Genomic DNA, 217,617 nt, shown 5'->3' with positions numbered 1-217,617 from the left:
GGTCGCGGGCGTGACGTGCAGGACGCTGACCCCGGCCATCCGCGCCAGCGCCGCGAGAGCCTCGGGCCGGCCGATCTCGTCCTCCGAGGGGATGGTCACGCAGCCCCCGGTCGACAGCGGCAGGAAGATGTCGCGCATGATCGGATCGTGCGAAAGCCCGGCAAGCATCAGCGTCACGGGCGCGTCGATTGCGAGTTCCCGAGCCTCCCACTCCACGAAGCGCAGCAAAGACCGCGCCCGGTGCAGGATCGCTTTCGGACGCCCCGTCGTGCCCGACGTGAAAAGCGCATAGGCCGGACGGTCGCCGGACGGCAGCCTGGGCGGCGGGGCTTCGTCCGCCTCGGACGGCCGGACAAGCGTGATCTCGCTCGAACCCTCGTCCCAGACGCCGCCTGCCGGAATCATCGCTTTTGCGCCAAGCGTCGCCAGCATCTCGCTGACGCGATCCTCCGGCAGCGCCGCGTCGATCAGGGCGAAGGTGCCGCCTGCGCGGGACACGCCCAGCATCGCCGCCACTATCGTGGGTCGGCGCGTCGCATGGATGGCGACGGGACGGGTCAGGTCGACGCCCCCTGCGTGCAGGCACGCGGCCATGCGCTCGGCCTCGTGCCTCAGCGCAGCGTAGGTGACGTCGGCGTCGGAGGTCCGAAGCGCCGGCGCGTCGGGGACGCGCGCGGCAGTCTTCTCGAAGACCTCCCACAGACTCTCGGCCCCATGCCATGCCGTCTCCACCGGCGGAATGACGACGGCGCTATCCTGTCGCGCCGCCGCGAGGATCTGCCCGCAGGTGGCCTCCGGATCGCGCAGGGCCGCCCGGAAAAGCCTGTCCTGAAGGTCGAGGAAGGCGACCGCACGATCCTGCGAGAGGTGTTCCGCGTCGTAGAAGGCACGCGCGACGATCCTCTCGCCCTCTTCGGTCAGCACGAGGTTCAGGTCGTATTCCGTCCGCCGGTCCAGGAACTCGCGCGGCCCGACCGTCAGGTCGCCCGCCCGCATGGGTCGGGCCGAGGGAAACTTGTTGATCGACACGAACGGCCCTTGCTCCCGCTCGAGCAAGGTCTCCATCAGCGGCGCGGCCTCGTTCTCGACCATCCGTCCGAAGCGGCCTTTCAGATCCCGGGCATGAGCCGCGAAGGGCGTTCCCGCCTCGTGCGACAAATCGAGCGGCAAGGTATTCGAGAAGGGCCCGACCACCCCGAGCGGCGCGTCGAGAGCCTGCCGGCCCTCGGTCTGGAACCAGGTCGATACGCGCGGTGTGCCGGTGAAGGCCGCAAGCCCCAAACCATAGAGCGCGGTCAGGATGCCGAACTTGGATGTGCCGCAGGCCCTCGCGAGCTGTTTCAGCTCCGCTCCGCCCGGCGTGAAGCTGCGCTCGACGAAGTGCCCCAGGTGGCTGCCGGCTTCCTCCGACAGAACCCCGTCTTCGGGGATGCGGGCAGGATCGGGAAAGCCGTCGACAAGTGCTTCGGCGTCGCTTGCCGAGGCGCGAGGTGGGCCGAAGGAATAGTAGGACCCGACCGGCGCCAGCCTTTCGCCCGCCAGCGTCTTCAGCAATTCCTCGTTCACCGTTCCGCGCGAAAACCCGTCGGTGATGGCGTGATGCATCGCGACCGTGAAGCGCCAGTGATCGTTTCCCACGGCCACCAGAAGCCGAACCATCGAAGCCGCGTCGCCCACGTCCACGTCACGGAAGACAAGCGGCACGGCCCAGGACCTGAAGTCCTCGAACCGTCCATTGCTGCGGGTCGTCTCAAATCGAAAGCGCGGAAATGGGGCGACGCGCCCCTCGATCTCGCCATTGCGCAGGGAGAAGCTGGTCCGAAGGGCCTCGTGCCGCGCCACCACCGCGGAAAACGCCCGCTGAATGCCACCCAGGTCCGCAGGGCCCTCGACCCTGTGGCCAAGGCCGATCATGTAGGACCCCGCCCCCGACAGCTCGGCCGTGACGTAGCGGCGCTGGTTCCGCGAAACGCGGATGCGACCGGCGGCGTCGCGAGGCTCGACGGGACGGGTGTGTGAGTTCATGGTCCGTAACCCTAATGCAGCCAACTGACCGGATTTGTGACAGCATGAAGACTAAGCGCGACGCGCATGCTCAAGTGGCGGCAATGCCACAGGTCTTGCATCCTGTCACCTTCAGGACGGGCGCGCCCGTGAAACCCTTGGGACAAACGTGAAAGCGGCAAAAGTCTCTCAGCCCAGATGCCGCTCAAAGAACTCCAGCGTGCTTCTGTGCGCGGTCTGCGCAGCCTCTGCGACATAGTCCGCCGGGCGCGCCTCGTTGGCGAAAGCGTGGCCCGCGCCCGCATAGACCTGCGTCTCCATCTCCGGCCAGAAGGCCTGCACCTCCGCCAGCATCTCGGGCGGGACATGGCTGTCCTCCGCCCCGAAATGCGCAAGGACGGGGACCCTCAAAGGCGCCGTCATGTAGGTCGGAAGCCGCGTGCCGTAGAAGGCCGCCGCCGCGTCGACGTCATCGCCCTGCGCCATGCGGATCGCCAGCCCGCCGCCCCAGCAAAAGCCCATCACGCCGACCTTGCCGCCGTTCGCTCTCAGGATCGCGGCTGCCGCCGCCGCGTCTCGCAGGACGGCGTCCGGGTCGCACGCCATCATCAGCCCGCGCCCGCGTGGCGCATCGCCGAAGGGGATGACAGCGCCTCTCTCCTGCCGGTCAAACAGGGCCGGGATCGCGACCTCGTAGCCGTGGCTGGCGTACATGCGGGCGACGCCCTTCAGCTGGTCGGTAACGCCGAAAATCTCCTGAAGCACGACGATTCCCGCCTTGCGCGCGCCCCGTGCAGGTTCGATCCAGCAATCAAACTCGTGTCCGTCCGACGCGGTGATCCGGGTAAACATGGTGTTGCCCTCCTGCATTGTCCGCACAGACCCTAGCCGGTCAAACCGGCACGCGCACCATGTGGTTGTCCCAGGCGCGATCGGCCTTCGACAGCGGCGCCAGCCCAGAAGCGTCAAGTGTCAGAAGCCCTCCCAGCCCGTCGCTCAGCACCATGCCCCTGTCGCCCGGAGCGACGCCGCAGACGTCCGCGCGGTCATGCGCGTCGAGGAACACTCCATCGAGGCCGAAGCGGTGAACCCGTCCACCCCTAGGCGACGTGATGGCGACCAGCCCATCCGCAATGGCCACGCTGCCCGCGTAGCCCTTCATCAGCATGTGCTCGGCAAGCCCGACCCGCGCCAGCATCGGCGCCTCGCCCCTTCGGTGCAGCCCGAGGAGAGGGACGGGATCCGTCTCCTCGCCCTCCCACTGCATCGCGAAGGCAACCGTTTCATCCTGGTGAGCGAGGTGACGGATCGACAGGCGGTTCAGGTCGGCTGCAAGCTCGACCGTCTCGTCCACGCCGCCCGCGACGGTCGCGTAGCTCAGGTTGGGTCGCATCGTGTCGAGGTTCAGCTTCTCGCGGCCGTCCGTCAGGATGCCGCCGTTCGCGATGACCAGAACGTCGCCGGGCAAGGTGAGGATATCATGCGGCCCGACCCCGCCCGATGCGATCTCGCCGATCCTGCGATAGCCCTCGTCGCGCGACCAGAGCCCCAGCCGCCCCTCGCCCGTCGCGATGTCGTTTTCCGTGGTCACCAGAACGCGCCCGCCTTCGACGAAGGTGCCATGGCCATAGAAATGGCGGCCCTCCGGCGCGTCCAGCCGGTGGAGGACCGTCCCCAGGGAACAGTCGATGACAAGCGCGAAGGTGCCGGGCCGCCGCGCGAAAGCCACGGCCTCGGGCGCCGTGGGATGCGCCGCTGCGGCGTGTCCCCGGTCGGGAAGCGGGATGCGGAACAGGTCGCTGCCGTCGCGCGCTATGCCGAAGAGGGCGTAGGCCCCGTCCGGCTCCCGCGCCGCCGCCAGCCAGGCCGGGCTGCCCGCCGCGGCCCACCCGAAGGCCGGCAGGCTGCCAGCCGCACACAGGGCGCCCATGAAGCTGCGGCGTCTCATGTCAGTCGCCGTCCTGCGAGTTGAACCCCTGCGACACCCCGAGCGCCGCGCCGATCTCGGTCGCGGTCGCCGTCTGGATGGACGCGATCTCCTGCTGAAGCGCCTCAAGCCGGAACCGTGCCGCGGGATCGGCCACGCCCGCGAAGACCGGGTCGTCCAGCGCCTCGGCCGTCGCGATGGCACGGGCAAAAGCTGCGTCCGTTTCCGGCGCCTCGGCCAGCTCCGCCGCAAGACCGCGCAAGGCCTCGAGCGACAGCACGACGTTACGTTGAGACCGACCCGAGCGCCAGGCCTCGGCGCGCGTCGGTCGGGGCCTCTCGAAGGTGCCCATTGGCCGACCCAGCCGCTGATCCTTGGTGAACTCGAGCCCGGTCATCAGCGCCGTATAGAGCTCACGCGTGGCCTCGGCCTCGCTCATGTAGGCCGCGTTTCCCGGCTCGCCTGCGGTCCGAAGGATCTCGGCATATGCGTCCCACGCCTCCGCCAGCGCGTGCCCCGTGCGCGCAAGATCGCGGGACAAGGCCACCGCGAGGCGACAGGCATAGTCGTCGGCGTCGTAGCTTTCGCCGTAGAGCACCGCCTCAATCGCGAAGAGCCCGCGCCCGGCGACGGAGACCTGCGCGAAGGCGTCTGCATCGTCGATGACGGGATCCGCCTCCGCCACGAGCCCGGCAACCGCTTTCGGCACCATGCCGCGAGCGTCCGGCCAGAACGCGATGGAAAGGCCGCGCCCCGTCTCTTCGAGCGGCCCGAACTGGAGGTGCGCCACTCCCATCCAGGCGTCGAAGGCCGACTGGTAGGCGGGTCGAACCGCCTCCTGCGTGCAGTCGGCCTCGGCCGCCGACCGAAGCGCCGTCGTATCGGCCTGAAACGCAGCAACGGCAGGCAGGATGTGATCGTCCACCGCCTGCTCCACCCCGGCATGTCCGGCAAGGGGCGCAAGGGTCACGGCAAGGGTCAGGACAAGTCCGCGCATCAGAGCGACTCCAGGAACCGGATCAGCGCCGCCCGGTCTTCCGGCGGCATGGACACGACGGCCTCGCGCTGCGCCTCGGCCTCTCCGCCATGCCACAGCATGGCTTCGAGAAGCGACCGCGCACGCCCGTCGTGAAGGAAGTACGTGTGGCCGTTGACCTGCTCGGTCAAGCCGATGCCCCACAGAGGCGCCGTCCGCCACTCGCGCCCCGTCGCGACACCCTCGGGCCTGCCGTCGGTCAGGCCCTCGCCCATGTCGTGCAGAAGCATGTCGCTGTAGGGCCAGATCAGCTGAAAGCTCTGCGGCTCGCGATCCGGCAGGCGGTGCGTGACGAACTTGGGAACATGGCACGACGCGCAGCCGGTGTCGTAGAAGACCTCCTTGCCGCGTAGGACCTGCGGATCGTCGATGTCGCGGCGCGCGGGCACGCCTAGGTTCCGGCTGTAGAAGGTGACGAGGTCCAGACCTTCGGCATCGATCTCGGTCCCGCGCGCGTCGCCGTCGCCGTGGGGCGCACCGAGGCAGGTCTCCTGCGCCTCGGTGCAGTCCCCGCCGCCGCTGTCGAACATCGGGTTCGAGATGCCGATGTCGCCCAGGAACGCACTCGCGCCCTGCTGCTCGATGGTGGGATTGCCGGCCTTCCAGCCAAAGCGCCCCAGCATCGGTGCCTCGTGGGCGGCCGACCAGACGATCTGTGCCCTGCCCGAGACGCCGTCGCCGTCTGCGTCCATCGGATCGGCACGGGCCAGGATGTCCTCTGCCGGCACCGCCTCCAGAAGTCCCAACCCGATCATCTGAGGCGCGACGCGGGGCGAAAGCTGCACCTCCGGCGACAGGTCGCCATACCCCAACCCTTCGACGCCATAGGTCGGCCGCCGCAGCGTGGCCGTCTCGCCGCCGGACAGCGCCACCTCGACCATCTCGTAGTCCACCGTCATCTGTCCCTCGGCCGCGTGACCCGGGACGGCGAGGTCCTGAAGCTGGCCGCCGTAGGTCGGCTCAGGCCGCGTGCGCGGCGTGTCGATGCCGATGGACGCAAGGTAGGTCTCGATCTCGTCCATCGGAGCATCGCCCGCCGGCACCGACAGCCGCAGGAACATCGAGATGCGATTGTCCTCCGGTCCTTCCGGCGGATGCCCGCGCCCGTCCTTCAGGTGACAAAGCTGGCACGACCGCGCGTTGTAGACCGGCCCCAGCCCGTCCGACGCGAGCGTGGACGAGGGCGACGACACCCAGAGCTTCCGGAAAAGCCCGTTGCCGACCTTGAAGGTCAGTTCACCCTCGAAGCCGATGTTGCCCGAGGGCAGCGAGAAGGCGTCGGCGTCGTCGCGGGCGCGCACGGTCGCGGCACCGGCCGGCTTGGCCTCGAACGCCTCGGGCTGGCTGAAATCGGTTGCCGGCGCCGTCACCGCCGCGATGCGCGCGGCTTCGTCATTGGTGCGGGTCTCCGGCGTCAGGTGCAGATCGCGCAGTATGGCGATCTCCGCCGCCGGACTGGCGGCGGCGGCGAGCACCATGGCAAGGGTTGCGAAGAACGTGCGCATGAACACCGTCAATCGGGCGGCGACAGGAGCGCCGCCCAGCGAACTCCTACTGGAACACGGCGTTGGGGTTGTCGAGACTGTCCGACCCTTCGAACCCGATCCCGTCGAGGCCAAGGGCCGTCACGGCGCGTTCGATGTCCGAGGTCTGCGCCACAAGCGCATCGACCGCCCCCATGATCAGCGCCTCGCCCGCGTCGTTCCCGCGCTCCAGCATCCGGTCATAGGCAAAGCCCGCCTCGGCGGCGGTCTTGATCCGTCCAAGCCGCGCCATCGTGTGGTCCAGCGCATCCGTCAATGCCGCGTCGACGGCGGGGTCTGCCTCCGCCACCAGCGACGACAGGCTTTCGCCGGACACGAGGCTGCCGTCGGCGCGGACGTATTCGCCGAGGTACACGTTCCGGATGCCCATGCCGTCGTAGTAATGGCTGTTGTGGGTATTGTCCGAGAAGCAGTCGTGCTCCTCCTCGGGGTCATTCAGAAGCACGCCCAGCTTCATCCGTTCTCCCGCCTGCTCGCCATAGGACAGCGAGCCCATGCCGGTCAGGATCGCTGCAACGCCCGCGTCCCCGTCGGCGAGAAGCGTCTCGCGCGCCTCGCCGCCATCCTTCCACTGTTCGGCCATCCACGAGAGGTCGGACACCAGAAGCTCCGTCGCCGCCTTCAGGTAGTCGCCGCGTCTATCGCAGTTGCCGTTGGTGCAGGCGTCACCTTGCGCGAAATCGGTCCAAGGCCGCGCTCCCGCGCCCGCCCCGCTGCCGTTCAGATCCTGACCCCAGAGCAGGAACTCGATGGCGTGATAGCCGGTCGCGACGTTCGCCTCGACGGCGTCGGCCTCGTGGAGCGTCTCCGACAGAAGCTCAGGCGTGATCTCTGTCGCATCGACTTCGGTTCCGGACAGGGTAAAGGTTGGGCTCGCCACCACGTTCAGCACCGCGTAATCGTTCTCGTCCGTCGCGCCGCCGTAGGTCGCATCGACATAGTCGATCAAACCTTCATCCAGCGGCCAGGCGTTCACCTTGCCCTCCCAGTCGTCGACGATGGCGTTCCCGAACCGGAACACCTCGGTCTGCTGATACGGCACCCGCGCCGCGCGCCAGGCGTCCTTCGCAGCCTCCAGCGCCTCCGCCGAGGGTGTCGCGATCAGCGTGTCGACGGCCGTCTCCAGGGCCTCGGCGGTGATGCGGCTGTCTTCATAGGCGGCAGCGGCGATGTCGGCATAGGTGCCGAGAACGTCAGCCTTGCCAGCCAGCGCGGGGCTCGCAAAGGCGGTGGCCGCAATTGCAGCAGTAGAGAGCAGTCGTGTCATGAGGTCGTCCTTCTAGTGCAGGGTCTTGAGGCGCAGCCGCGCCGGTTCACGCGTCTTCGTCAGAGCGAAGCGCCGCAGGGACATGCCGACATCTCGGGCGAGGCCGGCGAGGATCGGGGCAAGGTCGGCGCGGACCAGGAGGAAGGCCATCAGCATGGCGTCCTCCTCGGCCGGTTCGGCCGCGGCCGAAATGAAGGTGGCGAAGCAGGCCTCATCGGCCCCGAGGCAGCCGCAGAGAACGTCGTGCCGCATTAGGGGACGACGGCCGTGCCGGGCGCAGAGGTCGAAGAGGGCTTCGAACGCCAGCGCCGTCGCAAGCCCGGCCTTCTCGCCCAGTGCCTCGACAAGTTCGCGGACCGCGGCGTCGCGTCCCGTCTGGCCATCGGCCCAGAGCCGCAGGAAATGCACGGCCGCGGCCTCGACCGCGCCCAGGTCGCCCATGTGTCCGACGGGCGTACCGCCGCGGGGATGATCTTGCACGGTCATGTCGGCCTGCTCCTTCAAGGGCAAACCTGACAAAAACACTCGGGCTCGTCAATCCTGATTAAATTGCTCAGAATTGGATGCGGAAGCGCGTCCCCGTCCCGCCCGTTTCCTCCAGCGAAATAAGGCAGCCGTGGGCCAGCAGAAGCGTCTGCACGATGGCAAGACCCATGCCCGTGCCCCCCGAATCCCGTCGCGTGGTGAAGAACGGCTCGAACACCTTCCGCGCGTTTCCGGTCGAGATACCCGGCCCGTCGTCGGTCACCGTCATCCACGGCACGTCGCCGTTTCGTCCGGTGTCGAGCACGATCTGACGCGCCCCGGCCTCGACAGCGTTCTCGACAAGGTGGCCGAGGACGACCATCAGCCCTGACTTCGCCAGCGGGAGCGGCTCGGCCTGGTTGCCCACGTCGATGCGGATCGCGCCGAAGCGGCCGCGCAGCTCGGGCAGACAATCCTTCAGCCGCGTCGTGCCCCGGTGTTCGGGCATCCGCGCGGCGGCGATCTGGCGCGCCGCGCCCAGAAGCTTGACCGCGCGTTTTTCGGCGCCCGCGATGGTCGCCACGAGCTTTTGCGCTCCGGGCGGAAGCTCCTCGGCCTGAAGCAGTTCCGCTGCGCCCCGGATCGCGGTCAGGGGCGTCTTCAACTCGTGCGTGACGTGGTCGGTATAGCCCCGCACGGCCATCTCGCGCGATTGCAGCACCTCGGCCATGTCCAGGACCGCCTGCGCCAGCTCGCCGATCTCGGGCGTGCCGTAATGGTCGAGCGCGTCAGGCGCGCCGCCCTCGCGGATATGCTCGGCCTTCGCCGCCAGCGCCTGCACGGGCGACAGGATCAGCCGCCACAGAAGCCACCCCAGCACGAGGGTGGCCAGGAACGATCCTCCGGCCACGATAACGACGGCCTTCCGCCGCCCGGTCAGCGGCGTCAGGAAATCCGCGATCAGCGCGGCATAGATCGGCAGGACGAGGATCGCCAGCAAAGACCCCCCGAGCACGAGCATCAGGGGCGGACGCCACTTCGGCGCTACGTACCTTGACACGGCCCCATCCGAAGGCCCACGCCGTGCAGCGTCTCGATGGCGTCGGGACAGCCCGCATCGGCCAGCTTCGAGCGCAGGTTGCGCAGGTGGCTGTCCAGGGTGCGGTCGGACACCACCATCCCCGGTCCCCAGATCGCATCGACAAGAGCGGGCCGGCTGAAGACCTGCGTCGGACGCGACATGAGCTTCGTCAGGATCGAGATTTCGGTCGAGGTCAGCGTGACCTTCTGGTCGTCCACCTTGCAGACGTGGGAATCGGGAACCAGCGACAGCCGCCCGATCTGAAGCGTGTCGGGCGCGTCGGGCGCCGATCTGCCTCCGCCCGTCCGCTTCAGGATCGCGCGCACGCGCGCCACCAATTCGCGCGGGCTGAACGGCTTCGTGACATAGTCGTCGCCGCCCAGCTCCAGGCCAAGGATGCGGTCGACCTCGTCGTCGCGGGCGGTCAGGAACAGGATCGGCAGGTCGCTGTCGCGGCGGATCGCCTTGCACAACTCGAGGCCATCCATCTCGGGCAGCCCGATGTCCAGAACGGCCAGTGCCGGTTTGATTGCGCGCGATTGCGCAAGCCCCTCGGCCCCGTCGCGGGCCATCACGGCGGTGAAGCCGGCGCGTTCCAGCGCCATGCCCAGCACCTCTCGGATCTGTGGGTCGTCGTCCACGACAAGGATGGTCTGGTTACTCATGACAGCTACGGTCGCAGACTCTGAATGAGGTTGGGTTAGAGGGTAGGAGCGTTCCCGCCGGGGAGCGAGGGGACAGAGCCCCCCAGCGGGTGAAATGCGTGCCTAGTGGTAATATATCTACAACCGGAGTGCAGATGCGCGCGTGACCTCGTGCAGAGGCTGTGCAGCGGTCAAGCGGGGCTCCGTTGCGCCGGACGATGGCGCAGGCTATGGCCGTCGCCATGCCACGCTACGCCTTCAGGATCGAGTATCTGGGCAGCCCCTTTTCGGGCTGGCAGCGGCAGGACCACGCCCCCTCGGTGCAAGGGCGCATCGAAGCGGCGCTCGCACGGCTCGAGCCCGGCCTTCCCTCTCTCGCCGCCGCAGGACGGACGGACGCCGGCGTCCACGCGACGGGTCAAGTCGCGCACATCGACATGACGCGGGATTGGGACCCCTTCCGTCTGTCCGAGGCGCTGAACCACCACTTGAGGCCGGACCTCGTGGCGATCACCGCCTGCGCGCGCGTCCCCGACGACTTCCACGCCCGCTTCTCGGCCGTTGAACGGCGCTACCTCTACCGCATCGCCCTGCGCCGCGCGCCTCTCGTCTTCGATCAGGGCCAGGCCTGGCGCATCCGGCGCGACCTCGACATCGCCGCCATGCGCGAGGGCGCGGCGTATTTGGTGGGCAACCACGACTTCACCACCTTCCGGTCGACCATGTGCCAGGCCAGGAGCCCGGTGAAGACGCTGGACGAAATCGCCATCTCTACCCGCCCCGCCGAGGCCGGCACGATCGTCGAGATCCGCCTCCGTGCGCGGTCGTTTCTCCACAACCAGGTCCGGTCCATCGTGGGAACACTCGAACGGGTCGGCGCCGGCACCTGGACGCCCGACCGCGTCAAGGACGCGCTCGATGCCCGCGACCGTGCCGCCTGCGGTCCGGTCGCGCCACCCGACGGCCTGTTCCTGACCGACGTGCTCTACGAGACCAACCCCTTCGCCTGACCGGCCGCTGCCGCCGCCTCAGATTCGCCCTGCCCGCGTCGAAGGATCGCCAAAACCGCCGAGCACGATCCCCTCCATACTCGTGACGAGTGACGGAGGCGTGGGACCATGTCAGGACTGTTCGCGATCTCGGCCGATGCCGCGACCTTCAGCGTCATCGCCTGCCTTATGTTCCGCGAGGTGCTGATCCTCTGCCGCCCCTGCGACGACCGGGACGTCTGACAGCCTATTCGGGGAAGTAGAACGTCAGGTTCGCCCAGAGGCTCTCCCACGACACATTCTTCGCCGCCGCGATGTCGGCCGCGGGCTCTCGCAGCACCACCGCATCCAGCATGTAGCTCCTGCCCGGCACGGCGGGCACGACCGCCTCGCCCGCCGCGTCGGTGCGGACGGTCGAGACCGTGACCACGCCCGCCGCGTCCTTCTCGAAGACCTCGATCTGCGCGTCACCCCTCGGCGCGCCCTGATAGAGAAGGCGCACCCGCAAACCGTCCTCGGCGCCGCCGGTATAGGGGTTCTCCAGCGCCACCAGCTCGGTCAGCAGCCCCGCCTCGGCGTCCGCACCCTCGCCCGATCCAACAGCGACCAGAGCCTTGGCATAGCGCGAATAGACCTCGCGGACCTTCTCGTGGGAAATGCCCCGCGCCTCATGCTCTGCCAGCGTCCATTCGGCGTCCTTGTGGCGCACGAAACTTTCGAACATCTCGAACGTGTCCCAGGTCAGGAAGGTGTCCGTCGTGACGTGGATCAGGACCATCAGCCCCTCGCCCTCGACCGCAACGGTCGCGGCGGGCCGATCCCCGATCACGCCCTCGACGGGCCGCGTCTCGCCCTGCCAGACGTAGTCGAACCGGCGGAAGTTGGGCGGCACGTAGGCATAGCTCGACCCCTCGTAGGCCTGTCCCACGCGCAGGCTGGCGACGACCTCCCCACCCTCGGGCACCACGGGCTCGACGGGATCGATCCAGAATTCGTGGGCATTGGCGAGGCTGGCGATACATGCCATGCACAGGAACAGGACGAGGACGGAACGCATGACCAATCTTCCTTCATTCGCGGCGTTCGCCGCCCTCGCGAGGGTGATCTTCGCTCTGGTGCTGTCAACCCTGATCTCCGTCACGCCTGCGCGATCCCACGAGGTCCAGCCCGGCGTCATGGACATCGAGATCGAGGGCGACAGCCTGCGCGTCTACATCGAATGGATGATCGAGGCCGCCGTCGCGGGGATCGACCTCGACGGCATCCAGAACACCAACGACGCGGCGAACGAGGAGGACTACCTCCGTTTCCGCAGCCTCCCGCCCGAGGACATGGCCGAAGCCTTCCGCGCCGCCTGGCCCGACCTGTCGCAGAAACTGACCTTCCGAGCGGGCGAGACCGTGCTCGACCCCGAACTCGTCGATGTCACGGTGCCCGAGGTCGGCAACGTCGAAATCGCGCGCATCTCGACGGTCGATCTGTCCGTACCACTTCCCGCCGGAGACGACCCGCTCGTCATCGGCTGGACCGGCGACCTCGGCCCCCTGATCGTCCGGCAGCGCACCGTCGAGAACGGATACGCGGGCTTCCTCACCTCGGGCGCGCTGTCCGACCCGATCCCCCGCACCGGCGCGACCGATCAGGGTCCCGCCGAGGCCTTCGTCGACTACGTCGCGGCCGGCTTCGACCACATCGTGCCCAAGGGCCTCGACCACATCCTCTTCGTCCTGGGCCTCTTTTTCCTGTCGCTGCGCCTGTCGCCCCTTCTCTGGCAAATCACCGCCTTCACGTTGGCGCATACCGTCACCCTGGCGCTCGGCGCGCTCGATATCGTCCGGCTTTCGCCCGACATCGTCGAACCCCTGATCGCGGCCTCGATCGTCTATGTCGGCATCGAGAACATCTTCGTGCGGAAGCTGCACCCCTGGCGACCCGTCGTGGTCTTCTGCTTCGGCCTCCTTCACGGCTTGGGCTTCGCCTCGGTCCTCCAGGATTTCGGTCTCTCGGCGCAGAACTTCTTGCCGAAGCTCATCGGCTTCAACGTCGGCGTCGAACTAGGGCAACTCGCGGTCATCGCCTCGGCCTGGCTGATCCTCGGCATGTTCTTCGGCGAGAGGGAGTGGTATCACCGCCGCGTCGCCGCCCCTGTCTCGGCCGCCATTGCCGTGATCGCCGCCTTCTGGGTGCTCGACCGCACCGGGGTCATCGCGGGCGCCGGCCCGTGGGGCGTGCTCACCGACCTCACCGAGGGGGGCCTCCCGAGCCTCGCCACCGCCCTCGCGGCCTTCGTGCCGGTGGCGCTCCTGACGGCCCTCGTGCTGGCCAAGCCCGCCGCCGACGACTTTCGCGACGCCGCCGGCATGGCGACTTCGGCCATCCTCTTCGTCGGCATCGTCGCCACCTTCACGGCGGGCGCCTGGGGCCTGTCTATCCTACTCGCCCTGGTCTGGCCCCTCGCGCTGAGGTTCCAGGCGCTCGGCGGTCCCGAACCCGCGTGAGGACCCCGCGATGAAGACGGCCCTCGTCACCGGCGCCGCGCGCGGCATTGGTCTCGCCACCACCCGGCTCTTCCTCGAGAACGGCTGGCAGGTCTCCATGATCGACCGCGACGAGGACGAACTCGACCGCGCGGCCGCGCCGCTCGACCACGTCGCCGCCATCCCGGCCGACGTCTCCGACCCTGACGCTGCTTTACGCCTCGTGGCCGAGACGCTCGACCGCTTCGGCGCCATCGACGCTCTCGTCAACAACGCCGGCGTCGCCGACTTCGGACCGATCGAGGAGACGACCTTCGAGCGCTGGCGGCGCGTCATGGCCACGAACCTCGACGGGCCCTTCCTCGTCTCACAGGCCGCGACCCCCGCGCTGAAGCGGACGAAGGGCGCCATCGTCAACATCGGCACATCCAAGGCGGCCGTCATCCACCTGACGCTCCAGCAGGCCGTCGAACTGGGCGAATACGGCATCCGAGTGAACGCCGTGGCGCCCGGCCCCGTCCGCACAAAGCTCGCGATGGCCGTCCACACGCAGGACATCATCGACGCCTACCACGACGCGCTGCCGCTCAACCGTTACGGAAGCGAACGCGAAATCGCCGAGGCCATCGTCTTTCTTTGCTCGGACCGCGCCAGCTTCATCACCGGCCAGTGCCTCGCTGCCGACGGCGGGTTCGAGGCCGCGGGCATCGGGCTTCCTGCCCTGCGAAAATAGGGCATTTCGGGTGATTCCCTAGCGCGCCCCTGAATGTTGCTGACAGGGGTAAGCAAGTCAGACTGTCATTCTAAGGGCTTGCGGGCGCTCCCAGATACATCTGTTCCGACTTTACATTTGCACTACACTTCCTGTGTTCGAGGAGTACGAGTGATGGTCACCGAAAACCGCCGCCCGGCCGCCAGGGCCGTGCGGAAAGATCGCGGCACGATCTACGACCGTGTCGCCGAGGCCCGGGCGCGGCGCGCCGCGGCCGCCGAGAGGCACACGTCCGATCCGCCAGCGCCGCAGAGAAAGACGCCCGCCGCTCGGCAGGAAGACGCGTCCGCCGCCCGGCAGGCGCTGCAGAACCGCGCGCGCCAAGCACTGCCTGTCACATCCGAACCTGCGGCCAACGCCGTCCACGCGCCCGACCACGATGGCGACCTTGAACTGGTCCCCGAGCTGATCGCCCCTCCCGAGCAGCCGCGAGAGCTTCTGCCGTCGTCCGAGCCACCTCCGAGCCAGCAGCGCGGCGCGGCCAATCTGCCGGCCCTCGTGCCTGCGGACGAGACGCGCCTGCCCACGCCGGTCGTCGCGGGCAAGTCCTGGCGCAGCGAAGCGCTTCAGTGGATCATCAGCGTCCTCATCGTCGCGGCCATAGCGCTTGGCGTGATGTGGAACGGCCGGAACGCGACCCCGGTCGAGCCGGTTGACGAGGTCTCGACCACCACCATCGACGCGCCTGCCCGGCCCGAGGTCGCGGCGGTCGAGCCTGCCCCGCAGGCCCCCACCGCCGACGCAGCACCCGACCGGACCGCGGCCGGGCTGCAACCCTCGGTCCCGGGCGAGACCGCCGACACCCCGGCCGTCGGTCCTCCGCCCGAGCCTGTCCCCGAGCCCGTCGAAGTGGCCGCCGCCGAGACCGAGGCTACCGACACCCAGCCCGTCGACCCCGACATCGAAGCCCTGCGCGCCCGCCTCGCTGAATCCGACGGCGGGCCGGCGGATTCCGGGGTCGAAGCGCTGCGTGAACGGCTGGCCGCGGAAACCGGCACGGTGCCCGAAGACATCGTCGTGGAAGCCGCGCCGACCCCCGAAGAACCGACGCTCTCTCCCCTGCCCGTCGACAGCGACGTGCGCGTCATCCTCCACGCCCCGCGCAGCGTCCCGGGCGAGCGTGTCGGGCTCCTCTCCGACGCGCTCGGCGAGGCCGGCGTCTCGGCCGAGGTGCGGGACGTCAACATGACCATCACCCGCGACAACGTCCGCTTCTACCACCCACAGGATCGCGAAGCCGCCGCCCTCGTCGCGCAGGCGATGGACGCCGACCTCCGCGACTTCACCGACTTTTCCCCCAGCCCGCCCGAAGGCCTGATCGAGGTCTGGGTCGCGGGCGAGGAAATCGGCGGTTCGTCCTCCGGCACCGCAACGGGCAGCGGCACGCTGTCGGGCCTCCGCGGCGACCTGCGCGCCATGGCGCGCGACCTGCGCCGCGCGCTGCGCTAGATCACACCCACTTCGCCATCGGCGGCAGGCTCATCAGGACCGCGTTCGCGTCGTGTCCCGTTTCCAGCCCGAACTTCGTCCCCCGGTCGTAGACGAGGTTGTATTCCGCGTAGAGGCCCCTGTGGACCAACTGCGCGTCCTTCTCCGCCTCGCCCCATTCCATGCCCCTCCGCCGCTCGACAAGCGGCAGCCACGCGGCCAGGAACGCGCGCCCCACGTCCTGCGTGAAGGCGAAATCCGCCTCCCAGTCGCCCGTCGTCCAGTCGTCGAAGAAGATGCCGCCCACGCCGCGCGCGCGGCCACGGTGCGGCACGAAGAAGTACTCGTCCGCCCAGGCCTTCAGCTTCGGATAGATCTCCATCCCATGCCGGTCGCAGTGCGCCTTCTGGACCGCATGGAAATCGGCCGTGTCCTCGTCGTACTCGATGCAGGGGTTCAGGTCCGAGCCACCCCCGAACCACGAGGCGTGCGGCGTCCAGAACATCCGCGTGTTCATGTGGACCGCCGGAACATGCGGGTTCTGCATGTGCGCCACCAGGCTGATCCCGCTCGCCCAGAACCTGGGATCCTCGGCCATCCCCGGCACACCGCGCGCCGCCATCGCCGCCTGCGCCCGCGCGCCCAGCGTGCCGTAGACCGCCGAGACGTTGACGCCGATTTTCTCGAACACGCGCCCGCCGCGCATCACGCTCATCAGCCCGCCGCCCGCGTCCGAGCCGTCCTCCGACGCCCGCCGAGTCTCGCTTACCTCGAAGCGGCCCGCCGGCCGGTCCGAAAGCGGCCCCTCGACCTGCGCGTCCTCGACGCCCTCGAAGGCCGTCACGATCTCGTCCCGCAAGGCCCTGAACCAGGCGCTGGCCCGCGTCTTCCGGTCGCCGAAGTCGTCGCTCATCGTCCCCTCCGTTCCTGTCTGGCTTGCCTTCTACGCCGATCCGGGGGAAACCGCCAAGGGCAGGAGGCGAGACGCCATGCCAGAGACCACCGCCAGGCCCGAACGCGACGGGCGTTCGCTTCTGCGCGACGCCGTCTTCGGCGCCATCGACGGCGCCGTGACGACCTTCGCCATCGTGGCAGGCGTCGTGGGCGCCGACCTTTCGACCCGCGTCATCCTCGTCCTCGGCCTTGCCAACGTCCTCGCCGACGGCTTCTCGATGGCGGCGGGCAACTACGCCGGCACCAAGGCCGAACTCGACGATCTGCGCCGCCTCCGCGACCTCGAGGACAAGGAGATCGTCCTGCACCCGGACGACGAGATGCGCGTGCTGCGCAAGATCCTCCACGACAAGGGCCTCGAAGGACGCCTCCTCGACGAGGCCGCCGAGGCCATCGCGCGAAATCGCAGCGCCTGGATCGACATGCTCCTGATCGAAGGGCGCGGCCTCTCGCCCGTCGATCCGCATCCGATGCGCGCCGCGCGGGCGACCTTCGCGGCTTTTCTCGCCGCCGGTATGGTCCCGCTCCTGCCCTTCGTCCTGGGTCTGCCCGAGGCCTTCCGCTGGTCCATCGCGCTGACCGCCTGCACCTTCTTCGCCGTGGGAGCGCTGAAGTCGCACTGGTCGCTATCGCCGTGGTGGCGCTCGGGCCTCGAGACGCTCGCCATCGGCGGCACGGCGGCGCTCATCGCCTATGCCGTCGGGACGTTCTTCAACGCCGCCTGAGCCACGGCCCCCAAAAGGAAGGGGGTGTCCGCAAACCGTGTTGGTTCGCTTCGCCTTGACGCGGAAGAGCCGATATTCTTGTGCGTTTCCCACGGAGGTTGCCGGTGCTACACCACCATTTTCGCCGCTTTCTCGATGCCCTCGACGATCTTAACCCGGCCCAGATAGAGGATGCACAAACGAAGATCCGGGATATCCGACGAAAAACGGAAGCTATCTCGGAGATCGAGGCACGGACAAACCGAGAACACAAGTGCCCTTTCTGCGGCGACGAGCGGCGTCAGAAGTGGGGTCGCACCCGAACCAAGATCCAGCGCTACCGTTGCAGCGGCTGCCGCAAGACCTATTCAGGCCGGACAGGGAGCGCCATCGGCCGCATCCATCGTCCTGACCTGTTCTTGGTCGCGCTGAGGGATATGCTGGACGCCTCCGCGCCGCAGTCGGTGCGCAAGCTCGCAAGGCAGCTCGATCTCAACAAATACACGGTCTGGCGCTGGCGGATGATCGTGTTCTCGATCATCGGGAGCAGAAGCGTAGCGACGAGTTTCTCCGGGATCATCGAGGCGGATGAGACCTACCAGCGGGAATCTCGGAAAGGATCGCGCGAATGGGTCCACCACAGCAGATCCGCAGAATGTTATTCAGCCGCCGCGCCTGCGGTGGGAAGACTTCACGACGCAAGGGCTGAAAATGATGCGAGGTCTTTCGAGGTGGCAACCCCCATTCTTACCGTCGCAGACCGTAGCGGCGCTCGCCTCTTCCAGCGCCTACCCAACCGCAAGCGCGGAACGGTAGAACGCGCGATGCAACCCTTGGTGCCGGGCGATGCCGTGCTCTGCTCGGACGGTGGCAATGGCTATAAGAGTCTCGCGGCGGCACGCGGCCTGGTGCATTTCGTGGTCGGCAGCAGGCCGGGCACTCGTGTGGCAGCTGGCTGCTATCACATCCAGAACGTGAACTCTCTTCACGCCCGCTACGGCAAGTTCATCAGACCCTTCTGTGGACCGGCCACGAAGAACCTGAATGGTTACATCCGTTGGTTGGAGGTTCGGCTGGCCGGAGTGCGACCGGCAGAGGTTGTACGCGCATCGTAAAATTGGTGGCGCGGCAGAGGTCTGCTTCCCTAAAGCTGCCAATACTGATTGCTCTCAAGATAGATAACTCAGCGAGTTCGTTGAATGCTGCATTCTTCAATCCAGCTCGTTGGCAGGACATTTACTGCCACATTGGCCGGTAGTTCATAAAATGCCATCTTGCTGTAACTCCAGGCATAGGGTTTGCAGTTCTTTAATGCTGCGCCATGTAGAAAAAACTTGAAATCCTGCCGTGCATACCGAAGCGAAGTGAAGATTGAAGAGCGCATTTCCACATTGGGTTTAAACTCCTCAACAATTCGATTGCGGCTGATTGCAGCAAAACTTCCGACCAGAAGAGCAGAGGAACTCATGGAAATAAATACAAAAACAGCGGGAAGCAGAATACGTGGCATTCCGAACCGGAGAGAGGACTTGGTGAGGAAAGCCGCAAGCATGATGGCAACTACAAGGAGCGCTGGCCAGTAGACCAGTCCCAATCTATCTCTCCAGATCGTCAAAAAAGCAATTGCTTGGAAAGGTCTACCAAAGAAAAGAGACGAAGTGAAACCATAAGCCAGCAAACTGTAGATCCCTGCAATGAAGAAACGCATGACTTATTTGCCTTAAGCGGGGGGGCAAAACTGTTCCTATTTGGAGATAATCACCAATGTCGCCCGACCGCAAACCGCAGCTTCGTCCACATAGCTGACCAACACGTTTTGCGGACACCTCCAAAAGAAAACGGCGCCGCACGGCGCCGCTTCTCCCGACTGTCGATGCCGTCACTCGTCGTGGTCGTGCTGACCCGGGGCATAGTCCTTGCCGTTCGTCCGGCCGTCGCCGTCGCGGTCGGTGCCGACGCTGGCCGAGAAGCCCGGAGAATAGTCGCCGCCATTGGCCTGCCCGTTGGCGTTGCGGTCACCGACGGTGTCCGGGTTGTCCTTGGCGATCTGGCCCGGCGAATTGCCATCCTCGTGCAGCGCGGCGGCGGGTCCGGCCAGAGCGAGCGCGGCGAGTGCGGTGATGAAAAGACGCATGGTTCCTCCTGTTGGTCAGAGGCCCTGAAGAAGCGGCCTCGCGGGGAGTCACGAAACGAGCGCCCGCGAAGTTGCGCCCCGCTCCCCTCCCAATGTCGCCTTGTCCTGCCCTGCCCCCGGTCCTATAAGCCCTGCCAAGATGAGCCATGTCGCGAACATCATTCGAATTACGGGCCCGGCGCTCTGACACGATGAGCCGCCGGGTTTCAGGCGTCGAGACTCTCCGCCACCCCTTCGCAGACAGCCCGAACACTTCCCGAGGACACGTCCGATGTGTGCCGACACGCCCGACTACAAAGACACCCTGAACCTGCCTCAGACCGACTTCCCGATGCGCGCCGGACTGCCTGCGCGCGAACCCGGCTGGCTGGAGCATTGGGAGAAGATCGGCGTCTACGACCGCCTGCGCGAAAAATCGGACCGCCCCTCTTTCGTCCTGCATGACGGCCCGCCTTACGCGAACGGCCACCTCCACATCGGGCACGCGCTGAACAAGACGATCAAGGACATGATCGTCCGCTCGCACCAGATGATGGGCTTCGACGCCCGCTACGTCCCCGGCTGGGACTGCCACGGCCTGCCCATCGAGTGGAAGATCGAGGAGGAATACCGCGCGAAGGGCAAGGACAAGGACGACGTCCCCGTCATCGATTTCCGCCAGGAATGCCGCCGCTTCGCCGAAGGCTGGGTCGACATCCAGCGCGAGGAGTTCAAGCGTCTCGGCATCACCGGCAACTGGGCCGATCCCTACCTGACGATGGACTTCCACGCCGAGCGCGTGATCGCCGAGGAATTCATGAAGTTCCTGATGAACGGCACGCTCTACCAGGGCTCGAAACCCGTGATGTGGTCGCCCGTCGAGCAAACAGCACTTGCCGAGGCCGAGGTCGAGTACCACGACAAGGACAGCTTCACCGTCTGGGTCAAGTTCCGCGTGACCGATTTCGCGCTGCCCGACATCGTTCTGGCGGGCGAGGAGGACACGCCCGAGGCGCGCGAGGCCGTCATCAAGGCCGAGGCGGACGCCGCCCGCGACTTCATGGGCGCCCACGTGGTCATCTGGACCACGACCCCCTGGACGATCCCGTCGAACAAGGCCGTCGTCTTCGGCAAGGACATCTCCTACGGCCTCTACGAGGTCACCGGCCGCCCCGAGGAATGCTGGGCGCAGGTCGGCGACCGCTTCATCCTCGCCGACAAGCTCGCCGCCGACGTGATGGCGAAGGCGCGGCTCGACGGCACGATGTACCGCCGCGTCCGCGACGTGACCCCGGCGCAGCTCGAAGGCATGACCCTGCATCATCCCTTCGCGGGGGCCGCAGGCGCGAACGCCGAGTGGGACGACGCGCGGGACTTCCGCGCCGCCGCCTTCGTCACCGACGAGGAAGGCACCGGCTTCGTCCACTGCGCGCCCTCTCATGGGATGGAGGAATACGAGCTCTACCGCGACCTCGGGATGCTGGAGCAGGTCATCACCTACAACGTGATGGACGACGGTTCCTTCCGTGCCGACCTGCCTTTCTTCGGCGGCACGAAGATCCTTTCCGACAAGGGCAAGGAGGGCAACGCGAACGCGGCCGTCATCGACAAGCTGATCGAGACCGGCGGCCTTCTCGCGCGCGGCCGCATCAAGCACAGCTACCCCCACTCCTGGCGCTCGAAGGCTCCCGTCATTTACCGTAACACGCCGCAATGGTTCGCCGCCATCGACCGCCCCATCGACGACGGCCAGGGCGAATACGGCAGCACGATCCGCGAACGCGCGCTGACCTCCATCGACACTCTCGTAAAGTTCACCCCCCAGTCCGGCCGCAACCGCCTGCACTCGATGATCGAGGCCCGCCCCGACTGGGTGCTGTCGCGCCAGCGCGCCTGGGGCGTGCCGCTCACCTGCTTCACGCGGAAGGGCGCCCTGCCGACCGATCCCGACTACCTCTTGCGCAACGAGGCGGTGAATGCCCGCATCGCACAGGCCTTCGAGGCCGAGGGCGCCGATTGCTGGTACGCCGAGGGCGCCAAGGAACGCTTCCTCGCGAACGATGCCAACCCCGAGGACTACACCCAGGTCTTCGACGTCCTCGACGTGTGGTTCGACTCCGGCTCCACTCACGCCTTCGTCCTGCGCGACCGCCCCGACGGCACCGAGGACGGCATCGCCGACGTCTACATGGAGGGCACCGACCAGCACCGAGGCTGGTTCCATTCCTCGCTGCTCCAGGCCTGCGGCACGCTCGGCCGCGCGCCCTACCGCAACGTCGTCACCCACGGCTTCACGCTGGACGAGAAGGGCAACAAGATGTCCAAGTCGCTCGGCAACACCATCGTCCCCGAGAAGGTGGTGAAGGAGTACGGCGCCGACATCCTGCGTCTCTGGGTCGCCCAGACCGACTACACCGCCGACCAGCGCATCGGGCCCGAGATCCTCAAGGGCGTCGCCGACAGCTATCGCCGCCTGCGCAACACCATGCGTTTCCTCCTCGGCAACCTCGCCGGCTTCTCCGAAGCCGAGCGCGTCGATCCGGCCGACATGCCCGAGCTTGAACGCTGGGTCCTGCACCGCATGGCCGAACTCGACACCCGCGTCCGCGATGGCTACAGGGCCTACGACTTCCAGGGCGTCTTCCGCGCCGTCTTCGACTTCGCCACCGTCGACCTGTCGTCCTTCTACTTCGACGTCCGCAAGGACGCGCTTTACTGCGACGCCGACGACTCGCTCCGCCGCCGCTCGGCGCGCACGGTCCTCGACCTCCTGTTCCACCGCCTCACCACCTGGCTCGCCCCCGTCCTCGTCTTCACGATGGAGGACGTCTGGCTCGACCGCTTCCCGGGCGAGGACTCGTCGGTCCACCTCCAGGACATGCCCGAGACGCCCGCAGACTGGCGGGACGAGGCGCTGGCGCAGAAGTGGCAGGGCATCCGACGCGCCCGCCGCGTCGTCACGGCAGCACTCGAGATCCAGCGCCAGGACAAGGTCATCGGCGCCTCGCTCGAAGCGGCCCCCGTCGTCCATGTCGAGGACGCGGGCCTCCTCGCAGCACTCAAGACCGTCGCCTTCGACGACCTCTGCATCACCTCGGACCTCACGCTTACCGCCGACCCTGCGCCCGCCGAAGCCTTCCGCCTGCCGGACGCGCCCGGCATCGGCGTGGTCTTCGAGCTGGCCGACGGCGAGAAGTGCCAGCGCTGCTGGAAGATCCTCCCCGACGTCGGCACGCATTCCCACCCCGGCGTCTGCGCCCGCTGCGACGAGGCGCTGGACTGAGCCGGGTCTTACGATGGCCTTCGAAATCCGCGACTGAACCGCAGAAAAGCATGATATGTTGACCTTTGCCCGGGGTCAGCGCGTCTTGCGCCCGGCCTCTCGGGCGAGGGAGGAACTCGAATGCCGTTCTACATGTTCACGGGGCGCTACACGACGGCGTCCATCAAATCCCTTGTTGCGGAACCCGACGACCGCGAGGCAGCCGCGCGGAAGTTGATCGAGGCGCTTGGCGGAAAGCTCCACAACCTGTTCTTCTGCTTCGGCCAGGACGACATCATCGCCCTGATCGAGGCCCCGGACGACGAGACGATGGCGGCCGGCGCCCTCATCATCGGCGCCTCGGGTGTCATGTCCGGCGGTTCGACGACGAAGCTCATGACCGCGAAAGAGGCGATGAAGGCCATGAAGAAGGCCGGCAAGGCCAGCGGCGCCTACAAGCCGGTCGGAGGCTGACCAAGACGGAGGGGCGGAAATCCACCGCCTCTCCGCCGAACCCTGCTAGAAGTGGCCATGACCTACAAACCCGCCGGCTACACCGACCTCGCCCCCTACCTCCTCGTCCCCGACGCCGAGGCGGTGCTCTCCTTCGCCGAGCGCGTCTTCGACGCGACACGCCTGCGCGTCATGGCCCGCGACGGCGGCGGCATCATGCACGCCGAGTGCCGCATCGGCGACACCGTCCTGATGATGGGCGAGGCCGAGGGTCCGCCCGCCATGCTGCATCTCTACGTCCCCGACCCCGACGCCGCCTTCGCCCGCGCGCTCGACGCCGGGGCCGAGGTGATCCAGCCGATGTCCGAGAAGGGCGACGGCGACCGCCGGGGCGGCTTCCGCTCCCCCGACGGCACGCAATGGTTCGTCGCCCGGCAGGTCGGCTGACGCCTCACCCCGGCGGCATCCCCGCAAACTGCGTCAGCCCCTCGTCCATCCTGTCCCACGGCAGGGCCGTCGAGGCGAAGGTGACGAAGGCCGGAGCGAACGCCACCGGATCGTCCAGGCTCGCGGCATGGATCGCCTTCAGGTCGGGCATCGCGGGAGCGGTGACGAACACGGGCGACCCGCAGGTCCCGCAGAAGTTCTGCACCTTCTCGCGCCCGCTGTCGGCGATCTCGCGGAACGTCTTCGGCGTTCCCGTCACCGTCACCCCGCCCATGAAGGCAAGGTAGGATCCATGCCCGGTCCCGGTTCGCTTGCGGCACTGGGCGCACTGGCAGTGAAGCTGCGCCACGGGCTCTCCCCTCGCCTCGTACCTGATCTCGCCGCAAGCGCAGCCTCCGGTTCGGTGGTCGGTCATCCGGGCAACCTCCTCACGCCGCCGTCGGCTTGGCGAAGATGTCGATCGCCTCGCCGCTCTCAAGGTAAGACTTCATCGAGGACAGCACGATCGGCCATCCCTTCGAGATCCCGTTGAACATGCCGCCGCCCGCTTCCAGCCTGTCGTGCGTCACGGTCAGCCGCACCATGCCGTCGTAGGGTTCGATGTCGAAGGCGACGCGGCTGGTCTTCTCCGCATCGCCCTCCTGCGAGGCGTTGGCCCAGCTCATCACCAGCCGCTTCGGTGCGTCGATTTCCAGCACCTCGCCCACCAGTTCGACGGCGCGCGCGTCGTTCGCACGGACATGCTCCCACCGCGCACCCGGCGTCCAGTCCGAGACGTTCTCGTGCCCCCAGTACAGCCGCGCCACGGCGGGATTGACGATGGCGTCGAACACCTTCTCGGGTGTCGCGCGGATATAGGTGACATAGACGAATTCGGTCTGTGCGGCGGTCATGTCCCGTCCTCCTCCAGATGCTGTTTCAGGGCGTGCAGCAGGCTCAGCCGCTGCACCTCGAACTTGCGGACCCAGCGCTCGTAGACCTCGTGCAGAGGCACCGGGTTGATGAAGTGCAGCTTCTCACGGCCGCGGCGGACGGTGGTGACGAGGCTGGCCTCCTCGAGAAGGCCCAGGTGCTGGGTGACGGATTGACGGGCCATGTCGAGGTGCCCGCAAAGCTCGCCCAGCGTCTGCCCGTTCGTCTCGCAGAGCAGGTCCAGCAACTTCCGCCGCGTCGGATCGCCCAGCGCCTTGAAGACCTTGTCGTCGTCCATCGGCTCCATCGTTTCTGAGATCTCAATATGCAGGTATTTACCTGCATGTCAATCCGCCACTCCGGTCTAGGTTTACGCGCATGTTCAGCCCGCCCGACGACGACCGTATCGCCGAAGCCCTGATGACCCTCGCCCTCGAGCGGGGGAGGCAGGCGACCTTCTGCCCCTCCGAAGCCGCGCGTCGCCTGTCGGACGATTGGCGGCCGCTCATGGACCACGTCCGCCGTGTCGCTGCCACGCTCCCCCTCGTCGCGACGCAGGGCGGCGCGCCTGTCGATCCCCTCGCCGCGAAGGGACCCGTCCGCCTCGCCCTCGCCTGAGCGCCGCCCTGCGACGTGCCATACACTTTGCCGACACCTTGCAGACGCCTCGCAGACCGCCCTTTTCTTGCCCCGTTGCGCCCGCCGCCCCGCAGGTGCAGCATTCGCCCATGCCGTCCCGAACCGTTCCCAGCCCCTTCGGCCCGCTCGCCCTGTCGCAAGAGGGCGACTGCCTCACTGCCCTCTCCTGGGGCGATGGCGGCTCGGACGGCACGCCCCTGCTGCATGAGGCCGAACGCCAGCTCGCCGCCTACTTCGCCCGCTTCCTCACCGCCTTCGACCTGCCCCTCGCGCCTGAGGTCTCGCCCTCGCAGGTCCGCTTCCTCGACGCCCTTCGCGCCATCCCCTTCGGCGAGACCCGCACCTACGGCGACCTCGCCCGCGATCTCAACATCAGCCCGCAGGCGGCGGGACAGGCCTGCGGCGCCAATCCCCTGCCCGTCCTGATCCCCTGCCACCGCGTGCTAGGCACCGGGAATCTCGGAGGTTTCTCCGCTCCGGGCGGAATTGAAACCAAGGTCGCTCTCCTCCGGCTCGAAGGCGCCGCTTCCCTCCTGATCTGAACTTGATAAGGTTCCCGACGAGGATGGGTCGGGGAGGACACCATGATTTTCGAAAGCCGCTATCCGCGCATCGCGCCAAGCGACATGACCGTGACCGACCGCGTGTTCCAGGGTCTCGAGTCGCGCCCCGACGAGACGGTGATCGTCTGTGGCGTCACGGGTCGCAGCCTGACCGCCTCCGCCCTCATGGATCGCATCCGTCGCTTCGCCGGCGGGCTGGAAGAGAACGGTTTCGCACGCGAAACGGTCGCCATCATGTCGACCAACCACCCCGACTACCCCGTCGTCTTCCACGGCACCGCCTTCGCCGGCGGCACCGTCACCACGGCGAACCCGACCTACACGGCGCGCGAACTGAACTACCAACTCACCGACAGCGGCGCCTCGCTTCTCGTCGTCCACCCCGACTTTCTCGCCACCGCGACGGAGGCCGCGAAGGGCACCGGCATCCGCCGGATCCTCACCCTGGGCGACGCCGAAGCCGAGGGCGCGACGCCGATCGACGCCTTCCTGGGCGCGCCGCGCGCCGCGCAGGCCGAGGTCGACCTCGACACCCACGTCGTCGCCCTGCCCTATTCCTCGGGCACCACCGGGCTGCCCAAGGGCGTGATGCTGTCGCACCGCAATATCTCCACCAACGTCGACCAGTCGCTCGGCTGCCTGTCGGTCCAGCCCGGCGAATGGACGGTGGCTTTCCTGCCGTTCTTCCACATCTACGGCCAGACGCTCCTGATGAACGTCTACCTCGCAAGGGGCGCGAACATCGTCACCCTGCCTCGCTTCGACCTCAAACGCTTTCTCGAACTGGTGCAGGAGTACAGGACCCCCCGCATCTGGGGCGTTCCGCCCGTCGCGATCGCTCTCGCCAAGCACCCGACGGTCGACGACTACGACCTGTCCTCCGTGAAGTGGGTCTTCTCCGCCGCCGCCCCGGCGGACGAGACGCTGATGAACGCCGTCCGCGACCGGATCGGCGCACAGGGTGTGCAGGCCTACGGCATGACCGAGCTGTCGCCCATTTCGCACGTCGCCGCCGTCGAGGGCGCCAAGCCCGGTGCGGCCGGCGTCGCCGCGCCCTCGACCGACTGCCGCATCGTCGATCCCGAGACGCAGAAGGACCGGGGTCCGAACGAGGAAGGAGAACTCTGGATTCGCGGCCCGCAGGTGATGAGAGGCTACCACAACAACCCCAAGGCCACCGCCGAGACGATCACCGAGGATGGCTGGCTCCGCACCGGCGACCTGGGGCTGATCGACAACGACGGCGAGTTGTGGATCCGCGACCGCCTGAAGGAGCTCATCAAGTACAAGGGCTTCCAGGTCGCCCCGGCCGAAGTGGAAGCCGCGCTTCTCGAACTGCCGGACGTGGCGGACTGCGCCGTCCTCGGCAAGCGCGACGACGAGGCGGGCGAGGTGCCGGTAGCCTTCGTCGTCCGCGCCCCTGGCTCCGAGGCCTCGCCGGACGACATCCGCGCGGCACTCGACGGGCGTCTCGTGTCCTACAAGATCCCTGCCGAGGTGACCTTCATCGATGCGATCCCCAAGACCGCCTCGGGCAAGATCCTGCGGCGTCAGTTGCGCGACCGTTAAAGCGGCACCTGCGTCGTCAGCGTCGGATCCGCGCCCAGGGTCTGAGGGAGGCCGTCGGCGACCTCGTAGTAGTCGCCCTTGTCCGCGCAGAAGATGTGCCCTGCCAGCGTCAGCCCCGTCGGAGCGTCGACCGTGCCGGCCATGATCGACAGGTTTGCCCCCGCCCCGTCCCAGAACAGGTTCGACCCGCAGACCGGGCAGAACCCGCGCCGCGCCCTGTCCGAGGACTGGAACCACGCGACGCCTCCCGTCACCTCGACGGCCTCGCGGGCGGCGGACGTGGCGGCTACGTGACAGCCGCTCGTCTTGCGGCATTGGGTGCAGTGACAGGCGACGACCGGGCGCATCGGCGCCGTCATGCGAAACGAGACGGCCCCGCAAAGGCAGGAGCCGGTGTGACCCGTTACGCCGGATGGCCCTCAGCCAGATCGGCGCCGAGGCCCGTCATCAGCGTCTCGAAGATCGGGAAGGACGTCGCGATGGGGCTGGCGTCGTCCACCGTGACGGGCTTCGCCGACGCCATCCCGAGGCAGAGGAACGACATGGCGATGCGGTGATCCAGCTGCGCCGCAACGGTCGCTCCACCCGGCACGCCACCCGGCCCACGGCCCTCCACCGTCCACCAGTCGTCACCCTCGTCGACCGACACGCCGTTGGCGCGCAGGCCTTTCGCCATCGCGTCGATCCGGTCGCTTTCCTTGACGCGCAGTTCCTTCACGCCGCGCATCTCGGTCCTTCCCCGCGCGTTCGCGGCGACGACCGACAGGATCGGATACTCGTCGATCATCGACGCCGCCCGGTCCTCGGGCACCGAGATGCCCTGCATGTCGGGCGAGAAGCGCGCGCGGATGTCGGCCACGGGTTCGCCGCCCTCGTCGCGCACGTTCTCGTAGGTCAGGTCCGCCCCCATGTCGCGCAGCGTCTCGAACAGCCCCGCGCGCGTGGGGTTGAGCCCGATGTTCGGCACGAGGACATCAGAACCCTCGACGATCAGAGCTGCGCAAACGGGGAAGGCGGCCGACGAGGGATCGCGCGGCACGTCGATCGACTGCGGCCGAAGCTCCGGCTGGCCCTTCAGCGTGATAACGCGGCCCTCCGACGTCTCCTCGACCCGGACATCGGCGCCGAAGCCGCGCAACATCCGCTCGGTATGGTCGCGCGTCGCCTCGCCTTCGACGACGACCGTTTCGCCGGGCGCATTGAGGCCGGCAAGCAAGACCGCCGACTTCACCTGGGCCGAAGCCATCGGAAGCGTGTAGCGCACCGGAACCGGGTCGGCCGCACCCACCAGCGTCATCGGAAGCTTGCCACCACGCCGCCCGTAAGAGGCCGTGCCGAACAGCGCCAGCGGGTCCGTCACCCGTCCCATGGGTCGCGAGCGCAAGGAGGCGTCGCCGGTAAACGTCGCCGTGATCGGAGTCGTGGCCATCGCCCCCATGATGAGCCGGACGCCCGTTCCGGCGTTGCCGCAGTCGATCACGTCCGAGGGCTCCGCGAAACCACCTGTGCCCACGCCATGGATCGACCACTCGCCGTCCGCACCACGCGTGACCTCGGCCCCGAAGGCCCGCATCGCGGCGGCGGTGGCGAGCACGTCCTCGCCTTCCAGAAGCCCGCGCACCTTCGTCTCGCCGACAGACAGCGCGCCCAGGATCAGCGCGCGGTGGCTGATCGACTTGTCGCCCGGCACCTTCGCCTCGCCCTTCAGCGGCGGCGATTTGCGCGCGGTCAGCGGCCTTGGCTGTCCATGTCCAGACATGGGCGTCTCCCCTCGTTGCGCCGTCCTGTTAGCGCAGACGCCGCAGGCCGTCCATCGGCTCAGAGGCGGCGAAAGGTGAGGTAATGCGGCGACCGACCCTCGCGCATCGCCTTCTGCTCATAGCGCGTCGAGATCCAGTCATCCCAGGCTTTGCTGTCCTCGCCGTCGCCCACCCTCTCGAACCCGGCCTTCGGCACCTCCTTCAGCGCCTGTTTGACGTAGCCTGGAATGTCGGTCGCGATACGGAACTCGGCGCCCGGTTTCAGCGTGCGGTGCAGAGGCTCCAGATACTCGGCCGTCACGAAGCGACGGCGGTGATGTCTCTGCTTTGGCCAGGGATCGGGATAGAGCAGGAACGCCTTCGACACGGACGCCTCGGACAGCACGTCCATCAGGTCGCGCGCATCTCCCGGATGAACGCGGACATTGTCCGTGCCCAGCTTGCGGATCTTGCCCAGCAGCATGGCAACACCGTTGATGTAAGGCTCGGCCCCGATGATCCCCGCCTCCGGATGAAGCGACGCCTGATGAACCAGGTGCTCACCCCCGCCGAAGCCGATCTCCAGCCAGACCGGACGCCCTCCGAAGAGCGCATCAAGGTCCAGGGGCAACCGTTCGGGGTTCACGTCGCGGCTGACCGGGCCGGGCGACAGCGAGTCGAGGTCGGCAAGGTCGCGCTTCTGCGAGTCTCGGAGCGTCTTGCCCTTGATGCGGCCGTAGAAGTTACGCCGGGGCGCGCAGGGTTCTTGGGGATCGGTCATGGCGCGCCACCTTGCAGTCGGGGCGCTCAAGGTCAAGACTTGCGCGACGCGCGCAGCAGGCCTAGGAACGAAGCATGAACTCGGTGACCTTCGCTTTCGTGGGACAGACCCTGACCGCACTTCCCTCGGGTGCACTGTGGTGGCCGTCCGAAAGTCTGCTCGTGGTGTCCGATCTTCACCTGGGCAAGTCCGAGCGCATCGCCCGACGGGGCGGCACGCTTTTGCCGCCCTACGACACCGTCGAGACTCTGACGCGTCTGGCCTCCGACCTGCAGGCCATCTCGGCGCGGACGGTGCTTTGCCTGGGCGACAGCTTCGACGACCTTATGGCCGGCGAGGCGCTGGACGATAACGCCCGCGACGCCCTGCGCGCGCTTCAGGCCGGGCGGCGCTGGCTCTGGCTCGAGGGCAACCACGATCCCGGTCCCCTCGACTTCAAGGGCGAGCACCTCGCGGACTTCTCCATTGGCCCGATCACCTTCCGTCACATCGCGACGCGAGAAGCGGGAGCAGGCGAAATCTCGGGCCACTATCACCCCAAGGCGAAACTCCAGGGCGGGTCTCGGCCCTGCTTCATGGCGGACGAGGGTCGGCTGATCCTGCCCGCCTACGGGTGCTATACGGGCGGTCTTGACTGGACGGCCCCGGTCCTGCGGACGCTCTTTGCCGATCGCGCCCTCGCCTACCTGACCGGCCGCCGGGTGCTGACGGTTCCCGTCCCGAGGGCGGCGTGAGCCTCGCGCCCGAGATCGAAGCGAAGATCCGCGCGTCCTTCGCGCGTCAGACAATGATGCAGACGCTCGGAGCGGAACTCCTGGAGCTTGGAGAGGGGACGGCGTTCATCTCTGCGCCCATCCTGCCCGGCAGCCTTCAACAGCAGGGCGCGGCGCATGCGGCACTGACCTTCGCCATAGGCGACAGCGCGGCAGGCTATGCGGCTCTGACGCTATTCGATCCTGAGGACGAGATCGTGACGGTTGAGATGAAGATCAACCTCCTGCGCCCTGCACTCGGCGACCGGCTCTTCTCGGAAGGCCGCGTCGTGCGGGCCGGACGACGGCTCACCGTCGTCCAGGCCGAGGTCTTTTCTGAGGTCGCTGGGACGGAAACCCGTCGCCCTTCTTCAGGGGACCATGATCCCCGTCGGCGGTTCTGACGCCCTCTGACCTCAGGTGAGGCCAAGCAGGCTGAGAATGATGATGACGACGACGACGAGACCGACGAGATAGATGATGCGGTTCATGAGTGCCCCTCTGGAGTTTGTCGTGGGCTAACCGTCCTCACGCTGATTTGTTCCACGACATCCGTTCAGGCCGTCAGCCCCTCGGGCTCCGCCAGACCGTGCGATCGGCAACAGGCGGTCACCGTATTGGCCAGGAGGCACGCGATGGTCATCGGCCCGACGCCCCCGGGGACCGGCGTGATCGCGCCCGCCACTTTCTCGCAGGAGGCATAGTAGCAGTCGCCGACAAGCCGCGTCTTGCCAGCGTCGCCGTCGACTCGGTTGATGCCGACGTCGATGACCGTCGCCCCCGGCTTGATCCAGTCGCCGGGCACCATCTCGGGCCGACCCACGGCGGCCACGACGATGTCGGCACCCCGCACGACGCCCGGAAGGTCCTTCGTCCGACTGTGCGCGATCGTGACCGTGCAGCTGTCCCCCAGAAGAAGCTGCGCCATCGGCTTGCCCACGATGTTCGAGCGCCCGATGACCACCGCGTTCAGCCCCGACAGCGAACCGAGATGTTCCCTCAGCATCATCAGGCAGCCGAGCGGCGTGCAGGGCACCATGCTCTTCTGCCCCGTGCCGAGAAGCCCCACGTTCGAGATGTGGAAGCCGTCCACGTCCTTCGCCGGGTCGATGGAGTTGATGACAAGGTCCTCGTCCAGGTGCTTCGGAAGCGGAAGCTGCACAAGGATGCCGTGGATCGTCTCATCGGCGTTCAAGTCGCGGATCAGCGCCAGCAGGTCCGCCTCGGACGTGGAGGGGTCAAGCCGATGCTCGACCGATTTCATTCCAGCCTCGGTCGTGGCCTTGCCCTTGGAGCGGACATAGACCTGGCTCGCCGGATCCTCTCCGACGAGGACGACCGCGAGACCCGGTGTGATGCCATGCTCGTCCACCAGCCGCGCGACATGGGTCGCGACCTTCTCGCGCACCTTTGCTGCAAAAGCCTTGCCGTCGATGATAGTCGCGCCCATGGGTCCTCCTCCGTCCGGTCGGACCTTTTGGCCACAAGGCGGCGGGGCTGTCCAGTGACCGAAGCGCGCAGGGAGCTAGGGCTGCCAGCCGCGCTGGTCGGGAACGTGCAGACGCAGGATCTCGCCGACGGTCACCCTGCCCTCGCGCTCGACCCAGGTGGTGATGCCCCGCAATCCGCGCGCGGCGGCATTGAACCCCTTTCCGTGTCCCGGTCGCGCCCGGTCGACACCCTTGCCCGCAAGCCCGCAGGGCCGGTTCTGCATGTCGACGGTCATGGTCGCCCCACCCGTCTCGCCCTGAAGACGCGCCGAGGGCGGGACGTGGCTGAAGTCGGGCAGCCCCCGCACGGACATCGTCGCGCCGATCCAGCCCGGGTCGAGGACATCGGTGCCGATCCGCTCGGCGATAAGGGCAAGCTCCTCCTCCGCCACGACCGAGATCTGCCGCGTGTTCCGGATCAGCGTGCCCTTCGGATACTGCCGCGTCACGCGCGAACAGGACGGCCTCAGTTCGCCCGTGTGACGGTCCCCGACCGCTCCCGCGAATGTCAAATCCAGCGCCTCTACCGGATTTGCCTCGATGTCGCGCGGTGCACCCGGCGGGACGAGACCAAGCCAGACGATTTCGCAGGTGTACTCGGTCGGGATAAGGGCAGGCATGTCGGTCTCTCGGTCAGTCTCGTTCGCGCCACACCCTAGACCGCCGATCGCAAGACGACACCCCTTCCCCAAACGAAGAAGCCCCGCACTTGGCGGGGCTTCAAGGAAATGCACGTTTTGGAGCGTCAGACGGTCGGTTCGGGTTCCAGCGAACCCTCCGCGCCCGGCTTCTTGCGCGGCTTCGTCTTCGGGATGGCGGTGACGCTGGACGCGCCGCCACTCGACGGTCGGTCGGTGTCGTCGGCGTCGCCCTTGTTCAACGGCTCGCCGCGGATGACGCGCGTGATCTCGTCGCCCGTCAGCGTCTCGTACTCCAAAAGGCCTTCCGCCAACCGCTCGAGGTCATCACGGCGCTCTATCAGGATCCGCTTCGCGGTCTCATAACCCTCGTCGACAAGCCGCCGGATCTCGTTGTCGATCATCAGCGCACTTTCGCCCGAGATGTTCCGGCGCGATGTGCCGGCACCAAGGAAGTCCTGCCGATTGTCGACGTAAGCGACGTTGCCAAGGTCCGAGCTCATGCCGAACTGAGTCACCATCGCCTCGGCGATCCGCGTCACCTGCTGGATGTCCGAGGCCGCACCGTTGGTGACGTTCTCGTTTCCGAACACCAGCTCCTCGGCCACGCGTCCACCCATGGCCATCGCGATCTTCGACCGAAGCGCGGTGATCGTGTGGCTGAGCTGATCGCGTTCCGGCAGCGACAGGACGAGACCAAGCGCGCGACCGCGCGGGATGATCGTGGCCTTGTGGATAGGATCGTGCTGCGGGACGGTGAGACCGACGATGGCGTGACCTGCCTCGTGATAGGCGGTCAGCTTCTTCTCTTCCTCGCTCATCACCATGGACCGCCGCTCGGCGCCCATCATCACCTTGTCCTTGGCGTTCTCGAAATCCTCCATCACCACGAAACGCCTGCCGACGCGCGCAGCCATCAGTGCCGACTCGTTCACCAGGTTGGCGAGGTCGGCGCCCGAGAAACCCGGGGTCCCCCGCGCGATGATGCGTAGGTCGACGTCCGGCCCCAAGGGAACCTTGCGCGCATGGACGCCCAGGATCTTCTCGCGGCCCTTGATGTCGGGGTTCGGCACCTGAACCTGCCGGTCGAACCGGCCGGGGCGCAGGAGTGCCGGGTCCAGCACGTCGGGACGGTTGGTCGCGGCGACGATGATGATGCCCTCGTTCGCCTCGAAGCCGTCCATCTCGACCAGGAGCTGGTTCAGCGTCTGCTCGCGCTCGTCGTTGCCGCCGCCATAGCCCACGCCACGCGACCGGCCCACGGCGTCGATCTCGTCGATGAAGACGATGCAGGGCGCGTTCTTCTTGGCCTGTTCGAACATGTCGCGGACGCGGGATGCACCGACGCCCACGAACATCTCGACGAAGTCCGAGCCCGAGATGGTGAAGAAGGGCACGCCCGCCTCACCCGCAATCGCGCGGGCCAGCAGGGTCTTACCGGTACCCGGAGGACCGACCAGCAGTGCGCCTTTCGGAATCTTGCCGCCGAGGCGCGAGAACTTCTGCGGGTTGCGCAGGAATTCCACGATCTCTTCCAGCTCTTCCTTGGCCTCGTCGATGCCGGCCACGTCGTCGAAGGTGACGCGCCCGTGCTTCTCAGTCAGAAGCTTGGCGCGCGACTTGCCAAAGCCCATGGCACCGCCGCGCCCGCCGCCCTGCATCCGGTTCATGAAGTAGATCCAGACGCCGATCAGCAGCAGGAACGGCAGGAAAGTCATCAGGATTGTGACGAAGCCCGACTGCTCCTGCGGCTTGGCCGCGAAGCTCACGTCGTTGTCGAGCAGAAGCTGGTCCGTCGTCGCCCCTTCGGGCTGAATGGTGACGTAGTCGCGGTTGTCGGCCCCGCGAAAGATCACCCGCTCGCCATCTAGGGTAGCGTTGGTGACGTCGCCGCGCTCGACCCTTTCGACGAAGTCGGAATAGCTGACGGTGCCCGTCGCCATAGTCGACTGACCGCCCGAGATCAGGTTGAACAGAGCAAGGATCAGAAGGAACAGCACGACCCAGAAGGCGATGTTACGCGCGTTGTTCAAAGGGGTCTCCCTTGGAAAACTCGAGGGGCCGGCAACCTGCCCGCCCGGATGGGGCATTACATAGCCATCGGGCCGGATTCTTCAACGGGATAGGAGGAAGTCCGCGAAATTGCCGCGCCCTGTGGCCTGCGCGGTCCAGCCGTTCGGCAATCCTGCCAGTGGAGCAGCGATCAAGGTGTCGCCCCGCCAGATCGCGGGAGAGGCGAGAAGCGACGTGCGCGGCAGCCCCGTGTCGCGCCAATCCGGACAGGCTGAAAGTCCTTGCCCAAGCGCCCCGATCTCAAGATCTGCGGAATGGGGGCCATCCAGTCGCCAGCGTCCGTCCCAGACGCTGTCGGTCGGACTGCGCAATGTCTCGACCGTGCGGAACTCGCGCGTGATGCGAAGCCGATGGCCCGACCCGTGCGGGCAAATTTCCCGGCTGACGAGACACCCTTGCAAGGTATGTCGCTCGGCCTGCGCCAATGCGCTGCGCATCTCCACCAGCGATGCGGCGCGAGGCGGATAGACTTCGCCCGAAATCCAGCGCAGCGCGCCGATCAGGATGCGGCGGCCGATTTCCTCGTCGTGAGGGCCCTCGGACAGGACGATGTCGCCCCGGTCCTCCACGCTTTCGTCCCCATTCACCTCACGCCAGGCACAAAGGTCGAGAGCCACCTTCGCCGAACGCGCGTTTGCAGCGACATCGCCGAGCGCATCCGCGTCGATGCCGAGGTCCGACAGGATCGACAAGGCACGCCGCGCGCGCACCCGCTCGAAACTGACGTCGTCATTCGAAGGATCGTCGCACCACCTGATGCCGTGCTCCTCCAGATAGGCGCGCAGGTTGCGTCGCTGCTGCCCGATCAGCGGCCGCACGTAGGGCAGGCCGTCCCGCTCGAACCGCTCGGCCATGCCGGCCAGACCGTCCACGCCAGACCGCCGTGCAAGGTGCATCAGAACGGTTTCGGCCTGATCGTCGAGTGTGTGGCCGAGCGCAACCAGATCCACTCCCCCAGCCGACGCCCACTCGCGGATCATCCCATACCGCGCCTGCCGCGCCATGGCCTGAAGGTTGCCTCTGCCGTCCCATCCGGACCAGGGAAGCGTGTCGTGCGGAATTCCAAGTGACGAACAGAAAGCCGCGACCATCGCAGCCTCATCCTTCGCCTCGGGTCGAAGGCCGTGGTCCACGGTGACCGCCCGGACCTCGACGTCCCGCGCGGTCGCTCCCGCGACAATCAGGTTAAGGAGCGCCATGGAATCGCTGCCGCCGGAAACGGCGACGCCCAGCCGTCGGGGCTGGGCGTTCGTGAAGAACCTGTCGATGACGTGTCGCAGCCTGTCGGCCGGCGACGTCGGTGCGATCATGAGCAACCCATGTTGGCCCGAGCCGTCTGCGCCTCGATGGACGCCTCGGACGTCGGGAAGCGGGTCGTGACCTCGGCCAGCGTGATGCATGCCTCCTGCGACTGCCCCAACCCGCCGAGCGACACCCCGAGCTTCAGAAGTGCTGTCGGTGCGGTGGGACCGTCGGGCGTACCGGAATAGCTTTCCAGATAGGCCCGCGCCGCCGAGGACGTCATCCCGAGGTTCGTAAGGCTCTCGCCCCGCATCAGGTGCGCAAGGCCCGTCAGCGGCCCGCCCTGATATGTGTCGGTGAAGGCCTGCAGCCTGTCGGCCGCCGCCTGCCAGTCGCCCTGGTCATAGGCGGTCTTCGCGCGGTCGAAGTCCTCGCGCTCGGCCACTGCCAGCTCCATGCCACCGGTGTCGACGATGCCGGTGGCGATCCCGCTCGAGTCGATGCCACCGCCCTCGATGGCCGCAGACTGCCCGCTTGCGGGGGGCGTTGTCGGCGCCGAGACGGTCGGCATCGCGCCGCCGCCCAGGGTCGAGGTCTCGCCCAGACTGCCGATGTCGCAGTTCGCCTCCAATTCGCACAGCCGGAATTCGAGGTCGCCGATCCGGTTCGTCCCGTCGGACACCACGGAGTTGACCCGGTTCGTCAGCTCTTCGGTCTGCGACGTCACGCGCTGAAGCTCGGCTTCCATCGAGTTCAGCCGGTCGAGCGCATTAGTCCCGGCCAGGTTCGGGTTCGCACCGCCCGTCGTTGACAGCTCCCGCTTCAGCTTCTGCATCTCGACATAGAGCACCGAAAGCTCCTGCCGGATGTCGGCCAGGGTCTGTGTCCGGTCCTGCGCGAAAACAGGACCGGGGATCGAAGAAACGAAAAGGAAGGCTGCGGTCAGCAGGAAGCGCATCGGCTTATCCTCGTCAGACGCCCGCGCCGGCGGTGATGACGGTCACGGAGCGGCGGTTCTGGCTGTAGCACGCCTCGGTCGAGCAGATCTCGATGGGGCGTTCCTTGCCGTAGCTGATCGTCCGCAGACGGCTGGGCGAGACGCCTTGCGCGATGAGGAAGTTCTGAACGGCACTCGCCCGGCGCGCGCCGAGGGCGAGGTTGTAGGCCTGGGTGCCCTGCTCGTCGGCATGGCCTTCGATGAGCGCGGAATAATCGACGTTGGTCATCAGCCACTGCGCCTGTCCGGTCAGGGTCGACTGCGCCTCGGGCGACAGCGTGGACTGGTCGACGGCGAACAGGACCCGGTCACCGACCGCGGCGTTGAAGTAAGCCGGCGAGGTCGGGTCGTCGATCGAGCCGGCCATGCCGCCCGCTCCCATGCCTCCGTTCGCGCCCCCCTCGCCGAAGCGGTCGGCATTGGTGCAGGCGCCGAGCGAGATCGCCACGGCCATGATCGAGGCTAGTCTGAGAAAGGTCATGTCTTCCACCTGTGTGTGTGCCGACGCTGTGTCGGTCTGCTCTTTGGGGCGAGGATAGCATTCCTCGCAGGCGATGAAAACGGGGCCGTCACGCTAACATACAGCCTATTTTCATGGCAGGAGAGGCGACCACGCCGGGTCCGAGGCCGCCGTCGATGTCTGCACCCTCTTGAGGTTCCTCCCCGACAGATCGACCGAGAACAACGCCTGCGCTCCCTGCTCGCCCGCCGTCTCGCGGGTGAACATCAGGACGCGCCCGTTCGGGGCCCAGGTCGGGCCCTCGTCGAGGAAGCTGGCCGTGAGCAGACGCTCGGCCGAGCCGTCGGTGCGCATGACACCGATGTGGAAGCGGCCCGCGTTCTGCTTGGTGAACGCGATGTAGTCGCCGCGCGGCGACCAGACCGGCGTGCTGTAGCGCCCCTGCCCGAAGCTGATGCGCGTCGGTTCGCCGCCGCTCGCAGGCATGACGTAAAGCTGCTGGGTGCCCGAGCGGTCGCTCTCGAAGACGATCTGGCTGCCGTCCGGCGAGAAATCCGGCGCGGTCTCGATCGAGGGGGCCGAGGTCAGGCGCTGACGCTGATTGCTGGCGAGATCGAGAAGATAGATGTCGGTATTGCCGTCCCGCGCCTCGGAGTAGACCACGCGGCGACCGTCCGGCGCGTAGCGCGGCGCGAAGGTCATCGCGGCGGCGTCGAGGCCAAGCGACCTTTTCTGCACCGCTCCGACCGCCAGTTCGTAGATTTGCGGAAAGCCGCTTTCGTAGCTGGTGTACAGCACCCGGTCGCCCGTGGGCGAAAACCGCGGCGCAAGGACGATGGACGATGCGTCCGTCAGATACTGCACGTTTGCGCCGTCGTAATCCATGATCGCAAGCCGCTTCTGGCGCGCGTTCTTCGGGCCGGTCTGCTCGACGAACACGACCCGGCTGTCGAAGTATCCGCCCTCGCCGGTGATCCGGGCGTAGACCTGGTCGGCGACCTTGTGCGCCACCCGCCGCCACGAAGCGGTGGAACCGGCGAACTGCAGTCCGTCGCCCAAGGGGGCGCCGGTGAAGATGTCGTAGAGCCTGAACTTGACCAGAAGCTTGCCGTCCGACGACAGCGTCACCGCGCCCGTCACCAGCGCCTCGACGTTGATCGCCTTCCAGTCGGCATAGCTGATCTCGCCGTCGAAGGTGTTGACCTGGCTGATGTAGGCCGACTGAGGCACGTCGCGGAAAAGGCCGGTGCCCACAAGGTCCGCCGCGACCACCGAAGTGATCTGCGCGGCATAGTCCGACGCGGCTGCATTCTCGGCCAGAAAGGGCGCCACCGCGATCGGCACCGGCTCGATCACCCCTTCGGTGATCTCGATGCGAAGGGGGCCGGACCTCTCCTGCGCCACCGCGGGCAGGGCCAGCGTCAGGGCGAGGGCGAGCGAGACCAGGAGTTTCATCGGAATTGCATTCCTTCCGGGTTGAACGTCATTTCAATGTCGCGCCATTCGGCGAACTTTTCCACCGGCAGCGGAAAGCCCTTTGCGCCGCATCGGATGATCGCGCGTCGTGCAGCCTCGAAGGCCTGTTGAGCGCCGGACTGCGTGCCGCCCGAAAACGACACGAGCCGGATGGACGAACCGATGGGCTTGCCGGATTGTTCCATCTCGACGCCGACGATCACGGTGGTGCCAAGTGCCTCGGTCGACAGGCTGCCTACGTTCCAGCAACTGCCGACCGCCACGCGAAGCGCGTCCTTCTCGCCTCCCGTCAGCGGCGGACCGCTGCGGGTCGGCTGCTCGGCCGGCGCGTCCGGCTCGTTGTTCGCCTGCGACACCGCGTCGGCAATGGCGTCGGCCAGCGGATCGGCAGGCTCGGGCGTCTCGGTCGCTTGCTCGACCGGCTGTTCCACAGGCTCCGGCGGCGTTTCGGGCTCGGCGGTCCGGACCGGGACCGGCGGTCTCGTGCGCGGACGGCGGGAACTGGCAGGCGCGTATTCCTGCTCTTCCTCGGCCTCGGTCACGATGCGGTCGGACGCCGCTTCGGGGGCGGCGGGCGTCTCCTCCTCGACCACTTCCTCGGGAGGCGCCTCCTCATCGGGGGCCACATCCTCGACCGCCTCGGGCGCGACTTCGGCCTCGGGCGGCGGCGCCACCTGCGGGATAGGGGCGACACGCGGCGCTGGCGCGGCGACGGCATCCTGTTCCAGGGAGGTGCCGTCCTGCTCGGCCGGAGGGGCGGGGATAGGCGGCGCGGAATCGACGATCACGGCGTCCGGCACGATGGCTTCAGGCACTTCGGCCGGAGGCGTCTCGGGCACGTCGGGCATTTCGACCGGCTCGGGCGTCGAGACCTGGGGGGCGCTGTCCTCGGCCGGCGCCTCGGGGGCCGCTTCCGCTTCGGGTGCTGCAACGTCCGGCGCGTCGGTCTGGGTCTCGGGCGCGCCACCGGGCAGCGCGAGGGCCGCGAACTCCTCCTCGGATACCACCGAGACCTCGGAAACGGTCACGGGCTCGGCGAAGCGGTCACCCACGAACATCCCTCCGAACAGGAGGACCAGGATCGCGACCAGGTGGCCTGTCCCCGAGATGTAATACCCCACGCGCAAGGCGCCCTCACCTGCCGTCGAGCTTCGGCCCGCCGGTGTCGGTGACGAGGCCGATGTTGGTGATACCGGCGGCGTTCAAGGCCCCCATCACCGTTACCACGCGGGCATAGGGGATCGCGCCGTCGGCGCGCAGAAAGACCTTGTCCGTCGTCCGTTCGGCAAGGATGGACTGAAGGCGCGGGATGATCTCCTCGTCCGACACTTCGGTGGTCTGGATCATCGTCACACCGTCTGCGGTCAGCGTGACCGCAAGCGGCTCTTCGCGCTCGGTCGGAAGCGAAGGCGCGGCGGTCTTGGGAAGCTCGACCGGCACGCCCACGGTCTGAAGCGGTGCCGCCACCATGAAGATGATGAGAAGGACCAGCATCACGTCGACGAAGGGCGTGACGTTGATCTCGGACATCTGCCGCGCGCGGCGACGCCGCCGACGCCCGCCGCCACCGCCGTCCGACTGGATGACACCGGCCCCCATCAGGCGGCGTCCAGTTGGCGCGACAGGATGGTCGCGAACTCGTCTGCGAAGCTCTCATAACTCGCGATGATGCGGTCGCTGTCCGATGATAGCTTGTTGTAGAAGATCACCGCCGGGATGGCCGCGAAAAGACCCAGGCCCGTTGCCAGAAGCGCCTCGGCGATGCCGGGGGCCACGACGGCAAGATTGGTGGACTGCTGCTGCCCGATCTCGACGAAGGCGTTCATGATGCCGATGACTGTCCCGAAGAGACCGACGAAGGGCGCCGTCGAGCCGATCGTGGCCAGAAGGGGCAACCCGCGTTGCAGGTCCTCGGCTTCTTTCTGGATCGCCACGTCCATCGAACGGTCGATCCGCATCGACGCCCCGCCGATAGCGCCCCCGTCCTGCCTGTGCGACCTTCGCCACTCGGTCATGCCCGCGACGAAGACGCGCTCGGTGCGTCCCGTGGGCGCGGGGCCGGTGTCGTCGTAAAGCGAATCCAGAGGCTCGCCCGACCAGAAGGCTTCCTCGAAGACCCGCGTCTCGCGCCGGGCGCGGGCGTACTGGCGATGCTTGTTGATGATCGTCGCCCAGCCCCAGAAGGAGGCGACGAGCAGCAGGAGCATCACGAGCTTCACGGTCAGGGTGGCGCGTGCGAACAACGCCCACATGGAGAAATCAATCTCCTGCGCCAGCGCAAGGGTTTCGGTTTCCATAGCTCTGCTCTCTCACGGCCCTTGGTTTATGGTTCTTGGGCCCCTCGTTTGGCGAAGACCTTACCGGAATGCCAGAGGATATGCCATATCAAGCAGGCTTCCGCGCATGGGCCCGGCGGCATTCTCATGGCACCGGCCTGACCTGCCCGCGCGAGCCACACAAGAAGGAACCTCTCATGTCCGAACCCGTGAAGGGCCCCGCCTCCTACTTCCCGTCTATCGAGAAGAAATACGGCAAGCCCGTCGACCACTGGCTGTCGCTGATCGCGGCGCGCCCCGGGGAAAAGCACATGGAAACGGTCGGCTGGCTGAAATCCGAGCACGGGCTGGGACATGGTCACGCCAACGCGCTGGTGGCCTACGCGCGGTCGAAGGCCTGACCCAGCCGTCCCGTCAGCGCCGCTGGCAGGCGGACGGCGCGGCCTCTCTCGTCCAGGGCCACAAGCGTCACCATCGCGACAAACAGGACCGCATCTGCACGCGTGACGTCCTGACGCAGGACGATCCTGGCGCGCGCCGCGGTGGCGACCGACGTCCGGATCAGCAGTTCGTCGTCGAAGCGCGCGGGCGACAGGTAGTCCGCCTCGATGCGCCTGACCGCGAAGACGATCCCCGTCTCGGCCTTCAGCGTCATCTGGTCGATGCCCAGGGCCCGCACCCATTCGGTCCGCGCCCGCTCGATGAACTTCAGGTAGTTTGCGTAATAGACGATCCCGGCGAGGTCGGTGTCTTCGTAATAGACGCGAAGCGGCCAGTGATGGACATCAGCGCCACTCTCTTCTGCGATCAACGTGTCCTCACTCATGTCGAAGACGCCACGGCGCCCCGCTTGCCGATCCTCGCCGCAAGACGAAGCGCATGGCTCGGATCGGTCGAGGCCACGGGCATCGCGGGGTCGTAGGCCGCGCGCACGATGGCGGCGACATCGGGGCGCAGCATGACCTTGCCCGATACGCTGGCCAGAGGACCCTTTCCGTCAAATGCATCGTCGGACCACAGGAGGATCGCCTGTACCGTCTCCGACAACGCGATGTCCTCGGCCGGCACCTCGGCGAGCGCCGGGTCCATGCGCAGGAACAGGAAGACGGCGCGGATTGCCCCGGCGTCATCGAAGCGGAACAGGCGATAGCGGTTGGCTTCTTCCTTTTCGAGCCGCTCGAGCAGGGCTGGCAAATCCGGAACGAGCCGGTCGAGGTCCGGGAGAGAGGCCAATTCCTCCCAGTCCCGGACGAAGAAGACGAAGAGGTTGGCGCCAAGCTCGGGGTCTCTGTCGGACATCCTGTGCCCGGCCAAAGCCACGACAGCCTCGACGGCACCCTTGATGACCGGCAGCGTCGCGTCCTCGACCCCGAAGACCACCGGCACGATCGGGCGTCCCCACCGCGCGAAGCGGTAGGTGCCGTCGGGATGGGTGAAGGCGCGGGCGACGGGTCCGTGGTCCATGCCCCGCCCTAGCGCATCGCGGGCGCTCAGGGAAGGTAGTCTTCCCGCCACTTCAGCACGACGTTGAACGAGACCGAAATCCGCGGATCGCGCGACAGGTTCACATGCACCATGTGATGCAGGAAGGCGGGCCAGATCAGCATCTGCCCGGCTCTCGGCAGGATGCGGTGCTCGGGATCGACCTGCGGATCGTTCCGGATCGCCAGCATGTTCGCCTGCGGGCGGGGATCGAAGAAGCTGATCGCATTGGGCGTGCGGTCGTCGCGTCCCGGCGGGGCGTCCTGACCTTCCGGCACCCGGACGTAATAGGTGCCGGACAGCCACGAGTGCGGGTGGTTGTGCAGGTCGTGATAGTCGCCGAAGCGGTTGAGGTTCGCCCAGGCTTGGACGCGGAACTCGACGGGATAGTCGACGCCGGTGCCACGTGCATAATCGGCCACTGCCCTCTCGACGCAGGACCGCAGCCATTGGATGGCCGGGTGCGGCTGGGCGAGGAAATCCCCCGCGAGATAATCGGTCGTCATGTCCGCCCGCGCGCCGTCCATGTGCTCGATCCGTTCGGCGAGGATGGGGTTCGCCTCGGCCGCGCCGGGCAGGTCGACCGACATGAGATGCGTGGGCCAAAGAGCCTTGAACTCGGGTGCCGCCATGATCCCTCCCTCACTATTCAGGTCAAATTAGCCTGCCCTGGTCCGGACCGGAAGGCGCAGACAGCCCCATGTGCGACCAGGCTCCCTGCGTCAGCATCCGCCCTCGAGGGGTACGCTGGATCAGCCCCTGCTGAAGCAGGAAGGGCTCGATGACTTCCTCGATGGCGTCGCGGCTTTCCGACAGCGCGGCGGACAGGGTCTCCACACCGACAGGTCCGCCCTGGTAATGTTCCGCAATCAGTCCGAGATACCGCCGATCCGCGCCGTCGAGGCCAAGGTGATCGACCCCAAGTCGCGTCAGAGCGCTGTCGGCCAGGTCCTGCGTCAGGACGCCGTCGCCCTCGACCAGCGCGAAATCGACCACCCGGCGCAAAAGGCGGCCGGCTATACGAGGCGTGCCCCTCGCGCGCTTCGCGATTTCGCGCGCGCCCTGGTCCTCGGCCGCGATGCCCAGAAGCCGGGCGCCCCGCGTCACGATCTCGAAAAGCTCGTCTTCGGTGTAGAACTGAAGCCGGATCGGGATGCCGAAGCGGTCCCGCAGCGGCGTCGTCAGAAGGCCGAGACGCGTTGTGGCGCCGACAAGGGTGAAAGGCTGAAGCTCGATTCGCACCGTCCGCGCCGCGGGGCCCTCGCCGATGACGAGGTCGAGTTCGAAGTCCTCGAGCGCCGGATAGAGCACCTCTTCGACAACAGGGTTCAGCCTGTGAATCTCGTCGATGAAAAGCACGTCCCTCGGCTCAAGATTCGTCAGGATCGCGGCCAGGTCGCCGGCCTTCGCCAGCACCGGCCCGCTCGTCATCCGGAAGTTCACGCCAAGCTCGCGCGCCACGATCTGAGCCAAGGTCGTCTTCCCCAGACCGGGCGGCCCGTGGAACAGCGTGTGATCCATCGCTTCGCCGCGTCGGCGGGCGCTTTCGATGAAGACGCGGAGGTTCGCGCGAGCCTCGGCCTGGCCGATGAACGCGCCAAGCGTCTGCGGCCTCAAGGCGCGGTCGGCGTCCTCCGGGCGCGGTTCGGGACGGACGAGAGGATCGGGTTCGCTCACCTTGTCCTCCATCGACCCGCAAGTCCTTCGGGGGAGTCCGAGGGGGCAGCGCGCCCTCGTCGGTCCGCACCGTCCGAAGCGCCCATGAAACGAGACGTGATCATCCCTTCGGCGCCAGGCGCCGGAGGGCGGCACGTATCAGGACCGTGGTATCCGCATCGGGATCGGCACCCGCCGCCTCGGCCACCGCGCCCGCTGCCTCGCCCGGCGCATATCCAAGGTTCTGGAGCGCCGACAGCGCCTCGGCCTGCGCGGAGGCGTTGACCGGCGCGGCAGGGCGGGGGGCGGTCTCGATCACCTCGCCGTCGTCGTCGGGCAGCCGCGGGGCGCCGCCCGTGCCAAGCGCCATCATCGCCGGCGCCTTGCCCTTCAACTCGTTCACCGCCCGCTGTGCGATCTTCGGGCCGACGCCCGGCGCCGCCTTGATCGCGTTCCAGTCGCCAAGGGCGATGGCGCGGGCGACCCCGTCGGGTCCGAGGGTGCCGAGGATGGCCATGGACGCCTTCGCGCCGATCCCTTGCACTCCCATAAGAAGCCTGTGCCATTCCTTCTCGACCAGGGTCGGAAATCCGAAAAGTTGAAGGAGATCCTCCCGAACGAGCAACTCGGTATAAAGCGCAGCCGCCTCACCTACGGGCGGAAGGCCGGCAAGCGTGCGGTCGCTGACGTGGACGACATAACCCACGCCCTTCACGTCGATCAGGACGTGGTCCGCGCCGCGGTGGTCGATCCGCCCTGCGATGCGCCCGATCATGACCTTATGCCTGCAAGCCGGGCGAGCGTTTGCGAGACGTGCGCATGGCAAATCGCGATGGCGAGCGCGTCGGCCGCGTCAGGGCCGGCGATCTCGACCCCCGGCAACTGCATCCGCACCATGTGGTCGACCTGGCGCTTGTCGGCATGACCTACACCCACCACCGCCTTCTTCACGGCGTTCGGCGCGTACTCCCCCACGACGATCCCGGCGCGCGAGGGCACCAGCATGGCGATGCCGCGGGCCTGCCCCAGCTTCAGCGTCGCTGCGCCATCGCGGTTCACGAAGGTCTGTTCCACGGCGGCTGCGTCGGGGGCAAAGCGCACGAAGACCTCGGACAGTTCTTCGAAGAGACGTGCGAGGCGCGCTCCGAGGGCGCCCTGCTCGGTACGGCAGACGCCGTTCGCGACGTGCGACAGGCGCGATCCCGACACGTCGACGATCCCCCATCCCAGAGCCCGCAGCCCCGGATCCAGCCCCATGACGCGCATGTTCCCGCCCTGCTCGTTCGCCTTTTCCCGAGGGAGTAGCACGAAACGCGAACATGGTCCAAGGAGATTGCGTCTGCGCCGGAAGTCGGAAGCGTGACGCTTCGGCCACGGTCGCCGTCGGATGCGTAGAATGCTGTACAGATCGAAGCCGCAACACTGTTGCGAAAAAGCTGGCCAATGCGACGTCGAACGCTTCCCAAAGGCCCCATTTTGCTTGCTTTCGCAACGGTCCTTCAGACACCCGTAACTCATGCTCCAAATGCATGACAGTCATGCATTTTCTCGTCTTGCTCGAAGTCGAGAACACGCCTAACTGCCCGGCTGCAATTCAACTCCGTCCGAAGGACTCTTCCAATGGCCAACGCGCACGTCTCTCCCGTCGTGACCGGCTTCGGCGACCGCTCCGCCCTCTCGCTCGCGACTCTCGTGTCGCGGCTGATCGCCTGGAACGACGCCCGCCGGACCCGCATCATCCTGTCCCGTCTCAGCGCTCACGAGTTGAACGACATCGGCTTGACCCGTGGCGACATCGACCTGATCCGCTGAACGGCGCCAGGGCTTCGACCAAAAAGAAAGGCCGTGTCCTGCGACACGGCCTTTCCTTGTGCGACCGAAGAAATTTCGCCGGACGCCTCCGGCATTGGTTCTATCGCACGAGGGAACTGAATTTCTGGGACAGCCACAGCGTCAGCGGGTCCGCCACCATCACGAAGGCGCCGCCCTTCTCGATCGCCGACCCCTGCGACAGGGCATCGACACGTTCTGCATAGGCTGCCGACCCGATCTGCGAGTGCAGGAAGCCCTTGAACGCGATCAGGACGATGACAACCATCGCTACACCGCGCAGGGTGGACCGATTGCTGCGTCGTTTCGGCCTGGCGACGACGAGCCCGTCGCTGTTCACCGAGGTTACATAGCCTTGCGAAAGCTTGGAGTGACGCCGGCTGATCCGGCGCATCCGGCGATCGAATTCTTCGAACTGAGAAGCAGACATATGGCAGGCTCCAGGACGCCGTCAATTGACCCGGCGTCTGACAGATATATGCCGGAATGTGGCAGCAATATGGCGTAAGTGACCGGAAAGCCTAGACTTCATTAGGAATCGGGGTCTTTTCGGGTCAACCTGAGCGTCGTCCAGTCAACAATGTCTTCTCTATGGGCAAGACTGAAACCAGCCTGCTCATAATGAGACACCACGGAGTCCGCCTGATCGACGAGGATACCGCTCAGAATCGCCGTCCCACCCGCAGCGATGACGCGCGCCATGTCGGGCGCGAGGTCGATGAGCGGACCCTTGAGGATATTCGCCAGCACAAGGTCGAACGGACCGCCGAGGCGCGGATGATCGAAGCCCACGGCTTCGACCGTCTCGACGCGGCCGGAAAGCCCGTTGGCGTCCAGGTTGACGCGCGCCACCTCGACCGCCACCAGATCGATGTCCGACGCGACGACCTCGGCATCCCAGACGGAGGCTGCCGCCATGGCAAGAACAGCGGTCCCGCACCCGATGTCGGCGATGCGAGCGGGTCGCACGCCCTCGTCCCTCATCCGGTCGATGACCCGCAGGCAGCCGAGCGTCGTGCCGTGGTGCCCCGTGCCGAAGGCCATCGCAGCCTCGATCAGAAGCGCCACGCGGCCCTCGGGGACGCGGTCGGCGTCATGGCTTCCGTAGACGAAGAAGCGCCCGGCCTCGACGGGTGTCAGCTCTCGCTTGACGTGGGCCACCCAGTCGGTGTCGGGCACCTCGGATACCGTAAAGGGCCGAGCGCCTTCCGAGGCGGCCAGAAGGGCCAGCGCCACATCGTCCGGCCGATCCTCGAAATAGACCCCGACCTCCCAGGTGTTCGAACCATCCTCGATCTCGAAGATGCCGACGCCGAAGGGGTCCAGAACCTCGACAGCCTCGACAAGCGCCTCGGCGCGGGCGCGGTCGTTCAGCGTGGTCAGCGCGGTCCAGGTGCTCATGGACCGCGCGTAGGCCTGGGCATGTCCGCCGTCAAGCGCCCACGCCGGTGCCTATCGGGCAGGTCACTCCGGTGCCGCCGACACCGCAATAGCCATTCGGGTTCTTGGCGAGGTACTGCTGGTGATAATCCTCGGCGAAGAAGAAGTCCGGCGCCTCGCGGATTTCGGTCGTCACGGCGCCATAGCCGGCAGCGTTCAGCCGGGGCCCGAAAGCCGCCTTCGACGCCTCGGCGGCCTCTTTCTGAGCTTCGGTGTGCCAATAGATCGCCGACCGGTACTGCGTGCCCGCGTCGTTGCCCTGCCGCATTCCTTGGGTCGGATCGTGACCCTCCCAGAAAGTGCGGAGAAGGTCGTCGTAGGAAATCACCGAGGGGTCATAGACCACGCGCACGGCTTCCGTATGGCCCGTGCGGCCCGAGCAGACTTCCTCGTAGGTCGGATTGGGGGTGTATCCGCCGGCATATCCGACCATCGTCGAGACGACGCCGTCCAGCTTCCAGAACATCCGTTCGACGCCCCAGAAGCAGCCCATTCCGAACACCGCGACCTCCATCCCCGCCGGCACCTCGGCTGACAGGGGCGTGCCATAGACGAAGTGCGTCTTCGCCGTGGAGACGGGCTGAGAGCGACCCGGCAGGGCGGCTTCGGGGCTGACCATCTCGCTCTTTTTCCGCAGCATCTGGAACATCGTGTGTCCTTTCGTTGACCTGCGACAGATATAGGCGTCGCGGGCCCGTCTTTCTACTCGACCGATGATGCGCGGAGGCCGGAAAAGATCGTCTCGTGCCCGGGGACCGGGTGACGGGGGATGAGAAGGGCGAGCAGCAGCGAAACAAGGGCCAGCAGGGCCGCGAACAGAAAAACCGCGCTCGGCGACACGATCCAGGCGTATCCGAGGGAAACCGGCAGAACGACCGCGGCGATGTGATTGATCGTGAAGGACACGGCGGCTGTCGGTGCGATGTCCGAGGGCGTCGCGATCTTCTGGAAGTATGTGCGCTTGGCAAAGGCCAGCGAAAAGAAGAGGTGGTCGAGAACGTAGAGTGTCGCCGCGACCCAGGCCGGCCAGCCGAAGACGTAAACGCCTGCGTAAGCCAGGAAGACGAAGACGAGGCCCGCGTATTCGAAGGCAAGGACGTTTCGCTCGCCCCACCTCGCCAAGCCGCGTCCCATCAGCGGCGCAAGGCCCATGTTGGCTATGTAGTTCACCAGGAAGAGCGCCGAAAGCTGGTGAACCTCGAACCCGAAGTGCTCGACCATCATGAAGGCGGCGAAGACCACGAAGATCTGGCGGCGCGCTCCGGTGATGAACTGAAGCGCGTAGTAGAGCCAGTAACGGCGACGCAGGACGAGCCGCTTGGTCTGTTCCTCGGCCTCGAAGTGCGGAAAGGCGGCGAGGCAGTAGATGGCGATGGCGACGCAGGCTCCGCCCGAAACGAGGTAGACGGTGTCGTAGCCAAGGTCGAAGACGTCCCAAGTCGCGACGAGCAGCCCGTAAGACACGAGCGACGCAGCCGAGCCCACGGCGACGAGCCAGCCCAGGACCTGCGGCGCACGGTCCCGCGGCAACCATTGAAGCTGAAGCGACTGGTAGACCGCCTCGAAGAAGTGAAACCCCACAGAAGACACGAGCGTGACGGCCAAAAGGCCTCCGAACGTCGGGAACCATGCCGTCACCGCCGTTGCGAGGCCCAGGGTCACGAGGGACAAGAGGGCTATGGATTGCTCGCGCATCACGACGAGGATCGGGATGATCGCGATTGCGAGAAATCCCGGTATCTCGCGCACCGTGTGAAGCCAGCCGATCTCGACGCCGGTGAAGGCCGCGCGCTCGAACACGAAGTTGTTCAGAAGCGCGCTCCAGGTCGAAAAGGCGAGTGGCATGGCGACGGCCATGAGGACAAGCAATGCCACCGGCCCCTGCCGAAGGGGACGCGTCCGAGTCTGGTCCAGCGAGAGAGCGCGCATTGCCAAGCGCTTACGCCCTTCACCTGCCATTCACCAGAGCTTCCGATTGGCGCAGGGGGGGCGTTCAATCGGGGTTAACTTCCCTCGGGCTATCCGGGGCGCATGAATCGCCACGTCCTAGCCGCCGTCGCCCTTTTGACGCACGCCGTCCCTGCCTTCGCCGGGCCGCCCGACCGCCTCTCGATCCTGATGGGATCCTACCACGCCGACGCAACGCTCGAATTCGAGCAGACCAATCCGGGCATCTTCCTCGACTGGGACAATCCGTCCGGCACGACGCTCACCGTCGGCGTCTATCGCAACTCCTACGGCAGGCGGTCGCTTGCGCTTTCGGCCTCTCGGACGATCCTTCGGCGCGGGGAATTGAGCCTCGAGGGGTTCGTGGGCCTCGCGCATTATCCGGGCGACGGTCACAAGGTGCCGGTCGCCGTTGGCGACGTGGTTCCCATCGCGGGGCTGAAGGTGCGCTACCGCAAGGCATTCGCTCTGATGATCCCCGGCGATGGCGCGACGACCGACGCCATCTTCGCCTATGGATTGAGCTTCGACCTTGGGCGTCAGTAAAAGGTCTGCGGGTCGATATCGACCGACAGGCGGAAGTCGCCCGGCAGCTTGATCTGGGCGATCCAGCGGGCCAGCGCCGGCTGCAGAGGCGCGCCCTTGTCGGCCTTGACCAGAAGCCGGACGCGATGGCGCCCCCGGATGCGCGCGATAGGTGCGGCGGCGGGGCCATAGACCTGCGCGCCGATACGGCGCAGTGGCTCCGTCCGGGCGGCGAGCGCCTTGCCAACGTCGAAGACCTGCTGAATGTCAGTCGACGACAGGACGATCCCAGCCATCCGGCCATAGGGCGGGACGCCGGCATGACGCCGTTCGGCGGCCTCGGTGCGCCAGAACTCCTCCTCGTCGCCCGACAGGATGGCGCGTATCACCGGGTGCTCGGGCTGAAAGGTCTGGAGAAGGGCAAGGCCCGGACGCTCGGCCCGCCCGGCCCGGCCAGAGACCTGACGCATCAACTGGAACGTCCGCTCGGCCGCCCTGAGGTCCGAGCCCTGCAAACCGAGGTCCGCGTCGATCACTCCGACCAAGGTCAGAAGCGGGAAGTTATGCCCCTTGGCGACGATCTGCGTCCCGATGACGATGTCTGCGCCACCCTCGGCGATCTCCTCGATCCGCGCCTTCAGCGCGCGGGCCGAGCCGAACAGATCGGACGACAAGACGGAAACACGGGCATCGGGAAAGAGCGCCGCCACCTCTTCGGCCAGCCTCTCGACCCCAGGGCCCACGGGGGCGAGACGATCCTCGGCCTCGCATGACGGACACTTGGCCGGGATCGGTTTCGTCTCGCCGCACTGATGGCAGACCAGTCGCTTCTGGAAACGGTGCTCGACCATCCGCGCGTCGCAATGGTCGCAGCCGATCTGGTGCCCGCAGGCGCGGCAAATCGTGACGGGCGCGTAGCCCCGCCTGTTGAGAAAGAGAAGCGACTGTTCCCTCGCCTCGATCCGCGCCCGTACCTCCCGAGCCAGCGTGTCCGAGATCCAGCGGTTCGATGGCAGCGGCTCGTTGCGCATGTCGATGGCCCGCATCTCGGGCAGGACGGCCTCGCCGAAGCGCGTGGTCAACGTGAGGCGCGCGTACTTTCCGGCTTCGACATTGGCCCAGGATTCGAGCGAGGGCGTCGCCGACGCCAGCACGACTTGCGCGTTTTCGATCGAGGCGCGCAGCACCGCCATGTCGCGGGCGTTGTAAAGAACGCCGTCCTCCTGCTTGTAGGAGGTGTCGTGTTCTTCATCGACGACGATCAGCCCGAGGTCGCGAAACGGCAGGAACAAGGCGGACCGCGCGCCCACGACCAGATCCGCGCCACCCTCGCCCACCATGCGCCATGCGCGCCGGCGCTCGGTCATGGTGACGCCCGAATGCCACTCGGCGGGACGCGCGCCGAAGCGGTCCTCGACCCGGTTGAGGAAGCCCGCGGTCAGGGCGATCTCGGGCAAAAGGACAAGGGCCTGCCGGCCCGCGCGCAGGCAGGCGGCGACGGCTTCGAGGTAGACCTCGGTCTTGCCCGACCCGGTGACGCCCTTGAGAAGGGTCGTGCCATAGCTGCGCGAGGCGACGCCCGCCGTCAGGACATCCGCCGCAGCCTGCTGTTCGTCGGTCAGGGCCTGGCGTGACGCGTCCGGATCGAGCCGCGGATAGGCCGTATCGCGCGGGCTCTGTTCCTCGGCGACGACACCCTGCTTCACGAGACCCTTGACCACCGTCGTCGAGACGCCCGCCATTTCGGCCAGTTCGCCAAGCGTGAAGGCGAGACCGCCATAATCGTCGAGGACCGCCATCACCTTGCGCCGCGCGTCCGTCCACCGGTCCGGCGCTTCGGTCGTGCCCCTGCGATAGACGATGCGCATCGACGGCGGGTCGCCCAGCCCCGGCGAGCGCGTGGCGAGCCGAAGCATCGCCGGCATCGGCGTCAGGGTGTATTCGGCTGCGCGCAACAGGAATTGCCGCATCTCCTCGCGCATCGGTGCGGCGTCGAGAACGCGGATGACGCTGCGCACCTTCGCGAGGTCATAGCCGCCCTCGCCCTCGCTCCAGACGACGCCCAGAACCTTGCGCGGACCAAGCGGCACCTCGACGAAAGCGCCTTGGAAACACCCGCCCTCGGGGGCCTTGTAGTCGAGCGTGCGGTCCAGGGGCTGGGTCGTCAGGACCGAGATCAGGTCGCCTTCGTCGAAGAATCCCGGCACGCGTTCCCGGCCCTTTCCGCTCAGAACGGGGGTTCAGCCCCCCGTGTCGTTGCGCTATCACTGCCACGAAACCCCGACGCTGCGCCAGAGAGGGCCCTCATGAAATTCTTCGTCGATACCGCCGACATAGACGCCATCCGCGAGCTTCACGAGCTTGGCATGGTCGATGGCGTGACCACGAACCCGTCGCTGATCGCCAAGTCCGGCCGCGACATCAAGGAGGTCACAAAGGAAATTTGCGACATGGTCTCGGGCCCGGTCAGCTCCGAGACGGTTGCTCTCGACTCGGAGACCATGATCGCCGAGGGCCGGGAACTGGCCAAGATCGCGGACAACATCGTTATCAAGGTTCCACTGACGTGGGACGGGCTGAAGGCCTGCAAGGTCCTGACGGGCGAGGGCCGAATGGTCAACGTTACGCTCTGCTTCTCGGCGAACCAGGCGATCCTCGCGGCCAAGGCCGGGGCCACCTTCGTGTCGCCCTTCATCGGACGCCTCGACGACCTCAACCTCGACGGCATGGACCTGATCGCGGATATCCGCGAGATTTACGACAACTACGACTTCGAGACCCAGATCCTCGCCGCCTCGATCCGCTCGGCCAACCACATGAGCGAAGCCGCGAAGATCGGCGCCGACGTGGCGACCGCCCCGCCCGACGTCATCAAGAAGATGGTGGCGCACCCGCTGACCGATAAAGGCCTCGAAGGCTTCCTGAAGGACTGGGCGAAGACGGGTCAGAAGATCCTCTGACGTCGAGGATCAGGAGGGGAGCGTCGCGACCTCGGCCGCGAAATCCTCACCGCGCCTCTCGAAGTTGTCGTACTGGTCGAAGCTTGCGGCGGCCGGCGCAAGAAGGACCGTCTCGCCCGGCTGCGCCTCGGCAGCGGCGCGGGCGACAGCGACCGCCATCGTCTCGCAGACCTCATGCGGGATCTGCGAGATCTCCAGCGCCGTCTCATGCGCGTGCCGGCCAATGACATAGGCCTTCACAACGTGGTCGAGGTGCCCCTTGAGGGGCGTCAGCCCGCCGTCCTTCAACTGGCCGCCAACGATCCAGCGGATGCGATCGAACGCCTCCAGGGCGCATTGCGCGGCGTCCGTGTTCGTGGCCTTCGAATCGTTGACGTAGGTGACCCCGCCCTTCTCGGCGACGATCTGGCTCCGGTGCGGCAGGCCCTCGAAGGTACGGAAACCTTCTTCGATCTGCTTTGGCGAAAGGCCCAGGGCGCGAAGTGCGCCGTAGGCCGCGCAGGCGTTCTGGTGATTGTGCGCGCCTGGCAGTCCCCTGATGCCGCGAAGATCGACAGAGGCGACCTGCCGCGCCTTGCGGGTCTCTGACAGGAACCCCTTGCGCGCGCAGACCGACCATCCCGGACCCTCGAGCTTGCGGTCCACGGACACCCGGATCACGCGGTCGTCGCCCGGTCCTTCGCCCATCTGGTTGGCAAGATAGCGACCCTCGACCTCGTCCACACCGATCACGGCCCGGTCCGGTCCCCCCTCGGCGAAGAGGCGGCGCTTGGCGGCGAAATAACCGCCCATACCTGCGTGCCGGTCGAGATGGTCGGGTGAGAGGTTGGTGAAGACCGCTACGTCGGGCGTCAGCGCACGGGCCAGGTCGGTCTGATAGGACGACAGTTCCAGCACTACGACGCCGGCATCGCCTGGCGGGTCGATGTCGAGAACGCCGCGCCCGATGTTGCCGGCCAGCTGGCTCTCGCGGCCCGAGGCGAGAAGGCAATGATGGATCAGCGCCGAGGTCGTCGACTTGCCGTTCGATCCGGTCACCGCGACAACGCGGGGCGGGATGTCGAAGCTGTCCCAGTCGGGAGTGGCGAGGGATCGGAAGAACATCCCGATGTCGTTGTCGACCGGCACGCCCGCGTCGATGGCCGCGGCGATCCAGCGATTCGGTTCGGGATAGAGGTGCGGGATCCCGGGGCTGACGATCAGGGCGGCGACGCCTGTCCATGCTTCGCGGCGGGAGGGGTCGTGAAGGGTGAAGCCTTCTGCCGCCGCCTTGTCCCGTGCGTCCTCGCTGTCGTCCCAGAGCAGAGGCTCGGCGCCGCCTGCCTTCAGCGCGCGGGCGGCGGACAGGCCTGACCGGCCCAGTCCCAGGACCGCGATCCGAGTGCCTTCTACACCTCGCACCGGGATCACGCGGAGGCTCCCAGACCGAGACGCTTGACGACCCGGCATATATCCGCTGCGCAACCCGAGATGACCACGCGGCGCATCAGCCCTCGCTCGTGTCGTCGGTCTCGAACTGACCGGAAAGCTTGCGCCACAGGATACCCCAGTACATGCCGACGGCCAGCACGACCGAGAGCGCCAGCAGCGCCAGCCATGTGTTCGCCGTTGGGTTCTCGAGGCTGAGCCAGCCGAAGTCCGACGCCACCCAGACAAGCGCCGCGACGAGGGCGAGGATCAGGACGACGCCCACCCCGCCGATCCCGCGCAGCACGGCCGTGAAGAACAGGACGTAGGCGATCAGAAGAACGACGCCGCCCAGGACGACCAGCGGCATCTGCTCGTCCCACTGCGCCATCGCCCATCTGACATAGTTCAGGTCGGTCGGGTTGTACGTCGCGGCCAGAAGGACGAAGGCAACCAGCCAGCGGATGACGAAGCCCATGATCTTACCTCACCTTCAGCGTGGCCAGGCCGACAAGGGCCAGGATCAGCGCGATGATCCAGAAGCGGATCACGATCTGCGGCTCGGACCAGCCCTTCTTCTCGAAATGATGGTGGATCGGGGCCATCAGGAAAACCCGCTTTCCGGTGCGCTTGAAATAAGCCACCTGGATGATGACCGACATCGCCTCGACGACGAAGAGACCCCCGATGATGGACAGGACGATCTCGTGCTTGGTCGCGACGGCGATGGCGCCCAAGGCACCGCCGAGTGCAAGGGATCCGGTATCCCCCATGAAGACGGCGGCGGGCGGGGCATTGTACCATAGGAACCCCAATCCGCCGCCGATGAGGCCGGCCGTGAAGATCAGGATTTCGCCGGTGCCCGGCACGTAGTTGATGCCGAGGTATTCGGTGAAGTCGGTGCGGCCCACGGAATAGGCGATGATGCCGAGCGAGCCCGCAGCGATCATCACCGGCATGACGGCAAGGCCATCCAGGCCATCGGTCAGGTTCACCGCATTTGCCGAGCCCACGATGACCAGCATCGCGAAAGGCACGAAGAGCAGGCCCATATTCACAAGCCCGCTGACGACCGGGATCGCGAGCTGGTTCGTGAGGGACTCGGGATGCAGCCAGGCCGCCCAGACCCCAGCGACGGCGGCGATGGCGAAGCCGATGGCAAGCCGCGTCCGCCCCGAGATGCCGGCGTGAGTGTGCTTCGTGACCTTCTGATAGTCGTCCGTGAAACCGATCAGCCCGAAGGCCAGGGTAACGAAGAGGATCATCCAGATGAAGCCGCCGTCGAGCCGCGCCCAGAGAAGCGTCGAGGTCATCAGCGCGCCCAGGATCAGCACACCTCCCATCGTCGGTGTGCCCGCCTTCGTGGTCAGGTGGCTGGCGGGGCCGTCGTCTCGGATCGGCTGGCCGCGCTTCTGCTTCGATTTCAAGAGATTGATGAGAGGCCGGCCAAAAAGGAAACCGAAGATCAGCGCCGTGAAGAAGGCGCCGCCTGCCCGGAAGGTGATATAGCGGAAGAGGTTGAAGAAATCGCCGCCGTCCGAAAACGCGGTGAGCCAGTACAGCATCTATGCCAGTCCCTTTTCCTCTTCCCGGTCCGTCACGCGTGACAGCTTGCGCAGCGCGTCGACGACCAGGCTGACCTTCGACCCCTTCGATCCCTTCACCAGCACCACGTCGCCCGCCCCGATGAGCCGGTGCGCGATCTGCGCGAGTTCGGGCGCCGTGTCGACCCACCTCCCGCGCTTGTGAGCCGGCAGAGCCTCGTAGAGCGCTCGCATCCTCGGTCCGACGCACTCGACGCGGTCGATCCTCTCCATCGCCGGATGGGCGGCGAGGTCGGCATGGAGAGCCAGTTCCTCGACCCCCAGTTCCAGCATGTCGCCCAGGATGGCGATGCGCCTGCCCCGGCCACGACCGTCCTGCGTCGCGCCGGTCGGCATCTGCGCCAGCACTTCGAAGGCGGCCGTCATGGAGGCGGGGTTGGCATTGAAGGCATCGTCGATCAAGTCGGCGGTCAGATCCTCGACCTGGTCCAGCACAAGCGTCTCGCGTTGGCCCCGTCCAGCCGGTGCACGCCACAGGCCGATGTCACAGGCCGCGATGTCGGTGTCGACGTCCAGCACGAGGGCTGCGCCGTAGACGGCAAGGGCATTCATCGCAAAATGCCGTCCCGGCGCCCCCACCTTCAGGATGAAGGACCGCCCGCCGAAGTGGCCCTCGACGACGCTCGCCGTGGCGCAGAGCGTGACGCTGTCGGCCCGCAAGGCGGCGTCGGCGTGCTCGCCGAAGCCGATGCGCCGCGCGGCGTGCAGCTTCGCGCCGGCGTTCAGGATCGGCGCGGTCTCGACATCGGCGTTGAACAGCGCCGTTCCGCCCGGTTCGAGCCCGCGAAAGATCGCCGCCTTCTCTTCGGCGATGGCTTCGACGCTGTCGAAGGCCTCGAGATGCGCCGCGGCCACCGTGGTGACGATGGCGACGTCGGGCCGGGCGAGGCGCGCGAGCGGCTCGATCTCGCCGGGATGGTTCATGCCGATCTCGATGACCGCAAAGTCGGTCTCGGCCGGCATCCGCGCCAGCGTCAGCGGAACGCCCCAGTGGTTGTTGTAGCTTGCTTCGGCGGCGTGGGTGCGACCCTGCGCCGAAAGGACATGACGCAGCATCTCCTTTGTCGAGGTCTTGCCGGCCGAGCCGGTGATGGCCACGACCTTGGCTGCCGTCCGTTCCCGCGCTGCCGCTCCCAGGCGTTCCAGCGCGGCGAGGACATCGGGAACGACGAGGAGGCACGCATCCCTGTCCAAGCCTTCAGGCACGCGCGACACAAGCGCGGCCGCAGCCCCCCGGTTCAAGGCGTCGGCGACGAAATCATGACCGTCGCGGACGTCCGTCAGCGCCACGAACAGGTCGCCCGGCTTCAGCGTGCGCGTGTCGATGGACACACCCGTCGCGGTCCACGCAGGGCCAAGCGCCTCGGCGCCCATCACGGCGCGGGCGGCCGCGGACGTCCAGAGGGGGACGGTCACAGCCCCTTCCCGTCCAGCGCCGCGACGGCGACGCTGGCTTGTTCGGCATCGTCGAAGGGAAGGATGGCGTCGCCGACGATCTGGCCCGTCTCGTGGCCCTTGCCCGCGACAAGAAGCGTGTCGCCTGGGGACAAGGCGTCCACGGCGCGCAGGATCGCCTCGGCGCGGTCGCCGACCTCGATCACCTCTGCGGCTCCCAGCCGGGTGCCGGCCAGGACCTCGGCCCGGATCAGCGAGGGGTCCTCCGAGCGGGGGTTGTCGTCGGTGACGAAGACGACGTCGGCATGATCGGCGGCGGCGCGTCCCATGAGAGGGCGCTTGCCCTTGTCGCGGTCGCCGCCCGCGCCGAAAACGACCACGAGGCGACCGAGGACGTGCGGCCTGACAGCCCTCAGCGCCGTCGCCAGGGCGTCGGGCGTATGCGCGTAGTCGATGAAGACCGTCGCGCCGTTCTCGCGCCGCGCGGCGAACTGCATCCGGCCGCGCACGGTCTGAAGCGTGTGCATCGTGTCGAAGGTCTCTTCCGGCTCGGCGCCCGTCGCGATGCACAGCCCTGCGGCGATCAGCGCGTTCTCGGCCTGGAATCCGCCGATGAGACCCATGCGCACCTGCCGGATGCGGCCCCCCCACTCGAAGCGCAGCTCCTGCCCCGTCGCGTCGAACCTCTGGCCGAGGATCTGGAGCGCCGCGCGGCGGTCGCGTCCCACGGTCAGCACGTCAAGGCCGCGCATGTCGGCCACCTCGGCCATGCGCGGACCCCAGGCGTCGTCGATGTTGATGACGGCTGCCGCATCCTCGGGCAGCACGCGGTCGAAGAGCCCCGCCTTGGCGGCGAAGTAGTCCTCGAAGTCGGCATGGTAGTCGAGGTGATCCTGGCTGAGATTGGTGAAGGCCCCCGCCGACAGACGCACCCCGTCCAGTCGCCGCTGCGCCAGCCCGTGGGACGACGCCTCCATCGCCATGTGCGTGACGCCCGCCTCCGCCATCTGGGCCAATGCGCGGTGCAGCGTGATCGGTTCGGGCGTCGTGTGGCGGAGGGGCATGGTAAAGGCGCCCTCGATCCCTGTCGTGCCCACGCTGGCCGCCTCGGCCCCCATCTCGGTCCAGAGCTGCCGGGTGAAGCTCGCCACGCTGGTCTTGCCGTTGGTGCCCGTGACGGCGACCTGAACGTCGGGCTGGTCCTCGAACCAGAGTGCTGCAGCGAAGGCGAGCGCCTCTCGCGGTTCTTCGACCACGATGAGCGGCACGCCGCTCTCTGTCAGCACGGCCTGGGCAATCTCGGCGCCCTTGCGGTCGGTGAGGACCGCGCCCGCGCGCTGCCGCACGGCGTACTGGATGAATTCCCCGCCATGCACCTTCGCGCCGGGCAGCGCGGCGAAGAGATGACCTTCCGACACGTCGCGGCTGTCGACGGACAAGCCTGTCACACGGGCGCCGGCCACGTTCTTCGCCGTCAGCCCGAGCTCGGCCAGTGTCTTGGTCTTTGGCCGGGTCTGCATCCGGTTCGTGCCCCGCTTCAGTTCCGCGCCAGTGTTACACCCTCGACCGCCGAAGGTTCAACGCCAGGCGCCAACCCCAGGAGAGGAGCCGCCCGCCGGATCACTTCGGCCGCCACGGGAACCGCGGTCCATCCGGCCGTCCGGCGTGGCTCCGATCCACTGGTCTCGACAGGCTCGTCGAGCGTGACGACGAGCACGTAGCGCGGGTCGTCGGCCGGGAAGACCCCGGCGAAGGTGGCGATCACCTTGTCCTCGTAGTATCCGCCCTGCGGCTTCGGCTTGTCGGCCGTCCCGGTCTTGCCCGCGACGCGGTAGCCCGGAACCTCGGCCAGGGTCGCCGTGCCGCGCTGGACCACCTGACGGAGGAATTCACGCATCTGCTGCGAGGTGTTCTCGCTGACGACCTGCCTGCCCCGGACCGGGGCCTCCTGTATCAAGAGTGTGGGTTTCACCTCGTGTCCGCCGTTCAGAAGCGACGCATAGGCGGTCGCCAGGTGCAGCGGCGAGGCGGACATGCCGTGCCCGTAAGAAATCGTCATCGCGTGGATTTCGGACCAGGTCTTCGGAAGCAGCGGTTTGGCGCCCGGAGCCTCGATCAACTCCACCTGCGTCGGCGAGAACAGGCCGAGACGCCCGAGGAAATCCTGCTGCCTCTCCGGACCGATCATCATGGCGATCCGCGCCGTACCGATGTTGGACGATTCAACGATCACGTCCTCGACCGTAAGCGCAGGACCGTGGTCGTAGAGATCGTGGATACGGTGGCGGCCCCATGTCAGCGGGCCCTTGGTGTCGATCCAGGTGCTGCGGCTGACGAGCCGTTCCTCGATGGCTTGCGCGGCGGCGAAGACCTTGAAGGTGGAGCCGAGTTCGTAGACGCCCTGCACCGCACGATTGAACAGCGGGCTTTCCGCCGGGTCGCCCTTGACGAGAGGGCGCGGACGGTCGTTCGGGTCGAAGTCGGGCAGGCTCGCCATCGCGAGGATCTCGCCGTTCTGTGCGTCCATGAGGATCGCCGCCGCGCCCTTGGCGTTCATCAGCCGCATCCCGCCCGCCAGAACGCGCTCGACTGCCGCCTGCACTGTCAGGTCGAGCGAGAGGCGCAGAGGCACGTCGCCCCGTCCCGGGTCGCTCAGCGTCTCGTCCATCGCGCGTTCGATTCCCGCCACGCCGATCAGCTCGGCCGAGGTGACGCCTTCGCGGCCGAATCCCGCCCCTCCCAGGATGTGGGCCGCGAGATGACCATTCGGGTAGAGCCGCATCTCACGCGGACCGAACAGAAGCCCGGGATCGCCGATATCGAAGACGGCCTGCTGCTGCTCGGGGCTGATGCGCCGCTTGATCCAGATGAATTTGCGCTTGCCCGTGAACAGCTTGACCAGCTTGTCGGCATCGAGGTCGGGAAAGATCGCGGCCAGCTCGTGCGCCGACCGCTCGGGGTCGATCATCTGCGGCGGCTGCGCATAAAGCGAATGCGTGGTCAGGTTGGTGGCCAGGATCCGCCCGTTGCGGTCGGTGATGTCTGCGCGCGCCGCCACGATCTGCGCGCCGCTCGCCAGCGCCCGGGGCTCGGCGGGGTCGGACGCGGCAAGGACCGACATCTTCATGCCGACCATGAAGAAGGCGCAGAGGAAGACGATGCCCAAAACCAGAAGTCGCCCTTCGGCCCGCTGACGTTGTTCGTCGCGGTCGGCTTCGTGACGCGCCGCAAGGTTGGCGCGTTCGATGGCGTCCGGGTTTTCGCCGGCGCGGCGGGCGGCAAGGATGCGCGCGAGGGGGCGCAGCGGCGTCCGGGTCATTGGTCGTCCCTCTGCATCACGTCCTGCACGTTGGTGACGGGATAGGCGATCTCGTCGATCCTGCCGAAATGCTCCGGGCGCAGCGGCAGCAGGCCGAGACGGTCGAAGTTCATGTCGGCCAGGTCGGCGAGCCGGTCGGGACGGTTCAGATAGGCCCACTCGGCGCGCAGGACACTGGCACGCTCACGCAGGTCGGCGATCTCGGTGCGCAGGTCACGCACCTCTCGCAGGCGCGCCTGGGTCTCGTAGTTCTGGCGATAGGCCCAGACGGCCAGGGCCATGACGAAACACGCGGTCAGGATCGAGATGAGCGATCTCATGCGGCCCTCACCAGTTTGGGCAGCCCGAGCTTGCGGCGGTCGACACGCCCTGCCGGGGCGTCGGTGCGCCGGCCGACGCGCAGCTTCGCGGAGCGGGCGCGGGGATTGCGCGCGGTCTCGGCCGACGTCGGCGCGATGGCCTTGTTGCGGGCCTCGAAGCGGGGGGCTTCGACCTCGGTCTCAGGCAAATGCCGGCTGACACCGCCTGCCGTGCCGGCGCGCTCCTGGAAGAAGCGCTTCATGACCCTGTCCTCCAGCGAATGGAAGCTGACGACCGCAAGCCAACCGCCTGCGACAAGGGCGCGCTCGGCCGCTTCGAGGCCATCCACGAGCTGGCCGAATTCGTCGTTCACCGCGATCCTCAGCGCCTGAAACGTGCGCGTGGCCGGGTGGCTCTGCCCAGGTTTTGGTCGCGGCAGGACGGCTTCCACGACCCGCACGAGGGCACCGGTCGTGGCAATCGGCGCGTCCTGCCGCGCTTTCACGATGGCCCGCGCGATGGCACGAGACGCCCGCTCTTCGCCATAGTGATAGAGAATGTCCGCCAGGTCTTCTTCGCGCGCGGAAGCTACGATGTCGGCGGCACTTGGCCCCTCCTGGCTCATCCGCATGTCGAGAGGACCGTCGGACATGAACGAAAACCCACGCTCGGGCGTATCGATCTGCATCGACGACACCCCGAGGTCGAGGACGACGCCATCCAGAGGCTCGCCTGCATGGTCGTCGAGGTCGGAGAAGGTGCCTTCGACGAGGCGGAGCCGGTCGCCGTACTCTGCAGCCCAGTCGTCCGCCAGTCGAAACGCCAGCGGATCGCGGTCGACGCCGATCACCCGGTCCGCTCCCGCAGCGAGAAGTCCGCGCGCGTATCCGCCCGCCCCGAAGGTCCCGTCGAGCCAGACGCCCCGGATCGGCGCGCAGGCCTCGAGGATGGCGTCGAGCATGACTGGAATATGCGGGGGGTCGGCGGGGGCGCGGGCAGCGGCGGCCATGATCAGTTTGGCCCCGCCCTGTCGAGAAGCATCCAGACGTCCGCGCCCGGCGGCAGCGGTTCCAAAGCCTCTTCGACCTCGGCGTCCTGCGCCTCGAAGGTCTCGGGCTTCCAGATCTGGAAGGTGTCGCCCATGGCGATGAAATAGGCCTCGCCGTCGATGCCGATCTTCTGGCGCAGTTTCGCGGGAAGCACGATGCGGCCCGTTTCGTCTACCGACGCCGGCAGGGATTGTCCGTTGAACAGCTTTTCCAGCTTCTTCCTCGCGGGGGCGCCACGCGGAAGGCGCCCGATCTGTTCGTCCACATCGTTGGCCGAGTCGATGGTGAAGCATTCCAGGTAATCGCGGCTCTCGTCGCCGTAGACGATGACGAGTTCGGGAGCCTTGCCGTCGGACCAGTTCGGGTCGCAGTCTTCGAGGACACGGCGGAATGAAGCCGGGATCGACACCCTGCCCTTCGCGTCCACCTTCTGGACGCTTTCGCCTCTGAACCTTCGAACCACTGTCCCGCGGCCCCTTTTTCAGCCCCCTAAAAATGCGGAACGGCGGATCGGACTGCTGCCACTGTCCAATCCGCCGCCCTCGTCCCGTTTCCGGGTTTCTCCAGCTGCGCGCGCCACCTGGGGGGATGTCTGCTCGCTCGCGCGCCGGATCTCTGTGTTGGATGAAGCGGGAGCCTGTATGAAACCTGCTCTTTTTTGGTTCTGCCTGGGGTCGTTTGCTGCCCCATTCGCTGTCCCGCGTCATCCGGTGAACATTAAGTGCCATGGGAATTCGTGGTACGCAACAAAAAATTTGGGAACTCATGGAGCTACGTCTCGTTGCTTATGTCGCGCGCCTCCACATATTGTATCCATATCTGGATTTTTAGCTTCCTATAAACTAAATATAGATGTGCCAGGGAGTACCATTTTTTCCCATGAGAGCTAGAGCGGATGCGATCCGAGGCGGTTTCAGCCGAGAAAATCACCCGAATCCGGGTCCGATAAATCCGAATCCGAGTCGTTTCCCATGCCGGACCATCTCACGTGGACGGGAAGCGTCGGCAGTCGACCGCACACCTTGCGGGCCGCGCGCCTTACGACCCGGTCCTGTCTGATCCAGGCAGGACGGAGCAAACCGTCAGAAGTTGCGTTTCTCGTAGGCCGCAAGCGCCCGAGCCCTGCCCTCGTCCAGTGCGACGACGGGCTCAGGGTAGGCATCGCCGGGCGACATGCCCCACCGCTTCGGGATCGAGTCGAAATAGGACAGCGCCGTTTCGGTCGGCGCGTCGCGCCCTTCGGCGATCCAGCGGTCTCGATAGACGCCCTTGGGATCGAAGCGGTCGGCCTGCGTCTGGGGATTGAAGATGCGGAAGTAGGGCGCCGCGTCAGGTCCCGATCCGGCCGTCCATTGCCAGCCGAGCGCATTGGACGCCGGATCCCAGTCGCAAAGGCAGTGCTCGAACCAGCGCTGCCCGATCCGCCAGTGTGCCATCAGATGCTTGGTCAGATAGCTGGCTACGATCATCCGCGCCCGGTTGTGCATCCGCCCCGTCACGAACATCTCGCGCATCGCGGCATCCACGAAGGCCACACCCGTGCGCCCCTGCGTCCAGGCCGTCACCTCGGCGCGCCGCTCGTCCTCGTTCCAGGGAAAGCTGTCCCACCCCTCGCGCCAGTTGGCGCTTACGAGGCGGGGTGTGTGCCATACGAGGTGATAGCCGAACTCGCGCCAGGCCAGCTCCTTCAGGAAGGTCTCGGCGCCCGCCCTGCCGTCATCGACCGCTTGCATCCCCGCGTGCCAGCAGGCGCGTGGCGAAATCTCGCCCCAGGCGAGGTTCTCGGACAGGCCCGATGTCCCATCCTCGGCCACGACGTCGCGGCTCTCTTTGTAGCCGTCCAGCCGATGCACGACGAAAGCGTCGAGACGGGACGCCGCGCGATCCTCGCCGACGGTCAGGTGCGGCTCGACGACGTCCGCACCACGACGCATCGGTCCCGCGAGGTTCCAGTCCTCCAGCGTCTCGCTCTCCGGCCAGCGGACGGGCACGGCGAAATCCGGGCGGGGAAGCTGCCGGCCCACGTCGCGGTCGCGGACCGACCGCCAGAACGGCGAGTAGACCTTGTAGTAGCCGCCCCCGCCGGTCTCGACGGTCCATGGCTCGAAGAGAACGTGGCCGGGGAGGCTCGCGGCGTCGATCCCCTGCTCGTCCAGCGCCGCTTTCACGCCCCTGTCGCGCGCGACCTGATCCGGGTCATAGGCCCTGCTCCACCGAACCGCCGCCGCTCCGGTCTCGCGGCAGAGCCCGGACAGGACGTCCGCCGCCGGCCCACGCCGCAGGATCAGCCGCGATCCCGCCGCTTCGAGCGTCCGCGCCAGATGCGCGACGCCGAGGCCGAACCGCCACAGAGGGCAGGCGCCGTACTCTTGAAAAACCTCGTCCAGGATGAAGACCGGCAGGACCGGGCCCAGTCTCGCGGCGTCGGTCAGTGCCGCGTTGTCGCCCAGCCGAAGATCCTTCCGGACCCACCAGATCGCCGGTGCCGCCATGTCCCCTAAGTCCCCTTTTCCCGCTGGACCTAGACGCGGACGCCCCCCGGTCAATCCTCAGAGGACATGGTCCAGCGCCGCGATCAGGCGGGCGACCTCTTCGCTCGTCGTGTAGTGCGTGAAGCTCACCCTCAGGACGCCGTGTCCGGGATCGATGCCGAGCGCCTTGAGCGGACGAACGGCATAGAAATCGCCCCCGCCCGCGCCGATGTCATGCCGCGCCAGTTCGGCGGCCAGCGCCGCGCCGGGCCGATCGCAATGGATCGCCACCGTCGGCGCCCGCGCTTCGGCCTCTCCCGGCCCAAGAAGCCGGACGTCGTTGCGGTCCGAAAGGAAATCGAGAAGTGGTTCGAGCAGCGCCGTTTCGCGCCGCCGCATCGCGTCATGTACCCTGGCCGCCCGCTCCCTGGGTGTTCCGTGCGATCCGCCGAGCGACGCGTGGAGGCGGTCGATATAGTCCGCCATGCCGGCGCAGGCCGCGATCTGCGCATGGTCCGGTCCCGCCGGCGTGAACCGCTTGTAAAGCGCGTCGCCGTTGAACCAATGCCCCTGGTTCGGCAATGCCTCCCCCAGGGCGCGGCGGACCACCATCAGCCCCTGGTGCGGACCATAGGTCTTGTAGGCCGAGAACAGGTAGATGTCCGCGCCAAGCGCGCCGACGTCCGGGAACCCGTGCGGCGCGTAGCTTACGCCATCGACGCAGGCCACAGCCCCGGCGGCGTGTGCAAGTCGCACGATGGCCGCGACGTCGTTGACCTCGCCCACGACATTCGAGCAATGCGGGAATGCCAGGAGTCTCGCACCGTCCAACAAAGGTTCGAGCTTGGCCGGATCGAGATGACCCGTCGCCGGATCCATCTTCCATTCCCGCACCTCGAAGCCGTCTTCGGCCAGCCGCCGCCACGCGCCCGAATTGGCCTCGTGATCCTGGTCGGTGACGACGATCGCGGCGCCTTCGGGCAGCCAGCGCCTGAAGGCCTGCGCGAGCACGTAGGTGTTCTGCGAGGTCGACGGACCGAAGCTGAGTTCGTCCGTCTCGACGCCCAGCATCGCCGCAAGTCGAATCCGGGCCTGGTCCATTTCCTCGCCGCCCACGCGGCTCGCGTCGAAGGGCCCGTAGGGTTGCACCTTGCGCTCGCGGTAGAAGCGCGCAAGCCGCTCGGTCACGAAGCGGCAGGGATAGGAGCCACCCGCGTTCTCGAAGAAGGCAAGCTCCTGCAACGAAGGTTCGTCGAAGGCGGGGAACTGGGCGCGAACGAAGTCGATGTCGAGGTCGGTCATGGGCGCGAGACAACGCGCCCGCCCGTCCGAGGTCAAGCCCGCCGCTGTCTCAGCATCTCCCAGTGAAGGCGGACCGAAGGGATGAAGAACAGCGCGGCCCCCGTCGCAAGGTAGAAGGACACCATCGCCGGCAGCCAGAGGATCGCCACGAAAAGGCCGACCGAGCCGCTGACGAGGATCGCGGCCTCGGACGGCAGGACGCGCAACAGCGCAAGCTGAAACAGCTTGCCCCCGTCGAGAGGGTGAACCGGGATCATGTTCATCACGAAGAGAAACCCGTTCACCCAGGCGACGGTCTGGAACACCCACCGGATCTCCGGGTCGCCGATGTGCGGCCACGTCAGCCCTGCCAGCGCCCAAAGGGCAAGGTTCACGAGCGGCCCCATCGCCACGATCAGCTCGGTTTCGTACCGGGTGGCCGACCGCGTCTGCTGGCAGAACCCGCCGCCGCCGTAGAGCACGATCCTCTCGACGGGGACGCCCTGGACCAGCGCGCCCCAGGCGTGTCCCAGTTCGTGCAGGAAGATCGACCCCAGAAGGATCGCCGTGAACATCACGTCGAACGCCAGGTCGCGGGACGTACCGCCGAAGTCGATGAAGATCAGCGGCAGAAGCAGGATCGTCACGCCGATCTGCACGGGCACGCCCCAGGGGCCGCGGAACTCGAAGAGAGGATTGTCTCTGAACATTCGTCGCCTCTGCACCAGACCGTCCCGAAACTGGACGGCGAGTGGGGCGAAAACGTGGGACGCAGAGGGCGCGGGGGCGGCAATCGCGCAGCATCTGTTGCCTTCGGGCGAACGGCGCGTTTCCGTCGTGGGGACAGAGGCTGTCGCGGCGGGACCGGCGGCGCGTCTGGCGCGCCGCCGGTTCGATGTTATCGGGGCTCGGCCCGCAGGCCCTTGATGATGGCCCAGCACATCACAAGGAGGACGACCGTGAACGGCAGCCCGGTCGTGATGACCATGGCCTGAAGCGCCGCGAGGCCTCCACCGAGAAGGAGGACGATCGCCACGGCCCCTTCGAAGATGCACCAGAAGACCCTCTGCGGGACCGGCGCGTCGATCTTTCCGCCCGCCGTGATGGTGTCGATGACAAGCGACCCCGAGTCCGAAGACGTCACGAAGAACACCACGACGAGGATGATCCCGATGAACGAGGTGATCGAGGCCAGCGGCAGCGCATCCAGCATCCGGAACAGCTGCAGTTCGAGCGCCGCGTCCTGAGCGCCCGTATAGCCGTCCTGCACGACCTGGGTGATCGCCGTACCGCCGAAGACGCTCATCCAGAACACGCAGACGAGGCTGGGGATCAGAAGGACGCAGATCAGGAATTCGCGCACGCTCCGCCCCCGGCTGACGCGGGCGATGAACATGCCCACGAACGGTGACCAGGAAATCCACCAGGCCCAGTAGAACGCCGTCCAGCCCTGGCTGAAGTTCAGGTCCTCGCGACCGAAGGGGTTCGCCAGCGCGGGCAGGTATTCGACATAGGCAAAGAGGCTGGACGCGAACCCCGTCACGATCGCCACCGTCGGTCCGACAATCAGGACGAACAGCAGCAGAAGGGCGGCGAGGCCCATGTTGATCTCGGACAGGACCTTCACGCCGCCGTCGAGACCGCGCAGGACCGAGATCAGCGCAACCGCCGTGATGATCGAGATCAGGACGACTTCTGTCGTGGGCCCTGTGGGAACTCCGAACAGCTCGTTCAGGCCGGCGTTGGCCTGCGTCGCCCCGAAGCCGAGCGACGTCGCCAGGCCGAAGAGCGTGGCGAAGACCGCGAGGATATCGATGATGTGGCCGGTCCAGCCCCAGACCCTCTCGCCGAAGATCGGGTAGAAGGCCGAGCGGATCGTCAGCGGCAGGCCCTTGTTGTAGGTGAAAAGCGCCAGCGCCAGCGCCACGATGGCATAGATCGCCCAAGGGTGCAGACCCCAGTGGAAGATGGTCGCCGCCATGCCAAGCCGCGCAGCCTCGGCCGCGTCGCCCTCGGCCCCGCCGAGCGGCGCCCAGTCCGAACGCACCCCGCCCTCTCCCGCGACGCCGCCGAGCGAGGTCGAGAAGTGGCTGAGCGGTTCGGAGACGCCATAGAACATCAGCCCGATGCCCATGCCTGCCGCGAAGAGCATCGCGAACCAGCCGATGTAGGTATAGTCGGGGGTGGCCTCCTTGCCGCCGATCCTCACGCCGCCCCAGGGGCTGACGATCAGAAAGAGGCAAAACACCACGAAGATGTCAGCCGCGGCGAGGAAGAACCAGTCGAAGGTCGCCGTGGTGGCGGGCCGGAGCCAGCCGAAGAATTCCGCGGACTGCTCGGGCAGAGCGAGCGCGTAGAACACGAAGAACACGATGGTCAGCCCCGATACGAGGAAGACCGGGTTGTGGATGTCGAAGCCGAAAGGCCCGAGAGAGCCTTCGACGTTGCTTTGTCCGATGCGATAGTCCGTGTCGATGATCTCGACCGGCCCCTCGGGCTCGGGTATGCCCTGGTTTGCCGTCTGGTCGGTCATGGTCGTCCTCCCTTCCGCGTTTTTGTGATTCGCACGCTGTGGTGACGCTCGAAGAGGAGCACGGTGCGAAAGCCTGCGGTCGTTGCCGCTGTCCGATTGGCGATGCTGACGCGCGCATCACGCCGCGCAGGGACCGCAAGGCGGTCTCTGGTCGTGCAGCCTAGGGACGGTCGGGCGTCCCGGGTACCGCACAAGCGGCGATTTCGTGCCGAAAACGACAGGTGTGGCCCGTTCGCGACGCTCTCAGGCGGTCTTTGCGGTCATCGAGGGGCGGCGCGCCGCGGCGGCCATCTTCGCCGCCAGCCGTTCGGCCGGGGGCGTGACATAGGTGTCCATGCGGGCGCGGATTTCGCGGATCTCGGGCTCGGTGCCGGTCGCCAGCCGCAGCGGCTTCGTCCCGTCGATCAGGTAGATCAGGCAATGGCAGTCGCCCGACGAGATGGACCGGGTGATGCCGACGCCGATGATCTGGTCGAGGTCGACTGTCGCAAGGACCTGACCCCGCCCCCGCGGATTGCGCGAGACAAAGCGGACCTCGTGCCTCAGACGGTCGACCTGCACCTCGGGACGGAAGCCGCGGGGTGACACCGACAGGCAAAGCCCCCCCAACACGCCCAGGACGCAGGTCAGGACCAGCTTCATGGTCAGCGCATCGCCCATGTAGATCGAGCCAGGCAGCAGCCACTGGGCGAAGGCGGCGAGAAGGAATGCCAATCCGAGGAACGTCAGCGACCATTCGACCAGCAGGTCGAGCGGCTTTTCCTGCATGTCCGCCGGGCGCAGCCTGAAACCCCAAGGCATCTCGATCTGCGCCAGAAGGGGCGTTTCGACGACATCGTCGCTTATTCGGCTGATCCTGTTCATCCCGCTTCGTCTGTGTCCCGTCCAGCCCCGATAGCCAGCAAAAGAGGCAACAATGAGACGCCTTGTATAAAGCCCGGTGGCGTGTATAAGCCCCCGGTCCGCCGCCGATCGTTTGACCGGCGCACCCTCTCGTGGACGGGAGCGGCGGATATCATGCCCGTCCTATGAAGTGCGCCCTGACAGAACTGGAGAAGACATGCCGCTTTACGAGCATGTGATGATCGCGCGTCAGGATCTTTCCAACACGCAGGCCGAAGGCCTCATCGAACATTTCGGCACGGTTCTCGCGGACAACGGCGGCAAGGTCGTCGAGAGCGAGTACTGGGGCGTCAAGACGATGGCCTACAAGATCAACAAGAACCGCAAGGGCCACTATGCCCTCATGCGCTCGGACGCGCCCGCGCCCGCCGTGCAGGAGATGGAGCGTCTCATGCGCCTGCACGAGGACGTCATGCGCGTCCTGACCGTGAAGGTCGACGAGCACGAGGAAGGCCCCAGCGCGCAGATGCGCAAGTCCGACGAACGCGAAGGCCGGGATGGCCGCCGCGAGCGCCGCTGAGAAGGAACTAGATCATGGCCGCAAAACCGTTTTTCCGCCGCCGCAAGGTCTGCCCGTTCTCGGGCGACGACGCGCCGAAGATCGACTACAAGGACACGAAGCTCCTGCAGCGCTACATTTCCGAGCGCGGCAAGATCGTCCCGTCCCGCATCACCGCCGTGTCGGCGAAGAAGCAGCGTGAACTGGCCCGCGCCATCAAGCGCGCCCGCTTCCTCGCCCTTCTGCCGTACACCGTGAAGTAAGGAGAGCACCCATGCAGGTTATCCTTCTCGAACGCGTGGCCAAGCTGGGCCAGATGGGCGAAGTCGTTTCCGTCAAGGACGGCTACGCCCGCAACTATCTTCTGCCGCAGAAGAAGGCCCTCTGGGCCTCGGAAACGAACATCAAGGCGTTCGAAGCCGACAAGGCCCAGCTCGAGGCGCGCAACCTCGAGACCAAGAAAGAGGCCGACTCGATGGCCGCCCGTCTCGACGGCCAGCAGTTCGTCCTCATCCGGCAGGCGTCCGATGGCGGCGCGCTCTATGGTTCGGTCACCACTCGTGACGCCGCCGACGCGGCGGCCGAGGCCGGCTTCACCATCGAGCGCCGGCAGGTCAACATCACGACCCCGATCAAGGAACTCGGCATCCACAAGGTTGGCATCACGCTGCACCCGGAAGTCGAAGCGACGATCGAACTGAACGTCGCGCGCTCGCCCGAAGAGGCCGAGCTTCAGTCCAAGGGCATCAACATCGCCGAGCAGGCGGCCGAGGAAGAGGCGCAAGCCGACGCCGAGATCGCCGAGCTGTTCGACGAGATCGGTGCCGCCGAGATGGACGAGCAGGACCGCGACGACCGCCGCCCGCGCGACGAGCGCGAGACGGACGACGACGCCTGAGACCGTCCGGAACAGAACGCGAAGGGCCGCCCTCGGGCGGCCTTTTGTTTTTATAGGCCGGCACGGGGCGCTTCGGCCTCCTCACGCCTTTCCGCCCTTGAAGTTGCCTTGTAGGCTGGCCCCATGTGCGGACGCTTTGCCATCACCCTGCCCGACGACGCCATGGCACAGCTTTTCGACGCCGTGCCGGCGAACGATCTGCCGCAAATCCCGAACTACAACGTCTGCCCCACGAACACCGTCCACACCGTCACCTCGGCCGACGGCCACCGCAGGCTCAGGCCGATGCGCTGGGGCTTCCTGCCGCACTGGTACAAGACGACCAGCGATGGCCCCCTCCTCATCAACGCCCGCGCCGAGACGATCGCCGAGAAGCCCGCCTTTCGCGCCGCCTGCCGCGAGCGGCGCTGCCTGATCCCGGCCTCGGGTTTCTACGAATGGACCAAGGACGAGGCCGGCAACCGCCTGCCCTGGTTCATCCATCCGGCCGAGGACGACCTCATCGCCTTCGCCGGCGTCTGGCAGGACTGGGAGCGCGGCGACGAGGCCTATACGACCTGCGCCATCGTCACGACCGAGGCGAATGCCCCGATGTCGCGCATCCACCACCGGATGCCCGTCGTCCTCGCCCGCGACGACTGGGCCAAGTGGCTGGGCGAGGACGGCAAGGGGGCTGCCAACCTGATGATTCCCGCTCCCGACGAGGCGCTGGCCTTCCACCGCGTCGATCCGCGCGTGAATTCGAACCGGGCGTCCGGTTCCGACCTCGTGGAGCCGCTGAGGGAACCCAACCCATCCTGACGCATTCCATTACCCGAATGTGATAAGGAGAGACGCCATGCCCCCGTCCCGCACCAATTCCTCGGCCGGTCCCGGATCGCCCGACGTCTTCGGTTTCTACGACGAGGACACCGGCAGCGTGCAATATCTCGTGGCCTGTCCCGCGACCCGGAAGGCCGCGACAATCGACGTGGTGCAGGGCTTCGATCCCCGCAGCGCCGCCACCGACGTCGACGCGGCCCGACACATCCTGCGGTTTGCCGAAAGCGAGGGCCTCGAGATCGAGTGGGTCCTCGACACCCACCCCCACGCCGATCACGCCATGGCCTCGGCATGGCTCGCCGCCGAGACAGGCGCACCGAACGCCATCGGCGAGAAGGTGGTCGAGATCGCCCGCCTCTGGCGCGACCTCTACAACCTGCCCGACGCCTTCGATCCGACACGCGATTTCGCACGCCTTTTCGCGGACGGCGACACCTTCGCCATCGGCACCCTGCCCGTCCGCGTGATGCTTTCGCCCGGCCATACGCTCGGCTCGATCACCTATGTCGTGGGCGACGATGCGGCCTTCGTGCATGACACCTTGATGCAGCCCGACGTGGGCACTACGCGCGCCGATTTCCCCGGCGGATCGGCCGAGGACCTGTGGGATTCCCTTCAGAAGATCCTCGCGCTGCCCGACGAGACGCGCCTCTTCGTCGGCCATGACTACGGGACAGGGGATAGGGCGCCTCAATGGGAGGCAACCGTGCGCGAACACCGCCGGCATAACGCGCACATCGGCGGCGGCGTGACGAAATCGGAATTCATCGAGACGCGTCAGGCGCGGGACAGGACGCTACCCCTGCCCGACAGGATGCTGCACGTCCTCCAGATGAACCTCCGCGCCGGAAAGGCTCCTCCGGCGGAGGGTGATGGTCACAGCTACCTGAGGATTCCGCTCAACCGGTTCTAGGGCTCGCGCAGGCTCAGGTACGGCGCAGCCGGATGACCACGTCGACCTTGGCGATCTCGGCGCCCTTGGGGGCCTGCGGCAGCCGCGCGATCTCCAGCTCCTCGGCCGGGGCGTCGACGAGGCGCGCATCCTCTTCCCAGTAGAAATGCGGATGATCGTCGGTGCGGGTGTCGAAATAGCTCTTCGAGCCGTCGACGGTGATCTCCTGCACCAGCCCCGCATCGCAGAAGGCGCGCAACGTGTTGTAGACGGTTGCGAGCGACACCGCGTCGCCGTGGTCCTGCGCGGCGGCATGAAGACCCTCGGCGGTGACGTGGCGCGGCTTGCCGTCGCCGATCAGCAACTCGGCCAGCGCCACGCGCTGACGCGTCGGACGCAACCCGGCCCGTCCCAGCCAGTCGGCGGAACGTTCCTTCGGTTTGCGGTTCAGGCGCATCGGGTCGGTCATCGCCTCCATATAATAAGCCTGAAGCCTCCGGTTCAATGCGTTTCCGCGCGAAGTCGCGGACATCCCGGGGATTTGTCTCCCCTTGCGCCACATTCGACCCCCCTGCTATGGGGCGTGCGACAGAACGGCAACAATACCGGAACGGAGCGCGCATGGCCGATTTCCCCACCTGCTTCGACAAGGACGCGCTGCTCGCCTGCGCGCGTGGAGAGCTCTTCGGTCCCGGCAACGCCCAGCTTCCCGCCCCGCCCATGCTGATGATGGACCGCATCACCGAAATCAGCGGAGACGGCGGCGAACACGGCAAGGGTCATGTCGTGGCCGAGTTCGACATCACCCCCGACCTCTGGTTCTTCGAGTGCCACTTCCCCGGCAACCCGATCATGCCGGGCTGCCTCGGGCTCGACGGCCTGTGGCAGCTTACCGGCTTCAACCTCGGCTGGCGGGGCTGGCAGGGGCGCGGATACGCGCTCGGCGTGGGCGAGGTGAAACTGACCGGCATGGTGCGGCCCGACCGCAAGATGCTGACCTACAAGGTCGATTTCACCAAGGCGATCCAGACCCGCCGCCTGACCATGGGCGTCGCCGACGGCATCGTCGAAGCGGACGGCGACGTCATCTACGTGGTGAAGGACATGAAGGTGGCGTTGAGCGAGACCTGAGCCCGACCAAGTCGTGGTGGCTTGACCGATAGGAAGCTGGCGTGTGTAACGTTGGCGGTCGGTGCCAGGTCAACGGCATCCTTTGTAGGCCGACTTGGGCGGTCGGTCCGTCAGGATCTAGCAGTGAACCTCTTAGAACTTCGCGAACGTCTCACCGGCCTGGGGATCCATCCGGACTCATACTCAATTGGATCATTCGATGACGATCGGCCTGCATTGCTGACGTTCGGAGGAAAATGGATCGTGTCAGTCTCTGAGCGTGGCGAATTCGGCGATTACCGCACGTTTGCTTCTGAAAGCGAAGCATGTGCATACTTCCTGCAGCAGATGGATGCGAAGACATTCCAACCAAAGATTGAGTGATGTCGTCGCGAGTTGGACCACCTGCGCGCCACCACGTCGTTCGTCATCCATCTCGCCCAGCACAATTCCAAATGATCCGCCCCACGCCGACCTAAGGCCAGCCACCGCCCCCTAACCGCTTGCCCCTCCGGCCCCGCCCGTCCTACATAGGCCCCGGGCGAAGAACGGGAGAGCAGCATGCGTCGCGTCGTCATCACCGGGATGGGCATCGTCAGCCCCATCGGCAACAACGTGGCCGAGGTCGAGGCCAGCCTCCGTGCGGGCCGGTCGGGCATATCCTTCCAACCCGAGTACGCCGAGAAGGGCTTTCGCAGCCAGATCGCGGGCGTTCCCGACATCGTGCTCGAGGATCATATCGACAAGCGCCAGATGCGCTTCATGGGTCCGACCGCCGCCTATGCCTACCTCGCCATGCAGCAAGCCATCGCCGACTCGGGGCTCGAGGAGACGGACATCTCGAACGAGATGACCGGCCTCGTCGCCGGCTCGGGAGGTCCGTCCACATCGAACTTCTTCGAAGCCCACCAAGCGGTGATCCAGAAAGGCGCGCCCAAGCGGATGGGACCGTTCATGGTCACGCGCTGCATGTCGTCAACCGTCTCGGCCTGCCTCGCTACGCCGTTCAGGATCAAGGGCATCAACTACTCCATCACCTCGGCCTGCTCGACCACGCTTCACTGCATGGGCAACGGGACCGAGCAGATCCAGATGGGCAAGCAGGACATCGTCTTCGCGGGCGGGGGCGAAGAGGTCGACTGGACCCTCTCCTGCCTGTTCGACGCGATGGGTGCCATGTCGTCCAAGTACAACGACACCCCCACCGAGGCCGCCCGCGCCTTCGACGAAAGCCGCGACGGCTTCGTGATCGGCGGCGGCGGCGGCATGGTGGTTCTCGAGGAACTGGAGCACGCCAAGGCGCGCGGCGCCAAGATCTACGCCGAGGTCACGGGCTACGGCGCCACCTCCGACGGCTACGACATGGTCGCGCCGTCTGGCGAGGGCGGCGAACGGTCGATGCGAATTGCCGCCTCGACGCTCGGCGATCGCACCGTGGATTACATCAACGCCCACGGCACCTCGACGCCCGTGGGCGACGTGACCGAGGTCGAGGCCGTGCGCCGCGTCTTCGGACAGGATCACGCGCCGATCTCGTCGACCAAGTCGATGACCGGGCATTCGCTCGGCGCCGCGGGCGTCCACGAGGCGATCTATTCGCTCATCATGATGGAAAAGGGCTTCATGGCGCCGTCGATCAACGTGCGCACCCTCGACCCCGCGATCCGCCCCGAAGAGATCGTGACGAAGACGACCGAGGCCGAACTCGACACGGTCATCTCGAACAGCTTCGGCTTCGGCGGCACCAACGCCACCGTTGCCATGTCCAAATACCACGGGTGATGCCATGGCCGACCTGATGACGGGCAAACGCGGACTGGTGATGGGGGTCGCGAACGATCACTCCATCGCCTGGGGCATCGCGAAGGCGCTACACGCCGAAGGCGCCGAACTCGCCTTCACCTATCAGGGCGAAGCCTTCGGCAAGCGCGTCGAACCTCTCGCGGCCAGTGTCGGATCCGACATCCTGATCGACGTCGACGTGACCGACGACGCCTCTCTCGACGAAGCCTTCAACGAGATCGCCGTGAAGTGGGGCAAGCTCGACTTTCTCGTCCACTCCATCGCCTTTTCGGACAAGAACGAACTCACCGGGCGCTTCATCGACACCAGCCGCCGGAACTTCCAGAACTCGCTGACCATCTCGTGCTACTCGCTGGTCGAGGTCGCCCGCCGCGCGCGTCCGCTGATGACCGAGGGCGGCACGATCCTGACGCTGACCTACATGGGCTCGAACCGCGTCCAGCCGAACTACAACGTCATGGGCGTCGCCAAGGCCGCGCTGGAAAGTGCCGTGCGCTATCTCGCCAACGACCTCGGGCCCGAAGGCATCCGCGTCAACGCAATCTCGCCCGGCCCGATGAAGACGCTGGCGGGGGCCGCCATCGGCGGCGCGCGCAAGACCTTCAAGACGACCGAGGCCAACGCGCCCCTCCGCAAGAACGCCACGCTCGAGGCGATCGGCGGCACCGCGGTCTATCTCTGCTCGGACTACGGCGCCTGCACCACCGGGGAGATCGTCCGCGTCGACGGCGGCTTCCATGTGCTGGGCATGATGCAGCCGGAAAGCTCCTGACGCCCGGTTGATCCGGGTCAACGCCTGACGGCTTGCAACCCTTTAGACTTCGCGCGTCAACCGAAAGGAGCGCGCGATGGACGGAACGGCGACCCAGACGAAGACCGAACCAGTGCAGGTGCCCGCCACCCTGCCCGGCCCAGTCTTCGAGAACGACGTCTATCCCTACGAGGACAGGCTCGACCTCAAGACCTACGAGGACGAGAAGGCCCGCCTCCAGGCCGAACTCCTGAAGGTCCAGATTTGGGCGCAGGAAACAGGCCAGAAGTTCATCGTGATCTTCGAGGGCCGCGACGCCGCCGGGAAGGGCGGCACGATCAAGCGGTTCATGGAGCACCTGAACCCGCGCCAGGCCCGCGTCGTCGCGCTGAACAAGCCCTCCGAGGAGGAGAAAGGCCAGTGGTTCTTCCAGCGCTACCTGACACACCTGCCGACGGCCGGCGAAATGGTCTTCTACGACCGCTCATGGTACAACCGCGCGGGCGTCGAGCGCGTGATGGGGTTCTGCGAACCCTCCGAGTACCTCGAATTCATGCGCCAGACCCCGGACCTCGAGAGGATGCTCGTCCGATCCGGCATCCGCCTGTACAAGTACTGGTTCTCGGTCACCCGGGACGAGCAGCGCCGCCGCTTCGCCTCGCGTGAGACCGATCCCCTCAAGCGCTGGAAGCTGTCGCCCATCGACAAGGCGTCGCTCGACCGGTGGGACGACTATACCGAGGCGAAGGAGGCGATGCTGTTCTATACCGATACCGCCGACGCCCCCTGGACCATCGTGAAGTCCGACGACAAGAAACGCGCCCGGCTGAACTGCATGAGGCACTTCCTGTCCTCGCTCGACTATCCCGGGAAGGACCTGAAGGTGGCCATGCCGCCCGACCCGCGCATCGTGGGGCGCGCGGACCATGTCCTGCACAAGACCGACCATATCCTGGCTACCGCGCTGCATCCCGATACCCGCAAGGCGCAAAGGACCTGAGCAGCCGAGGGGCTCAGCCCCCATTCCCGGGGGTGACGTCCGCGCGCGCCCAAGGTAAAGGACACTCCGCATCACGGAGTGACCCATGGCCCGCATCCTCATCACCAGCGCCATTCCCTACATCAACGGGATCAAGCACCTGGGGAACCTGGTCGGCTCGCAGCTGCCCGCCGACCTCTATGCGCGCTACATGCGCGCCCGCGACCACGAGGTGCTGTTCCTCTGCGCCACCGACGAGCACGGCACGCCGGCCGAGCTTGCCGCCGCCAAGGCCGGGATGCCTGTCGCCGACTACTGCGCCGAGATGCACGAGGTGCAAACCAGGCTCTCGGACGGCTTCCGTCTGTCCTTCGACAAGTTCGGCCGCTCCTCCTCGCCCCAGAACCATCTGCTGACCCAGCACTTCGCCGGCAAGCTGGCCGAGAACGGGCTGATCTCCGAGGTGTCGGAGAAACAGATGTACTCGAATGCCGACGGCCGCTTCCTGCCCGACCGCTATATCGAAGGCACCTGCCCCAACTGCGGATACGACCGCGCGCGGGGCGACCAGTGCGAGAACTGCACCAAGCAGCTCGACCCGACCGACCTGATCGAGCCACGCTCGGCCATTTCCGGTTCGACCGACCTCGAGGTGCGCGAGACGAAGCACCTCTACCTCAAGCAGCGGTCCCTGCGCGGCCAGTTGTCGGAGTGGATCGACTCGAAGACCGACTGGCCTGTCCTGACGACTTCCATCGCGAGGAAATGGCTCAACGACGGCGACGGCCTCCAGGATCGCGGGATCACCCGCGACCTCGACTGGGGCATCCCGGTGAAGAAAGGCGCCGAGGACTGGCCCGGCATGGAAGGCAAGGTCTTCTACGTCTGGTTCGACGCCCCCATCGAATACATCGCCTGCGCCAAGGAATGGTCCGACGCGCGCGGTGCGCCCGACGCCGAGTGGGAGCGCTGGTGGCGCACGGACAAGGGTGCCGACGACGTCCGCTATGTCCAGTTCATGGGCAAGGACAACGTCCCGTTCCACACGCTGTCGTTCCCGGCGACGATCATCGGCTCTGGAGAGCCGTGGAAGCTGGTCGACTACATCAAGTCGTTCAACTACCTCAACTACGACGGCGGCCAGTTCTCGACCTCGCAGGGGCGTGGCGTCTTCATGGACCAGGCCCTGTCGATCCTGCCCGCCGACTACTGGCGCTGGTGGCTTCTGTCGCATGCGCCCGAGAATTCGGACGCGGAATTCACCTGGGAGAATTTCCAGGCCAGCGTGAACAAGGATTTGGCCGACGTCCTCGGCAACTTCGTCAGCCGCGTCACCAAGTTCTGCCGCTCGAAGTTCGGTGAGGAAGTCCCGTCAGGCGGCGACTGGGGCGCCGAGGAAGACGCCCTCATCGCGCGCCTATCCGAAGGCGTCGCGCGCTACGAAGCGGCGATGGAGGCGATCGAGGTCCGCAAGGCCGCGGGCGAGTTGCGCGCGATCTGGGTCGCGGGCAACGAATACCTCCAGTCCGCCGCACCCTGGTCGGTCTTCAAGGACGACCCCGACCGCGCCGCCGCGCAGGTCCGCCTCGCCCTGAACCTGATCCGCGTCTACGCAGTCCTGTCGGCGCCCTTCATCCCCGACGCCGCAGGGTCGATGCTTTCGGCGATGAACACGCTCGATACCGACTGGCCGTCCGACATGCGCGCCGCGCTGACCGCTCTGCCGCCCGGCCACGCCTTCACCGTGCCCGAGGTGCTCTTCAAGAAGATCGCGGACGAAGAGCGCGAAGACTGGCAGACCGGCTTTGCGGGGCAGCGCTGACCCTTTTGCGGCACGACCGAGGCAGGTTCCCTTGGGTAAGTCCACCATGACGTCAAAAAATCGGCCCTTTGGTCTGCCAAGCCTCCCGTGCGAACGGGAACCTGTCGGAACGAGGGATGTCGATGCCACGAACGGTGATTCTCTGCGCCGCCTGCGCGGTGCGCGTCGTGCCGCCTCGCCGCGCGATGCCCGAGCACGAGGTGACCTGCCCGTCGTGCAAGGCGACGGACAGCCTCGCCCGGGTCCTCTCCGACGCCCGCAGCCATGCCACGCACCTCGCCAAGCGCGAATACGACCGGCGGATGGCCGAGGCGGGACGCGAGTTGACCTACCGCACTCCCACGCGGGTCCCGGAGAGGAGCCTTCGCTGGATCACGGGCACCCTGCCCTAGGCGGCGGGGCCGCGACATCCCGACGCAAGGGCGTTTCATCGGCTTTCGGGAGGCCCCATGTCAGGCCACTCTCCCGGCCATGACGAAAGCGGACCCGATGTTCGACCAGTATACCGATCCGCAGGACGGAACAGCCGTCGCTGCGACCGAAACCGCCGACGGCGCGCCCGACCGGCCGCTGCGTCCGGCTCTCTTCCGCGGCTGGCGTCGGCGGTGCCCGAATTGCGGCAAGGGCCCATTGATGAAGTCCTACCTCAAGATCCGCGACAATTGCCCGGTCTGTGGACAGGACCTGCACCACCACCGCGCCGACGACGGCCCCGCCTACCTGACGATCCTGATCGTCGGCCACATCATGGCGCCGGCGATCATCTGGGCGTTCACCACCTTCCGGCCCGAACCGATGGTCCTGGCCTCGACCTTCACCGTCGGCTGCGTGGCTCTGTCCCTCTACCTTCTGCCGCGCCTCAAGGGGGCGATCGTGGGCTTCCAGTGGGCCAAGAGGATGCACGGGTTTGGCGCAGCCTGACCCCATCCCCTCGATGGCGATCCGCGACGCGGCGACCGTCATCCTCGTCCGCGACCCCGCGACCTCGCCCCGCGTGCTGATGGGGCAGAGGGGCGCCACCGCCGCCTTCATGCCCGACAAGTTCGTGTTTCCGGGCGGTGCGGTCGATGCGGGAGACGCAACCGTCCCCCTTGCCGCCGGACCGGGGGAGGTCTGCCGGGCGCGCCTTGCCGGCGAGACGACGGGCGCCACGCCGGACCAGCTGGCCGCGGCCGCAGTTCGCGAGTTGTGGGAGGAGACGGGACAATGCCTCGGCCGCCCCGGCGAATGGTCCGACGCCCCCGACGACTGGAGCGGGTTCGCCGAGCGCGGCCTCGTCCCCGACGCCAGTCCCCTGTCGTTCTTCTTCCGCGCCCTGACGCCTCCCGGCCGGTCGCGCCGCTTCGACGCGCGCTTCTTCATCGCCGACGCGGCCGCCCTCGCCACTGATCCCGACGACTTCTCGCGGGCCGAGGATGAACTCATCCACCTGTCGTGGGTCCCTCTCGGCGAGGTCCGCGCGCTGAACCTGCCGTTCATCACGCGCGTCGTCCTCGCCGAACTCGCGCAGCACCTGCCCTCGACCGCCGCACCCGCTCGCGTGCCCTTCATCAGGAACGACGTGATCGACGGCCGCGTGATCTGGCTCTAGCCGACCAGCGCCGTGACGCCGAGGATCGACGCCGTCAGCACCGCCATCCCCAGAAGCTCGCGCGCCTTCAACGGCTCGCGGAACCAGAGCCAGCCCACCAGAAGCGAGAAGATCAGCTCGACCTGTCCAACGGCAAAGACGTAGGCCGCGTTCATCAGCGAGAAGGCCGCGAACCAGCTCCAGCTTCCCATCAGTGAGAAGACCGACACCAGCGAGGTCGTCCGCCACGCCGCCAGCGTCGCCCGGATTTGCCCCGGCTCGCGCCAGGCCAGCCAAACGCCCAGGGCGACGGTCTGCCAGAGAGCCACGACCGACAGGGTGACGCCGCCCGTCAGAACCGGATCGCCCGTGTCGAGCGCCAGGGTCGCACCCCGGTAGCACACCGCGGACAGCGCGAAGAAGACACCCGACAGAAGCCCGATCCCCGCCGCCCGGTTCAGAAGGCTTCCGCCCCCCGGTGGCCCCGACAGAAGAATGACACCGAAGAACCCGGCGGCAATGGCCGCGACGCCCGCCGCGCTCAGCCGGTCGCCCAGAAGGACAAACCCCACCAGCGCCGTCAGCATGACTTCGGTCTTCTTGAAAGTGATGCCGACCGCAAAGGCGCGCAGCCGGAAGAGGCTGACGGTGCAGATCGTGGCGAGGATCTGGAACAACCCGCCCGCCATGCCCCAGAGAAGGAAGGCGGGCGTCAGCGTCGGCCGCTCGGCCCCGGTCCAGATCCCCCAGAGCAAGGCGAGAAGGATGGCGATAGGCCATGACCACAGAAACCGCGCCCATGTGGCGGCGGCTGGACTGAGCGCTCCGCCCGTCAGCACCTTCTGCAACGCGAAGCGCAGCGTCTGCGCGGCGGCGGCGGCGATGGCGAAGAGGACCCAGGCTTCCATGAGCTACGGCCTAGCGACGGCGAGAGGAGCGTGAAACCGCAATCGGCCGGGTCTCACGCCTCGCGGCTGGCGGGAAGATCCGGCGCGGTCGCCGCGGGCGGCGCCAGGCTCAGCACGGCCGCGAGGTCCGCGACGAAAAGTGCGGCCCGCTCGCGCAGCGCGTCGTCGTTCCGGGCGCTGACGTCCATCGCCACCCCGCCCTCGACGGCGTCCGACAGACGCACCACCTGCGCCGGCCGCATCGCGCAGCCCTGAACCTCGTCCACGTCGTGAAGACGCGAGTGGACCGCGACCATCGTCTCGGGCTTCGTCTCGGCCTGCACGCGCTGAAGGACCATCCGCACGAGTTCCAGCCGGTCGGGCAGGAAGCACAGCACGACATCCGCGCGCCGCACCGTAGCCGAAATTGTCGCTTCGCGCTTCCAGGTCGGGCCGCTCAGCTTGCGCCCGGCGCGGTCGTCGGGATCGAAACCCGACACCATCCACCCCGCCGCCTGAAGCGCCTCGGCCCAGCGCATGCCCCGCGCGCCCAGTCCGACGATCGCTGCGTGGCCGCTCATTGCGCGGCCTGCGGTGTCATCCGCAGCTCGCCCAGGTCATATCCGTTGAACGCCAGGACCTCGCGCGCGGCGGTGAGCCGGTCGGGCGGGATCTGCGGGTCGCGGTTCAGGATCCACCCCGCCCGCCCCGAGGGCACTCCCACGACCGCGGTGCGATAACCCTCGTCGACCCACAGCACCCAATAATCCGCGGCCACCGGCACGCCCTGCAACCGCACTTTCAGCCGACCCGGACCGGCCACTGTCGCCGAGCCGGTGATGACCTTCGCACCGCCGTCGGTGTCGCAGGCGTTCCGCACGCTCAAGACCCCCGGACCCGCCGGCCCATAGTCGGCGCGCGTGTTGCGGCAGCCGGCCTGGAACGGCACCGGAAAGCTCGCGATCTCGTACCACGTCCCCACATAGCGGGCGGGGTCGAAGACCGCCATCGAGGTCATCGGCACCGCCGTGTCGCGGTAGGCGCCCCCGGCGCAGGCGGCCATGAGGAGGGTGAGGCAGGCAAGCAGCGTTCGTTTCATTCAATGCACATGGTCTGCGGCAGGCCCGAACCGGACAATACCTGGTGGCAGCCGTAGAACGGCTCGATGGGGGAACAGGTACGCGACCGTGCAAGGCACAGCCCGTCGCAGTCGTCGGCAGAGCGGCATGTCTTGTTGGCGTCCGGCATCGCGCGATAGCAGACGTAGGATGTCTTGGACGACGTCAGACCCCAGCGTCCGCCAGCGCGTTCGCAGTCGGTCCGCGCTCCTGCCATGACGTCCGGAATCGTGCTGTCGCCCTCGGCTGGCAACGCCCCGTCCTCCTGGCAGGCCACCAACGTCAGAACGCAGAAAAGAACCGTCGAAATGCGACGGATCGCAGACATGCCTGGCCTCCCCTGGCTCCCCCTTGTCACAACCCTAGAAAGACCGCGGCGACCGGGCAAGCCGGGCGAAGGTCAGAAGGGCATGGGGTGAGCCCGGTGTGCTTTCGAAACCTCATCCAGCACGTCCCGGCCAAGGGTGACGTCGAGCCCGGCGAGGATCCGGTCCAGTTGCTCCAGCGTCGAGGCCCCGAAGATCGGTATGGTCGGGAAGGGCCGCTGCACCGTCCAGGCCAGCGCCATGTGGACGGGATCCAGACCATGACGCGCGGCGATGTCGAGGTAGGCCGCGACCGCCCCCTCGGCCCGGTCCGACTTCCGCCCGCCAAGGTTGCCGTTGATCGCCATGCGCGATCCCTCGGGCACCTGGCCCTGGTACTTCCCCGTCAGGTAACCCGCGCCAAGGGGCGAGAACGCCAAAAGCGTCACGTCCTCCTGATAGCCGACCTCGGCCATGTCGGTGTCGTAGTGCCGGCAGAGCAGCGAATACTCGTTCTGGATCGAGGCGACCCGAGGTCCGCCCGTCGCCTCGGCCGCCTCGTTCCACCTGATCGTGCCCCAGGCGCTTTCGTTCGACAGCCCGAAGGCGCGGATCTTGCCCTCGCGCACGAGGTCGCCCAGCACCTCCATCACGGCGTGCATGTTGTCGAGGATCTCGGCCCGCGGCGGCTGCTCGCTCGGATCGAAGCCCCAGTTGCGGCGGAAGTGGTAATGCGCCCGGTTCGGCCAGTGGAACTGGTAGAGGTCGACGTAATCCGTCCTCAGCCGACGCAGAGACGCCTCCAGCGTCTCGCGTACCGTGTCCGGCCCGATCCCCCGGCCCTCGCGCAATTCCGACCTTATGCCCGCGTGCTTCGTCGCGATCACCCATCGGTCGCGCGACCCGCCCTTTGCGATCCAGTTGCCGATGATGGTCTCGGTCAGCCCCGCCGTCTCGGCACGGACCGGGTTCACGGGGTACATCTCGGCGGTGTCCATGAAGGTGATGCCGGCATCCAGCGCGCGGTCGATCTGCGCATGCGCCACGGCCTCGCCCGTCTGCGTGCCCCAGGTCATCGTGCCAAGGCAATGATCGGTGACGGCGATCTCCGTCCGCCCGAGTGTCACGGTCTTCATGCTGTCCCCGTCCGCTGTCGTTCGCGCCAAGTGCTAACGGCTGGGACGGGGATGGCAACCCTGTCCGGCGTCAGGGTCGGACGTAGGCGTAGCCCTGTTCCTGCAACTCGATCAACCGCACGACGCCCGACGGGACCACCGTGGCCTCGCTCATCAGGGGAACGGCGTGTCCGGCCTTCTTCTCCATCCCCGCGAGCGTGTTGCCGCAGGCGGCGAAGGTGATGTTCTCCATCTCCAGCGACATGGCCGAGATCCGGTCCTTCACCGGGCTCGACTCCTCGACCAGCATCTTGAGGCCGGGACCGTAGGTGACCATCTCGATGACGACCTCGTCGCCCTGCCCGGCATAATAGGCGGCGATGTTCTGGGCGTTGTTCAGCGCCATGTTCATCACCTGGGGGTCGTCCTGGTCGACGTGGATGGCGACGTGATGTGTCTGGCCCTCGGCCAATGCGCCGAAGGGCAGCAGCATCAGCACGGCGGCGGTGGCGATCGGTTTCATGGATGTCCTCCCGTTATGTCGTCCGGCCAGACTACCGGCTTTGGCCGGGCTGTCACGCATTCACGACATGGAATGGAAGAATGTGAGAATGCCACGCCCGGCCTATTGAGAACAGAACGGGAACGAACTAACGTTCCACCCATGCCCGACGCCGCAGACGCCGCCCTCATCCTCGCCCAGACGCGCAAGAAACGCCGCAGCCTCCCGCCGGTGCGGTTCCTGGGCGATCTCGCGCTCGACCGGACGCGGGTTCACGAGGTCTGCGGCGGCGCGCGGCGGCGCATGGCGCTGATGGTCGCGGGCGCGATGGAAGGCACGGTGTTCTGGATCAAGCCGTCGTGGATGCCGGGCCAGATCAACCCCGAGGGGATGCTGTCCCTCGCCGACCCGTCGCGGTTCATCTTCATCTCGCCCATCCGGCCCGAGGATCTGCTCTGGACGATGGAGGAATCGCTGCGCGCGGGACTCGTCTCGCTGGTGGTCGCCGACCTGCCGCATCCGCCTGGCCTCACCGCCGTGCGCCGCCTGCACCTCGCCGCCGAGACGGGGGCCGAGGAAGGCAAGGTTGCACCTCTCGGGCTGATCCTCACGCCGGGCGACGGCGGGGCGCCGGGGGTCGAGACGCGCTGGTCGATGCGGCCCGCCCACGGCGAGAACGGGCGCGAAGCCTGGCGGCTGGCCCGTCTGCGCGCCCGGATGCAGCCCGAGGCGCGCTGGACGGTCGAAGGGACGAAGGAGGGGCCGCGCCTCTCCCCCGCCCAGGCTTGAGCCTTACTGGGCCGCGGCCGCAGCGTTCGCCGCTTCCAGCGCGGTCCAGCCCGCAGTGAAGCCCGACAGCGACATCGTCAGGTCGACCGTCTCGTCCGGCGCTGCGGCTGGGACGATGATGACCTTGGCGGTCGTGCCGCGGCGGAAGGCGTCCAGATCCTCCTGGGTGAAGCCCAGCCGCGAGAAGCAGCCCATCCGGCTGCAGAACGAATAGGGATAAACCTTCGCCTGCGCGGCATCGACCGCCAGACGCAGGTTCGCCGTCAAGAGCGTCTCGAGCGGGGTGATCGCGGTCGCGCCCGCCACGGCCTGTCCCCCTGAAGGAACCGTGAAGAGGCTGAACTCGGCGACCGAGTTGCCGGCCGCGTCCTCCAGAAGCTGGTAGAGCTGGCAAGGATCCTTGCCGTCCTCGGTCTTCACGCAACGCATCTGCCACGCGCCGAACTCCTCGGCGACATAGGTCGAACCCACGCCCCCGTCCTCGGACTGGCCAAGCGACAGCCCGTCATCCGGCGTCACGGTCTGGCCCGCCTCGGGGGCGGCCGGCGCGTCAGCCGGGGCTTCGGCCGGCGCATCCGCCGGGGCTTCGGCGGGGGCCTCGGGTGCGGGGGTCGTCGCGTCCTGCGCGACGGCGAAAAGGGGAAGCGAAACGCTCAACGTGGCGGCCGTCAGAAGGGCGCCGATCCGGGTCAGTGAACTCATCTTGTCCTCGACTGCAAAGGTTTGCCCCGCGTTTATCACGGCGGCGACGGCTTGTCAGGGGCACCCCCGGGGAAGGGCGGCGGGTGATTGCCGGGCGTTTCGCCCGGCCTTGCGCGCGCCACCTTTACATCGCGCCGCAAGCCGTTGAACACAAACGACAAAAGAAAAAGGGTCCTGACGGACCCTTTTTCTCTTCACTCCCTGCCGGACTGGCCGACTATTGATATTTGATGCGAGGCTAAGGGCAGATTTCCGACCCGTCAACAGGATTCGGATCACATTTTTCGGTTACTCCTCCGATGGTTGAGGGGACAAGCCGCAGCTTCCTTGACGCCGACAAGCGAAAAAGGCCGCGCCTTTCGGCGCGGCCAGTCAACAGGGAGGAAGTGCGCGCCGCCGGACGGACTGCCCGATGCGCGCAGGTGCAGACTGGCACATATTGGTTAACCGGGTATTCTCGCCCGGCATTCAAAACGAACCTCGGGGACGGGCATTGTGACGGACACCATCTTCATCGGCGGCGGCGGACCGGATTACGCGACCCCGCAGCAGCTTCTCCTCAAGTACGCCAACCGCCACGGCCTCGTCGCGGGCGCGACCGGCACCGGCAAGACCGTGACGCTCCAGATCATGGCCGAGAGCTTTTCGGCGAACGGCGTGCCCGTCTTCCTCGCCGACGTGAAGGGCGATCTCTCGGGCCTCGCCCGCGCCGGCAGCCCCGACGCCAAGCTCCACGACGCCTTCACCAAGCGCGCGGCCACCATCGGCTTTGCCGACTACACCTACGACGCCTTCCCCGTCACCTTCTGGGACATCTTCGGCGAACAGGGCCATCCCGTCCGCACCACCGTCTCCGAGATGGGTCCGCTCCTCCTCGCCCGCCTCCTTGAACTCTCCGAGGCGCAGGAAGGCATCCTCAACATCGCCTTCCGCGTCGCCGACGAGGAAGGCCTCGCCCTTCTCGACCTCAAGGACCTCCAGTCGATGCTCGTCTGGCTGGGCGAGAACCGCGAGACCGTCTCGCTCCGCTACGGCAACATCGCCACCGCCTCCGTGGGCGCCATCCAGCGCCAGCTTCTCGTGCTCGAGAACCAGGGCGGCGCGCAGTTCTTCGGCGAGCCCGCGCTCGATCTCTCGGACATCATGCGCACCGATATCGACGGGCGCGGCCGCATCAACATCCTTGCCGCCGACAAGCTGATGTCCTCGCCGCGCCTCTACGCCACCTCGCTCCTCTGGCTTCTCTCCGAACTCTTCGAAGAGCTCCCCGAGGTCGGCGACCCCGACAAGCCGAAGCTCGTCTTCTTCTTCGACGAGGCCCACCTCCTCTTCGAGGACGCCCCCAAGGCGCTGGTCGACAAGGTCGAGCAGGTCGCCCGCCTGATCCGCTCGAAGGGCGTCGGCGTCTACTTCGTCACCCAGAACCCCGACGACGTGCCCGAAGACATCCTGGGCCAGCTCGGCAACCGCGTGCAGCACGCGCTCCGCGCCTTCACGCCCAAGGACCAGAAGGCCCTGAGACAGGCGTCCGAGACCTATCGCGCCAACCCCCGCTTCTCGACCGAACAGGCGATCCGCGAAGTCGGCACCGGCGAGGCCGTGACCTCGATGCTCGAAGCCAAGGGCGCCCCCGGCATCGTCGAGCGCACGCTGATCCGCCCGCCCTCGTCGCAGCTCGGCCCCATCACGCCCAGCGAGCGCCGCGACGTCCAGAATGCTTCTCCGGTCGCCGGCAAGTACGACAAGCTGATGGACCGCGAGAGTGCCCACGAGATCCTGACGAAGCGCGCCGGCGACGCCGCGCGCCAGGCCGAGGAGGCCGAACGCGCCGAAGCCGAGGCCGAGGAGCAGGAGCGCGAATACAAGCAGGCCCGCCGCTATGAAGCCGACCGCGTCGGCCGCTCGACCTCACGCTCCACCCGCTCGGACGGCGTCGGCGACAAGATCACCAAGATGGTCGTGCGCGAACTCACCGGCACCACCGGCCGCCGCATCGTGCGCGGCATCCTGGGCGGGCTCTTCAAAGCCAAGTGACGCCATCCCGCAACCTTTTGGTTGCCAATCCCACGCCCCGCGCTAGATTGGCAACCAGGAGGTTGCACAATGCAGGACACAATCGAAAAATCCGTCTGGATCGACGCCAAGCCCGACGACGTCTGGCAGGCCCTCGCCGACGCGGGCGAGTTCGGCACCTGGTTCCGAGCCCGCTTCGACGGCCCCTTCGAGGAAGACCGCGTCCTCGGCGCCGAGATCACCTCTCCCGGGCACGAAGGCCTGCGCTTCTGGGTCCGGCCCGTCGTCATCGACCGGCCCACCCGCTTCGCCTTCGACTGGCCGCTTGACGAAAAGGCCGACGACAGGGACCCGTCGACGGCGCTCACCACCCGCGTCACCTGGACGCTCACCGAGGAGAACGGCGGCACCCGCGTCACCGTCATCGAGTCCGGCTTCGCCGCGCTTCCGCTCGAGGTCGCCGAGCGCAAGCGCCCGGACAACGAAGGCGGCTGGGAGATCCAGTGCGCCAACCTCAAGGCCCATGTCGAGGCCTGACCCGGCCGCCATCTTCGCGGCCCTGGGCGACCCGACCCGGCTGATGCTCCTCGACCGGCTCGGCGGCGGCGAGCAGCCCCTCGCCGCCCTCGCGCAGGGCACGGACATCTCGCGTCAGGGGATCGCCAAGCATCTCGCGGTCCTCGAGGCTGCGGGCCTCGTCGTCTCGCACACCAGCGGACGCGAGCGCCGCTTCCGCCTCCGCGACGGCGGCATCACCTCGGCCCAGGACCACCTCGCCCGCATCGCGCGCGGATGGGAGGATACCCTCGCCCGCCTCAAGGCCCACGTCGAACGCTGACCCCGCGCCCGCCTCTGGCGATCCACGTCCTATCGTGGCAAGACAGCCGGGACAGCGAACGGGGGACGAAGATGGCATTCGGCAAGGGACATCACCTCAGCCTGGTCGACGGCTCGGCCTTCATCTTCCGCGCCTACCACGCGCTGCCGCCGCTCACGCGCAAGTCCGATGGCCTGCCGGTCGGTGCGGTCTCGGGCTTCGTCAACATGATCTGGAAGATGATCGAGGACAATCGCGGCCCCGACGCGCCCACCCATGCCGCCGTCGTCTTCGACAAGGGCTCGCACACCTTCCGCAACGAGATGTACGACCTCTACAAAGCCAACCGCGAGGCGATGCCCGAAGACCTGCGCCCGCAGATCCCGCTGACCCGCGAGGCGACGCGCGCCTTCAACCTCGCCTGCCTCGAACAGGAAGGCTTCGAGGCCGACGACATCATCGCCACGCTCGCCTGCAAGGCCCGTGACGCGGGCGGGCGCGTGACCATCGTGTCGTCCGACAAGGACCTGATGCAGCTCGTCGGCGACGGGGTCGAGATGTATGACGCCATGAAGAACGCCCGCATCGACCGCGAGGGGGTGCTCGAGAAGTTCGGCGTCTACCCCGAGCGCGTCGTCGACGTGCAGGCGCTGGCCGGCGACAGCGTCGACAACGTGCCCGGCGCGCCCGGCATCGGCATCAAGACCGCCGCCCTTCTCATCAACGAATACGGCGACCTCGAAACGCTTCTTGAACGCGCGGAAGAGATCAAGCAGCCGAAACGCCGGCAGGTGCTGATCGACCATGCCGACCAGATCCGGCTGTCGAAGAAACTCGTCAGCCTCGATTGCGAGATGGACCTCGGCTACGACCTCGACACGCTCGAGGTGAAGGAGCCGGTCGCCGACGACCTCCTCGCCTTCCTCGGGCAGATGGAATTCCGCACCATCACCCGCCGCGTGGCCGAGAAGCTCGGTGTCGAGGTGCCCGCCGTCGCCGAGACCCAGCCCGCCGCCTCGGGCGGCCTGCCGGACGACTCGGCCGACGCCAGCCTGCCCGGTGCGCCCGACCTGCCCTTCGACGCGAAGAACTACACCTGCGTCACGACCGCCGCCGAGCTTCAGGCGTGGATCGACAAGGCCCACGCCACCGGCTGGATCTCGGTCGATACCGAGACGACGAGCCTCGACGAGATGAAGGCCGAACTCGTCGGAATCAGCCTCGCCGTCGAGGCGGGGCACGCGGCCTACGTCCCCCTCGCCCACCGCGAGGAAGGCGGCGTCGGTCTCTTCGGCTCGGACGAGCTGGCGCCGAACCAGATGCCGCTTCCCGAATGCCTGGCACGTCTCAAGCCGCTGCTGGAAGACCCCGCCGTCCTCAAGATCAACCACAACGCCAAGTACGACGTGAAGGTGCTGGCGCGTTACGGCATCCGCATGGCTCCCATCGACGACACCATGCTGATGAGCTACGCGCTTCACGCCGGGCTGCACAACCACGGCATGGACGAGGTCAGCGAGCGCTACCTCGGCCACAATCCCATCGCCATCAAGACGCTGATCGGCTCGGGCAAGGCGCAGCGCACCTTCGACGCGGTCAAGATCGACGACGCCGTAACCTATGCCTCCGAGGACGCCGACGTCACGCTCCGGCTCTGGCAGACGTTCCGCCCCCAGCTTCACGTCGCGCGGGTCGCCACGGTCTACGAGACGCTGGAACGCCCCCTCGTCGCCGTCCTGACCGACATGGAAATGGCGGGCGTCAAGGTCGACAAGTCCGTCCTGTCGCGCATGTCGAACGCCTTCGCCCAGAAGATGGCCCAGCTCGAGGACGAGATCTACGAAGCCGCCGGCCAGAAGTTCAACGTGGGCTCGCCCAGCCAGGTCGGCGACATCCTCTTCGAGGTGAAGGGGCTGCCGGGCGGCAAGAAGGGCAAGACCGGCAAGTATTCGACCCCCGCCGACGTGCTGGAGGACCTGGCGACCGAACATGCCCTGCCCGGTCTCATCCTCGACTACCGCCAGGTCCAGAAGCTCAAGTCGACCTACACCGACGCGCTTCAGGACCACGTCAACGCCGAGACGGGACGCGTCCACACCTCCTATTCCATCGCCGGCGCGAACACGGGCCGCCTCGCCTCGACCGACCCCAACCTCCAGAACATCCCGATCCGCACCGAGGAAGGCCGCCGCATCCGCGAGGCCTTCGTGGCGACGCCCGGCCACACCCTCGTCAGCCTCGACTATTCCCAGATCGAGTTGCGCATCCTCGCCCATACCGCCGACATTCCGGCTCTGAAGGAGGCCTTCCGCGAGGGCCAGGACATCCACGCCGCCACCGCGTCCGAGATGTTCAGCGTCCCCCTCGACGAGATGACCCCCGACATCCGCCGCCAGGCCAAGGCGATCAACTTCGGCGTCATCTACGGCATCTCCGGCTGGGGTCTCGCCCGCAACCTCCGGATCCCGCGCGACGAGGCGCAGGCCTTCATCGACCGCTATTTCGAGCGATTCCCAGGCATCCGCACCTACATGGACGACACCATCGCCTTCGCGCGCGAGCACATGCACGTCCGCACCCTCTTCGGCCGCCGCATCAACACGCCCGAGATCAACGCCAAGGGCCCGACCGCCGGATTCGCCCGTCGCGCCGCGATCAACGCGCCGATTCAGGGCACCGCCGCCGACATCATCCGCCGCGCCATGATCCGGATGCCCGACGCCATCGACGGTCTGCCGGCGAAAATGCTCCTGCAAGTCCACGACGAACTGCTCTTCGAAGTCGAGGAAGGCGCGGCCGACGACCTCATCGCCATCGCCAAGCGCGTGATGGAGGGCGCCGCCCACCCCGCCGTCCGTCTCGACGTCCCGCTCATCGTCGATGCGGGGCGCGGCGCGAACTGGGCCCTGGCCCACTAGACCGTCCGATCACATTTTAGTCACAGTCTCCACACGTTCTTGACAGAATCTGCACGGGCGCTGCACAAAGGAGCGTGTGTTTTAACAGGGGTTGGGTAACCAGTACTTTCGTGCTTTTTTGAGTGAAATCCATTTTCGACGGCCCGCCTCCGTGAGGGCGGGCCGTCTTCTTTCGCGGGCTTGCCAAACGCTCGCCTCCCCCGCCTTAATGCACGCATGAAAAGTGGCACACGGCCCGTGAAGGGCACGCGCAAGATGATCGCGAACATGACGCCCGTGCTCCAGCCCGGCACCTACGTGTTCTGCACCATGCTCAACACCGAGGACGCCACCGCCGCCGCGACCCTCGCCCTCGCCACCTTCGCCGAGGACGAAGGCATGTCGCTCGTCCTCGAAAAGTCCGAGGCCGATCGCCTGGGCCTCTCCTACGGCGAGAAGATGCGGCGCATCACGCTGATGGTTTACTCCTCGGTCTCGGGCGTCGGCCTCACCGCCGCCGTCGCGGGCGAACTCGCGCGCCACCGCATCCCCGCCAACGTCGTCGCCGCCACCCAGCACGACCACGTCTTCGTCCCGAAGAAACACGCCGACCGCGCGCTGGATGCGCTGCGCGTGCTCCAGGCCCGCGCCCGCGACGGGCAGGACGAGTTCACGGACGCGGACTGACCCGCCGTCCGAAGACCGACACCAGAACCATCGCGATCACCGCCCCGCCCGCGTTGAAGCAGAGGTCGAGCGCGGTGTTGTAATAGCCGCCGACGTTCGTATCGGGCACGGCCAGCACCGCCGTGAACTCGATGATCTCGTTCAAGGCACCCAGCCCCATGGCCGCGAAGGCGGGATAGGTGGCGGCGGTCCAGGTGCCGCGCGTCTCGGGGAAATGCCGCGTCAGAAGGTGATGCAACACCCAGGCCGTCACGCCGAACCCCCAGGCGTGGACCACCTGGTCGTACTTCAGGATGAAGACCTCTCCGCTCTCGATCAGCGGCAGAAGGCGCAGGTTGTAGAGGACCGATCCATCCACCGGCACGCCGCCCCCCGCCATGTGCGCCAGCCCCCAGAGCGACAGCGCCCAGAGCATCGCGGGCGGATACTCGGCCGCCCTCAGCGAAAAGGCGACGAGTCCGATCAGGATCGCCATCGTCACGATGTAGACGACGAACTCGTAGTTGCCGATCGACAGGAACCAGACCGTGAACCCAAGCACATAGGCGAGGGTGAAGAGTCCCACGGTCTTTTCTGCCGGTGTGGGGGCGAAACGGGCCATGCGCGGCATCTGACGGGTGAGATGCGGCCTTTGCAAGCCTGGCGTCAGGTCGGCCTTCGAAAGGCGCTCAGGCGTGTCGTTCCTGCTTGGAGGCGGCGATCACGCAGGGCAGCAGGGTGTCGACGCACAGGGGCTTCGAAAAGCTCGCGACCACCTTCGGCATGTTCCGGAAGGTCGAGGTCGTGCGCTCGTCGGTGCTGATCGTGATGACGGGCACGTTCCGCGCCATGAGGTCGGCGACCGCCATGTGCGACCGCAAATCCGTCATCTTCAGATCGATGATCACAGCACTTGCATGGGTCGGCACACCGTCGGCCTCGTAATTGTGACCGAGGATCGTGCCCATGCCGACGGACTCGAGCGCATCCTGGATGTCCAGCGACAGTATCTCGTCGCTCGCCATCAGGGCGACCATCTTCCTGAGATCCGTGCCTGTTCGTACCGTCTTGTCCGTGGGTGTCATGGCAGCCTCCATCCATGACAATGACATACGAATTTCGAAAACAATAGCGAAATCAGTACCTTAGTTGAGTAGTTTAGGCCTTCGGCTGAGTCTGCTCAGAGGAAGGAGTTGAGGGGGAGAGGGAGAATGAAACTTTTCAGCTCATTGTGTGTTTTGAGTAAGTCCGCATGAGCATGGAGGTTTGCGTTGGACGGCGGTGGAGACAAACGGATGGAGCGGCTGCAGGTGATGGTCACCGATTCAGAGCTTCGCGCGCTCGACGATTTCCGGTTCGAGACTCGGATGCCGAGCCGGGCGGCCGCTGTCCGCGAATTGCTTCGGCGGGGTCTGGAAGCAGAGGGCTATTTCTCGAAGGCGAGCGGTGGCGAGGCCTCGACCAGCTTCGGCGTGCTGAACCAGAAGCATAGCTAAGGCCATCGCCCGGAGGATCCGCGCTTCCGGCAGCGGCGTATCGCCCCTTTCCCCTGCAACACCCGTATTCTATGACACCGCCCAAGCCACAGGGGGCATGTCATGGAAGAACCCGCGATCACCGAAGACCTCGTCGCCGGCCACGGGCTGAAGCCCGACGAATACGCGACCATCCTTCAGATCATCGGGCGCGCGCCGACCTTCACCGAACTCGGCATCTTCTCGGCCATGTGGAACGAGCACTGTTCCTACAAGTCCTCCAAGAAGTGGCTCCGCACCCTGCCGACGACCGGCCCCCAGGTCATCTGCGGCCCGGGCGAAAACGCGGGCGTCGTCGACATCGGCGACAACCAGGCCGTCATCTTCAAGATGGAAAGCCACAACCACCCCTCCTACATCGAGCCTTACCAGGGCGCGGCAACGGGCGTCGGCGGCATCCTCCGCGACGTCTTCACGATGGGGGCCCGCCCCATCGCCGCGATGAACGCGCTTTCCTTCGGCGAGCCGTCGCACCCGAAGACGAAGCGTCTCGTTTCGGGCGTGGTCGAGGGCGTCGGCGGCTACGGCAACGCCTTCGGCGTGCCAACGGTCGGCGGCGAGGTCCGCTTTCACCGCGCCTACAACGGCAACTGCCTCGTCAACGCCTTCGCCGCCGGATTGGCTGACGCAGACAAGATCTTCTACTCGGCCGCCTCGGGCGTCGGAATGCCCGTCGTCTACCTCGGCGCCAAGACCGGCCGCGACGGCGTCGGCGGCGCCACGATGGCCTCCGCCGAATTCGACGACACGATCGAGGAGAAGCGCCCGACCGTTCAGGTCGGCGACCCCTTCACCGAGAAGCGCCTGCTCGAAGCCTGCCTCGAACTCATGGCCACCGGCGCCGTCATCTCGATCCAGGACATGGGCGCCGCCGGCCTCACCTGCTCGGCGGTCGAGATGGGCGACAAGGGCGGTCTCGGCGTCCGTCTCAACCTGGATGCCGTCCCGCAGCGCGAGACGGGGATGACCGCCTACGAGATGATGCTGTCCGAAAGCCAGGAGCGGATGCTCATGGTCCTCCGCCCCGAGAAGGAGGCCGAAGCAAAAGCGATCTTCGACAAGTGGGATCTCGACTTCGCCATCGTGGGGGAGACCATAGCCGAGGACCGCTTCCTGATCGTCCACGGAAACGAGACCAAGGCCGACCTGCCCCTGTCCAAACTCTCGTCCACCGCGCCCGAGTACGACCGCCCCTGGGTGCCGACGCCCGCACCGACGCAATACCGACGCGATACCGACGTGATACAGATGGACCCGATCGAGGCGCTTAAGGCCCTCATCGGCTCCCCCAACTACGCCCGCAAGCAGTGGGTGTGGGAGCAGTACGACAGCCAGGTCATGGCCGACACCGTGCGCACACCCGGCCTCGGCGCGGGCATCGTCCGCGTCCACGACACCGGTAAGATGCTGGCCTTCACCTCGGACGTAACCCCTCGTTATGTAGAGGCGAATCCCGTCGAAGGCGGCAAGCAGGCGGTGGCCGAGGCCTTCCGCAACCTCTGCGCCGTGGGCGCCACGCCGCTCGCTGCGACGGACAACCTCAACTTCGGCAACCCCGAAAAGCCCGAGATCATGGGCCAGCTCGTCGGCGCCATAAAGGGCATCGGCGAGGCCTGCGAAGCCCTTGATATGCCTATCGTTTCCGGCAACGTCTCGCTCTACAACGAGACCGACGGAACAGGCATTCTGCCCACTCCCACCATCGGCGCCGTGGGTCTCATCGCCGCCCCCTCCGACCTGATCGCCGGGGTCGCGCAGGACGGCGACCTCCTCCTCCTCGTAGGCACCACCGAAGGCCACCTCGGCCAGTCCGCCCTCCTCGCCGAAGCCTTCGGCCGCGAAGAGGGCGACGCCCCCCGCGTCGACCTTGCCGCCGAGCGCCGCAACGGTGAATTCGTGAGGCAAAACAGTGCCTTGATCCGCGCCGCCACCGACCTTTCCGACGGCGGCCTCGCCCTCGCCGCCTTCGAGATGGCCGACGCCGCAGGCACCGGCGTCACCCTCGCCGACGCCTCCATCCCCACCCTCTTCGGCGAGGATCAGGCCCGCTACCTCCTCGCCTGCGCCCCCTCCGACCTCGACGCCCTGACCGCCGCCGCAACCAAGGCCGGCGTCCCCCTCTCCCATGTCGGCCACTTCGGCGGTAAAGCATTGAAGTTCGGTGACAAATCCGCTCCGATGGCCGACCTCTCGCATCTCTACCGCACCGCCTTCGAGGCCGCCGTCGGATGATGGGCCGCGCGGTCGACCTCAAGTCCTGGCCGCGGGCCGAGCAGTTCCGCCTCTTCCGGACCTATGCCCGTCCCCACTACGCCATCACCACCCGTATAGTCGTCTCGCGCCTCATGGCCGAACACGGCGAGCGCAACCTCTCCCCCTTCCGCACCACGCTCCATGCCATAGGCGCGGGCCTCCACGCCGTCCCCGAGCTTCGGATGCGCTTCAAGGGCGACAAGGTAAGGCTCTACGACCGCCTCCTCCTCTCCCCCACCATCCCCTTGGAAAACGGCGACTTTCGCTACACCTACATGGCCTGGAACCCCGACCGCGCCCGCTTCGACCGCCACGCCGCCGAGAAGATCGAGGAGGTCCGCGCCGGCGTCCCGCTCAACGCCAATGACGGCACGGTCGAGGACGTGGCCTACCTGTCGTGCCTGCCCTGGCTCGACTACACCTCCCTCGACAACGCGCTCCCCGGCTCCGACGACTGCATCCCGCGGGTGTCCTGGGGAAAGATCGTGCCGAAGGGCGACGGCCACGACATGGCGATGACGCTTCAAGTTCACCACGCGCTCGTCGACGGCCTCCAGGTAGCGCGCTTCTTCGAGGCCACGCAGGCCGCACTGGACTCCGTCTGACCGCATTCGCCAAGCTTGCAGCAGGCGATGCGAGCCCATAGGTTTTCAAGGGAAAGAGAGGACCGCCCATGCCCATGCAGGCCCACGAGATCGAAGACCTTCTCCGCGAATCCTTCCCGAACGCGAAGATCGCGGTCGAGGGCGACGACGGGGTCCACATGTCAGCCATGGTCGTCGATGAAAGCTTCCGGGGCATGAACCGCGTCCAGCAGCAGCGCGCCGTCTATGCAGCGCTCAAGGGCCGGATGGACGGCTCATCGGGCGAGCTTCACGCGCTGGCGCTGACGACGCGCGCGCCCGACTGATCCCCCCGCCTCCCCTTCCCTCTTCGCCCGAACCGCATTAGATGTCTGGCGAAAGCGAACAGGGGAGCCAGCCATGAGCGCTCAAGACAAGATCGAACAGACCGTGAAGGGCAACGATGTCGTTCTCTTCATGAAAGGCACCAAGGAAATCCCCCAGTGCGGCTTCTCCAGCCGCGTCGCGGGGGTGCTCAACTTCATGGGTGTCGACTACTCAGACGTGAACGTCCTTTCTGACGAGACTATCCGCCAGGGGATCAAGGATTATTCCGACTGGCCGACGATCCCGCAGCTTTACGTCAAGGGCGAGTTCGTGGGCGGTTGCGACATCATCACCGAGATGATGCTGTCGGGAGAGCTGGACCAGCTTTTCGAGCAGCAGGGTGTGTCCTTCAACAAGGACGCGGCCGACCAGATCCGCGCTCACAACTCCTGAGGATTTCATGTTCGTAGTCACGGTGGAGTTTCGCTCCGCCCCGGAGCATACCGGCGATTTCCTGACGGCGCTCCGCGAGAATGCGCGCGCCTCACTCGAGGTCGAGCCGGGCTGCCAGAGGTTCGACGTCTGCCGCGACCCCAAGGACCAGTCCCGGTTCTTCCTCTATGAAATCTACGACGACGCCGCGGCCTTCCAGGCCCACAAGGCGACGTCCCACTACGGCACCTTCTCGGAACGGATCGAAAGCTGGACCGAGCACAAGGCGGTCGCCATGTTCCGCCTCGACGGTCCTCCGGCGTGACCAGCGCGCTCCGGCACGAGGCGGGACGCCCCCGCCACGCGCGCCCGGGTGGTGCCTCCACCGTGCAGATGATAACGCCCGATACCGGCGCCCGCTCGATCCTGAACGGTTTCACCGACATCCCGCCCGGCGGGGGCATACCGCTGCACTGGCACAACGTCGAGGAAAGCGTCCTTGTCGTCTCGGGCAGCGCGCGGGTCGAGGTGGCAGGCGAATGGCGCGACGCGCAGGCGACCGACGTGGTCTGGGTCGATGCCGAAGTGCCGCACCGTTTCGTCAACGCCTCGGACAGCGAGCCCCTGCGCATCTTCTGGACCTACGCCTCGGCCACCGCCACGCGCACGCTGGCCGAGACGGGAGAAACCCGGGCGGTCGCCGTCGAGCACGACCGTTGATCGTCGACCACGACACGCTCCGCGCCTTCGGGACCGCAGTCTACCGCACGCTCGGCATGGACGACGACACCGCCGCGCTGGTGGCCGACAGCCTCGTCCAGGCCGATCTCTGGGGCCACCCGAGCCACGGCGTCATGCGCCTCTTCTGGTACGCCGTCCGGCTTGAAAGCGGGGCGATGTCGCCCACGGCGGCGCCCGAAATCTCGGGCAAGGGCGCGCTTCTGACGATGGACGGCCGCGACGGCGTCGGCCAGCGCGTCGCGAAGACCGCCATGACCGAGGCCATCCGCGCCGCCAAGGACCACGGCATCGGCGCGGTGGCGGTGCGCAACTCCGGCCATTTCGGCACGGCGATGTATTACACCCGCATGGCCGCCGCCGAAGGCTGCATCGGATTCCTGACCGCCAACGCAAGCCCCGCGATGGCACCTTGGGGCGGGCTCGACAAGCGGCTCGGCACCAACCCCTGGTCCTGGGCCGCACCGGCGGGGCGTTATCCGCCCTTCATGCTCGATATCGCCAACACCGCCGTCGCCCGTGGCAAGCTCTACAACGCCAAGGCGCGCGGTGAGCCGATCCCCGAAGGCTGGGCGATGGATGCCGACGGGCGGCCCACCACGGATGCGGCAGCGGGAATCGCCGGGACCATCCTGCCCATGGCAGGTCACAAGGGCTACGCCATCGCGATGATGGTCGACATGGTCTCGGGCGTCCTCTCGGGCAGCGCTTTCGGCACCGGCGTCACCGGCCCCTATGTCCCGGAAGGCCGCTCCGGCGCGGGGCACCTTGCCCTTGCCATCGATATCGAGGCGTCGCGCCCCCTCGCCGCCTTCGAGGCGGACATGGAGACGCTGATCGACGAGCTGAAGTCGTCCCGCCCCGCACCCGACGCGCCCGGCATCTTCTATCCCGGCGAACTCGAGGCCGCCTCGGACGCCCGCCTCCGCGAGACCGGCATCGACCTGCCGCAGAGCGTCGTCGACGACCTCCGCCAGAATGCGGCCCGCATCGGGATTTCCTGCCCAATCTGATCCAGCGCAAGGTCGGAACCCCCTGCCCCTGTCATCGTTGGCCCCGGAAGGAGACACCCATGCGCGATTTCACCGACAGAAAGAACCAACTCGAGGACCGCCTCAAGGAACTCGGCGAGCGGATAAACCGGATCGAGGACGACCTCGACGATCCGATGCCCAAGGACGCCGAGGAACAGGCCGTCGAGCGCGAGGACGACGAGGTGCTCGAGCGTCTCGGCGCCCAGAGCGCGCAGGAGGTCCAGTTGATCCGCGCCGCACTCGCCCGGATCGAGGACGGCGTCTATGGCGACTGCATGAAATGCGGCGAGCCGATCAGCGAGGAACGTCTCGACGCGGTGCCCCACGCGGCTCTCTGCCGGGACTGCGCGCGCTGACCTAGCCGGTCGAGCACTCCGACAGAAGCGGCGTCTCCTCTCCGGTGGCGCCGTCGTTCCAGTACAGCGTCGCCGCGTCGCCCTTCGTCCACCAGACGTAATGCGAACCGTCCGACGGCCATCCATAGCGCGCGCCGGACGCGGACAACTCGGCGACGAGATTTATCATGCGTCCTTCGACGTGGATGACGGCGATGCCGGGCTCGCCCGGATGGTTGACGTAGACCGCAGGGACCTCGACGCCCCGCTCGCAGACATAGGTCGTCGCCCTCGCGTCCAGCGCAAAGGCAGGCGCGCCACACACCATGCCGGCCGCAAGCGCTACGGCGAGGTCAGCCCGTCGCACGCAGCTTTTCCTCGGCGGCATCGGCCAGCGCCTCGGCGCGCGCGGCCAGTTCGGCCAGCGTTTCGGCCACGGCGGGCGGGACGACGGCGACTTCCACGCGCTCGGCTGTGGGCTTGGGGCGGTTCTGAAGCTCCTCGACCCAGGCTTCCTGCTGCGCGATCTTGTCTTCCATCGACTTCATCTGGTCCTCGGCGCCGGCGTGCTTGTCGGCCAGCATGAGCCCCGCCATCAACAGCATCCGCGACTCGGGCAGCCGCCCGATCTGCTCCATCAGCGAACTCGCCTCGTTATCCAGAAGCGAGGCCGCGGACTTGAGGAAGTGCTCCTCGCCCTCCTGGCAGGCGACGTTGAAGATGCGGCCGCCGATCTCGATGGGAACCTCGGGCATGGATCAGGCCTCCTTCAGGACGGGTTCGAGAGTGGCGAGGATTTCCTCGATCTCGGCACGCTCGGCCGCGCGCTGCGCCCGCAGCGCGTCAAGCTCGGACAGCATCGCGGCGTTCACCAGCTCCGGCTCGGCCAGACCCTGGGCGTTCGCGTCGCGCAGCGAGGCGTTCGTTTCGCGCAGGGCGTCGTTCACCTTCCGCATCCGCTGCACCTCGGCGTCGCGCGCGCCCAGCGCGTCGCGCAGGTCCGAAACCTGGTCCTCCAGCCGAGCGACCGTGGTCTCCTGCTTTTCCTTGATCGCGCGCACGCGCTCTTCCAGTTGCCGGTTCGCGACCCTTTCGGCCTCGAGTTCGGCGGCCAGTTCCTCGCTGCCGCCTCCTCCGCCACCCGACCCAAGCTGGTCGAGCGCCTGGCCCGCGCGGTCCAGCGCCGCCACGATCCGCCGCTGAAATTCGGAAATGTCGTCCATGAAATATCCCGCCGTCCCGATGCCTGGAGGGCCGCGTTCGGTCGCCGAATCGCCGCACAGCCCCTGTTGTTGACCTCGAACATACCTCATGCGCGGCGGGTTTCGACTCCTTTACCCGCCCCGGGCCGTGCCCACGCTTCCCGTCTTGCGCTTGGGGGACGGGCTGCTATCAACCGCTCCATCCGATCTGGACACGGGGGACGGAACCTTGGACATCGCCACTCTGAAAGAGCTTCACGCCGATCACTTCTCCCGCGCCACGGCCATCCGTGTGCTGGCGATGGATGCGGTGCAGGCGGCAAACTCGGGGCACCCCGGAATGCCCATGGGCATGGCCGACGTCGCCACCGTCCTCTTCGAGAAGCACCTGAAGTTCGACGCCTCCGCCCCCGACTGGGCCGACCGCGACCGCTTCATCCTCTCGGCGGGCCACGGCTCGATGCTGCTCTACGCGCTCCTCTACCTGACCGGCTACGAGGACATGACGCTCGACGAGTTGAAGAACTTCCGCCAGTGGGGCTCCAAAACCGCCGGCCACCCCGAGTACGGTCACGCCAAGGGCATCGAGACGACGACCGGCCCGCTTGGCCAGGGCCTCGCCAACGCCGTCGGCTTCGCCATCGCCGAAGAAAGCCTGCGCGCCCGCTACGGCAAGAAGATCGTCGATCACTTCACCTACGTCATCGCCGGCGACGGCTGCCTGATGGAGGGCATCAGCCAGGAGGCCATCGCCTTCGCGGGGATGCAGAAGCTCTCGAAGCTGATCGTCCTCTGGGACAACAACGACATCTCGATCGACGGCAAGGTGTCGCTTTCGGACACGACCGACCAGCTTGCACGCTTCAAGGCCTCGGGCTGGCACGTCCAGGAATGCGACGGCCACGACCCCGAAGACATCGACCGCACGCTGACCCAGGCCCGCGCCTCAAAGAAGCCCGCGATGATCGCCTGCAAGACCCACATCGGCTTCGGCTCGCCCAAGAAGCAGGACACCAACGGAGCCCACGGCTCGCCGCTTGGTCCCGAGGAAATCCAGGTGACCCGCGACATCTACGGCTGGACGTCCGGACCCTTCGACATCCCCAAGGACATCCTGTCCGCCTGGCGCACTATCGGCGCGCGCGGCGCGGACGAGCGCAAGGCCTGGGACGACCGTCTCGCCGCGCTGTCCTCGTCGCGGCAGGCGGACTTCAACCGCGTCATGTCGGGCGAGACGCACAAGCGCCTTTCGGCCACCGTTCGCGCGCTGAAGAAGCAGATCACCGACAGCCGCCCCAAGGTCGCAACGCGCAAATCCTCGGAAATGGTGCTCGAGGTGCTGAACCCCGTCCTGACCGAGACCATCGGCGGCTCGGCCGACCTCACAGGCTCGAACAACACCAAGACCGCCGACCTCGGCATCTTCGACGCCACCAACCGCAAGGGCCGCTACATCCACTACGGCATTCGCGAGCATGGCATGGCGGCGGCGATGAACGGCATGGTGCTGCACGGCGGCGTGCGCCCCTACGGCGGCACCTTCCTGACCTTCTCGGACTACGCCCGCGGCGCAATGCGCCTTTCGGCCCTGATGGGCGCGCCCGTCACCTACGTGATGACGCACGACTCCATCGGTCTCGGCGAGGACGGCCCCACGCACCAGCCGGTCGAACACCTCGCGGCGCTCCGCGCGATCCCGAACATGCGCGTCTTCCGCCCCGCCGACACCGTCGAGACCGCCGAGGCGTGGGAGCTTGCTCTCTCGTCCGAGCGGGCGCCCTCCGTCCTGGCCCTATCGCGCCAGAACCTCCCCACCGTCCGGACCGAGCACAAGACCCGCAACCTGACCGCGCTGGGCGCCTATGTCCTGGCCGAGTCCACCGCAAAGCGGCAGGCGATCCTGATCGCCACCGGCTCCGAGGTCGAGATCGCCCTCGCCGCCCGCGAGACGCTCGAGGCCGAGGGCATCGGCACCCGCGTCGTCTCGATGCCCTGCGCCGAGCTTTTCGCCGAGCAGGACGAGGCCTACCGCCGCCGCGTCCTCCCCGCTGGCCCGGTCCGCGTCGCCATCGAGGCGGGCATCCGCCAGGGCTGGGACCGCTGGCTTCTGGACGAGCGCGGCCGCGCCGCCCGCGCGGCCTTCGTGGGCATGGACGGCTTCGGTGCCTCGGCCCCGGCCGAGACGCTCTACAAGGAGTTCGGCATCACCGCCGAAAACGTCGCGTCGACGGTCAAGGGCCTGCTCTGACCGCGCGATCCGTTAATCCCGGCGCGGGACAGCCTCCCGCGCCGACAGGTGCCATACGCCTTGCCGACAGGGTGCAGACGCATCGCCGACGCCCCGTCCCGCACCGCGGGCCTTGCGGTTACGGCAAATCGGAGCAACCGCAGAAAATCCCCCGATCTCCGCGCGCGCCGGCAACCTTTCGTAAGGATCACAGGGACCTGTGCATCCGCACGGCCGGAAACTCGATCCCCGGCCTGAGAGGAACGGTCACCGGCCCCACGGCCTCGAACCCGCAGGCGGCATAGAACGGCACCGCCATCAGCGTCGATAGACAGTCCAACCGCGTGATCCCAGCCGCCCGCGCGTCGTCGAAGATATGCGCCATCAGCGCGCGCCCGATCCCCTCTCGCGTTCGCTCCGGATCGGTCGCCACATGCCGCACATGGCCCGTCGCGGGCGCCCCGGCCCGACCCGTCCCCGGCTCGCTCGACGTCCATCCGCCTGCGCCGACGATGGTCGACCCCGCCTCCACGACGAAGTAGGTGCCCGAGGCCAGAAGGGCCGGATTCCCCCGTGAAAGAAGCGGGATCGCGGTCACCAGAAGCGACGGTGGATAAGCGCCTTTCAGTAGTCTCGGGTAGGACCGCAGAAGCAGCGCATCGACCGCGCCCAGATCGGACGGTGTGGCGCGCCTGAGGGTAATGCCGGAGGTCATATCCGATGATCTGGCCATCCCGATCCTCTTCGTCCAGTCTTGCGTCACATCGAGTGAGAGAACGCCCATGCCCATCCACCGCGCGGACACCGTCGAGACCTATGAGACCGATGGCGGCGGCGGGCCCTGCGGCCCCTGCAAGGTCCTTCCGTATTCAGACGCCGGCGGCCTGACCCAGTTCGGCGCGGCGGTCGAGATCCTGCCCCCCGGTTCCCTCTCCTCGATCAAGCACTGGCACGCCGAGGAAGACGAGTTCCTCATGATGCTCGAAGGCGAGGTCACGCTCCACGAGGGCGACGAAACGCACATCCTTTGTCCCGGCGACGTCGTGACCTGGAAGGCCGGCGACCCCGTCGGCCACTGCGTCGAGAACACCTCGGACGCCGAGGCGCGCTACCTCATCGTCGGGACGCGGAGTCGATCCGACACGGTGACTTATCCCGACCACGACCGCGTGCTGCGCGTCTGCCGCGACCCGGAAGAGCGGTCCTGGACCGACTTTTCCGGTCGCCCGGCATCGAATCCCTACCGGCCGTGAGCCCATGAAAAAGGCCGCGTCCCGGACGCGGCCCTGTCGTTCACGAAAGGGAAAGATCCTTACTTGATCTTGCCTTCCTTGTATTCGACGTGCTTCCGGACGACGGGATCGTATTTCTTGACCACCATCTTCTCGGTCATCGTGCGGGCGTTCTTCTTGGTCACGTAGAAATGGCCGGTGTCCGCGGTCGAGTTCAGACGGATCTTGATCGTCGTCGGTTTCGCCATGGGTCGTCTCCTGCTTGGCCGGGGCTGGCGCCGCGACCCGAAATCCTGAAGCCCGCCTTCTAAAGGCTGGGGCCACGCTGTCAAGGGCGTTCCCCGGGGACGCCGGGAAACGAAAGGTGCGGACGGCCTGTAAGCCGGATTCTGTCCCCTCCGAAAAGGGGGACGACCATTCATCTGGTCCCGCCGTTACCGACGGGATCAAGCTGTCTACCCGGGGTCCGGGCCGAAGCCTGCCCATATGGACCCCCTATTCGACATTGCTCCCGGTGGGGCTTGCCGTGCCGGTCCGGTTGCCCGTCCCGCGGTGCGCTCTTACCGCACCGTTTCACCGTGACCCGCGTGAGCCGCTTGCGCGACCCGCGAAGGCCGTCTGTTCTCTGTGGCGCTTTCCCTCGGGTTGCCCCGGCCGGGCGTTACCCGGCACCGTCGCTTCGTGGAGTCCGGACTTTCCTCGCTTGCGCGCGGTCGCCCGGCCGTCCGCGAGGGCGATATAGTCTGTTGTCCGCGCGAGATAAAGCGTCAGAGCGTCCGGAACGGACGCGACGGCACACGGCTCGCCGTCCGCTCGGTCACGTCCGATGGAAAGTGCCGCGCGAGACCCGCCATCATCGCCCGATCCGGCGTTCCGATCGGTCCGTCGGCAAAGGGCCTGAAGCGCTGCCGGAACGCCGAGAGCACGGCGGCCTCACCCACCTCGACCGGATAGCCGAAGAACGCCGCATCGCGCATGAAATCGCCCTGCAAGGCAGGGTCCGGCCAGACCGACAAGCCCTTTTCCGCCAGGCGTTTCCACTCGAACCAGGGGCCCGGATCGCTCTTGCGTCCAGGCGCCATGTCCGAATGCGCTATGACTGCCTTCGGGTGCAGTTCGTGCCGCTCCAGAAGGTCCTCGAGAAGCGCCTCGAGCGTCGTCATCAGCTCTTCCTCGAAGGCCGACGACCCGTCGTTGTCGAGTTCGATGCCGATGGACCTGGAGTTGACGTCGTCGCGCCCCGCCCACCTGCCCTCGCCCGCATGCCAGGCGCGCCGCTCCTCGTCCACAAGGCGATAAAGCGTGCCATCGCGTCCGATCAGATAATGCGACGAAACTTCGTGTTCGGGGTTGCAGAGACGGCCCAGGGCGTCCTCGCAGGCCGGCATGGCGGTGTGATGAAGGACGATCAGCTCGACCCGCGCGCCGCCCCTCCTGTCTCCGTGGTTCGGCGAGGGGCGGTCGACGATCTCCATGGCGTCAGCGCATCGCCGCGCGGAAGGGGGACGGGTCCCAGTAGCAGGCGAAGCCGTCCCCGTCTGGGTCGATCCCGTGCCTGTCGCGCTCGGGCCCTCCCGACGACAGAAGCGCCTCCTGCGCCCTGTCCGACGAGCCATACCTCGCGCAGTTGCGCTGGTACTGGCTGTCGGTCACGCGGTCGTTCCGGCGATACGCCTGCTGACCGACCTGGTTCGTGGTCGAGAGCGCGTATTGAACGATACCCGCGCCGCCCGCCTCCTGCCGCTCGGGCAGGGCCGAGGGCTGTGCGACCTCGAAGGACTGGCGCTGGCGCGCCAGGCGCGCGGCGTCGCTCTGGATCGTCTCGCGCGAGGCAACGGCGTCGAAGTTCTGTTCGTCCGAGATGCTGGTGCTGCCCGTCGTGCCCGAGGCCAGCGGGATCACCGACAGCGGCTCTCCCGGTCCGGCGGCAGGGGCGGCGGCCGCAGGCAGCGTCGTCGAGGCGACGGTCGTTCCCGGCGCGGCCGTACGGTTCAGGACGCCAAGCGTCTCTTCCGCAATGGCCCGCTCCTCGGGCAACGGCAGGCTGCGCCGCTCAAGCTCGGCATCCCGTGCCGCGCGCTGGGCCGCGTAGTTGTCATAGTCGCCGAAACCCACGCCCGCGGTGCTGGCGGGATTGCTGTCCGGCATGGACGGCGCACAGGCCGCAAGCGCGCAAAGCGCTGCAAGGCCCAGAAAGCGAATGGTCATGGTCTCTGCTCTGCCTTCGTCATTCTTGGCGCGAAGCCTACCACCATTTGGCGGGCTTGGCCACAAAACCAGCGCGATCCTCGATGGTCTGCGCGATATTCAGCAACTCACCCTCTTCCCACGGCTTGCCGATGAGCTGAAGCCCGAGGGGCAGGCCCTGGCGGTCAAGCCCGGCGGGCACGGCGATGCCCGGCAGTCCGGCGAGGTTCACGGTCACAGTGAAGACGTCGTTGAGGTACATCTGCACCGGATCGTCGAATTCCTGCCCGAGAGGGAAGGCCGCCGAGGGTGTGGCAGGCGTCAGGATCGCATCGACGCCCTGCGCGAAGACGTCCTCGAAGTCCTTCTTGATCAGCGTCCGCACCTTGCGCGCGCGGTTGTAGTAGGCGTCGTAGAAACCCGCCGACAGGACATAGGTCCCGATCATCACGCGCCGCTTGACCTCCGCGCCGAAGCCCTCGGCGCGGGTCTTCTCGTACATCTCGGTGATGCCGTCGCCCTGCCCCAGTTTCGCGCGGTGCCCATAGCGGACCCCGTCATAGCGCGCGAGGTTCGAAGACGCCTCGGCCGGCGCGATGACGTAGTAGGCCGGAAGCGCGTATTTCGTATGCGGCAGCGAGATGTCGACGATCTTTGCCCCAGCATCCTCGAGCATCGTCCGCCCCTCGGTCCAGAGCGCCTCGATCTCGTCGGGCATTCCGTCCATCCGGTATTCCTTGGGAATGCCGATGGTCTTGCCGCGAATGTCCCCGGTCAGCATCGCCTCGAAGTCCGGCACTGCGAGGTCGGCGCTGGTCGAATCATTCGGGTCGTGCCCGGCCATCGCCTGAAGCAGGATCGCGCAATCCCGCACCGTCTTCGCCATCGGCCCCGCCTGGTCGAGCGACGAGGCGAAGGCGATGATCCCCCACCGCGAGCAGCGTCCATAGGTCGGCTTCAGCCCCGTAATGCCCACGAACGCCGCAGGCTGCCGGATCGAACCGCCCGTGTCCGTCCCCGTGGCGCCAAGGCACAGGTCGGCCGCGACCGCCGCCGCCGACCCACCCGACGATCCGCCCGGCGTCAGCGCCGTGTCGTCGTTGCCGCGCCGCCAAGGGTTCACGACGTTGCCGTAGACGCTGGTCTCGTTCGACGAGCCCATGGCGAATTCGTCCATGTTCAGCTTGCCGACCATGACCGCGCCGGCTTCGAAAAGCTGCGTCGTGACGGTGGATTCATACTCGGGGCGGAAGCCCTCGAGGATGCCCGACGCCGCCTGACTCGCCACGCCCCTGGTGCAGAACAGGTCCTTTATGCCAAGCGGGATGCCGCAGAGCGACGGGGCGTCCCCCGCCTTCAATCGCGCATCCGCCGCCTCCGCCTGCTGCATGGCCAGATCAGGCGTCGGATGCACCACCGCATTCAGCGCCGACGCAGCCTCGACAGCGTCAAGGCACGCGCGCGTCAGCGCCGCCGACGTCGTGTCGCCCGAGCGAAGCGCCTCTCGCGCGTCGGCGAGGGTCAGGGTGTTCAGGCTCGACATGAGATCACTCCACCACCTTCGGAACCGCGAAGAAGCCTTCCCGCGCGTCGGGCGCGTTCGACAGGATCTTCTCCTGATAGCCGCCGTCCGTCACCGCATCCTGCCGCCGCTTCAGCCGCATCGGCGTGACCGAAACCATCGGCTCCACGCCCTCGACATCGACCTCGTTCAGTTGCTCGACAAACCCGAGGATGGCGTTGAACTCGCCCGCGAGCGCGTCGAGGTCGCCTTCCTCCACCTTGATCCGCGCCAGCTTGGCGACGCGGCGGGCGGTTTCCCTGTCGATGGACATGATCGGCTCCGTCTTGAAGAACGGACCCGCCTTTAGCGCGGGCCGGGCGGGAAGCCAAGCCTCGCCCGCAGGACTCCGGCCTGCCTCAGTCGGGCACGCGGTCGCCGTGCCGAAGCCAGGTCTCGATCATCCAGCCCAGCATCAGCGCGTTCAGGATGTGCCACAGGAAATGGGTGCCGACGGGGAAACCGTCACAGACCGCCATGTCGAGCGACCGGAAGGTCAGCGACAGCGACAGGATCGCCGCGCCGATGATGAGGTTGCGCCCTGTCTCGGGCGTCTCACGGCGCAGGTAGAGGCCGTAGGCAAAGATCAGCAGGGGCAGCGGCCAATAATAGTCCGATACCGTGAAGAACGGCAGGGCGTCGAACACGGGCGTCAGCGCCGCCGTCCAGGGAACATAACCCGCCGCGCCGAGGGCGGCGCCCCAGACCGGCCAGCCAAGGAACCGGCGATTGGCAAGGAAGGTGTAGACCAGCGTGAAGATGAGGATCGGAAGGCTGTCCGCCATCGCAGCCCACGCGACGGCGAATGTGTGAAACAGAAGCGAGCCCACCCCGATCACCGCGAGGATGACCGACAGGACACGCCCTCCGGCCTGCCCCTGCGACCGGTGCCACATCATCCAGGCCATGGCTAGAAAGGCCAGGTTCGTCACCGCATTGACCGGCTCGGACCAAAGCGAAGGGTCCGTCCGTTCGCAATAGCCGTCGATCGCCCTTGTCCAGTCCATGCCTGTCCCTATCCTATTCCCGACAGGATAGGGAGCATCGCATGAAGATCACCTGGCTCGGCCACTCCGGTTTCCGCATCGAGATCGGGGACCAGATCCTCCTCGTCGACCCCTGGCTGAACGGCAACCCCGTGTTCCCGGACGGCCGTCACGACGAGGCGCTCTCGGGGGCGACGGCGATCCTTCTCAGCCATGGCCACGGCGATCATGCCTCGAATTGCAGGGTCATCGCGAGCGAGCAGAAGATCCCCATCGCCTGCATCCACGAACTCTCCGAGGTTCTGGGCGGCGACGGTGTCGAGACCTTGGGCTTCGGCAAGGGCGGCACGATCGCGCTCGGCAACGTGAAGGTTTCGATGGTCAACGCCTGCCATTCCTCCTCCATCGACTTCGGCGACGACGGACCGGGTGTCGCGGGCTCCGAGGCCGGGTTCATGATCCGGGGCGAGGGCCACACGATCTACTTCTCCGGCGACACCGACGTGATGGCCGACATGGGCTGGTTCGGCGAATACTATGCCCCCGACATCGGCATCCTCTGCTGTGGCGGCCATTACACGATGGACCAGAAGGCCGCGGCCTGGGCGGCGAAGAGGTTCTTCGACTTCAAGGTGGTCATCCCCTGCCACTACAAGACGTTCCCGATCCTCGCGCAGGACGCCAAGACCCTGATCGAGGAGCTTCCCGACGTCGACGTGAAGGTGATGGAAGTGATGGAGACGGTAGAGATCTAGCGCCTGTCCGCGAAGAACGCGCGCAGCAGATCCGCCGCCTCCCCGGCCCCGATCCCGTCGTAGACCTCCGGAACATGATGCGCCTGTGGATGCGAGAACACCCTCGCCCCATGCGCCACGCCCCCCGACTTCGGGTCCGCCGCGCCGTAGTAAAGCCGCCCGATCCGCGCGGCGGCGATGGCGGCCGCACACATGGCGCAAGGTTCGAGCGTCACGTAAAGGTCGCACCCCGTCAGCCGCTCCGACCCGAGGCGCTTCGCCGCCGCGCGGATGACCAGCATCTCGGCATGAGCCGTGGGATCGGACTGCTCGCGCGTCCGGTTGCCCGCCGCCGCGATCACATCCCCTTCGCGTCCCACCAGCACCGCGCCCACGGGCACCTCGCCGCGCGCGCCTGCGCCCCGCGCCTCCTCCAGCGCCCTGTCCATGAAACTGCCAAACCTCATGCCCGCCTTATGCCGTTCAATCCCGCCCTTGTCTTTCTTCTTGGACCAAATACTCCCGCCGGAGGCGGCATGCGCGGGCTCCCTTTCCCTCCCGGTCCGCGCGGGATAAGCCAAGGCATGAGCACCGACACGCCCCCCGGCGACCGCATCGCCAAGGTCCTCGCCCGCCACGGCGTGGCCTCGCGCCGCGACGCCGAACGCATCATCGGCGAAGGCCGGGTCAGCGTGAACGGCAAGGTCATCGACAGCCCCGCGCTCAACGTCACCGAAAAGGACCGCATCGCCGTCGACGGCAAGGCCCTGGCCGAGCGCGAGCCGCCGCGTCTCTGGCTCTACCACAAACCTCAGGGCCTCGTCACGACGACGAAGGACGAGAAGGGCCGCCAGACCGTCTTCGACGCGCTGCCCGAAGGAATGCCGCGCGTGGTCAGCGTCGGCCGGCTCGACATCAACTCCGAGGGCCTCCTCCTTCTGACGAACGACGGCGAGGTCAAGCGAAAGCTGGAGCTTCCCTCCACCGGCTGGCTCAGGAAGTATCGCGTTCGCGTCCACGGCAGCCCGTCCGAGGCCTCGCTCGAACCGCTGCGCAAGGGCATCACCATCGATGGCGAGACCTTCCGCCCGATGGAGGTCACGTTCGACCGCCAGCAGGGCGGCAACGCCTGGCTGACGATTTCGCTGCGCGAGGGAAAGAACCGCGAGATCCGTCGCGCGATGGACGCGGTCGGCGTCCAGGTCTCGCGCCTCATCCGCATAAGCTACGGCCCCTTCCGTCTCGGCGACCTCGCCGCCGGCGCGGTCGAGGAAGTGCGCCAGAAGGTCGTCCGCGACCAGCTTGGTCTCGATGCGGGAAAGGCCCCAACCACCGGCACCGCGCGCAAGGCCGCGAAGCCGCCCCGCCGCACCGAGGCCGGAAGGAAGCCGAAGCCCGCCCGCAAGTAGCCCGCAGGGCTCATTCCGCCGCCGGCGCACTGGTATGGCGGTCACCGATCCCCTATGTTGATCGCACACGAGAGGGAGCCACATGCAGCGCTTCGCACTTGCCCTGTTCTTTGCCCTCGCCGTCGTCGGACTTGTCGCGGCGCTTCTGCGCGGAGTCGGCCGGGCAGCGGAACGGCGCGGCGGGGTGACGGCACTGACGACGGGAACAGCAATGCAGAAGGCAGCCTTCATCCTGCTGATGTGCCTTATCTTCTACGTCTCGGTGACGGGGGCTTCCTGATGGCGCGGCCCTTCCGCGGACGGCACAGTCCGGAGTCGCCGGCGTCTCACCCGAGGCTGCCCGAGGGTCGCAGGCGCAGCCCCGTGGGCGCGCGCGTCAACTTCCTTTTCATTGCGCCCGTCGTGATGCTCCTGACGGCGTTCCAGCTCGAACCGCTCGGCATGTTCCTCAAGCTCGCGGCCTTCGGCCTGATGATGCTGGCGGCATGGCTGACCCGCGAGGGCCTGATCGCCGAGGACGCCTTCAATGCCCGCCGAGTGGCGAAGCGCCCCGCGATCCCGCGCAAGATCTTCGGCAGCGCGCTGACCGGGCTCGGGCTCGCCTTGGCCGGGCTGAACCCCGAGACGTTCTCGCTCCTGAACCCGATCCTGTTCTTCATTCTTGGCGCCGCGCTGCACTTTACAGCCTTTGGCCCCGACCCCCTGCGCGACAAGGGCACCGAAGGGATGGACGGCTTCCAGACCGACCGCGTCGCCCGCGCCGTGGACGAAGCCGAGAAGCACCTCGTCGCGATGCGGGACGCCATCGCCCGGGCACGCATTCCTGCCCTGGAGCGTCGGGTCGCCGACTTCGCCGCCACCGCGCGCGGCATGTTCCGCGTGGTCGAGGAGGATCCCCGCGACCTGACAAGCGCGCGCCGCTACCTGTCCGTCTACCTCCTCGGTGCGCGTGATGCGACGGTGCAGTTCGCCGACCTCTGGCTGCGATCCCGCAACGAGGAGGCGCGCGCCGACTACGAGGCGCTGCTGACCGATCTCGAGACGACCTTCGCCAAGAAGACCGAGAAGCTGCTTCTCGACGACAAGTCCACGCTCGACGTGGAGATCGAGGTGCTCCGCGACCGACTGGAGCGCGAGGGCGTCCACAGCAGGGCATAGCCCCACATGGAGGGACTGAGACGATGGACGACACGGTACGGCAGAAGGCGAAACAATCCGAGGCAATGGTGAAGGAAGTGAGCGAGGTTCATCTGGTCGCACCGTCGACCGACATCGTGGCCTACGAGGCCGCCGACCCCGGCATATCGGCCGAGATAGAGAAGCGCATCGGCGAAATCGACATGTCAGAGACGAACTCGATCGTGTCTTTCGGGTCCTCCGCGCAGGTCGAGCTTCAGGAAATCAGCCAGGCCATGCTCCAGGACGTCCGCAACAAGGACGTGGGACCGGCGGGCGATAGCTTGCGCCAGATCGTCTCGACCATTCGCGGCTTCTCGATCAGCGAACTGGATGTGCGGCGCAAACGGTCGTGGTGGGAACGGCTCCTTGGCCGCGCGGCCCCGATTCACAACTTCGTCGCGAAGTTCGAGGAGGTGCAGGGCCAGATCGACAAGATCACCGACAACCTCCTTCACCACGAGCACAAGCTTCTGAAGGACATCAAGTCGCTCGACCAGCTCTACGACAAGACGCTGGCCTTCTACGACGAGCTCGCCCTCTACATCGCGGCGGGCGAGGAGAAGCTGAAGCGTCTCGACGCCGTCGATATCCCGGCGAAGGACGCCGAGGTGCAGGCCGCGCCAGAAGAGGCCGGCGTGATGAAGGCGCAGGAACTGCGCGACCTCCGCGCCGCCCGGGACGATCTGGAACGTCGCGTCCACGACCTGAAACTGACCCGTCAGGTCACGATGCAGTCCCTGCCGTCGATCCGTCTTGTGCAGGAGAACGACAAGTCCCTCGTCACCAAGATCAACTCGACGCTCGTCAACACCGTCCCCCTGTGGGAAACCCAGCTCGCTCAGGCCGTGACCATCCAGCGCTCGACCGAGGCCGCCGAGGCGGTGCGCGAGGCGAACGACCTGACGAACGAGCTGCTGACCTCGAACGCCGAGAACCTGCGCCACGCCAACAAGATGATCCGCGAGGAGATGGAGCGCGGCGTCTTCGACATCGAGGCCGTGAAGAAAGCCAACTCCGACCTGATCGCGACGATCCAGGAAAGCCTCCAGATCGCCGACGAGGGCAAGAAGAAGCGCGCCGAGGCTGAGGAGGAGCTGAAGAAGATGGAAGCGGAACTGAAGACCACGCTCGCTTCCGCCAAGGCGCGGGCCGACGGTGTCGGCGTCAACGCGGGAGAAAGCCTGTCGGCCTCGTGAAACGATGAAAGCGTTCCGCCTGGGGCTCGCCCTGGGAGCCCTGCCGATGATCCTGTCCGGCTGCGCCGAGCTCGACGCAATGGCCGTGCCTCCGCCGCCGCCCCGCGCCGAGGCCGAGGTGCCCGAGGTCGAGGTATCCGGGATGAGCACCGAGCTCGCCGCCTATTACCGGCGGGTCGAGGCCGGGCACCGGACGCGTGGCCTGCTGCGCGCGGACGGCGGCGGACCGGACGTGCCCTACGACGACCGGCGCCTGACCGAGACCTTCCGCGCCGCCGCCTTCGCGCGCGAGTTCACAGATGTGGGCGGCGCGCTGGTGCGGCAAGAAGGCGAAAGCATGCTGAACCGCTGGCGGGACCCGGTGAAGCTCGAGCTGATGTTCGGCCCTTCGGTGCCGGACAGCCAGCGCGCCGACGATGGCGCGTCGGTCGGTCGCTATGCCGAGCGCCTGGCCCAGATCACGCGTCATCCCGTCTCGGTCGTCCCACGCGGCGGCAATTTCCAGGTGCTGATCCTGTCGGAGGACGAGCGCCGCGTCTCCGGTCCCCTGCTCCGCCGCCTCATCCCCGGCATCCGCCCCCACGAGATCGCCGTGGTGCAGGATCTGGACCGCGCGACCTACTGCATCGTCGTCGCCACCGACCCGAAGGACGACGGCGTCATCACGCGCGCCGTCGCCGTCATCCGGGCCGAGCTTCCGCCGCTCCTGCGCCTCTCCTGCATCCACGAAGAGATCGCCCAGGGCCTCGGCCTCTCGAACGACAGTCCGCGCGCCCGGCCGTCGATCTTCAACGACGACGACGAGTTCGGTCGGCTGACCGCGATGGACGAGAAGATGCTCCGGATGCTCTACGACCCGCGGCTCTCGCCCGGCATGGACGCCGACGCAGCCGCTCCGATCGTGCGGCAGATGGCGGCCGAGCTGACCGGCGGCAGCTCGTGACACCCTCTTTCCAAACCCCAGCGCACCGTGCAGGCTTGGCCCTGTCGCGCCGTCATTTCACGGGTCGCCTCCGCGACTGAACAGAACAGGGAGACCCCAATGGGCATTCTCGATTTCCTCTCCGGCCAATTCATCGACGTCATCCACTGGACCGACGATACCCGCGACACGATGGTCTGGCGGTTCGAACGCGAAGGCCACGAGATCAAGTACGGCGCCAAGCTGACCGTCCGAGAGGGTCAGGCCGCCGTCTTCGTCCACGAGGGCCAGCTCGCCGATGTGTTCATGCCCGGGCTCTACATGCTCGAGACGAACAACATGCCGATCATGACGACGCTCCAGCACTGGGACCACGGCTTCCGGTCGCCGTTCAAGTCCGAGATCTACTTCGTCTCGACCCGCCGCTTCACCGACCTGAAGTGGGGCACCAAGAACCCGATCATGCTGCGCGATCCCGAGTTCGGACCCGTCCGGCTGCGCGCCTTCGGGACCTACACCGTCAAGGTCGCCGACCCCGGCCTCTTCATCAAGGAGATCGTCGGCACCGACGGCGAGTTCACGATGGACGAGATCAGCTTCCAGATCCGCAACATCATCGTCCAGGAATTCAGCCGCGTCCTCGCTCAGGCCAGCATGCCCGTGCTCGACATGGCGGCCAACACCCAGGACCTGGGCCGCCTCGTGGCCGAGGCGATCTCGCAGACCATCGCGGGCTACGGCGTGACCCTGCCCGAGCTTTACGTCGAGAACATCTCGCTGCCGCCTGCCGTCGAGCAGGCGCTCGACGAGCGCACCTCGCGCGGCGTCGTGGGCAACCTCGAGCAACACTTCCGCTACAAGGCGGCGCAGAGCCTCGACAACCCCAACAGCGGCGTCGGCCAGGCCATGGGCATGGGGATGGGCGCGGGGCTCGGGATGCAGATGGGCGGCGCCATGGCGGGCGCTCCGGGCCCCTGGGGTTCGCCCGCCGCGGCGCCTCCTCCGCCGCCGGTCGAGCATGTCTGGCACCTCGCCAAGGACGGTCAGACGTCGGGCCCCTACTCCAAGGCGGATATGGGCCGGATGACGACAGACGGAAGCGTCACGCGCGAGAGCTGGGTCTGGACGCAAGGTCAGGACGGCTGGAAAAAGGCCGAGGACGTGCCCGAACTGGCGCAGCTCTTCACCGTCATGCCCCCGCCTCCGCCCGCCGGCTGACCCTTCGCAACACTCTCGCATCGGAGCGGCAACATGCCGAAACGTCCCGTCGACACCTACTCGGCCATTCAGGTCGGCCTGCACTGGCTCATCGTCGTGCTGATCGTCGCGGCTTTCCTCCTCAGCGACCAGATGCAGGACTTCGAGGATCTGCCCGCCGACGCCGCCCTGCCCCTTCACGGCAGGATCGGCCTGACGGTGTTCTTCCTGATGATCCTCCGGCTCGTGATCCGCGTCCGTCGCGGCGCGCCGCCTCCGCCCGAGACCGACCCCGCCTGGCAGCGCCGCGCCGCGCACTGGACGCACTGGGCGCTCTACGCGCTGGCGATCCTGACGCCCTGGGCGGGCGGTTTCGCCTTCTACCTCCGCTCCGAGACGGCCGCGGATGTCCACGAAGTCCTGAAGACGCTGCTTCTGGTCACCGCCGCCCTGCACACGGCCGCGGCGCTCTATCACCAGTTCGTCGTGAAGGACGGGCTTCTGTGGCGCATGAATCTTCGGCGTAGCTGAGCCACCGGACACACATGCAGGACACCGAAATCGAAGCGGCGCAGCGCCCCGAGCAGGAGCACCATTTCCCCTGCGACAAGTGCGGGTCGGACATGCGGTTCGATCCGGGCGACGACCGTCTGGTCTGCGACCACTGCGGCAACACGCGCCCTATCGAGCACGGCCCCTGGACCCGTGCCGAGGCCATTGCCGAACTCGATTTCGAGCGCGCCGTCGGCGCAGGCCTCGGATCGGCCGAGATGTCGGTCGCACACACCGTCGACTGCCCCAACTGCGGCGCGCGCTTCGAATTCGACCCCGCCGTCCACGCCGCCGAATGCCCCTTCTGCGCCACGCCCGTGGTCACCGACACCGGCACCTCGCGCCAGATCAAGCCGCGCGCCGTCTTGCCCTTCCGGCTTGAGGAGGGCCAGGCCCACGATGCGATGACCGGCTGGCTCGGCTCGCTCTGGTTCGCGCCGAACGGACTGCAGGAGTACGCCCGCAAGGGTCGGCGGATGAACGGCGTCTACGTCCCCTGCTGGACCTTCGACGCCGACACCCAGAGCGCCTATCGCGGCCAGCGCGGCACGGTCTACTATGAGACCCGCACGGTCATGCGCGATGGCAAGCGCCAGCAGGTGCAGGTCCCCCGCGTACGCTGGACGCCGGTCCGCGGCCGTGTCGCGCGCTTCTTCGACGACGTTCTCGTCCTTGCCACGACGTCCTTGCCCGAGAACTTCCGCCTGGCCCTCGTCCAGTGGGACCTGACGCGTCTCGAACCCTACCAACCCGAGTACCTCGCCGGCTTCCGCTCCGAGGCCTACACGATCGACCTCGAGCCCGCCTATCGGGAAGCGCGCGAGATCATGGACCGTCAGATCCTCCGCGACATCAAGTTCGACATCGGCGGCGACCGCCAGCAGGTCGACCACGTCGAAACCCAGATCGGTGGCGTCACCTTCAAGCACGTCCTGGTGCCAGTGTGGATCGCCGCCTACCGCTACCGATCCCGCTCTTTCCGCTTCGTCGTGAACGGACAGAGCGGGCAGGTCGTCGGCGAGCGCCCGTGGTCAGCCTGGAAGATCACCTTCGCCGTCATCCTCGGGCTGATCGCAGCAGGCGTCTTCGGCTATTTCTACGCGCAGACGCAGTAGTCCCGGGCCATCCGCAGGGACGCTTGTCAGAACGCGGCGCTGACCTTAGACCGGCCTGAACCCTGGAGACCCGACATGATCCTCTGCGCCGGCGAAGCCCTGATCGACATGCTCCCCCGCGAAACGCGCGAGGGCGACGCCGCCTTCCGTCCCGTCGCGGGCGGCGCTGTCTTCAACACCGCGATTGCGCTCGGCCGTCTCGGCGCGCCGACCGGGTTCTTCTCGGGCCTCTCGACCGATCTCTTCGGCCAGGTTCTGACCGACGCGCTCGAGGCCTCGAACGTCGACGCCAGCCTATCCGCGCGCTCGGACCGCCCCACCACGCTGGCCTTCGTCACGCTGAAGGACGGCCACGCCAGCTATGCCTTCTACGACGAGAACACCGCCGGACGGATGCTGTCCGAGGCCGATCTCCCCGCCCTGCCCGACAGCGTCGAGGCGCTGTTCTTCGGAGGCATCTCTCTCGTCGTCGAGCCCTGCGCGGCGGCCTATGAAGCGCTTCTCGCGCGTGAGGCGGAACGCCGCGTCATCATGGTCGACCCGAACGTCCGGCAAGGCTTCATCCGGGACGAGGCCGCCTACCGCGCTCGCATCGACCGGATGCTGGCACAGGCCGACATCGTCAAGGTCTCGGACGAGGACCTTCGGTGGCTCGACGGCGAAGGCGACCTCGCCGAGCAGGCGCAGCGGATGCGGTCGCGCGGACCCTCGCTCGTCTGCGTCACGCAAGGTGCCGAGGGCGTCACCGGCTATGGCGCGGGCGACCCGGTCTTCGTCGAGGCGCGGAAAACAACCGTCGTCGACACCGTGGGTGCGGGCGACACCTTCAACGCGGGCGTCCTGGCCGAGCTTCACGCCCGGGGCCGCCTGACCCGCAAGGCGGTAAGGTCGCTGACGCCGGAGGACATCGCCGCAGCCCTCTCCCTCGGTGCGCGCGCCGCAGCGGTCACCGTCTCGCGCGCCGGGGCCAACCCGCCGACGCGGTCCGAGCTGGGCTGAAGGGGCTTCGCCCCTCGCGCCTTGCGGCGCTCACCCCGGAGTATGTCAGGACAGAAGAAGCCGGATCGCCGCCCAGGTCCGGTCGAGCACCGCCCCGCGCGCGGCGATCACCCGGCGCGCGCCTTCGCTCATTCCAGCCCTCGTGGCCTCGTCCTGAAGCCTCAGCACAGCTTTCGCGAGGTCGTCTTCGTCCGTCACGCAGGCCGCAGCGCCCTCGGCCGTCAGCGCCTCGTAGCTCTCCGCGAAATAGCTCATGTGCGGACCGTGCAGGATCGCCGAGCCAAGCGCTGCCGCTTCGTAGGGATTTTTGCCTTCGAGGTCGGGCAGCAGCGAATGGCCCACGAAACTCACCGGGCACAGCCGATACCACAGCCCCATCTCGCCGATCGTGTCGGCGAGGTAGACCTGCGTCTCGGCCCCGATCGCTTCGCCGCGACTGCGGCGCGCGACGTTGAAGCGGGTCCTTGCAAGCGTCTCCGCCTCGTCCGCATCGCGCAGGTGGCGCGGCGCGAGGACAAGAAGGGCGCGGGGCTCATCCTTTGTCACCGTCCCGTGCGCCTCGATCATCGCCGCGTGTTCGGTCCCATGCGTTGCGGCGCCCAGCCAGCGCGGCCGGTCCCCAAACGCCGATGCGAGTTGCGCCAGCTCGCCTTCGTCCGCCGGCAAGGGCCGCGCGGCTGCCTTCAGCGCCCCCGCGACCTCGATCCTGTCCGGGTCCGCACCGAGGGCCGCGAAGCGTCCGACGCTCGCCTCGTCCTGCACCAGAAGCCGGTCGAATAGCCGCAGGACGTCCCGCATCGGCCCCGCGATTCGCTTCCTCCGCGCGAAGCTGCCGTCTGGCATCCGGCTGTTGACGAGGATCATCGGGATGCCCCGCGCCTTCGTCTCGACCATCAACCGCGGCCAGAAGTCGAGTTCGGCGAAGGCCGCCACGTCAGGTCGCCAGTGGTCGAGGAAGGCCCGTGTCGCCGCGACCGTGTCGACCGGCGACAGGACGTGGATCGCACGTTCCGGCAGCCGCGCGGCAGCCAGCGCCGTGGCCGAGGTGGCGGTCGAGGTCGTCAGGACCACATGCGCGTCGGGCAGGTCGTCCAACGCCCGCTCGATCAACGGCACCAGCGCCAGGCTCTCTCCGACCGACAGGGCGTGGAACCACAGCACTGTGCCTTCGGGCCGAGGCGTGGCGTAGGTCCCGAACTTCTCGGGCAGGCGCTCTGCCACCTCCTTGCCGCGCGCCACACGGCGGCGCCTCGACCAGCGCCAGAGCGGACCCGAGACCCTCGAAAAGCCAAGGTAGAGGGACAGGAGCGGCGACATCGCCTCAGGCAGCGCCGCGGTTCAGGAGCCGCAGCATGGTGACGAGGCCGACGGGGCGGTCCGCCTCGGTCACGAAGGCGGCCGAGATGCGCTTCGCCTGAAGCGTCGCCAAGGCTTCGCCGACCAGCATGTCGGGCGACAGCCGCACCGAGCCGCGCGTCATGATCTGGCCCGCTGCCGTCTCGTGCAGCGCCTCGCGCATGGTGGCCCCCGCGGCCCGTTCGAGATAGCGGCGGATGTCGCCATCTGTGACGACGCCAGCCAATTGGCCCGCCTCGGTCACGCCGACGATGCCGTGACCCTTGGCCGAGACCTCGGCGATGGCGCGGATCACCGGCGCGTTGGCCTCGACCAGCGGCAGGGCGTCGGGACCATGCATCACCTCGTCTACCCGCTTCAGCGCCGCCCCGAGACGTCCGCCCGGATGGAACCCATGGAAATCCCGCGGATCGAGCCCCTTGCGCCGCAAAAGCGCCACCGCGAGCGCATCGCCGAGCGCCAGTTGCAGCAGCGTCGACGTCGTGGGCGCGAGGTTGTGCGGGCAGGCCTCGCGCACCTTGGGTAGCACGAGCGCCACCGTCGCGGCGCGGGCGAGCGTGCCGTCCTCCGCCCCCGTCAGCGCCACGATCGGTACGCCATGCCGCTTGGCGTAACCTATGACATCCGACAGTTCCTGCGTCTCGCCCGACCAGGACAGCGCCATGATGACGTCCTGCGGCGTCACCATGCCCAGGTCGCCGTGCGAGGCTTCGGAGGGATGCAGGAAGTAGGCCGGCGTCCCGGTCGACGCGAAAGTCGCGGCCAGCTTCCGTCCGATGTGCCCCGACTTGCCGAGGCCCGTCACGATCAGCCGGCCCTCGGCCCGGCCGATCAGGTCCAGCGCCGCCTCGATTCGATCCGCCATGCCGTCGATGGCCCCCGACAAAGCCGCCAGACCCTCGGCGTCGATGCCGAGCGCCTCGGCGACGTGCGCCGCCGTCACGGCTTCACCACCCGGTCGAGCGCCACGAGCGTCTCCAGAAGCCCCTCCATTGCGTCCAGCCGAACCATGTTCGGCCCGTCCGAGGGCGAGCGCGACGGCTCCTCGTGCGTTTCGATGAAGACCGCCGAGACACCTACCGCGACGGCGGCTCGCGCCAGCGACGGCACGAACTCGGCTTGCCCTCCCGAGGTCGTCCCCTGCCCACCCGGAAGCTGCACCGAATGCGTCGCGTCGAAGACGACCGGATAGCCCGTCCGCGCCATGATCGGCAGCGACCGCATGTCCGACACCAGCATGTTGTAACCGAAGCTGGCGCCCCGCTCGGTCAGAAGGATGCGCCTGTTGCCGGTGGTCTCGATCTTGTCGGCGATGTTCTGGACATCCCAGGGGGCAAGGAACTGGCCCTTCTTGACGTTGATCGCGGCCCCCGTCTCTCCCGCCGCCAGCAGGAGGTCGGTCTGGCGGCACAGAAAAGCCGGGATCTGGAGAATATCGACCGCCTCCGCCGCGACGGCGCATTGTCCCGTCTCATGGACGTCTGTCAGGACCGGGCAGCCGTACTCGTCCCGTATCTTCGACAGGATCGACAGCCCCTCGTGGATCCCCAGGCCGCGCTTGCCCTTCAGGCTCGACCGGTTCGCCTTGTCGAAGCTCGCCTTGAAGACGTAACCAACCCCGAGCCGCGAGGTGATCCCCGACAACTCCTCCGCAAGCATCCGCGCGTGATCGAGCGACTCGAGCTGGCAGGGCCCCGAAATCAGGACGAAGGGCAACTCCTGCCCGAAGGTGACGGAGCCGACGGCCACATCGGTCATGCAATGCCCTCGCGCCGCATGATGTCCTCGATCAGCGGAATGTCGGACGGGTTGTTCAGCTCCCAGAACGCCCTGCCCCGCGCCTCGACCTCGACGCAGCGGACCGGTACGCCGTTCTCGAGGAAGCGCAACTGCTCCAGCCCCTCGGCGGTCTCCAATGGCCCCATGTCCCAGGCCGCGTAACGGCGCAGCGCATCGGGCCGATAAGCATAGCATCCGACGTGGTGAAACACCGGGATGCCCGTCTCGGCGGCGCGGTCAGCGAAGGGGAGCACCTCCTTCGAGAAATAGATCGCCGTGCCGTCCTCGCGGAAGATCGCCGTCGTCGCCCCGACCCGGCCCGCCTTGCGATCGGCCCTAAGGGCTTCGAGGTGGTGAGGTTCGGTCCGCAGCACGGGGGTCGCCATCTCGACCGACGCATCCGCCATCGCCTCGACCAGCGCCTCGACATAGTGGGGCGGCGTCAGGGGTGCGTCGCCCTGAAGGTTCACCACCACGTCCGGCATCGACGGCAGAAGGTCCAGCGCCTCGGCGCAGCGCTCGGTGCCGTTGCGCGGCGCGTCCGACGTCATCAGCACCTCGGCCCCGAAGGCGCGCGAGGCCTCCGCGATCCGGTCGTCGTCGGTCAGGACATAGACCCCGTCGACGCCCGAGACCTCCCTCGCCGCGTCCCAGCTTCGCCGGATCAGCGAGCGCGCCTCGCCGGTCGCGCCGGTCAAAAGGGCGAGCGGCTTGCCGGGAAACCGGACCGAAGGGTAGCGCGCGGGGATCAGGATGACGCTGTGCAAGGGACCTTCCTTGAGTTACCCACGGGATTAGGGAAAATGCCCGTCCGGCGCAATGGGCGGGCCGTGGGGAGGGCCGCCCTATGCGCATCACCAAGCTCGAAACGATCCGCCTGGTCGAGAGGCCGAACCTGCTCTGGCTGCTCGTCCACACCGACGAAGGCATCACGGGCCTGGGCGAGACCTTCTACCACGCCCGCACGGTCGAGACCTACGTTCACGAGGTTCTCGCCCCCCGCGTCATCGGCCGCGACCCGCTTCAGATCGACGCCCTCTCGCGCGACCTCGTGGGATACATCGGCTTCCGGTCCTCGGGCGCCGAGGTGCGCGGCAACTCGGCTCTCGACATCGCGCTCTGGGACATCTTCGGCAAGGCGGCGGGAATGCCCGTAGCCCAGATGCTTGGCGGATTCACCAGACCCGTGATCCGGACCTACAACACCTGCGCCGGTCCCGAGTACATCAAGTCGACCGAGGGCCAGGTTTCGACCAACTACGGCGGCGGGCAGGATCTCGACGACCTCACGGGCTTTCTCACCCGCGCCGACGAACTGGCGCATTCCCTCCTCGACGAGGGCATCACGGCGATGAAAATCTGGCCCTTCGACATCGCCGCCGAACAGAGCCACGGCACCTACATCTCGGTCCCCGACCTGAAGAAGGCGCTCGAACCCTTCGAGAAGATCCGCCGCGCCGTCGGCGACAAGATGGACATCATGGTCGAATTCCACTCCATGTGGCAGCTTCTCCCCGCCATGCAGATCGCCAAGGCTCTGACGCCCTACGGCACCTTCTGGCACGAAGACCCGATCAAGATGGACAGCCTCTCGTCGCTCAAACGCTACGCCGAGGTGTCGCCCGCTCCCATTTCGGCCTCCGAGACGCTGGCGACGCGCTGGGGCTTCCGGGATTACATCGAAACCGGCGTCGCGGGCGTGATGATGCTCGACATCTCGTGGTGCGGCGGCCTGTCCGAAGCGAAGAAGATTGCGACGATGGCCGAGACCTGGCACCTGCCGGTCGCGCCCCACGACTGCACCGGCCCCGTGGTCCTCTGCGCCTCGACGCATCTGTCGCTCAACGCGCCGAACGCGGTTTTCCAGGAAAGCGTGCGCGCCTTCTATCGGACGTGGTATCGCGACGTGGTCACGGCGCTTCCCGAAGTGAAGAACGGCATGATCTCGGCACCGCCCGGCCCCGGCCTCGGGATGGAGTTGAACCCCGACCTCGACCGCGTCTTCACCGTCCAACGGCAGGTCAGCGACCGAAGCGGGTTCTGAGGCTCAGCCGCGGAAGCCCGTCGCGACCACGTATTTCTCCGAACTGTCGGACCGCGACGCAGGGGGCTTCACGTTGGCGACCTTCTCGAATCGCCTCTTGAGCGTCAGCTGAAGCTCGCCCTCGGCGCCGCCCGCAAGGACCTTGGCGACAAAGGTGCCGCCCTCCTCCAGCACGTCGAAGGCCAGCTCGGCCGCCGCCTCGCAAAGTGCGACGATGCGCAGGTGGTCGGTCTGCTTGTGGCCTGACGACGCCGCCGCCATGTCCGACATGACCACGTCGGCGTGGCCGCCCAGCCAGGCCTTCACCTTGTCGTCGGCCCCGTCCTCCATGAAATCAAGCTGGTGGATCTCGGCCCCGGCAATCGGCTCGACCTCCTGGAGGTCCACGCCGATCACTCGACCCTGCGCCTTGCCCGACTTCTGCCCAAGGGCGTTCACGCGCTCGACGGCAACCTGGCACCAGCCGCCAGGGGCGCACCCCAGGTCCACGACGCGCGCGCCGGGGACAAGGAAGCCGTACTTGTCGTCTAGCTCGACGATCTTGAACGCGGCGCGTCCGCGATAGCCCTCGGCCTTGGCGCGGCGCACGTAAGGGTCGTTCAACTGCCGCTCGAGCCACAGCGTCGACGACAGCTTCCGCCCCTTGGCCGTCTTGACCCGGACCCTCAGTTCGCGTTCGCCGCGCCCGCTCGTGTTCTTCGCCATGCTGCCTCTCTGCCCCGGGGACCCCTCCGAAGGCAAGGGCGCCGGCTGTCAGCCGCCCAAGATGGCGACGACGTAACCTTGTGTCTCGCGATATGGCGGAACACCGTTGTACTTCCGAACCGCGTCCGGTCCGGCGTTGTAGGCGGCAAGCGCCAGACGCCAGGATCGGAAGGTGCGGTACTGCTGCGCCAGGTAGCGCGCGCCGCCCTCCAGATTCTGCTGCGGGTCGTGCGGATTGACGTTCAACCGCGCCGCCGTACCCGGCATGAGCTGCGCAAGACCGATGGCGCCCTTGTGCGACAGGGCCTTCGGGTTCCACCCCGATTCTTGCGAGATCAGCCGCAGGAAGAGATCTTCCGGCACGCCATGACGCCGCGCCGTGGTCCGTGCGACGTCAAGGTATTCGCTTCGAGCCGACCCGGAGAAACGGGGAATGCGGTCATTGCCCGGCACGCCCGGGATCAGCACGTCCTGCGGTTTCAGCCTGACGGAATTGGCGTATTGCTGCGCCGCGCGGCTGTCGAGGATCGCCACCTGGCGCTTGAAAAGCTGCTGTCGCGACTTCGAGATCGCGGTCTCGGCGCCCACAGGCAATGCCAGAGATGTAGCCAACAGGGCCACGCCCAATGTCCGGAACATCTTTCCCCCCCGAACCAAATAACCCAAGCGAGCCTAGCGGGTCATGCGCCGCCGGGCAATGGCCCGGCCATTTTTGGCCGGGCCGACCGTCCTCAGATCAGCTTGCCCATGGCGACAGCAGTGTCGCTCATCCGGTTCGAGAAGCCCCATTCGTTGTCGTACCAGGTCAGGATGCGGACCATGTTGCCGTCCATCACCTTGGTCTGGTCCATGTGGAAGATCGACGAATGCGGGTCGTGGTTGAAGTCGCCCGACACGAGTTTCTCGTCGGTGAAGCCCAGGATGCCCTTCAGGTAGCCGTTCGCCGCCTCGCGGATCGCCTCGTTCACTTCTTCCACGCTGGTCGCGCGCGAGGATTCGAACACCAGGTCCACGACCGACACGTTCGGCGTCGGCACCCGGATCGCCACGCCGTCGAGCTTGCCCTTCAGTTCGGGCAGGACAAGACCCACGGCCTTCGCCGCACCCGTCGACGTCGGGATCATGTTCAGCGCCGCGGCGCGGGCGCGGTACAGATCCTTGTGCATCGTGTCGAGCGTCGGCTGGTCGCCCGTATAGCTGTGGATCGTGGTCATGAAGCCCTTGGTGATGCCGATGGTGTCGTTCAGCACCTTCGCGACCGGCGACAGGCAGTTCGTCGTGCAGGACGCGTTCGACACCACGATGTCGTCCGTCGTCAGCGTGTCGTGGTTGACGCCGTAGACGATGGTCTTGTCCGCGCCGTCGCCCGGCGCCGAGATCAGGACACGGCTCGAGCCGTTCTCGAGATGCGCCTGGCACTTCTCTTTCGAGGTGAAGATGCCGGTGCATTCAAGCACGATGTCGACGTTGCTCCACGGCAGGTCCGCAGGGTTCCGCATCGCCGTGACCTCGATCGGCCCGCGGCCCACGTCGATTGTGGTCTCGGTCGTCTTCACCTCGGCGGGAAAGCGGCCGTGGACGCTGTCGTAGCGCAACAGGTGGGCGTTGGTCTCGACGGGGCCCAGGTCGTTGATCGCCACCACCTCGATGTCGGTCCGTCCAGACTCGATGATCGCGCGAAGCACGTTGCGTCCGATCCGTCCGAATCCGTTGATTGCTACCTTGACTGCCACGGGGTCTCTCCTTCGTTAGTCACCGCCAGATTGCGACGAGATGGATCAGATCCAGGAATTTCCGCGCGAGATAGAGGCTAACCCCCCATCCCATGGCCCAGTCGAGCGCAAGGGCCGCAAGCACGAGCCCCGCCAGTCCAAGAGCGATCCGGTCGGTCATCGCGCGCCTTATCGCAAGAAGCGACGTTGGACGAAAGGGGGGAAAGCGCCTCGCCGTCAGTCCGCGCGCTTCCCTGCCAGCCACACGGTCGCGCCGCCGCAATCGGGGTCCGACACGACATGTTCGAGGATGTCGAAGCCGTGGAGGTCAAGAATGTCGCGGTACTCCGCCGTGTCCAGGCTCGCATGGTAAAGCGCCTCGCCCTCCAACCTCCCCAGAACCTCGCCGTCTTCCGTCCCGCTCGTGAACATCAGCGCCGCGCGCGGGAGCGCAAGGGTCTCAAGCCGGGCCAAAAGCGCGCGCTGGTCGTCACGGGGAAGGTGAAACAGGCTGTGCCAGGCGAGGATGCCGCCGAACGGCCCCTCGACCTGTAGCCGCCGCATGTCGCCCACGATCCACTCCGCCCCCGGCAGAGCCTTGCGCGCCTGTCCGATCATCGAGGCCGACCCGTCCACACCCGTCACCCCACATCCCCGCTCGATCAGGTAGCGCGCCATCGGCACGCCATTCCCGCACCCGAGATCGAGGACACGGCCGCCGTCGTTCGGCATCGCCGCAACGAAGGCATCGAGCCAGCGCCGCTCCATGAGAGCCGTGCTCCGAAGGGTTGGCCAGACCTGAGCTGCGCGGTCGTAGACATCCGCGACGCGTGCCGCCGCCTCGACCGTCGCGTCATCGCGCGCCAGGCTCACCCCATCCCACCGGCGATCAAACGCTCCGCCAGCCTTTCATAGGCCTCGGCCACAGGCCCGCCCTGCGTCACGACGGGCGCGCCGGCATCGCCCGCGATCCGGACGTCGATCGACAAGGGCAACTCGCCAAGGAAAGGCAGGCCGAGAGCCTGCGCCTCGGCCGCGACGCCGCCGTGGCCGAAGAGATGCGCCTCGTGGCCGCAGTTGGGGCACACGTAAGTGCTCATGTTCTCGATCAGACCCAGCACCGGCGTCTTCAGCGTGTTGAACATGTCGATGGCCTTCCGCGCGTCCAGAAGAGCCACGTCCTGGGGCGTCGACACCACGATGGCCCCTGTCAGCTTCGTCTTCTGGCAGAGCGTAAGCTGCACGTCGCCCGTGCCCGGTGGCAGGTCGACGAGGAGAACGTCAAGCTCGCCCCACTGCACTTGCCCCATGAGCTGCTGCATCGCGCCCATCAGCATCGGCCCGCGCCAGACCACGGCACGGGCCGGATCGACCATCAGGCCGATGGACATCATCGTCACGCCATGCGCGCGCAGGGGAATGATCGTCTTGCCGTCCGGCGAGGCGGGACGCTGGCTGACGCCCATCATCCTCGGCTGCGAGGGACCGTAGATGTCGGCGTCCAGAAGCCCGACCCGCCGCCCGGCGCGCGCCAGCGCCACAGCGAGGTTCGACGACACCGTGGACTTGCCCACGCCCCCCTTGCCCGATCCGATGGCGATGATCCGGTCGACGCCCGCCACCTTCTGCGGCCCGCCCTCCTGCGGCGTCGGATGCCCGCCGATCTTCAGCGAAGGCGCCTTGGGAGCCGAGGGCGAAGGCCCATGCGCCGTCAGAAGCGCCTGGACCGAAGTGACGCCCTCGAGGTCCCGCACCGCGGCTTCGGCCGCGCCCCGCGCAGCCTCGAGCAGTCGTGCGGCGTCAGCGTCAGGTGCCTCGATCACGAATCTGACCGCTCCGCCGTCGATGGTCAGCGCGCGAACCAAGTCGCGGGACACGAGGTCGCCCCCGCCGGGCACACCCACGGTTCCGAGCCTGTCAAGTACGACGCGGCGTTCGATTGTCATTTCGACCTCAACTTTCTTGCTGCTGATGCGAATTTCACCCGCCCTCGCCGCAACTGCAACCCGGTGAGGCAGAGTTGGCGAAAACTTAAGCATTCCGTAACCTTACGTCACTGTTAACGTATGACATTGCTGCATAGCGGCATTGCAAACGCGGGCATTGTGCAGGTGCAGCATTCGCTTATCTTCAATTCCAACGAACACGAGAGCGGGCCACCTCCCGCATGAAGGAATACGAAGATGAGCACAGTAAATGTGAACCACGACGCCCGCGACTTGGCCACCGGCCTTCCGGGCATCATCGGCGGCATGCGCCGCCGCTACGCACAGTACCGCACCTACCGGACCACGCTGGACGAGCTGCAGTCGCTGACCGACCGCGAGCTGAGTGACCTCGGTCTGCACCGGTCGGCCCTGCGCGGCGTCGCCTACAAGGCGGCCTACGAAGGATAGCTTTCGGGGACTCCACCTCCTCCCGGGGTCCCTGGAACCTGTGACGGCGCCTCTCCTCCTCCCTGGCGTCGTCACGCAAATACCGCCCGATGTCCTTGCGTGACGGGCAACAAGACCAGGGAACCCTCCTCCTCCCTTTGGGTTCTCTGCCTGGCGGCGGCGCCTCTCCTCCTCCCTGGCGCCGCCGCACAACCCATACCCGGTCGCGAGGCCGGGGTCGGAACAAGGAGCCCTCTCCTCCTCCCTGGGTTCTTTGTCCTACGCGGCGGCGCCTCTCCTCCTCCCTGGCGTCGCCGCACCAGACACCCGGCCCAAGCGGTCGGGACCGGAACAAGGGGCCCTCTCCTCCTCCCTGGGTCCTTTGTCCTCGGCGGCGGCGCCTCTCCTCCTCCCTGGCGTCGCCGCCACTTATCTTTCAGGGACAGGTCAGCGCGGCATCGAGGCTTGAGGGATCGCGATAGGGTCCAAGGGTCCGCGAGGAGAGATTGCGTCCGTCGAAGCGCAACGCCAGCAGCCGCGTCCAGTCGCCCGAGGCGACGATGATCTCGGGGGCCGCGCCGCAGGTCCGCACACCTCCCGGAATGAAATCCCAGCCGATCCGATGGTTCGTCGCGCCCTCCAGCGACGCGACCTCCCGAAAGGTCCCGCCGCCGAAGCGCCACACCCGCAACACCTTCGCAAGATGCGGCCGGTCGACGAAGGCAACCTCGATCGTCCCGTCGCCATCCAGATCCGCCGCCCCCACGGGCGCGAGCCAGCGGTGCGTCGCCCCGATGTGCGGCGTGGCGGCGATTTTGGCTAAACGCCCGCCTGTCATTCCATAGATCGCCAGTTGCGCCCCGCGCGGCGGATCGGTCTCGACGACCACCACCTCGGGAGCGCCGTCGCCGGTGACGTCCCAGAGACGCGGCATCGTGTCCTCGAACACGCGCCCGCCCTCGGGCAGCCGCACGCGGAACGCGCGGCCCCGATCGGTCTTCACCACAAGCTCGGAATACTCGACCGCATCGCCCAGGATGCCGTGGTCATAGTGCGTCACCGGTCCGTCGTAGCGCGCCGACTCGATCTCCTCCGCCCCCGCCGCGCCGGCGCACAATGCCAGCGTCAAAGCGACCGCGCGGATCAGATCTGCTTCTCCGGCATCTGCACGACCAGCCCATCCAGCTTGTCCGAGACCTTGAGCTGGCAGGTCAGCCGCGACCGCTTGGGATCGGGCTGATAGGCGAAGTCCAGCATATCCTCCTCCATCGCGTCGACGGCGGGCAGCTTTTCGACCCAGTCGGGATGGACGTAGACGTGGCAGGTCGAGCAGGCGCAGGCCCCGCCGCAGTCGGCCTCGATCCCCGGAATGCCGTTGTCGCGCGCGCCTTCCATCACCGTCAGGCCGTTCGGCACCTCGACCGTATGCTCGGTCCCGTTGTGCTCGATATAGGTGATCTTCGCCATGTGGCCTCCGTCGATTCGTCCTGCGCCGTTACCTAGGCCCTGTCCGCCGCCCATGCCAGTCCGAGCGCGACCTTTGCGCCCTGCCCACGCGCGGACGCCACAAAACTTGGCATTCCCACGCAAATGTTCTACATTCGTTCTCCATGACCGAACCCATCGTCCGCCCGCCCCAGTGGCCTCGCCCGCCCGCCTGCCTGCCGCACGACAGGCTGAACCTCCCGCCCAATGGGGCGCGCGTGGCGGTGGCCGGCCTCGTCCTCGTCCGCCAGCGCCCCGGCACGGCCAAGGGCGTGATCTTCCTGACCCTCGAGGACGAGACGGGCATCTCGAACATCGTCGTCTGGCGCAAGATGTACGAACGCTTCCGCCGCGCCGTCATCGCGGGCCGCTGCCTCAAGGTTACCGGCCGGGTCCAGCGCGACAGCGGCGTCACCCACGTCGTCGCAGAGCAGATCGAGGACATCTCCTGGATGCTCGACGACCTGATCCGGCCCTCGAAACCGCGCTGCGCCTACCAGCCCTGACCCGACGGAAATCTGCGGCGAACACGCTGACACCGCCTTTTCGCCACAATCGCCCGCCAGTCTGCCCCGGTCACGACCGGAGACCGCTGCCATGTTCTTCCGCGACCTCAAGCCCAAACCGGGCGCGATGCTCGACGTCACGCTGGCGCAGGTTCACCTGCCGGTGAAGCTTGGCCACCGCGACGCCGAAAAGCTCTACGCCGCGCCCCTGAAGGCTCAACTCGCCGCGGCGGGTCTCGGCACGGTCATCGACTGCCGCACGCGCACGCGCCCCACGGGCGAACCCCTGGGCGTCGACATGGCGCTCGGCCTCACCAGGGCGTCGCAGGCAGCACTGGCCACCGTGGCGGGGATGCTCGAATACCTCGCGGCGCCTTGCGGGTCGTCGATCCGCCTCGCCGACAGCGTCGACGAACCGATGGTCTTCGGCCGGACCGAGGGGCTGGAACTGTCGATCGCCAGCGACGCCGCCCCCGACGCCGACACACGCCGCGATCTCGCACTCCTCTGCAAGGAGGCGATCCAGCACATCGGCGTCAGCCGGGGATGGGACGCACGGCTCGACCGGACGCTCTTCTACTTCTACGGCGAGAACTACGCCGAGATGAAGGACAGCCTGTCGCGCGGCCTTGCCGAGCACCCGCGCTTCTCGCGCGCAAGCCTGCGCCGGATGGCCTGACGCGCGCCACCGGCCCGCCGTTGTCATATCTTCATGCCTTGCCTATAGCTCTCCTCGCCAGCCTGCCCGAGGAGACACGCATGACCCAGACCCGCACCGAAACCGACAGCTTCGGCCCGCTCGAGGTTCCCTCCGACCGCTACTGGGGCGCACAAACGCAGCGCAGCCTCCAGAACTTCCCGATCGGTTGGGAAAAGCAGCCGGTCGCGGTGGTGCGCGCCCTCGGCGTCATCAAGCAGGCCTGCGCCGAGACGAACAAGGCCAGCGGCAAGCTGAAGCCCGAAATCGCGGACGCCATGATCGAAGCCGCGAGAGAGGTCGTCGCGGGCAAGCTCGACGACCACTTCCCGCTCGTCGTCTGGCAGACCGGCTCGGGCACCCAGTCGAACATGAACGCAAACGAAGTCGTCTCGAACCGCGCGATCGAAATTCTCGGCGGCGAGATGGGGTCCAAGACGCCGGTTCACCCGAACGACCACGTCAACATGGGCCAGTCGTCGAACGATACCTTCCCGACCGCCATGCACATCGCGGTCGCGATGACCGCGCGCGACGTGCTGCTGCCCGGTCTCACCGTTCTGGCCGAGGGGCTGGAGGCGAAGTCGGAAGCCTTCCGCGACATCATCAAGATCGGCCGCACCCACACCCAGGACGCGACGCCGCTCACGCTCGGGCAGGAATTCTCGGGCTACGCGATGCAGATCCGGAACGGCATCAAGCGGATCGAGCTGGCGCTGCCCGGCATCTATGAACTGGCGCAGGGCGGCACGGCCGTCGGCACCGGGCTCAACACCGAAAAAGGCTGGGACACGACCGTCGCGGCGGGGATCGCCAGGATCACCGGCCTGCCCTTCGTCACCGCCCCCAACAAGTTCGAGGCACTCGCGGCCCACGACGCGATGGTCTTCATGTCGGGCGCGGTCAAGACGGTCGCGATGGCCGCCTACAAGATCGCCAACGACATCCGTTTCCTCGGCTCAGGCCCCCGCTCGGGCCTGGGCGAGCTGCTCCTGCCGGAGAACGAGCCCGGATCGTCGATCATGCCCGGCAAGGTCAACCCGACCCAGGCCGAGGCGATGACGCAGGTCTGCGCCCATATCCTCGGCAACGACGCGGCCATCGCCTTTGCCGGAAGCCAAGGGCATTTCGAGTTGAACGTCTACAACCCGATGATGGCCTACAACCTGCTTCAGTCCATGCAGCTTCTGGGCGACGCCGCCGACAGCTTCACGCTGCGGATGCTGAACGGCACCGAGGCCAACGTGGAACGCATCGACCGCCTGATGCGCGAATCCCTGATGCTGGTCACCGCGCTCGCCCCCACCATCGGTTACGACAACGCCACCAAGGTCGCCAAGACGGCCCACAAGAACGGCACCACCCTCCGCGAAGAGGCCGTGAAGCTGGGCTTCGTGGATGAGGAGACCTTCGACCGCGTCGTCCGCCCCGAGGACATGATCGGGCCGAAGTGACGGGCAAGGTCGTCAACCTGTCGAAGGCGCGCAAGGCGCGCGCCAAGGGTCAGGACAAGGCCCGCGCCGACGCGAACGCGGTCAAGTTCGGACGCACGAAGGGCGAGAAGGCGAAAGAGCGCGCCGAGGCCGACAAGGCAACGCGCGACCTCGACGGCCACGAGCGCGAGTGATGGGACGGCCGGTCAAGCACTCGCTGACGCTCAAAGGCCACCGCACCAGCGTGACGCTCGAGGACGAGTTCTGGCGCGCCTTCCGCGAGATCGCGAAGGAGGACGGTCGGGCGCTCAACGACCTCGCCGCCGAGATCGACGCCGCGCGCGATCCGGACACCGGACTTGCCTCCGCCATTCGCGTATACGTGCTCGGTCGTTACCTATCCGCGCACCGACGTGATACCGACGCAATACCGACGTAATACCGACGCGCCTCAGCGGGCCTCCGCCCGCAGCCGGATCCCGTCCCGCGACCTCACCGTCAGGTGTGCCACCGGCACCGGCGTTTCCATCGCCTCGAACCGGAAGCGCGCCATCAGAGCCGCTACCAGCACCGCCGCCTCGGCCATCGCAAAGCCCGCGCCCGGACAGACGCGCGGCCCGGCCGAGAACGGCAGCCAGGCCTCCCTGACAGGCGTCTGTCGGTCCCATCTCGACGGATCGAAGGTGTCAGGATCCTCCCACAAACGCTCATGCCGCCCCAGGTGCCACGGCGACAGAACCACCTGCGACCCCTTGGGCACGTCGCGGTCCCTGAACCTTTCGGCCTTCATCGTCTCGCGCACCATCATCGGCACCGGCGGATAAAGCCGCAGCACCTCGCGCAGCACGTTCCGCGTCGCTCGCATCCCGGATAGGGCAGCAAATTCAGGGCTCTGCATGAAGGCCTCGGCCTCCGCCGCGACGCGCTCGCCCCACTCCGGCGCCGCCGCCAGGCACCACAGTGTCCAACCCAGAAGGGCCGCACTCGTCTCGTGCCCGGCCAGAAAGAAGATCGCCACCTGGTCGATCATCTCCGTCGGTTCGAAGGTCTGGCCCGTCTCAGGATCCGCCGTCGTCATGATCTTCGTCGCCAGATCGTCCGGCGCCCTCCCGTCCCGGATCGCCACCTGCCGGTCCACGACAAGCGCCGCGATAGCCGCCCTGATCCGAGCCGCCCCGTCCCGCGCCGCCCTTGGATGACGCACCGGCCACCAGGGCAATAGCGCGGCCCCGATGGCGACCGGCTGGACGCGCTGGAAGTCCCTGAAAGCGCTGTATGTTTCCGCCGCGAGCCGATCCTCGATCGGGATCGAGAACAGCGTGCGGAAGATCACGTCCGCCGTCGCCCGACTCGCCATCGCTTCCACATCGACGACGCCCGGCACCACCCGCTCCACCGCAGCCTCCGCCGCCGCGAGCATGGCCGGAAAGCCGTCCCGCACCCTCCCCCCTTCGAAGGCCGGGTCGATGATCCGCCTCTGCCGCGCCCATTCCGCCCCGTTGGTCACGAAGACCGACCGTCCCAGAAGGGGTCGAAGCCCTCGTGTGACCCTCTCCGACTTCGGAAAATTCTCCGGCCGCCCGGTCAACACCTCGCGCACCAGGTCGGGTTCGTTCACGAGGAACGACCGGAAGAAGGGCGTCCGAAACTCCGCCATCCTGGCGTGGTACAGACGCCCAGGCTGCGCCGACAGGATGTCCCGCCGGAACAGACGCCAATAGCGCCACAGCGACACGCGCCCGGCCCTCGCCGCCGGTTTGGGCGGGATCATGTGATCGTCGAGGTGAAGCGCGAGGCCGGTACGTCGATGCGGCTGTTCGAGGACTGCCGCCCCTCGAACCTCTGACCAAGCGTCCTGGGACCTGCGGTGATGCGGAAATAGTCATAGTCGCCCGGCAGGTCGAAGGCGCAAAGATACTGAAAATGAAGGCGGAACCAGCGGCGGCGCAACTTCTGCTGCGTTTCCTCCGACAGGGTCTTGGTGAAGGCGGCCGAAATGATGATCGGCCACTTCTGTCCCCGAGCCGGTGCCACGCCGGACACCGAAACCGGGTCCGCCAGCGCGAAAGAACACCCGTCGCCGGGCGCCGACACGTCCAGCCAGACGATCCGTTCGGCGGTGGCGAGCATCCTGAGATCACGTCTGAGTCGTCGCGCCTCGGGCAGGAAACTGACCATCGGGATCACCTGGCCAAGCGTCAGTAGCGACAGCGCGGGACCTGTGTCCTGAAAGCGATTGGACCGCAGGATGTCCGCCACGAGCGACACCGCCATATGCGCGCCCGAGGAGTGGCCCACGATCAGCACCTCGTCCACATTCTCGCGAAGTGCGGCCTCGATCCTGTGCCGCCATTCGATCAGGCGGGCTTCGATCTCGTCGGGATAGGCGCCGCGTTTCCTGGCCGTGTAGGCGAAGTCGTTCATCAGGTAATAGGCGAAGGTTCGGTGATCCTGCGCCTTGAACCACCTCAGGGCCGCGACGACTAGCGGCAGGAAGATGACCCAGAAAACCGCGGACCCGATGATCGTCCAGGCGAGACTCGAGGGATCGCCGCCCAGTCCGACAAGCCCGGTCACGAAGGTTCCGGCCGCCGTCACCGTCCAGGCCGCCGCCCCCGCAATAAGCGCGGCGCCCAGAATAGCGATCAGAAGCTGGCCCAGGAGCATGAGGATCGGATAGAGCGCCGCAAACACGGGCCCCTTTGCCAGCCACGAGAGCCGCCGCAAGGTCCCCGTCGACAGATAGATCCACGCCGTCCGCAGCAGCGAAAGATAGGTGCCGAGAATTCCAGCCTTCATTGATGTCTGTACCAGGTCGTGCCAGACGAGCACGTCGATTCGGCTATGGACCAGGTGCCCCTCCATCTCGGCGCGGACCATCCAGCTTGTATCGGCACGGTCCGACTTCTGCTCGATCCGATAGCCCGAGATCACGGCCTGCTTCCGGCTTTCGGTCCGGTACAGTTCGCGATAGCGCCGTGGCGGATGGGGGTCGTAGCCGGGGATGTAAAACACCCGGCGCCGCGCCACGTGTGTCATGCCCCTGTGCATCATGGAGCAAAGCCTACGAAATCGACTTGCCTGCGGGAAGCGAAAAAAGCCCCGACTTCTGCGGGTTTCCGGGCAGTTTGGTCAACAAACCGAGCGACCTCAGCCCAATGTCTGCAGGACGGGGAAAGTCTCGTTCAGCCACCAGCTGAAATCGGTGAACTGGCCCGTCAGCATCAACAGGCCGACCGTCCAGAGAAGAAGGCCCATGATGCGTTCGATCCGCTCCATGTGCCGCTTCATCCAGGACATGACGCCGCCGAGTCGGGGAAAGAACGCCGCGACCAGCAGGAACGGAAGCCCTAGTCCGGCCGCATAGGCGGCAAGAAGGACCGTGCCCCGGGCCATGTCGGCCTCGGTCGCGGCGAGCGACAGGATGGCGCCCAGGATGGGACCGATGCAGGGCGTCCAGCCAAAGGCGAAGGCAAGGCCCAGGACATAAGCGCCGAAGGCCGATCCGCCCCGATCTCCCGCGTCGATACGCATCTCGCGATCCATGAAGCCGATCCGATAGACGCCGACAAAATGCGCGCCGAAGATCATGATGATGATGCCGGCGAAGGTGACGAACCAGTCCTGGTTCTCGAGGAAGAAACGCCCGAAGGCCGAGGCGGTGAAACCGAGGAACAGAAAGACCGTCGACAGTCCAAGGACGAAGAACAGCGCCGGACCAAGCGTCCGCCATCTCGCCGCCCGCTCGGTGCCCATCTGGGTAACCGATATCCCGCCCATGTAGGCGAGGTAGGGCGGCACGATTGGCAGGACGCAGGGGCTGAGGAAGGACAGCACGCCGGCCGCCAGCGCGACCAGGATCGCGGGCAGAAGGCTGGCGTCGAAGATGTCTATTCCGAACATTGCGGTCCCCTTGTGCCGTTATGTCCTAGACCATTGCGCGAGGCACGTCACCGAACGGCTTGTCACATCCCGGTGGACTTCCTGAAACATGGATCCTACCGATTTGCGCATGACCTACGATGACGACCTCGATGCAACCGGGCTTCTTTGCCCCCTGCCCGTCCTCAAGGCGGCGAAGCGATTGCGCGGAATGGCATCCGGCGCGGTCCTGAGAGTGCGCGCGGACGATCCCGCGGCGGTCATCGACGTGCCGCACTTTTGCGCGGAACAGGGGCACACGCTGATGTCTTCGGGCGATGCCGACGGCGTCCAGACCTATCTGATCCGCAAGGGCTGAACGGAAACGGCGCGAGGCCGATCGCCCCGCGCCGTTCCTCTTCAACACTCACGACGCCTCAGCGTCCGATGGACCACCAGCCGCGCTTCCGCGGTTTGTCGTCTGCTTCAGGCTCAGCGGCGGCAGGAGCGTCCGCTGCGGCCGTTTCGAGAACCGGCTCGGGCTCAGTTTCCTCGACCGCCGGGGGCGCGGGTTGTTCTTCCGGCTCGGGCGCCTGCTCGGATGTCGCGTCGGCCTCGACCGTTTCCTCCTCCGGTTCGACCTTCTTGCGACGGCTGCGCCGCCGCTTCGGTTTCTCCTCGGCCTCGGGTTCGGCATCTGGGGCCTCGGATGCGACCGCCGGAGCAGGCTCGGAGGCCTGCGATTCACCCTCGGGAGCGTCTTCCGGTGACGTATCCTTCTTCCGACGACGGGTGCGTTTGCGTTTCGGCTTCTCGGCCTCGTCCTCGGACGCCTCTATGGGCTCGGAGGCAGGGTCAGCCTGGGTTTCGCCGGCCGCCTCCGTGTCGTCGCTGTCGCTGTCGCTCTCGGTATCGGAGGACATGTCGGACGATCCGCCTTCGGCATCTCGACCATTGCCACGACGACGGCGACGGCGCCGACGCTTCTTTCGCGGGCGATCGTCTTCTTCGTCGGATTTGACCTCTGGCGCTTCTTCGACCTCTTCCTCTTCGGCCTCCTCGACGAGGTCCTCCTCGTCGATCTCGTCCATCAAGGATGTGTCGACAGATATAACCGGCAGAAGGACCGCCTCGACCTTTCGGGTCGCTGTCTTGAACTTCTCGATTGTGAAGTCAGGCGAGATCAGATGCGGATCGGCCTCGACGCGGACGGCCATGCCGTAACGCACCTCGATCTGCGCGATGTGTTCCCGCTTGAAGTTCATCAGGAAGTTGACGATCGCGACGGGCGCCTTGACGAGCACCTCCTTCGACCGGCCCCGCACGCCTTCTTCCTCGAGTTGGCGCAGGATCGTCAGACCCACGCTGTCGTTCGAGCGGATAAGGCCCGTGCCGTGGCACGAGGAGCACGGCTGGGTCGACGCTTCGAGCATCCCGGGACGCAGGCGCTGGCGCGACATCTCGAGAAGGCCGAAGCCCGAAATGCGGCCGACCTGAATGCGGGCACGGTCGGTCTTGAGCTTTTCCTTGAAGCGCTTCTCGACGGCGGCGTTGTTCTTCCGCTCTTCCATGTCGATGAAGTCTATGACGATCAGTCCGGCGAGGTCGCGCAGGCGAAGCTGGCGCGCCACTTCCTCGGCGGCTTCGAGGTTGGTCTTGAGTGCCGTCTCCTCGATCGAGCCTTCCTTGGTGGCCTTGCCCGAGTTGACGTCGATTGCGACCAGCGCCTCGGTCACGCCGATAACGATATAGCCGCCCGACTTGAGCTGGACGACCGGGTTGAACATGCCGGCCAGATAGCTCTCGACCTGGAAGCGGGCGAAGAGCGGCATCGGGTCGTTGTAGAACTTCACGTTCTTGGCGTGGGACGGCATGATCATCTTCATGAAGTCCTTGGCGGTGCGGAAGCCGCCCTCGCCCTCGACCATCACCTCGTCGATTTCGCGGCTGTAGAGGTCGCGGATCGAGCGCTTGATGAGGTTGCCTTCCTCATAGATTTTCGCCGGCGCGATCGACTTCAGGGTCAGTTCGCGGATCTGCTCCCACAGACGCTGAAGATATTCGTAGTCGCGCTTGATCTCGGACTTCGTGCGCTTGGCGCCCGCCGTGCGAATGATGAGACCGGCGCCTTTGGGCACCTCGATTTCGGCTGCGATCTCTTTCAGCTTCTTGCGGTCGGCGGCCTGGGTGATCTTGCGGCTGATGCCGCCGCCCCGCGCCGTGTTCGGCATCAGGACGCAGTAGCGGCCGGCTAGACTGAGGTAGGTGGTCAGGGCGGCACCCTTGTTGCCGCGCTCCTCCTTCACGACCTGCACAAGCAGGATCTGGCGGACCTTGACGACCTCCTGGATCTTGTAGCGGCGCTGACGCTGCTTGCGGGGTCGGCGGATGTCCTCGGCGGTGTCGTCGTCCGATACGGCTTCGATGGACTCGTCCTTCTCGGCGGCATCGTCCATCGCGACATAGGGCTTCGAATCGTCGCGGGGGGGAGAGGGCAGGTCGTCTTCGACGTCGTCCTCGTCGTCGAGGTCCACCACGTCCATGCCTGGGATCGTGGGCGAAGCGTCGTGCTCCTCGTCCCCGTCGTCGGATTTGGACTCGTCAACTTCGGCCGTCACCGACTCGCCGGTGCCCGAAGCCTGTTCGGGAGAAGGTTTGCGGCGACGTCGGCGGTTGCGGGGCTTTTCTTCCTCGGCGGCCTCGGCCTCGGCCATCGCCATTTCCTCGGCGAGAAGCGCTTCGCGGTCCGCGACGGGGATCTGGTAGTAGTCGGGGTGGATCTCGGAAAAGGCGAGGAACCCGTGGCGGTTGCCGCCGTAATCGACGAAGGCGGCCTGAAGCGAGGGTTCGACCCTCGTGACCTTCGCCAGGTAGATGTTGCCGCTCAGTTGGCGCTTGTTTTCCGACTCAAAGTCGAATTCCTCGACCTTGTTCCCGTCGCACACCACGACGCGGGTTTCTTCCGCGTGGGTGGCATCGATCAGCATTTTCTTTGACATCATGACTTTCCGCGCAAGCCAAAGCCCTGCCGGGTGGTGACAGGTCCATGATCTTGCGGCTATTTGGGGCGAAGCGACGTGACGTGGCCAAGCGATGCTTGCCCGTCTCAGACGGGGTAAACTTGCGTCCATCCCACGCGAACGTCATCGCGGTTCTTCTCCGACGTCCCGGGGGACGCCCGTTCATGGCCCGGCGGTCGGGTGTACCTCCGCACGGGCAATTCCTAAATGTGGCCGGTGAGGCCTTTGCTGGACCAGGCACAGCTAAGAAGCGGTAACCTTCTGGAACAGCGAAACTTTCTTGCGACCCCTAGGCAGATGCCCATGATCGGAGCGCGGCGCCACCATAAGGGCGGAGACGCGCCAATTACAATGGCGAAATTCCGTTCTGCCCAAGATGCCGAAAACGCAGGCCGACGAGCGCGAGACGACGGCACGCGGCGAGGCCGCGCGCCGTCCGCTTGCCTGTCAGAGATAGTCGGCGCGCTGAAGGCTGTACTTCGCCATCTTCTCGTTCAGCGTCCGGCGCGGAAGGCACAGCTCTTCCATCACATTGACGATCGAACCGCGGTGCCGCCGCATGGTGTTGTCGATCAGCATCTTCTCGAACGCCTCGACGTAATCCTTGAGCGGCTTGCCCTCGGTCGTGACCGTGAAGTCCGCAGCGGCCTCGTTGTCGGCCATCAGAAGCGAGGCGATGGTCCCCGATCCGCGTCGCGACTGCAGGACGGCGCGCTCGGCGATGTTGACGAGCTGGCGGATATTTCCCGGCCAGGGAGCCTGAAGAAGCTGCGCGGCCTCCTGAGCCGAGACTTGGGGGGCGTCACATCCATATTCGTCGGCGTACTGGTCAGAGAACTGCTGGAACAGCATGAGGATATCCTCGCCGCGCTGGCGAAGCGGCGGAATGGTGATCTTCATGGCGGCCAACCGGTAGAACAGGTCGGGACGCAGTGCGTCTTCGCAGGTCCGCCCAGGTTCCTGAAGGTTGCAGATTGCGACGATCCGCGTCTCGGCAGGCGTCCCCTGCTCGTTCATCCAGGACAAGAGCCGGGCCTGAAGCTGCATCGGAAGGGATTCGATGTCCTCGAGCACCAGAGTACCGCCGCGCGCTTCTTCCAGAAGTGGCAGCGGAGCGCCGTCCTCTGCCGGCCCGAACAGCCGCGATGCGAGAATGCTTTCGTCATGCGCGGCGCAGGAGAACAGCACAAACTTCTTCCCGGCCTTCGCGCCGACCGCGTGAAGCGCGTGCGCCACGAGCGTCTTGCCGGTGCCCGTCTCGCCCTCGATCAGGACATGGCCGTCTGCCTGACCGAGATCGAGGATGTCCTCCCGCAGGCGCTCCATTGCGGGCGAAGTGCCGACGAGCTTTTTCATGATCCCCGAACCGCCATCAGACAGTTCGCGCCGGAGCGCCCGGTTGTCGAGCGTCAGGCGCCGCGCGTTCGCGGCCTTCTTGGCGAGCTCGGTCATCTTGTCCGGGTTGAACGGCTTCTCGAGAAAGTCGAAGGCGCCGACCTGCATCGCCTGCACCGCCATCGGCACATCGCCATGACCGGTGATCATGATCACCGGCAACGCGCTGTCGACGCTCATCAGCCGCTTGAGGAAGGACATGCCATCCATTCCGGGCATCTTGATGTCGCTGACGACGACGCCCTGAAAGTCGGGCGACAAGGCTTTCAGCGCGTCTTCCGCACTACCGTAGGTTTCGGTGTCGAAACCGGACAGGGACAGCCACTGGCTGATCGACTGCCGCATGTCCTGTTCGTCGTCGACAATGGCGACCTTCATCGTCTGACCCATGGGTCTCACTCCGTTTGTCATTCCGCCGCTTCCGCGCTCTGGCTGACGAGCGGCAGGGTTATTTCAAATACAGCCCCGCCATTCCGGCCATTCCTCGCGGTGAGCCGACCGCCAAGGTCGTTTACGATCCCGGATGAAATGGCAAGTCCCAGGCCGACCCCGTCACCGGGAGACTTGGTGGTGTAGAAGGGTTCAAACAAGCTCTCCAGATCCTCGATGCCGCTGCCGTTGTCACGGACCGTCACGACGACGTCATCCCCGACGGTGACGAGGATCTTCACTTCCGGGCTCTTGATGCCCTTGGTCGCGTCGAGCGCATTTCGCAAGAGATTGACCAGTACCTGCTCGAACCGGATCCTATCCGCCCGAACATAGACCGAGTTGCGGGGGAGCGATATGCTCATGTCGACGTCGCCCCTGCGAAGCTGGGGCTCCATCATAGACAAGGCGGACGAGACGGAGTCCCTCACGTCAATGATTTCAAAGGCATCGCCACCCTTCCGAGCATAGGATTTCAGTTGGCGCGTGATCGCCCCCATCCTTTCTATCAGGTCGTCGATGCGCTGAAAGGATGACAACGCCTCGTCCGCCCGACGCCGCTGAAGAAGAAGTTTTGCGCCGGCGAGGTAGGTCTTCATCGCAGCGAGGGGCTGGTTCAGTTCGTGGCTAACGGCTGCCGACATCTCGCCCAAGGCCGCAAGTTTCGAGGATTGCTGAAGCGTCTGCTCGGCGACTTCGAGGTGTCGTTCCGCCTTTTCACGCTCGGCGATTTCCCGCTGGAGCGCGGCATTAAGCTGGCGAAGTTCAGCCGATTCCCGCTGGAAGATGACGAGGCGGGACGTGGCTTTCCGGCTGACCAGGTAGAAGGCCATCGCCATGAGGATCGCGAATCCCATGATTTCCAGGGCGAGAACCGCGTTCACCCTCTCGCGCACACCCGCATAGGTCGTGAAACTGGCGATCTTCCAGCCCTGGAACCCGATCCGCGCCTCCTGCCGCATGACCGCCTCGCCCTGAAGGTAGGCATCCGCCGGCAAGGCACCCCACCTTGCCGTGGCCCGGAAGGCGCGCTCGATCGCCGAGGGCACCGAGCGGACGGCAAGTGCCTCCTTCTCGGTCAGACCGCGCCAGCGGGCTTCGGTCGCAAGGATGATCGTGTCCTCGCTATCCGACACGATGACGGCATCGGTGAACCCGGCCCAGGACGTCTCGAATTTCTTCAAGTCGACCTCGACCATGATGACGCCGATCAGCGTGCCCTGCGCTTCGATCCGGCGGGAATAGGCAAAGACGCGACCGCCTGCTTCGAGAAGGCTTGTGGTGAAGACCGTGTCGTTCGACCTCGTGGCCTCGATGAAATAGGGCTGGGCCTTGTGGATCGAGCCGAGCAGCGAACGGTCCGTGGCCGCCACGGCACGTCCCTCGGCATCCATGAGGAGCATCCCCTCGGCGCCGATTTCGTCGCGGTATTCGATCAGACGCTGCGAGCTTTGCGAGAAGTCATCCGAGTTGAGCGCCCCGATCAGCGTCGGATCCCGTGCCAGAAGTTGCGGGACGATCTGATTGCGCTGAAGCTCCGACAGGATGTTCCCGGAATAAAGCGCCAGGCGCACCTCGGCGCGGGACCGCGTCGTCTCGGTGAAGCGAAGCATCAGGTACTGGTTCGTCCACAGGATCACAGCGGCGGCGATCACGACAAGAAGCGCCATGAGGTATCGGACGCGCCGAGGCGTGCTTTCGGAGCGGAAGTCGCCCTGTTTTGGCGGTGTCGTCATGGAACGAATGTATGCGGGCGGCGCTCCTCGCTCAAGCGGCGACGCGGGTCGCGGCAAGGGCGGCGAAGAGGGCCCGTCCGTCGGCGGGTCCAAGTGCCGGATCGGCTGCGCGCTCGGGGTGCGGCATCAGCCCGAGGACGCGCCTGTTTTCCGACAGGATGCCGGCTATACGATCGACTGACCCGTTGACGTCCTGTGCATAGCGGAAGGCGACGCGGTCCTCGCCCTTCAGGCGCGCGAGCGTCGCCTCATCCGTCGTGTAGTTTCCGTCATGGTGGGCCACGGGGAAGGTGACGGTCTGGCCCAGCTTGTAACCACGGGTGAAATCGCTGTCCGCCGTAGCGACATCGAGAACCACGGGCTTGCAGATGAACTTGAGCCCCGCATTCCGCATCAGTGCCCCGGGCAGTAGCCCGGTCTCGAGGAGAACCTGGAAGCCGTTGCAGATGCCGATGGCATAGCCGCCCCTCTCGACGTGCGACCGGAGAGCGGAGGTGATCGGCGACCTCGCCGCAATCGCCCCGCAGCGAAGGTAATCGCCGAAGGAAAAGCCGCCGGGGACACCGACGATGTCGACGTTCGCGGGTAGGTCGCTGTCCTTGTGCCAGACCATGTCGACCTGGAAGCCCGCGTTGCGGAAGGCGACGGCAAGGTCGCGGTCGCAGTTCGATCCGGGGAAGACAAGGACGGCGGCTTTCATGGGCGGTGCTCCGGATCGGGAATGGGGCTCATTTGCTCTGTCGGACGTGAAAACTCAAGTCAGCCTGGCCGGAAAGTGTCTCCTACCCCGAAAACTCCGTGATCACTGCCACCCCCGGCGGCGTCGGGCCGTTGAAAGCCGCCAATTCCGCGGACGTTTCGGACAGTCCCACCTCTCGGGCAACGATCGGATTGAGGTCCACGTGTCCACCGTCGATCAGGCTCAAAAGCGACGGGTAGCGGTGCGCGGGCATGCCCCTGGTGCCGTAAAGTGCAAGGTTGCCCATGTAGACTTGGTTCAAGTTCACCTCCTGAACCGCATGGTGGCCGACTGGCATCCCGACCTGGACGTGACGTCCCAGCGGTCTCAGGCAGGCGATGGAGGCAGCGACAGTGGCGGGAAAACCGAGCGCCTCGACCGAGACGTGCGCCCCTCCGCCGGTGATGTCCCGAATTTTCGCAGCGGTGTCTGTCTCGGCCGCGTTGACGGTGAAATCCGCACCCAGACCTTTTGCATGCGCAAGTTTCTCGGCCACGATGTCGGTGACGATAACCCGGGCGCCCAGAGCACGTCCCAGGAGCATGGCCGCGAGGCCGATCCCGCCGGTGCCGTGGACGGCGAGCCATTCGCCAGGCCTCAAGGCGGCGCGGCCGGTCAGCGCGTGCCAGGCGGTCGTTACGCGGCAGCCGAGAGCCGCCGCCAATGTGGGCGACATGGCTTCGGGCAGGCGGGCCAGGTTGTGATCGCGGGGCACGGCGACGTATTCGGCAAAGGCGCCGGGTTCGATGAAGCCGGGCAGGCGCTGATCGAGGCAGGTATTCGACTCGCCCGCGCGGCAGTTCGGACAAGTGCCGCAGGCGAGGATGAAGGGCGCGATCAGCTTGTCGCCCACCTTGAACTGGGCGCGCGGACCGGCCGCGACGACCTCTCCGCAATACTCGTGCCCGCCGATCTGACCGGGTTTCACCCTCGGGTGTTCACCGACCCATCCATGCCAGTCCGAGCGGCAGATGCCGCAGGCGAGGACCTTCAGGACCACACCGTCCTCGGGGCACTCGGGGTCGGCCACGTCCTCGATCGACAGCGGTTCCCGGTAGGCGCGGAGAACGGCAGCACGCATCAGAGAAGCTCCACGTCGTATTGCTCGATCACGGTATTCGCAAGAAGCGTCTCGCACATGCGCGCGACGTCGGCCCCGGCTTTCGCGCGGTCGGTCTCGGCGAGGTCGAGCTCGATGACCTTGCCCTGCCGCACCCCCGTCACCCCTTCGAAGCCGAGCGTGCCGAGAGCATGGCGCACCGCCTCGCCCTGGGGGTCGAGAACGCCGGTCTTGAGCATGATGTGAACGCGCGCTTTCATGGTCTTCCCCCGTCGCTGCTGTCGCCGGAGCTATCGCGTATCCGCCTGCGTTTGTAAAACCCTCGCTGAGGCAGCCTTCATCATGCATGCGGAGCCAGCGGCGACCTCGCCGGCCAGATGCAACGAGAAAGCCGGCGTCAGTTGATCAGCTTGGGCTTCTGCGCCGGGGTCACGTTCTGCGGCAGGACGCCAAGACGGCGCGCGACTTCGGTGTAGGCATCCGTCAGGTTGCCGAGATCGCGGCGGAAGACATCCTTGTCGAGCTTCTGGCCTGTCTCCATGTCCCAGAGACGGCAGGAATCAGGGCTGATCTCGTCGGCGACGACGAGGCGCTGATAATCGCCGTCCCAGATGCGTCCGATCTCGATCTTGAAGTCCACGAGCTTGATCCCGACGGCCAGGAAGCAGCCGGAGAGGAAGTCGTTTACCCGCAGAGCCAGGGCGACCATGTCGTCGAGATCCTGCTGATTGGCCCATCCGAAGGCGACGATGTGCTCTTCCGAGACCAGAGGGTCGCCGAGCGCGTCGTCCTTGAGGCAGAATTCCACAATCGGTCGCGGAAGGAGCGTTCCCTCCTCGAGCCCGAGACGCGTCGACATCGAGCCGGCAGCGTAGTTCCGGACGACGACCTCGAGCGGAATGATCTCGACCGAACGGATGAGCTGCTCGCGCATGTTGATGCGGCGGATGAAGTGCGTCGGTACGCCGATCTGGGCGAGACCCTTCATGAAGAACTCGGAAAGGCGGTTGTTGAGGACGCCCTTGCCCTCGATGATGGCGCGCTTCTGGGCGTTGAAGGCGGTGGCGTCGTCCTTGAAGTACTGCACCAGAGTGCCCGGCTCGGGACCTTCGTAAAGGATCTTGGCCTTGCCCTCGTAAACCTTCTTGCGCCGCGCCATGTTGGCCCTTTCCGGGAAACGTCACCGCGCGCGGAAAAATTTCCACGCGCGTGATGGCGTCTCTTTAGGGCAAAGCGGGCGTTGCGGCAAGCGCCAGGCCCTTGCCTGCAGGCTTTGCTGCGAACGGGAAGGTGTCGAACGGTTTATCCGGCCAGGAGGCAGGCCGTCCGATAATTCCATGATTGGATTTCGGTGACAATGCATTGTCCCACTGACCATTCGGCGAGGTGCGGCGCAGAGACGTATCCGCCCCTCTGCCCTTGCGACGCGCGCCCCGGAGAGGCATATGGAACGTGAAAAGCTTTGCCGGGAAGATCAGCCATGTCCACGTTCGACGACCGCGAAAACGCCTTCGAATCCAAGTTCGCCCATGATGCCGACATGCAGTTCCGGGCCGAAGCGCGCCGGAACAAGCTTTTGGGTCTCTGGGCTGCCGACAAGATGGGCAAGTCGGCGGAAGACGCGGCGGCCTATGCGAAAGAGGTTGTGAAGGCCGACTTCGAGGAAGCAGGGCATGACGACGTCGTGCGCAAGGTCTCGAAGGACATGGGCGATCTCGCGACCGAAGCGGAAATTCGCGCGAAGTTGAGCGAGCTCCTCGTCGTCGCCAAGGCTCAGCTCATGGAAGAGATCTGAGTCGACGCTCTGCCGGCCGTTAAGTCCGCATCAATCCGTCTCTCATAGAGCCTGACCCCGGGGGCGTCCTTCGGGGTGCGGGTCATGAGTTTCTTTCCGTCACTTTCTGCGGCAGGCGCAGGCGCGCGCGCCAGATTGCGGACCTTCGGAGCCATTGCTGTGGCTGCTGTCTGCGCGGCACTCGTCGTGCGGCACCTCGGCGAGGTCAGCCTGCTGACCGTCGCAGAGGAGGTTCGCGGCATCGGCGCGGCTCAATGGCTGATCGCTCTGGTCGCCACCTGCGCCAGCTTCGCTGCGGCCGGTCAATACGACGCCCTTTTCCACCGTTGGCTCGGCACGGGCGTCAGGGCGGCACGCGCGGGAGTTTCCGGAGCAGTGGCCATCGCACTGGCGCAGACGCTCGGCTTCGGGCTCGCCACAGGCGCCATCGCCCGCTGGCGCGCATTGCCGGAACTCAGTCTGCCGAACGCCCTTCGCGTGACGAACTATGTCTCGTTCACTTTCATGGCAGCCCTCTCGGTTCTTGCGGCGCTGGCGCTGTCAGTGTCGGACATCGGGTCGGGCGGAGCGGGAGTTTCAGGTCTCTTCGTTATTCCGCCGATGGTCGGCTACCTGGTCCTTTCAGTGGCACAGCCCGCCTGGCTTCCGGTGAGTTTGCCACCCCTTCGCCTAGTCGGACGTCTGACCGTTCTTGCGATCACGGACACAGCGCTTGCGTCTCTGGCGCTGTGGGCCCTGTTGCCAGCGGGCAGCCAGCCTGACTTCAGCGTCTTTCTCGCTGCTTTCCTCGTCGCTCTCGGAGCGGGCCTCCTATCCGGCGCTCCGGGCGGTGTGGGACCGTTCGAGCTGGCGCTGGTGACACTCCTCCCAGCCGTCCCCGAGACGGAACTGATGGCCGCTGTCTTGGCCTTTCGGCTGGTCTACTACGCGCTCCCTGCCTGTGCCGCCCTAGTCGTGCTGGCGCGCCCTTCGGTGGACCGCGCCCTTCGACGAACCATCGTCCCTGCCTTGCCTCCCGCCGTCCGCGCCGAGGCCGGGCTGGCCCGTCAATCCGGACAGCTGTCCGTTGTCGATGGACTTGGACTGCATGTAGTCGAGGCGTCCCAATGCCTCGTGGCGCTCGGCTCGCCTGTCTGTGGGGAGAGGATGACGCGGCCCTCCTTGAGAGACTTCGGCGACCTGGCGAGGCAGCGGAACCTGTTCCCGGCTCTCTACAAGGCGGACGCGCGGACGGCGGGGGTCGCACGCCGGTCGGGGTGGACTGTCCTCGCGGTCTCGGAAGACGCCTCGGTCTCGCCCGCGGACTTTGCGCTCGATGTGCCGGAGCGTCGACAGCTTCGCCGCAAGCTTGGCAGGGCAAGAAAGGCCGGGGTGACGATCGAGTCCGCGGGGCGCCTTCCGCTTCAGGATATGTCCCGTGTGGCCGGCAACTGGACGAAACGTACAGGAGGCGAGCGCGGGTTCAGCATGGGCCGATACTGTCCGGATTACCTAGCCGGCCAGCGGGTCTGGCTGGCTCGGCGCGATGGCCGCCTCGTGGCTTTCGCCAGCTTTCACATCGCGAAGGCCGAGTGGTGTCTGGACCTGATGCGGAACGAGGCAGACATGCCGGACGGCACGATGCACGCGTTGATCGCAGCCGCGCTTGAGGCCGCCCGCGCCGAGGGCGTGAGGCGCGTGTCGCTGGCCGCAATGCCGCTGGAAAGCGGCCACCCCGTCCTGCGCCGATTGACGTGCCGACGCGAAGCGCAGGGCCTGCGGCAGTTCAAGTGCTCGTTTCACCCGCGACGCCAGACGCTCTATCTCGCCGCACCCAACCTCGCCCTGCTTGTACTCGCAGGGACGGACATTCTCCTTAGGATCGCGAAGCCTCTGCCTCTCCTGGCCTCCACAGGGCTGTCGAGCACCATGCGTCCAATGCAAGGCGGGCATTCCAACATGGACGTTGTTCCGGCCATCTGCAGACCTCATGTTGGCGGTAACAGAACACAGATGACACAGGAAAAGAACCGATGACACTAATCGCCGATCTCAAGAAACGCGCCGCTTACCGCCGGACCGTCCGGGCGCTGCGCAACATGCCCCTCGACACCGCGCTCGACCTCGACATCTACCGGGGCGATGCGAAGGATATCGCGCGCCGCGCGGTCTACGGAGCGTGACGCACGCCTCCTCGTTGAAATAACGCACGGGCGGCCAGTGGCCGCCCTTTTCGTATCATCGCTTAGAGGCGAACCGCGCAACCAGCGCGTCGCAGACCGCTGGTGTCACGAACTTGGAGACGTCCCCGCCGAGGCGCGCGATTTCCTTGACAAGCTTCGACGCGATCGCTTGGTGCTCCGCCTCGGCCATAAGAAACACGGTCTCGACCGTGTCGTCGAGCTGACGGTTCATGCCGACCATCTGATACTCGTATTCGAAATCGGCCACCGCACGCAGGCCGCGAATGATGATCCCCGCGCCGACATCGCGCGCGCAGTCGATCAGAAGGTTTTCGAAGGGATGGGGGACGATCTCGACGCCTGTCCGTTCGGCGATGGCGCCGCATTCGGCCTCGATCATCGCCACGCGCTCCTCAAGTGGAAACAGCGGTCCCTTGTCGCGGTTGATCGCGACACCAATCACCAGCCTGTCGACCAATACGGTCGCGCGCTCGATGATGTCGAGATGTCCTAGCGTGACCGGGTCGAAGGTGCCGGGATAGAGGCCGATGCGCATGTGGGGGCTCCTCCGCCGGTGCGTGCCGGGGCTTGGTGCCACGGACCGGTTCGGCCCGCAAGCAATTGATCTAGAAGCCCTTGATCATGCCTTCCAGCGCATTCTTCTCCATCGACAGCTCCGACAGCCGCGCCTTGACCACGTCCCCGATCGAGATCAGGCCGGCCATGTCGTCGCCATCCATGACCGGCATGTGACGGAAACGGCCTTCGGTCATCTTGCCCAGAACCTGTTCGTCCGTCTCGTCGGGGGTGCAGGTGATCATCGCACGCGTCATCAGCGTATCGACGGTGTCGTTCAGGCAGCCCTGCCCCCTGCGGCCCAACTCGCGCACTATGTCGCGTTCGGAGAGGATGCCGAGAGGCGTTCCGCCCTCGCCAGTGATGACGATGGCGCCGATGCGCTTTTCGGACAGAAGGCGCGCGGCGTCGGACACGGAAGCGCCGCTGGCCAGACCGATCACGTCGGTGCCGCCCTTCATGCCAAGAATCTGACGAACCAACATGAATGTGCCTCCCGAGGACGTGTGATCTTGGGTCGAGCGTTCTCCACAGGGGCGCCACCTGTCAAGGTTGAGTGCGTCGCGCCATTTCGGCACGGAGACCCTCCGCCAGTGTGGTGGCGAAGCGGTTGAGCCGTTCGACGCGCGCGTCGTCATCATGCCGGATCAGCCAGAAGGCACGCGTCAGTGTCATCTGGTCCTTGAGGACGGGCATCAGTTCGGGCGCATCGGGCATCGCGAAATCATGGACGACGCCAATGCCGGCGCCCGCCCGCAACAGGGCAAGCTGAACCGACACGAGGTTCGAGGCAGCGTCGATCCGCGAAAGTCCGAGTTCTGCGAGATAGTCGAGTTCGGGGTCGAAGATCATGTCCGGGATGTAGCCGACGACGGGATGACCTGCGAGATCGGCCCGCGTCCGGATTGGCTCGTGGCCGTCAAGATAGGCGCGGGAGGCGGCGAGGTGCAGCGCGTAGTCGGAGATCTTCTGGATGCGCAGTCGCCCCGTCCGCGGTCGAGACACGGCGATAGCCATATCTGCTTCGCGCTTGGACAGGTTGAAGACGCGCGGCAGCGCCACGATCTGCACCGACAGACCCGGGTTTGCCACAACGATGCTTTGCACGACATGGGGAAGAAGAAAGGTGGCGCAGCCGTCAGGAGCGCCCACGCGAATCGTGCCGGTCAGCGTATGTTCGTCGCCCCGCACCTCGGACAAGGCTTCGGTCATGGCCTGTTCGGCCGCTTCGGCATGGGCGCGGAGACGCTCGCCCGCAGGTGTCGAGACATAGCCCTGGGGAGATTTGACGAACAGCACTGCGTCCATCTCGGCTTCCAGGCGCGCGATGCGGCGGCCCACTGTCGCGGGGTCGAGCCTCAGGGTTCGGGAGGCGCCTGACAGGCTTTCCTCCCGCGAGACGGACAGGAATATACGCATGTCGTCCCAATTCATCTGGCGTGAGCTCCTGCATTTCCGCAAAGCCTTTTTGGGAAACTGCCGCTTTTCGGACTACCGCGCCAGCCCTTAAGGTCCGTCGCAACAAGCAGGAGGATTCGATGGAAGATCTATCCCACTACATCGACGGTCAGCGCGTGCAGGGCGCATCGGGCCGTTTCGCAGATGTCTTCAACCCCGCCACGGGCGAGGTTCAGGCCCGGGTGCCGCTGGCGACCAAGGTCGAATTGGACGAGGCGGTCGCCAAGGCAGCCGAGGCTCAGAAGGCCTGGGGCGCCACCAACCCGCAGCGGCGGGCGCGCGTGATGATGGCCTTCGGGCGCCTCATCAACGAGAACATGGACAAGCTGGCCGAGCTGGTCAGCCGAGAGCATGGCAAGACCATCCCCGATGCGAAAGGCGACGTGCAGCGCGGTCTCGAAGTCGTCGAAGTCTGCATGGGTGCGCCCAGTCTTCTGAAGGGCGAGTTCACCAACGACGGCGGACCCGGCATCGACCTCTATTCTATGCGCCAGCCGCTTGGCGTGGTGGCCGGCATCACGCCGTTCAACTTTCCCGCGATGATCCCGCTGTGGAAGATGGCGCCTGCCCTGTCCTGCGGCAACGCGATGATCCTGAAGCCGTCCGAGCGGTGCCCGTCGACGTCGCTGATGCTGGCCGAGCTTCTGAAGGAGGCAGGGCTTCCCGACGGCGTTCTCCAGGTCGTCAACGGCGACAAGGAGGTCGTCGACGCAATCCTCGACAACGAGACGATCCAGGCCGTGGGCTTCGTCGGCTCGACCCCGATCGCGCAGTACATCTACGGCCGCGCGGCATCGAACGGAAAGCGCGCACAATGCTTCGGCGGCGCGAAGAACCACATGATCATCATGCCCGACGCCGACCTCGACAAGGCTGCGGATGCGCTGGTTGGGGCAGGCTTCGGCGCAGCAGGCGAGCGCTGCATGGCGATCTCGGTCGCCGTGCCCGTGGGCGAAAAGACGGCGGATGCGCTGCGCGAGCGTCTGGTGCCCCGGATCGAGAAGCTGAAGGTCGGTCCCTACACTGCCGGCGACGATGTCGACTTCGGTCCGGTCATCACCGCCGCCGCCAAGAAGCGGATCGATGGTTTGGTGGACAGGGGCGTCGAAGAAGGGGCGGATCTCGTCGTCGACGGACGCGGCTTCACGATGCAAGGCTACGAGAACGGCTTCTTCGTCGGTCCGTCCTATTTCGACCGGGTCACGCCCGACATGGAGATCTACAAGGAAGAGATCTTCGGTCCGGTCCTGAGCCAGGTCCGCGCCAAGTCCTATGAAGAGGCGCTGAAGCTGACGATGGACAACCCCTATGGCAACGGCACCGCGATCTATACCGCCGACGGCGACACGGCGCGCGATTTCGCGAACCGGGTCAACGTGGGCATGGTCGGCATCAACTTCCCCATTCCCGTGCCCCTCAGCTACCACACCTTCGGCGGCTGGAAGAAGTCGTCCTTCGGCGACCTGAACCAGTATGGCCCGGACGCCTTCCGGTTCTACACGAAGACGAAGACCGTCACCGCGCGCTGGTTCTCCGGGATCAAGGACGGAGGCGAGTTCGCTTTCAAGGCGATGGACTGATGTGAAGATCGGGTGACCTGCCCCACTCCGGGGTGGGCCACCGACTTGCCGGGTCAGGGGCGCAGGAGCAGGATGCGATCTCCCAAGGAGGATCCGCCATGCTGACCAGACGCAACGCCCTGACTGCCCTTCTGTCCCTGCCCGTCCTGGCACTGGCCCGACCGGCACGCGCCGCCACGCACCAGGTCGCCATCAAGGGCTTCGCCTTCGAACCCGCCGTGTTGGACGTCGCGGCGGGCGACACCGTCGTCTTCACCAACGGTGACAGCGCCCCTCACACGGCATCGAGCAGCGCCTTCGACACCGGGCGTATCAACTTCGAGCAAAGCGCCGAGGTGACGATCCCTGCCGCCGGGACTTACGACTACACCTGCAAATTCCACCCGATGATGAAGGGCCGGATCGTCGCCCGATAGGGGCGCCGGGCCGGCAGCATTGAGTCTGGCCTAGGACGGCACGCGCGGCTAAGAACGGCCGGAACCGCGAGGCTGATCCATGACCATACGACCGAAGACCGGGATCGAAGAGATCGTCCTCTACAAGGCAGGCGACGCGAAGGTCGCCGGTCGGGGCGATGTCCTCAAGCTGTCATCGAACGAAAATCCCTATGGCGCTCCCGACAGCGCGAAGGCAGCGTTTGCACGCGCGGTTCACGATCTCCACCGCTATCCGCCGACCGACCACGCCGAACTCAGGGCGGCCATCGCCGAGGTCCACGGCCTCGACCCTGAGCGGATCGTCTGCGGGGCCGGTTCGGACGAAATCATCACATTCCTCTGCCAAGCCTATACGCAGCCGGGCGACGAGGTGATCCACACCGAACATGGCTTCTCGATGTACGCCATTTCGGCGCGGGCGGCGGGTGCGACACCCGTCGAGGTGCCAGAGCGCGAACGCAAGGTGGACGTGGATGCTATCCTAGCGGGCGTGACCGAGCGCACGAAGCTCGTCTTCGTGGCGAACCCCGGCAACCCGACCGCCACTATGATCGGTGGAAACGAAACTGCCCGGCTGGCGGCCGAACTGCCGCCTCATGTTCTTCTGGTCCTCGACGGCGCCTATTCGGAATACGTCGAGGGCTTCGACGGCGGCGCGTCTTTGACGGAGTCGCGCGACAACGTGGTGATGACGCGCACCTTCTCGAAGATGTACGGGCTGGGCGGCCTGCGGATCGGCTGGGGCTACGGGCCGAAGGACGTGATCGACAACCTCAACCGCGTGCGGGGTCCCTTCAACCTCTCGCAAGCGCAGCTTGCCGCCGCCGAGGCCGCCGTCCGCGACCGTGATTGGGCTGCCCGCTGCCGCGCCGACAACACGCGGATGCGAGACTGGCTCCAGCACGCGCTTGCCGAACTAGGCGTCCCTTCGGATACCTCGAGCGCGAATTTCATCCTGGCCCGCTTCGCGAGCCCCTCCGAGGCCGACGACTGCGAGGCCAGACTGCGGGGGGACGGGATCCTCGTGCGGAAGGTCGGCGGATACAAGCTGCCTCAGTGCCTGCGCATCACGGTCGGGACCGAGGCCGACTGCCGCCGCGTCGCCGCTTCCGTCGCGCGTTTCCGGGAGCAGACGGCGTGAACCGCATCTACGACCGCGTGGCGCTGATCGGCTTGGGTCTGATCGCTTCGTCTATGGCGCACGCGATCCGCAGGGCCGGTCTGGCCGGCGAGATCGTCGGCACCGCCCGATCCGAGGAAACGCGCGAGACAGTCCGAGAACTGGGATTCTGCGACAAGGTCGTAGACAGCGCGACGCAGGCCGTCGAAGGCGCCGATCTCGTCGTCCTAGCCGTACCGGTTGGCGTAATGGACGAGATCGCCAGGGAAATCGGCCCCCACCTTGCGCAGGGGACGACGGTGACCGACGTCGGATCCGTCAAGCGATCGGTGATCGACGCAGTGGCGCCGCATATCCCGGAGGGCGTCCATTTCATACCCGGGCACCCATTGGCGGGCACCGAGCATTCCGGGCCGCGCTCCGGTTTCGCGACACTCTTCGACAATCGTTGGTGCATCCTGCTTCCCGGCGAGACGTCCGACCCCGATGCTCTCGCCCGCCTCCGCGCCTTCTGGGAGGGCCTCGGTGCCAACGTCGACGAGATGGACGTGGACCACCATGACCTCGTCCTGGCTGTCACGTCGCACTGTCCGCACCTCATCGCCTACACCATGGTCGGCGTGGCGGACGATCTTCGGCGCGTGACGGACAGCGAGGTCATCAAGTATTCAGCCGCAGGCTTTCGCGACTTCACGCGCATCGCGGCCTCGGATCCCACGATGTGGCGCGATGTCTTCCTGAACAACCGGGAGGCCACGCTCGAAATTCTGGGGCGATTCACCGAAGAGCTTTTCGCGCTTCAGCGCGCGATCAGAACGGGTGACGGAACCTTGCTCTTCGATTATTTTACTCGGACTAGGGCGATCAGGCGGGGCATCATCGAGGCGGGTCAAGACACCGACGCGCCTGACTTCGGACGGGGAAAGACGAAATGAAGAAGAATGCCGCACTTTTTCTGGTGATGGCTCTTGCCGCTTGCGGCGGAGGACAGAAGCACTCCGACATGCCCATTCCCGGGCTCATCGCCGAGAAGCGGGGCGAGATCGACGGCCCCGGCGGTTGCGGCGTGACGAACGCCCTTCTGGTCACCGAGGCGGCGGGTGTCACGCTGACGGAGCCCGCCCTATTGACTCAAGCTGCTGCGCATACACTGAACGCCTGGCTTGCCACGCGGGCCATCCCCGAAATCGGGAAGCGCGGCGGCGGGTTGTCGGCTGTTCGTGTCGCCTCCCACTATTCCTGCCGGACGCGGAACAGCCAGAAAGGCGCCCGCCTGTCCGAACATGCTGCGGGACGGGCGATCGACATCTCGGCCTTCATCCTTGCCGACGGATCTCAGATCACGGTCGAGGACGGCTGGCGCAGCGCTGACGGTCCTCTGCTGAAGCGGCTTCACGCCTCGGCCTGCGGCCCGTTCGGCACCGTTCTCGGTCCCAACTCCGACGCGCATCACCACGATCACTTTCACTTCGACGTCGCCGACTACCGGTCCGGCGCCTATTGCCGATGACCGTGTTTGCCCGCGACGATGCCCTCGACGCGTTCCTGGCGCATCTCGGTGCCCCGCTTGGGGAGCTCGCGCCTGCAGAAGCGGTGCGCCTCATGCTGGATTTCTACGCCGAGGTGACGGCCAAGGGCGTTGTCGACGACGAGCACGACGGCGACATGCTTCTGTTCCAGTGGGGCGTTCCGCGACGGCGGCCGGAGGTCTTTCTCGTCAACATGACGCGCCAGCTCATCTATCCCCTCGATGAACCCGGCAGCACCGAGCCGGACGATGACGACGACGGCTGGGACGACAAGGATCTCGACGACGAGGGCGAGACCGAGATCTGGCAGCTTCGACTGGATTACGAGATCGCCGCCGACGAAGCGCTCACCGGTCTGGGCCGCGGTGATATCTGGTGCCGCACCCGCGACGACCTCATGACGTTTCGGGACGAAGTCCTGGGGACGGAAGCCTTCCGCGCGCTCGAGGATCATCCCGTAAGTGCGTCGGATGTGGATTTCGGCGCGGTTTAGCGCAGAACCGGCGCGGGCCCCAGAGGAATGGGGCCGAGGTTCATCAGTCCCTCTCCGAAGGCCAGCGGCAACTCTAGACTGCCGTCCGACGTCTCGATAACTCCGAATGCAGTCTCGAGGGCGCCAGTCGCATCGAGCGACACCAGACCCGTCTCGACCGCCATGCGCAGAAGACGCTTCCAGTCGCTCGTTGTAACGAGCAATGTGCCATCTGGCCGTCCCGTGCTGTCCACGATCAGTTCTCCGCGTGCGGCTAACTCCACTCCACCCCAATCGATCGAAAGATCCGCGAGATCTATGCGTTTGAGCGCGGGCAACCCGCTTTCCGCGGCCGCGCGATCAAGCGGTCCGTCGAGTTCCACCGTAGCGTCGAGGTGCAGCCGCGAGACCGTGTCGGCGAGGTCGCGCGACGGGTCGAGGAAGGCGCGCAGGGGTTCGGGCGGTTCAATGTCCGAGACCTCAACCCCCAGACGATAGGTGTCGACGGCAGCCTCGACGCGTTCTGCGGCCCCGCGCCCCTGCGTCAGCGCGAATGTCCATCCGGCGTCCGAACGCGCCTCGAGCGCCTCGACCACCAGACGTGCGCCGTCGAGGCCCAGCGACGTCGAGGCATCAAGGAAGATGGACGCCCTCGCATCGTCATGGTGGATCGCCACGGTTTCCCCGGCGACGGACAACGCGTGAGCGTGCGGCAGCACGGCGATGACGCGGGTCGGGCGGTATGACAGGGAAAGGAACTGCACGAACGGCGCGGTCCATGCGACGCCGCTTTGCGGATCAAGAAGGGCCACGTCGGTGACGGTGGTGTCGAACCGGCTGGGAAATCCGACAGTGTTCAACTCGCCGTAATTGGCAGACCAGCCATCGTTGCGCCGGTCCTCGATCCAAGCGGCGAGGCCCTTCTCGTAGGCAATCTGGCCGATGACCCACCAGACCATCCAGAGCAGCGCCCCGACCAACACGACGACCACAAGCCGCATCTCTGCCCCTTTCCCTGCCCTCGAGGGCCTGTTTTAAGGCGACCATGACGGAAGAGAAAGTCCTGCACCTCCGACCGCTTTGGGTCTTCGGATACGCCTCGCTCCTGTGGAACGCCGGGTTCCCGGTGGCGGAACGGCGAATGGCGACGCTTGACGGATATCACCGATCTTTCTGCATGTCGTCGATCCATCACAGGGGAACGCCCGAGCAGCCTGGCCTGGTCCTTGCTCTGGACAAGATGGAGGGCGCATCCTGTCGCGGTCTCGCCCTGCGCGTGGAAGACGGCCGGGAGGACGAGACGGTCGCATACCTACGCGACCGCGAACTTATCTCGTCGGCTTATGTCGAGCGGCTTGTTCCCCTGGACATGGGCGGCGGGGAACTCGTCACCGGACTGGCTTACGTCGTCGACACGCTGCACGAGCAATATGTCGCGGGACTTGCTCTGGAGGAACAGGCGCGCATCATCGCAGCCGCGATCGGCGGACGAGGACCAAACACCGAGTACCTATGGAATACCGCCGCCCACCTGAGCGAGATCGGCGTCGAAGATACCGACATGACTTGGCTGGCGGACCGCGTCCGCCAAATGAAATCGATTTGACGAACGGTCGGAACCCGTCAAGGTGGAGGGCGTTGGTGAAGGTTCTCATCACTCCCCCGGCCTGAAAGGCTTCTCCCCGTGCTTCAGAAAATCAAGGTCCGCCTGGACTACAACTTGCCTGCGCCGACCGACCTTCTGTTGCAGATCGAGGCGGCAGCGCTGCCGGATCAGACCATCCGGTCGGCCCATATCGACCTCGGCACGCCCGATCACTTCGCGCGTATCCCTGCCGAGGCAGGCGTGGGCGAGCGCATCTGGCTGAAGGTGGCGGGCAACTTCCGTGCGACCTATGAGGCGGAAATCGAGGTCACCCGGACGGCGGCCGACCTGTCGTCCCTGCCGATGACTCCGCCGCATCTTCTGGGCCCCGAACCAACGCGCTATCTGTTGCCGTCCCGGTATTGCCGGCCCGACCGTTTCCGCCCGGTGGTCGAGGAAACCTTCGGCGGCAGCGATGGCGGCACACAGGTCGCACAGATGCGCGACTGGATCGAAGAGCACTTCGAATACGTTCCTGGCGTGTCGGATGCCGGCACCACGGCGACGGACACCTTCCTCGCACGACAGGGCGTCTGCCGCGACTACGCGCACGTTCTCGTCGCCATGTGCCGCGCAGCATCCATCCCGGCTCGCGTAGCCAGCGTGTTCGCGCCCTCGGTCGAGCCGCCGGATTTCCACGCCGTCGCCGAGGTCTTTCTCGACGGCGCCTGGCACCTCGTCGATGCCACAGGAATGGACCGGGCGGACCGCATGGCGAAGATCGGCGTCGGGCTCGACGCGGCAGAGGTGAGCTTCCTGACTTCCTTCGCTCCGATCGAACTGGTCGATCAGGAGATCCTGGTCACCGAAATCAACGAGTAGACCACCCTTCATCCGGTCGCGAACCCCGTTTTTTATGCGGTTGGCACCCGTCTCCCGATTGCCTATTCTCGCTGAAAACCAGCACGAGGACCGGGGCCAGATGGACCAACCGGATCGCGAGGACGAGCGACAGTTTACCCAGCCGTACCGCCAGATCGTCACGATGTTCGTCGTGCTCGTTCTGGTCGGCTTCGGCGCCTACATCGCCTACCCGAAGGTGGCGCCGGTCTTTCTGGCGAGCCCCTGGCTGAACGGATTCATCGCCCTCGTTTTCGTCGTCGGCGTGGTGGCCTGTTTCCTTCAGGTCTTCCAGCTCGTCTCGTCGGTGTCGTGGATTGAAGGCTTCGCGCATGACAGGCCGGGACACCAGTTCACCAAGGCCCCTCGCATCCTCGCTCCCCTCGCCGCCCTTCTGCGCAAGCGCGGCGCGCGGACGCAGATCGGGTCGACCTCGGCGCGCTCCATCCTCGACTCCGTGGCAACGCGGATCGACGAGGCGCGCGACATCACTCGTTACCTCGGCAACCTGCTGATTTTTCTTGGCCTTCTCGGCACCTTCTACGGGCTCGCTACCACTGTGCCCGCGGTCGTCGACACCATCCGGTCGCTCGCTCCGCAAGAGGGCGACACGGGAGTGTCGGTTTTCGAGCGGCTCATGGGCGGACTCGAAAGCCAGCTTGGCGGAATGGGCGTGGCCTTTGCCTCGTCGCTTCTGGGACTGGCAGGATCGCTGGTGGTGGGTCTCCTCGAACTTTTCGCAAGCCACGGTCAAAACAGGTTTTACCGCGAGTTGGAGGAATGGCTGTCGGGGATCACCCGACTGGCCTTCGCGGGCGAGGAGGGCGGCGGTGCGGATCACGGCGCCCTCGCGCAATTGGCCGAACTGATGGCCGAGCGGCTGGATGCGATGCAATCCTTCTATTCGGATGCCGCAGACCGCCGCGAGACGGCCGAGTCCCGGATCGGCGATCTGGCTGCTGCCGTCGAATCCCTGTCGACGCAGCTTGCGGCCAGCAATGACACCTCGCGCCTTGTGGAAAGCCAGGAGCGCCTCGCTATGGCGTTGGAAGGCTTCGCCACCGAAGGCACGGGCGGTGCCGGCGCCTTCGACCCGGAAAGCCGCATGAGGTTGAGATCGATGGACGTTCAGATGCTGCGCATCCTCGAAGAGATCTCTGCCGGCCGCCAGGAAAGCATTGGCGAGCTTCGGGCGGATCTTGCGCAGCTGACGAAGGCGGTCCGCCTCAGCGGACGGCGGACCGAAAGCGGCGGGGTCTGACGCATGGCCTTGTCGCGACGCTCGGGCGGAAGGCAGATGTCGGCCACGATCTGGCCGGGGTTCGTCGATGCCATGACGGCGCTTCTTCTCGTGCTGATGTTCGTGCTCACGATCTTCATGATCGTGCAGGGTGTGCTGCGCGAGACGATCACCGGGCAGGAAAGCGAATTGGACAAGCTGGCCTCCGAGGTCACGGCACTGAGCCAGGCGCTTGGTCTGTCGCAACAGCAGACGGCTCGGCTGGAGGACGACATCGCGAGTCTCCAGTCGGAAAGCGACCGTCAGACAGCGCTGATCGCCAACCTGACGGGGCAAGTCGACGCCCAGTCCCGCACACTGGCCGAGCGAGACGCCGCCATAGCAAGTTTCGAGGACCAGGTGGCGACCCTTCTTGCACAGCGCGACGACGCGCGCGCCGAGGGCGAGCGCCTGACGGCGACGGTCGAGGATCTGGAAGCCGCGCGTGCGAGGCTGATCAGCGAACAGGAAGCGATGCAGCTTGCCCTCGCGCAGGCCCGCGACGAGATCGACGCCCAGGCCGAGGAGGCCCGGCTTGCGGCCGCCCGCCGCGAGGCGCTGGAGGCCTTGACCGCCGATCTGCAAGCCGAGGCTCAGGAGCGGGAGACGTCGCTGGCCTCGGCTCTGGCGGCCCTGACGGCAGCCGAGACGCGCGAGGCGGAATTGACCACGGCTGTCGAAGACGCCGAGCGCGTCCAGGCAGAACTCGACGCGACCGAAGCCGCGCGGCTTGCCGAGGCGGCTGCGGCAGAGACGCTCAGGGTGAGACTGGCCGAGGCCCAGGCGGCGCTCACCGACGAGGAAAAGGCGAGGCTGGCCGAAGCCGCGGCGGCAGAGGCCCTGCGCGAGAGGTTGAAGTCGGCCGATGCCGAGTTGACGGCGATGTCACTCGCTCTGGAGGAACAGCGGAAGAAGGCCGAAGAGACACTGACGCTTCTGGCCGCCGCCAACTCCGTCGAGGAAGAACTCGACGCCAAACTCGCCGACGCCCTGATCCGAATGGAGGCGGCCGAGGCCGGTCTGAGCGAGACGGAACTTGCGGCGACCGACCTCGAGGACAGGCTGACGCTGCTTCAGACCCAGAACGACACTGCTGCCGCCGAAATCGAAACGCTTCGGACGAGGCTGTCGGAATCCGAAGCTCGCGTTGCCCAAATGGACGCCGCGTCCGGCGAGCGCGACATGCAACTGGCCGCGCTGATGACCGAACGCGATGCGCTTCGGGCTGAGGTCGAAGGCCTGAAGGCGGCGAACGTCGATGCGTCGACCCTGAGAGAGCGTCTGGCCGCTGCTCTTGCCGCGAAGATCGCCGCCGAGAACGCCGGCATCGAGCAGATGACCGAGGCGGAGCGTCAGGCAACGCTTCTGTCCACCGCCCGCAAGCAACTTGCCGAGGAAGAGGCCGTCTCGGCGGACGCGCAGCGTGAGGTCGAGGCGCTGAACCAGCAGGTCGCCACGCTGCGTGCCGAACTCGATGGCCTGCAGGGCCTTCTCGACAGCGCCGCCGAGCGGGATAGCACGTCGAAGATCCGGATCGAAAATCTCGGCACGCAGCTCAACCAGGCGCTGGCTCGCGCCGCCGCCGAGGAGAAGAAACGCGCCGAACTCGAGGCTGCCGAAGCCGAAAGATTGCGCCTCGAAGCCGAGCGGCTCACCAGTGAGGTCGCTGACCTTGCCGACTACCGCTCGGAATTCTTCGGCACCCTGCGACGCCTTCTGGACGACCGCGAAGGCGTGCAGATCGTGGGCGATCGCTTTGTCTTCTCGTCCGAGGTGTTGTTCGAAAGCGCTTCGGCCACGCTGTCCCCCGCAGGGCGCTCGTCGATCGCCCAGGTCGCGGGACTCCTCGCCGATGTCGCGGATGACATCCCGGAAGGCATCGACTGGATCATCCGCGTCGATGGTCACACCGATAACGTTCCCTTGTCCGGGGGCGGCGCCTTCACCGACAACTGGGAATTGAGCCAGGCTCGCGCACTGTCGGTGGTGAAATACATGACCGACGCGCTTGGCTTCCCGCCCGAACGCCTTGCCGCAACGGGGTTCGGTGAATACCGCCCCGTCGATCCCTCCGATACGCCCGAGGCGCGCGCGGCCAACCGCAGGATCGAACTGAAGCTGACAGAACGGTAGGCCGCTTGCGGTCTGGTGCGGGACTGCGACAGCCTGTTGTGTCCAAGTGCTGAAACAGTGTGTTCAGCCCGAACCAGCCGAGAATCGCGTTAACCTTGTCGATGGGGCGGCAAGTATCGGTGCGACATGGGTTTTCTGGCCTTCCTGTTCCGTCCGCTGACGCGAGCGCCTTCGCGTCGTGGTCCACCCGACATCGTCGTGCGCGACGTTGTTCGGAATATGCCGACAAGGCCACGCTCCACTCCGACGTCTCGGGCGGTCACCGTTCCCCGACCGGAGTTCAAGCTCTCCGCTGCATCGCCATACCCGCGCCGCGAAGAGCGTGCGACGCGAGCGCATGCGGTGGCGGCGCATGCGCGACGGAATGGCCCACACCTTTTCAAAGGCAAGTGCTGGGTCATCGACGGCGACACGATCGTCATCGACAGTGTCCATATCCGGCTGGCGGGGATCGACGCGCCGGAACTGGATCATCCGTGGGGATTGAAAGCCAAGTGGGCGATGGTGGCTCTCTGCAAGGGCCAGATCGTGACAGCCAAGGTTTCGGGCGAGTTGTCCCACGATCGCGTGGTTGCCGTCTGCACGCTACCAGACGGTCGCGATCTGGCCGAGGAGCTGGTGAAGCAGGGACTGGCGCTCGATTGGGCAGCGTTCTCGGGCGGCAGGTACGCTTGCCATGAGCCAGATGGCGTCCGCAAACGGCTGTGGCGAGCCGCGGGCCGCCAGAAAGCCGACGCGCGGCGTCTGCATTGACCTAGAGTTTTCGGATCTTCAGCCGAGTGATGCGGTTTTCCCGCCGGTCGAGAATCTCGAAACGGAAACCGTGGAACGAGAAGACCTGACCCTTGACCGGGATCGTCTGCGCCTCGTGGATGACGAGGCCGGCGATGGTGTTCGCCTCGTCGTCCGGCAGTTGCCAGTCCATCGCGCGGTTGATGTCCCGTATGGTCATGGCGCCGTCGACGAGAACGTCTCCGGCTTCGGTCCGGCGGATCGGGTGGTCTTCGTCGATGTCAAATTCGTCGGTGATCTCGCCCACGATCTCCTCGAGGATATCCTCCAGCGTCAGAAGTCCCTGAAGCGTACCGTATTCATCGACCACCAGCGCGAAATGCGTGGCGCGCCGCAGGAACTGGCGCATCTGGTCATCGAGCGTCGCCGTCTCGGGGACGAAGTAGGGCTCCATCGCCACGTCCATGACGTCGAAGCCCTCGAAGGGTTCGTTGTTTGGCTGGACCGCGGCGTAGCGGGCGTAAATGGCGCGCAGCAGGTCCTTGGCGTGGAGGACCCCGATGATGTTCTCCTGCTCGTTGCGAAAGATCGGCAACCGCGTGTGCGAGGAGTTGAGACAGATTTCCAGGATCTCGCGCGGGGGCAGATCGGCATCGATCATGGCGATCTTCGAGCGATGGAGCATGATTTCCTCCACTGTCCGCTCTCCAAGGTCGAGGGCGCCCAGAATGCGGTCCCGGTGCTCTTTCTCGAGGACGCCTTCGGAATGGCCGAGTTGCAGAGCGCCCGCAATCTCTTCGTGGACCGACAGGATCCGGCTGTCGGGATCGACGCGGACACCGACGACGTAGAGAAGGCCGCGCACGATGGCCCGTACGGCTCCGACGACGGGAGCGAGCAGGAAGATCACCGCCTGAATGGGACGCGCGACCCGTGCCGCCGCCGTCTCGGCGTTCGAGATGGCGTAAGTCTTAGGGAGGACCTCGGCGAAGATCAGGACCAGAAGCGTCATCACGAGCGTCGCCAGGGCCACGCCGCTGTCCCCGAAAGCGCGGGTGAAAAGCGAAGTGGCAAGTGACGTCGCCGAGATGTTGACGAGGTTGTTCCCCAGGAGAACCGACCCGATCAGCCGTTCGCTGTCCTCGGTGACAACGAGCGCGCGCTCGGCACCGCGGTCTCCTTTTTCGGCGCGGGACTTCAACTTACCGCGAGAGGCAGCGGTCAGGGCCGTCTCAGACCCCGAGAAGAAGGCCGACATGACGAGAAGAAGCAGGATCGCTCCGGAGACGATCCAGTAGGTGGCGTCGAGGGGCGTCGCTACGCTGTCCATCTGGCTTTGCGTTCCTTGGAATTTCAGTTCTTATGAGGCTTGGACCACGCGCGTTCAAGGGAGAGCAGGCCATGCGCATCGCAGACTTCGGGCGCATCTCCGGGCCGGTGGCGCTCTTTGGCGGACCTTATTCCAACCTCCAGGCGACCGAAGCTTTTCTAGCCGAGACACGCGGCCTTGCCGCAATTTGCACCGGCGATGTCGTGGCCTACGGGGCGGACGCTGCCGCCACCGTCGCCTTGGTGCGCGAGGCGGGACTACCGGTCGTGGCCGGCAATTGCGAACGCCAGGTCGCACGGGGAGCGGAGGATTGCGGCTGCGGTTTCGAAACCGGCAGCGCCTGCGACCTTCTTTCGCGCGGCTGGTATCCTGCGGCACTCGAGGCTTGCGACGAGACGGCACGCGCATGGATGGCCGACCTCCCTGACATGGGCGTCTTCGAACAGGACGGGCGACGGTATGCCGTGATCCACGGGGGCGCTACGGAAATCTCGCGCTTCATCTGGCCGTCATCGCCGGAAGGACACTTCGCAGAAGAGATACAGGCGGTCGAAGCCGTGGTGGGGCCTGTAGACGGGATTGTCGCGGGACATTGCGGTATCGCGTTTCAGCGGCGGGTCGCGGGGCGTCATTGGATCAACGCGGGCGTCATTGGCCTGCCGCCCCACGACGGACGCCCCGAGACGCGGTACGCCGTTCTCGATGCCGGAGAGGTGGTGGTCCAGCGGCTGTCCTACGATCACACTGGCGCGCTGGCGGCGATGGAACGAAAGGGACTGACCCAAGGCTATGAATTGACGCTAGCCAACGGCATCTGGCCCTCGGAAGACGTCCTCCCGGAGGAAATTCGCCGTCAGCCGTCGGCTGCCAAAGGATGATGGTCGAGGACGAGGTCTTTAAGCCTGTCCTCCAGCACATGCGTGTAGATCTCGGTCGTCGAGACGTCTGCATGGCCCAGAAGCGTCTGGATCGCGCGGAGGTCGGCACCTCGGGCAAGAAGATGCGTCGCGAACGCATGGCGGAGGGTATGGGGTGTGACCTTGGAGGCCATCACTCCGCCCGCGACGGCAAGCTCCTTGATGAGCAGGTAGAAGCGGTGCCGCGTCAGGTGCCCTTCCTTGCCACGCGACGGAAAAAGGAAGCGCGAGCCGGGCGTCCCCTTTTCAGTCCGGGCGGCCTCAGCGATTTCGTCGCGATATGTCAGCCACGCGGCCAGCGCCTTCCGCGCGGGCGGCGAAAGAGGAACCATCCGCTCCTTCCCGCCCTTCCCGCGGACGAGCAGAACGCGCGGGTCGCCGCGCGCAGCTGAAACGGGAAGCGAGACGAGTTCACTCACGCGCATACCCGTGGCGTACAGGACTTCGACGAGGCAGGTGTTTCGCGTGCGGTCCGGCACGCGGCCCGTGGTGCGGGCCGCCTCCAGAAGGCAGTCGACCTCGGCCTCGGTGAGGATCTTCGGCAGCCGCTTCTCCTTCGCCGGACCCTTGATGCGGATCGCGGGATTGTCCGTGCGCCAGCCTTCCTCGAAAGCGAAGCGGAAAAACTGCCGGACTGCGGACAGGCGGCGCGCGCGCGTCGCCCGCGACAACCCTTGAGCCTCGAGGTGGATGAGGTAGGTCTCGATCTGGTCCTGGCTTGCCTCGAGCGCGCCTGTGCCGCGCCCCTTCATCCAGGCGGCGAAGTCCTTGAGGTCGCGCGCATAGGCCAGCCGGGTGTTGACGGCTGCGTCCAGCTCGGCCGCCTGCGCGTCGAGAAAGGCCGAGATGCGGTGTTCGACGCTCATGCGGCTCCTTCCATCAGGACGAGTTCCACCGCCACCTGTCTTGCCAGTGCCTCTAGCCCCAGATGCCGCAGAAGCGCGAGCGATTGCGCCGTCAGGTCGGGATTGCCGGCCGCGCCGTCCATGAGCTGGGAGACGGCGCGCAAAAGCGCCTCGCCCGCGCGGCTGTCCTCGACCAGAGCCTTGTAAGCCTCGCCGGGGCCAAGAGCCGACAGACCGCGCAGTGCGGCACGGTCGAGGGGCGCGAAGCCGGGCGGCGTCCCCCCCTGTCCGGTGGCGAGATCCAGGAGAAACTTGTCTTCGCGCGACTGTGTGGCAAAGCGCGCTGCGATGTCGGGGCTTGCGGCGAGAAGGGCTATCTCGAATGCAACGTGCGCAGCCGGACCCTTCAGATCGAGCGAGGAAAGCCGCGGCGCGGCCCAGGCGGCGAAGCCTGGCGCATAGCCACCTTCGGCCGCGGCTTCGAAGGCGTCGGGCAATGTTTCAGTGACGGCGTCGACGTCCTGCGACCTGATAGCCTCGTCAGCCGCGTGCAGCTTTGCCACGCGGTCCCAGACACCGCCAGATGCAGCCGCCTTCCGCTCGGAGAAGACGCCCAGAAGTGTTGCCACGGACATGGCATCGACCGCAGCCAAGCGTTCCGCCGCGCGGACACGGGCCTGCCAGCCCACGGTGTCGGTCAGATCGGCGGCGGTGAAGGCGACGGGGAGCCTGTCGGTCGGGATACGCTCGCCCACGGCTTCGTAGATGCGGAACTGCAGAGGCGTGGGAAGCGTGGGCGCCGGCGGGATCGGCTCGCCTTCGAAAAGCTCGGGGTCGAGGAAATGACGCATCAACGCATCCTCGTCGTCGCTGAGTATTCCAAGCGCCTGGGCATTGCCGAGCGTCAGGGCCGCCACGTCCCACTTACCGAGACGGGCGAGGCAGAAGATACGCGCCATGTAGGTCGGCGAAATGTCGGGCGTCTCGTCGATGTCGAGGCAGGCGTTTGTTTCGGTCCCCTTCAGAAGGGCGATATCGAAGGCACGTCGGAAGCGTTTTGGTTCGGGCGCCCCGGCTTCGCGGATCAGCGCGTCGGCGGCGTCGAGATGTCCCACGCCAAGAAGACGGTCGATCCGCGCGAGATAGAGGCTGTCGTCGACCATCGCATCCACCGGCGGGTCCAGACGGACGACCATGAGATCGTGCAGGAAACGGCGCAGCGACGGAGGACCAGACGCGCCGTCGGGCAAGGCCGAAATGGCGCGGGCGAGATCGGCAGCCGAGGAGCGGCCCCAGATGTCGGGCGCGAGGCCCAAGGTCCGCGCATCGACAAGGCCCGCCCGGTCGGGTCCAGCCGCCTCGATCGGTGCGACGGCGATGGCGGGAGGCAGGCTTGCAGGCGCTTCTTCCGCTGGAGCGGCGACTGTCTCGGGCAGGTCAATGGAATCGGACAGCCAGTCGATAGCCGACAAGGGTGCGTCCTCGGCGGCCTGCACCACCGTCCCGGCCAGAAGCGCCGCGACCGCAAGGACGGCACCACGGCCCACGTTCCGCCCGTCAGTTGCCATCCAGAACAACCGGCTGGCTCACGTCCGTCTGCTGAGGCGAGAGATCGCCGAGATAGGCGTAGCCCAGCACTGCCGTGCCGACGAGCACGGCCAGAGTAAAGAGTATCTTCAGCAGTCGCAGCATTCCCACAAAACCTTCTGCCTCTGCCCCGAACACATGGGGTCTCTGCCGCGTGAACGCGGTTCTTTCCCGATTTATAACTGGTCTTTTCCGGAAGATCACGCCATTCAGTGCGGCGGACCCGGAATGTTGCTCAGGACGCTGCCGAATTGCCATCGCGGCTCAAGAAAACCATCGCCCTCGTCGGAATGATGGGCGCGGGCAAGACCGCCATCGGCACGGCGCTCGCGCGGCGGCTGGACGTCCCGTTTCTGGACAGCGATGTCGAAATCGAACGCGCAGCAAACCAGAGCATCGCCGAGATCTTCGCGCGTGACGGAGAGCCTTTTTTTCGCGAGCGCGAGACGCAGGTCATCGGCCGTCTCCTTGAAGGTCCGCCGAGTGTGCTGTCGACCGGCGGCGGCGCGTTCCTCAGGGCGCAGAACCGCGAGATGATCTCGACGCGCGGAATCTCGGTCTGGCTGAGGGCGGAACTCGACCTCCTGTGGCAGCGGGTGAAGCACAAGTCGACGCGGCCCCTACTGCGGACGCCCGATCCCAAGGCGACACTGGCGGCGATCCAGGCCGAACGCGACCCGGTCTATGCCATGGCCGATGTGGTCGTCGACGCCAACGCGAGCTACACCATCGAAGACATGACCGAACGCGTCCTCGCCGCCCTGAAGGCAAGGCCCGACGTTCTGGAGCCGCTATCATGACGGAGACCATTCGGGTTCCCTTGGGCGAGCGCGCTTACGACGTCCGCGTCGGGCGCGGCCTGATCGCGCGCGCTGGCGCCGAGATCGCTCCGCTTCTGGCCCGGAAGCGCGTGGCCGTTCTGACCGACGAAACCGTGGCCAAGGCGCAGGGCGCCGTGCTGGAGGCCGGGCTGGCCGAGCGGCAGATCGTAGCGACGACCCTTGCCCTTCCGCCTGGCGAGGCGACGAAGAACTGGGCCAATCTTCAGCGGACGGTGGAGTGGCTCTTGTCCGAGAAGATCGAGCGCCGCGATGTTCTCGTCGCGCTGGGCGGCGGGGTGATCGGCGATCTCGGGGGGTTTGCGGCGGCGATCCTGCGACGCGGCATCCGCTTCGTGCAAGTGCCGACCTCGCTTCTTGCGCAGGTCGACAGTTCGGTCGGCGGAAAGACGGGCATAAATTCGCCGCAGGGCAAGAACCTTGTCGGTGCCTTTCATCAGCCGTCGCTGGTCCTTGCCGATATCGATGCGCTCGACACCCTGCCCCGCCGAGACTTCCTGGCCGGCTACGGAGAGGTCGTGAAGTACGGGCTTCTGGGGGACGCCGGGTTCTTTGATTGGCTCGAGACCAACGGCCCCGCGCTGGCATCGGGCGACCGCGATCTGCGCGCCCAGGCCGTGCGGCGGTCGGTCGAGATGAAGGCCGAGATCGTCGCCCGCGACGAGACCGAGCAGGGAGACCGTGCGCTTCTGAACCTGGGCCACACCTTTTGTCACGCGCTCGAGAAGGCGACCGGCTATTCCGACCGGCTTCTTCACGGCGAAGGTGTCGCAATCGGTTGCGCGCTGGCGTTCGAGCTGTCTTCACGTCTTGGCCTTTGTCCGCAAGAAGAGCCAAGCCGCGTGCGCCAGCATCTCCGCGAGATGGGGATGAAGGTGGACCTGTCCGACATCCCGGGCGAGCTCCCCGACACCGAGACGCTGATCGGCTTGATGGGTCAGGACAAGAAGGTCATAGACGGACGCCTGCGTTTCATCCTCTCCCGCAGGATCGGACAGACCTTCGTGGCTGACGACGTCCCGGCCGACGTCCTTCGTGGCGTTTTGAACGACGCTCTCAGCGTTCGCTGATGCCCGACATCCGCGACATGCAGCTTCTCGCGGCTCTGGCACGACACCGCCACTTCGCGCGCGCCGCGGACGATTGCGGGATTTCGCAGCCCGCCTTCTCGGCCCGCATCCGAAACATGGAACTTGAGCTCGACGTCCAGATCGTGCGGCGCGGGAACCGCTTCCAGGGCTTCACCGAAGAAGGCGAGATCGTCCTGAAATGGGCGCGGCGCATACTGTCCGATGCGGATGGGCTGAAGCAGGAGCTGGAACTTGCCCGAGGCAAGATCTCGGGTCGGCTGTCGGTCGGCGTGATTCCGACCGCGCTCGCGTTCGTGGCTCCGTTGCCTGCGCGCCTGCGTGCCCTTCATCCCGACATTTCCATGCAGGTCTTCTCGTTGACCACTGCGCGGATCCATCAGGGGCTCGAAGACTATTCGCTCGACGCCGGCATCGGATACCTCGAAGGGCCACGTCCGGCCGCGCTCGCTCCGGCAGAACTGCTGTACGAAGAACGCTACGTCCTGTTGGCGCCGACCGAACTCGCCCCCGGCTCCGACGGGGACGTCACCTGGGCCGAAGCGGCCGAACTGCCGCTGTCGATGCTGACGCGGGACATGCGGAACCGCCGGTTTCTGGACGAAGTGTTCGAAGCTCACGTCGGACGCGCCCCGCAACCCGTTCTGGAAACCAACGACCTGACGACGCTTCTCGCCCAGGTCGAACGCGGCGTGTCGACTGCCATCGTGCCCGAGGTTCTGGCCGACAGCCTGTCGACGTCGGAAGATGTCGTTCGGCTGAGACTGACCGATCCGGATATCACCACTCCGGTGGGCCTACTTCTGACAGACCGCGATCCCCGTCCTCCAGCCGTCAACGCGCTGGCGAACCTGCTTCGGAAAGCCGTACGATAGCGTCAGGCGAAGATATCTTCGGGCATTGCGATTTGAGTTAACGTCCGTTCGAGGCTTTGTGTCCTTTCAAATATCAACGAAAGGACCAACAAGATGACTGACATCGCTTTCACTTCGATCCGTCCGGCCGAAAGCGCAGGCAATCTCAACCTCGCCCGCACAATCGTCCATGCCTACTGGTGGGCTCAGTCCGTGACGCGTACCTACGCTCGCACCAACGATGTTGTGCGGAGCGTCTCCAAGGCGGAAGTGATCGTCTGAAGACGCTCCGAGATTAGACATCAGGCGGTGGCGTTCCGGCCGCGGCCGTTGTCCAGCGCAAAGGCTCCCGGGCCCGCAAAGACAATGTACAGGAACACGAAGCAGAACATGATGGCGAGTTCGCCGCCGTTCTGCACTGGATAGACCGAGCTCGGCGCATGGAACATCCAGTAGGCGACGGCCATCATGCCCGACAGGACGAAAGCCACAGGACGGGTGAAAAGCCCGAGGATCAGAAGCAGCCCGCCCACGAGTTCAAGGATGCCGCCGAGTCCAAAGAGCGAGAACAATTCCGGCTGCGGCATCTCGCTGGCCGGAAAGCCGAGAAGCTTTTGAGTGCCGTGCTGAATGAAGAGAAGGGCCGCGACGATGCGGAGGAGGCCCAGCATATGCGGGGCATATCGGTCGAGTGTCGTCATGGTAGAGGGTCCTAACTTGAAAAAAGAGGCCTGGTCAGCCGTGCGGCGGTCAACCTAAACACTCTGCGCTCAAGTGAAATGTGCGATTTCAAAGAGACCCTGTGCGGGACGCAGGACGTCTGGCGCGGAACTCAGAACGGGATTTCGTCGTCCAGATCCTGCGTCGAAGGGGAGCGACCGCCCTGGTCGCCGCCGCGGTCGTCCTGGCTGCCGCCACCGCCGCCATAGCTGCCCCGATCATCGTCATAGCTGCCGCCACCGCCGCCTCCGTCGCCGCGACCGTCAAGAAGCGTCAGTTCGCCCCTGTAGGGCCGAAGCACGACCTCGGTGGAATAGCGGTCCTGGCCGGACTGGTCCTGCCATTTCCGGGTCTCGAGTTGGCCCTCGATATACACCTTCGAGCCCTTCTTCAGATATTGCTCGGCGATGCGGGCCAGCGGCTCCGAGAAGATCGCGACCGAGTGCCACTCGGTCTTCTCGCGCCTTTCGCCGGAATTGCGGTCCTTCCAGTTCTCGGAGGTGGCAATACGCAGGTTGCAGACCTTGCCGCCGTTCTGGAAGGTACGGACCTCGGGGTCGCGGCCCAGATTGCCCACCAGGATGACCTTGTTCACCGAACCCGCCATGTCACGCCTCCATCGAATCTGACCAGCCTTTGGCGGACCCTAACTGCCGTACCCTTGGTTAACAACGGATGAAAACCCGAGAGGGCCGGCTGCCGCCGGTCAGGCGATGTCCAGTTCGATGGACACGGGAAAGTGGTCCGACGCGGTCAGAAGGGCGCTTCGCAATTCCGGCACTTCGTCGCAGACAGGGTCGTCGAAGGGATGCCAAATTCGCCAGTTTCGCGCCTTGTCGCGCAGGTCGGGGGACACCATGACATAGTCGAGAAGCGTCTGCATCCACCGCTTTCGGTCCGCCATCCAGAAGCGCGCAGAAGCCGGGAGGAAACCCCCCACGGGTCGCCGCAGCAACGCCTCCGCATGAGCGTCGTAGAGCCGGGGTTCCCCTTCCTGCCCCATCACGATCTCGACGCCCGAGCGGCCGAACAGCTTTTCATACTCGTCGAGGCCCGGGCCGTCGTTGAAATCCCCAAGGACTACAAGGGACTGGCCCGCATCGAGATGATCCTCGACGCGCTCACGCAGCCAGATGCACTGGGCCAGCTGCTTGCGCCGGTTGTCGATGGCGATGCGCATGGCGTGGTCCGGCCGCCGCGCGCCGTGCGGCGCCTTCGACTTCGCGTGGACACCGATCATCCTCAGAGACGTGCCGCCGCGAGCGGTCACAAGAAGCTCAAGCGGAGGTTTGGACCATCGCACCCTTTCCGGCTCGGCATCGACGTCGAGGTCGATGGCGTATTCCTGGTCGAACCGGGGAGAGCCGACAGGGTCATGGACCGCCGTCATAACTTGCGGGTCGAAGAGAAGGGCGATTTCCTGCTGCGTCTCGTTGGCGAAACCGATCACTGCGCGTGAGGTCCGAAGGTTCATCGTTCGCGCAAACGCCTCCAGCGCCGCCACGCCATCCCTGCGGCGATGGCTGTCGGGTGCCTCGATCACCATGATCGCATCGGCGTCGAGCGCGGTGAAGACGATTCCCAGAGCCTCGATCTGCTGGTGCCTGCGGACGTCGTGACGGCCGGACCAGCCGTGATCGTCGAGAAGCCGCCCATGGTCGTCGAAGAGGTTCGAGAACCATTCGACGTTGTAGGTGGCGATGCGCATCAAGCCCGGCCTTCGCGGATCTCTTCCCAGGCGCGGTTCACGACGACGAGGCGCGCTTCGGCCAGCTTGACAGCCTCTCGCGGAACGCCGCGGGCGATCATCCGGTCGGGATGGGCCTCGCGGACCAGCGCGCGCCAGGCCTTGCGGACGTCCTCTACCGGCGTGCCGGGATCGACGCCCAGAACCTCCCAGGGGTCGGGCTGGCAGTCGGGCACGAAGCGCGCGCGAATGCTTCGGAACGCACGGTCCGACACGCCGAAGATGCGCGCGACGCGGGACAGGAAATCGTCCTCCGCGGGGTGATAGTCGCCATCGGCGACTGCGATGTGGAAGAGACCCTCGAGAAGATCGGCAAGCGGGCCTTCGGCATCACTGAACATCGCCGCGACGCGTGTCGCATAGACGTCGAACCCCGCCACGTCCTGCCGCGCTAGATTGAACACGCGGGCAGCGGCGGCTTCGTCGGCGGCGGCGATCGTGAAGACCTCGCGGAAGGCAGCGACTTCGTTGCGGGTCACGCGGCCGTCGGCCTTGGCCATCTTCGCCCCAAGCGCGATCACGGCGATGGTAAAGCCCACGGTGCGTTCGGGCGGCGTGCGCAGACGATCGAAGACCGCAGACAGACCCTCACCCGACCGCAGGGCTCCAAGGGCCTGTGTGATGCGTGTCCAGATCGACATGCGGCGCACCCTAGTCGCTGGCGTCCCCTGCGTCACCCAGCCATTTCCGCATCAGGATCAGGTCCATCCAGCGTCCGAACTTGAAGCCGACCGAGGGCAGCCTAGCGACCTCCTCGAAGCCCGCGCGGGCATGGAAAGCCAGCCCCGCCGCGTTCTCACCCGAGACGCCCGCCCACATCGAGCCCACGCCTGTGCGTCGCGCACGGTCGAGCGCGGCCTCGATCAGAAGGCGCCCGGTTCCCTGGCCCCGCGCGTCCGGTGCAAGGACGATCGAATGCTCCATGGTACGCGCGTATCCAGGACCCTTTCGAAACTGGTCGTAGGAGACGAAGCCCGCGACGCGGCCGGCATCGTCCTCGGCGACAAGGAAGCAGGGTGCTGCCGCAATGGCCGCGACGATTTCCGCCTCGGTCTTCTCGAGCGACGTGAATGTCACGGCGGTGTCGCGGATGATCGGGTTCTGGATCGCCAGAACGGCGGTCGCATCCTCTTTCCGCGCAGGCCGTATGATCACGCGAGGATCCTGTTGCCCTCGGGCGTGGCGATGGTCGCGATGAGACGCTTTTCCGGTCCTTCGCGAAGCGACACTCGGTCGACGGAATGAAGCGCGGGAAACGCCGCAAGAAGCTTGTCGGCCTCGGGGTGGAACACGTCGAGGCGCGTCAGGCGGAAGCCGTGGTCCGGCAGGCGTTTCGCAGGGTGAAAGCCTTCGGGCCATTCGATCAAGGCCGGCATGGCATCATCGAAGGGCAGCCGGCCGAATTCGGTGACGCCCATCCACCAGTGAATGTCGCCCCGCGACATCTTCGCGACCGTCCCGCTTCCGGCCGGGGCGGCGGCCAGCGCATTGTCGAGGTGGTCGGTGCGGCAGATCCAGTTGGTCATCCGCGGCGCCGCCGAGAAGGAATCGAGGTTGAACCAGCGGCGATGCGAAGGCCTCGAGGCCTCGGGGTCCACTGCGATGACCTCGAGATACGTGCGGTCGCCAAGCGACAGAAGGCGATTGTGCGTGCCCATGTCGGGATGTTTACCGCCAGTCGACAGCTTCGCCCCCAGGACCGCCTCGACATAGGCGGTGCCCTCGTCGAGCGTGCGTGCGACCACCGCGACGTGGTCAAGGGCCAGGTGGAATCGCATGGCGAACTCAATGACGCGCGAACCCCCGGTCTCGCAAGAGAAATTCATTCTACGACATGTTTCCGCGCGTGACTTCGCTCAGGCACGCTCGTCCTTCGGCGAGTCCATGACAACGTAGGTGGTCAGGGACCTCACCTGCGGAAGCGTGCCCAGAACGTCCGAATGCAGCGTCTTGTAGGATGCGAGATCCGACGTCTCGACCCGAAGCAGATACTCGACCGTGCCCGTGATGTTGTGGCATTCGCGGACTTCCGGCGCCCGCGCAGCCGCTCTCTCGAAAGCCTGCTGCGCCGCTTTCGTGTGCTCGGAAAGCCCGACCGCAACATAGGCCACGAAGCCGCGGTCGAGCGCCGCTCCGTCGAGTACCGCGCGATAGCCACGGATCACGCCGCTGCGTTCAAGCTCCTGCACGCGGCGGAGGCAGGCAGAAGGCGAAAGGCCGACGCGTTCCGCAAGCTCGGTGTTGGGCAGGCGACCGTCTGCGGACAGAACCTGCAATATCCGACTATTGATGGGGTCGATCTTGGCCATTCGTTGTCCAATATATCGCTTCCTGCAGATCTTCGCAATCAAACCCTAATGAAGTTGGTGTAGCATTGCTCGCATGACACCTGATATCCTCCTCGCCCTCGCTGGCTTTGCTCTCGTCACCTCGGTCACACCGGGGCCGAACAACCTGATGTTGATGGCGTCGGGCGCAAACTTCGGATTCCGTCGCAGCGTGCCGCATATGCTGGGGATCAGCCTTGGTCACATGCTGATGATGGTGCTGATCGGCCTGGGCCTGTTCCGTGTCTTCGAGGCGTACCCGGTGCTGCATTTGGCTATGAAGGTCCTGGGTGGCGGCTATCTCCTCGTTCTCGCCTGGAAGATCCTGCGCGCCGCGCCGCCCGAAGCCTCCGAGGCTTCGGGTAGCCCGATGAGTTTTCTGCAAGCGGCAGCTTTCCAGTGGGTCAACCCGAAGGGCTGGTTCATGGCTCTGACGGCAATGACCGTCTACGCCCCGCCCGACAGTGCGCTCGCGGTTCTCGCTGTGTCCGCCGTCTTCGCTGTCGTCAACCTGCCCTCGGTGAGCCTCTGGACCCTACTCGGGCGCGAGGTGAGGCGCCTGCTGACGAGCGCTGCACGGCTTCGCGCGTTCAACTGGACGATGGCGGCGCTTCTGGTCCTGTCGCTGGCGACAATCCTCTAGGTGAGCAGACGCCAAAGCGTCCAGAGCGTGGCCAAAACCGTTGGATAGAAACTCGCTGCGAAGCCGAAAGCCCGAAGCGGCGGCGAGAGGTGATAGCCGATCCAGAACGCCAGCCGAGCAACGCCGAACGCAACCCCAATGACGACTACCGTCACCCCGCCGAGCCATGACGCCACGAACGGCCAGAGCAGCAGGGCGAGGACGCATTGTTCGACCGTGTTCGTCAGAACCCGCTGGTCGATCTCGGCACCCGAGCCCGGGACGTAGGGTTGACCGTCGATGATGGCGTTGTCGAAGAAGCGCCGCTGCGCAAGGCGGCCGACGAGCAGCATCAGGAAAAGCCCGGCTGGCAGGAAGGCGTAGATCAGCGCGATGTTCAGGGGCAGGAAGGGCTGCGGACCGTAGGACGGACCGATCACGACCCCGACAGACCAAAGCGCGCCGGCTGCCATGCCGATCAGGATCCTGCCACGCCTACCCATAACTGCTCTCCAGGCTTCTTCTGTCCCAAGGTATTCCGGAGGAGCGTGAAGGGGCAACGCCCCCTCGCCCGCGGCGGCGACCAAGGGCCGGCGCAAAGGACGTCAGGCGCGCGTCTTGCGGATCAGGGCAAGGATGTCCGCCGCCGCCTCGGGGATGTTGGTTCCGGGCCCGAAGATCGCCTTCACACCCTTCTCCCTCAGAAAGGCATAGTCCTGCTGCGGAATGACCCCGCCGCAGATCACGATGATGTCGCCCGCGTCCTTCGCCTCCAGCGCCTCGATCAGCTTGGGCGCCAGCGTCTTGTGTCCTGCCGCCTGCGAGGACACCCCGATGACGTGGACGTCGTTGTCGATCGCATCCTGCGCGGCCTCGTCGGGCGTCTGGAACAAGGGGCCCACGTCGACGTCGAAGCCGATGTCGGCGAAGGCGGTGGCGATGACCTTGGCGCCCCGGTCATGACCGTCCTGGCCCATCTTGACGACGAGCATGCGGGGCCGCCTGCCCTCCTCTGCGGCGAAGTCCTCCACATCGCGCTGGATTTGCGCGAAGCCTTCATCGCCCTCGTAGGCGGCCCCGTAGACGCCCGCGAGCGTCTTCACCTCGGCCCTGTGACGGCCGAAGACCTTTTCCATCGCCATGCTGATCTCTCCCACGGTGGCGCGTGCCCGGGCCGCATCGACCGCCGCGGCCAGAAGGTTGCCGTTGCCCCGCGCAGCCTTCTCCAAAGCCGCCAGAGCCGCGTCGCAGGCCCGCTGATCCCGCGAGGCCCGGATCGTTTTCAGCCGCGCGATCTGGTTGTCGCGCACCTTCACGTTGTCGACGTCCAGAATGTCGATCGGATCCTCGCGGTCCTTGCGGTATTTGTTGACGCCGACGATCACGTCCTCGCGCCGGTCGATCATCGCTTGGCGGCGCGCCGCACTTTCCTCGATCCGAAGCTTCGGCATCCCGGAGGCGACGGCCTTCGTCATGCCGCCCATCTCCTCGACCTCTTCCATCAGCGCCCAGGCCTTGTCGGCCAACTCGGCCGTCAGGCTCTCGACGTAGTAGGAGCCGGCGAGAGGATCGACGACATGGGTGATCCCCGTCTCCTCCTGGAGGATGAGCTGCGTGTTGCGCGCGATCCGGGCCGAGAAGTCGGTCGGCAGCGCGATCGCCTCGTCAAGCGCGTTGGTGTGGAGCGACTGGGTGCCGCCCAGGACCGCGCTCATCGCCTCGTAGGCGGTTCGGACGACGTTGTTGTAGGGGTCCTGCTCCTGAAGAGAGACGCCGGAGGTCTGGCAGTGGGTGCGCAGCATCTTCGAACGGTCCGAGGCCCCGAACTCCTCCATCACGCGCGACCAGAGAAGCCGCGCGGCGCGCAGCTTGGCGGCCTCCATGAAGAAGTTCATTCCGATGCAGAAGAAGAAGGACAGGCGCCCTGCAAACTTGTCCACGTCCATGCCGCGCGCGATGGCGGTGCGCACGTATTCCCGCCCGTCGGCCAGCGTGAAGCCCAGTTCCTGCACCAGGTTCGCGCCCGCCTCCTGCATGTGGTAGCCGGAGATCGAGATCGAGTTGAACCTCGGCATGTGGTCCGACGTGTACTCGATGATGTCCGCCACGATCCGCATCGAGGGTTCGGGCGGGTAGACATAGGTGTTGCGGACCATGAACTCCTTCAGGATGTCGTTCTGGATGGTGCCTGACAGCAGCGACCGGTCGTGCCCCTGCTCCTCGCCCGCGACGATGAAGCTGGCGAGGATCGGGATCACCGCGCCGTTCATGGTCATCGACACGCTGACCTGATCGAGAGGGATGCCGTCGAAGAGGATCTTCATGTCCTCGACGCTGTCGATCGCCACGCCCGCCTTACCCACGTCGCCCTCGACCCGGGGATGATCGCTGTCATAGCCCCGGTGCGTGGCGAGGTCGAAAGCCACGGACACGCCCTGCTGACCGGCGGCGAGGTTGCGGCGGTAGAAGGCGTTCGATTCCTCGGCCGTCGAAAACCCGGCGTACTGGCGGATCGTCCAGGGGCGGCCGGCGTACATCGTGGCCTTCACCCCGCGCGTGAAGGGCGCAATGCCCGGTGTGCCGCCCATATGCCGCAGGTCCAGGGTGTCGGCTTCGGTGTAGAGCGGCTTGACGCGGATGCCCTCCAGCGTCTCCCATGTCAGTTCATCGACGGGTCGGCCGCGCAATTCTTTCTCGGCGAGGGTCTTCCAGTCGGTCATGGGCGGTGCTCCTTCGGCGGGATGCCCCTTCGGTTTTGACGCGGGGCACATATATTCTTCTGGAATGGAGACGACATGAACAAGTCCATCGCTTTGAGGAGTATGGCTCTGCTCGCCGCCGCCTGGGGGCTTTCCGCAGCGGCCCAGGACACGGCCGCGGAGCGCTGGCAGACTGCGCCGGAGGTTGTACTCGAGGCGTCGGACCTGACGCTCGAGGAGTTCGAGTGGATTGCGCGCCCGATCATCGTCTTCGCGGACTCTCCCGCCGATCCGGCCTTCCGGGAGCAGATGGAGTACCTCGCCGAGCGGCCCGATGCGCTCGTGGAACGTGACGTCGTGGTGATCGTCGACACGGATCCTTCGGCACAGAGCGCGATACGCAAGACCCTGCGGCCCCGTGGCTTCCAGTTGACCGTGATCGGAAAGGACGGGCGCGTGGTATTGCGAAAGCCTTTCCCCTGGCACGTCCGCGAGATCACGCGGTCGATCGACAAGCAGCCGATACGCAAGCAGGAACTTCGCGGCGAATGACCTCTCGGCCTCGCGGGCGCGGGTCGGTCCAGAGCGTATGACCCCATAGTCGTCACCAGAATCTCCACCAAGGCTTGCGCCGGCTGCCGATCGGCACTCCGAGACGCGGCAACTCGCCGGACAGCCGCATTAGCCCCGCAGGTGGGCCGCTCACTGCGTCGAACCCGGTAATTTCCCGAAAGACGTTGGCGGGGATCGCGGCGTCGACGCGGCACACCTCCCCGACCTTGTCCGTCCTCACGTCAGAGCGAAGCCGCTCGAGGCTTACCGGAAGCCTGCCGGCGACAGTCAGGCCGGCGTCAGCGCCAGCGAAGGTCGCGCTCCAACGCTCGGAGCCATCCTGGTGAAACCGCACCGTTTTCGTGTCGGTATCGACCGCGGATTCCAGAACAAGGATCGGGCTGGTCATCGAGAGGAGGTCATAGTCCGCAGCGCCATAAGCATTTTTGGCGTCCAGCTTGCTCCAGATGAGGAAGTGATTTCCGATCTCGACAGCCGAAGCGGGTCCAGCGCCATCCGGGTCGTGCGATGCCGTCAACCTCACGCCCGCTGCCGACAAAAGCGCCTGCGCCTTGTCTTTGGGAGTGGCGACGAGAGTGACAGCTTTCTCCATTTCATTCGAATTCCATGATGACGTCGTCGACTTTCAGACTGTCGCCCGGGGCTGCGTTGATCCTGGCCACGACGCCCTTTTTCTCGGCGCGAAGGATGTTCTCCATCTTCATCGCCTCGACCGTGCAGAGCGCCTGGCCTTCATGCACCTCATCCCCCTCCTCGACGTCGACCTTCACGATCAGGCCTGGCATGGGACACAGAAGCAGCTTCGAAGTATCGGCCGGCGTCTTCTCGGGCATGCGCGCCGCCAGTTCCTGCTGTCGCGGCGTTCGGATCGTCACGGACAGGTCGGCGCCGCGAGAACGGACGCGGAAACCGTGAGTGTGCTTGCCGACCTTGAGGATCAGCGGATCGCCATTCACGCTCAGCCGGGCAAGCGGCTGGCCTGGCGTCCAATCGCTTTCGACCCGCATCACGGCGCCGTCGTCGAAGGTGACCGTCGATCCTTCGGGATCGGCGTCAATGCGGACCGCGAACATTTCGCCCTGAAGCTGCGCGACCCAATGGTTGCCAACGCGCCGCTCATGGTTCCCCATCCGGCCCGAGATGCGGGTGCGCCGGATCTCGGCCACACGGTTCATCGCCGTGGTGGCGGCGGCAACTCGGCGGAGATCATAGCGGTCGAGCGTCACCCCGTCGAAGCCCTCGGGGTATTCCTCGGCGATGAACGCGGTGGTCATGTCGCCCGAGACGAACTTGGGGTGATCCATCACGGCTGCCAAGAACGGGATGTTATGTCCGATGCCCTCGACCTCGAAGGCCTCGAGCGCGGTGCGCATCTCTTCGATTGCCTCGCTCCGGGTGGGTGCCCAGGTGCAAAGCTTTGCGATCATCGGGTCGTAGAACATGCTGATCTCGCCGCCTTCGAAGACGCCGGTGTCGTTGCGGACAGCCCGCGTGGTCTCGGTCACCTCTTCGGGCGGACGGTAGCGCGTCAGCCGCCCGATGGACGGAAGGAAGCCTCGATAGGGGTCCTCGGCGTAGAGCCGGGACTCGATGGCCCAACCATTGATGCCCACGTCCGCCTGCGTGATCGCCAGCGGTTCGCCCGCAGCGATGCGGATCATCTGTTCGACCAGGTCGATCCCGGTGATGAGTTCCGTCACCGGATGCTCGACCTGGAGCCGCGTGTTCATCTCGAGGAAGTAGAAATTGCGGTCGCCGTCGACGATGAACTCGACGGTGCCTGCGCTGGCGTAGCCCACGGCGTGCGCGAGCGCGAGGGATTGCTCGCCCATGGCGCGACGCGTCTCGTCGTCGAGGAACGGCGACGGCGCCTCTTCGATCACCTTCTGGTTCCGGCGCTGGATCGAACATTCGCGCTCGTTCAGGTAGACGCCGTTTCCGTGGCTGTCGCAAAGCACCTGGATCTCGATGTGTCGGGGCTGAGTGACGAACTTCTCGATGAAGATGCGGTCGTCGCCGAAGGAATTCGCGGCTTCGTTCTTCGACGACTGGAACCCCTCGCGCGCCTCGTGGTCGGTCCAGGCGATGCGCATTCCCTTGCCGCCCCCGCCTGCACTGGCCTTGATCATCACGGGATAACCGACCTGCCCCGCGATCTTCACCGCTTCGTCCGCGTCGGCGATCAGGCCCATGTAACCGGGCACCGTCGAGACCCCCGCCTCCTGCGCGATCTTCTTCGAAGTGATCTTGTCGCCCATGGCCTCGATCGCGCGCTTGGGCGGTCCGATGAAGGCGATCCCGGCCTTATCGAGGGCCGCGGCGAACTTCGGGTTCTCGGACAGGAAGCCATAGCCCGGGTGGACGGCCTCGGCGCCGGACGCGTAGATGGCATCCATGATCCGGTCGATGACGATGTAGGACTGGTTCGCGGGGGACGGTCCGATGTGGACGGCCTCGTCCGCCATCCTGACGTGAAGCGCGCCAGCATCAGCGTCCGAGTAGACGGCGACCGTGGCGATGCCCATCTTGCGTGCGGTCTTGATGACGCGGCACGCAATCTCGCCTCGGTTGGCGATCAGGATCTTCTTGAACATGCTCGGTCTCCCCCGAGAGGCGCCAGGCGACGCCCCGTCCGATCTTTACATGCCGTCAGCAGCCGCGCCGGAGCGCGACCTGAACGGTCTTCACGTCGTGTTGGAAAAACAGAGGTCCGCTGCGTCGCAATCGGACGGCAGCGGACCCTGCGAAGTCGGGAGCGCGTCGACCCCCTTGTCAGCGCGTCAGAAGTTGTTCGACACGGCGCCAGCGGCGCCGCCGATGACAGCGCCCTCGATGCACTTGCCGTTGACGAACACTTCGCCGGCGATGCACCCGGCCGCCGCGCCCACGGCAGCACGCTCGAGGTCGCTGTTGAACTCGTCGCAAGCCGTGAGGCCGGCGAAGGAGAGCGCGGCGAGGGCGAGAATGGACTTCTTATGCATGATTTGGTGCCTCCTGATCGGGGTTGTTGGTCTTCCAACCCAGCACAGGCCTCATATCGTTCCCGATAGGCAATAACAATCGCGTCGTCACGGACGCAATCGGCGAGGGCCCGCCCAAGACACGAAGGTCCGACCGGTAAATTCCGGTCGGACCCGCGTGAAGGGGAAGGGTAACGGTTTTGACAAAGCGAGGCGCCGTGTCTGCTGGAGGGTGACGCCTCTTCATCGACTGTGCACGAGACGGAAATTATCGCAAAGCCTTTTGCAAAGACGTGACCTCGACCGGCGACTCTTCGCCAACCTATGGGAAATGCAGGCGAAATCATGCCACCCACGTCCCATCGAAAGCGTCCGGGAAGGCTGCGCGAGCGCGAGGCTCGTCAATCCTGAGAAGGGCCTCGTAACTTTCGGGGTCGAACGGATCCTCGGCTGGAATCACCTCTCGACCGAAAAGCCACGACAATCGGCCTGCATCCAGATTGCCGCGCTCGAAAGGTTCAGACCCGAAATAGTCCCAAAGACACGCCATGAAGGCCGCATCCGCAGAGCGGTCGGATGTCTTGCGGTCGGCGTATCGTTCGCGACGGATCAGGGGGGTCACCCCTTTGGGGTTGCCGCGCCGTATGGTGAATTGGAGATCCGTTCCTGGGAAGCGGCCGGGAAATCCCCTGTGCTTCAGCATGGGCTCGCCTCCATCTCTCTGGATGCGGCAGAAGCCCTAGACCGGACGCCGTGAACGGCGTCCGGCCGAAGAAAGTACTGATCAGTACTTCGACATCGTGGGTTCTTCCATGACCGGGGTCTCGACCATGACTTCCTCTTGCTGAGCGCAAGCGGCGACGATGGTGAAGAGGCCGATGGCCAGGATGGTTTTAGTGATCGACATGACTGCCTCCTTCGATCCGTCGAGGCCGAGTTCTGAGCCCGGCCCCTGAAAGTGTCCCGCATCCCACAAGGAGAGTACGAGGCGATATCAACCGACCGAACACGCCCAACCAATGCCGGCGAGGCGTTTTCGGCGGTTAGGTGCTGATTAGCGCATTTTATTCTGCCGACGCCAGCCCTTCCGAGCGGGGCGGAAGAAAACCGCCTCATGTGGCACGAATACAGCACGATGTCCGTCCTATCAGAGGGGGATGTTGTCATGTTTTTTCCAAGGGTTCGTCAGCCGTTTGGTGCGCAGGGATGCAAAGGACCTGCACACTCTCCGGCGCGTCGAATGCGGCATGATGACCTCATCGATGAACCCGCGTTCCGCTGCGCGAAAGGGGTTCGCGAAGTTGGCCTCGTACTCGGCGGCGCGCGCCTTGATCTTCTCGGGGTCGCCGAGCTCTGAACGGTAGAGAATCTCGGTCGCCCCCTTCGCCCCCATGACCGCGATCTGAGCCGTGGGCCAGGCGTAGTTGAAGTCGCCCCGCAGATGCTTCGAGGCCATGACGTCGTAGGCACCCCCATAGGCCTTCCGCGTGATCACCGTGACCTTCGGAACGGTTGCCTCGCCATAGGCGAAAAGAAGCTTCGCGCCGTGTTTGATGACCCCGCCGTATTCCTGCGCGGTTCCGGGGAGGAAGCCCGGCACGTCCACAAAGGTGAGGATCGGGATCTCGAAGGCGTCGCAGAAGCGCACGAAGCGCGCGGCCTTGCGGGAGCTGTCGATGTCTAGAACGCCGGCCAGCACCATCGGCTGGTTCGCGACGACACCGACGGTCGTCCCTTCCAGCCGGATGAACCCAGTGACGATGTTGGCCGCGAAATCCTTCTGGATCTCGTAGAAGTCGCCCTCGTCCGCGACCTTCAGGATCAGCTCCTTCATGTCGTAGGGCTGGTTCGGGTTCGCGGGGATCAGGGTGTCGAGGCTGTCCTCCACCCGCACTGGATCGTCGAAGAACGGCCGGGTCGGGGCCTTGTCGCGATTGTTGAGCGGGAGGAAATCGAACAGCCTTCTGATCTCCGCGAGCGCCTCGACGTCGTCGCGGAAGGCGCCGTCGGCGACGCTGGACTTCTTCGTGTGGGTCGAGGCGCCGCCGAGTTCTTCGGCCGTCACCACTTCGTTCGTGACCGTCTTCACCACGTCGGGACCGGTTACGAACATGTAGGACGAGTCTTGCACCATGAAGATGAAGTCGGTCATCGCCGGCGAATAAACCGCCCCGCCCGCGCAGGGTCCCATGATGACGCTGATCTGCGGCACGACGCCCGACGCCATGATGTTGCGCTGGAAGACCTCGGCGTAGCCTGCAAGGCTTGCCACGCCTTCCTGAATACGCGCGCCGCCCGAGTCGTTCAGGCCGATCACGGGCGCGCCGTTCTGAAGCGCCATGTCCATGATCTTGCAGATCTTCTGCGCGTGCGTCTCGGAGAGCGACCCGCCGAAGACCGTGAAATCCTGGCTGAAGACATAGACCATGCGACCGTTGATGGTGCCCCAGCCTGTCACGACGCCGTCGCCCGCGGGCTTCTGCTTCTCCATCCCGAAATCTGTCGCCCGGTGGGTGACGAACATGTCGAACTCTTCGAACGACCCTTCATCGAGAAGAAGCTCGACGCGCTCGTGCGCCGTCAGCTTTCCCTTGGCGTGCTGCGCGGCGATGCGCGCCTCGCCGCCGCCCGCGCGCGCCTGGGCACGCCGCGCCTCGAGCTGGGCCAGGATGTTGGACATCGGATTCCTCCCTGAGGTCGTCGTCTGCACCTACTTCGCGGCGGTCATCGAGAGAAGTGAAAATTTGCAAAATTTGCGAAAGGATCGGCGGCGCGATTGCGAATGTGCGAAGCTTCCGTCGTCAAGTGGACAAGCTGAACCGTCCGGTCTAGATCATGGCCATGACAACCCGACCCGTGGTGCGGTTTCTGGACCGGACCACTCCCCCGCATATCCTGACGCTCGTTCTCATGGCCGGTCTCGGAGCCATGAACATGAGCGCCTTTCTACCCTCGCTCACGCACATGGCCGAGCATTTCGACACAAGCTATCAGGTGATGCAGCTCTCCGTGCCGCTCTATCTTGCGGTGACGGCGGTGATCCAGGTGGCGATCGGCCCCATCAGCGACCGCTATGGCCGGCGCATGGTGACGCTGGTCTCGCAGGGCATTTTCGTCTTCGCGATCCTGGGGTGCCTTGTCGCCCCGAACGTCGAAAGCTTCCTTGCGTTCAGGATGCTGTCAGGTGCCGTCGCCGTAGGCCTTGTCCTCTCGCGCGCCATCGTCCGCGACATGGTCAGCCAGGACGAAGCGGCGTCGATGATCGGCTATGTCACGATGGGCATGGCGCTTGTCCCGATGGTCGCACCGATGATCGGAGGAGCGCTGGATGAAGCCTTCGGCTGGAAGGCGGTATTCTGGTTCCTGCTCTTCGCGGGCGTGGCGATCTGGGCGCTTTGCCTCACTGACCAGGGCGAGACTTCGGCGGGCGGTGGCGTGTCGTTCCGCAAGCAGGTCCGCGACTATCCCGAGCTTCTGACCTCGCCGCGCTTCTGGGGCTATGTCTTCGCGGCTGCCTTCGCCAGCGGATCGTTCTTCGCATTCCTCGGCGCCGCCCCCTATGTCGCGTCCGAGATCTTCGGGCTGTCGTCGTTCTGGTCTGGCTTCTGTCTGGGCGCGCCGGCCATCGGCTATGCGCTTGGCAACTATCTCTCCGGGCGCTTCTCCGTTCGCTATGGCGTAAACTGGATGGTGAAGATCGGCGCATCCATAGCCTCGGCGGGCCTCGGCGTCGCTTTCGTCCTGACGGCAATAGGCTTCGACTCCGCCTTTCTCTTTTTCGGTTTCTGCACCTTCGTCGGCCTTGGCAATGGAATGGTCATTCCGAACGCCAGCGCCGGGATGCTGTCGGTCCGACCGCACCTTGCTGGCACAGCCTCGGGCCTGGGAAGCGCGATCATGATCGGCGGAGGCGCGGCCTTGTCGGTGCTCTCGGGCCTCGTCATCCAGGGCGGCGGGGGAACGGTCGAGCTGCTTGCAATCATGTTGACCTCTGTCGTCCTCGGCCTTGCCTCGATCCTCTATGTCATCCGCCGGGAGCGTGCGATCCTCGTCTGAGCGCTGGACAGGTTTGCGGATTTGCGAAAGGGTCTTTGCAGCTTTCAGACCCCGGACGAAAATGGCGACACACAAGCTCTATGCCGGCGCGAAACTGCGCGAGACGCGCACGCGCCTCGGCCTGACGCAGAAGGCCTTTTCCGAGAGGCTCGGGGTATCCTTGCCCTACCTCAACCAGATGGAAAACAACCACCGTCCGGTCTCGTCGGCGGTAATCCTGGCCCTCGTTCAGGAGTTCGGCTTCGACGTCAACGAATTGGCCGTGGGCGAGGGCGAACGCATCGTCACCGATCTGCGCGAAGCTCTGGCCGATCCGATCTTCAAGGACAGCGCGCCGCCGCAGGTCGATCTGCGCCTCGTGGCATCGAACGCGCCCGCGGTCGCCCGGGCGTTCCTTACGCTTCACCGCGCCTACGTTCAGGCGCAGGAGAGGCTGGCGTCGCTCGATGCCGCCCTCGACCAAGACGGCGTTCGTCCCGGCGCGTCGCCCTGGGACGAGGTGCGCGACTTCTTCCACTATTGCGACAACTACCTCGACGCGGTCGACCGAGCGGCTGAGCGCTTCGCGGGCGTGCGACTTGCGGAACACGCCATTGCCGACGCGCTGGCGACCCTGGGGATCGAGGCGCGGGATACCGACGAGCCGAAGCTTGTCCGCCGCTACGATGCCGCGACGCGGACCCTCTGGCTGTCGTCGCACGCGACGGGCGCCACCCGCCGGTTTCAGGCGCTGCACCAGATCGCTCTTCTGACGCAGAGCGATCTGATCGAAGCCACGCTTGACCTGGCGCGGTTTCAATCCGATACGGCGCGCGAAATCGCCAAGATCGGGCTCGCCAATTATTTCGCCGGTGCGACGCTGATGCCTTATGGCGCGTTCCTCGCGGCGGCGCGCGAGACAAGGCACGACATCGAACTGCTGGCCCGCCGCTTCGGAGCCTCGCTGGAGCAGGTCGGGCATCGGCTGTCGACGCTGCAACGCCCTGGCGCGAAGGGTGTCCCTTTCTTCTTCGTCCGCGTCGATCAGGCCGGCACGATAACCAAACGCCACTCGGCGACACGGCTTCAATTCGCGCGCTACGGCGGCGCCTGCCCGCTCTGGAACGTCCATCGCGCCTTCGAGACGCCGGGCCGCTGGCTGCGGCAGTTGGCAGAGACTCCGGACGGTGTGCGCTATCTGTGCCTGTCCCGCGAGATATCGCAGGGGGGTGCCGCCTTCCGTGCGCCAGTCCGGCGCTTTGCCATCGGCCTCGGCTGCGAGGTCAGCCATGCGGCCGAGGTCGTCTATTCCGACGGTCTTGACCTGTCCGACGCGGAAAGTTTTGAGCCGATCGGAATTTCGTGTAGGATCTGCGAGCGTCGGAACTGCCACGAGAGGTCGGTGCCGCCCCTCGAAAGCGAGCTGACCATCCGGCACGACCGGCGGCACACGTTGCCCTACGAGGTCGCCGGATAGATGCTTTCCACGCTCGTCTCGCTCGTCGCCACCAGCTACGTCGCCTGGTACATCGAGCGGTACGAGAAGATGGCGGTCTATCCCTTCGACAGCACCTACACGACGCCGGATGCTTCGGGCGAACCTCGGCTTCAGGAAACCTGGGTGGAGACCACGGACGGAGCGCGGCTGCTGGTCTGGCGCGCTGACCCTGCGCCGGGAAAACCGACGGTCCTCTACCTCATGGGAAATGCGGGGGGCTTGAGCGAGCGCTCGGACCGCTTTCGCCGTTTTCTCGATCAGGGATTCGGCATCGTTGCACCGGCCTACCGCGGGTCCTCGGGATCGACCGGGCGGCCGGAGGAGCCCGTTCTGATCGCCGATGCCTTGGCCCTGGCGCGGTCCGAAGCGGGGCCGCTCGTGCTCTACGGCGAAAGCCTTGGCGCTGCGGTTGCAATCCGTGTCGCGGCAGAAGGCGTCGGCCGCCGCCTGATCCTCGAGGCGCCCTTCACCTCGGTTCCGGACCTACTTCACGCGCAGTATCCCGAAGAGGACCTGTCGCACCTCGTCACACAAAAGTGGGACAGCCTCGCCGCCATCGAGAAAGTGACGCTTCCGCTTCTGGTCGTCCACGGCGACCGCGATCATCTAGTGCCGTTCGAAATGGGCCGTCGCATTCATGACCGTGCGGGATCGAAGAAGAAGCAGTTTCTCAAGGTCCCCGGCGCAGGCCACTCCGGCCTATGGACCACCGACACGCAGCTTGCACTGTTCGGCTTCCTGTCCGAGGACTAGCGGTTCGACCGCTGGATCACCTCTTCGACAGCGCGACGGATCATCAGAAGGCATTCGGGCGTCGAAAAGCGGTGGTCGGCGTCCTTGACAAGCGTCAGCCGCATGTCCGGGCCCGTGGCATGGTCAAGGAGGCGGACCGCAGTCTCGGTCGAAACCGCCGTGTCCGCGGTGCCCTGAAGAAAGCGGACGGGGAACGGCAGCGGAAGAGGGTCGCGCAGAACCAGCCTTTTCCTGCCATCCTCGATCAGCTTGCGGGTGATGATATAGGGGCTGTCGTCGTACTCGGACGGACGCTCCACCCTACCCTCTGTCAGAAGCATCGCTTTCTCGCTCTCGTCGAAGGTTGCCCAATAGCCGTCCTCGGTGAAATCGGGGGCAGCGGCGATGGTGACGAGACCCGCGACACGCGCCGGAATGGTCCGGGCGAGGAGAAGGGCGATCCAACCTCCCATTGAGGACCCCACCAGAACCTGGGGCCCCTGTGTCATCGCCTCGAGAATGGCATGCGCGTCTTCGGTCCAGTCGCCGATAGAGCCGTCGAGGAAATCGCCTGACGACATGCCGTGCCCGGAATAGTCGAAGCGCAGGTAAGCCCGGCCTTGCTGCCGCGCCCAGGCCTCGAGGTCCAGTGCCTTTGTTCCTTCCTTGTCCGACTTGAAGCCACCCAGAAAGACGACACCGGGACCCTCACCCGGAGTCTGGTCGTAGGCGATGCGTCGAACATTGTGGTCGAAGGTCTTTGGCATCGTGTCTCCTGCCGTGATCGCCCGCAGGCTAGCCCACGTCGCTCGGGATGCAACCGTCAGCCCTTTTGGACCTCATCCAACGTGAGGGCGAGGGTCGCACCACAGAGGCTCATGGCCGTGAAAAGCGCCAGCGTCCATTCCGGTCCGAATGTCGAGGCAAGAGCGCCGAAAAGCCCCGATCCCAGAAGGACGATGCCGATGACGGTATTCGACACTGCCGTGTAGTCGGCCCGAGCGTCGTCCTGCGCCATGTCCACGAGATGCGTCGAGCGACCCTGCCGCACGCCGTTGTAGGCCAGCATGAGAAGGAAGAGGACGACGGGCGCGGTCCAGGCCGTCTGGATCATACCCGCGACGTCGAGGGCAAGGGTCGCCGCCAGAGCGACAGCGGCGGCCAGGCCGGAGAGGGCGAGGACAAGCCGGCTCGAGCGGTCCGACAGGCGGCCCCAGACGTATCCCGAGACGAGCGAAGCGCCCGCCGAGGCGAGGATGAGCGCGCCCAGGCGTCCGAGCGCGCCGCCGTCCTCCTGCCCCGCCAGTAGCACGATGTAAGGCGGTGCGAGAGCCGTGCCGGTCAAAAGCCCCCGTGTTGCGATGAAGCGGCGCAGTTGCGGATCCTTCAGAACCGAAAATGCGGCGAAGACCGACCTGTGATCGCGCGATGCCTCGCCTGCCGCCTCGCGCAAGCTGGCGAAGGTCAGGGCCGAGACGAGCCACAGAACGCCTGCAAGGAACAAGGCGCCCGTCACCACCACCTCCCGAGATGCCACACCCGTCATCAAGACGACGGCGAAGATGAGGATGCCCGCCGACGCGGCCGAACTCGCCAGACCCGTTGCCGTCCCGCGTCGCGACTTGCCCACAGTCTTGCCGAGCACATCCTTGTAGGCCACCGAGCAGACCGAACGGGCCAGGGCCAGGACGGCCAGACATCCGAGGATGGCGAGACCCGCGCCGCGGCCCTCGAGCGTCAGCGCGACCGTCCCGATGCCGAGCGCGGCCAGGCCCTGCACGGCACTTCCTGCGGACCAGGCCCATTTTCGTCGCCTGAGTGCGTGGATGCGAGCGGCCGTGAAAAGCTGCGGCAGCAGCGAGCCTGCCTCGCGCACCGGAACCAGAAGGCCGACCCAGAAAGCTCCCGCGCCGAGGTGGTTGAGAAGCCAGGACAGCACGAGCTTCGGGTCTATCAGCCCGTCCGCAGTCTTGGTCATGGAGAGCGACGCGGCGTGGCGCAGGAAATTGCCGGCTTCCGTCCGAGACGCGGCAGAGTCGAGCCCGCCATCCGATGTCGTGTCGGCCAGGGTCTCGTATATCTCGGTCGTCAGGGGGGCGTGCGTCATGTGTGAAATACGCACGACGCCGCGGAGGGTTCAATTTCCGACAGCCGTTGACAGGACGCCCGCGCTTCGCCATGTCCGATGCGACATACCCGCAACCGGGCGTTCCGTGGGCGCCAAACCGACGAGGAGCACTTGGCCGATGGCCCAGATTTCCCTGACATTCCCTGATGGCAATGCGCGTTCTTACGCGGCAGGCGTGACGCCGGCCGATGTCGCGGCCGACATCTCGACCTCGCTCGCCAAGAAGGCGATCAGCGCCAAGGTCGACGGCCGCCACTGGGACCTTCAATGGCCTATCGAAGGCGACGCCGCCATCTCGATTCACACGATGAAGGACGACGGCCCGGCGCTGGAACTGATCCGGCACGACCTCGCCCACATCATGGCCCGTGCGGTGCAGGAGATCTGGCCCGACGTGAAGGTCACGATCGGCCCCGTCATCGAGAACGGCTGGTATTATGATTTCGACCGCGCCGAGCCTTTCACACCGGAAGACCTGGGCCGTATCGAAGCGAAGATGAAAGAGATCATCAACACGCGCGATCCGGTCCGCACGGAAGTCTGGTCGCGCGCCGACGCCATCGCGCACTACGAGGCTTCGGGGGAGAACTACAAGGTCGAACTGGTGAACGCGATCCCGGACGACGGCCAGCCGATCCGCATGTACTGGCACGGAAACTGGCAGGATCTCTGCCGAGGGCCGCATCTTCAGCACACGGGCCAGGTTCCCGCCGACGCGTTCAAGCTGATGAGCGTGGCAGGCGCCTATTGGCGAGGCGACTCGTCTCGCCCGATGCTTCAGCGCATCTACGGCGTGGCGTTCCGCAACCGCGACGACCTGAAGGCGCATCTGACGATGCTTGAGGAGGCCGCCAAGCGCGACCACCGGCAGCTGGGGCGCGAGATGGACCTCTTCCACATGCAGGAGGAGGCGCCTGGCCAGGTTTTCTGGCATCCGGACGGATGGACGGTCTACGTCGCCCTTCAGGACTACATGCGGCGGCGTCAGCGCGACGGCGGCTATGTCGAGGTGAACACGCCCCAGGTCGTCGACCGGCGGCTGTGGGAGGCCTCGGGCCACTGGGAGAAGTACCAGGAGCACATGTTCATCGTCGAGGTCGACGAGGAGCACGCCCGCGAGAAGTCGGTCAACGCCCTGAAGCCGATGAACTGCCCCTGCCACGTCCAGATCTTCAACCAGGGGCTCAAGTCCTATCGCGAATTGCCCCTGCGGATGGCCGAATTCGGGTCCTGTAACCGCTATGAGCCGTCGGGCGCGCTTCACGGCATCATGCGGGTGCGCGGGTTCACACAGGATGACGGCCACATCTTCTGCCGCGAGGACCAGATCGAGAGCGAGACGAAGCGTTTCATCGAGTTTCTCAGCCGCACCTATCGCGATCTCGGCTTCGAGAGCTTCCGCGTGAAGTTCTCGGACCGGCCCGAGGTGCGCACCGGATCGGACGAGGTCTGGGACAAGGCCGAGGCGGCGCTGAAGTCCGCGACCGAAGCGGCGGGATACGACTTCGAGTTGAACCCCGGCGAAGGTGCGTTCTACGGCCCGAAGCTGGAATTCGTCCTGACCGATGCCATTGGCCGTGACTGGCAATGCGGAACGCACCAGGTCGATTTCGTGCTGCCCGAGCGGCTGGACGCGACCTACATCGGCGAGGACGGTGCAAAGCACCGCCCCGTCATGCTGCACCGCGCGACGCTTGGTTCGTTCGAGCGCTTCATCGGCATCCTCATCGAGAACTACGCGGGCCGTCTGCCATTCTGGCTGGCACCGCGGCAAGTCGTCGTGGCGTCGATCGTCTCGGACGCGGACGGCTTCGTCCACGAGGCCGTGGCTGCGTTGAAAGCCGCAGGTCTCCGCGCCGAAGCAGACGTGCGGAACGAGAAGATCAACTACAAGATCCGCGAGCACTCCGTCGGGAAGGTGCCGGTCATCCTCGCCATAGGACAGCGCGAGGTCGAGGACAGGACGGTGACGGTCCGACGTCTTGGCGCAAAGGAGACGTCGACGGTGCCGCTCGACGCGCTCGTGAACGAACTGAGGCTCGACGCGCTGCCGCCCGATCTGCGGTGAACCGCAGCCTCAGGCCGCGCGTGTCGCGGCCTGACCGCCACCGCGATACGTCAGGTCGGCCAGCCGCGCGTCCCTGTAGAGAGTCTCCTCGCAACGCCGCGTCCTCTGTCTCGAAGGACGAGGGCGTCGCTGTCCCGCACCACACCCTCGACGATCAGCTCTATGCCGAGGTTTCGGGCAAGATCGAAAACGTTGGAGAGGATCACGCCGGACTTTGTCCTCTGCTCGATGTCGTCGACGAGGGCCGGTGCGATCTTGATCCCGTCGACAGCGCGCTTTCCGAAGTTTGAGCTGGAAGTGCGCGTATTCGTCGACCGGAACTGAGGTTCAGTTACCCGCCGTGGTCACTTTATTTCAAAACCTAACGTCCACGTCATACACGCAGGCGTGAGTGGATTTTGAACAAGAGCGACGACAGCCTCGCGAGCGTCGCACATGGCGACAGTCATTTCAAAAACAGGACACCAAATTCATGTCGCAAACCACAAAAGCACTCGCCGCCGCTGGCGCTCTCGCCGCCGCCTTGACCGCCACGCTGTCGGTCCCCGCACACGCACAAGCCAAGGAGAAGTGCTTCGGCGTCTCGCTCGCCGGCAAGAACGACTGCGCCGCCGGTCCCGGCACCACCTGCGCAGGTACCTCGACCGTCGACTACCAGGGCAACGCCTGGACGCTCGTGGACGCCGGCACCTGCACCGAGATCGAACTGCCGGAAATGGCGGACGGCTCCGACCGTATGGGATCTCTCGAAGCGCTTGACCGCGACCTGCCGCAAAGCTGACCAACCCCGGCGGCGTCCCGATCGGGGCGCCGCCTCACACATCCTTCGAAAGATCCGGTGATGCTAGACTCCGCCCTCCGCAAGGACCGACTGCCCCAGGCTCCGGGCGTTGGTTACAAGCCCCAGCACTTCGCCCAGATCCTTGAGAATCCTGGGGCTGTCTCATGGCTGGAAATCCATGCCGAGAACTACATGGGCGACGGTGGACGCCCCATTGCGCAACTCCGTCACCTCGCCGAGCGCTTTCCGGTCTCGGTTCATGGAGTAGGTCTTTCCATCGGCGGCGAAGGCGGGCTGGATGCCGACCATCTCGGACGGCTGAAGCGGCTCATTGGCTGGCTCGAACCGGCGTCGTTTTCAGAGCATCTTGCCTGGTCGTCCCACGACAGCGCTTTTCTGAACGACCTTCTGCCCCTGCCCTACACTGCCGCCACGCTGAATTGCGTGTCCGATCATGTCGACGAGGTGCAAGACGCCCTGGGTCGACGAATGCTTCTGGAGAACCCCTCGTCTTACCTTGCGTTTGTCGACAGCACATGGAGCGAGACCGATTTTCTGGCCGAGGTCGCCCGGCGCACCGGATGCGGCCTGTTGCTTGACGTGAACAACGTCTTCGTTTCCGCCACGAACCTGGAACTCGACCCGGTCGCCTACATCGAGTCCTTCGCGCTGGACCTCGTGGGCGAAATCCATCTTGGGGGTCACGCAGAGGACGCAGACGACCACGGGGCGCCCCTCCTGATCGACAGCCACGGACACCCCGTCGCCGATCCGGTCTGGGACCTGTACTCCCGCGTCATTGCGCGCTGTGGAGCGCGGCCCACGCTGATCGAATGGGACAACGACGTGCCCGACTGGGACATCCTTGCCGCGGAAGCAGACCGCGCGGCGATGATCCTCGCAGGAGCCCCGGCATGACCCCCGACCAGGCACTGCTTCACCGGTCCATCGTCGATCCCGCCGCGCCGAGGCCCGACGGAATGATCGATAGCGCCGGACGCCCGGCGGGCCGAAGGTTCGATGTCTACCGCAACAACGTGACCGTTTCTCTGATCGAAGCGCTTGAGACGGCTTTTCCGGTCCTGCGCAAACTCGTTGGAGACGAGAATTTCCGGCACCTCGCCCGCGCTTTCCTGCGCCGGCACCCGCCATCGTCACCGCTGATGTTGTTCTACGGCGACGCGATGCCCGACTTCCTGTCCGGGTTCGCACCGACAGGACAGCTTGGATACCTGCCGGATGTAGCGCGGCTCGAACTGGCGATGCGGATAAGCTATCACGCGGCGGACGCCGTGCCTCTCGCTCGCTCGCGTTTGGAAGCCCTCGCACCAGAGGCGCTCTGGTCGACACACCTCACCCTCGCGCCCTCGGTGCTGGTGATCCGCTCGCGCTGGCCGCTCCACGCGATCTGGCGGTACAACGTCGAGGTCGGAGCGCCGCGACCGAAGCCTGCGGCTGAAGACGTGATAGTCCTGCGCCCCGACTACGATCCTGTGCCGCATTGTCTCGGCCCTGGCGCGGCGACCTTCGTGGACGCCCTGCGCGCCGGCCGGACATTCGGAGAAGCCCACGACGCGGCGACGGATGACGCGCCCGCCTTCGACCTATCCGCCACTCTGACACTTCTCCTTGCGGGCGGTGCAATCACAGGCATCGGAGCCCTGCCATGATCCAAGGTATCGTATCGCTGCACGACCGCGTCTTTGCCGGACTGGAGAAAGCGACAATCCCGGTGATGACGACGCTCGCGCGGTTTGTCTTTGCCGCGGTCCTCCTCGTCTATTACTGGAAGTCTGCGCTGACCAAGCTCGGGGACGGCCCGGCGGGCCTCCTCGCCCCCTCTGCAGGCGCCTACGCCCAGATCTTCCCGAAAACCTTCGAGGCAGCAGGCTATGACGTCAGCCAGCTCGGGGTCCACCACTGGGCCATAGCCACACTTGGCACTTGGGCCGAACTCGTCCTGCCGCTGCTGCTGCTTCTCGGGCTGTTCACGCGACTGGCAGCACTTTCGATGATCGGCTTCGTCGTGGTGCAGACCGTGACCGACCTCTTCGGGCACGGAGGCATCGCGCACGATGGCACGCTTGGAGCGTGGTTCGACGGGATGCCGGACTCCATCGTTCTAGATCAGCGCGCATTCTGGGTCTTCGCGCTTCTCTATCTCGTCTTCCGGGGTGGCGGACCTCTGTCTGTCGACCGGTTTCTCAGAAATGCGACTTCGGCTCGTCGGGGCGTCCTGCCGCAAGCGCAAGGAGAGCGGCCAGCCCGCACATCGATGCGGGAAAGATGGTGAAGACGTTGTCGAAGGCGATGAAGATGGCGATGGACGCCGCTCCGAGCGCGATGCCGGCCCACAGGGCGCGATAGGGGGCCATTGCCGCGCCCCCGATGGCGAGCAGGGGAGCGATGACGCTCATCCCGCGCAGGAGGTTCACATTCTCCGGGAGGGCCGTCAGTTCCTGAAGACGTTCGAAGCGGTAAAGCGCCTCGGTCCAGCCGAAGCTGACCATGCCCATGATGAGGGCGAGAATGCCCCCGATCATGCCGAGGGCGGCGGCGTTTCTCATCTCTCGCGTCCCTTCGTCCGCCGATTCACGTAGTCGCGCACGACAAGCTATCCAAGGTGCGGCGCTCTTGCCGCGGCGTCCCAGCCGAGCGTCAGGACATCCCCTCGACGGATGACGGGCCGCTTCATCAGCGTCGGGTGCGCGGCGAGAAGCGCCTGCGGTTCACCGGCCCGTTCCGCCTCCGACAGACCCCGCCAGCTGGTCGAACGGCGGTTCACCAGATCGTCGCCGAACGCCTGGTGGAGGGCCGCGATCTCGGCACCCGACAGAGGCGCCTCGCGCACGTCGCGGAAGGTCACGTCCAGCCCCGCCGCCCGCAGGGCCTTGTCCGCGGCGCGGCAGGTGTCGCAGGTCCGAAGTCCGAATATGTCGACCATTGCTCACCTTCCTCTAGTCACCATTCTTTTTCTTGTTTTTTCGCGAAAGATCCCCAAAGTCGATGCCGCATCAACGTCAGGACGCCCAGCCCGACCAAGAAGGCACACTCCCCGGCAGCGATGCTCGAACCGACCGCTGGTCATTCCGGCGCACATGATACCGAAGGAAGAGACAATGCCGACAGGCACCGTAAAATGGTTCAACACCACCAAAGGTTTTGGGTTCATCGCCCCTGACGGGGGCGGCAAGGACGTGTTTGTCCATATTTCCGCCGTCGAGCGGGCCGGGATGACCGGGCTCGCCGACAACACGAAAGTCCAGTACGAGCTGATCGAGGGCCGGGACGGCCGTCAGTCGGCGGGCGATCTCAAGGCGATCTGACGGTGCCGCGGCCCACGGGCCGCGTGCCTCACGAAAAGAGCGCGCGGGCGGCCCAGACGCCCGCCGCCGCCGAAACCCCGGTCAGCACGGTGCCCCAGATCCAGTCCGTGACCACCATGCGGGGAGTCCAGTCCTCGAGCGTGGCGTAGTTCGTCATCTCGTAGGTGCCATAGGCGACCGCCCCCAGAAGCGCCCCCTGCCAGAGCGCGCGCATCACGTCGCCGTCCCGCAACGCCGGGACCGAGACCAGCGCGAGAAGACCGCCCACGTAGAACAGGTAGAACAGCGCCGCCGCGCCAAGGCGCGGGCTGTCCAGCACTGCGTTGCCGAGCGCCGAGCGGAAGAGCGGGGCGATGACCGTGTTCAGCATGACGGCGTCGAGGACGAGGAAGATGCCCGCCGTGATGAGGTAGAGCGTGAGGGTCTGCATCGGACGAACTCCTTTTACCCTCTACGCTCGGAATGGACGGTCGGATCCTTTTCTAGCGGCTGACGGGGCCGAGAACCGGACGGGGGCTCAAGGCGCCCGAGGCGCCGCAGGCCATGTCGACGCTTTCGCCGCCATAGACCTCGACCCGTTGCCAGGCCTCGCCGCCCCCCGTTCGGGCGCTGACGATCCAGTCGCCGTCCTCGAGCGCGATGACCAGCGGGCGGCCGACCTGGCAGCGCCCGACCTCGCGGCCCTCGACGAGGATGACGGGAGAGGTGGCCGCCTGCGCGAAGAACTCGACGTCCGAGGGCCGCGTGATGGTCAGCGTGTTCCGGGCCAGGGCCGACAGTTGCGCGGGCGTCGGGTCCGCGCCCGTGGGCCCGACCTGGGCGGAGCCGACGAAGCAGCCCGGCAGGGCGAGGAGAAGCGGGAGGGTCAGGAGGCGTCGCATGAAATAAGCGTAGGACGGTTCGCCCGGGCGGACAAGACGCCCGGGGTCACAGCCTTGTCGTTTCCGGCCCGTCTCTCAGATCGAGAAGACGACCTCGCCCGAGCGCGGTTCGGTCACGCCGAGGTCGCCGCCCAGATCCTCGAGCGTCTCGCGGAAGCTGTCGAGCGTCGCGATCATCTTCGGCCGGGCGACGGAAAGCGCGTCCATGCTCTCCCACTCGCCGACGACGAGATAGTCGCGGTCGCCGGTCTTCACGATCCGAAAGCTCTTCATGCCCTCGAAGTCGTCGCGCCGCCGCGCCTCGTGCGCCGCGAGGAACGCATCCTCCTGCCCCGCCTTCACCTTCATGCGGACGATGTTCATGGCTGTCATGTTCAGGTCCTCCCCCAAGGTTTCCCGGTGGGGAGTGTAGCACAGATGAGGTGAGTCGTTTGTGGGGAGGTGGTGCAGAGGCGCGGGGTGGGGGCTAATTCCCCTCGCTCAAGCTCGCGTCGTCTCGACTTCCACCGTAAATCTCGACAATTTCGTCTCCAAATCTCTCACGAATGAACTGAATGTAGTCGTTGCGCTTTACCAAACCTCTAAAAACTGGCCACTGAAAATAGTTGGCGGCAGAGATCTGATCCGCAGGAACCAAAGGGACGAGCCTGCGTACTTCTTCAAAATCGTCACGAACAGCGGCGACGCAAAGCTGAAACTGCTCTTGCATCGGCGACCAGTCCTCCTCGCTTAATGCACGCTCCGCAGCCGCAATATCCCCGCTCAACTTGTGAGCATTGGCCAAATTGATCCGCATCATATTCAATATAGCTTTTCTCGGATGTTTCATCGCCGGCAAAAAGGCGAAATCTAAAATTGAAATAGCTGAACTGTACATTCCCACCTTAATCAACTCAAAGGCAGAATTATTTAGCAACTTGTCCGCCTCCTCATGGTTCTCCGCATCATTGCAGGAAACGCGCCACAGCACCTGCGACAACTTGACCCCAACCTCCATCAGGGTACGCGCGCTATCCCTTAAATAATCCGGATCAGCGCTAAGAATTTCGCCAACGCCTGCATCCGTTTTATAACCAACAGACTGGCATTTGGCTAAATATGTTCGAGTAACAATGCCATTCGTATGCGCAAATAAATTTCTTCGTTCAAAAATTTCGATGAAATCGGGCCAATTGTGGAGACCGTCTCGTAATGGCTTTTTTATCTTGCTCTCTAACCACTTAAATTGATCCTCGTGGCTTGTTCGCAGGACCGATTCCACCTCTCTCTCTACAATGGATAACTTGAATTCTTCGAGCGAGCCAAATTCGAGCAACTCCACCGCCGAGTACTGTTTTCCAGAATCGTTGATGATATGCGGCATGACTACGGCAAGACATCTCACCAAGTCTCCCAAGTATGAGTCGAATTGGCTAACCAAGCCCAGCAAAAATATGTTGTTAAACCGTGGAAAATGATGAATCTGCCGCGCCATCCTCCTAGCATCGTCAGCAATCTTGGGAAATGCATCTGCGCTAAGCCTATATACACGCCAACCAGCAGCGGAGACCTCCTCGCTCATGACTGGCTTAATCGTCTCTCTTTCAAAATGCGATATGTACGAGCTTGTTGTTATCTGATAAGATACACCAGCCATATGCATTGCATCGTGGAATCCAATCATGGAACTAAAAAAGTTGCTTGAAATTGGTTGAAACTGAAAGTTTACGCTTACGTCGGATATTTCCGTCTCGTCCAGCTCCGCTTTTTCAGCGTCTTCTTCATGCGCAGAGCTGCCAAAAGCCGCTATATTGTCGGCGAATTTAATCTTCGAGATGTGATCATAGTCACTCTCAGTGTCTATTTCAAAGCCTATATATTGGTCAGTCAATCAACCACCCCCTGAAACTCCCGCCACTCTCCCTTACTCATCCCACTCGTCTCCTGCGTGACCTCCTCACCCTTCAACATCCGGCGGAGGCAATCAAGCGCCTTGCCACTCAGGGTTGCGCCGCCCAGCCGGTAATCCTCGAAGGCCCCGTAGGCATAGGGCACCCAGTCCTTCACCAGACGGCAGATTTCCTCGGCATAGACGCGGATCTCGTATTGGGCGTGGGCGTCGGCGCGCAGGCGCAGGAAGTGGAAGAGGTTGTGCAGGTCCACCTTCCAGTACCATTGCGTGTAGATGTTGGCGGGCAGGTTCATCCGCGCCAATTCCCGCGCCAGCCCCTGCTGCCCCTCCTGCCCGATCATCTCCTCGTAGTGGTCATAGGTCCGCGCCGCGTCGCCCTTGAGGTATTCCAGCACCCGCGCCGCCTCCTCGCCCGACAGCGCCTCGCCCCGGCCCTGGTTGTTGACGGTGGATTGCGCGGCCAGGTCCTCCGGCCGGGGAATGTAGAACTCGCGGTCGAGGATCGAATAGCGGGCGGAGTATTCGTTCACGTTGGCGGTGCGGTGGCGGATCCACTGGCGGGCGACGAAGACGGGCAGCTTCACATGCAGCTTCAACTCGCACATCTCGAAGGGGGTCGAGTGCCAGTGCCGCATCAGATAGCGGATCAGCCCCTCGTCGTTCGACACGGCCTTGGTGCCCCGGCCATAGGACACCCGGGCGGCCTGGGTGATCGCGGCGTCGTCGCCCATGTAGTCGATGACCCGGACGAAGCCGTGATCCAGCACCGGGTAGGCGGTGTAGAGATGCGCCTCCATCCCCTCGGCCACGGCGCGCAGCGTGGGGCGGCTCTGGGCGCGAAGGGCGTCGATCTCTGCCTGTTGCTCGGGGGTCAGGGGCATGTGGGTCTCCGTTCGGTCGGTGTCGCAGGGCCGCACCTTATCTTGGGGCAGGGCTTACGTGAACCACAATATGCCGGTTCCGTCGTTTCCGCTGTGTGTCCAAGTCCGCCAACGCCGGGTGCCTGCGGTTGACTTTGCCGACATGGCGCGGTGTCTGGTCTGACAGGGTTGAGGAGGACCGGTCGATGCGCGCGTTGATGAGTATTGTGACAGCTTTGATGGTCTGCGCGACCGCCGTTCCGGCGCAGGAGGCGACCCGTTCGGCCAGCGTCGCCGAGGTGCGCCTCGCCGCCCGGGCCGCGGCACTGCAGGGCGACTTCCGGGCTGCGGACGCTCTCTCCTCCACGCTTCTCGCGCGCGATCCGAACGACGCCGAGGCGCTCCTCATACGCGCCGTCGTGGCCCGCGCCGCCGGCCAGCCCGCCGCCTCGGTCGAGGCCGCGACGAAGGCCTACGGGCTTCTCGACGAGGACGGCAAACGCTTCGACGCCGCCATGCTGGCCGCCGAGGGCCATGCCCGGCAGGAACAGTTCACACGCTCGCAACTCTGGCTGCGCCGCGCCGACCAGGTGGCCCCTAACGCGCAGGCGAACCAGCTTGTCGCCCGCACCTATAGCCAGGTCGCCGCGCGCAATCCCCTGTCGCTGCAGCTGTCCTTCTCGCTCCAGCCAACGAACAACGTGAACAACGGCGCCGAGACCACGGTGATCGAGATTGGCGGCCTGCCCTTCACGCTCGATGACAGCGGCCAGCAGCTTGGCGGCTACGAGGCATCGACCGGGGTGTCGCTGTCCTATCGCCTGGCCGAGGACCAGACGCACCGGACCGATTTCCTGGGCGAGCTCTATTTCCGCAAGGTCTGGCTCGATTCCGACGCCAAGACCGAAGCGCCGGATGCGGAGGGCTCGGACTTCGACTACGGCGTGGCGATCATCGGACTGCGCGAGACGCGGCTCGTCTGGCCGGACCTCGGGCCAACCCAGGTGACCGGGCTTCTGGGACAGAGCTGGTACGGCGGCGACGAACAGGCGCGCTGGATCGAGCTTCAGGGCGCGCAGTTGTTCAAGCGGTCCGACACGCTGGCCTTTCGGCTGGGCGCTACGGTCCGTGACGAGACGCGCATCGGAGACGCGATCAACGACTCTCTTTCGCTCGGGCTTTCGGGCGACGTCATCTTTGCCGGTGGCGAAGGCCGTACGACGTCCTTCGGGGCGACGATCAAGAGCTACAATTCCGATTCCGCGACCATCGACGGCATGGCCTACGGACTGAAGGCAAGCCACAGCTTCGGCACCATCGGTTCTGTCCAGCCGTCGATCCGCGCCGCGATCGAGACGCGCGATTTCGAGAAGTGGAGTTCGACGCCCGGCGGTCGCCGCGATGACAGCCTGTCGCTTGGCGTCAACCTGGTCTTTCCCGAGGTCAGCTATTACGGGTTCCTGCCGCAGCTTTCCCTGAACGCGCGCCGCGTCTGGTCGGACGTCGACATCTATGACCGCAACCAGTTTTCCGTGGGCTTCACGGCCGTCTCGCGCTTTTAACCGGCTGCCCCTCGCCTTCATGCTTTCCCTGTCCTAGGTTTCCCGACGAACGGAAAAGGAGACGGACATGGGTATCGAATACCTGCACACCATGGTGCGCGTGAAGGACCTCGAGGCGTCGATGGCGTTCTTCGAGCTACTCGGGCTTGAAGAGCGGCGGCGCATCGAGAACGACAAGGGGCGCTTCACGCTCGTCTTCATGTGCCCGCCAGGTCAGGAGAACGCGGACGTCGAGCTGACCTACAACTGGGACGGCGATGACGGGCTGCCGTCGGACGGACGGCATTTCGGTCACCTCGCCTATCGCGTCGACGACATCTATGCGCTTTGCCAGAAGCTGCAGGACGCAGGCGTCACGATCAACCGCCCGCCGCGCGACGGGCACATGGCATTCGTCCGCTCGCCCGACAACGTGTCGGTCGAACTGCTTCAAAGAGGCGATCACCGGGAGCCCGCCGAACCCTGGGCCAGCATGGAAAATACCGGGCATTGGTGACACGATCTCGGACGGGGCGACGTCTCTGTCTAGGCGTCGCCGCAGCCACATGCCTCGCGTCTCACGCCGCTGACGCGGCCTGTCGATTGTCGCTCGCCCTGGCGCTGGATGTGTCCGGGTCGGTGGATGCGTCAGAATACCGGCTCCAGCTCGACGGTCTTGCCGAGGCGTTGACCGATCCCGACGTCGTGCAGGCCCTTCTCGCGATACCTGAAGCACCCGTCGCACTCTTCGTCTTCGAATGGTCCGCATCCGAATACCAGCGGACGCTTCAGGACTGGGTGATCCTCGACGATCCGGCGCAGATCCGCGGCGTCGCATCAAGGCTCAGAACCTGGGATCGAGGGGTCTCGCCCCAGGCGACGGGCCTCGGCGCCGCGATGGCTCACGGGGCGTCCCGACTTGCCGGTGGCCCTGGGTGCGACCAGGCCACATTGGACGTCTCGGGTGATGGCGAGAACAACGACTGGCCGACGCCCGAAGCGCTTCGGTCTTCCGGCGCCATCGAAGGTGTGCGGATCAATGGGCTGGTCATCGCCGAGGACGACGAGACGGCGGCCTCCCTGTCGGCCTATTTTCGGGCCCGTGTCATTCAGGGGCCCGACGCCTTCGTCGAGGTGGCGCGGGGTTTCAGCGACTATTCACGAGCCATGCGACGCAAACTTATCCGCGAGGTGCAGGGGCTGCCCGTCGCAATGATCGACAAAATCGCTCAATAAATGTAGCGAATCTGCTCGCTCCAGAACCGCTCGATGCGGTTCAGACCGTCATTTATGGCGCAGATCGAGGATCCGCCGATGATCGCGTCGTCCGACATCATCTCGGCATGGCGGTCGAAGAGGTCCGAGACGACCTTGTGAACGTCGCGGCCCTTGTCGGTCAGGCGCACGCGGACGGAGCGCCGGTCGATTTCGCAACGCTGGTGATGCATGAAGCCCATGTCGACGAGCTTCTTCAGGTTGTAGCTGACGTTCGAGCCCTGGTAGTACCCGCGAGATCGCAGTTCCCCGGCAGTGACCTCGTTGTCGGCCATATTGAACAGCAGCAGGGCTTGGACGGCATTGATCTCGAGCACGCCGAGGCGCTCGAATTCATCCTTGATAACGTCGAGAAGCAGGCGATGCAGACGTTCCACCATCGACAGCGTGTCGAGGTAGTGCCTGCGATAGGCGGGCGCGCGTTCCTGGCTCAAGGGTTGGTGCATACTCATACCGTGACTCCGCGCAATCCTGTGCTCGACGTGCAGAAGTCACCGAAAAATCCCAAGATACCGTTAAATTAGCCAGGTCAGACCCGCGTCAGGCGCGCAATGAGAGGTTGAAACCGCACGGGCGCATCGCCCTGCCCGCTGACCCACTGGTACAGGTCCTGGTCGTTCTCTTCGAGGAAGTCCTCGTAGAGGTCGAGTTCGCTGTCCTCCAGCCCTGCACCCTCGGCATCCCAGAAACGACCCAGGATGAGATCCATCTCCTTCGTGCCGCGCCGCCACGACCGGACCGTCAGGCGGCGAAGGCGAATCTCGCGCGTCTCGCTCATTCTCAGGCCGACAGCGCCTGGCGCAGCCGTTTCTCGAGGACGGCCATGCGCTCGGCCGCACGCTGCATCTCGGCTCGCGCCGTGCGCAGGCCGTCGAGAAGGCCGTCGACCTCGTGCCGCGCCGCCGGAACTTCGCGCGCGACGACGCCCTGTCCCTGACCTGTCAGAAGCCAGGGCAGGCTCACGTCCAGAAGTCCGGACACCATCTGAAGCTTGTTGGCGCGGGGCTCGCTTCGGTCCTCTTCCCAATTCTCGATCGTCTTCTGCGCAACGCCCAATCTCTTCGCGAGCATCGAACGCGACATGTCCCTCGCCTCGCGCGCAGCGGAAAGCCGGTCGCCAAAAGTGGCGTTGGCGTCGGAGTACCAGTCTCTTTCGTTCATTTGGTCGGTCATCGTCATACTGTCCCTGTTGCGGCAGGCTCGGCCTGCTTCTATGAAATCCGTGCCGTTCAGCGCGAGTGCGACCATGCCCTTTCTCTCCGCGACGCTCGATCGCGTCAAACCATCGCCGACAATTGCCGTCACCACGCTTGCCGCCGAACTGAAGGCGGCCGGACGCGACGTGATCGGCCTCGGCGCCGGAGAGCCGGACTTCCCGACACCGGAACACATCCGCGAAGCCGGCAAGCGTGCCATCGACGCGGGCCACACGCGCTATACGGCGGTCGACGGGATCCCCGAGCTTAAGCAGGCGATCGTCGAGAAATTCCGCCGCGAGAACGGACTCGCCTACACGCCCGACCAGATCACGGTCGGTACCGGAGGCAAGCAGGTTCTTTATAACGCCCTGATGGCGACTTTGAACCCCGGGGACGAAGTTATCGTGCCCGCGCCCTATTGGGTCAGCTATCCGGACATGGTGCGGCTTGCGGGTGGCGAGCCGGTCGAAGTGGTGGGCGCGTTCGAGAACGGGTTCCGTATCACGCCCGACCAGCTTGAGGCTGCGATCACGCCGCGCACGAAATGGCTGATCTTCAACTCGCCCTCGAACCCCACCGGCGCAGGCTATTCGCCCGACCAGCTCAAGGCCCTGACCGAGGTGCTGGAACGCCATCCCCATGTCTGGGTAATGACCGACGACATGTACGAGCACATCGCCTTTCCCGGTTTCGATTTCCGCACGCCCGCGCAGGTGGCACCGTCGCTCTACGAGCGCACCTTGACCGTCAACGGCGTGTCGAAGGCCTATGCCATGACCGGATGGCGCATCGGCTATGCCGGCGGACCCACGGCCCTTATCGGCGCGATGCGGAAAATCCAGTCGCAGTCGACGTCCAATCCCTGCTCGATCAGCCAGTGGGCCTCGGTCGCCGCGCTGAACGGGCCGCAGGACTTCCTTGCCGAGAACGCAAAGCTCTTCCTGCGGCGGCGTGACCTCGTCGTCGAAGGCCTCAACGCGGCGGAGGGTATCGATTGCCCCGTGCCGCAGGGTGCGTTCTACGTCTATCCCTCGATTGCCGGTTGCATCGGAAAGACATCCCGCTCGGGCAGCCGGATCGAGACGGACGAGGACTTCTGCCGCGCGCTCCTGGAGGAGACCGGAGTGGCCGTCGTCTTCGGCGCGGCCTTCGGTCTCTCGCCCTGTTTCCGCGTCAGCTATGCGACGTCGGACGAGCAACTGAAGGAAGCCTGCGCCCGCGTGCAGGACTTCTGCGCCGGCTTGTCCTAACCTGCGGGGCGCAACGCCCCATCCTCGGCGCGGATGCGGATGAAGAGGACAAGCGCGTTCAGGACCGTAAAGACAAGCGCGACTCCTGTCAGACCAAGGACCATGGGTGCGACGAAGATTTCGGCGACCACCAGGGTGTAGTTGGGATGGCGCAGGTATCGGAACGGACCCTCCGCCACCAGCGGCTCGTCCGTGACGATGATCCGCGTCGTCCAGCGGCGACCAAGAGTGCCGAGGATCCAGAGCCTGAGGCCTTGGAGGACGGCGAAGACGACCAGCCAACCCCAGAGGATCGGTTCGTCGTAGCCGAACCAAACGATGGACAGAAGCCAACCCGTGTGCAGCGCGACGATCAGAGGATAATGGCCGGGCGCCACTTCCCGGGCGCCCTCTGCCAGAAGGCGCGCCGTATTGCGACGTGCGATTGCAAGCTCGGACAGTCGCTGAACGACGAGGAAGGCGATGAAGAGAGCCGCCCCCGTGGTCATTCGGCCGCCATCGCCACGGCCTCAGGCTCGACGGTGAACGGCAGGTACGCCGCCGTGAAGCCAGGGCCAAGCGCGCAGGCCACCATCTGACCCGTGCGACCTTCTTCCAGAACGGCCTTCAGGACGAAAAGAACCGTTGGCGCCGACATGTTTCCTGCCTGGCGCAATACTTCACGCTCGGCTTGAAGCGACCCCTGTTCGAGGTGCAGCGCACCTTCGATGGCATCGACCACCTTTGCGCCGCCCGGGTGGCAGACGAACCTGTCAACGTCCTCGGCCCGGAGCCCGGCGGCCGTCAGCGCCTCTGCGGTGGCGGCAGCGAAGTTCTCGGTCACGAATTCCGGGATCGACCGGTCAAAGATGACGCCAAGCCCGGTGTCGTCGACATCCCATCCCATGATTGCCAGCGTGTCGGGCCAGGTCTTCTGAATGCCCCGCCCCAGGGTCACGACCCGACCCGAGGAGGCTTCGGTCGAGAGGCAGGCACCTGCCGCGCCATCGCCGAAAAGAACCGTGGCGATGATATCGGCCTTCTGGAGGCGGTCGGTCCGGAACGACAATGTGCAGGTCTCGACCACGACAAGCAGAACACGCGTCCCCGGCTGCGAAGCGGCGAAGGTGCGCGCGACCGAAAGGCCCGATACGCCGCCTGCGCAGCCGAGGCCGAACACGGGCACGCGCATCACGTCTTCCCGAAAGCCCATGCGCTTCGAGGCCTGCGCCTCGAGCGTCGGGGTGGCGATGCCGGTGGAGGATACCGTGACGATGCAGTCCACGTCCGACGCCCGCCAGCCGGCGTCCTTCAAGGCGCCCTCGGCAGCGTCGATGAAAAGCTCCACGCCGCCGTCCATGTACCGGGCGTTGCGGTCCGCCCAGGCATGATCGTCCGAGAACCATTCGAGCGGCACCACCGAACGGCGCGTCTCCACACCCGATGTGGTGAATGTCTTGAACAGCCGGTCGAACTGGGGATACCGCGGGCCCAGGATCTCCCTGGCGCGTTCCTGCACGATCGTCTGGGGCAGCTCGTGCGGCGGAAGGGCCGTCGCAAGGCCGTGTAGGAATACGTCAGTCACTGTAGTCCTCCGGGACGCCAACTCCATTCATATAGCTCTGTTGCGCAACAGGTCATCCGAACCCTCGTCATCTGGTCAAACGGTGACGCGACTGTTACCGATTCCGCAGATGGCAATGGGGGACAGGTGCATGTCAGGCGAGCTTCCCGAATTCTATTTCCGCATTCGGGACGGTGGCGCCGTCGTGTTCCGCGTCGAGACCGAGACGCGGATGCGCCGCATCGAGATGACGCAGATCGCCGTCGTCAACGCCAGGAACGGCGAGGTGAAGGGGCACGGCTCGCACGAGCTGTCGCCCGAGGAGGATGCCGCGATCCGTGACTGGCTCGCCGAAAGGCAGGCTCTTCTTTCCCAGAGGGAGGTCGACGACATCCTTCGCACGGTTGATCGTTTGAACCTGACCGCCACCTGGGCGCAGCAGCGCGCGACGCCCGAGGAGCTTGATCGGGTCTCGGATGCGCTGCTTCTCGCGATGCACGACCTACGGACGGTTCTGGTGCGAAAGAAGGCGGACAGGCTCAAGACAAACGAAGCAGCCGAGTAGGTCAGTCGCTCCACTGCGTCACGTCGCCTGCAACGCCTTCCCACGCGCCCTCCGTCAACTCGCGTCCGAGAACGCGGTCGGGGTTCGTGGGAGGAGGCATCACGACCCCTTCAAGTTTTTCGAACCCGAAGCGGCTATAATACGGCGCGTCGCCGACGAGCATCACCCTGTCCCAGCCGTGGGCGCGGTCCAGCGTGCTTTCGATGAGGAAGGCGCCCAGCCCTTCGCCCTGATGCGTCGGGTGGACGGCGACCGGACCGAGAAGAAGCGCAGGCCAGTGTCCGACCCGGACCGGCCAGTACCGGATCGCGCCCGCCACGATGCCGGCCTCGTCTCGCGCGACGAGGCACAACTCGGCCACCGGGGGGATCCCGTCGCGCAACCGATAGGACGACAGCGCCTCCCGGCCCGGGGCGAAGCAGAGGTCGTAAAGCGCCTCGACCTCCCACCAGTCTTCCGTCCGTTCCCGGCTGAGTTCCACCTGCCCGCCCTGCCCTTTTCGGCTGGCCCCGCGCCTAGCACATGCGCTAGGTCGGAACAAACCTGAATGGAGTCCGCATGTTCTACCGTCCCGAGGAAGGTCACGGTCTTCCGCACAACCCGTTCAACGCAATCGTGACGCCTCGGCCGATCGGGTGGATCTCGACGCGCGGCGATGACGGGTCCGAGAACCTGGCGCCCTATTCCTTCTTCAATGCGGTGGCCTACGTGCCGCCGCAGGTCATGTTCGCCTCGACCAGTGCGAAGGACGACCGCGACGGCACCAAGGACAGCGTGTCGAACATCCGAGAGACCGGGGTGTTCTGTGTGAACATCGTCGAATACGCGATGAAGGATGTGATGAACCGCACCTCCGGCCCCTGGCCGAAGGAGGTGGACGAGTTCGAACTGGCCGAGATCGCACGGACCGAATGCGAGACCATCGCCTGCTCGCGCGTCGCCGCTGCACCGGCCTCGCTGGAATGCCGGCTGACGGACATCGTCACATTGCGAGGCGAAGCGAATTATCTGGTTCTGGGTGAAGTTATCGGCGTTCACATGCGCGACGACTGCATCAGGGATGGTCGCTTCGACGTGCTGACGTTTCATCCCCTGACCCGTCTGGGTTATCGCGACTACAGCCAGATCACCGAGCTTTTCTCGCTGACACGGCCGGGCGAGAAGTAGGGCTCAGTTCGTCTTCTGGCGCGGGATGAAGGGCAGAGGCAGCGCCGGCACGCCGTCTTCGATCAGCTTGCGCGCTTCCTCGGGCCGGGCCTCGCCGTGGATCGACCGGCTTGGCTTGTCGCCCAGGTGCATCGCACGCGCTTCTTCTGCGAAACGGTTGCCGACGTAATCCGAATTCTTCTCGACGTGCGCCTTCAGGGCCTTGATCGCCTCGGCCACGTCGGGTGCATTGGTCATCGGCTGGGGCGCAGGATCGGACGTCTTGCGAGCGGGTCTGACGCCGGGAGACATGAGATCCTTGTCGATTTCGGCCGACTGGCACGACGGGCATGTGACTAGACCGTCACGCTTCAGCCCGTCGAACGCGTCGTTCGACTGAAACCAGCTCTCGAAGCCGTGGCCGTTGCCGCATCTCAAAGCGAACCGGATCATGTTCCTGTATCTCGTGTGTCCTGAAGGATCACGTAAGTAGATTGCCGAAGCATTGCAACGTCCGGATTACCTCGCTCACCCCGTCAACCCCCGTCCCCGAAGCAGGGCCTCGGGCCCGGGCATCCGTCCGCGGAAGGCGATGTAGAGGTCGGCGGCATCGCTTGAACCGCCGGCCGACAGGATATGCGCTTCAAGACGTTCGGCGATTTCGGGATCGAAGGGGTCTCCCGCCTCGAGGAACGCCTCGAACGCGTCGGCATCCATCACCTCGGACCACATGTAGCTGTAGTAACCGCTCGAATAGCCGTCACCCGAGAAGACATGCGCGAAATGCGGCGTTGCGTGGCGCATCGGGATAGCATGCGGCATGCCGAGCGCGTCCAGCACCTCGGCCTGCCTCTGCATCGGGTCGGCGGGCGCGGGACCGGCGTGAAAGTCCAGGTCGACAAGGGCCGAGCCGATGTATTCGACCGTCTGGAAGCCCATGTCGTAGGTCGCAGTCGCCAGCACCTTCCGCAAAAGCGCCTCGGGCATCGGCTCGCCGGTCTCGGCGTGGGTCGCGAACTCGGCCAGCACGTCTGGCACCTCGAGCCAGTGCTCATAAAGCTGGCTCGGAAGCTCGACGAAGTCGCGTGCGACAGAGGTGCCCGAGATGCTTTCGTAGGTCACGTCGGACAGCATCTGGTGCAGCGCATGGCCGAACTCGTGGAAGAGTGTCCGCGCGTCGTCGTAGGACAGAAGGGCCGGACGACCTTCTGCCGGTTTGACGAAGTTGCACACGTTGATGACGACGGGCGCCACCTCCTCGTCCGTCCGGCTTTGGCTGCGCAAGGCCGAGCACCAGGCGCCCGACCGCTTGGAGCCGCGCGCGAAATAGTCGCCAATGAACACCGCCAGGTGCCGGCCGTCGCGCGTGATCTCCCAGGCTCGGGCGTCGGGATGGTGCAGCGCCACGTCGATCGGCATGGCCTCGATCCCGAAAAGCCGGTGCGCCACCGCAAAGGCCGCCTCGATCATCCGGTCGAGTTGGAGATAGGGCTTCAGCTCGGCCTCGTTCAGGTCGTGTTCCGTCGCACGTCGCTTCTCGGAATAGTACCGCCAGTCCCACGGCTCCAGCGGCCCGGCGATTCCGTCTGCGTGAAGCATCTCGGTCAGACGCGCGCCATCGCGATCTGCCGAGGCACGCGCGTGGGTCCAGACCTCCATCAGAAGATCGCGCACCCTCTCGGGCGTACCGGCCATCTCGGTCTCGAGCTTGTAGGCCGCGAAGCTGTCATAGCCCAGAAGACGGGCGCGCTCGTCCCGCAAGGCAAGGATCTCGGCAGCGATGGTCCGGTTATCTGTCGGCCCGCCGTTGGCACCTCGCCCCGTCCAGGCCCGCCAGGCCTTTTCGCGCAAGGTCCGGTTGGGGGAAAACTGCAGGAATGGCACGATCAGCGAGCGCGACAGCGTGACGACGGCCGTTCTCTTGCCCGTCTCGTCCCCGGCAGAGCGGGCGGCCGACACCAGGAAGTCGGGGAGTGGTGCTAGGTCGTCTTCCGACAGGGGCATCGACCAGTCGCGCTCATCGGCGAGGAGGTTCTGCGTGAACTGGGTCCCGAGGACAGCCAGCCTTTCCTTGACCGACTTCAGCCGATCCGCCGCCTTGCCTTCAAGCCGCGCGCCTGACCGGACGAAGCCCCGGTGCGTCAGCATCAGGACCCGCGCCTGCTCGACGGTCAGGTCCATGTCCTCCCTGGCCTCCCACAGAGCCTCGATGCGCTGGAAGAGGGGGCGGTTGGCCGTGATCTCGGACGAATAGACCGCAAGCCTGGGGCTGAACGACCGTTGAAGCGCCTCGCGCGCGTCGTTCGAGGATGTCGAGGCAAGCACGTAGAACGCCGACATGACCTTCGACAACTGCCGGTCGGCAAGCTCCAGCGCCTCGATGGTATTGCCGAAGGTCGGGGGTTCGGGGTTCGTGGCGATCCGCGCGATTCTGGCTCGGGCGTCCGTCAGCGCGGCCTCGAAGGCAGGGTCGAAATCCTCGTCTGCGATCCGGTCGAAGGGAGGAAGACCGAACGGGGTGGTCCAGTCGGCGAGAAGGGCATTCGTCATGGGAAACTCCTGTCCACAATAGCTAGGAGTCGTTGCGCCGATGATCCAGAGCTCAATTCCGCGACCCGCACACCCGACAGTCGCTGCGCTTCTTCACGCCGATGGTCCGGACCTCGGCGTAGAGAGCGTCGTAGATCATCAGTCGACCGCGAAGCGGTTCACCCGTCCGGGCGATCAGCTTCACTGTCTCGACTGCCATCATGGCACCCAGAACGCCTGGCAATGGACCGAGGACGCCGCCTTCGGCGCAGGATGGAGCAAGGCCCCTCGCCGCGGGTTCAGGGAAGACGCAGGCATAGCAGGGGGCGTCCCGTGCGGGATCGAAAACGCTGATCTGACCTTCCCACTGGCTGATGGCGGCAGAGACCAGCGGCTTGCCCTGGGCCACGGCCACCTCGTTCACCAGATAGCGCGTCGCGACATCGTCCGTGCCGTCCAGGATGATGTCGTAGTCGTCGACAAGTTCTGCAGCGATGTCGCCGGTCAGGCGGCGGTGATAAGGCCGGACCGCGATGTGCGGGTTCTGCGCGAGCATCGCCTCGCGTGCGGAAAAGACCTTCGGCATCCCGACCCTTGCATCGATGTGGATCACCTGACGCTGAAGGTTGGAGTTGTCGACGGTATCGTGGTCGATCACGCCGATGGTCCCCACGCCGGCCGCCGCGAGATACTGAAGCGCCGGTGCGCCAAGTCCGCCCGCGCCGATGACGAGGACGCGCGCCTCCTTCAGCCGCTTCTGCCCCGGGCCGCCGATTTCGCGCAGGACGATGTGGCGGGCATTGCGCTCCAGTTCGGACGACGACGTGTCGCGCGGCGGGGACACGGCATCCGAGTGAGCGGGTCGCGCGCGATCCCGGAGACGGCGAATCCAGACCGCGTAGAGCCCTGCGGCAGCGGCAACCGCTCCGATGATCAGCCAGACATCCGCGCTTCGGCCCGTCGCCATTCGCACGGGATGCTCGTCCGGCAAAAGCAGGTGGATACCGAGGACCGCGACATAGAGCGCGATCATCAGATAGATCCGGCGCGCCCGGGGCACCTTGAGGAAAGCTCCGAGGACCCAGAGGGCGGCCGCCAAGGCGAGGACCAGCGCCATCAGCGCCGCCCCGTGGAGCCGAAGCCGCCGGTTCCTCTCGCCGTGTCGGAAAGCGTCTCGGCAAGCTCGAACCTTGCCTGCGCGACGGGCGCGACGACGGCCTGGGCAATGCGGTCGCCATGCCCGATGTGAATGGGCGCATCGCCCAGGTTTGCGAGGATCACCCCGAGCGGTCCACGATAGTCGCTGTCGACCGTGCCGGGCGCGTTCGGGATCGACAGGCCGTGCCTCAGTGCTGCGCCCGACCGGGGGCGGACCTGCAACTCAAAGCCGTCCGGCACCTCGACCATGAGGCCGGTGGGAACAAGCCGCCGCTCACCTGGGCGAAGGGTCACGCCGCCTCGATCCTCGAGCGGGAAGTTCGCGCGGAGATCCGCCCCCGCCGCCCCTGCGGTCTCGTAGGTCGGCAGCGGCAGAGCCGTATCCGCCCCCGGCAGCCAGGCCATCCGCACGACAGGCGTCATTCCAGCGCGTCGGCTATACGATTGGCGAGGCGCCTCGCCACCTGCTCCTTCGTGGCACGGGGCCAGGCTTCGGCGCCGCTGTCGTCGATAACGGTGACGGCGTTCTCGGTCCCGCCCATGATGCCGGTCGCGGGAGAAACGTCGTTCGCCACGATCCAGTCGCACCCCTTTCGGGCCCGCTTGGCGGTGGCGTTGGCGACCACGTCATCCGTCTCGGCGGCGAAACCTATGACGAGGCGCGGTCTGCCCCCGGTCATGCGGGAGACCGTCGCCAGGATGTCCGGGTTCTCGTCAAGCGACAGAGACGGAGGAGATCCGCTTCCGTCCTTCTTGATCTTCGACCCCGAGGATGAGGACACGCGCCAGTCCGCCACGGCAGCGGCAAAGACCGCCGCGTCGGCAGGAAGCGCAGCCTCGACCGCCTTCAGCATCTCGCGCGCCGTCTCGACCCGAACGACCGAGACGCCCTCTGGCGGCGCCGCCGTGGCGGGTCCCGTGATGAAGGTCACCTTCGCTCCAAGTCGGACGAGCGCCGCTCCTATGGCCGTGCCCTGCGCGCCGGACGAGCGATTGGCGATATAGCGCACCGGATCGATCGGTTCGTGCGTCGGCCCGGAGGTGACGAGGATGTGCCTGCCCGACAGCGGACCTCTCCCCAGCCTGTCGACAATCGCCTCGAGGATCGCCGTCGGCTCGGCCATCCGGCCAGGTCCGTGCTCGCCGCAGGCCATGTCACCCTCGTCCGGTCCGACGCGGGCAATGCCGTCCGCTTCGAGAGTGGCAAGGTTCCGCTGCGTGGCGGGGTGCAACCACATCCGGACGTTCATGGCGGGCGCCATCAGTACCGGTGTGTCGGTTGCCACGAGCAGGGTCGATGCAAGGTCGTCGGCGTGGCCCTGCGCCATCTTCGCCATCAGGTCCGCGGTGGCCGGGGCGACGACAAGCAGATCGGCCGAGCGCGACAATTCGATGTGGCCCATCTCGGCCTCGTCGGTCAGGTCGAAGAGGTCGGTGAAGACCTTCTCGGCGGCAAGGGCCGAGGCCGAAAGCGGGGTGACGAATTCCTGCGCCGCGCGGGTCAGGACCGGCGTGACCGACCCGCCCGCCTTTCGAATGAGACGGATCAGCTCGAGCGCCTTGTAGGCCGCGATGCCACCGCCGACGATGAGGAGTATGCGCTTGCCGTGGAGCATGGGTCCGCCTTTCCGCACACAGTGTTAGGGGGACGCATCCGCCGGGGCAAGATGCTGGGCAGTCCGGGACATGCCTGGTGCAGGTCGCAAAAAAATGGCCGGCGTAAGCCGGCCGAGGGGGGATACGAGGGACGTAGCCGGGATCAGACGAGAAATCCGTAGACTTCGCGCGATTGGGATTCGAGGTTCTTGCGCATCTTCGCGAAGGCTGCAGCCTCGAGCTGGCGGACACGCTCTTTTGACAATCCAAGCTCGGCGCCGAGGCTTTCGAGGGTGCGGGGATCCTCGCGAAGCTTCCGCTCGCGAACGATAAAGCGCTCGCGATCGTTCAGCGCGGAAAGTGCCTGGACGAGCCAACTCCGCAATGTCTGGATATCGCGCGTCTGTTCGACCGTCTCGGACTGGCGGGCGGTTTCATCCTCCAAGGTCTCGATCCACTCGCGACCTTCGTCGTCTGCGGACTGGGTCGCGTTGAGCGAGAAATCGGAACCAGAAAGGCGCCCTTCCATCATTTCGACATCGTGGAGCGGGACGCCAACTTCCTTGGCGATCATTTCCCGCATCCGGTGGCGGTCGGGCAGGTCTCCGCGACCTGCCGCCTCACGCTCGATGCGGGCCTGAACGCGGCGCATGTTGAAGAAAAGGGACTTCTGCGACGAGGTCGATCCGGTGCGAACCATCGACCAGTTGCGCATCACGTAGTCCTGAATCGACGCCTTGATCCACCACACGGCATAGGTCGAAAAGCGCACGCCGCGGTCGGGATCGAACTTCTCGGCCGCCTTCATCAGACCAAGGCCCGCCTCCTGAATGAGATCGTTCATCGGAGCGCCATAGCGGCGAAACTTCGCGGCCATCGAAATGGCAAGCCGCATGTAGGCGTTGATGAGGCGGTGAAGGGCTTCCACGTCGTGTTCATCGCGCCAGGCGTATGCGAGACGAAGCTCGGTTTCGGCATCGAGAAGCTCGGCCTTCATGGCCTTGCGCGACAGCGACTGGTCTATCGTTGTATCCATGGCGCTCTCCCTGATTGCCTTCTCGTTACGACACCGGCTTTCAGTCGGATCAATTCGCCGCGGCGGCATCGGTTCCATCTTCCCGTGGATCTACGACCAAAGGCGGAGTTTCTGGCCGTTCCGACCGACCAAGCTCCTCGAGGCGCATCAGCGTTAATCCAGCCTTAACGGCGAGCGCCGACAAATCGGGCGAAACCGGTCGGGACAGCATGATCGCCCAAACCTACACCGTCGCCTTCGAAGGCATCGACGCCCGGCTGGTGCAGGTTCAATGCGCCCTGTCGCCAGGGGTTCCGCATTTCTCGCTGGTCGGTCTGCCCGACAAGGCCGTCAGCGAGGCGAAGGAGCGCGTGCGCGCTGCTCTCAACACGCTCTCGATCGCGCTTCCGCCCAGGCGGATCACCATAAACCTCTCGCCGGCCGACTTGCCGAAAGAAGGGTCGCATTTCGATCTTCCCATTGCGCTCGCTCTTCTGGCCGCCATCGGGATCCTGCCTCCCGACGCGGTAGAGGGGCTGGTGTCACTTGGAGAGTTATCGCTCGACGGGATGCTGGTCCCCGTGGCGGGGGCACTTCCCGCGGCGCTTGCGGCGGCGGAAGCCGGGCGCAGCCTGCTCTGCCCCGAGGCTTCGGGTGCCGAGGCGGCCTGGGTCGGCGATACGCCTGTTGTGGCGCCGCGCGATCTGGGCGCGGCCATTCAGCACCTGACGGGCGCGCGACCGATCGACATCAGCGTGCCCGGCGAAGTCTCGGCGCATCACTCCGGTCGCGACCTCTCGGAGGTGAAGGGGCAGGAGCGGGCGAAGCGTGCCCTGGAAATCGCCGCCGCCGGGCGCCACCACATGCTGCTCGTCGGACCGCCCGGCTCCGGCAAGTCGATGCTCGCGGCGCGTCTCCCCGGCATCCTGCCCGATCTCAGCCCCGAAGAGGCGCTCCAGACCTCCATGGTGCATTCACTTGCAGGGCTGATCGAGGACGGCGGCATCTCGCGACGCCGGCCCTTCCGCGCGCCGCACCACACCGCGTCGATGGCAGCCATCGTCGGCGGTGGAAAGGGCGCCAAGCCGGGGGAGATCAGCCTCGCCCACAACGGCGTCCTCTTCATGGATGAGTTCCCGGAGTATACCCGAGGCGTGCTCGAAACGCTGCGCCAGCCGATCGAAACAGGCGACGTCGTGGTCGCCCGCGCCAACGCGCATGTGCGATACCCTTGCCGCTTCCTGCTGATCGCCGCGGCGAACCCGTGCAAGTGCGGTCACCTCGCGGACGCCGCCCGTGCCTGCAACCGCGCGCCGAACTGTGGCGAGGATTACATGGGACGGATCTCGGGGCCGCTGATGGACCGTTTCGATCTCAGGGTCGATGTACCGCCCGTGTCGTTCCAGGATCTCGACCTGCCCGCCGACGGCGAGCCTTCGGCCGCGATCGCGCGCCGGGTCGCCGCGGCACGGACGGCCCAGGCCCGGCGCTTCGCGGATCATCCCGAGGTCACCGTCAACGCCGATGCCGAGGGAACGCTGCTCGAAGCTGTCGCGACACCCGACGCCGAGGGGCGCGCCCTCCTGCTGACGGCGGCCGAGCGGGTGGGCCTTTCGGCGCGGGGCTATCATCGCGTGATCCGCGTCGCCCGGACCATCGCGGACCTCGACGGCAGCGACGACGTCCGCAAACCTCACGTGGCCGAGGCGATCAGCTTCCGGATCCCGAGCGCGGCAGGCTGAGCCGGGTCTCGACGAAGGCCGCGACGTGCCGCAGCGCCTCGCGCGCTTCCGGCACCCAGCCATCGAGCATCTGCCAGACATGCGGCGCGTCCGGCCATGTCTCAACCGTCACGTCCGTCCCCGCCTCGCGCAGACGGTCGGCCAGGCGCATCGTGTCGTCACGCAGAATCTCGGTATCGCTGACCTGAAGGAGCACAGGCGTCCCAAGGCCCGCCTGCGCGAAGAGGGGCGATACCCGAGGGTCCGAGGGGTCGGCGTCCGCCAGCACCAGGTTGACAAGCTCGCCCGCCCGGTCGGCCGGAAGTAGACAGTCCCGCTCCGCGTTTGCACCGAGCGACTGCCCCGTCAGTGTGAGATCCGTCCAGGGTGAAAAGGCGAACGCGCCACGCGGCGCGTCGTCGGGGTCGAGGGCAGCGCGCACGGCGAGGGCGAGGCCGCCGCCCGCGCTATCGCCGCCGATGACCCAGGGCGTGCCGCTGAGAGCGCGTGCCGCGCGCAGCGCATCATCGAAGGCCGCCGGAAAACGATGCTCGGGCGCGAGACGGTAGTCCGGCATCAGGACACGCCGCCCGCTGAGGTCCGCGAGACGCGCCATCATCGCCCGATGCGTGCGGGGGCTGCCGGCCACATAGCCCCCGCCGTGAAGAAAGAGGATGACACCCTCGCCGGTCACTCGCCTTGGGAGGATCTCCAGGGCGGGCACGCCACCGAGGTCGATCTTGCGCTCGTCGTGACGCGGGCCGTGCAGGAAGATGCGACAGGCCAACTCGAGGTCGCGCCCCGCCGCCTCGGGGGTCCGTGTGCGATCCAGGAGAGCACGACCCGCCGCAACACACGATTCAGGATCGCGAGCCGCAGGCTTATGCGCCGCGCGTCATCCTGCGAGGCGGGCGTCGATCGCATCCCAGATCGCCCCGGCGGCATTTATCCCGTCGAACCGCTCCAGTTCCTGAAGGCCCGTGGGCGAGGTCACGTTGATCTCGGTCAGGTAGTCGCCGATGACGTCGATGCCGACGAAGACCTGCCCCTTTTCCCGCAGGAGCGGCCCGATTTCGGCGCAGATCTCCTGGTCCCGCGCAGTCAGCCCCACCTTCACCGCCGTTCCGCCGACATGGAGGTTCGACCGCGTCTCTCCCTCGGGCGGGACGCGGTTGATGGCGCCGATGGGTTCACCGTCCACCAGGATGATACGCTTGTCGCCGTTCGACACATCGGGAATGAACTTCTGCGCGATCAGGGGTTCGCGGGTCATGCTCGCGAAAAGCTCGTGCAGCGAGACGAGGTTGCGATCATCGGGCGTCATACGGAAGACGCCCGCGCCGCCGTTGCCGTAGAGCGGCTTCAGGATGATATCGCCGTGCGCCTTGCGGAAGGCACGGATCGCATCGAGGTCGCGGGCGATCATCGTGGGCGGGGTCAGATCGGGAAACTGAAGGACGAGGAGCTTCTCGGGGAAATTCCGCACCCAGAAAGGATCGTTCACGACCAGCGTCCGGCCTCCGATCCGTTCCA

General features: G+C 66.1%; 247 protein-coding genes, 1 other RNA gene and 1 pseudogene (2 of these 249 only partly in view). 104 read left to right on the top strand and 145 right to left on the bottom strand.

Features of this window, described 5'->3' with window-relative positions:
* The 9 genes from C8D95_RS02920 to C8D95_RS02880 form a co-directional block, all read right to left on the bottom strand.
* Positions 1–2,025, bottom strand: partial view of an AMP-binding protein gene (locus C8D95_RS02920; protein WP_109757617.1) — the 5' portion only. Its footprint begins 1,980 nt before the window's first position; the window shows 2,025 of its 4,005 coding nt (coding positions 1–2,025); it begins with the start codon at positions 2,023–2,025; the stop codon falls past the left edge of the window.
* 168 nt (positions 2,026–2,193) lie between these two features.
* The gene (locus tag C8D95_RS02915; RefSeq protein ID WP_109757962.1) at positions 2,194–2,856 is read right to left on the bottom strand and encodes a dienelactone hydrolase family protein; all 663 of its coding nucleotides are present in this window, start codon (positions 2,854–2,856) and stop codon (positions 2,194–2,196) included.
* Between the two features lie 40 nt (positions 2,857–2,896).
* Entirely contained in the window at positions 2,897–3,952 is a 1,056-nt protein-coding gene (locus C8D95_RS02910) for a DUF1513 domain-containing protein (RefSeq protein WP_109757616.1), read from the bottom strand.
* A 1-nt stretch (position 3,953) separates the two neighbouring features.
* Positions 3,954–4,928, bottom strand: coding sequence for an imelysin family protein (locus tag C8D95_RS02905; RefSeq protein ID WP_109757615.1), 975 nt, complete (start codon positions 4,926–4,928; stop codon positions 3,954–3,956).
* Positions 4,928–6,472, bottom strand: coding sequence for a di-heme oxidoreductase family protein (locus C8D95_RS02900; protein ID WP_420902655.1), 1,545 nt, complete (start codon positions 6,470–6,472; stop codon positions 4,928–4,930). The genes C8D95_RS02905 and C8D95_RS02900 overlap by 1 nt, the downstream gene beginning before the upstream one ends.
* 46 nt (positions 6,473–6,518) lie before the next feature.
* Entirely contained in the window at positions 6,519–7,778 is a 1,260-nt protein-coding gene (locus C8D95_RS02895) for an imelysin family protein (protein WP_109757614.1), read from the bottom strand.
* 12 nt (positions 7,779–7,790) lie between these two features.
* A complete protein-coding gene (locus C8D95_RS02890; protein ID WP_126918489.1) occupies positions 7,791–8,264 on the bottom strand; it encodes a hypothetical protein in 474 nt (157 codons plus the stop codon).
* Between the two features lie 67 nt (positions 8,265–8,331).
* Positions 8,332–9,303, bottom strand: coding sequence for a sensor histidine kinase (locus C8D95_RS02885; RefSeq protein ID WP_126918488.1), 972 nt, complete (start codon positions 9,301–9,303; stop codon positions 8,332–8,334).
* Positions 9,288–9,989, bottom strand: a complete 702-nt coding sequence (locus tag C8D95_RS02880) for a response regulator transcription factor (protein WP_109757611.1) — start codon at positions 9,987–9,989, stop codon at positions 9,288–9,290. Before C8D95_RS02880 ends, C8D95_RS02885 begins: the two co-directional genes overlap by 16 nt.
* 221 nt (positions 9,990–10,210) lie before the next feature.
* Between C8D95_RS02880 and truA the strand changes: the two genes are divergently transcribed.
* Complete coding sequence (gene truA, locus C8D95_RS02875; protein WP_109757960.1) at positions 10,211–10,978, top strand: tRNA pseudouridine(38-40) synthase TruA; 768 nt, start codon at positions 10,211–10,213, stop codon at positions 10,976–10,978.
* Between the two features lie 226 nt (positions 10,979–11,204).
* Here the strand turns inward: truA and C8D95_RS02870 are convergent, their stop codons facing one another.
* A complete protein-coding gene (locus C8D95_RS02870; RefSeq protein WP_164721564.1) occupies positions 11,205–12,014 on the bottom strand; it encodes a DUF4198 domain-containing protein in 810 nt (269 codons plus the stop codon).
* Here C8D95_RS02870 and C8D95_RS02865 point away from each other — a divergent pair.
* The 3 genes from C8D95_RS02865 (at position 12,013) to C8D95_RS02855 (ending at position 15,655) form a co-directional block, all read left to right on the top strand.
* Positions 12,013–13,455, top strand: a complete 1,443-nt coding sequence (locus tag C8D95_RS02865; protein ID WP_241239796.1) for a HupE/UreJ family protein — start codon at positions 12,013–12,015, stop codon at positions 13,453–13,455. The two genes, C8D95_RS02870 and C8D95_RS02865, sit on opposite strands and share 2 nt — an antisense overlap.
* A 10-nt stretch (positions 13,456–13,465) precedes the next feature.
* Entirely contained in the window at positions 13,466–14,167 is a 702-nt protein-coding gene (locus C8D95_RS02860) for an SDR family NAD(P)-dependent oxidoreductase (RefSeq protein ID WP_109757609.1), read from the top strand.
* Between the two features lie 153 nt (positions 14,168–14,320).
* Positions 14,321–15,655 carry a serine/threonine-protein kinase gene (locus C8D95_RS02855; RefSeq protein WP_109757608.1) on the top strand — a complete coding sequence of 445 codons (1,335 nt, stop codon included), beginning with the start codon at positions 14,321–14,323 and terminating at the stop codon, positions 15,653–15,655.
* A 1-nt stretch (position 15,656) separates the two neighbouring features.
* Here C8D95_RS02855 and hemF read toward each other — a convergent pair whose 3' ends face one another.
* Entirely contained in the window at positions 15,657–16,547 is an 891-nt protein-coding gene (gene hemF, locus C8D95_RS02850) for an oxygen-dependent coproporphyrinogen oxidase (protein ID WP_109757607.1), read from the bottom strand.
* Between the two features lie 76 nt (positions 16,548–16,623).
* On the opposite strand from hemF, the gene C8D95_RS02845 reads away from it, so the two are divergent.
* Together C8D95_RS02845 and C8D95_RS02840 are read left to right on the top strand one after the other, a co-directional pair.
* Complete coding sequence (locus tag C8D95_RS02845) at positions 16,624–17,313, top strand: VIT1/CCC1 transporter family protein (protein WP_109757606.1); 690 nt, start codon at positions 16,624–16,626, stop codon at positions 17,311–17,313.
* A 104-nt stretch (positions 17,314–17,417) separates the two neighbouring features.
* The gene (locus C8D95_RS02840; protein WP_109757605.1) at positions 17,418–18,407 is read left to right on the top strand and encodes an IS1595 family transposase; all 990 of its coding nucleotides are present in this window, start codon (positions 17,418–17,420) and stop codon (positions 18,405–18,407) included.
* 68 nt (positions 18,408–18,475) lie between these two features.
* Here the strand turns inward: C8D95_RS02840 and C8D95_RS21665 are convergent, their stop codons facing one another.
* Positions 18,476–19,000 (bottom strand): hypothetical protein, encoded by a 525-nt coding sequence (locus C8D95_RS21665; protein WP_126918487.1) that lies wholly within the window; start codon positions 18,998–19,000, stop codon positions 18,476–18,478.
* Positions 19,001–19,171: 171 nt separating this feature from the next.
* The gene (locus C8D95_RS02835; protein ID WP_109757604.1) at positions 19,172–19,426 is read right to left on the bottom strand and encodes a hypothetical protein; all 255 of its coding nucleotides are present in this window, start codon (positions 19,424–19,426) and stop codon (positions 19,172–19,174) included.
* A 271-nt stretch (positions 19,427–19,697) separates the two neighbouring features.
* Between C8D95_RS02835 and ileS the strand changes: the two genes are divergently transcribed.
* The 3 genes from ileS (at position 19,698) to C8D95_RS02820 (ending at position 23,567) form a co-directional block, all read left to right on the top strand.
* On the top strand, positions 19,698–22,688 hold the full coding sequence (gene ileS, locus C8D95_RS02830) for an isoleucine--tRNA ligase (protein WP_109757603.1): 2,991 nt from the start codon (positions 19,698–19,700) through the stop codon (positions 22,686–22,688).
* Positions 22,689–22,808: 120 nt separating this feature from the next.
* On the top strand, positions 22,809–23,141 hold the full coding sequence (locus C8D95_RS02825; protein ID WP_109757602.1) for a GYD domain-containing protein: 333 nt from the start codon (positions 22,809–22,811) through the stop codon (positions 23,139–23,141).
* A 57-nt stretch (positions 23,142–23,198) separates the two neighbouring features.
* Complete coding sequence (locus C8D95_RS02820) at positions 23,199–23,567, top strand: VOC family protein (RefSeq protein ID WP_109757958.1); 369 nt, start codon at positions 23,199–23,201, stop codon at positions 23,565–23,567.
* Positions 23,568–23,571: 4 nt separating this feature from the next.
* On the opposite strand, the gene C8D95_RS02815 is transcribed toward C8D95_RS02820, so the two are convergent.
* From C8D95_RS02815 to C8D95_RS02805, 3 genes are read right to left on the bottom strand one after another with little or no spacing between them, the layout of a single operon-like run.
* On the bottom strand, positions 23,572–23,982 hold the full coding sequence (locus tag C8D95_RS02815; protein WP_109757601.1) for a GFA family protein: 411 nt from the start codon (positions 23,980–23,982) through the stop codon (positions 23,572–23,574).
* 13 nt (positions 23,983–23,995) lie between these two features.
* Entirely contained in the window at positions 23,996–24,460 is a 465-nt protein-coding gene (locus C8D95_RS02810) for an SRPBCC family protein (RefSeq protein ID WP_109757600.1), read from the bottom strand.
* On the bottom strand, positions 24,457–24,786 hold the full coding sequence (locus C8D95_RS02805) for an ArsR/SmtB family transcription factor (RefSeq protein WP_249033303.1): 330 nt from the start codon (positions 24,784–24,786) through the stop codon (positions 24,457–24,459). The genes C8D95_RS02810 and C8D95_RS02805 overlap by 4 nt, the downstream gene beginning before the upstream one ends.
* A 71-nt stretch (positions 24,787–24,857) precedes the next feature.
* Here C8D95_RS02805 and C8D95_RS02800 point away from each other — a divergent pair, with 71 nt between their 5' ends.
* The 3 genes from C8D95_RS02800 to C8D95_RS02790 all read left to right on the top strand — a co-directional run bounded on the left by C8D95_RS02800 (position 24,858) and on the right by C8D95_RS02790 (position 27,250).
* On the top strand, positions 24,858–25,097 hold the full coding sequence (locus C8D95_RS02800; RefSeq protein ID WP_109757598.1) for a DUF3253 domain-containing protein: 240 nt from the start codon (positions 24,858–24,860) through the stop codon (positions 25,095–25,097).
* A 110-nt stretch (positions 25,098–25,207) separates the two neighbouring features.
* Positions 25,208–25,660 (top strand): methylated-DNA--[protein]-cysteine S-methyltransferase, encoded by a 453-nt coding sequence (locus C8D95_RS02795; RefSeq protein ID WP_109757597.1) that lies wholly within the window; start codon positions 25,208–25,210, stop codon positions 25,658–25,660.
* 42 nt (positions 25,661–25,702) lie between these two features.
* The gene (locus C8D95_RS02790; RefSeq protein ID WP_109757596.1) at positions 25,703–27,250 is read left to right on the top strand and encodes an acyl--CoA ligase; all 1,548 of its coding nucleotides are present in this window, start codon (positions 25,703–25,705) and stop codon (positions 27,248–27,250) included.
* Here C8D95_RS02790 and C8D95_RS02785 read toward each other — a convergent pair.
* From C8D95_RS02785 to trmB, 3 genes and pseudogenes are all read right to left on the bottom strand, one after another.
* Positions 27,247–27,636, bottom strand: a pseudogene (locus tag C8D95_RS02785) (GFA family protein); the annotation flags it as partial. The gene C8D95_RS02790 and the pseudogene C8D95_RS02785 sit on opposite strands and share 4 nt — an antisense overlap.
* A 17-nt stretch (positions 27,637–27,653) precedes the next feature.
* The gene (aroA, locus tag C8D95_RS02780; protein WP_109757594.1) at positions 27,654–29,009 is read right to left on the bottom strand and encodes a 3-phosphoshikimate 1-carboxyvinyltransferase; all 1,356 of its coding nucleotides are present in this window, start codon (positions 29,007–29,009) and stop codon (positions 27,654–27,656) included.
* A gap of 59 nt (positions 29,010–29,068) precedes the next feature.
* A complete protein-coding gene (trmB, locus tag C8D95_RS02775) occupies positions 29,069–29,770 on the bottom strand; it encodes a tRNA (guanosine(46)-N7)-methyltransferase TrmB (RefSeq protein ID WP_109757593.1) in 702 nt (233 codons plus the stop codon).
* 74 nt (positions 29,771–29,844) lie between these two features.
* Between trmB and pdeM the strand changes: the two genes are divergently transcribed.
* Together pdeM and C8D95_RS02765 are read left to right on the top strand one after the other, a co-directional pair.
* Positions 29,845–30,504: a ligase-associated DNA damage response endonuclease PdeM gene (gene pdeM, locus C8D95_RS02770; protein WP_109757592.1), complete on the top strand. Its 660-nt coding sequence runs from the start codon at positions 29,845–29,847 to the stop codon at positions 30,502–30,504.
* Complete coding sequence (locus C8D95_RS02765; protein ID WP_338143049.1) at positions 30,501–30,926, top strand: PaaI family thioesterase; 426 nt, start codon at positions 30,501–30,503, stop codon at positions 30,924–30,926. Before pdeM ends, C8D95_RS02765 begins: the two co-directional genes overlap by 4 nt.
* Positions 30,927–31,078: 152 nt before the next feature.
* Here C8D95_RS02765 and folD read toward each other — a convergent pair whose 3' ends face one another.
* The 10 genes from folD to tolQ all read right to left on the bottom strand — a co-directional run bounded on the left by folD (position 31,079) and on the right by tolQ (position 41,195).
* Positions 31,079–31,972, bottom strand: coding sequence for a bifunctional methylenetetrahydrofolate dehydrogenase/methenyltetrahydrofolate cyclohydrolase FolD (gene folD, locus C8D95_RS02760; RefSeq protein ID WP_109757591.1), 894 nt, complete (start codon positions 31,970–31,972; stop codon positions 31,079–31,081).
* 75 nt (positions 31,973–32,047) lie between these two features.
* Positions 32,048–32,632 carry an MOSC domain-containing protein gene (locus C8D95_RS02755; RefSeq protein ID WP_109757590.1) on the bottom strand — a complete coding sequence of 195 codons (585 nt, stop codon included), beginning with the start codon at positions 32,630–32,632 and terminating at the stop codon, positions 32,048–32,050.
* Positions 32,633–32,757: 125 nt separating this feature from the next.
* The gene (gene ftsH, locus C8D95_RS02750) at positions 32,758–34,683 is read right to left on the bottom strand and encodes an ATP-dependent zinc metalloprotease FtsH (RefSeq protein ID WP_109757589.1); all 1,926 of its coding nucleotides are present in this window, start codon (positions 34,681–34,683) and stop codon (positions 32,758–32,760) included.
* Positions 34,684–34,764: 81 nt separating this feature from the next.
* On the bottom strand, positions 34,765–36,033 hold the full coding sequence (gene tilS, locus C8D95_RS02745) for a tRNA lysidine(34) synthetase TilS (RefSeq protein ID WP_109757588.1): 1,269 nt from the start codon (positions 36,031–36,033) through the stop codon (positions 34,765–34,767).
* On the bottom strand, positions 36,030–36,923 hold the full coding sequence (gene ybgF / locus C8D95_RS02740) for a tol-pal system protein YbgF (RefSeq protein WP_109757587.1): 894 nt from the start codon (positions 36,921–36,923) through the stop codon (positions 36,030–36,032). Before ybgF ends, tilS begins: the two co-directional genes overlap by 4 nt.
* Positions 36,924–36,936: 13 nt before the next feature.
* On the bottom strand, positions 36,937–37,443 hold the full coding sequence (pal, locus tag C8D95_RS02735) for a peptidoglycan-associated lipoprotein Pal (protein WP_109757957.1): 507 nt from the start codon (positions 37,441–37,443) through the stop codon (positions 36,937–36,939).
* A 111-nt stretch (positions 37,444–37,554) separates the two neighbouring features.
* The gene (tolB, locus tag C8D95_RS02730; RefSeq protein WP_109757586.1) at positions 37,555–38,877 is read right to left on the bottom strand and encodes a Tol-Pal system beta propeller repeat protein TolB; all 1,323 of its coding nucleotides are present in this window, start codon (positions 38,875–38,877) and stop codon (positions 37,555–37,557) included.
* The gene (locus C8D95_RS21660; protein WP_338143048.1) at positions 38,874–40,019 is read right to left on the bottom strand and encodes an energy transducer TonB; all 1,146 of its coding nucleotides are present in this window, start codon (positions 40,017–40,019) and stop codon (positions 38,874–38,876) included. The genes tolB and C8D95_RS21660 overlap by 4 nt, the downstream gene beginning before the upstream one ends.
* Positions 40,020–40,032: 13 nt before the next feature.
* Positions 40,033–40,497 carry a protein TolR gene (gene tolR / locus C8D95_RS02710; RefSeq protein ID WP_109757583.1) on the bottom strand — a complete coding sequence of 155 codons (465 nt, stop codon included), beginning with the start codon at positions 40,495–40,497 and terminating at the stop codon, positions 40,033–40,035.
* Positions 40,497–41,195, bottom strand: coding sequence for a protein TolQ (tolQ, locus tag C8D95_RS02705; protein ID WP_109757582.1), 699 nt, complete (start codon positions 41,193–41,195; stop codon positions 40,497–40,499). The genes tolR and tolQ overlap by 1 nt, the downstream gene beginning before the upstream one ends.
* A gap of 176 nt (positions 41,196–41,371) precedes the next feature.
* Here tolQ and C8D95_RS02700 point away from each other — a divergent pair, with 176 nt between their 5' ends.
* A complete protein-coding gene (locus tag C8D95_RS02700) occupies positions 41,372–41,575 on the top strand; it encodes a DUF4287 domain-containing protein (protein WP_109757581.1) in 204 nt (67 codons plus the stop codon).
* Here C8D95_RS02700 and ybgC read toward each other — a convergent pair.
* The 6 genes from ybgC to ruvC form a co-directional block, all read right to left on the bottom strand.
* Positions 41,554–42,000: a tol-pal system-associated acyl-CoA thioesterase gene (ybgC, locus tag C8D95_RS02695; protein WP_109757580.1), complete on the bottom strand. Its 447-nt coding sequence runs from the start codon at positions 41,998–42,000 to the stop codon at positions 41,554–41,556. The genes C8D95_RS02700 and ybgC overlap by 22 nt on opposite strands.
* On the bottom strand, positions 41,997–42,638 hold the full coding sequence (locus tag C8D95_RS02690; RefSeq protein ID WP_109757579.1) for a hypothetical protein: 642 nt from the start codon (positions 42,636–42,638) through the stop codon (positions 41,997–41,999). The genes ybgC and C8D95_RS02690 overlap by 4 nt, the downstream gene beginning before the upstream one ends.
* Before the next feature lie 26 nt (positions 42,639–42,664).
* A complete protein-coding gene (locus C8D95_RS02685) occupies positions 42,665–43,288 on the bottom strand; it encodes a TIGR02466 family protein (protein WP_109757578.1) in 624 nt (207 codons plus the stop codon).
* A 22-nt stretch (positions 43,289–43,310) separates the two neighbouring features.
* Positions 43,311–44,333 (bottom strand): Holliday junction branch migration DNA helicase RuvB, encoded by a 1,023-nt coding sequence (gene ruvB, locus C8D95_RS02680; RefSeq protein ID WP_109757956.1) that lies wholly within the window; start codon positions 44,331–44,333, stop codon positions 43,311–43,313.
* Between the two features lie 100 nt (positions 44,334–44,433).
* Positions 44,434–45,087 (bottom strand): Holliday junction branch migration protein RuvA, encoded by a 654-nt coding sequence (ruvA, locus tag C8D95_RS02675; protein WP_109757577.1) that lies wholly within the window; start codon positions 45,085–45,087, stop codon positions 44,434–44,436.
* Positions 45,084–45,578 carry a crossover junction endodeoxyribonuclease RuvC gene (gene ruvC / locus C8D95_RS02670; RefSeq protein WP_109757576.1) on the bottom strand — a complete coding sequence of 165 codons (495 nt, stop codon included), beginning with the start codon at positions 45,576–45,578 and terminating at the stop codon, positions 45,084–45,086. The genes ruvA and ruvC overlap by 4 nt, the downstream gene beginning before the upstream one ends.
* 354 nt (positions 45,579–45,932) lie before the next feature.
* On the opposite strand from ruvC, the gene C8D95_RS02665 reads away from it, so the two are divergent.
* The gene (locus C8D95_RS02665) at positions 45,933–46,124 is read left to right on the top strand and encodes a DUF1127 domain-containing protein (RefSeq protein WP_109757575.1); all 192 of its coding nucleotides are present in this window, start codon (positions 45,933–45,935) and stop codon (positions 46,122–46,124) included.
* A 100-nt stretch (positions 46,125–46,224) separates the two neighbouring features.
* On the opposite strand, the gene C8D95_RS02660 is transcribed toward C8D95_RS02665, so the two are convergent.
* The 4 genes from C8D95_RS02660 to C8D95_RS02645 form a co-directional block, all read right to left on the bottom strand.
* Positions 46,225–46,572, bottom strand: coding sequence for a hypothetical protein (locus C8D95_RS02660; RefSeq protein ID WP_109757574.1), 348 nt, complete (start codon positions 46,570–46,572; stop codon positions 46,225–46,227).
* A gap of 101 nt (positions 46,573–46,673) precedes the next feature.
* Complete coding sequence (locus C8D95_RS02655) at positions 46,674–47,543, bottom strand: 50S ribosomal protein L11 methyltransferase (protein ID WP_109757573.1); 870 nt, start codon at positions 47,541–47,543, stop codon at positions 46,674–46,676.
* 31 nt (positions 47,544–47,574) lie between these two features.
* Complete coding sequence (gene msrA, locus C8D95_RS02650) at positions 47,575–48,231, bottom strand: peptide-methionine (S)-S-oxide reductase MsrA (RefSeq protein WP_109757572.1); 657 nt, start codon at positions 48,229–48,231, stop codon at positions 47,575–47,577.
* A 53-nt stretch (positions 48,232–48,284) separates the two neighbouring features.
* Positions 48,285–49,511 (bottom strand): MFS transporter, encoded by a 1,227-nt coding sequence (locus tag C8D95_RS02645; protein WP_109757571.1) that lies wholly within the window; start codon positions 49,509–49,511, stop codon positions 48,285–48,287.
* 102 nt (positions 49,512–49,613) lie between these two features.
* On the opposite strand from C8D95_RS02645, the gene C8D95_RS02640 reads away from it, so the two are divergent.
* Positions 49,614–50,075, top strand: coding sequence for a hypothetical protein (locus C8D95_RS02640; RefSeq protein ID WP_109757570.1), 462 nt, complete (start codon positions 49,614–49,616; stop codon positions 50,073–50,075).
* On the opposite strand, the gene C8D95_RS02635 is transcribed toward C8D95_RS02640, so the two are convergent.
* Complete coding sequence (locus C8D95_RS02635; RefSeq protein WP_109757569.1) at positions 50,069–52,261, bottom strand: primosomal protein N'; 2,193 nt, start codon at positions 52,259–52,261, stop codon at positions 50,069–50,071. The two genes, C8D95_RS02640 and C8D95_RS02635, sit on opposite strands and share 7 nt — an antisense overlap.
* Before the next feature lie 99 nt (positions 52,262–52,360).
* On the opposite strand from C8D95_RS02635, the gene fsa reads away from it, so the two are divergent.
* Positions 52,361–53,014 (top strand): fructose-6-phosphate aldolase, encoded by a 654-nt coding sequence (fsa, locus tag C8D95_RS02630; protein WP_109757568.1) that lies wholly within the window; start codon positions 52,361–52,363, stop codon positions 53,012–53,014.
* 9 nt (positions 53,015–53,023) lie between these two features.
* Here fsa and murD read toward each other — a convergent pair whose 3' ends face one another.
* From murD to C8D95_RS02560, 14 genes are all read right to left on the bottom strand, one after another.
* Complete coding sequence (gene murD, locus C8D95_RS02625) at positions 53,024–54,424, bottom strand: UDP-N-acetylmuramoyl-L-alanine--D-glutamate ligase (protein WP_109757567.1); 1,401 nt, start codon at positions 54,422–54,424, stop codon at positions 53,024–53,026.
* A 76-nt stretch (positions 54,425–54,500) separates the two neighbouring features.
* On the bottom strand, positions 54,501–54,899 hold the full coding sequence (locus tag C8D95_RS02620; RefSeq protein ID WP_109757566.1) for a DUF6524 family protein: 399 nt from the start codon (positions 54,897–54,899) through the stop codon (positions 54,501–54,503).
* Positions 54,900–54,903: 4 nt separating this feature from the next.
* Positions 54,904–55,986: a phospho-N-acetylmuramoyl-pentapeptide-transferase gene (mraY, locus tag C8D95_RS02615; protein ID WP_109757565.1), complete on the bottom strand. Its 1,083-nt coding sequence runs from the start codon at positions 55,984–55,986 to the stop codon at positions 54,904–54,906.
* A complete protein-coding gene (locus C8D95_RS02610) occupies positions 55,987–57,399 on the bottom strand; it encodes a UDP-N-acetylmuramoyl-tripeptide--D-alanyl-D-alanine ligase (RefSeq protein ID WP_109757955.1) in 1,413 nt (470 codons plus the stop codon). It abuts the gene before it with no gap.
* Positions 57,400–57,437: 38 nt separating this feature from the next.
* Complete coding sequence (locus tag C8D95_RS02605; RefSeq protein ID WP_109757564.1) at positions 57,438–58,940, bottom strand: UDP-N-acetylmuramoyl-L-alanyl-D-glutamate--2,6-diaminopimelate ligase; 1,503 nt, start codon at positions 58,938–58,940, stop codon at positions 57,438–57,440.
* Positions 58,941–58,957: 17 nt separating this feature from the next.
* Positions 58,958–60,739 (bottom strand): peptidoglycan D,D-transpeptidase FtsI family protein, encoded by a 1,782-nt coding sequence (locus C8D95_RS02600; RefSeq protein ID WP_109757563.1) that lies wholly within the window; start codon positions 60,737–60,739, stop codon positions 58,958–58,960.
* Positions 60,736–61,059, bottom strand: coding sequence for a cell division protein FtsL (gene ftsL, locus C8D95_RS02595; RefSeq protein WP_109757562.1), 324 nt, complete (start codon positions 61,057–61,059; stop codon positions 60,736–60,738). Before ftsL ends, C8D95_RS02600 begins: the two co-directional genes overlap by 4 nt.
* Positions 61,056–62,048 (bottom strand): 16S rRNA (cytosine(1402)-N(4))-methyltransferase RsmH, encoded by a 993-nt coding sequence (gene rsmH / locus C8D95_RS02590; protein ID WP_109757561.1) that lies wholly within the window; start codon positions 62,046–62,048, stop codon positions 61,056–61,058. Before rsmH ends, ftsL begins: the two co-directional genes overlap by 4 nt.
* A gap of 2 nt (positions 62,049–62,050) precedes the next feature.
* On the bottom strand, positions 62,051–62,551 hold the full coding sequence (gene mraZ, locus C8D95_RS02585; RefSeq protein WP_109757560.1) for a division/cell wall cluster transcriptional repressor MraZ: 501 nt from the start codon (positions 62,549–62,551) through the stop codon (positions 62,051–62,053).
* A gap of 619 nt (positions 62,552–63,170) precedes the next feature.
* Complete coding sequence (locus C8D95_RS02580; protein ID WP_109757559.1) at positions 63,171–64,580, bottom strand: cryptochrome/photolyase family protein; 1,410 nt, start codon at positions 64,578–64,580, stop codon at positions 63,171–63,173.
* Between the two features lie 57 nt (positions 64,581–64,637).
* Positions 64,638–65,861, bottom strand: coding sequence for an aminotransferase class V-fold PLP-dependent enzyme (locus C8D95_RS02575; protein WP_109757558.1), 1,224 nt, complete (start codon positions 65,859–65,861; stop codon positions 64,638–64,640).
* 32 nt (positions 65,862–65,893) lie between these two features.
* Positions 65,894–66,550, bottom strand: a complete 657-nt coding sequence (locus tag C8D95_RS02570; protein WP_109757557.1) for a site-2 protease family protein — start codon at positions 66,548–66,550, stop codon at positions 65,894–65,896.
* Positions 66,551–66,738: 188 nt separating this feature from the next.
* A complete protein-coding gene (locus C8D95_RS02565) occupies positions 66,739–68,373 on the bottom strand; it encodes a BCCT family transporter (protein WP_109757556.1) in 1,635 nt (544 codons plus the stop codon).
* Between the two features lie 243 nt (positions 68,374–68,616).
* Positions 68,617–69,237: a hypothetical protein gene (locus C8D95_RS02560; RefSeq protein ID WP_109757555.1), complete on the bottom strand. Its 621-nt coding sequence runs from the start codon at positions 69,235–69,237 to the stop codon at positions 68,617–68,619.
* 196 nt (positions 69,238–69,433) lie between these two features.
* Between C8D95_RS02560 and rpsF the strand changes: the two genes are divergently transcribed.
* The 5 genes from rpsF (at position 69,434) to C8D95_RS02535 (ending at position 72,408) form a co-directional block, all read left to right on the top strand.
* Positions 69,434–69,796, top strand: coding sequence for a 30S ribosomal protein S6 (gene rpsF, locus C8D95_RS02555; protein ID WP_109757554.1), 363 nt, complete (start codon positions 69,434–69,436; stop codon positions 69,794–69,796).
* A gap of 14 nt (positions 69,797–69,810) precedes the next feature.
* Positions 69,811–70,038: a 30S ribosomal protein S18 gene (gene rpsR / locus C8D95_RS02550; protein WP_109757553.1), complete on the top strand. Its 228-nt coding sequence runs from the start codon at positions 69,811–69,813 to the stop codon at positions 70,036–70,038.
* 11 nt (positions 70,039–70,049) lie between these two features.
* Positions 70,050–70,673: a 50S ribosomal protein L9 gene (rplI, locus tag C8D95_RS02545; RefSeq protein WP_109757552.1), complete on the top strand. Its 624-nt coding sequence runs from the start codon at positions 70,050–70,052 to the stop codon at positions 70,671–70,673.
* A 123-nt stretch (positions 70,674–70,796) separates the two neighbouring features.
* Positions 70,797–71,474 carry an SOS response-associated peptidase gene (locus C8D95_RS02540; protein ID WP_109757551.1) on the top strand — a complete coding sequence of 226 codons (678 nt, stop codon included), beginning with the start codon at positions 70,797–70,799 and terminating at the stop codon, positions 71,472–71,474.
* A 37-nt stretch (positions 71,475–71,511) separates the two neighbouring features.
* Positions 71,512–72,408, top strand: a complete 897-nt coding sequence (locus C8D95_RS02535; protein WP_109757550.1) for an MBL fold metallo-hydrolase — start codon at positions 71,512–71,514, stop codon at positions 72,406–72,408.
* Between the two features lie 13 nt (positions 72,409–72,421).
* Here C8D95_RS02535 and irrA read toward each other — a convergent pair whose 3' ends face one another.
* On the bottom strand, positions 72,422–72,856 hold the full coding sequence (irrA, locus tag C8D95_RS02530; RefSeq protein WP_241239795.1) for an iron response transcriptional regulator IrrA: 435 nt from the start codon (positions 72,854–72,856) through the stop codon (positions 72,422–72,424).
* Positions 72,857–73,008: 152 nt separating this feature from the next.
* Between irrA and fabA the strand changes: the two genes are divergently transcribed.
* The 9 genes from fabA to C8D95_RS02490 all read left to right on the top strand — a co-directional run bounded on the left by fabA (position 73,009) and on the right by C8D95_RS02490 (position 80,443).
* Entirely contained in the window at positions 73,009–73,518 is a 510-nt protein-coding gene (gene fabA / locus C8D95_RS02525) for a bifunctional 3-hydroxydecanoyl-ACP dehydratase/trans-2-decenoyl-ACP isomerase (protein WP_109757549.1), read from the top strand.
* A 123-nt stretch (positions 73,519–73,641) separates the two neighbouring features.
* Positions 73,642–73,881, top strand: a complete 240-nt coding sequence (locus C8D95_RS21655; protein ID WP_126918485.1) for a hypothetical protein — start codon at positions 73,642–73,644, stop codon at positions 73,879–73,881.
* 177 nt (positions 73,882–74,058) lie between these two features.
* Complete coding sequence (gene fabB / locus C8D95_RS02520; RefSeq protein ID WP_109757548.1) at positions 74,059–75,279, top strand: beta-ketoacyl-ACP synthase I; 1,221 nt, start codon at positions 74,059–74,061, stop codon at positions 75,277–75,279.
* Positions 75,280–75,283: 4 nt separating this feature from the next.
* Complete coding sequence (locus tag C8D95_RS02515) at positions 75,284–76,072, top strand: enoyl-ACP reductase FabI (protein WP_109757547.1); 789 nt, start codon at positions 75,284–75,286, stop codon at positions 76,070–76,072.
* 76 nt (positions 76,073–76,148) lie between these two features.
* Positions 76,149–77,051 (top strand): polyphosphate kinase 2, encoded by a 903-nt coding sequence (gene ppk2 / locus C8D95_RS02510; RefSeq protein ID WP_109757546.1) that lies wholly within the window; start codon positions 76,149–76,151, stop codon positions 77,049–77,051.
* A gap of 85 nt (positions 77,052–77,136) precedes the next feature.
* A complete protein-coding gene (gene metG / locus C8D95_RS02505) occupies positions 77,137–78,852 on the top strand; it encodes a methionine--tRNA ligase (protein ID WP_109757545.1) in 1,716 nt (571 codons plus the stop codon).
* 122 nt (positions 78,853–78,974) lie between these two features.
* Positions 78,975–79,244: a hypothetical protein gene (locus tag C8D95_RS02500; RefSeq protein ID WP_126918484.1), complete on the top strand. Its 270-nt coding sequence runs from the start codon at positions 78,975–78,977 to the stop codon at positions 79,242–79,244.
* Positions 79,245–79,323: 79 nt separating this feature from the next.
* Positions 79,324–79,773, top strand: a complete 450-nt coding sequence (locus C8D95_RS02495) for a DUF983 domain-containing protein (protein WP_241239794.1) — start codon at positions 79,324–79,326, stop codon at positions 79,771–79,773.
* 13 nt (positions 79,774–79,786) lie between these two features.
* Positions 79,787–80,443, top strand: coding sequence for an NUDIX hydrolase (locus C8D95_RS02490; RefSeq protein WP_109757953.1), 657 nt, complete (start codon positions 79,787–79,789; stop codon positions 80,441–80,443).
* Here C8D95_RS02490 and C8D95_RS02485 read toward each other — a convergent pair.
* From C8D95_RS02485 to C8D95_RS02460, 6 genes are all read right to left on the bottom strand, one after another.
* Entirely contained in the window at positions 80,440–81,330 is an 891-nt protein-coding gene (locus tag C8D95_RS02485; protein ID WP_109757542.1) for a DMT family transporter, read from the bottom strand. The two genes, C8D95_RS02490 and C8D95_RS02485, sit on opposite strands and share 4 nt — an antisense overlap.
* Positions 81,331–81,383: 53 nt before the next feature.
* Positions 81,384–81,890, bottom strand: a complete 507-nt coding sequence (locus tag C8D95_RS02480; protein ID WP_109757541.1) for an NAD(P)-binding domain-containing protein — start codon at positions 81,888–81,890, stop codon at positions 81,384–81,386.
* Positions 81,887–82,408 (bottom strand): lipocalin family protein, encoded by a 522-nt coding sequence (locus C8D95_RS02475; protein WP_109757540.1) that lies wholly within the window; start codon positions 82,406–82,408, stop codon positions 81,887–81,889. Before C8D95_RS02475 ends, C8D95_RS02480 begins: the two co-directional genes overlap by 4 nt.
* Positions 82,405–82,755: a hypothetical protein gene (locus C8D95_RS02470; RefSeq protein ID WP_109757539.1), complete on the bottom strand. Its 351-nt coding sequence runs from the start codon at positions 82,753–82,755 to the stop codon at positions 82,405–82,407. Before C8D95_RS02470 ends, C8D95_RS02475 begins: the two co-directional genes overlap by 4 nt.
* A gap of 72 nt (positions 82,756–82,827) precedes the next feature.
* Positions 82,828–83,868 carry an aldo/keto reductase gene (locus C8D95_RS02465; RefSeq protein WP_109757538.1) on the bottom strand — a complete coding sequence of 347 codons (1,041 nt, stop codon included), beginning with the start codon at positions 83,866–83,868 and terminating at the stop codon, positions 82,828–82,830.
* 70 nt (positions 83,869–83,938) lie between these two features.
* The gene (locus C8D95_RS02460; RefSeq protein WP_109757537.1) at positions 83,939–84,370 is read right to left on the bottom strand and encodes a DsrE family protein; all 432 of its coding nucleotides are present in this window, start codon (positions 84,368–84,370) and stop codon (positions 83,939–83,941) included.
* A gap of 141 nt (positions 84,371–84,511) precedes the next feature.
* On the opposite strand from C8D95_RS02460, the gene C8D95_RS02455 reads away from it, so the two are divergent.
* Entirely contained in the window at positions 84,512–85,138 is a 627-nt protein-coding gene (locus tag C8D95_RS02455; protein WP_241239793.1) for an ImuA family protein, read from the top strand.
* Between the two features lie 3 nt (positions 85,139–85,141).
* Here the strand turns inward: C8D95_RS02455 and C8D95_RS02450 are convergent, their stop codons facing one another.
* A complete protein-coding gene (locus C8D95_RS02450; protein WP_109757536.1) occupies positions 85,142–85,840 on the bottom strand; it encodes an invasion associated locus B family protein in 699 nt (232 codons plus the stop codon).
* Positions 85,841–86,335: 495 nt separating this feature from the next.
* On the opposite strand from C8D95_RS02450, the gene C8D95_RS02445 reads away from it, so the two are divergent.
* From C8D95_RS02445 to C8D95_RS02425, 5 genes are all read left to right on the top strand, one after another.
* Positions 86,336–87,874: a helicase HerA-like domain-containing protein gene (locus C8D95_RS02445; protein ID WP_109757535.1), complete on the top strand. Its 1,539-nt coding sequence runs from the start codon at positions 86,336–86,338 to the stop codon at positions 87,872–87,874.
* A 69-nt stretch (positions 87,875–87,943) separates the two neighbouring features.
* Entirely contained in the window at positions 87,944–88,390 is a 447-nt protein-coding gene (locus C8D95_RS02440; RefSeq protein WP_109757534.1) for an SRPBCC family protein, read from the top strand.
* Positions 88,377–88,691: an ArsR/SmtB family transcription factor gene (locus C8D95_RS02435; protein ID WP_109757533.1), complete on the top strand. Its 315-nt coding sequence runs from the start codon at positions 88,377–88,379 to the stop codon at positions 88,689–88,691. Before C8D95_RS02440 ends, C8D95_RS02435 begins: the two co-directional genes overlap by 14 nt.
* A gap of 71 nt (positions 88,692–88,762) precedes the next feature.
* Entirely contained in the window at positions 88,763–91,588 is a 2,826-nt protein-coding gene (polA, locus tag C8D95_RS02430) for a DNA polymerase I (protein ID WP_109757532.1), read from the top strand.
* Between the two features lie 216 nt (positions 91,589–91,804).
* Complete coding sequence (locus tag C8D95_RS02425; protein ID WP_206508420.1) at positions 91,805–92,254, top strand: ACT domain-containing protein; 450 nt, start codon at positions 91,805–91,807, stop codon at positions 92,252–92,254.
* Here C8D95_RS02425 and C8D95_RS02420 read toward each other — a convergent pair.
* Together C8D95_RS02420 and C8D95_RS02415 are read right to left on the bottom strand one after the other, a co-directional pair.
* Entirely contained in the window at positions 92,238–92,855 is a 618-nt protein-coding gene (locus C8D95_RS02420) for a DUF2238 domain-containing protein (RefSeq protein WP_109757950.1), read from the bottom strand. The two genes, C8D95_RS02425 and C8D95_RS02420, sit on opposite strands and share 17 nt — an antisense overlap.
* Positions 92,856–92,922: 67 nt before the next feature.
* Entirely contained in the window at positions 92,923–93,318 is a 396-nt protein-coding gene (locus tag C8D95_RS02415) for a hypothetical protein (protein ID WP_126918483.1), read from the bottom strand.
* Positions 93,319–93,528: 210 nt separating this feature from the next.
* Between C8D95_RS02415 and C8D95_RS02410 the strand changes: the two genes are divergently transcribed.
* From C8D95_RS02410 to C8D95_RS02370, 9 genes are all read left to right on the top strand, one after another.
* Positions 93,529–93,729, top strand: a complete 201-nt coding sequence (locus C8D95_RS02410; protein ID WP_109757530.1) for a hypothetical protein — start codon at positions 93,529–93,531, stop codon at positions 93,727–93,729.
* Positions 93,730–93,831: 102 nt separating this feature from the next.
* Complete coding sequence (gene purL, locus C8D95_RS02405) at positions 93,832–96,000, top strand: phosphoribosylformylglycinamidine synthase subunit PurL (RefSeq protein ID WP_109757529.1); 2,169 nt, start codon at positions 93,832–93,834, stop codon at positions 95,998–96,000.
* Complete coding sequence (locus C8D95_RS02400; RefSeq protein ID WP_109757528.1) at positions 95,997–96,626, top strand: CatA-like O-acetyltransferase; 630 nt, start codon at positions 95,997–95,999, stop codon at positions 96,624–96,626. Before purL ends, C8D95_RS02400 begins: the two co-directional genes overlap by 4 nt.
* A 68-nt stretch (positions 96,627–96,694) precedes the next feature.
* Positions 96,695–96,931 carry a BolA family protein gene (locus C8D95_RS02395; RefSeq protein WP_109757527.1) on the top strand — a complete coding sequence of 79 codons (237 nt, stop codon included), beginning with the start codon at positions 96,695–96,697 and terminating at the stop codon, positions 96,929–96,931.
* Between the two features lie 73 nt (positions 96,932–97,004).
* Entirely contained in the window at positions 97,005–97,364 is a 360-nt protein-coding gene (grxD, locus tag C8D95_RS02390; RefSeq protein ID WP_109757526.1) for a Grx4 family monothiol glutaredoxin, read from the top strand.
* 7 nt (positions 97,365–97,371) lie between these two features.
* Positions 97,372–97,668 (top strand): putative quinol monooxygenase, encoded by a 297-nt coding sequence (locus tag C8D95_RS02385; protein WP_109757525.1) that lies wholly within the window; start codon positions 97,372–97,374, stop codon positions 97,666–97,668.
* A complete protein-coding gene (locus C8D95_RS02380) occupies positions 97,665–98,063 on the top strand; it encodes a cupin domain-containing protein (protein WP_206508418.1) in 399 nt (132 codons plus the stop codon). Before C8D95_RS02385 ends, C8D95_RS02380 begins: the two co-directional genes overlap by 4 nt.
* Positions 98,060–99,094, top strand: coding sequence for an Ldh family oxidoreductase (locus C8D95_RS02375; RefSeq protein WP_109757524.1), 1,035 nt, complete (start codon positions 98,060–98,062; stop codon positions 99,092–99,094). The genes C8D95_RS02380 and C8D95_RS02375 overlap by 4 nt, the downstream gene beginning before the upstream one ends.
* 59 nt (positions 99,095–99,153) lie before the next feature.
* The gene (locus tag C8D95_RS02370) at positions 99,154–99,471 is read left to right on the top strand and encodes a TraR/DksA family transcriptional regulator (RefSeq protein WP_109757523.1); all 318 of its coding nucleotides are present in this window, start codon (positions 99,154–99,156) and stop codon (positions 99,469–99,471) included.
* Position 99,472: 1 nt separating this feature from the next.
* Here C8D95_RS02370 and C8D95_RS02365 read toward each other — a convergent pair whose 3' ends face one another.
* The 3 genes from C8D95_RS02365 to C8D95_RS02355 are packed head-to-tail and all read right to left on the bottom strand — an operon-like array spanning position 99,473 to position 100,673.
* A complete protein-coding gene (locus C8D95_RS02365) occupies positions 99,473–99,817 on the bottom strand; it encodes an MliC family protein (protein ID WP_241239792.1) in 345 nt (114 codons plus the stop codon).
* Positions 99,804–100,205, bottom strand: a complete 402-nt coding sequence (locus tag C8D95_RS02360; RefSeq protein ID WP_109757522.1) for a cell division protein ZapA — start codon at positions 100,203–100,205, stop codon at positions 99,804–99,806. The genes C8D95_RS02365 and C8D95_RS02360 overlap by 14 nt, the downstream gene beginning before the upstream one ends.
* 3 nt (positions 100,206–100,208) lie before the next feature.
* Positions 100,209–100,673 (bottom strand): hypothetical protein, encoded by a 465-nt coding sequence (locus tag C8D95_RS02355; RefSeq protein ID WP_109757947.1) that lies wholly within the window; start codon positions 100,671–100,673, stop codon positions 100,209–100,211.
* Between the two features lie 208 nt (positions 100,674–100,881).
* Between C8D95_RS02355 and tkt the strand changes: the two genes are divergently transcribed.
* Positions 100,882–102,900, top strand: coding sequence for a transketolase (tkt, locus tag C8D95_RS02350; protein WP_109757521.1), 2,019 nt, complete (start codon positions 100,882–100,884; stop codon positions 102,898–102,900).
* Positions 102,901–103,087: 187 nt separating this feature from the next.
* On the opposite strand, the gene C8D95_RS02345 is transcribed toward tkt, so the two are convergent.
* The gene (locus C8D95_RS02345) at positions 103,088–103,612 is read right to left on the bottom strand and encodes a GNAT family N-acetyltransferase (protein ID WP_241239791.1); all 525 of its coding nucleotides are present in this window, start codon (positions 103,610–103,612) and stop codon (positions 103,088–103,090) included.
* Positions 103,613–103,661: 49 nt separating this feature from the next.
* Between C8D95_RS02345 and C8D95_RS02340 the strand changes: the two genes are divergently transcribed.
* Entirely contained in the window at positions 103,662–104,132 is a 471-nt protein-coding gene (locus C8D95_RS02340; RefSeq protein ID WP_109757946.1) for a cupin domain-containing protein, read from the top strand.
* Between the two features lie 59 nt (positions 104,133–104,191).
* On the opposite strand, the gene rpmG is transcribed toward C8D95_RS02340, so the two are convergent.
* The 7 genes from rpmG to C8D95_RS02305 form a co-directional block, all read right to left on the bottom strand.
* A complete protein-coding gene (rpmG, locus tag C8D95_RS02335; RefSeq protein ID WP_008034579.1) occupies positions 104,192–104,359 on the bottom strand; it encodes a 50S ribosomal protein L33 in 168 nt (55 codons plus the stop codon).
* A gap of 114 nt (positions 104,360–104,473) precedes the next feature.
* Positions 104,474–104,840, bottom strand: an RNA gene (gene rnpB / locus C8D95_RS02330) — RNase P RNA component class A.
* A 38-nt stretch (positions 104,841–104,878) separates the two neighbouring features.
* Complete coding sequence (locus C8D95_RS02325) at positions 104,879–105,586, bottom strand: N-acetylmuramoyl-L-alanine amidase (protein WP_109757519.1); 708 nt, start codon at positions 105,584–105,586, stop codon at positions 104,879–104,881.
* Between the two features lie 4 nt (positions 105,587–105,590).
* Positions 105,591–106,319, bottom strand: a complete 729-nt coding sequence (locus C8D95_RS02320) for a hypothetical protein (protein WP_109757518.1) — start codon at positions 106,317–106,319, stop codon at positions 105,591–105,593.
* Positions 106,320–106,356: 37 nt separating this feature from the next.
* Entirely contained in the window at positions 106,357–107,841 is a 1,485-nt protein-coding gene (gatA, locus tag C8D95_RS02315; protein WP_109757517.1) for an Asp-tRNA(Asn)/Glu-tRNA(Gln) amidotransferase subunit GatA, read from the bottom strand.
* Between the two features lie 4 nt (positions 107,842–107,845).
* Positions 107,846–108,133 carry an Asp-tRNA(Asn)/Glu-tRNA(Gln) amidotransferase subunit GatC gene (gatC, locus tag C8D95_RS02310; protein ID WP_109757516.1) on the bottom strand — a complete coding sequence of 96 codons (288 nt, stop codon included), beginning with the start codon at positions 108,131–108,133 and terminating at the stop codon, positions 107,846–107,848.
* A gap of 85 nt (positions 108,134–108,218) precedes the next feature.
* Complete coding sequence (locus C8D95_RS02305; RefSeq protein WP_109757515.1) at positions 108,219–108,866, bottom strand: ceramidase domain-containing protein; 648 nt, start codon at positions 108,864–108,866, stop codon at positions 108,219–108,221.
* Between the two features lie 41 nt (positions 108,867–108,907).
* Between C8D95_RS02305 and C8D95_RS02300 the strand changes: the two genes are divergently transcribed.
* Complete coding sequence (locus tag C8D95_RS02300; protein WP_109757514.1) at positions 108,908–109,600, top strand: metal-dependent hydrolase; 693 nt, start codon at positions 108,908–108,910, stop codon at positions 109,598–109,600.
* Here C8D95_RS02300 and C8D95_RS02295 read toward each other — a convergent pair.
* A complete protein-coding gene (locus C8D95_RS02295) occupies positions 109,597–110,046 on the bottom strand; it encodes a nucleoside deaminase (protein WP_109757513.1) in 450 nt (149 codons plus the stop codon). The two genes, C8D95_RS02300 and C8D95_RS02295, sit on opposite strands and share 4 nt — an antisense overlap.
* 117 nt (positions 110,047–110,163) lie before the next feature.
* Here C8D95_RS02295 and C8D95_RS02290 point away from each other — a divergent pair, with 117 nt between their 5' ends.
* The 9 genes from C8D95_RS02290 to C8D95_RS02250 all read left to right on the top strand — a co-directional run bounded on the left by C8D95_RS02290 (position 110,164) and on the right by C8D95_RS02250 (position 118,148).
* Positions 110,164–110,988 carry a pseudouridine synthase gene (locus C8D95_RS02290; protein ID WP_109757512.1) on the top strand — a complete coding sequence of 275 codons (825 nt, stop codon included), beginning with the start codon at positions 110,164–110,166 and terminating at the stop codon, positions 110,986–110,988.
* 82 nt (positions 110,989–111,070) lie between these two features.
* Entirely contained in the window at positions 111,071–111,268 is a 198-nt protein-coding gene (locus tag C8D95_RS02285) for a hypothetical protein (RefSeq protein WP_109757511.1), read from the top strand.
* The gene (locus C8D95_RS02280) at positions 111,268–112,146 is read left to right on the top strand and encodes a 5-bromo-4-chloroindolyl phosphate hydrolysis family protein (RefSeq protein ID WP_109757510.1); all 879 of its coding nucleotides are present in this window, start codon (positions 111,268–111,270) and stop codon (positions 112,144–112,146) included. Before C8D95_RS02285 ends, C8D95_RS02280 begins: the two co-directional genes overlap by 1 nt.
* A gap of 23 nt (positions 112,147–112,169) precedes the next feature.
* Positions 112,170–113,363: a toxic anion resistance protein gene (locus C8D95_RS02275; protein ID WP_109757509.1), complete on the top strand. Its 1,194-nt coding sequence runs from the start codon at positions 112,170–112,172 to the stop codon at positions 113,361–113,363.
* A 4-nt stretch (positions 113,364–113,367) separates the two neighbouring features.
* Entirely contained in the window at positions 113,368–114,306 is a 939-nt protein-coding gene (locus C8D95_RS02270; protein WP_109757508.1) for a DUF2927 domain-containing protein, read from the top strand.
* A gap of 99 nt (positions 114,307–114,405) precedes the next feature.
* A complete protein-coding gene (locus C8D95_RS02265; protein WP_109757507.1) occupies positions 114,406–115,503 on the top strand; it encodes an SPFH domain-containing protein in 1,098 nt (365 codons plus the stop codon).
* Positions 115,504–115,536: 33 nt separating this feature from the next.
* Positions 115,537–116,013, top strand: a complete 477-nt coding sequence (locus tag C8D95_RS02260) for a cytochrome b (protein ID WP_109757506.1) — start codon at positions 115,537–115,539, stop codon at positions 116,011–116,013.
* 14 nt (positions 116,014–116,027) lie between these two features.
* Positions 116,028–117,149: a TFIIB-type zinc ribbon-containing protein gene (locus C8D95_RS02255; RefSeq protein ID WP_109757505.1), complete on the top strand. Its 1,122-nt coding sequence runs from the start codon at positions 116,028–116,030 to the stop codon at positions 117,147–117,149.
* A gap of 75 nt (positions 117,150–117,224) precedes the next feature.
* On the top strand, positions 117,225–118,148 hold the full coding sequence (locus C8D95_RS02250; protein WP_109757504.1) for a carbohydrate kinase family protein: 924 nt from the start codon (positions 117,225–117,227) through the stop codon (positions 118,146–118,148).
* A 45-nt stretch (positions 118,149–118,193) separates the two neighbouring features.
* Here the strand turns inward: C8D95_RS02250 and C8D95_RS02245 are convergent, their stop codons facing one another.
* Genes C8D95_RS02245 through C8D95_RS02230 form a run of 4 tightly spaced genes read right to left on the bottom strand, consistent with a single transcriptional unit; the run spans position 118,194 to position 122,050 of the window.
* Entirely contained in the window at positions 118,194–119,465 is a 1,272-nt protein-coding gene (locus C8D95_RS02245; RefSeq protein ID WP_109757503.1) for a 3-deoxy-D-manno-octulosonic acid transferase, read from the bottom strand.
* Positions 119,466–119,469: 4 nt separating this feature from the next.
* On the bottom strand, positions 119,470–120,447 hold the full coding sequence (locus C8D95_RS02240) for a KpsF/GutQ family sugar-phosphate isomerase (RefSeq protein ID WP_241239790.1): 978 nt from the start codon (positions 120,445–120,447) through the stop codon (positions 119,470–119,472).
* Positions 120,444–121,262: a 3-deoxy-8-phosphooctulonate synthase gene (kdsA, locus tag C8D95_RS02235; RefSeq protein WP_109757502.1), complete on the bottom strand. Its 819-nt coding sequence runs from the start codon at positions 121,260–121,262 to the stop codon at positions 120,444–120,446. The genes C8D95_RS02240 and kdsA overlap by 4 nt, the downstream gene beginning before the upstream one ends.
* A complete protein-coding gene (locus C8D95_RS02230; protein ID WP_109757501.1) occupies positions 121,259–122,050 on the bottom strand; it encodes a 3-deoxy-manno-octulosonate cytidylyltransferase in 792 nt (263 codons plus the stop codon). The genes kdsA and C8D95_RS02230 overlap by 4 nt, the downstream gene beginning before the upstream one ends.
* An 80-nt stretch (positions 122,051–122,130) precedes the next feature.
* On the opposite strand from C8D95_RS02230, the gene C8D95_RS02225 reads away from it, so the two are divergent.
* Positions 122,131–123,327: a mandelate racemase/muconate lactonizing enzyme family protein gene (locus C8D95_RS02225; RefSeq protein ID WP_109757500.1), complete on the top strand. Its 1,197-nt coding sequence runs from the start codon at positions 122,131–122,133 to the stop codon at positions 123,325–123,327.
* A 3-nt stretch (positions 123,328–123,330) separates the two neighbouring features.
* Here C8D95_RS02225 and C8D95_RS02220 read toward each other — a convergent pair whose 3' ends face one another.
* From C8D95_RS02220 to C8D95_RS02200, 6 genes are all read right to left on the bottom strand, one after another.
* Positions 123,331–124,032 carry an RlmE family RNA methyltransferase gene (locus C8D95_RS02220; protein ID WP_109757499.1) on the bottom strand — a complete coding sequence of 234 codons (702 nt, stop codon included), beginning with the start codon at positions 124,030–124,032 and terminating at the stop codon, positions 123,331–123,333.
* 48 nt (positions 124,033–124,080) lie between these two features.
* Complete coding sequence (locus C8D95_RS02215) at positions 124,081–124,671, bottom strand: lytic transglycosylase domain-containing protein (RefSeq protein WP_109757498.1); 591 nt, start codon at positions 124,669–124,671, stop codon at positions 124,081–124,083.
* A gap of 92 nt (positions 124,672–124,763) precedes the next feature.
* Positions 124,764–125,765: a type I glyceraldehyde-3-phosphate dehydrogenase gene (gene gap, locus C8D95_RS02210; protein WP_109757497.1), complete on the bottom strand. Its 1,002-nt coding sequence runs from the start codon at positions 125,763–125,765 to the stop codon at positions 124,764–124,766.
* 19 nt (positions 125,766–125,784) lie between these two features.
* Positions 125,785–125,925: a hypothetical protein gene (locus C8D95_RS21900; RefSeq protein WP_164721563.1), complete on the bottom strand. Its 141-nt coding sequence runs from the start codon at positions 125,923–125,925 to the stop codon at positions 125,785–125,787.
* A 56-nt stretch (positions 125,926–125,981) separates the two neighbouring features.
* Positions 125,982–126,617 carry a class I SAM-dependent methyltransferase gene (locus tag C8D95_RS02205; RefSeq protein WP_241239789.1) on the bottom strand — a complete coding sequence of 212 codons (636 nt, stop codon included), beginning with the start codon at positions 126,615–126,617 and terminating at the stop codon, positions 125,982–125,984.
* Complete coding sequence (locus tag C8D95_RS02200; protein ID WP_109757496.1) at positions 126,614–127,690, bottom strand: Mrp/NBP35 family ATP-binding protein; 1,077 nt, start codon at positions 127,688–127,690, stop codon at positions 126,614–126,616. Before C8D95_RS02200 ends, C8D95_RS02205 begins: the two co-directional genes overlap by 4 nt.
* Positions 127,691–127,927: 237 nt before the next feature.
* Between C8D95_RS02200 and C8D95_RS02195 the strand changes: the two genes are divergently transcribed.
* Positions 127,928–128,140 (top strand): DUF1127 domain-containing protein, encoded by a 213-nt coding sequence (locus tag C8D95_RS02195; RefSeq protein WP_109757495.1) that lies wholly within the window; start codon positions 127,928–127,930, stop codon positions 128,138–128,140.
* A 415-nt stretch (positions 128,141–128,555) separates the two neighbouring features.
* On the opposite strand, the gene C8D95_RS02190 is transcribed toward C8D95_RS02195, so the two are convergent.
* Both C8D95_RS02190 and C8D95_RS02185 read right to left on the bottom strand, forming a co-directional pair.
* On the bottom strand, positions 128,556–129,248 hold the full coding sequence (locus C8D95_RS02190) for an FG-GAP repeat domain-containing protein (protein ID WP_241239788.1): 693 nt from the start codon (positions 129,246–129,248) through the stop codon (positions 128,556–128,558).
* Between the two features lie 14 nt (positions 129,249–129,262).
* Complete coding sequence (locus tag C8D95_RS02185; RefSeq protein WP_109757493.1) at positions 129,263–129,586, bottom strand: 2Fe-2S iron-sulfur cluster-binding protein; 324 nt, start codon at positions 129,584–129,586, stop codon at positions 129,263–129,265.
* A 143-nt stretch (positions 129,587–129,729) separates the two neighbouring features.
* Here C8D95_RS02185 and C8D95_RS02180 point away from each other — a divergent pair, with 143 nt between their 5' ends.
* The 5 genes from C8D95_RS02180 to C8D95_RS02160 all read left to right on the top strand — a co-directional run bounded on the left by C8D95_RS02180 (position 129,730) and on the right by C8D95_RS02160 (position 132,679).
* The gene (locus tag C8D95_RS02180) at positions 129,730–130,110 is read left to right on the top strand and encodes an OB-fold nucleic acid binding domain-containing protein (protein ID WP_109757492.1); all 381 of its coding nucleotides are present in this window, start codon (positions 129,730–129,732) and stop codon (positions 130,108–130,110) included.
* Between the two features lie 91 nt (positions 130,111–130,201).
* Positions 130,202–130,789, top strand: coding sequence for a hypothetical protein (locus C8D95_RS02175; protein WP_109757491.1), 588 nt, complete (start codon positions 130,202–130,204; stop codon positions 130,787–130,789).
* Positions 130,790–130,869: 80 nt separating this feature from the next.
* The gene (gene fumC, locus C8D95_RS02170; RefSeq protein WP_109757490.1) at positions 130,870–132,261 is read left to right on the top strand and encodes a class II fumarate hydratase; all 1,392 of its coding nucleotides are present in this window, start codon (positions 130,870–130,872) and stop codon (positions 132,259–132,261) included.
* The gene (locus tag C8D95_RS02165; protein WP_109757489.1) at positions 132,258–132,434 is read left to right on the top strand and encodes a DUF4169 family protein; all 177 of its coding nucleotides are present in this window, start codon (positions 132,258–132,260) and stop codon (positions 132,432–132,434) included. Before fumC ends, C8D95_RS02165 begins: the two co-directional genes overlap by 4 nt.
* Positions 132,431–132,679, top strand: coding sequence for a ribbon-helix-helix domain-containing protein (locus tag C8D95_RS02160; RefSeq protein WP_109757488.1), 249 nt, complete (start codon positions 132,431–132,433; stop codon positions 132,677–132,679). The genes C8D95_RS02165 and C8D95_RS02160 overlap by 4 nt, the downstream gene beginning before the upstream one ends.
* Before the next feature lie 12 nt (positions 132,680–132,691).
* Here C8D95_RS02160 and C8D95_RS02155 read toward each other — a convergent pair whose 3' ends face one another.
* The 3 genes from C8D95_RS02155 to C8D95_RS02145 all read right to left on the bottom strand — a co-directional run bounded on the left by C8D95_RS02155 (position 132,692) and on the right by C8D95_RS02145 (position 136,143).
* Positions 132,692–134,011 (bottom strand): cytochrome P450, encoded by a 1,320-nt coding sequence (locus tag C8D95_RS02155; RefSeq protein ID WP_109757487.1) that lies wholly within the window; start codon positions 134,009–134,011, stop codon positions 132,692–132,694.
* On the bottom strand, positions 134,008–135,279 hold the full coding sequence (locus C8D95_RS02150) for a hypothetical protein (protein ID WP_241239787.1): 1,272 nt from the start codon (positions 135,277–135,279) through the stop codon (positions 134,008–134,010). Before C8D95_RS02150 ends, C8D95_RS02155 begins: the two co-directional genes overlap by 4 nt.
* Before the next feature lie 111 nt (positions 135,280–135,390).
* Positions 135,391–136,143: a cytochrome c biogenesis CcdA family protein gene (locus tag C8D95_RS02145; RefSeq protein ID WP_109757486.1), complete on the bottom strand. Its 753-nt coding sequence runs from the start codon at positions 136,141–136,143 to the stop codon at positions 135,391–135,393.
* A 109-nt stretch (positions 136,144–136,252) separates the two neighbouring features.
* On the opposite strand from C8D95_RS02145, the gene C8D95_RS02140 reads away from it, so the two are divergent.
* The gene (locus C8D95_RS02140) at positions 136,253–136,480 is read left to right on the top strand and encodes a sulfurtransferase TusA family protein (RefSeq protein WP_109757942.1); all 228 of its coding nucleotides are present in this window, start codon (positions 136,253–136,255) and stop codon (positions 136,478–136,480) included.
* Between the two features lie 58 nt (positions 136,481–136,538).
* Here C8D95_RS02140 and C8D95_RS02135 read toward each other — a convergent pair whose 3' ends face one another.
* The 7 genes from C8D95_RS02135 to purC all read right to left on the bottom strand — a co-directional run bounded on the left by C8D95_RS02135 (position 136,539) and on the right by purC (position 145,639).
* The gene (locus tag C8D95_RS02135; RefSeq protein WP_109757941.1) at positions 136,539–139,100 is read right to left on the bottom strand and encodes an Rne/Rng family ribonuclease; all 2,562 of its coding nucleotides are present in this window, start codon (positions 139,098–139,100) and stop codon (positions 136,539–136,541) included.
* Positions 139,101–139,568: 468 nt separating this feature from the next.
* Positions 139,569–140,906 (bottom strand): sigma-54-dependent transcriptional regulator, encoded by a 1,338-nt coding sequence (locus C8D95_RS02130; protein WP_109757485.1) that lies wholly within the window; start codon positions 140,904–140,906, stop codon positions 139,569–139,571.
* Positions 140,907–140,923: 17 nt separating this feature from the next.
* Positions 140,924–142,681, bottom strand: coding sequence for a sensor histidine kinase (locus C8D95_RS02125; protein WP_109757484.1), 1,758 nt, complete (start codon positions 142,679–142,681; stop codon positions 140,924–140,926).
* 31 nt (positions 142,682–142,712) lie between these two features.
* Positions 142,713–143,381: a phosphoribosylformylglycinamidine synthase subunit PurQ gene (gene purQ, locus C8D95_RS02120; RefSeq protein ID WP_109757483.1), complete on the bottom strand. Its 669-nt coding sequence runs from the start codon at positions 143,379–143,381 to the stop codon at positions 142,713–142,715.
* An 82-nt stretch (positions 143,382–143,463) separates the two neighbouring features.
* Positions 143,464–144,501, bottom strand: a complete 1,038-nt coding sequence (locus C8D95_RS02115) for a zinc-dependent alcohol dehydrogenase family protein (RefSeq protein WP_109757482.1) — start codon at positions 144,499–144,501, stop codon at positions 143,464–143,466.
* Positions 144,501–144,740 (bottom strand): phosphoribosylformylglycinamidine synthase subunit PurS, encoded by a 240-nt coding sequence (gene purS / locus C8D95_RS02110; RefSeq protein ID WP_109757481.1) that lies wholly within the window; start codon positions 144,738–144,740, stop codon positions 144,501–144,503. Before purS ends, C8D95_RS02115 begins: the two co-directional genes overlap by 1 nt.
* A 137-nt stretch (positions 144,741–144,877) precedes the next feature.
* On the bottom strand, positions 144,878–145,639 hold the full coding sequence (purC, locus tag C8D95_RS02105) for a phosphoribosylaminoimidazolesuccinocarboxamide synthase (RefSeq protein ID WP_109757480.1): 762 nt from the start codon (positions 145,637–145,639) through the stop codon (positions 144,878–144,880).
* A gap of 321 nt (positions 145,640–145,960) precedes the next feature.
* Here purC and C8D95_RS02100 point away from each other — a divergent pair, with 321 nt between their 5' ends.
* The 3 genes from C8D95_RS02100 to C8D95_RS21895 all read left to right on the top strand — a co-directional run bounded on the left by C8D95_RS02100 (position 145,961) and on the right by C8D95_RS21895 (position 148,437).
* Positions 145,961–146,275, top strand: a complete 315-nt coding sequence (locus tag C8D95_RS02100; protein WP_109757479.1) for a DUF1476 domain-containing protein — start codon at positions 145,961–145,963, stop codon at positions 146,273–146,275.
* An 84-nt stretch (positions 146,276–146,359) separates the two neighbouring features.
* Positions 146,360–148,291, top strand: a complete 1,932-nt coding sequence (locus C8D95_RS02095; RefSeq protein WP_109757478.1) for a phosphatidylglycerol lysyltransferase domain-containing protein — start codon at positions 146,360–146,362, stop codon at positions 148,289–148,291.
* Positions 148,288–148,437, top strand: a complete 150-nt coding sequence (locus tag C8D95_RS21895) for a hypothetical protein (protein WP_164721562.1) — start codon at positions 148,288–148,290, stop codon at positions 148,435–148,437. The genes C8D95_RS02095 and C8D95_RS21895 overlap by 4 nt, the downstream gene beginning before the upstream one ends.
* 55 nt (positions 148,438–148,492) lie before the next feature.
* Here the strand turns inward: C8D95_RS21895 and coaD are convergent, their stop codons facing one another.
* From coaD to C8D95_RS02080, 3 genes are all read right to left on the bottom strand, one after another.
* Positions 148,493–148,993 (bottom strand): pantetheine-phosphate adenylyltransferase, encoded by a 501-nt coding sequence (gene coaD / locus C8D95_RS02090; RefSeq protein WP_109757477.1) that lies wholly within the window; start codon positions 148,991–148,993, stop codon positions 148,493–148,495.
* Between the two features lie 70 nt (positions 148,994–149,063).
* Entirely contained in the window at positions 149,064–149,498 is a 435-nt protein-coding gene (locus C8D95_RS02085) for a CBS domain-containing protein (protein WP_109757476.1), read from the bottom strand.
* A gap of 61 nt (positions 149,499–149,559) precedes the next feature.
* Positions 149,560–150,447 carry a LysR family transcriptional regulator gene (locus tag C8D95_RS02080; RefSeq protein WP_109757475.1) on the bottom strand — a complete coding sequence of 296 codons (888 nt, stop codon included), beginning with the start codon at positions 150,445–150,447 and terminating at the stop codon, positions 149,560–149,562.
* Positions 150,448–150,551: 104 nt separating this feature from the next.
* Between C8D95_RS02080 and C8D95_RS02075 the strand changes: the two genes are divergently transcribed.
* The 6 genes from C8D95_RS02075 (at position 150,552) to C8D95_RS02050 (ending at position 155,630) form a co-directional block, all read left to right on the top strand.
* Entirely contained in the window at positions 150,552–152,051 is a 1,500-nt protein-coding gene (locus C8D95_RS02075) for a CoA-acylating methylmalonate-semialdehyde dehydrogenase (protein WP_109757474.1), read from the top strand.
* A gap of 98 nt (positions 152,052–152,149) precedes the next feature.
* Complete coding sequence (locus C8D95_RS02070; RefSeq protein ID WP_109757473.1) at positions 152,150–152,467, top strand: cupredoxin domain-containing protein; 318 nt, start codon at positions 152,150–152,152, stop codon at positions 152,465–152,467.
* 79 nt (positions 152,468–152,546) lie between these two features.
* Complete coding sequence (hisC, locus tag C8D95_RS02065; protein WP_109757472.1) at positions 152,547–153,629, top strand: histidinol-phosphate transaminase; 1,083 nt, start codon at positions 152,547–152,549, stop codon at positions 153,627–153,629.
* A complete protein-coding gene (locus C8D95_RS02060; RefSeq protein WP_109757471.1) occupies positions 153,626–154,543 on the top strand; it encodes a prephenate/arogenate dehydrogenase family protein in 918 nt (305 codons plus the stop codon). Before hisC ends, C8D95_RS02060 begins: the two co-directional genes overlap by 4 nt.
* Positions 154,540–155,118, top strand: coding sequence for an extensin-like domain-containing protein (locus C8D95_RS02055; RefSeq protein ID WP_109757470.1), 579 nt, complete (start codon positions 154,540–154,542; stop codon positions 155,116–155,118). The genes C8D95_RS02060 and C8D95_RS02055 overlap by 4 nt, the downstream gene beginning before the upstream one ends.
* The gene (locus tag C8D95_RS02050) at positions 155,115–155,630 is read left to right on the top strand and encodes a hypothetical protein (protein WP_109757469.1); all 516 of its coding nucleotides are present in this window, start codon (positions 155,115–155,117) and stop codon (positions 155,628–155,630) included. The genes C8D95_RS02055 and C8D95_RS02050 overlap by 4 nt, the downstream gene beginning before the upstream one ends.
* Here C8D95_RS02050 and C8D95_RS02045 read toward each other — a convergent pair.
* Positions 155,627–156,610, bottom strand: a complete 984-nt coding sequence (locus C8D95_RS02045) for a DUF2125 domain-containing protein (RefSeq protein ID WP_109757468.1) — start codon at positions 156,608–156,610, stop codon at positions 155,627–155,629. The two genes, C8D95_RS02050 and C8D95_RS02045, sit on opposite strands and share 4 nt — an antisense overlap.
* Before the next feature lie 44 nt (positions 156,611–156,654).
* Here C8D95_RS02045 and C8D95_RS02040 point away from each other — a divergent pair, with 44 nt between their 5' ends.
* The 5 genes from C8D95_RS02040 to C8D95_RS02020 all read left to right on the top strand — a co-directional run bounded on the left by C8D95_RS02040 (position 156,655) and on the right by C8D95_RS02020 (position 162,259).
* Complete coding sequence (locus C8D95_RS02040) at positions 156,655–157,215, top strand: gamma-glutamylcyclotransferase (RefSeq protein ID WP_109757467.1); 561 nt, start codon at positions 156,655–156,657, stop codon at positions 157,213–157,215.
* Positions 157,216–157,293: 78 nt separating this feature from the next.
* Positions 157,294–158,076: a transglutaminase-like domain-containing protein gene (locus C8D95_RS02035; RefSeq protein ID WP_109757466.1), complete on the top strand. Its 783-nt coding sequence runs from the start codon at positions 157,294–157,296 to the stop codon at positions 158,074–158,076.
* 100 nt (positions 158,077–158,176) lie between these two features.
* Positions 158,177–159,355, top strand: coding sequence for a biopolymer transporter ExbB (locus C8D95_RS02030; RefSeq protein ID WP_109757465.1), 1,179 nt, complete (start codon positions 158,177–158,179; stop codon positions 159,353–159,355).
* Between the two features lie 3 nt (positions 159,356–159,358).
* Complete coding sequence (locus tag C8D95_RS02025) at positions 159,359–161,506, top strand: peptidoglycan -binding protein (protein ID WP_109757464.1); 2,148 nt, start codon at positions 159,359–159,361, stop codon at positions 161,504–161,506.
* A gap of 126 nt (positions 161,507–161,632) precedes the next feature.
* Positions 161,633–162,259: a thermonuclease family protein gene (locus tag C8D95_RS02020; RefSeq protein ID WP_241239786.1), complete on the top strand. Its 627-nt coding sequence runs from the start codon at positions 161,633–161,635 to the stop codon at positions 162,257–162,259.
* Position 162,260: 1 nt separating this feature from the next.
* Here C8D95_RS02020 and C8D95_RS02015 read toward each other — a convergent pair whose 3' ends face one another.
* Positions 162,261–163,568 (bottom strand): HlyC/CorC family transporter, encoded by a 1,308-nt coding sequence (locus tag C8D95_RS02015; RefSeq protein WP_109757463.1) that lies wholly within the window; start codon positions 163,566–163,568, stop codon positions 162,261–162,263.
* Between the two features lie 71 nt (positions 163,569–163,639).
* On the opposite strand from C8D95_RS02015, the gene C8D95_RS02010 reads away from it, so the two are divergent.
* Positions 163,640–164,446, top strand: a complete 807-nt coding sequence (locus C8D95_RS02010) for a metallophosphoesterase family protein (protein ID WP_109757462.1) — start codon at positions 163,640–163,642, stop codon at positions 164,444–164,446.
* Here the strand turns inward: C8D95_RS02010 and C8D95_RS02005 are convergent.
* Genes C8D95_RS02005 through C8D95_RS22705 form a run of 3 tightly spaced genes read right to left on the bottom strand, consistent with a single transcriptional unit; the run spans position 164,422 to position 167,022 of the window.
* Positions 164,422–165,351, bottom strand: a complete 930-nt coding sequence (locus tag C8D95_RS02005) for a site-specific tyrosine recombinase XerD (RefSeq protein WP_109757461.1) — start codon at positions 165,349–165,351, stop codon at positions 164,422–164,424. The genes C8D95_RS02010 and C8D95_RS02005 overlap by 25 nt on opposite strands.
* Positions 165,348–166,898, bottom strand: coding sequence for a hypothetical protein (locus tag C8D95_RS02000; protein WP_109757460.1), 1,551 nt, complete (start codon positions 166,896–166,898; stop codon positions 165,348–165,350). The genes C8D95_RS02005 and C8D95_RS02000 overlap by 4 nt, the downstream gene beginning before the upstream one ends.
* Positions 166,888–167,022, bottom strand: a complete 135-nt coding sequence (locus tag C8D95_RS22705) for a hypothetical protein (protein ID WP_277601033.1) — start codon at positions 167,020–167,022, stop codon at positions 166,888–166,890. Before C8D95_RS22705 ends, C8D95_RS02000 begins: the two co-directional genes overlap by 11 nt.
* A 107-nt stretch (positions 167,023–167,129) precedes the next feature.
* Here C8D95_RS22705 and C8D95_RS01995 point away from each other — a divergent pair, with 107 nt between their 5' ends.
* The 4 genes from C8D95_RS01995 (at position 167,130) to C8D95_RS21890 (ending at position 169,980) form a co-directional block, all read left to right on the top strand.
* A complete protein-coding gene (locus tag C8D95_RS01995) occupies positions 167,130–167,717 on the top strand; it encodes a shikimate kinase (RefSeq protein ID WP_109757459.1) in 588 nt (195 codons plus the stop codon).
* Positions 167,711–168,826 (top strand): 3-dehydroquinate synthase, encoded by a 1,116-nt coding sequence (aroB, locus tag C8D95_RS01990; RefSeq protein WP_109757939.1) that lies wholly within the window; start codon positions 167,711–167,713, stop codon positions 168,824–168,826. The genes C8D95_RS01995 and aroB overlap by 7 nt, the downstream gene beginning before the upstream one ends.
* Complete coding sequence (locus C8D95_RS01985; RefSeq protein ID WP_109757458.1) at positions 168,826–169,719, top strand: LysR family transcriptional regulator; 894 nt, start codon at positions 168,826–168,828, stop codon at positions 169,717–169,719. Before aroB ends, C8D95_RS01985 begins: the two co-directional genes overlap by 1 nt.
* Before the next feature lie 93 nt (positions 169,720–169,812).
* Positions 169,813–169,980 carry a hypothetical protein gene (locus C8D95_RS21890; RefSeq protein ID WP_164721561.1) on the top strand — a complete coding sequence of 56 codons (168 nt, stop codon included), beginning with the start codon at positions 169,813–169,815 and terminating at the stop codon, positions 169,978–169,980.
* Positions 169,981–170,000: 20 nt separating this feature from the next.
* On the opposite strand, the gene C8D95_RS01980 is transcribed toward C8D95_RS21890, so the two are convergent.
* The 7 genes from C8D95_RS01980 to C8D95_RS01950 form a co-directional block, all read right to left on the bottom strand.
* Positions 170,001–170,399, bottom strand: a complete 399-nt coding sequence (locus tag C8D95_RS01980; RefSeq protein WP_109757457.1) for a DoxX family protein — start codon at positions 170,397–170,399, stop codon at positions 170,001–170,003.
* Positions 170,400–170,530: 131 nt separating this feature from the next.
* Positions 170,531–171,025, bottom strand: a complete 495-nt coding sequence (ssb, locus tag C8D95_RS01975) for a single-stranded DNA-binding protein (RefSeq protein WP_109757456.1) — start codon at positions 171,023–171,025, stop codon at positions 170,531–170,533.
* A 99-nt stretch (positions 171,026–171,124) separates the two neighbouring features.
* Positions 171,125–172,126: an endonuclease/exonuclease/phosphatase family protein gene (locus tag C8D95_RS01970; RefSeq protein WP_109757455.1), complete on the bottom strand. Its 1,002-nt coding sequence runs from the start codon at positions 172,124–172,126 to the stop codon at positions 171,125–171,127.
* Complete coding sequence (locus tag C8D95_RS01965) at positions 172,126–172,806, bottom strand: molecular chaperone DjiA (protein ID WP_109757454.1); 681 nt, start codon at positions 172,804–172,806, stop codon at positions 172,126–172,128. Before C8D95_RS01965 ends, C8D95_RS01970 begins: the two co-directional genes overlap by 1 nt.
* Positions 172,807–172,816: 10 nt before the next feature.
* Entirely contained in the window at positions 172,817–173,317 is a 501-nt protein-coding gene (locus C8D95_RS01960; RefSeq protein WP_109757937.1) for a GNAT family N-acetyltransferase, read from the bottom strand.
* Complete coding sequence (locus C8D95_RS01955; RefSeq protein WP_109757938.1) at positions 173,317–173,943, bottom strand: VOC family protein; 627 nt, start codon at positions 173,941–173,943, stop codon at positions 173,317–173,319. Before C8D95_RS01955 ends, C8D95_RS01960 begins: the two co-directional genes overlap by 1 nt.
* A gap of 78 nt (positions 173,944–174,021) precedes the next feature.
* Positions 174,022–174,474: an Lrp/AsnC family transcriptional regulator gene (locus C8D95_RS01950; RefSeq protein ID WP_109757453.1), complete on the bottom strand. Its 453-nt coding sequence runs from the start codon at positions 174,472–174,474 to the stop codon at positions 174,022–174,024.
* Between the two features lie 73 nt (positions 174,475–174,547).
* Here C8D95_RS01950 and C8D95_RS01945 point away from each other — a divergent pair, with 73 nt between their 5' ends.
* Complete coding sequence (locus C8D95_RS01945; RefSeq protein WP_109757452.1) at positions 174,548–175,135, top strand: LysE family translocator; 588 nt, start codon at positions 174,548–174,550, stop codon at positions 175,133–175,135.
* Here the strand turns inward: C8D95_RS01945 and C8D95_RS01940 are convergent.
* Together C8D95_RS01940 and scpA are read right to left on the bottom strand one after the other, a co-directional pair.
* Positions 175,132–175,617 carry an MAPEG family protein gene (locus tag C8D95_RS01940; RefSeq protein WP_109757451.1) on the bottom strand — a complete coding sequence of 162 codons (486 nt, stop codon included), beginning with the start codon at positions 175,615–175,617 and terminating at the stop codon, positions 175,132–175,134. The two genes, C8D95_RS01945 and C8D95_RS01940, sit on opposite strands and share 4 nt — an antisense overlap.
* Before the next feature lie 102 nt (positions 175,618–175,719).
* Positions 175,720–177,834, bottom strand: a complete 2,115-nt coding sequence (scpA, locus tag C8D95_RS01935) for a methylmalonyl-CoA mutase (protein WP_109757450.1) — start codon at positions 177,832–177,834, stop codon at positions 175,720–175,722.
* Positions 177,835–177,909: 75 nt separating this feature from the next.
* Between scpA and C8D95_RS01930 the strand changes: the two genes are divergently transcribed.
* Entirely contained in the window at positions 177,910–178,365 is a 456-nt protein-coding gene (locus tag C8D95_RS01930; RefSeq protein WP_109757449.1) for a DUF4174 domain-containing protein, read from the top strand.
* 52 nt (positions 178,366–178,417) lie between these two features.
* Here the strand turns inward: C8D95_RS01930 and C8D95_RS01925 are convergent, their stop codons facing one another.
* The 6 genes from C8D95_RS01925 to C8D95_RS01905 all read right to left on the bottom strand — a co-directional run bounded on the left by C8D95_RS01925 (position 178,418) and on the right by C8D95_RS01905 (position 184,026).
* Entirely contained in the window at positions 178,418–178,978 is a 561-nt protein-coding gene (locus C8D95_RS01925; protein ID WP_109757448.1) for a hypothetical protein, read from the bottom strand.
* A gap of 1 nt (position 178,979) precedes the next feature.
* The gene (locus C8D95_RS01920; RefSeq protein WP_109757447.1) at positions 178,980–180,980 is read right to left on the bottom strand and encodes an acetyl-CoA carboxylase biotin carboxylase subunit; all 2,001 of its coding nucleotides are present in this window, start codon (positions 180,978–180,980) and stop codon (positions 178,980–178,982) included.
* A gap of 186 nt (positions 180,981–181,166) precedes the next feature.
* Positions 181,167–181,367 (bottom strand): prenyltransferase, encoded by a 201-nt coding sequence (locus C8D95_RS01915; protein WP_109757446.1) that lies wholly within the window; start codon positions 181,365–181,367, stop codon positions 181,167–181,169.
* A 322-nt stretch (positions 181,368–181,689) separates the two neighbouring features.
* Positions 181,690–182,049 carry a hypothetical protein gene (locus tag C8D95_RS01910; RefSeq protein WP_109757445.1) on the bottom strand — a complete coding sequence of 120 codons (360 nt, stop codon included), beginning with the start codon at positions 182,047–182,049 and terminating at the stop codon, positions 181,690–181,692.
* Positions 182,050–182,130: 81 nt separating this feature from the next.
* Complete coding sequence (locus tag C8D95_RS22700) at positions 182,131–182,253, bottom strand: hypothetical protein (protein WP_277601032.1); 123 nt, start codon at positions 182,251–182,253, stop codon at positions 182,131–182,133.
* 240 nt (positions 182,254–182,493) lie between these two features.
* A complete protein-coding gene (locus C8D95_RS01905; protein WP_109757444.1) occupies positions 182,494–184,026 on the bottom strand; it encodes an acyl-CoA carboxylase subunit beta in 1,533 nt (510 codons plus the stop codon).
* A gap of 161 nt (positions 184,027–184,187) precedes the next feature.
* Between C8D95_RS01905 and C8D95_RS01900 the strand changes: the two genes are divergently transcribed.
* The 3 genes from C8D95_RS01900 to C8D95_RS01890 all read left to right on the top strand — a co-directional run bounded on the left by C8D95_RS01900 (position 184,188) and on the right by C8D95_RS01890 (position 187,632).
* Positions 184,188–185,402, top strand: a complete 1,215-nt coding sequence (locus C8D95_RS01900) for a multidrug effflux MFS transporter (protein ID WP_109757936.1) — start codon at positions 184,188–184,190, stop codon at positions 185,400–185,402.
* A gap of 61 nt (positions 185,403–185,463) precedes the next feature.
* Positions 185,464–186,858, top strand: coding sequence for a helix-turn-helix domain-containing protein (locus C8D95_RS01895; protein WP_109757443.1), 1,395 nt, complete (start codon positions 185,464–185,466; stop codon positions 186,856–186,858).
* Positions 186,859–187,632 (top strand): alpha/beta hydrolase, encoded by a 774-nt coding sequence (locus C8D95_RS01890; protein ID WP_109757442.1) that lies wholly within the window; start codon positions 186,859–186,861, stop codon positions 187,630–187,632. It abuts the gene before it with no gap.
* On the opposite strand, the gene C8D95_RS01885 is transcribed toward C8D95_RS01890, so the two are convergent.
* Complete coding sequence (locus C8D95_RS01885; protein WP_109757441.1) at positions 187,629–188,378, bottom strand: alpha/beta hydrolase; 750 nt, start codon at positions 188,376–188,378, stop codon at positions 187,629–187,631. The genes C8D95_RS01890 and C8D95_RS01885 overlap by 4 nt on opposite strands.
* 56 nt (positions 188,379–188,434) lie before the next feature.
* Positions 188,435–189,718 (bottom strand): MFS transporter, encoded by a 1,284-nt coding sequence (locus C8D95_RS01880; protein WP_109757440.1) that lies wholly within the window; start codon positions 189,716–189,718, stop codon positions 188,435–188,437.
* 139 nt (positions 189,719–189,857) lie between these two features.
* On the opposite strand from C8D95_RS01880, the gene thrS reads away from it, so the two are divergent.
* Positions 189,858–191,807: a threonine--tRNA ligase gene (thrS, locus tag C8D95_RS01875; protein ID WP_109757439.1), complete on the top strand. Its 1,950-nt coding sequence runs from the start codon at positions 189,858–189,860 to the stop codon at positions 191,805–191,807.
* Positions 191,808–191,857: 50 nt separating this feature from the next.
* On the opposite strand, the gene C8D95_RS22890 is transcribed toward thrS, so the two are convergent.
* On the bottom strand, positions 191,858–192,061 hold the full coding sequence (locus C8D95_RS22890; RefSeq protein ID WP_241239876.1) for a hypothetical protein: 204 nt from the start codon (positions 192,059–192,061) through the stop codon (positions 191,858–191,860).
* 218 nt (positions 192,062–192,279) lie between these two features.
* Here C8D95_RS22890 and C8D95_RS01865 point away from each other — a divergent pair, with 218 nt between their 5' ends.
* The 4 genes from C8D95_RS01865 to C8D95_RS01850 are packed head-to-tail and all read left to right on the top strand — an operon-like array spanning position 192,280 to position 194,881.
* Positions 192,280–192,588: a BufA1 family periplasmic bufferin-type metallophore gene (locus C8D95_RS01865; protein ID WP_109757437.1), complete on the top strand. Its 309-nt coding sequence runs from the start codon at positions 192,280–192,282 to the stop codon at positions 192,586–192,588.
* 60 nt (positions 192,589–192,648) lie between these two features.
* Positions 192,649–193,506 (top strand): MNIO family bufferin maturase, encoded by an 858-nt coding sequence (gene bufB, locus C8D95_RS01860; protein WP_109757436.1) that lies wholly within the window; start codon positions 192,649–192,651, stop codon positions 193,504–193,506.
* Positions 193,503–194,258: an HvfC/BufC N-terminal domain-containing protein gene (locus C8D95_RS01855; RefSeq protein WP_109757435.1), complete on the top strand. Its 756-nt coding sequence runs from the start codon at positions 193,503–193,505 to the stop codon at positions 194,256–194,258. Before bufB ends, C8D95_RS01855 begins: the two co-directional genes overlap by 4 nt.
* Positions 194,258–194,881, top strand: coding sequence for a DoxX family membrane protein (locus tag C8D95_RS01850; RefSeq protein ID WP_109757935.1), 624 nt, complete (start codon positions 194,258–194,260; stop codon positions 194,879–194,881). The genes C8D95_RS01855 and C8D95_RS01850 overlap by 1 nt, the downstream gene beginning before the upstream one ends.
* Here the strand turns inward: C8D95_RS01850 and C8D95_RS01845 are convergent.
* Together C8D95_RS01845 and C8D95_RS01840 are read right to left on the bottom strand one after the other, a co-directional pair.
* Positions 194,793–195,155: a hypothetical protein gene (locus C8D95_RS01845; protein ID WP_109757434.1), complete on the bottom strand. Its 363-nt coding sequence runs from the start codon at positions 195,153–195,155 to the stop codon at positions 194,793–194,795. The two genes, C8D95_RS01850 and C8D95_RS01845, sit on opposite strands and share 89 nt — an antisense overlap.
* Positions 195,156–195,202: 47 nt before the next feature.
* On the bottom strand, positions 195,203–195,532 hold the full coding sequence (locus tag C8D95_RS01840) for an arsenate reductase family protein (protein WP_109757433.1): 330 nt from the start codon (positions 195,530–195,532) through the stop codon (positions 195,203–195,205).
* Between the two features lie 175 nt (positions 195,533–195,707).
* On the opposite strand from C8D95_RS01840, the gene C8D95_RS01835 reads away from it, so the two are divergent.
* Positions 195,708–195,914: a cold-shock protein gene (locus C8D95_RS01835; RefSeq protein WP_109757432.1), complete on the top strand. Its 207-nt coding sequence runs from the start codon at positions 195,708–195,710 to the stop codon at positions 195,912–195,914.
* A gap of 28 nt (positions 195,915–195,942) precedes the next feature.
* Here the strand turns inward: C8D95_RS01835 and C8D95_RS01830 are convergent, their stop codons facing one another.
* From C8D95_RS01830 to thyX, 5 genes are all read right to left on the bottom strand, one after another.
* Entirely contained in the window at positions 195,943–196,344 is a 402-nt protein-coding gene (locus C8D95_RS01830; RefSeq protein ID WP_109757431.1) for a DUF2177 family protein, read from the bottom strand.
* 52 nt (positions 196,345–196,396) lie between these two features.
* Positions 196,397–196,795 carry a hypothetical protein gene (locus tag C8D95_RS01825; RefSeq protein ID WP_109757430.1) on the bottom strand — a complete coding sequence of 133 codons (399 nt, stop codon included), beginning with the start codon at positions 196,793–196,795 and terminating at the stop codon, positions 196,397–196,399.
* A gap of 75 nt (positions 196,796–196,870) precedes the next feature.
* Positions 196,871–197,167, bottom strand: a complete 297-nt coding sequence (locus C8D95_RS01820) for an antibiotic biosynthesis monooxygenase family protein (RefSeq protein ID WP_109757429.1) — start codon at positions 197,165–197,167, stop codon at positions 196,871–196,873.
* A 94-nt stretch (positions 197,168–197,261) separates the two neighbouring features.
* Positions 197,262–198,665, bottom strand: a complete 1,404-nt coding sequence (locus C8D95_RS01815) for a hypothetical protein (protein WP_109757428.1) — start codon at positions 198,663–198,665, stop codon at positions 197,262–197,264.
* Positions 198,662–199,567, bottom strand: a complete 906-nt coding sequence (thyX, locus tag C8D95_RS01810; protein WP_109757427.1) for an FAD-dependent thymidylate synthase — start codon at positions 199,565–199,567, stop codon at positions 198,662–198,664. The genes C8D95_RS01815 and thyX overlap by 4 nt, the downstream gene beginning before the upstream one ends.
* Positions 199,568–199,764: 197 nt before the next feature.
* Between thyX and C8D95_RS01805 the strand changes: the two genes are divergently transcribed.
* From C8D95_RS01805 to C8D95_RS01795, 3 genes are all read left to right on the top strand, one after another.
* A complete protein-coding gene (locus C8D95_RS01805; protein WP_126918482.1) occupies positions 199,765–201,108 on the top strand; it encodes a tetratricopeptide repeat protein in 1,344 nt (447 codons plus the stop codon).
* A gap of 67 nt (positions 201,109–201,175) precedes the next feature.
* Positions 201,176–201,604 (top strand): VOC family protein, encoded by a 429-nt coding sequence (locus tag C8D95_RS01800; protein ID WP_109757425.1) that lies wholly within the window; start codon positions 201,176–201,178, stop codon positions 201,602–201,604.
* An 86-nt stretch (positions 201,605–201,690) separates the two neighbouring features.
* Positions 201,691–202,323, top strand: a complete 633-nt coding sequence (locus C8D95_RS01795; protein WP_241239784.1) for a DUF1194 domain-containing protein — start codon at positions 201,691–201,693, stop codon at positions 202,321–202,323.
* On the opposite strand, the gene C8D95_RS01790 is transcribed toward C8D95_RS01795, so the two are convergent.
* The 3 genes from C8D95_RS01790 to C8D95_RS01780 form a co-directional block, all read right to left on the bottom strand.
* Complete coding sequence (locus tag C8D95_RS01790; protein WP_241239783.1) at positions 202,317–202,814, bottom strand: MarR family winged helix-turn-helix transcriptional regulator; 498 nt, start codon at positions 202,812–202,814, stop codon at positions 202,317–202,319. The two genes, C8D95_RS01795 and C8D95_RS01790, sit on opposite strands and share 7 nt — an antisense overlap.
* A gap of 77 nt (positions 202,815–202,891) precedes the next feature.
* Positions 202,892–203,140: an FAD assembly factor SdhE gene (locus tag C8D95_RS01785; protein ID WP_109757423.1), complete on the bottom strand. Its 249-nt coding sequence runs from the start codon at positions 203,138–203,140 to the stop codon at positions 202,892–202,894.
* Between the two features lie 2 nt (positions 203,141–203,142).
* A complete protein-coding gene (locus C8D95_RS01780) occupies positions 203,143–203,535 on the bottom strand; it encodes a helix-turn-helix domain-containing protein (RefSeq protein WP_109757933.1) in 393 nt (130 codons plus the stop codon).
* Positions 203,536–203,608: 73 nt separating this feature from the next.
* Between C8D95_RS01780 and C8D95_RS01775 the strand changes: the two genes are divergently transcribed.
* The gene (locus C8D95_RS01775; protein WP_109757422.1) at positions 203,609–204,811 is read left to right on the top strand and encodes a pyridoxal phosphate-dependent aminotransferase; all 1,203 of its coding nucleotides are present in this window, start codon (positions 203,609–203,611) and stop codon (positions 204,809–204,811) included.
* Here C8D95_RS01775 and C8D95_RS01770 read toward each other — a convergent pair.
* Together C8D95_RS01770 and C8D95_RS01765 are read right to left on the bottom strand one after the other, a co-directional pair.
* On the bottom strand, positions 204,808–205,299 hold the full coding sequence (locus C8D95_RS01770; RefSeq protein ID WP_109757421.1) for an isoprenylcysteine carboxyl methyltransferase family protein: 492 nt from the start codon (positions 205,297–205,299) through the stop codon (positions 204,808–204,810). The two genes, C8D95_RS01775 and C8D95_RS01770, sit on opposite strands and share 4 nt — an antisense overlap.
* Positions 205,296–206,375, bottom strand: coding sequence for a type III polyketide synthase (locus C8D95_RS01765; RefSeq protein WP_241239781.1), 1,080 nt, complete (start codon positions 206,373–206,375; stop codon positions 205,296–205,298). The genes C8D95_RS01770 and C8D95_RS01765 overlap by 4 nt, the downstream gene beginning before the upstream one ends.
* Positions 206,376–206,505: 130 nt before the next feature.
* Here C8D95_RS01765 and C8D95_RS01760 point away from each other — a divergent pair, with 130 nt between their 5' ends.
* Positions 206,506–206,919 carry a hypothetical protein gene (locus tag C8D95_RS01760; RefSeq protein ID WP_109757419.1) on the top strand — a complete coding sequence of 138 codons (414 nt, stop codon included), beginning with the start codon at positions 206,506–206,508 and terminating at the stop codon, positions 206,917–206,919.
* Position 206,920: 1 nt separating this feature from the next.
* Here the strand turns inward: C8D95_RS01760 and C8D95_RS01755 are convergent, their stop codons facing one another.
* Positions 206,921–207,400 (bottom strand): GNAT family N-acetyltransferase, encoded by a 480-nt coding sequence (locus C8D95_RS01755; RefSeq protein WP_109757418.1) that lies wholly within the window; start codon positions 207,398–207,400, stop codon positions 206,921–206,923.
* Between the two features lie 77 nt (positions 207,401–207,477).
* Between C8D95_RS01755 and C8D95_RS01750 the strand changes: the two genes are divergently transcribed.
* Positions 207,478–208,086 carry a flavin reductase family protein gene (locus C8D95_RS01750; protein ID WP_109757417.1) on the top strand — a complete coding sequence of 203 codons (609 nt, stop codon included), beginning with the start codon at positions 207,478–207,480 and terminating at the stop codon, positions 208,084–208,086.
* A 3-nt stretch (positions 208,087–208,089) separates the two neighbouring features.
* Here the strand turns inward: C8D95_RS01750 and C8D95_RS01745 are convergent, their stop codons facing one another.
* The 6 genes from C8D95_RS01745 to C8D95_RS01720 all read right to left on the bottom strand — a co-directional run bounded on the left by C8D95_RS01745 (position 208,090) and on the right by C8D95_RS01720 (position 214,384).
* Positions 208,090–208,518 carry a DUF1178 family protein gene (locus C8D95_RS01745; RefSeq protein WP_109757416.1) on the bottom strand — a complete coding sequence of 143 codons (429 nt, stop codon included), beginning with the start codon at positions 208,516–208,518 and terminating at the stop codon, positions 208,090–208,092.
* 75 nt (positions 208,519–208,593) lie between these two features.
* Positions 208,594–210,615, bottom strand: a complete 2,022-nt coding sequence (locus C8D95_RS01740; RefSeq protein ID WP_109757415.1) for a M3 family metallopeptidase — start codon at positions 210,613–210,615, stop codon at positions 208,594–208,596.
* A 52-nt stretch (positions 210,616–210,667) separates the two neighbouring features.
* Entirely contained in the window at positions 210,668–211,711 is a 1,044-nt protein-coding gene (locus C8D95_RS01735) for a HesA/MoeB/ThiF family protein (protein WP_109757414.1), read from the bottom strand.
* On the bottom strand, positions 211,711–212,175 hold the full coding sequence (gene dut, locus C8D95_RS01730; protein ID WP_109757413.1) for a dUTP diphosphatase: 465 nt from the start codon (positions 212,173–212,175) through the stop codon (positions 211,711–211,713). The genes C8D95_RS01735 and dut overlap by 1 nt, the downstream gene beginning before the upstream one ends.
* On the bottom strand, positions 212,172–213,368 hold the full coding sequence (gene coaBC / locus C8D95_RS01725) for a bifunctional phosphopantothenoylcysteine decarboxylase/phosphopantothenate--cysteine ligase CoaBC (protein ID WP_109757412.1): 1,197 nt from the start codon (positions 213,366–213,368) through the stop codon (positions 212,172–212,174). Before coaBC ends, dut begins: the two co-directional genes overlap by 4 nt.
* Positions 213,369–213,511: 143 nt before the next feature.
* Positions 213,512–214,384 carry an RNA polymerase factor sigma-32 gene (locus C8D95_RS01720; protein ID WP_109757411.1) on the bottom strand — a complete coding sequence of 291 codons (873 nt, stop codon included), beginning with the start codon at positions 214,382–214,384 and terminating at the stop codon, positions 213,512–213,514.
* A 209-nt stretch (positions 214,385–214,593) separates the two neighbouring features.
* On the opposite strand from C8D95_RS01720, the gene C8D95_RS01715 reads away from it, so the two are divergent.
* The gene (locus C8D95_RS01715) at positions 214,594–216,105 is read left to right on the top strand and encodes a YifB family Mg chelatase-like AAA ATPase (protein ID WP_109757410.1); all 1,512 of its coding nucleotides are present in this window, start codon (positions 214,594–214,596) and stop codon (positions 216,103–216,105) included.
* Here C8D95_RS01715 and C8D95_RS01710 read toward each other — a convergent pair.
* A complete protein-coding gene (locus tag C8D95_RS01710; RefSeq protein ID WP_164721560.1) occupies positions 216,074–216,871 on the bottom strand; it encodes an alpha/beta hydrolase in 798 nt (265 codons plus the stop codon). The genes C8D95_RS01715 and C8D95_RS01710 overlap by 32 nt on opposite strands.
* Before the next feature lie 108 nt (positions 216,872–216,979).
* Positions 216,980–217,617 carry the 3' portion of a glutathione synthase gene (gene gshB, locus C8D95_RS01705; protein WP_109757408.1) on the bottom strand. 301 nt of this gene lie beyond the right edge of the window, so only the last 638 of its 939 coding nucleotides appear in the window; the start codon falls outside the window, past its right edge; the stop codon is at positions 216,980–216,982.

The sequence above is a fragment of the Silicimonas algicola genome (assembly GCF_003148765.1).
GTDB lineage: Bacteria > Pseudomonadota > Alphaproteobacteria > Rhodobacterales > Rhodobacteraceae > Silicimonas > Silicimonas algicola.
The sequence above is the reverse complement of the archived record's forward strand: the minus strand, read 5'-3'. Positions and strand labels throughout refer to the sequence as shown.

Coding starts and splice junctions, on each gene's coding strand:
- C8D95_RS02140 (WP_109757942.1), top strand. CDS start 136,253: ATGACCTACGATGACGACCTCGATGCAACCGGGCTTCTTTGCCCCCTG.
- irrA (WP_241239795.1), bottom strand. CDS start 72,856: ATGACCGACCCGATGCGCCTGAACCGCAAACCGAAGGAACGTTCCGCC.
- C8D95_RS02415 (WP_126918483.1), bottom strand. CDS start 93,318: ATGACACCCACGGACAAGACGGTACGAACAGGCACGGATCTCAGGAAG.
- kdsA (WP_109757502.1), bottom strand. CDS start 121,262: ATGACCGATGTGGCCGTCGGCTCCGTCACCTTCGGGCAGGAGTTGCCC.
- purL (WP_109757529.1), top strand. CDS start 93,832: ATGGAAGAACCCGCGATCACCGAAGACCTCGTCGCCGGCCACGGGCTG.
- C8D95_RS01985 (WP_109757458.1), top strand. CDS start 168,826: ATGCCCGACATCCGCGACATGCAGCTTCTCGCGGCTCTGGCACGACAC.
- bufB (WP_109757436.1), top strand. CDS start 192,649: ATGCTAGACTCCGCCCTCCGCAAGGACCGACTGCCCCAGGCTCCGGGC.
- C8D95_RS02325 (WP_109757519.1), bottom strand. CDS start 105,586: ATGGAGATCGTCGACCGCCCCTCGCCGAACCACGGAGACAGGAGGGGC.
- C8D95_RS02570 (WP_109757557.1), bottom strand. CDS start 66,550: ATGTTCAGAGACAATCCTCTCTTCGAGTTCCGCGGCCCCTGGGGCGTG.
- C8D95_RS02085 (WP_109757476.1), bottom strand. CDS start 149,498: ATGTTGGTTCGTCAGATTCTTGGCATGAAGGGCGGCACCGACGTGATC.
- C8D95_RS02015 (WP_109757463.1), bottom strand. CDS start 163,568: ATGGACAGCGTAGCGACGCCCCTCGACGCCACCTACTGGATCGTCTCC.
- C8D95_RS02125 (WP_109757484.1), bottom strand. CDS start 142,681: ATGACGACACCGCCAAAACAGGGCGACTTCCGCTCCGAAAGCACGCCT.
- rplI (WP_109757552.1), top strand. CDS start 70,050: ATGCAGGTTATCCTTCTCGAACGCGTGGCCAAGCTGGGCCAGATGGGC.
- C8D95_RS02005 (WP_109757461.1), bottom strand. CDS start 165,351: ATGAGCGTCGAACACCGCATCTCGGCCTTTCTCGACGCGCAGGCGGCC.
- C8D95_RS02215 (WP_109757498.1), bottom strand. CDS start 124,671: ATGTTCCGGACATTGGGCGTGGCCCTGTTGGCTACATCTCTGGCATTG.
- C8D95_RS02755 (WP_109757590.1), bottom strand. CDS start 32,632: ATGCCTGCCCTTATCCCGACCGAGTACACCTGCGAAATCGTCTGGCTT.
- C8D95_RS02540 (WP_109757551.1), top strand. CDS start 70,797: ATGTGCGGACGCTTTGCCATCACCCTGCCCGACGACGCCATGGCACAG.
- C8D95_RS02360 (WP_109757522.1), bottom strand. CDS start 100,205: ATGCCCGAGGTTCCCATCGAGATCGGCGGCCGCATCTTCAACGTCGCC.
- C8D95_RS02855 (WP_109757608.1), top strand. CDS start 14,321: ATGGTCACCGAAAACCGCCGCCCGGCCGCCAGGGCCGTGCGGAAAGAT.
- C8D95_RS01880 (WP_109757440.1), bottom strand. CDS start 189,718: ATGACGCACGCCCCCCTGACGACCGAGATATACGAGACCCTGGCCGAC.
- C8D95_RS02370 (WP_109757523.1), top strand. CDS start 99,154: ATGCGCGATTTCACCGACAGAAAGAACCAACTCGAGGACCGCCTCAAG.
- C8D95_RS02865 (WP_241239796.1), top strand. CDS start 12,013: ATGACCAATCTTCCTTCATTCGCGGCGTTCGCCGCCCTCGCGAGGGTG.
- hisC (WP_109757472.1), top strand. CDS start 152,547: ATGACCATACGACCGAAGACCGGGATCGAAGAGATCGTCCTCTACAAG.
- tolR (WP_109757583.1), bottom strand. CDS start 40,497: ATGGGGGCCGGTGTCATCCAGTCGGACGGCGGTGGCGGCGGGCGTCGG.
- ruvA (WP_109757577.1), bottom strand. CDS start 45,087: ATGATCGGGCGCATCGCAGGGCGGATCGACCACCGCGGCGCGGACCAC.
- C8D95_RS01970 (WP_109757455.1), bottom strand. CDS start 172,126: ATGCGCATCGCCACCTACAACGTCGAATGGTTCTCGAACCTCTTCGAC.
- C8D95_RS01770 (WP_109757421.1), bottom strand. CDS start 205,299: ATGACCACGGGGGCGGCTCTCTTCATCGCCTTCCTCGTCGTTCAGCGA.
- C8D95_RS02185 (WP_109757493.1), bottom strand. CDS start 129,586: ATGGCGAAGATCACCTATATCGAGCACAACGGGACCGAGCATACGGTC.
- C8D95_RS01805 (WP_126918482.1), top strand. CDS start 199,765: ATGAGTATTGTGACAGCTTTGATGGTCTGCGCGACCGCCGTTCCGGCG.
- C8D95_RS01980 (WP_109757457.1), bottom strand. CDS start 170,399: ATGACGACACTCGACCGATATGCCCCGCATATGCTGGGCCTCCTCCGC.
- ssb (WP_109757456.1), bottom strand. CDS start 171,025: ATGGCGGGTTCGGTGAACAAGGTCATCCTGGTGGGCAATCTGGGCCGC.
- fabA (WP_109757549.1), top strand. CDS start 73,009: ATGGCCGATTTCCCCACCTGCTTCGACAAGGACGCGCTGCTCGCCTGC.
- C8D95_RS02030 (WP_109757465.1), top strand. CDS start 158,177: ATGGACCAACCGGATCGCGAGGACGAGCGACAGTTTACCCAGCCGTAC.
- C8D95_RS02395 (WP_109757527.1), top strand. CDS start 96,695: ATGCCCATGCAGGCCCACGAGATCGAAGACCTTCTCCGCGAATCCTTC.
- C8D95_RS01915 (WP_109757446.1), bottom strand. CDS start 181,367: ATGCATAAGAAGTCCATTCTCGCCCTCGCCGCGCTCTCCTTCGCCGGC.
- C8D95_RS02495 (WP_241239794.1), top strand. CDS start 79,324: ATGACGAAAGCGGACCCGATGTTCGACCAGTATACCGATCCGCAGGAC.
- C8D95_RS02880 (WP_109757611.1), bottom strand. CDS start 9,989: ATGAGTAACCAGACCATCCTTGTCGTGGACGACGACCCACAGATCCGA.
- coaBC (WP_109757412.1), bottom strand. CDS start 213,368: ATGCTCCACGGCAAGCGCATACTCCTCATCGTCGGCGGTGGCATCGCG.
- C8D95_RS01900 (WP_109757936.1), top strand. CDS start 184,188: ATGACAACCCGACCCGTGGTGCGGTTTCTGGACCGGACCACTCCCCCG.
- thyX (WP_109757427.1), bottom strand. CDS start 199,567: ATGCCCCTGACCCCCGAGCAACAGGCAGAGATCGACGCCCTTCGCGCC.
- C8D95_RS01895 (WP_109757443.1), top strand. CDS start 185,464: ATGGCGACACACAAGCTCTATGCCGGCGCGAAACTGCGCGAGACGCGC.
- C8D95_RS02025 (WP_109757464.1), top strand. CDS start 159,359: ATGGCCTTGTCGCGACGCTCGGGCGGAAGGCAGATGTCGGCCACGATC.
- ybgF (WP_109757587.1), bottom strand. CDS start 36,923: ATGCGCTTCCTGCTGACCGCAGCCTTCCTTTTCGTTTCTTCGATCCCC.
- C8D95_RS02480 (WP_109757541.1), bottom strand. CDS start 81,890: ATGAGCGGCCACGCAGCGATCGTCGGACTGGGCGCGCGGGGCATGCGC.
- C8D95_RS02340 (WP_109757946.1), top strand. CDS start 103,662: ATGCCCATCCACCGCGCGGACACCGTCGAGACCTATGAGACCGATGGC.
- ileS (WP_109757603.1), top strand. CDS start 19,698: ATGTGTGCCGACACGCCCGACTACAAAGACACCCTGAACCTGCCTCAG.
- C8D95_RS22705 (WP_277601033.1), bottom strand. CDS start 167,022: ATGCTGCGACTGCTGAAGATACTCTTTACTCTGGCCGTGCTCGTCGGC.
- fabB (WP_109757548.1), top strand. CDS start 74,059: ATGCGTCGCGTCGTCATCACCGGGATGGGCATCGTCAGCCCCATCGGC.
- C8D95_RS01780 (WP_109757933.1), bottom strand. CDS start 203,535: ATGACCGACCAAATGAACGAAAGAGACTGGTACTCCGACGCCAACGCC.
- ybgC (WP_109757580.1), bottom strand. CDS start 42,000: ATGAGTGAGGACACGTTGATCGCAGAAGAGAGTGGCGCTGATGTCCAT.
- C8D95_RS02220 (WP_109757499.1), bottom strand. CDS start 124,032: ATGGCGAAGAACACGAGCGGGCGCGGCGAACGCGAACTGAGGGTCCGG.
- C8D95_RS01905 (WP_109757444.1), bottom strand. CDS start 184,026: ATGTCCAACATCCTGGCCCAGCTCGAGGCGCGGCGTGCCCAGGCGCGC.
- C8D95_RS02070 (WP_109757473.1), top strand. CDS start 152,150: ATGCTGACCAGACGCAACGCCCTGACTGCCCTTCTGTCCCTGCCCGTC.
- tolQ (WP_109757582.1), bottom strand. CDS start 41,195: ATGGAAACCGAAACCCTTGCGCTGGCGCAGGAGATTGATTTCTCCATG.
- C8D95_RS02895 (WP_109757614.1), bottom strand. CDS start 7,778: ATGACACGACTGCTCTCTACTGCTGCAATTGCGGCCACCGCCTTTGCG.
- C8D95_RS02020 (WP_241239786.1), top strand. CDS start 161,633: ATGGGTTTTCTGGCCTTCCTGTTCCGTCCGCTGACGCGAGCGCCTTCG.
- C8D95_RS02385 (WP_109757525.1), top strand. CDS start 97,372: ATGTTCGTAGTCACGGTGGAGTTTCGCTCCGCCCCGGAGCATACCGGC.
- C8D95_RS02440 (WP_109757534.1), top strand. CDS start 87,944: ATGCAGGACACAATCGAAAAATCCGTCTGGATCGACGCCAAGCCCGAC.
- C8D95_RS02815 (WP_109757601.1), bottom strand. CDS start 23,982: ATGACCGACCACCGAACCGGAGGCTGCGCTTGCGGCGAGATCAGGTAC.
- C8D95_RS02115 (WP_109757482.1), bottom strand. CDS start 144,501: ATGCGTGCTGCCGTTCTCCGCGCCTACCGGGAACCGCTGTCGATCGAG.
- C8D95_RS02600 (WP_109757563.1), bottom strand. CDS start 60,739: ATGACCCGGACGCCGCTGCGCCCCCTCGCGCGCATCCTTGCCGCCCGC.
- C8D95_RS02470 (WP_109757539.1), bottom strand. CDS start 82,755: ATGTCTGCGATCCGTCGCATTTCGACGGTTCTTTTCTGCGTTCTGACG.
- C8D95_RS02460 (WP_109757537.1), bottom strand. CDS start 84,370: ATGAAACCGATCGCCACCGCCGCCGTGCTGATGCTGCTGCCCTTCGGC.
- C8D95_RS02700 (WP_109757581.1), top strand. CDS start 41,372: ATGTCCGAACCCGTGAAGGGCCCCGCCTCCTACTTCCCGTCTATCGAG.
- C8D95_RS01720 (WP_109757411.1), bottom strand. CDS start 214,384: ATGGATACAACGATAGACCAGTCGCTGTCGCGCAAGGCCATGAAGGCC.
- C8D95_RS02410 (WP_109757530.1), top strand. CDS start 93,529: ATGGAGCGGCTGCAGGTGATGGTCACCGATTCAGAGCTTCGCGCGCTC.
- truA (WP_109757960.1), top strand. CDS start 10,211: ATGCCACGCTACGCCTTCAGGATCGAGTATCTGGGCAGCCCCTTTTCG.
- C8D95_RS02130 (WP_109757485.1), bottom strand. CDS start 140,906: ATGGGTCAGACGATGAAGGTCGCCATTGTCGACGACGAACAGGACATG.
- C8D95_RS01855 (WP_109757435.1), top strand. CDS start 193,503: ATGACCCCCGACCAGGCACTGCTTCACCGGTCCATCGTCGATCCCGCC.
- C8D95_RS02800 (WP_109757598.1), top strand. CDS start 24,858: ATGTTCAGCCCGCCCGACGACGACCGTATCGCCGAAGCCCTGATGACC.
- aroA (WP_109757594.1), bottom strand. CDS start 29,009: ATGTCTGGACATGGACAGCCAAGGCCGCTGACCGCGCGCAAATCGCCG.
- C8D95_RS02535 (WP_109757550.1), top strand. CDS start 71,512: ATGCCCCCGTCCCGCACCAATTCCTCGGCCGGTCCCGGATCGCCCGAC.
- C8D95_RS01945 (WP_109757452.1), top strand. CDS start 174,548: ATGACACCTGATATCCTCCTCGCCCTCGCTGGCTTTGCTCTCGTCACC.
- C8D95_RS02265 (WP_109757507.1), top strand. CDS start 114,406: ATGGGCATTCTCGATTTCCTCTCCGGCCAATTCATCGACGTCATCCAC.
- C8D95_RS02660 (WP_109757574.1), bottom strand. CDS start 46,572: ATGTCTGCTTCTCAGTTCGAAGAATTCGATCGCCGGATGCGCCGGATC.
- C8D95_RS01735 (WP_109757414.1), bottom strand. CDS start 211,711: ATGGCGCTGGTCCTCGCCTTGGCGGCCGCCCTCTGGGTCCTCGGAGCT.
- C8D95_RS02195 (WP_109757495.1), top strand. CDS start 127,928: ATGAGCACAGTAAATGTGAACCACGACGCCCGCGACTTGGCCACCGGC.
- C8D95_RS02295 (WP_109757513.1), bottom strand. CDS start 110,046: ATGAGGTTTGGCAGTTTCATGGACAGGGCGCTGGAGGAGGCGCGGGGC.
- C8D95_RS02790 (WP_109757596.1), top strand. CDS start 25,703: ATGATTTTCGAAAGCCGCTATCCGCGCATCGCGCCAAGCGACATGACC.
- C8D95_RS02075 (WP_109757474.1), top strand. CDS start 150,552: ATGGAAGATCTATCCCACTACATCGACGGTCAGCGCGTGCAGGGCGCA.
- C8D95_RS01745 (WP_109757416.1), bottom strand. CDS start 208,518: ATGATCCGGTTCGCTTTGAGATGCGGCAACGGCCACGGCTTCGAGAGC.
- C8D95_RS02605 (WP_109757564.1), bottom strand. CDS start 58,940: ATGCAGACCCGGCCAAAGACCAAGACACTGGCCGAGCTCGGGCTGACG.
- C8D95_RS02290 (WP_109757512.1), top strand. CDS start 110,164: ATGAGCACCGACACGCCCCCCGGCGACCGCATCGCCAAGGTCCTCGCC.
- C8D95_RS01840 (WP_109757433.1), bottom strand. CDS start 195,532: ATGGTCGACATATTCGGACTTCGGACCTGCGACACCTGCCGCGCCGCG.
- tilS (WP_109757588.1), bottom strand. CDS start 36,033: ATGATCGCACCGACGTCGCCGGCCGACAGGCTGCGACACGTCATCGAC.
- C8D95_RS02095 (WP_109757478.1), top strand. CDS start 146,360: ATGAGTTTCTTTCCGTCACTTTCTGCGGCAGGCGCAGGCGCGCGCGCC.
- purC (WP_109757480.1), bottom strand. CDS start 145,639: ATGGCGCGGCGCAAGAAGGTTTACGAGGGCAAGGCCAAGATCCTTTAC.
- C8D95_RS02345 (WP_241239791.1), bottom strand. CDS start 103,612: ATGGCCAGATCATCGGATATGACCTCCGGCATTACCCTCAGGCGCGCC.
- C8D95_RS01845 (WP_109757434.1), bottom strand. CDS start 195,155: ATGAGAAACGCCGCCGCCCTCGGCATGATCGGGGGCATTCTCGCCCTC.
- purQ (WP_109757483.1), bottom strand. CDS start 143,381: ATGAAAGCCGCCGTCCTTGTCTTCCCCGGATCGAACTGCGACCGCGAC.
- C8D95_RS02900 (WP_420902655.1), bottom strand. CDS start 6,472: ATGCGCACGTTCTTCGCAACCCTTGCCATGGTGCTCGCCGCCGCCGCC.
- C8D95_RS01835 (WP_109757432.1), top strand. CDS start 195,708: ATGCCGACAGGCACCGTAAAATGGTTCAACACCACCAAAGGTTTTGGG.
- ftsL (WP_109757562.1), bottom strand. CDS start 61,059: ATGAGATCGCTCATCTCGATCCTGACCGCGTGTTTCGTCATGGCCCTG.
- C8D95_RS02685 (WP_109757578.1), bottom strand. CDS start 43,288: ATGGCGGCACCCGAGTTCAAGGCTCTTTGGCCCACGCATCTCATGTCG.
- C8D95_RS02575 (WP_109757558.1), bottom strand. CDS start 65,861: ATGACCGACCTCGACATCGACTTCGTTCGCGCCCAGTTCCCCGCCTTC.
- C8D95_RS02260 (WP_109757506.1), top strand. CDS start 115,537: ATGCCGAAACGTCCCGTCGACACCTACTCGGCCATTCAGGTCGGCCTG.
- C8D95_RS02890 (WP_126918489.1), bottom strand. CDS start 8,264: ATGACCGTGCAAGATCATCCCCGCGGCGGTACGCCCGTCGGACACATG.
- C8D95_RS02400 (WP_109757528.1), top strand. CDS start 95,997: ATGATGGGCCGCGCGGTCGACCTCAAGTCCTGGCCGCGGGCCGAGCAG.
- mraY (WP_109757565.1), bottom strand. CDS start 55,986: ATGCTGTACTGGCTCACCGCGTTTTCGGACGGCGGCGATTTCTTCAAC.
- msrA (WP_109757572.1), bottom strand. CDS start 48,231: ATGTTCCAGATGCTGCGGAAAAAGAGCGAGATGGTCAGCCCCGAAGCC.
- C8D95_RS02100 (WP_109757479.1), top strand. CDS start 145,961: ATGTCCACGTTCGACGACCGCGAAAACGCCTTCGAATCCAAGTTCGCC.
- C8D95_RS01750 (WP_109757417.1), top strand. CDS start 207,478: ATGTTCTACCGTCCCGAGGAAGGTCACGGTCTTCCGCACAACCCGTTC.
- C8D95_RS01885 (WP_109757441.1), bottom strand. CDS start 188,378: ATGCCAAAGACCTTCGACCACAATGTTCGACGCATCGCCTACGACCAG.
- C8D95_RS02490 (WP_109757953.1), top strand. CDS start 79,787: ATGGCGATCCGCGACGCGGCGACCGTCATCCTCGTCCGCGACCCCGCG.
- fumC (WP_109757490.1), top strand. CDS start 130,870: ATGACCCAGACCCGCACCGAAACCGACAGCTTCGGCCCGCTCGAGGTT.
- fsa (WP_109757568.1), top strand. CDS start 52,361: ATGAAATTCTTCGTCGATACCGCCGACATAGACGCCATCCGCGAGCTT.
- C8D95_RS02845 (WP_109757606.1), top strand. CDS start 16,624: ATGCCAGAGACCACCGCCAGGCCCGAACGCGACGGGCGTTCGCTTCTG.
- rpsR (WP_109757553.1), top strand. CDS start 69,811: ATGGCCGCAAAACCGTTTTTCCGCCGCCGCAAGGTCTGCCCGTTCTCG.
- ppk2 (WP_109757546.1), top strand. CDS start 76,149: ATGGACGGAACGGCGACCCAGACGAAGACCGAACCAGTGCAGGTGCCC.
- C8D95_RS01820 (WP_109757429.1), bottom strand. CDS start 197,167: ATGACAGCCATGAACATCGTCCGCATGAAGGTGAAGGCGGGGCAGGAG.
- C8D95_RS01760 (WP_109757419.1), top strand. CDS start 206,506: ATGTCAGGCGAGCTTCCCGAATTCTATTTCCGCATTCGGGACGGTGGC.
- C8D95_RS02305 (WP_109757515.1), bottom strand. CDS start 108,866: ATGGACTGGACAAGGGCGATCGACGGCTATTGCGAACGGACGGACCCT.
- C8D95_RS02820 (WP_109757958.1), top strand. CDS start 23,199: ATGACCTACAAACCCGCCGGCTACACCGACCTCGCCCCCTACCTCCTC.
- C8D95_RS02320 (WP_109757518.1), bottom strand. CDS start 106,319: ATGACCATTCGCTTTCTGGGCCTTGCAGCGCTTTGCGCGCTTGCGGCC.
- purS (WP_109757481.1), bottom strand. CDS start 144,740: ATGAAAGCGCGCGTTCACATCATGCTCAAGACCGGCGTTCTCGACCCC.
- C8D95_RS01910 (WP_109757445.1), bottom strand. CDS start 182,049: ATGCTGAAGCACAGGGGATTTCCCGGCCGCTTCCCAGGAACGGATCTC.
- C8D95_RS02055 (WP_109757470.1), top strand. CDS start 154,540: ATGAAGAAGAATGCCGCACTTTTTCTGGTGATGGCTCTTGCCGCTTGC.
- C8D95_RS02905 (WP_109757615.1), bottom strand. CDS start 4,928: ATGCGCGGACTTGTCCTGACCCTTGCCGTGACCCTTGCGCCCCTTGCC.
- C8D95_RS02245 (WP_109757503.1), bottom strand. CDS start 119,465: ATGTCGCCGCTCCTGTCCCTCTACCTTGGCTTTTCGAGGGTCTCGGGT.
- C8D95_RS02565 (WP_109757556.1), bottom strand. CDS start 68,373: ATGACCGACCAGACGGCAAACCAGGGCATACCCGAGCCCGAGGGGCCG.
- C8D95_RS02690 (WP_109757579.1), bottom strand. CDS start 42,638: ATGGACCACGGACCCGTCGCCCGCGCCTTCACCCATCCCGACGGCACC.
- C8D95_RS02870 (WP_164721564.1), bottom strand. CDS start 12,014: ATGCGTTCCGTCCTCGTCCTGTTCCTGTGCATGGCATGTATCGCCAGC.
- C8D95_RS02620 (WP_109757566.1), bottom strand. CDS start 54,899: ATGGGCTTCGTCATCCGCTGGCTGGTTGCCTTCGTCCTTCTGGCCGCG.
- C8D95_RS01790 (WP_241239783.1), bottom strand. CDS start 202,814: ATGAGTATGCACCAACCCTTGAGCCAGGAACGCGCGCCCGCCTATCGC.
- C8D95_RS02250 (WP_109757504.1), top strand. CDS start 117,225: ATGATCCTCTGCGCCGGCGAAGCCCTGATCGACATGCTCCCCCGCGAA.
- C8D95_RS02300 (WP_109757514.1), top strand. CDS start 108,908: ATGAAGATCACCTGGCTCGGCCACTCCGGTTTCCGCATCGAGATCGGG.
- C8D95_RS02810 (WP_109757600.1), bottom strand. CDS start 24,460: ATGACCGCCGCACAGACCGAATTCGTCTATGTCACCTATATCCGCGCG.
- C8D95_RS02010 (WP_109757462.1), top strand. CDS start 163,640: ATGCGCATCGCAGACTTCGGGCGCATCTCCGGGCCGGTGGCGCTCTTT.
- C8D95_RS01825 (WP_109757430.1), bottom strand. CDS start 196,795: ATGCGACGCCTCCTGACCCTCCCGCTTCTCCTCGCCCTGCCGGGCTGC.
- C8D95_RS02500 (WP_126918484.1), top strand. CDS start 78,975: ATGCCACGAACGGTGATTCTCTGCGCCGCCTGCGCGGTGCGCGTCGTG.
- C8D95_RS01785 (WP_109757423.1), bottom strand. CDS start 203,140: ATGAGCGAGACGCGCGAGATTCGCCTTCGCCGCCTGACGGTCCGGTCG.
- trmB (WP_109757593.1), bottom strand. CDS start 29,770: ATGACCGATCCCCAAGAACCCTGCGCGCCCCGGCGTAACTTCTACGGC.
- C8D95_RS02045 (WP_109757468.1), bottom strand. CDS start 156,610: ATGCGGCTTGTGGTCGTCGTGTTGGTCGGGGCGCTGCTCTGGATGGTC.
- folD (WP_109757591.1), bottom strand. CDS start 31,972: ATGGGCGCGACTATCATCGACGGCAAGGCTTTTGCAGCAAAGGTGCGC.
- C8D95_RS01865 (WP_109757437.1), top strand. CDS start 192,280: ATGTCGCAAACCACAAAAGCACTCGCCGCCGCTGGCGCTCTCGCCGCC.
- tolB (WP_109757586.1), bottom strand. CDS start 38,877: ATGAAACTCCTGGTCTCGCTCGCCCTCGCCCTGACGCTGGCCCTGCCC.
- C8D95_RS02255 (WP_109757505.1), top strand. CDS start 116,028: ATGCAGGACACCGAAATCGAAGCGGCGCAGCGCCCCGAGCAGGAGCAC.
- C8D95_RS02040 (WP_109757467.1), top strand. CDS start 156,655: ATGACGGAAGAGAAAGTCCTGCACCTCCGACCGCTTTGGGTCTTCGGA.
- C8D95_RS22700 (WP_277601032.1), bottom strand. CDS start 182,253: ATGTCGATCACTAAAACCATCCTGGCCATCGGCCTCTTCACCATCGTC.
- C8D95_RS21895 (WP_164721562.1), top strand. CDS start 148,288: ATGACACTAATCGCCGATCTCAAGAAACGCGCCGCTTACCGCCGGACC.
- C8D95_RS02150 (WP_241239787.1), bottom strand. CDS start 135,279: ATGACACACGTGGCGCGGCGCCGGGTGTTTTACATCCCCGGCTACGAC.
- C8D95_RS02000 (WP_109757460.1), bottom strand. CDS start 166,898: ATGGCAACTGACGGGCGGAACGTGGGCCGTGGTGCCGTCCTTGCGGTC.
- C8D95_RS02860 (WP_109757609.1), top strand. CDS start 13,466: ATGAAGACGGCCCTCGTCACCGGCGCCGCGCGCGGCATTGGTCTCGCC.
- C8D95_RS02915 (WP_109757962.1), bottom strand. CDS start 2,856: ATGTTTACCCGGATCACCGCGTCGGACGGACACGAGTTTGATTGCTGG.
- C8D95_RS02610 (WP_109757955.1), bottom strand. CDS start 57,399: ATGGGCGCCGAGGCGCTTGGCCCTGCGTGGACCGCGACGGGTGTGTCC.
- C8D95_RS02420 (WP_109757950.1), bottom strand. CDS start 92,855: ATGGCCCGTTTCGCCCCCACACCGGCAGAAAAGACCGTGGGACTCTTC.
- C8D95_RS02080 (WP_109757475.1), bottom strand. CDS start 150,447: ATGAATTGGGACGACATGCGTATATTCCTGTCCGTCTCGCGGGAGGAA.
- pdeM (WP_109757592.1), top strand. CDS start 29,845: ATGAACTCGGTGACCTTCGCTTTCGTGGGACAGACCCTGACCGCACTT.
- C8D95_RS02580 (WP_109757559.1), bottom strand. CDS start 64,580: ATGGCGGCACCGGCGATCTGGTGGGTCCGGAAGGATCTTCGGCTGGGC.
- C8D95_RS01890 (WP_109757442.1), top strand. CDS start 186,859: ATGCTTTCCACGCTCGTCTCGCTCGTCGCCACCAGCTACGTCGCCTGG.
- C8D95_RS21665 (WP_126918487.1), bottom strand. CDS start 19,000: ATGCGTTTCTTCATTGCAGGGATCTACAGTTTGCTGGCTTATGGTTTC.
- C8D95_RS02450 (WP_109757536.1), bottom strand. CDS start 85,840: ATGAGTTCACTGACCCGGATCGGCGCCCTTCTGACGGCCGCCACGTTG.
- C8D95_RS01800 (WP_109757425.1), top strand. CDS start 201,176: ATGGGTATCGAATACCTGCACACCATGGTGCGCGTGAAGGACCTCGAG.
- C8D95_RS02795 (WP_109757597.1), top strand. CDS start 25,208: ATGCCGTCCCGAACCGTTCCCAGCCCCTTCGGCCCGCTCGCCCTGTCG.
- rpsF (WP_109757554.1), top strand. CDS start 69,434: ATGCCGCTTTACGAGCATGTGATGATCGCGCGTCAGGATCTTTCCAAC.
- C8D95_RS01950 (WP_109757453.1), bottom strand. CDS start 174,474: ATGGCCAAGATCGACCCCATCAATAGTCGGATATTGCAGGTTCTGTCC.
- C8D95_RS02455 (WP_241239793.1), top strand. CDS start 84,512: ATGCCCGACGCCGCAGACGCCGCCCTCATCCTCGCCCAGACGCGCAAG.
- C8D95_RS01965 (WP_109757454.1), bottom strand. CDS start 172,806: ATGTCGATCTGGACACGCATCACACAGGCCCTTGGAGCCCTGCGGTCG.
- C8D95_RS02640 (WP_109757570.1), top strand. CDS start 49,614: ATGAATCGCCACGTCCTAGCCGCCGTCGCCCTTTTGACGCACGCCGTC.
- C8D95_RS01775 (WP_109757422.1), top strand. CDS start 203,609: ATGCCCTTTCTCTCCGCGACGCTCGATCGCGTCAAACCATCGCCGACA.
- metG (WP_109757545.1), top strand. CDS start 77,137: ATGGCCCGCATCCTCATCACCAGCGCCATTCCCTACATCAACGGGATC.
- C8D95_RS02560 (WP_109757555.1), bottom strand. CDS start 69,237: ATGAACAGGATCAGCCGAATAAGCGACGATGTCGTCGAAACGCCCCTT.
- C8D95_RS01930 (WP_109757449.1), top strand. CDS start 177,910: ATGAACAAGTCCATCGCTTTGAGGAGTATGGCTCTGCTCGCCGCCGCC.
- hemF (WP_109757607.1), bottom strand. CDS start 16,547: ATGAGCGACGACTTCGGCGACCGGAAGACGCGGGCCAGCGCCTGGTTC.
- gatC (WP_109757516.1), bottom strand. CDS start 108,133: ATGTCCATCGACAGGGAAACCGCCCGCCGCGTCGCCAAGCTGGCGCGG.
- C8D95_RS01740 (WP_109757415.1), bottom strand. CDS start 210,615: ATGACGAATGCCCTTCTCGCCGACTGGACCACCCCGTTCGGTCTTCCT.
- C8D95_RS02835 (WP_109757604.1), bottom strand. CDS start 19,426: ATGCGTCTTTTCATCACCGCACTCGCCGCGCTCGCTCTGGCCGGACCC.
- C8D95_RS21900 (WP_164721563.1), bottom strand. CDS start 125,925: ATGACCGACCGGATCGCTCTTGGACTGGCGGGGCTCGTGCTTGCGGCC.
- C8D95_RS02475 (WP_109757540.1), bottom strand. CDS start 82,408: ATGAAACGAACGCTGCTTGCCTGCCTCACCCTCCTCATGGCCGCCTGC.
- gatA (WP_109757517.1), bottom strand. CDS start 107,841: ATGTCGAGCCTGAACACCCTGACCCTCGCCGACGCGCGAGAGGCGCTT.
- coaD (WP_109757477.1), bottom strand. CDS start 148,993: ATGCGCATCGGCCTCTATCCCGGCACCTTCGACCCGGTCACGCTAGGA.
- C8D95_RS02515 (WP_109757547.1), top strand. CDS start 75,284: ATGGCCGACCTGATGACGGGCAAACGCGGACTGGTGATGGGGGTCGCG.
- polA (WP_109757532.1), top strand. CDS start 88,763: ATGGCATTCGGCAAGGGACATCACCTCAGCCTGGTCGACGGCTCGGCC.
- C8D95_RS01715 (WP_109757410.1), top strand. CDS start 214,594: ATGATCGCCCAAACCTACACCGTCGCCTTCGAAGGCATCGACGCCCGG.
- dut (WP_109757413.1), bottom strand. CDS start 212,175: ATGACGCCTGTCGTGCGGATGGCCTGGCTGCCGGGGGCGGATACGGCT.
- C8D95_RS02180 (WP_109757492.1), top strand. CDS start 129,730: ATGACCGAACCCATCGTCCGCCCGCCCCAGTGGCCTCGCCCGCCCGCC.
- C8D95_RS02145 (WP_109757486.1), bottom strand. CDS start 136,143: ATGTTCGGAATAGACATCTTCGACGCCAGCCTTCTGCCCGCGATCCTG.
- C8D95_RS02655 (WP_109757573.1), bottom strand. CDS start 47,543: ATGAGCACCTGGACCGCGCTGACCACGCTGAACGACCGCGCCCGCGCC.
- C8D95_RS02465 (WP_109757538.1), bottom strand. CDS start 83,868: ATGAAGACCGTGACACTCGGGCGGACGGAGATCGCCGTCACCGATCAT.
- grxD (WP_109757526.1), top strand. CDS start 97,005: ATGAGCGCTCAAGACAAGATCGAACAGACCGTGAAGGGCAACGATGTC.
- C8D95_RS02200 (WP_109757496.1), bottom strand. CDS start 127,690: ATGACAATCGAACGCCGCGTCGTACTTGACAGGCTCGGAACCGTGGGT.
- ruvC (WP_109757576.1), bottom strand. CDS start 45,578: ATGCGCGTCATGGGGCTGGATCCGGGGCTGCGGGCTCTGGGATGGGGG.
- C8D95_RS02135 (WP_109757941.1), bottom strand. CDS start 139,100: ATGTCAAAGAAAATGCTGATCGATGCCACCCACGCGGAAGAAACCCGC.
- C8D95_RS01920 (WP_109757447.1), bottom strand. CDS start 180,980: ATGTTCAAGAAGATCCTGATCGCCAACCGAGGCGAGATTGCGTGCCGC.
- C8D95_RS01830 (WP_109757431.1), bottom strand. CDS start 196,344: ATGCAGACCCTCACGCTCTACCTCATCACGGCGGGCATCTTCCTCGTC.
- C8D95_RS02435 (WP_109757533.1), top strand. CDS start 88,377: ATGTCGAGGCCTGACCCGGCCGCCATCTTCGCGGCCCTGGGCGACCCG.
- C8D95_RS01940 (WP_109757451.1), bottom strand. CDS start 175,617: ATGGGTAGGCGTGGCAGGATCCTGATCGGCATGGCAGCCGGCGCGCTT.
- C8D95_RS02285 (WP_109757511.1), top strand. CDS start 111,071: ATGCAGCGCTTCGCACTTGCCCTGTTCTTTGCCCTCGCCGTCGTCGGA.
- C8D95_RS02805 (WP_249033303.1), bottom strand. CDS start 24,786: ATGGAGCCGATGGACGACGACAAGGTCTTCAAGGCGCTGGGCGATCCG.
- C8D95_RS02155 (WP_109757487.1), bottom strand. CDS start 134,011: ATGATCCCGCCCAAACCGGCGGCGAGGGCCGGGCGCGTGTCGCTGTGG.
- C8D95_RS02645 (WP_109757571.1), bottom strand. CDS start 49,511: ATGCGCGCTCTCTCGCTGGACCAGACTCGGACGCGTCCCCTTCGGCAG.
- C8D95_RS02270 (WP_109757508.1), top strand. CDS start 113,368: ATGAAAGCGTTCCGCCTGGGGCTCGCCCTGGGAGCCCTGCCGATGATC.
- C8D95_RS01925 (WP_109757448.1), bottom strand. CDS start 178,978: ATGGAGAAAGCTGTCACTCTCGTCGCCACTCCCAAAGACAAGGCGCAG.
- C8D95_RS21890 (WP_164721561.1), top strand. CDS start 169,813: ATGACTGACATCGCTTTCACTTCGATCCGTCCGGCCGAAAGCGCAGGC.
- scpA (WP_109757450.1), bottom strand. CDS start 177,834: ATGACCGACTGGAAGACCCTCGCCGAGAAAGAATTGCGCGGCCGACCC.
- thrS (WP_109757439.1), top strand. CDS start 189,858: ATGGCCCAGATTTCCCTGACATTCCCTGATGGCAATGCGCGTTCTTAC.
- C8D95_RS02280 (WP_109757510.1), top strand. CDS start 111,268: ATGGCGCGGCCCTTCCGCGGACGGCACAGTCCGGAGTCGCCGGCGTCT.
- C8D95_RS02050 (WP_109757469.1), top strand. CDS start 155,115: ATGACCGTGTTTGCCCGCGACGATGCCCTCGACGCGTTCCTGGCGCAT.
- pal (WP_109757957.1), bottom strand. CDS start 37,443: ATGACCTTTCTCAGACTAGCCTCGATCATGGCCGTGGCGATCTCGCTC.
- C8D95_RS01955 (WP_109757938.1), bottom strand. CDS start 173,943: ATGCGATTCCACCTGGCCCTTGACCACGTCGCGGTGGTCGCACGCACG.
- C8D95_RS02355 (WP_109757947.1), bottom strand. CDS start 100,673: ATGGACGACATTTCCGAATTTCAGCGGCGGATCGTGGCGGCGCTGGAC.
- C8D95_RS02485 (WP_109757542.1), bottom strand. CDS start 81,330: ATGGAAGCCTGGGTCCTCTTCGCCATCGCCGCCGCCGCCGCGCAGACG.
- C8D95_RS02225 (WP_109757500.1), top strand. CDS start 122,131: ATGCGCATCACCAAGCTCGAAACGATCCGCCTGGTCGAGAGGCCGAAC.
- C8D95_RS02825 (WP_109757602.1), top strand. CDS start 22,809: ATGCCGTTCTACATGTTCACGGGGCGCTACACGACGGCGTCCATCAAA.
- C8D95_RS02665 (WP_109757575.1), top strand. CDS start 45,933: ATGGCCAACGCGCACGTCTCTCCCGTCGTGACCGGCTTCGGCGACCGC.
- rpmG (WP_008034579.1), bottom strand. CDS start 104,359: ATGGCGAAACCGACGACGATCAAGATCCGTCTGAACTCGACCGCGGAC.
- C8D95_RS02175 (WP_109757491.1), top strand. CDS start 130,202: ATGTTCTTCCGCGACCTCAAGCCCAAACCGGGCGCGATGCTCGACGTC.
- C8D95_RS02910 (WP_109757616.1), bottom strand. CDS start 3,952: ATGAGACGCCGCAGCTTCATGGGCGCCCTGTGTGCGGCTGGCAGCCTG.
- C8D95_RS02275 (WP_109757509.1), top strand. CDS start 112,170: ATGGACGACACGGTACGGCAGAAGGCGAAACAATCCGAGGCAATGGTG.
- rsmH (WP_109757561.1), bottom strand. CDS start 62,048: ATGGCCGCCGCTGCCCGCGCCCCCGCCGACCCCCCGCATATTCCAGTC.
- C8D95_RS02425 (WP_206508420.1), top strand. CDS start 91,805: ATGAAAAGTGGCACACGGCCCGTGAAGGGCACGCGCAAGATGATCGCG.